The organism is Streptomyces sp. CB02009, assembly GCF_001905825.1.
Classification (GTDB): domain Bacteria; phylum Actinomycetota; class Actinomycetes; order Streptomycetales; family Streptomycetaceae; genus Streptomyces.
Map to the genome: position 1 here is coordinate 1 of NZ_LIVV01000011.1, position 223,332 is coordinate 223,332.

Consider the following 223,332-nt stretch of genomic DNA (forward strand, 5'->3'; position numbering starts at 1 on the left):
CTCCACCGCCCGCGCCGACCGCATCTCCGAGGCCTGCTGCGCGGCCTCCGCACCGAGCGCGCACGCCTGGTCCAGTTCGCCCAGGGCGAGCCGTGACGTGGCCAGGACCACCCGGCAGAAGAGGCGGCTGCGGGCGAAGCCGGGGGCCCGGAGCTGGAGGGCGCGTTCCGCGTGCTGGGCGGCCGGCCGGTACTGCTGGAGGTCGCGGTGGCAGTGCCCGAGCTCGTCGGCGAGCTGGGCCTCGTCGAACATCCGGGCCCAGTACGGCACCTCGTCACCCGGCCGTGCCGCCTCCAGGGCCCGCTCGGCCCGTACGAGCGAGGCGCTGCACGCCCGTGCCTCGCCGAGCACCGCGTGCCCCCGCGCCTCGACCGCGTGGAGCATCGCCTGGACGACCGGCGGCGCGGCCGGCCCGACGCCCTGCTGGGCGACCCGGGCGAGCTGGACGGCCTCCCGGCCGTGGCCGAGGTAGACGGCCTGGCAGCTCATGGTGAGGAGCACGTACGAGCCGTACGCCCGGTCCCCGGCGGCCTGGGCGAGCCGCAGTGCCTGGACGAAGTAGCGCTGGGCGAGGCCGTGCGCGGCGATGTCGTACGAGGTCCAGCCGGCGAGCCGGGTGAGGTCGGCGGCCGCGGCGAAGAGCCGCCGGCCGACGGACTCGCCGTACGTGCCGCGCAGCATCGGCTCGGCCTCGTGTTCCAGGTAGCGGACGAGGGCCTGCCGGGCGTGCCCGCCGCCGTAGGCGTGGTCGAGCGTGCGGAAGAGCTCGCCGACCGAGCGCAGCGCCGCGATGTCCCCGCTGGAGACCCGCTGGCCGGGCCCCCGGTCGGTGCCGCGCTGCCGGGGCACCGAGAAGCGGCCCTGGGGCGGCACCCTGGGGTCGTGCGCGAGCCGGGGGTCGAGGCCCTGACGCGGGTCGAGGCCCGGGCGCGGGTCGTGCGGCGGGCGGCCCTCGGCCGTGACCGCGGCGGCGACGGCCGAGGTGCCGGACGACACCCGGGGGCCCTGCGGGGCGTCGCCCCGCGCCACCCGGTCGTCCGCGCGGCCGATCAGCCAGTCGCGGCTGGGTACGACCAGGCCCGCCGGGGTGAAGGCGATCTTGCGGAGCTCGGCGTGGCTGCCGGAGTCCTTCCGCCAGAGCCCGCTGACGATGTCGACCGCCTCCTCGGGGGTCGCGGCGAACTCCAGGCCCGCGTAGACCGGGGCGCAGGCGTCGAGGCCGAGGTCCTGGGCGGACAGCCGGCGGCCGAGGCGACGGGTGAAGACCTCGGCGATCAGCGCGGGAGTGGTGCCGCGCGGCTGCTGGCCGCGGAGCCAGCGGGTCACCGAGGTCTTGTCGTACCGCAGGTCGAGACCGTGTTCCAGACCGAGCTGGTCCACCCGTCTCGCCAGGCCCGCATGGGAGAACCCCGCTTCGGCGATGAGCGCGGCGAGCTGGCGGTTCGGGATGCGCTGCGGTGGTCGTTCCGTCATCAGCTGTGCGGTCTCCTGCCTTCCGGGTCCCGCCGGCAGCCCCGTCGGACCCTCATGGAACGGCGTGAATTTAGCGGTACTCACGGCCTGTACCGCCGCCTTCGCCCCACATTCATCCGATCGTGTGAGGATTGACGGCATCGCTGACGTAGGCGCTCTCGGCCATCCGCCGGAGGAGCTCCCGCCCGGCGGGCCAGGACGCGGTCCCCGTCCACCTGCCGGAGGGCCGTTCCCGGCACCGCCGTACAGTGGCATGGGCGCGAATGACGCATGGTGCCGCACCGGCCCGGGATGATCCCCGGATTCCGGTCCCCGGCACCCAGGAGGAGGCATGGCCGTGAGTGAGCTGCGATTCGTCCGCCTTGGGTTCGGCGCGGAAGCCGTCGACTACCAGGTGGCCTGGGACAAGCAGCGCGAGGTGCACGCCGCGCGGTTCGCCGACGAGACCGACGACACCTGTCTGCTCCTCGAGCACCCGCCGGTCTACACGGCCGGCCGGCGTACGGCGGAGAACGAGCGCCCGCTCGACGGGACGCCCGTGGTGGACGTCGACCGCGGCGGCAAGATCACCTGGCACGGCCCCGGTCAGCTCGTCGGCTACCCGATCATGAAGCTGCCCCGCCCGGTGGACGTCGTCGCACATGTGCGCCGGCTGGAGGAGGCGCTGATCCTCACCGCCGCCGAGTTCGGCGTGGAGACCAGCCGGGTCGAGGGACGCAGCGGCGTCTGGGTGCTCGGCGACCCGGTCGAGCAGCGCCCGGCGCTCGGCGGGCTCTCGCTCGACTTCGACCCGCGGCTGAACGACGAGGAGTTCGACCCGCGTCTGAACGGCCCCGAGTACGCCCCGTCCAACGCGGGCCAGCGCCGCGAGGACCGCAAGCTCGCCGCGATCGGCATCCGGGTCGCCAAGGGCGTCACGATGCACGGCTTCGCCCTCAACGTGAACCCGGACAACGCGTGGTTCGACCGGATCATCCCGTGCGGCATCCGCGACGCGGGGGTCACCTCGCTCGCCAACGAGCTGGGCCGCGACGTCACGATCGAGGAGGTGCTGCCGGTGGTGGAGAAGCACCTGCGGGCGGTCCTGGAGCAGGCGGACCTGAAGCCGCGCGAGATCGAGCGTCCGGTGGAGACGGCCGCGGTCTGAGGTGTGCCCGCAGGAATGCAGGGCGCTGGCCAGAGGTTGGCCAGACGTAGTAAGGCATGGGAAGCAACGGCGTACCCTGGTGTGCGCCGAAGAATCGAAGCTACAGGAGCCGATGTGTCCGCAGTCGCACCCGACGGACGCAAGATGCTGCGCCTGGAGGTCCGGAACGCCCAGACCCCCATCGAGCGCAAGCCCGAGTGGATCAAGACGCGGGCGAAGATGGGGCCCGAGTACACGAAGATGCAGAGCCTCGTGAAGAGCGAGGGGCTGCACACGGTCTGCCAGGAGGCGGGCTGCCCCAACATCTTCGAGTGCTGGGAGGACCGCGAGGCGACCTTCCTCATCGGCGGTGACCAGTGCACCCGGCGCTGCGACTTCTGCCAGATCGACACGGGCAAGCCCGAGGCGCTGGACCGGGACGAGCCGCGCCGTGTGGGCGAGTCCGTCGTCACGATGGATCTGAACTACGCCACCATCACCGGCGTCGCGCGCGACGACCTGGAGGACGGCGGCGCCTGGCTGTACGCGGAGACCGTGCGCCAGATCCACCAGCAGACCGCGGAGCGCGCCGACGGCCGCACCAAGGTCGAGCTGCTCGCGCCCGACTTCAACGCGGTGCCGGAGCTCCTGGCGGAGGTCTTCGCCTCCCGCCCGGAGGTCTTCGCGCACAACGTGGAGACCGTGCCGCGGATCTTCAAGCGGATCCGTCCGGGATTCCGTTACGAGCGTTCGCTCGACGTCATCACGCAGGCCCGTGACTACGGTCTGGTCACGAAGTCGAACCTGATCCTCGGCATGGGCGAGACCCGTGAGGAGATCAGCGAGGCGCTCCAGCAGCTGCACGACGCGGGCTGCGAGCTGATCACGATCACGCAGTACCTGCGCCCCTCCGTCCGGCACCACCCGGTGGAGCGCTGGGTGAAGCCGCAGGAGTTCGTGGAGCTCAAGGAGGAGGCCGACGAGATCGGCTTCTCCGGTGTCATGTCGGGCCCGCTGGTCCGGTCCTCGTACCGCGCGGGTCGCCTCTTCCAGCAGGCGATGGAGAAGCGCAGCCGAGCCGGAGCGTAGGTTGCGGGTCCGCCCGAGGTACGAGGGCGGGCACGCGGCCGGAGCGGTGGCGAGGCGGAGCTCGACCGGCAGCACGGAGAAGCGCGGCGCGGTGGACAACGCCACGCAGGCTGTGTGAATCGGAGCACAAGCGGTTACCGGTCAGTAATGGCCGGATCGGACGCGGCCCGTACGGCCCCGCAGCTCAGCGGGGATGTACGGGCCGCGTCCGCGTTTCCCGTGCCCTCCACATGGCCGCATCAACGTTTCATCAGTGTTTGACCACCGGGTCACGCCCTGGTAACACCAGTCTGTGAGCCTGGTTTCACTCACCGCCACGACTCGCTCACATCCCCGCTCGTACCCCCCGCCTCGTCTCATCCGCAATCGAGGGAGGACCCCGACATGCCGGCCGCATCGACGCACGTCCGCGTCACCGCGATCCCGTCCGTCACCGACGCCCTGAAGGCCGTGGAGGCGCTGCTCCTCGGCGCCGGGCAGCGCACCGCCCGGCGCAACGCCTGGAACTCCGTCCTGGAGGACCGGCGCAACGCCAAGGACCGGGTCGAGGCCCAGCACGTGATGGAGGTCGCGTCGGGCCGGACGTCCCGGGCCACGTAAACTTCAGGACATGGCGAGGAAGGCAAACACGGGCAGCGCTGACGCTGCGAACCAGGGGCGGCTCAAGCAGATCGCCCTCACGTACAAGATGACCCGAAAGGCTGACCCCAAGGTCGGTCTTGTCGTCGCAGGCGTGGGCATCGTCGTACTCGGTGTCCTCCTCGCGATCGGGTTCCTGATCGGTCACCCGGTCTACCTGGGCATCCTGGGCTTCGTCCTGGCGCTCCTGGCGGCGGCCATCGTGTTCGGGCGGCGCGCCGAGCGCGCGGCGTTCGGGCAGATGGAGGGCCAGCCGGGCGCTGCCGCGGCGGTGCTCCAGAACGTCGGGCGCGGCTGGACGACGACCCCCGCGGTCGCGATGAACCGCAGCCAGGACGTCGTGCACCGGGCGGTCGGCCGGGCGGGCATCGTGCTGGTGGCGGAGGGCAACCCGAACCGGGTGAAGCCCCTGCTGGCGGCCGAGAAGAAGCGCATGAGCCGCGTCGTGGTGGACGTGCCGGTGACCGACATCATCGTCGGCGACGGCGAGGGCCAGGTGCCGCTCAAGAAGGTCCGTACGACCATGCTCAAGCTTCCTCGGGTGCTCACCGGCCCGCAGGTGACGGCGGCCAACGACCGGCTGCGGGCGATGGGCGACCTGATGAGCAACATGCCGCTGCCGAAGGGTCCGATGCCGAAGGGCATGCGGATGCCGCGGGGCGGAAAGATGCGCTGACGCGCCCGACCGGAGGCGACGGCCTTCAGAACTGCTGCATGAGGAAGGCCCCGGACCGTCACACGGTCCGGGGCCTTCCTCATGGGATCTGCGCCGACGAGGCTCCTCGGCCGCCGGCGGCGCAGGTGTCAGAGGCGGACCTGTACGGCGCCGGAGAGGCGGTCGTGGAGGCCGCGGCCGTCGCGGTCCCAGATGAGGGCGGGGATCGCCAGGCAGACGAGCAGGGAGCGGAGCGCCACCCGCGGGAGGCCGAGGCGGCCGCCGTTCACGGAGACGACCCCGAGGCCGAAGAGGCGCTTGCCGGGGGTGGAGCCGATGGTGCCGACCGTCAGCACGCTCAGGACGAGCAGGATGACGAGGGCCCAGTTGCCGGTGGCCTGGTTGTAGCCGTCGGTGATCAGGCCGTATGCGATCAGCGTGCAGAGGGCCCAGTCGACGGCGAGGGCGCCGAGACGGCGCCCGGGGCGGGCGACCGAACCAGGCCCCTCCTCGGGCAGCCCCAGCTGCTGACCGCGGTAGCCGAAGTCGACGCCTGCGTCCTCGGCCGCCGCGCGGGGGCCGGAGAGCCAAGATCCGAGTGCTTGCCTGTTGTCCACCCGACCACGGTACTGCGCCCGTTTTTGATCAGTTCGGGCCGGGTAGGCGAAGGGTCCCGACCGGCGCGGCGGCACCCACCTCGGTTAACTTCGACGAAACAATTGGGTCATGCTTGAGAAATCCCGTCTGCCTATGGTCGGGTCCAGCGTGTGCCACCGCACTGGCCGCACGAACCAGCTGCAAACCCCGCCCCTCCCCGGGCCGGGAGTAGGAGGAGTGGGATGTCCGAGACGCACGGGTTCCAGAACGCCGACGAGGTCAAGAAGTACATCAAGGACAACGACGTCAAGATGGTCGACGTCCGTTTCTGCGACCTTCCGGGCGTGATGCAGCACTTCACGATCCCGGCGACGGCGTTCGACCCGTCGGAGGAGCTCGCCTTCGACGGTTCGTCGATCCGCGGCTTCCAGGCGATCCACGAGTCCGACATGGCGCTCCGCGCCGACCTGTCGACGGCCCGTGTGGACCCCTTCCGCCGCGACAAGACGCTGAACATCAACTTCTTCATCCACGACCCGATCACGGGCGAGCAGTACAGCCGTGACCCGCGGAACATCGCGAAGAAGGCCGAGGCGTACCTCGCGTCCACCGGCATCGCCGACACCGCGTACTTCGGCCCCGAGGCCGAGTTCTACGTGTTCGACTCGGTGCGCTTCGAGACCTCCGCGAACCAGGGCTTCTACCACATCGACTCCGAGGCCGGCGCCTGGAACACCGGTGCGGAGGAGAACAACCGCGGCTACAAGGTCCGCTACAAGGGCGGCTACTTCCCGGCCCCGCCGGTCGACCACTTCGCCGACCTGCGCTCGGAGATCTCCCTGGAGCTGGAGAACGTCGGCCTCCAGGTCGAGCGCCAGCACCACGAGGTCGGCACCGCCGGCCAGGCCGAGATCAACTACAAGTTCAACACGCTGCTCGCCGCGGCCGACGACCTGATGCTCTTCAAGTACATCGTGAAGAACGTCGCCTGGCGCAACGGCAAGACCGCGACCTTCATGCCGAAGCCGATCTTCGGCGACAACGGCTCGGGCATGCACGTCCACCAGTCGCTGTGGGCGAACGGCGACCCGCTGTTCTACGACGAGACGGGCTACGCGGGCCTCTCGGACACCGCCCGCTACTACATCGGCGGCATCCTCAAGCACGCCCCGTCGCTGCTGGCCTTCACCAACCCGACGGTGAACTCGTACCACCGCCTGGTCCCGGGCTTCGAGGCCCCGGTCAACATGGTGTACTCGCAGCGCAACCGCTCCGCCGCCATGCGCATCCCGATCACGGGCTCGAACCCGAAGGCCAAGCGCGTCGAGTTCCGCGCGCCGGACCCGTCCTCGAACCCGTACCTCGCCTTCTCGGCGCTGCTGCTCGCGGGCCTCGACGGCATCAAGAACAAGATCGAGCCGGCGGAGCCGATCGACAAGGACCTCTACGAGCTCGCTCCCGAGGAGCACGCGAACGTCCAGCAGGTCCCGACCAACCTGGAGGCCGTGCTCAACGCCCTCGAGGCGGACAACGAGTACCTGCAGGCCGGCGGCGTCTTCACGTCCGACCTGATCGAGACGTGGATCGACTACAAGCGCACCCACGAGATCGCCCCGATCCAGCTGCGCCCGCACCCGCACGAGTTCGAGCTCTATTTCGACCTCTAAGCCGTACCGCGCGCGAGGTTCCGCCGAGGCCCGTCGCCCCTTTCGAGGGGGCGGCGGGCCTCGCCGTTTTCCGGCCAAGATCACAGGAGTGCGAACAGGTGACGAACTCTCGTCCGTACCTACGAGTAGGGGGTTCACGCTCCGCGACCGGTCGATAGCGTGAGGTCGTCGCCGCCGCCACACCCGGAGCACTGGGCTCCGCTGGGACTAGCGGGCGCGATGAGGACTGCCGACGTGACTCAGGCGGCTTTCGCCCCTGCAGAGACGCTCCGACTCCAGCCGTACACCGATCACTGCCGCGTCATCGCCGACGAGGGCGCGCACGTGGTCATCGGCGTCTCTCCGGGAAACAGTTATTTCACCGCCCAGCGGCTGCGCGAGCTGACGCGCTGGGGCTTGGACCACTTCGATCAGGTCGATCTCGTCTACACCGACCTGTTCGTCTCCGACATGTACGAGGCGCTGGGATACGGGGCCGACGAGGCGCGGCGCAAGGCCGTCAAGAACCTGCGGGGGGTGCGGGCGAAGGTCGGGGCCGCCGCGACCGAGGCCGATCCCACGGGGGTACGGGTACGGGCCCGCGGGATGTCGGAGTTCCAGGCCCTCCCCGCCTACCAGGAGCTGCACCGGCAGGTGCTGGCGGCCGTCGACGGGGATCCGGTCGTACGGGCGACCTGCGACGCGCTCACCGGGATCTTCCTGGCCGGGAAGCTGACGCCGGGGCAGGAGGCGAGCGGGCTCCAGAAGGAGGTGTGCCGGGCGTACATCAGCGCCGAGGTGCCGCTGTTCCTGGACACCCCGGCGATCCTCGGGGTGCCGTCCTCGCTCAACTGCTACCACCAGGCCCTGCCCCTGGCCGATCTGCTCTACGCCCGGGGCACCGGGCTGCGTGCCTCCCGCAACCAGGGGCACGGCATCCTCACGCCTGTCGAAGGAGACGCGCGATGACCGCGGTCATGACGCACGACCTGCCCGCGTTCCCCTTCGACTGGGACGGGACCCGGCTGCCCGCCGAGGTCGAGGCGCTCCGCGCCGAACCCGTCCGGCGGGTGCGGACGATCGCCGGGGCCGAGGCCTGGCTGGTCTCCTCGTACGAGCTGTGCCGGCAGGTCCTGGAGGACCCGCGGTTCAGCCTCAAGGACACCTCTGCGCCGGGGGTGCCGCGGCAGTACGCGCTGACGATCCCGCCGCACGTGGTGAACAACATGGGCAACATCACCGGCGCCGGGCTGCGCAAGGCCGTCATGAAGGCGATCAACCCGAAGGCGCCGGGGCTCGAGGAGTGGCTGCGGGCGCGGGCCGGGGCCCTGGTGGACGCGCTGGTCGCCGAGGGGGCGCCCGGGGAGCTGCGGGGCGCCTACGCCGATCCGTACTCGGCGGGGCTGCACTGCCGGATGCTGGGCATCCCGGAGGGGGACGGGCCGCGGCTGCTGCGCAGTCTGGACGTGGCCTTCATGAACGCCCCGCACGAGATCGAGGCGGCCCGGCTCCACTGGGACCGGGACATCGCGTACATGACCGAGCGCCTGGACGATCCGGCGACGGGCGGGCTGATGGCGGAGCTCGCGGCGCTGCGCGAGGATCCCGAGTACGCGCACCTGACGGACGAGATGCTGGCGACGGTGGGCGTGACGCTGTTCGGGGCCGGGGTGATCTCCACCGCCGGGTTCCTGACGATGGCGCTCGTGTCCGTGCTGACCCGGCCGGACGTGCGGGAGGCGCTGACCGCGGGCGGCGCGGGCCGGGTCGCCGGGGCGATGGACGAACTGCTGCGGGTGAACCTGTCGATCGGCGACGGGCTGCCGCGGCTGGCCCTGGAGGACGTACGGCTCGGCGAGGTCGAGGTGCGGGCCGGTGAACTGGTCCTGGTGCTGGTGGAGGCCGCGAACCACGACCCGGGGCACTTCCCCGACCCGCTGGTCTTCCGGCCGGACCGGGAGAACGCCGCCGACCACCTCTCCTTCGGCGGTGGACGGCACTACTGCCCGGCGACGGCGCTGGGCAAGCGGCACGCCGAGATCGCCCTGGAGACGCTGCTCGACCGGCTGCCGGAGCTGCGGCTCGCGGTGCCGGTCGAACAGCTGGTGTGGCGCACCAACTTCATGAAGCGGCTCCCCGAACGGCTGCCGGTGGCCTGGTAGCGGGCGGGGTCCGACGACGGCGCTGCCCGGCCGGGGCCGGGCAGCGCCCCTCCGCCGTCAGCGGCCGTAGCGGATCATGGCGCGCACCATGCGGCAGGTGGTGTCCGAGGGCGGGTGGATGCCGAGGTGGTCGGCCGTGGTGCGTATCGTCGCGTTCGTGGCCTTCGACGGGACGTAGACGCCGGCGTCGAGGAGGGCGATCGCGAGGCGCATGGCCTTCAGTCGGCGGTTGTGCGTCACGTACCACTCGCGGGGGCGGCCCGCGGGGAGCGGCTTCTTCCGGAGCGGCTTCCAGGGTTCGAGGGACGGTGTCCGGATCACGGCGAGAGCCATGGGCTACCTCCTGGCGAACGGCGGGGTGCGGGCCCTCCCCGGGACCCTCACCTTCACCCCTTATTTTAGTGCCCCCCACTGACAATCGCCCCTGGCCAGAGGGGGTTTGGGGGGTGGTGGAGAGTGCCCTGGGGGGTACCGTGGGAGACATGGAGATCTGGATCAATCCCGCCTGTTCCAAGTGCCGCAGCGCCCTCACCCTTCTCAACGCGGAGGGCGCCGACTACACCGTGCGCCGCTACCTGGAGGACGTGCCCTCCCCGGACGAGATCCGGCAGGTGCTCGACCGGCTCGGGCTCGAACCGTGGGACATCACGCGGACGCGGGAGGCCGTGGCCAAGGAGCTCGGGCTGAAGGAGTGGGCCCGCGACGAAGGGAGCCGGGAGCGGTGGATCGAGGCGCTCTCCGCGCACCCCGAGCTCATCCAGCGGCCGATCATCACGGCGGAGGACGGCACGGCCGTCGTCGGCCGGTCCGAGGAGGCCGTCCGGGACGCGCTCTCCCGTTAGGGCGAGCGTTCTCCCGCCAGGCCGGGCGGGCGTTGCCCCCCGGTCGCCAGGAAGTCCGTGAGAGCGGTCAGGGCCTTCGGCGGCAGGGTCGCCGGGAGGGTGTGGTGGGTGGCTCCCGGGACGAGTTCCGTCCGCAGGCCCAGCGCCGTCGCCGTCCTCGCCGCCTCGCGGGCGTCGTGCGTCCGGCTGCCCTCCGCCAGGAGGACCAGGGCCGGCGGGCGGAGGGCCGCGAGTGCGGTGGCGGTCGGGCGGGGGCCCGTGACCGGGCGGAGGCGCGGGAGTTCCGCCGCCAGGGTGTCCAGGCGGCGTACCCGGGGGTCGTGGTCCGCGCCGCCCGTCTCCCACGCCAGGAACGCCGCCGTCCGCGCGGCCGTCGGACGCAGCAGCGTGGGCAGCGCCCGCAGCAGGTAGCCGGGGCGGAATCCGGCGAAGCAGCCGGTCGGGTCGAGCAGCACGAGACGGTCGGTCCGGTCCGGGGCCGCCAGGGCGTACCGGAGCGCGATCCACCCGCCGTAGGAGTGGCCGCAGAAGGCCGCCGAGGCCAGTCCGAGGCCGTCGAGCACGGCGTCCAGCCAGGCCGTCAGATCGGCGGCCGTGCGGATCGGGCGGCCGTCCGTCCCGCTGCGGCCCGGGCCGCCGACCAGGTCCACCGCGTGCACCCGGTGCGTGGTGCCGAGCGCGGCGGCCGTGGTGCGCCAGGAGCCGGCGGTCGACCCGCCGCCCGGCAGGAGGAGGACCGGCGGGCCGTCCTCGGCGCCGTGGTGCAGGAGGTGCGTGGTGCCGTAGGGGGTGGGGAGTTCCGAGGTCGTCGTGGGGTGCGGCCAGGTCGCGAGCAGGTCGTCGTACGCGGAGCCGAAGGCGGAGGCCGAGGCGGAGGCCGAGGCGTGGACCAGGTCCGTGGTGGAGTCGTGGGCGGAGTCGTTGTCGGAGGTTCGGGGCGTGGGCATCTCCTACTCCTCTCGTTCGGCGATACTCTCGCTCAGCGAGATAATAGGAGGACGCGGTGGCCGAGTCACCCGAGATGCTCATCTTTCATCTGCTGCGCGAGGTCACCGTCGAATACGGCCTCCGGCAGGGCGAGTTCGCCGCCCGCAACGGCATGCACCCCACCGACGTACGGGCCCTGATCTGCCTCCTCGACGCCGAGCGCGCGGGCACCGACGCCACCGCCGGATGGCTGGGCGAGCGGCTCGGACTCAACTCGGCCGGCACGACCGCCGTCGTCGACCGGCTCGAACGCCTCGGCCACGTCGCCCGCGTCCGTGACGCCCGCGACCGTCGGCGCGTGCTCCTCACCGTGGAGGACCGGGCCAAGGAACTGGGGCGTGCCCACTTCGGGCCCCTCGTCGCAGGGGCCGTCGCGCTGCTCGGCGGGTTCGAGGAGGGCGAGAGGGAGGCCGTACGGCGGTTCCTGACCGGCGTACGGGACCTCCTGAGCGACGGTGAGAAGGCGTGACCGCCGCGGACCACGACGGGCTCGGGGTCGATCTGCATCTGGAGCTGAGCGCCGCCGGCGGGCGGCGGGCCGTGCTCATCGCCGCCCTGCGCGAGGCCGTACGCGGCGGGCGGCTCGCCCCGGGGACCCGGCTGCCGCCCTACCGGTCGCTCGCCGCCGACCTCGGCATCGCCCGGAACACCGTCGCCGACGCGTACGCCGAGCTCGTCGCCGAGGGCTGGCTCACCTCCCGCCAGGGCTCCGGCACCCGCGTCGCCGACCGGGTCGCCGCCCCCGCCCCCCGGCCCGTGCGGACGACCGCGCCGCCCCCGCTCCCGTACGACCTCGTCCAGGGCAAGCCCGACCCCGGCGCCTTCCCCCGCGCCGCGTGGCTGGCGGCGGCCCGGCGGGCCCTGGCGGCCGCGCCGCACGAGGCCTTCGGGATCGGCGACCCGCACGGCCGGATCGAACTGCGCCTGGCGCTCGCCGAGTACCTCGCGCGCGTGCGGGGCGTCCGCACCGCCCCGGACCGGATCGTGGTCTGCTCCGGCGCCGCGCACGCGCTCCGGCTCCTCGCGCGCGTGCTGGGTCCGGCGGCCCCCTGGGCGGTCGAGGCGTACGGGCTGCCCTTCCACCGCGGGCTCCTCGCCGAGGCCGGGGTCACCACCCTGCCGGTGGCCGTCGACGGGGACGGGGCGCGGGTCGCCGAGATCCCGGAGCACGCGCGCGCGGTGCTGCTGACCCCCGCCCACCAGTTCCCCACCGGCGGCCCGCTGCACCCGGAGCGCCGGGCCGGGGTCCTGGAGTGGGCGCGGGCCTCCGGCGGTCTGGTGATCGAGGACGACTACGACGGGGAGTTCCGCTACGACCGGCGGCCGGTGGGCGCCGTCCAGGGCCTCGACCCCGAGCGGACCGCCCTCATCGGCTCCGTCAGCAAGAGCCTCTCCCCCGCCCTGCGGATCGGCTGGATGTGCCTGCCGTCCGCACTGGTGGAACCGGTGGTCGCGGCGAAGGGCCGGCGCGAGCCGTACGCCTCCGCGACGGACCAGCTCACCCTCGCGGACCTCCTCGCCACGGGCGCGTACGACCGGCACGTCCGGCGGATGCGCCAGCGGCACCGCGCGCGGCGCGACCGGCTGACGGCGGTGCTCGCCGAACGGGTCCCGGCGGTACGGGTGACGGGCATCGCCGCCGGGCTGCACGCCGTCCTGGAACTGCCCGCGGGCACGGAGCGGGCGGCCCTCGCCGCGACGGCCCGGCGCGGGGTCGCGGTGGAGGGGCTTGCCCCCTACCGCCATCCCGGCGCCCGGGACGCCACCGGCCCCGACGACCCGGACGGCCCGGACGACCCGGCTGCTCGGGACGGTTCGGCTCCTCGGGACGGTTCGGCTCCTCGGGACGGTTCGGCTCCTCCGGTCGCCCCGGGCCCTCCGGACGGTCTGGTCGTCGGCTACGCGACGCCGCCGGAGCGGTTGTACCCGGGTGCGCTGGACGCCCTGTGCGCGGGGTTGTCCGAGGCGCTCGGGTCCTGACGGGCCCCCCTCGCCGCCTTCGCCGCCTAAGCCGCCTAAGCCGCCGCCACCTTCGACTCCGCCGTCGTCAGGATCTCCGTGAGGCGGAGGCCGAAGCGGACGTCGCAGGCGTCGGGTTCACCCGTGCGGGCCGCGTCGACCAGGGCGTCCACCGCCGCGCCGAACGCCCCCACCGCCCCGTCCCAGCGGGGCATTTCGGCCCGGCCCCCGGTGCCGTACAGGGTGAGGGCCGCCTCCGCCGCCTCCGGCGGGGCGCTGAGGGTGAGGGTGGCGGTGCTGCTCGCTCCCGAGGTGTGGCGGAGCACCAGGTGGTGGGTGTCCGCCGGGCCGCGCGCCGCGGTGATCTCCGTGACGTCGCCGAGGACCGGGAGGAAGACCGACAGGACGTGCGGGCCCACGTCCCACAGGCCGCCCTTCTCGCGGCGCCAGGGCGAGGCCGCGTACGCGCTGGCCGACCCGGTCCCGTAGAGCGAGCCCAGCCAGTGCGCCTCGCCCAGGAACCAGCCGCCGGCCGCCGTCTGTTCGTCGATCCAGCGGGCCGTCGGCTCCGCGAAGCGGAGCGTGCAGAAGACCACCGAGGCCGCTCCCGCGGCCTCCACCGCCTCGGCGACCTCCCGCGCCCCGGCGACCGTCGTCGCCACCGGCTTGTCGAGGAGGACGTGGCAGCCGGCCCGCGCGGCCCGGACGGCCAGCGGGGCCTGGACGTCCGGCGGGAGCGCGAGCGCGACGGCGTCGCTGGCCTCGAACAGCGCGTCCACGTCGTCGTACGCGCGCGTGCCCGAGGCGGTGGCGAGCGCCTCGGCCGCCTCGGGGCGTCTGCCCCACACCCCGCTGAACTCGACTCCCGGATGCCCCGCCAGCGCGGGTGCGTGGGTGTGACCGGCCCAGGGGCCGGTGCCGAGGAGTCCGATCCGGGGCTTCGCGCCCAGCTGCTTCGCCATGCCCCCAGTCTGCCGGGTGCCTCCGACAGCGGTCCCCGCGGACCCGCCCGCCCCGGGCCCTCCGTGTAATCCGCTCGCGTCCCTCCCCCCGCCCGGTGTTAGCGTTTCCGGGCCGGCCGCGGGACTCCGGTGCGACTTCCGGAACCTGCCTCTGAAGCAACGTCTTCGCTGTTCGTGCCCTCATTCCCCGGCCGGCATCCACGCGGTACGAGAAGGAGAGAGCCGTGTCCGAACTCGTCGCCGCCGAGGACGTGCTCCTCTTCGTCAACGCCGCCGTGACCGCCACCGGCCAGCGCGAGTTCCGTTCCTCCGCCGCCGAGCAGCGGTTCTCGCTCCGCTTCGTCCACGAGTACGTACGGGTCAACTACCGGCCCGTGTACGCCGCGGCCCTCGCGCTCGACATCAACCACCACAACGCCGCCCTCGTCGTCGAGCAGTTGCTGCGCACCGCCGACGAGGCGGGCGGGCCCGAGGAGAAGCGGGCCGAGGGGCGGCTGATCGCGGCCCGGCTCGCGCTGCTGCCGCCGCAGCGGGTCTACCGGCTGTTCCGTACGCTGCGCGCCGCCGGGGTCAACAACCGGCGTACGCGCGCGATCGTGCGCGGGTGGCTCGCGGCCCGCCCCGATCCCGCCCTGGACGCGGTGAAGTACCGGAGCGGCCTGAAGGCCTCCCTCCGGCACGTCCACGGGCGGCTGCCCGACCCCGAGACCGGGGACTTCCTCTTCGCGCCGGGGCGCCGGGTGCGGTACGAGAACCCGACGCTCGACGCGTTCCGCCGCGCCCGGTACGAGCAGGGCGCGCTGTACGAGCTGCCGTTCACCGTCGCCGAGGGCTTCGCCGCGGCGCACGGCGTGCCGCGCGCGGTGTTCCTGGAGCGGATCGCGCCCCGGATGACCCGGCTCGAACAGCTGAGGACCGAGCGGGCCGCCGATCTGTCGGTGATGCCGCTGACCCGGCTCGCCCTGTACGTCCTCTCGCTGCCGTTCGGCGAGCGCGTGGAACGGCGGGCCGAGCTGACGGGGGCGCTGCGGGCCGCGGGCCGGCGGGCGGCGGGGCCGTACGCCGGGAGCTGGGGGCGGGTCACGGCGGTCCTCGACGACAGCTTCTCCTCCTCGGGTTCGGCGGTGAAGCGGCGGCGCCCGCTGGCCGTCGCGCTCGGCTCCCACCATCTGCTGGAGGCCCTCGCGGCGCCGGGGGCGTACACCCCGCTCTGGACCTCGGGCGGCGACGACCCGCTGCTCGTCCGGCCGTACGGGGCGACCCCGCTGGGCCTGCGGGTCCTGGACGGTCTGGAGACCGGCCCGGACCGGCTCGTGATCGTCACGGACGGCTGGGACAACGCCCCGCCGGGGCTCGCGGGCGAGGTGCTGCGGGTGTGGCGGTCGCGGCTGGATCCGGAGCGCCGGACGAGCGTGGTGCACCTGAACCCCGTATACGACGCGCAGGGCTTCGACGTGCGCCGGCTCGCCCCGAGCGTGCCGGCGGCCGGCATCCGGGACGCGGAGGACCTGGCGGCGCTGGTGGAGATCGCTCAGTTCGCCGAGGGGCGGACCGGGTTCGCGGAGCTGCGGGCCTATCTGGACCGGCGGGTGGAGCTGTTCCTGAAGGCGGCGGAGGAAGGGGGCCGGGGATGACCCGGATCGATCTGACCGGGCTCGACGTCCGGCCCGCGCAGGTGTGGGGCGGGGTACGGCTGGTGCCGCTGGTGCGGTCCGAGCCGGTTCCCGGGCTGCGGCTGCACCGGGAGGTGTACGGCGGGTTCGGCTCGGTGGACCTGCCGGACCGCTCCACGTACACCTCGTACGTCCCGCACGCGTTCGTCGCCGACTGGACGGGGGCGGGGTCCGGGGCGGGCCCGGCGCCGGGGGCGGGCCGGGAGTCCGCCGCGTACGGGACCCGACTCGGCGGCGGAGGCGGCGGGCGCGGCGACGGCGGCCGTGACGAGGCGCCGGACTGCGTGCCCGTGCGCCGTGTCCACCGGATGGCGAAGCGGCGGCGCGACAAGGACGGGCGCGCCGAGGCGCGGCTGCGCTTCCTGCCGCTGCACCTCGCGCTGGAGGGGTATCTCGCGCTGCACTTCGGCGGTCCTTCGATCGTCTGGGACGAGTGGTCCCGCGAGGCGCTCCGGCACGGCCTCTCGCCGCGTGCCGAGGCGGCGTACGCGGGGTGGGCCGTGCCCGGGCTGACGGAGGCGCTGCGGATCTTCGAGGTCCACCCGGGCCAGTGCGGGCTGCTGCTGTACGTGGCCGACTCGCTGGCCGCGGCCTTCGTGGTGCCGCACCCGGACGACTACCGGCTGCTGCACCCGACGCTCGTGGAGGACCTGTACGGGGAGCTGGTCCACCAGTACGCGTACTACGGCGGTCCGGTGCCCGAGTTCACGGCGCGGATCCGGGACGGGGCCGGCGGCATCCGTACCCTCGCGGACCTGCGGGCGGCGGCCCGGCAGCAGGAGCGGGCCTGGGCCGCGGCGCACGACGGGCTCATGGCGCGGGACCTGCTGGAGACCCCGTACGCCTTCGAGCGGGTCCACCGGGCCGGGCCGTTCGACCTGCACCGGTTCCTGCCGCCGTTCGAGCGGGGCGGGCGGGAGCAGCACATCGGGGAGCTGATCACCGACCGCAAGGGGCGCACGGCCTATCTGAAGACGTTCCGGCTCTCGGAGAACCAGATCCGCAAGGGGTACCTGCTGCGGCGGCTCGCCGACTGCGACTGGCACCTGGGGCGGGCGGCGGAGGCCCTGGGGACCTCGTACACGGAGGTCGTACGGCGTGTCCGGAGCGCGGGTCTCGGTGCCTTCCTGGACGAGCACTCCGTCGCACGGCGGCTCCGCGAAGATCGGGAAAGCTGAGTAACACGGGGTTCACATTCGGGCAACCGACGGGAAATCCCGTGTTGCGAAGCTGCGACCGGACACAGACACCGCAGCTTCTCGCAGCGCCGCGAGCCGCCGCGACACCCGCAGCAGCACGCCCAAAGGATGAGGCCAGTGACCTTCAAGGCTGAGTACATCTGGATCGACGGCACCGAGCCGACCGCGAAGCTCCGCTCGAAGACGAAGATCATCGTGGGCGGGGGTGCCACGCTCGGCGAGCTGCCGATCTGGGGCTTCGACGGTTCCAGCACGAACCAGGCCAAGGGCCACGCCTCGGACCGCGTCCTCAAGCCGGTCTTCGTCTGCCCGGACCCGATCCGCGGCGGCGACGACGTCCTGGTGCTGTGCGAGGTCCTCAACACGGACATGACGCCGCACGAGTCCAACACGCGTGCCGCGCTGGCCGAGGTCGCCGCGAAGTACGCCGCTCAGGAGCCGATCTTCGGCATCGAGCAGGAGTACACGTTCTTCGAGGGCACCCGCCCGCTCGGCTTCCCGGTCAACGGCTTCCCGGCCGCCCAGGGCGGCTACTACTGCGGTGTCGGCGCGGACGAGATCTTCGGCCGCCCGATCGTCGAGGCGCACCTGGAGAACTGCCTCAAGGCCGGTCTCGGCATCTCCGGCATCAACGCCGAGGTCATGCCGGGCCAGTGGGAGTTCCAGGTCGGCCCGCTGGCGCCGCTGGAGGTCTCGGACCAGCTGTGGATCGCCCGCTGGCTGCTGTACCGCACGGCCGAGGACTTCAACGTCTCCGCGACGCTGGACCCGAAGCCGGTGAAGGGCGACTGGAACGGCGCGGGCGCGCACACCAACTTCTCGACGAAGGCGATGCGCGAGGGCTACGACGCGATCATCACCGCCGCCGAGTCCCTCGGTGAGGGCTCGAAGCCGCTGGACCACGTCAAGAACTACGGCGCCGGCATCGACGACCGCCTGACGGGCCTGCACGAGACCGCCCCGTGGGACCAGTACTCCTACGGCGTCTCGGACCGCGGCGCCTCGGTCCGCATCCCGTGGCAGGTCGAGCAGGACCAGAAGGGCTACATCGAGGACCGTCGCCCGAACGCGAACGTGGACCCGTACACGGTGACCCGCCTCCTGGTGGACACCTGCTGCGAGGCGCTCGCGAAGGCCGGCCAGGTCTGATCCGCACCCCTGTACGCCGAGAGGCGCCCACCCTTTCCGGTGGGCGCCTCTCGGCGTTCCCGGCGGGCTCCTCCCGGCGCGCGGCGGGGCTCCTCCCGGGCTCGTGGACCGGGGCGGGTCTCCCGGCATGTGGGAAGCACGACACGGGTTTTGGCCGACGAAGGGGTCGTCGGGGGCATTCCCTTCTGGTTCAATAGGGATATGGCCATCACACAGAACGACACCGCGACGGGTCGTCACGACCTCGAGCCGTTCTGGCCTTCCCGGCAGCACCACGACTTCGACCGGGTGTGTTGCCGCGCGAGGAACGCGTCGGCCCTCTAAAGCCCTGATCGGTTCGGTCCGGTCCACGGCCTTCGGCCGACGCGCACGACGTATGACGTACGACTCCTGTCCGTCCGTTCCTCCGCGCGAAAGAGCTGACTCCCCATGGCCCAGACCGCTCACAGCACCCCCACCGCCGTTCGTCCCGGCCGTCATCGACTGCGCGCCGTCGATCCCAACGAGGTCGTCGACTTCGCGCAGGTCGCCGACTTCCTGCCGCCGGGCGCCACCCTGCTGCCCGCTCCGCCGCACACCCTGCCGACGCTGCCGGGCCGGCCGCCGATGGTCGGCTACCTCGTGCTCGTCCCGGCCGATCAGCAGCCCCGGCTGCCCGTCGCCGCGCCCGTGGCCGCGCCCGTCGCCGCCGCGCTGGAGGACCAGGGGCCCGTGGCCATCGACGGCGTCCAGCGGATCGCCGTCGTGGACGGGCAGGCGCTCGACCTGACATATCTCGAGTTCGAGTTGCTCGCCCATCTGGTGGCGCACCCCCACCGGGTCCACACCCGCGACCAGCTGGTCACCACCGTGTGGGGGTACGGCCACGTCGGCGACGGGCGCACGGTCGACGTGCACGTGGCCCGGCTGCGGCGGAAGCTGGGCGCCGAGCACCGCCACACGATCCAGACCGTGCGGCGGGTCGGCTACAAGTACACGCCCTGACCGGCCGGTTCGACCGGCGCGGTCAACTCGCCCGCGTCGTGCCCCTCGCCCTGGACACCAGTCCCAGGGCGAGGTCCACGGTCAGGAAGAGCAGCAGGCTGAGGCCGAGCAGCGGGACGAACCAGCCCACGGCGGCCGTCACCGCGAGGAGCGGGAGCAGCATCGTCACCGGGACCTTCCGCCAGGCGCCGCGGGCCGCCGGGCGGCCCGGGCGGCGCAGCCACCACATGCGGTAGCCCCAGAGGATCAGCAGGATCAGGGCGAGGGCCAGGACCGCGAGGGCCAGCTGGTTGAACAGGCCGAGGAACACGCCCATGTGCGCGTCGATGCCGATCCGGGTGAGCTTCGCGAGGAGCGGGTAGTCGGCGAAGCTCAGCCGGTCGAGGACCTCGCCGTCCGCCGGGTCCACCGCCACCGAGTCCAGCTGGAGCGGGAACTGCGCGTCGGTCTCCTTGACCACGTACCCCTTGCCCTCGCCCGGCAGGACCACCGAGACCTTCGGGCTGTCGATGCCGGCCGCGCGGGCCGCCTCCAGGGCCCTGTCGAGGCCGATGTCCGGACCCTGGGCGGTGGTGCCGCCGGTGTGGCCGCCGCCGTGGCCCTCGTGTTCCGAGGAGCCGCCGGCCGCGCCGCCGACGGTCGCCGTGAGCGTGGGCGTGGCGCCGCCGAGGCCGTCCTGGACGACGCCGATGTTCTCGCCCGCGTACTTCGACCAGGTCAGGCCCGTCGCCGACAGCAGGACGAGTCCGGTCACCGCCCACAGGCCGACCGAGCCGTGCCAGGACAGCGTGCGGCGGCGCGAGGCCGGGCCGCCCTCCGGCACGAACAGGGCGCGGCGGTTCCTGCGCCGCCGGCCGAGCCACAGCAGGAGACCGCCGAGGGCGATGACCCAGAGCCAGCTCGCCGCCAGCTCGCTGTAGTTGCGGCCGAACTCCCCGAGGTGCAGATCGCGGTGCAGACCGTCGATCCAGGTGCGCAGCGGGAGGGCGCCGGAGCTTCCGTAGCTGGGCAGCTGCCCGCGCACCTCTCCGGTGTACGGGTCCACGAAGACGGCCAGCGAGGCGTCCTCCGCGACGTCCGGGTCGGCCATCAGGACGCGGGTGGTCGCGCCGGGTTCGGCGCCGGGCCAGACGGCGGTGACGGTGCCGTCCGGGTTGGCCTCGCGGGCGATGTCCACCTGCCGGGAGAGCGGCAGGGTCGTCTCGCCGACGGGGACTTCGAGCTCGTGCGCGTAGAAGAACTTCTCGGCCGGGTAGGAGAGCGCGTAGAGCAGACCGCTCGCGGCGGCCACGAGGAGGAACGGGGCGATGAGCACGCCCGCGTAGAAGTGGAGGCGGAGGACGAGGGGGCGGAGGGCGCTCCAGGTTCCGGCCTTCCGCGGGGTGGGGGTGGAGGGGGCTTCCGTGCCGGCCGTCCCGGCCGTTGTCTCTGCCGTCTCGGCCGGGGCGTGCTGGGCCGACGAGGTGGACGGGGTGCGTTCCGACGGTGGCGCCTCGGGCGTTTCCGGGCGTGCGGGATCGTCGATGGTCATCGCGGTGACTGTCCTTGGAGTCGATGCAGACAGGGGGAAGGGACCCCCGGGTCAGACGTCTGCTCCGAGGGTCGTGGCGCGGGGTGCGGACAGCCGGGGCGGGCCGCGCCGGGACAGGGTGTGGGCGAGGACGACGGTGTGCGGGCGGTGGGCGCCGCACCGGGCCCGACGGACGGGGCGACGCGGCGCGTCGGGGACCTGTGCGCGGGCGAGGAGCAGCCTCAGGGGGGTGAAGGCGTACGCGAGGGCGGCGCGGGCGAGCGTGAAGAACGCCGCCTCGCCGTGCGCGAGCCAGAGGCCGCAGAGGAGCGCGGCGAGCAGGTGGGCGGCGAGCATGCCGGTGCTCATGTCCATGAACATCGCGGCGGTGGCGCTCAGGTCGTGCGGGCCGGCCATGCCCGCCGTGCCGTCGGCACCCGCCGTCCCGTGCATCGCGTGCATGTTGTGCATCGCGTGCAGGCCGTCCATGCCGTGCATGGCCGTCGTCGCCTGCGGGGCTGTCGCCGGATGGCCCGTGTCCCCCGCCCGGGAACCGGCCAGCGAGAAGAGCAGGTGCAGGGCGCCCTGGAGGACTGACAGCGCGCCCGCGATCGTCGGGGCGCCTCGGCGCCGGCCGGCGGCGGCCCACGCGGCGGCGGCCGTGACGGTGAAGGCGCCGAGCAGCGTCAGCGCGGGAAGCTGGTGCGCAGACATGGACGAATGCCCCACGGCGGCCAACGTCACGCACACCACCGCGAAAAGGGCGGCTCTCACTGCGCGCAGGGGCGACCGGGCATTCGTCATCGCCCGTCATGGTGCCACCCCGTCCGAGGGCGCACGAGACCCCCCTCCCGAACCGATGACGTTCCTCCCGAGGCCGTGACCTTCCTCCCTCGGCGGAATCCTCCGGCAGCGAAAAGCCCTGGTCCCCCGCCGTGCCGCACGGGACGCTCCGATCATGAAACTGTTGATGCTCGGAGGTACGGAATTCGTCGGCCGCGCGGTGGTCGAGGCGGCGCTCGCCCGCGGTTGGGAGGTGACCGTCTTCCATCGCGGCCGGCACGCGGCACCGGCGGGGGTCACCTCGCTCATCGGCGACCGCACGACCGGTCCGGACGGTCTCGCCGCGCTCGCCACCGGCTCGTGGGACGCCGTCGTGGACACCTGGTCGGCCGCGCCGTCCGCGGTGCGGGACGTGGCACGGCTGCTCGCCGACCGGGTCGGGCGGTACGCGTACGTGTCGAGCCGTTCGGTGTACGCGTGGCCGGCGGCGGCCGGGCTCGACGAGGACGGCCCGCTGGTGGAGGGTTCGGCCGACGACGGTGACGTGCCGTACGCCGAGGCCAAGCGGGGCGGCGAGCTCGCCGCCACCGCCGCGTTCGGCGCGGACCGGACGCTGCTGGTCCGCGCGGGGCTCATCCTCGGCCCGTACGAGAACGTGGGCCGGCTCCCCTGGTGGCTGGGCCGGATCGCCCGCGGCGGCCCGATCCTCGCCCCCGGGCCGGCCGGGCTCTCGGTCCAGTACGTCGACGTCCGGGACCTCGCCGAGTGGACGCTCGACGCGGTGGCCGCGGGGCTCTCGGGGCCGTACAACCTCGTGTCGCCGCCCGGGCACGTGACGATGGGCGATCTGCTCGACGCCTGCGTACGGGTCACGGGATCCGACGCCGAACTCCGCTGGACCGCGCCGGAGGCGCTGGTCAAGGCGGGGGTGGCGCCGTGGTCGGAGCTGCCCGTGTGGCTGCCGCCGGGCGAGATGTACGACGCGATGCACGCGGCCGACGTCTCCCGCGCGCTCGCGGCGGGGCTGCGCTGCCGGTCGGCGGCGGAGACGGTCGCGGAGACCTGGGCGTGGCTGGAGTCGGTCGGCGGCACGGCGCCGCAGCGTCCTGACCGGCCGCAGGTCGGGCTCTCCCCCGAGCGCGAGGCGGAGGTGCTGGCGGCGCTCGCGGAGGGGTGAGGCGGGGCGGAGGGGCCGAGGGGCCGAGGGGCCGGGGAGACGGGGACAGCGGCGGGGGTCGGGGCGCGGCTGGGGCCCGGTCGCCCCGAAACATCTGGAACTGCTCGTATCGGGGCGATCCACTACGGTCGACACGAACGCGTACGTACCGGAGGAGTCGACGTCATGCCCGCCATCCCCGCCACCTCCGTCGCCAACCTCCGCGACCTGGGCGGCCTGCCGCTCGCCGGCGGGCACGCCGTCCGTCCGGGCCTCGTCCTGCGTTCCGCCCACCTCGACCGGCTCGACCCGGCCGAGCCGGTCGTGGCCGCGCTGGGCATCCGTACGGTCGTCGACCTCCGTACGGAGGTCGAGCGCGCCGACCGGCCCGACCGGCTCCCCTCCGGTGCCCGGGGCCTCGTCGCGGACGTGCTCGCCGATCATCTGGCCACCAGCGGGCTGCCGCCGGCCGCCCGCCTCAAGGCGCTGCTCACCGACCCCGCGCTCGCCGAGGAGCACCTCGGCGGGGGCCAGGTCCGGTCGGCCTTCGCCCGGACGTACCGGACCTTCGTCTCCGGCGACTCCGCCCGCGCGGCCTACGGCACGCTCCTCGCCGAGCTGGGCGCCCCCGACGCCGGTCCGCTGCTCTTCCACTGCTCGGCGGGGAAGGACCGGACGGGGTGGGCGGCGACGGTCGTCCTGTCGCTGCTCGGCGCGGACGAGGAGACCGTGCGGGAGGAGTACCTGTCGGTCAACACGGCCGTACGGCAGGCGTTCGCGCCGATGATCGAGGGGTTCACGGCCCAGGGCGGCAACCCCGATCTCGCGCTCGACCTGATCGGGGTCCTGCCGCAGTACCTGGACGCGGCGCTCGACGAGGTGGCGGTCCGGCACGGCTCGATGGAGCGGTACGTACGGGAGGGGCTCGGGGTCCCGGACGAGGTGACGGACCGGATCCGCGCGCGGCTGACGGTCCGGAAGGGGTAGCGGCCGCCGGGGTGACCATCGGAAGAATCGCTCGTTCTGCTGAACGTGAGCACCAAGGATCTCGTTCCCTCGCCCGTGGGCCCCGTCGACGTCGAGCAGGCCGAGGCCGCGCTCGTCGAGCGCTATCCGCGTCTCGTCCGCATCGCCTACCTCGTGCTGCCGCCGTCGCTCGGCCGCAACCGCCGGGTGCTGACCGCGCACGCGCTCGTCCAGCGTTCGCTGCCCCGCCGCCGGGTCGCGGGTCCGTCCGTGCCGGAGCCGCGGCTCGCGGAGGACGCGGTCGATCCCGGGTACGCGTACGTACGGAGCGAGGTGCTGCGGCAGGCGCTGGTCGCGGGGCTGCCGCTGCGGCGCCTGGCGCTGCCGAGCCGGGCGCAGTTCCCGCCGCTGCTGCCGCACGTGTGGGGGCTGCGGCTGTTCCCCCGGGTGGGGGGCGCGGACGAACTCGCCCTGGACCAGCGGCTGTCCCGGCTGTCCGGGCCGGGCCGGGCGGCGTACGTCCTGCGGGGCCTGGAGCGCCAGGGCGACGCGGAGGTCCTGCGGGTGCTCGCGGCGGCGGGCGTGGCGGACCCGGCGGCGGCACTGGCGGAGGCGGACGCGCTGGACGACGCCCCTGAGCTTCCGGGCGAGGGGCCGGGCGGGGCGCTTGCGCAGGCCGGGGTGCTTCCGCCCGGCGGGGTGCTTCCGCCCGGCGGGGGCGGGGCGGGCCCCGAGGGCGGGGCCGCCGCCGAGCCGGGGGGACCCGGCCGGAGCGGTGCCGGGGGCGCGGGCGGCGACCGGCCGGGGCCCGACGCGGCCGGTCGCCCGGACCTCCCGGGCCACGGTGGACCCGGCCCGCGTCGCAGCGGTGCCGCCCTGCTCGAGTCCGACGAGTTCGACCCCTGCGCCCTGCAGGCGCGGCCCACCGACCTGCTGCGGCGGCGGCAGCACGCGCGGGCCGGGATCGTCGCCGTCGCCGCGCTGCTCGTGTGCGGGGCGCTGCTCGGGCTGCCCGGGGACGGTTGGGGCAGAAACGGTGCTGCCGCTCCTTCGTACGCCCGCAATCCCGCCGCCGAGGCCGCGCTCGATCCCGGGGCCCTCAAGCGGGTCGACCCGGCCGTCTGGCCCGCGTCCACCCGGCAGGACTTCTCCGTGTGGCCGGCGCGCGGTGCGCTCACCGGGGACCGCGCGCTGCTGCGGCGGGCACTCGCCGTGTGGGCGCGGCCCGGCGCGTCCGTGCGCTCGTCCGCCACGCCCGGGACGCCGGTCGGGCCGCCCATGGGGCCGCCCCAGCTGCTGTTCGCCGGGGAGGTCGACGGGGCCAGGGTGGTGATCCTCCACGACGGACTGCGGGCCGTGCGGTACGCGGAGCCCGTCGGGGGCACGGCCGGTGCCGCGCTCGACTTCGCGCGGACCGACGGCGCCGACGCCGTCGGCTCGGCCGCGCTCGTGCTGTCCCGCGCGGCCGGCAACGTCCGCTATCTGACGGCTCCCTGGGTGCGGGAGACCTCGGTGCGGGATCTCCTGGCGCCCGGCGAGGACGCGAGGCAGCTGGGCCGCGACGCCGTCGGGGTGACCGAGCCGATGACGAGTCCCGCGCTCGCGAAGGGCTGCACGCGCTGGAACACCCTTCAGGTGCGGGACGGTTCGGGGTTCCGGATGCTCGCGGACCTCGGGGAGCTCGCGCCCGCCCGGCTGCTCTGGGGGCCGCCCGCCGCACCCGCCGACGCCACGGGCCCCGAGGCGCGCGAGGCCTGGGCGCGGACCGCGTGCCAGCTGTCGGCGGTGCGGGCGCACGGCGTGCGGTCGGTGAACGCCTGGCGGTTCGCCCGGCAGCCGCTGCCCGAGGGCGCCGGGAGCGGCACCTGGTTGTGCACCCGCGCGGAGACCTGGCGCGGCACGGGCAGCCGGGTCCTCGCCCAGTTCCTGGTTCCTTCGCCGTCCGTGCCCGCCGCGCTCGCGGCGCGTTCCGAGGGGTCGCCCGCCTGCGGTGTGCGCGATCCCCGGGTGCTGGCCGGGGTGCTCTGGCAGGCGCCCGGCGGCGGCTGGTACGTGCTGGCCGCCGGGAGTCCGGACTTCACGGCCCTGGAGACCTCCGGCGGGGTGAAGGGCCGGTCCGACGGTCCCCTGTTGGCCGTGAAGGCCGCGGCGGGTGCCCGCGCCGACCTCGCCGGCACCCTGCCGGAAGGCACGCGGGTGCGTGCGCTGAGGTGAGGTCGGAGCCGGTCCCGGGAGCTGGGGAGCGCCCCTCCCCGCAGGTCAAAAAGACCGTGCACACCTCTGTTGCCACCGCGCTACCCCTCAGTACATTGACGCCATGTCTAATACGCAGCCTGCACCGGTGGCGTCGGAGCACGTCGAGCTCAAGGCCCGGAAGGTCTCCTTCGACTGGGAGGAGACTCCGCTCCACTGGGTACCCGGCGATCCCTTCACCACGCACACGATCAACGTGCTGCACCTGCTGCTCCCGGCCGGCGAGCGCTGGTTCGTGCACGTCTACCAGCAGGCGCTGCCGTACATCACCGACGACCGGCTGCGCGCGGACGTCATCGGCTTCATCGGCCAGGAGGCCATCCACTCCCAGGCCCACGACGACGTCCTGCCCCACCTCAGGGAGCAGGGCCTCGACCCGACCCCGTACACCGCGCAGGTCGACTGGTTCTTCGAGAAGCTCCTCGGGGACCGGACCCTGCCGCCGGGCCGGCCGCGCCGCTGGTGGCTGATGGAGCGGGTCGCGATGATCGCCGCGATCGAGCACTACACCGCCTTCCTCGGCAACTGGGTGCTGAACGCCGACGAGCTCGACCGGGTCGGCGCCGACCCCACCATGCTCGACCTGCTGCGCTGGCACGGGGCGGAGGAGGTCGAGCACCGCTCGGTCGCCTTCGAGCTGTTCATGCACCTCGACGGCGGCTACCGGCGCCGCGCCCGCACCTGGGCGCTCGCGTTCTCCGCGCTCGTCTTCCTCTGGCAGCGGGGCGTCCGCTTCTTCATGGAGAACGACCCCACCCTCCTCGACGGCAAGGCCTCCCTCGGCCAGTTCGTCCGCAAGGGCCGGCAGGGCGTGCTGCCCTCCACCCCGGACATGCTGCGCTCGATCCCCCGCTACCTGAGCCGCGCCTACCACCCCTCCCAGGAGGGGGACACCGCACAGGCGATGGCCTACCTGGCCTCCTCGCCCGGCGCCAACGGAGGCCACTGATGCCCCGGTTCACCACCGTCGCCCTCGTCGCCGGGGCCGCACTGCTCGTCCGCCGCGCCGTCCGCAGCCGGATGACGAGCGCCCCGCTGTGGCCCATGCCCGCCCTCGACGAACCCGTCTCCGGGTACGGCCGGGGCAGCACCGTCCCCCGCAAGGCCCGCGTCACCGCACGCACCACCCGGGCCGACGGGGTCGTCGAACTGCGCCTGGAGGGACGCGGGTTGCCCGCCTGGCAGCCCGGCGCGCACATCGACCTCGTCCTGCCCTCCGGGCTCGTCCGGCAGTACTCGCTCTGCGGCGACCCGGCCGACCCCGCCGCGTACACCGTGGCGACCCGGCTGATCGAGACCGGGCAGGGCGGCCGGGGCGGCTCGCGCGAGGTCCACGAACAGCTCCACGAGGGCGTGGAGATCGAGATCCGGGGACCGCGCAACCGCTTCCCGCTCGTCGACTCCCCCGCGTACGTCTTCGTCGCCGGCGGCATCGGCATCACGCCGGTCCTGCCGATGCTGCGCGCCGCCGAGGCGGCCGGGGCGGACTGGCGGCTCGTGTACTGCGGCCGCAGCCGCGCCACCATGCCGTACCTGGCGGAGATCGAGTCCCTCGGCCGCGCCGGGGACCGGGTGACCGTCGTCGCCGAGGACGAGACCGGCTACCCCGACCTGGGCTTCCTCGCCGGGGTACCGGCCGGGACCCCCGTCTACTGCTGCGGCCCCGACGGGCTCATGGACGCCGTGGCGGCGGCGATGCCGGAGGGCGCGGCGCCGCGCGTCGAGCGCTTCTCGGCCGCCGCGACGACCGGCGGCACGGCCTTCGAGGTCGAGCTGCGCCGCTCGGGGCGCACGGTGCGGGTGGCCGCGGACCAGTCGGTCCTCGCGGCGGTGCGCGAAGAGGTCCCGGGCCTCATGTACTCCTGCCGGCAGGGCTTCTGCGGGACGTGCCGGCAGCGGGTCCTGGAGGGCGCGGTCGACCACCGGGACGAGCTGCTCACCGATGCCGAGCGGGACGACTCGATGCTGATCTGCGTCTCGCGCTGCGCGGGAGAGCGGCTCGTCCTCGACCTCTGAGGGCCGGCGGGCGGGACACCACTACGGCAGGACCAGCCAGTCGAGGGCCAGCGCGGCGAGGAGGCCTCCCACCAGGAGCCAGGTGCCGAGCCGCGTACGGCCGTTGCGGGAGAGCTCGATCACGACCCCGCAGAGGATCATCGCGAGTCCGTACACCCCCACGACCAGGACGGAGGTGCGGCTCGCGAGGCGGATCACCAGGACGACGGCCATCGCGACGAGCAGCACGGAGGCGACGGCGACGCGGATGCGACGGGCCTGCTTGGGCGTGAGGCCGTCGGCGTCTGCGTCCTCGTCCTCGTCCTCGTCTTCGTCCGACTCGTCGAGGTCGTCGTCTTCTTCGGCCTCGTCGTCCTCGTCACGGTCGTCCGCCGCTTCCCGGGCGGCCTCGGCCGCGGCCGTCCCGCGGCCCTCGGCGGGGGCCTCCTCGCGTACGGCGTCGGGCTCTTCGGCCTCGGGGGCCTCCGGGGCCTCGGTGGCCTTGACGGCCGGGGTTTCCTGGTCGGAAGCGCTCATGGGGCAGGAGCGTATCGGACGACGTTAGGCTGTTCGTATGACGACCGGGGTACGCCGCAGGATGGGCGTCGAGGAGCGCAAGCAGCAGCTGATCGGGGTGGCCCTCGAACTCTTCAGCCACCGCTCTCCCGACGAGGTCTCCATCGACGAGATCGCCGCGGCCGCGGGGATCTCGCGGCCGCTGGTCTACCACTACTTCCCCGGCAAGCAGAGCCTCTACGAGGCCGCCCTCCGGCGCGCGGCCGACGAGTTGGCGGCCAGGTTCGTGGAACCGCCGCAGGGTCCGCTGGGGGCGCGGCTGCTGCGGGTGATGGGCCGCTTCTTCGACTTCGTCGACGACCACGGGCCCGGGTTCGCGGCGCTGATGCGGGGCGGTCCCGCGGTGGGCTCCTCCACGACGAACGCGATGATCGACGAGGTGCGGCAGGCCGCGTACGTGCAGATCCTCGCCCATCTCCAGGTCGAGAAGCCCTCGGCGAGGCTCGAGTTGGTCGTGCGTTCCTGGGTGTCGCTCGCCGAGTCGACGGCCCTGATCTGGCTGGACGGCCGCCGGGTCCCGCGCGCCGAGCTGGAGTTGCAGCTCGTGCACGACTTCGGGGCGCTCGCCGCGGTGAGTGCCGCGTACGACGCGGACATGGCGGAGATCCTGGTCGGCATCCTGGCCGACGAGCCGGCCGACGGCCCCTTCGGGGAGCTGGTGGCCCGGCTCGTCGCGCTGGTGCCGGCCGTGTCGCCCGAGGCTCCCGCCGTACCGTCCGTCCCCTCCGTACCCGATCAGCGCTTGCGGTAGGACGATTCGAGGTCGCGGATCTCGACGGACAGCCGGACGCCCTCCGGCGTCCCGAGGAATCGCGGCAGCAGGTCGAGGACGGCCTTGGAGAGGCGCGCCTTGACCTCGTCCGTGCGGCCGAAGAGCAGCGCGATCTCGACGTGGACCAGGGCGTCCCCGGTCGAGCCGTCCCCGACGACCGCTTCGTCGACCTCGCGGAACCGGGTCTTGCAGGCGTCGAGCGCCGTGTCGACCGTCGTGACGACGAGCGGGTGCAGGGCGAGGGCGAAGCCGCGCCGGTCGAGGGGCGCGGAGTGGTCGACGGTGATCTGCGGCATGGGGCACTCCCGGCCAGGAGGGATACGGCTTTCGGATGTCTGGCCACAGCCTTACGGTGATCGTCATGACGGCACAAGTGACCTTCCGGCAGGCGGACGCCGGTGACGCGGACCTGCTGGTGGACCTGTACGACGGCGCGGCCCGGTGGATGCTGCGGAGCGGGATCGACCAGTGGAAGCCCGGTGGGAAGAGCGCCGAGCACTTCCGCGAGCGGGTCGGCGCCGGCGAGGTGTGGCTGGCGTCGCACGGCGGCCTGGCCGTCGGCGCGTACGAGTTGTGGTGGGCGGACGAGCAGGCCTGGGGCCCGCAGCCGCCGGTCGCCGGGTACGTCCACCGGCTGATGACGGACCGGCGTTCCGCGCCCGCCGGGACCGGACGGGAGCTGCTCGCGCACGCGGAGGGCCGTGTCGCGGCCGGTGGGCGGTCGGTCGCCCGGCTGGACTGCTTGTCGAACAACCCGCGGCTCCGTACGTACTACGAGGCCGCGGGGTACCGTGCCGTCGGCGAGGAGCCGGGAAAGCTCGCCGCCGACGGCACGCGCTACGGGGTGACCCTGATGGAGCGGTCGCTCACCCCGGGTCCTGCGGGTGGGGCCGTCACCTCGCCGTGAAGACCGCCACCGTCCGCGCCGGGACCGTGAAGGTGCCCGAACCCGGCGCGTAGGACGACGTCTTCACGACCGTGTCGGAGCCGTTCGCCTGCACCGGGTGCAGGGCGTACGGCGTCCCGGCCAGGCCGGGGATCCGCTGCGTCTGCTGCCGCGGGCTCGCGTTGAGGACCACCACCAGGTCGCCCAGGCGCATCGTGATGACGCCCGGGGTCTCCTCGGGGCCGGAGAGCGGGAAGGACAGGGTGTCCTGCACGCGGTTCGCGGTCGCGAGGGAGAAGGCCGGCTCGGTGGTGCGGATCTTCTGGAGGTCGCGGTAGGCGGCGGAGGCGCCGTCGATCTGCGCGCACCCGACGTTCAGGGCCGGGTTCACCAGGAGCGGCTTTCCGTAGCCCCACTTGGCCTTGTTGTCGGGGGCCGGCGGGAGGCCGCGGCCGAAGCCGTTGCCGTCGCCGCAGTCCCAGTGGATCGCGTTGAACCAGTCGCCGCTGTCGTACGAGTTGCGGTCGAGGGACTTGGAGCGCAGCAGGTCCGAGCCCGCCTGGGAGAGCGCCGGGCCCTGCGAGAGGGTCGCGGTGGCCATGGCGAGGACCTGCATGCGGGCCCGGTCCGCGGCCGGTGTGCCGGCCGGGAGCTTGAAGGCGAGGGCGTCGTACAGGGTCTCGTTGTCGTGGGCGTCGGCGTAGGCGAGGGCCTCGCCGGGGGCGGCCGCGTATCCGGCGGGGGCGCCGTTGTAGTCGACCTGGCTGCCCTTGACCGTGCGGCCTGAGGTGTCGGTGAAGGAGTAGTCGGCGAGGTTGCCGGTCAGGCCGACCTTGATGAGGTCCTGGTAGTGGAGGAGCCGGGCCTTCTGCTGCTCCGGGGTGCCGTTGGCGGTGGACGTGTTGGGGTCGGTGAAGAGGCCGGAGGCGAAGCCCTGGACGCCGGGGTCCTCGTCGAAGGGGCCGCCGCCGCGGACGGCGTCGCGGGCCCGGTCGGAGAAGGTCGCGACGCCGGTGCCGGCCATGTTCTTCTGGGTGGCCTGGACGAAGCGGGCGTCGTCGGCGATCTCGCCGAAGTTCCAGCCCTCGCCGTAGAGGATGATCGCCTTGCCGTCGACGCCGTCCTCGGCGACGGTCAGCTCGTCGAGGGCCTTGCGCACGGCGAGGATGTTCGCCTTGGGGTGGTGGCCCATGAGGTCGAAGCGGAAGCCGTCGACCTTGTAGTCCTTGGCCCAGGTGACGAGGGAGTCGACGACGAGCTTGCCCATCATCGCGTTCTCGGGGGCGGTGTTGGCGCAGCAGGTGGAGGTGGCGACGGTGCCGTCGGCCTGGAGGCGCTGGTAGTAGCCGGGGACGATCCGGTCGAGGACGGACTTGTCGGACTGTCCGGAGGCCACGGTGTGGTTGTACACGACGTCCATGACGGTGCGCAGGCCGCTGCCGTTGAGGGCCTGGACCATCTGCCGGAACTCGACGGTGCGGCGGGTCCCTTCGGGGTCGGTGCTGTAGGAGCCCTCGGGGACGGTGTAGTGCAGCGGGTCGTAGCCCCAGTTGTAGGCGTCCTTGGCCGCGGCGGCGGCGACGCAGGCCTGCTGCTCCTCGGAGTCGGGGGCGTAGACCTTGAGGTCGCAGGCGGGTTCGGTCCGGTCGGACTTCTTCTCGGGGATGGTGCCGATGTCGAAGGCCGGGAGGAGGTGGACGTAGGAGGTGCCGGAGGCGGCGAGCTCGCGCAGGTGCCGGGAGCCCTTGCTCGCCTTGTCGGTGAAGGCGAGGTAGGTGCCGCGGTGGTCGGCCTTGGCCGTGGGGTCCGCGACGGAGAAGTCGCGGATGTGGAGTTCCTGGATCTGGGCGTCGCGCAGCGGCACGGCGGCCGGCTTCCTGAGTCCCCGCCAGCCGGCCGGGGCGAGCTTCGGGTCGGTGAGGTCGACGGCGAGGCTGCGGGCCGAGTCGGTGGTGAGGGCGGTGGAGTAGGGGTCGGTGACCTTGTTGGTGACGATCTTCTGGACCGTGGGCGCCCAGACCTTCACCACGTAGCGGTACGGCTTGCCGGTCCAGGACGCGGGTCCGGTGACGGACCAGACGCCGGAGGTGTCGTCGCGCCGCATGGGCAGGGTCCGGCCGTCGAGTTCGAGGGCGACGGACTGCGCGGTGGGGGCCCAGACGGAGAGGCCGACCCGGCCGCCGCGGAAGACGGGGCCGAGGGCGGCGCCGGTGGCCTTCTTCGCGTAGAGGTCGTCGAGGACTCCGGCGGTCTGCACGCCGGTGGCGGCGAGCAGGGCGCCGTTGGCGGCGCGCTGGGTGGCGATCAGCTGTCCGCGCAGGGAGGCGCGGACGCGGTCGGTGTCGCGCGGGTCGACGGTGAAGGCCGGGTACTCCGCGAGGTGGGGGTACTTCGCCTTCTGGGCGTCGGTGAGGGCGGTCCGGTCGAGCCGGAGCCACTGGCCCTCGGTGTTCAGGGCGCCGTCGGTGACGGTGATCCCGCCGTCCTTCGCGTACACGAGCTGCTGGCTGGTGGCCTCGGTGGCCTTGACCTTCCAGACGACGGTGTTCCGGTCGATCCACTGGGCCTCGGCCTTGCCGAGGTCGAGGTTCGGGGCGCCGCCGACGGTGGGGAGGAGGTACTTGGGCTGTCCGGCGAGGGCCCAGACCTCGTGGCCGAGGCTCGCCAGGTCGAGGGACTGGTCGGTGGGGAGGTCCTTCTCGTCGCCCTTGTGGAGGATGTACGAGAGGGAGGTGGCGCCCTCGGTGAGCGGGACCTCGTAGACGGCGCCGTAGGCGTCGACGCGGGTCGGCATGAGGGGCTTGGACCAGTCGGTGGGCTGGGCGGCGCCGGTCCAGGTGTGGAGGCCCCAGCCCTCGTAGTTCCCGTCGGGCCGCTGGTAGTGGATGACGGCCTTGGTCTTGTCCTGCGGGGCCGGGGACGGGTTCGTGTCGGACTGGCCGTCGGCGCCCTGCGTGATCCAGACCTCGCCGGTGCGGCCGAGGTCGACGGTGCGCTGCGGGCCGTCGGCGGTGCCGTTCTTCTCGACGGTGTACGCGACGGTGGACGCGCCTTCGGGGACCTTCACCCAGGCGAAGGCGCCGTGGGCGTCGCGGCCGGTGAACGCGGCCTCCTGGCCGGCGGCCTTCAGGGTCCAGCCGTCGTAGTTCCCGTCTTCGCGCTGGTAGTGGACGACGGCGTGGGCGCGTTCGACGGCGACCGGCTTCTGGGGCGCGGGGGCCTGTCCGGCGGTGCTCCCGGCGGTGGCGCTCGCGATGCGGCCGGTGCTGTCGACGACGACGGCCTTGTAGCGCAGGGCGGTGCCGGCGGGGGCCGTGACGTGCTGGGTGACCTTGTAGGGGGCGTGGTCGGCGGTGCCGAGGGTCTGCCAGCGGCCGTTGCCGGTCTGGGCGGCGAAGACGACGCGGTTGAGGCCGCCGCCGCTGACGTCGGCGGTGAGCTCGACGGTGCCGGTGGCTCCGGCGGCGGGGGCCCTGAGGCTGACGGAGGGCTTCACGGCGGGGGCCGGGAGGGGCTTGTCGGCCTTGAGGACGAGGGAGGAGAGCGCGGGGACGGTGACGGTGACCTTGCCGCTCGCGGCGGCCACCGCGCCCTGGCCTCCGTACAGGGCGCGGAAGTCCGCCGAACCGACGGGGACGGTGACCGTCTTCGCGGTGGTGGCGCTGTTGGTGGCGACGAGGTATTCGGTGCGGGTCTTCGGGTCCGTACGGGAGAAGGCGTACACGGAGCCCTCGGCGTACCGTTCCTGCTGGACGCCGTCGCGGAGGGCCGGGTGCTCGCGGGTCAGTTTCGACAGGGCGGCGACGGACCGGTACACCGGGTGGGTGGGGTCGTACGCGTCGGTGGCGTGGGTGCGGTCGGTGCCGAGCTGGTCGTCGTCGAGGTAGTCGGCGGTCTTCGAGGCGAAGAGGGTCTGGCGGGCGTCCTTGTCGCCGCCGGGGCCGGTGAAGCCCTGCTCGTCGCCGTAGTAGACGACCGGGTTGCCGCGGGACAGGAACATCAGCTCGTTGGCCAGCGTGGCCCGGCGGACGAGTTCGGTGTCGGAGGCGTTCGGGTTGTCCTGCTTGAGGAAGGTGCCGATGCGGCCCATGTCGTGGTTGCCGAGGAAGGTCACCTGCTCGTAGGCGTTGGCCTTGTCGGTGGTGTACCGGTAGTCCTCGGCGAAGACCTTGGCGAGCCGGTCGGCTCCGGCGCCCTGGGAGGCGAAGGCGCGGGAGGCGTCCTGGAAGGGGAAGTCGAGGGTGGCGTCGAGCCGGCCTCGGGTGACGTACGGGGAGGTGACGGCGGTGTCGGCGGAGTAGACCTCGCCGAACATGAAGAAGTCCTCGCGGCCCTGCTTCTTCGCGTAGGCGTCGAGGGCGGTGGCCCACTGGGTCCAGAAGTCGAGGTCGACGTGCTTGACGGTGTCGATGCGGAAGCCGTCGATCTTGAAGTCGCGGACCCACTTCTCGTAGATCCGCTTCATGCCGTCGACGACCTCGGGACGCTCGGTCCACAGGTCGTCGAGGCCGACGAAGTCTCCGTACTCGGCGGACTCGCCGACCCAGGTGGAGTCGCCCCGGTTGTGGTACATCGAGGGGTCGTTGAGCCAGGCCGGGACCTTGGTGTCCGCCTTCTCCGCGGAGGCCACGGGGGTGTACGGGAAGGAGTCCCGGTCGACCTTCCCGACGGCCTCGCGGTCGTCGAAGGGGCGGCCGTCCCTGTCGAGGTACGGGTAGGCGCCCTTGGGGCGGTAGCCGTACTTCTGCTCGGCGTAGTCGACGGTGTCCGCGGTGTGGTTGGTGATGACGTCGAAGAAGACCTTCATGCCCTTGCGGTGGGCGGCCGCGATCAGCTTCTCCAGGTCCTCGTTGGTCCCGAAGTGCGGGTCGACCTGGGTGAAGTCGGTGATCCAGTAGCCGTGGTAGCCGGCGGAGGCGTCCTTGCCCTCGCCCTGCACGGGCCGGTTCTTGAAGATCGGCGCCATCCAGATGGCGGTGGTGCCGAGGCCCTTGATGTAGTCGAGCCGCTCCGTGAGGCCCTTGAGGTCGCCGCCCTGGTAGAAGCCCTTGTCGGTGGGGTCGAAGCCGGTCTGCGTCCGGCTGCCGGTGAGGCCGCCCCGGTCGTTGGAGGTGTCGCCGTTGGCGAAGCGGTCGGGAAGGACGAAGTAGAACTGCTCGCGGGTGAGGTCCTGGCGCGCGGGCTCGGCCGCGAGCGCCCGGTCGGAGGGCGGGGCCGGGGGCCTGGGCGCGGCGGCCGCGGGGACGGCGGGCACGAGGGCCGCGCACAGGGCGGCGGCCAGTGCGACCGCCGTTCGCTTGCGTGTCACGGGGGTGCTCCCTGGAGGAGGGACGAGTGTACGGATACGGGTGCGGGTGCGGGTGCGGGTACGGGTGGGAGGGCCGCCCCGGGTGGGGCGGCCCTGGAGGGGTGGGGAGGTCAGCTGCGGAAGGTGTCGTTCACGGCGATCTGGCCGGAGGCGGGGACGGTCGCGGTGCGGTTGGCGCCGGACTCCCAGGTGACGTTCCCGGCGGCGTCCTTGCGGAGGTACTTGTACTCGAAGGCCGTTCCGGCGGGCAGCGCGACCGTGCGCTTCCAGACGGGGTATGTCGCCGGGTCGAGCTTCAGGGCGGCGGCCGGGGACCAGTTGCCGAGTTCGGCGCGGTTGCCGGTGACGTAGATGTCCTGGCCGGGCACGGTGGTGGCGGTGGCGTTGAAGGACGCGCCCGAGGTGGCGGGCGGGGTCGTCGGCGGCGTGGTCGTGCCGGAGCCGCAGTTCGTCGCGTTCACGTGCAGGGCCAGGGCGGTGTTGGCGCCGAGGGTGGCGGTGAACTGGCCGGACCCGTTCACCGTCACGGGGGTGTTCGACTGGACGTCGCAGTAGGTGCCGGCGGGCAGCGAGGTCTGGAAGGTGCGGGTGAGCGTCGAGGTCTCGTGGTTGATGGCCACGTACGCCTTGGTGCCGCGGCCGAACGCGATCGCGTTGCCGCCGTTGTCCCACCAGCCGGTGACGGCCTGGCCGCGCGCGGTGTTGCGGAAGGCGACCATGGAGGAGATCTCGCGCCAGGCGTGCTGGCACTTCCAGCCGTCGGTGTAACAGGCGTTGACCTGGCCGTTGTTGGGCGGGCCCGCGTCCTTGTCGGTCCACTCGTAGCCGGAGTGGACGTCCGGGGAGCCGTAGGGCCAGGCGAGCATGAAGACGGAGGCGAGGGTGTAGTTCGCGCCGTCCTTGTAGGAGAGGGTGTCGCCGCCGCGCTCGGTGTCGTGGTTGTCGACGAAGACGCCGGACTGGCCGGATGCCATGTAGCCCCAGGCCTCGCCGAAGTTCTTGAGGTAGGCGAGCTTCTCGTTCTGCAGGACGCGCTTGAGGTCGCGGGCGTAGCGGAACTCCTGGACGTCTCCGCTGCCGAGGTACTCGCTCGGGGAGACGGCCTCGCCGGCGCCGTGGATGGCCTCCAGCTTCCAGTACACGCCGGGGTTGGTGAGCCGCGACTTGACGTTGGCGAGGTCGGCGGCCGGCATGTGCTTGGCGGCGTCGACGCGGAAGCCGTCGACGCCGAGGGAGAGCAGGTCGTTGAGGTAGCCGGCTATCTTCCCGCGGACGTAGTCCTCGCCGGTGTCGAGGTCGGGGAGCTGGACCAGTTCGCAGTTCTGGACGTTGCCCCGGTCCTGGTAGTTGGAGATCGTCGCGCGGCAGTCGTCCATGTCGGAACCGGAGTACAGGCCCGGGTAGTCGTACTTGGAGAACGGGGTCCCGCCCGTTCCCGTACCGGAGCCGTTCGCCATGTGGTTGATGACGGAGTCGGCGACGACCTTGACGCCGGCCGCGTGGCAGGTGTCGATCATGTTCTTGAAGGCGGTGCGGTCGCCGAGACGTCCGGCGATCTTGTAGCTGACGGGCTGGTACGAGGTCCACCACTGGCCGCCCTGGAGGTGTTCCTGGGGCGGGGAGACCTGGACGTATCCGTATCCGGCGGGGCCGAGGCGGTCGGTGCACTCCCGGGCGATCGAGGCGAAGTTCCACTCGAACATCACCGCGGTGACGTCCTTCTCGCCGGGCGGGGCGGCCTGGGCCGGGGCGTTTCCCGTGACGGCCACAGCGGCGGCTCCCGCCACGAGGGCGAGTGCAGCGGCCACGGTTCTGCTGGCCATGATTCCTCCTGCTGACTTCACTGTCGCAAGAAGTTGCCGAAAGGTTCAGCAACTGTTTTCAGCCGTGACCGTACGAGTGCCCCGACGCCCGGTCAACCCTCCGGACACCGCAACGCAAGTTGTTACGCAATGACTTGCGGCAGCGCGGCGCGCACGGGCGGCTGCGCCGTGGAGCCGCGGACCACCAGCTCCGGCTGGAACACGAACTCCGTGCGCTGCACCGGATTCCCCTCGATCTCCTCCAGGAGCGCGCCGACGGCCGCCGTCGCCATGGCCTGGACGGGCTGGCGGACGGTGGACAGCGGGGGGCTGGTGAAGGCGATCAGCGGCGAGTCGTCGAAGCCGACGACGGAGACGTCCCCCGGCACGTCGAGGCCCCGGGCGCGGACGGCGCGGATCACGCCGAGCGCCATCAGGTCGGAGCCGCAGACGATGCCGGTGCAGCCCTCCCGCAGCAGGATGTCGGCGGCCGCGTGCCCGCCCTCGACGCCGAACAGCGTGGGTCTGATGAACCGCTCCGCGTCGGCGCGTTCGACGCCGAGGAGCTCGTACAGCTCGGCGGTGAAGCCCTCGGCCTTGCGGCGCGAGGGCACGTAGCGGGTCGGGCCGATGGCCAGGCCGATGCGCTCGTGCCCCAGCTCGACCAGGTGCCGCACGGCCATCCGCGCCGCGGCCCGGTCGTCCGGGGAGACGAAGTTGGCGTCGATGTGCTCGTTGTAGCCGTTGATGAGGACGTACGGCACACCGCGGGCGGACAGCCGGGCGTAGCGGGCCGGGTCGGCGGAGGCGTCCGCGTGCAGCCCGGAGAGGAAGACGATGCCGGCCACCCCGCGCTCCACGAGCTGCTCGACGAGCTCGTCCTCGGTGGCGCCGCCGGGCATCTGGGTGCAGAGCACCGGGGTGTAGCCGTGCCCGGCCAGGACCTGCTCGACGACCTGCGCGAACGCCGGGAAGATCGGGTTGGTCAGCTCGGGCACGACGAGCCCGACGAGCCCCGCGCTGCGGCGTTTCAGCCGTACGGGGCGCTCGTAGCCGAGCACGTCGAGCGCCGCGAGGACCTTGTGCCGGGTCGCGCCGGCCACCCCCGCCTTGCCGTTGAGGACACGGCTGACGGTGGCCTCGCTGACCCCCGACTGGGCCGCGATGTCCGCGAGCCGCGGGGCGCCGTTCCCGGCGCCCCGCGGCAGGGGGATCGTCACACCGCCCACCAGGCGGTCGCGTCGGCGGGCAGGACCGCGGTGTCCTCGCCGTCGACGGTGACGGTCTCGATCTCCTCGTTGGAGAGAAGGAACCGGCCGGGCAGCGGGACGGAGATGGCCCGGCCGGTGGTGTTGGCGATGCAGGCGAAGCCGTCGCGGCGGAAGGAGAGCACACCCTCGGGTGCCTCCAGCCACTCGACGGCCTCGCCCGCACCGAGTCCGGGCTGCGCCCGCCGGACGGCGAGGGCGCTGCGGTACAGCTCCAGGGTGGAGCCGGGGTCGCCGGTCTGCGCCTCGACGCTCAGGCCGCCCCAGCCGGCGGGCTGCGGCAGCCAGGAGCCGCCGGCGCCGAAGCCGTACGAGCTGCCCTCGGCGGTCCACGGGATCGGGACACGGCAGCCGTCGCGGAAGCCGTCCTGGCCGGAGGCCCGCCAGAACGACGGGTCCTGGCGGACCTCGTCCGGCAGGTCGGTGACGTCGGGCAGGCCGAGCTCCTCGCCCTGGTAGACGTACGCGGAGCCGGGCAGCGCCAGCATCAGCAGGGTCGCGGCGCGGGCCCGGCGCAGACCGAGGGCGCGGTCGCCGGCCTCGCGGAGCTGGGTGCCGAGACCCGCCGGGTTGGCGAAGCGGGTGGCGTGCCGGGTGACGTCGTGGTTGGAGAGCACCCAGGTGGTGGGCGCGCCGACCGGGCGCATCGCCTGGAGCGAGTCGTCGATGACGCGGCGGAGCTCGGCGGCGTCCCAGTGGGTGCCCAGGTACTGGAAGTTGAAGGCCTGGTGCATCTCGTCGGGGCGCACGTAGTTCGCGGTGCGGTCGACGGTCGGGGTCCAGGCCTCGGCGACGAGGACGCGCTCCCCGTCGTACTCGGAGAGCACCTTCCGCCAGGAGCGGTAGATCTCGTGGACGCCGTCCTGGTCGAAGAAGGGCATGACGTCGTTGCCGAGCAGCTTCAGCTGGTCGTGGGCGCCGAGGTCGGGCAGGCCCTCGGCCTTGACGAGGCCGTGGGCGACGTCGACGCGGAAGCCGTCGACGCCCATGTCGAGCCAGAAGCGGAGGATCGAGCGGAACTCGTCGCGGACGGCGGGGTGTTCCCAGTTGAAGTCGGGCTGCTCCGGGGCGAAGAGGTGGAGGTACCAGTCGCCGGGGGTGCCGTCCGGGTTCTCCGTGCGGGTCCAGGCGGGGCCGCCGAAGATGGACTCCCAGTCGTTGGGCGGCAGTTCGCCGTTCTCGCCCTTGCCGGGGCGGAAGTGGTAGCGCTCGCGCAGGACCGAGCCGGGGCCCTCGCGCAGCGCGCGCTGGAACCACTCGTGCTGGTCGGAGGAGTGGTTGGGGACCAGGTCGACGATGATGCGCAGGCCCAGGGCGTGGGCGTCGCGGATCACGGCGTCGGCGTCGAGGAGCGAGCCGAACATGGGGTCGATGGCCCGGTAGTCGGCGACGTCGTAGCCGGCGTCGGCCTGCGGCGAGGCGTAGAAGGGGGAGAGCCAGACGGCGTCGACGCCGAGTTCCTTGAGGTACGGCAGCCGGCTGCGGATGCCCTCCAGGTCGCCCATGCCGTCGCCGTTGCCGTCGGCGAAGCTGCGCGGGTAGACCTGGTAGATCACCGCGTCTCTCCACCAGCCCGTGTGCGTGCCGGTGGTCGGGGCGTCGGCCGGGGTGGCGAGATGCTGGGTCATGTCTTCCCTGGGAGGTAAGGAGGTGCGTGCAGAGGTGCGTGCAGGGGCCGGGCGCAGGGCCGTCAGCCCTTGACGGCACCGGCGGACATGCCGGTGACGAGGTGGCGCTGGGCGAAGAGGAACACCAGGGCCGCGGGGATGGCGATGAGCACGGAGGCCGCGGCCATCGGACCCCACTGGGCGCCGTACTGGTTGACGAACTTCTGGAGTCCGCCGGCGAGGGTGAGGTTCTCGTCGCCGACCATGAAGGCGGAGGCGTAGGCGACCTCGCCCCAGGCGGTGATGAACGAGTAGAACGCGGTGACCGCGATGCCCGGCTTGGCCAGCGGCAGGATCAGCCGCCAGAAGGTGCCGAAGGGCGTGAGGCCGTCGACGTAGCCGGACTCGTCGATCTCGCGCGGGATGGTGTCGAAGAAGCCCTTCATCATCCACGCGCAGAACGGGACGGCGATGGTCAGGTACGTGATGACCAGGCCGGCCGGCTGGTTGAGCAGGCCCATCGACGCCATGATGTTGTAGATCGGCACGATCAGGACGGCGACCGGGAACATCTGGGTGATGAGCAGCGTCCACATCAGGCCGCGCTTGCCGGGGAAGCGGAAGCGGCTGACGGCGTAGCCCGTGGTGGCGGAGATGAAGACGCCGATGACGGTGGTGAGGGCGGCGACGAGCAGCGAGTTGCCGAACCAGGTGAGGAACGGGGTGTCGTTCAGCAGGTTCGTGTAGTTCTCGAGCGTCGTCTCCTTGAAGAAGTCCGTGGTGATCGCGTACTTGGCCGGCTTGAGCGAGGTCAGCAGGACCCACAGCACGGGGAAGACGGCGATCACGGACGCCACGATCAGGGTGACGTGCAGGGCGACCGAGGCGAGCGGTGAACGGCGGCCGCGGATCGGCGCGTTGACGACGGCCTGGGGGGTGGGGGTCGTGGTCGTCACCAGACTTCTCCCTGCTTGCGGAGGACTCGCCGGTAGACCGCGGCGAAGAGCATCAGGAGGACCAGGATGAGCACGCCCCAGGTGGAGGACTGGGCGAAGTCGCGCGGACTGACCTCGAAGGAGAACTTGTACGCCTGGGTGACGAGGATCTGGGTGGCCTCGCCGGGTCCGCCCCGGGTGAGCAGGAAGATCACCGGGAACATGTTGAAGGTCCAGATGGTGGAGAGCAGGACCACCGTCGTCGACACCGAGCTCAGGCCGGGCATGGTGATGTGCCGGAAGCGCTGCCAGGCGTTGGCGCCGTCCATCTCGGCGGCCTCGTACAGCTCGCCGGGGATGGACTGGAGCCCGCCGAGGAGGGCGACCATCATGAACGGCACGCCGAGCCAGACGTTGACGAGGATGACGGAGAACTTGGCCCAGGTGGGGTCGTTCAGCCACGGCACGGCGTCGATGCCGCCGCCCGCGAGGATCTTGTTGAGGAGGCCGTTGTCCTGGTTGTAGAGGAAGCGCCAGGCGAAGACGGAGACGAAGCCGGGCACGGCCCAGGGCAGGATCAGCAGCAGCCGGTAGAAGGAGCGGCCGGCGATCTTGCGGTTGAGGACGTTGGCGAGGGTGAGGCCGAGCGCGAAGGTGACGGAGACGCAGGCGACCGTCCACAGCAGCGTCCAGCCCAGGGTGGAGAGGAACTGGCCGCCGGTGAGCGCGTCGGCGTAGTTGTCCAGGCCGACGAACTCGTAGGTGGCCGGGATCTCGTTGACGCCGATCGACCGTGCGACGTTCCGCTCGTTGGCGTCGGTCAGCGACAGGTAGATGCCGCGGACCAGCGGATAGCCGATGATCACCGCGATCACGATCGTCACCGGGGCGATCATCGCCCAGGCGTACCAGTGGGTGGCGAGGGAGCGCTTCCTGACGCTCCTGCGCTTGCCAGTTCCGCGGCTCCGGCCGCGGGCGACGCTGTCGCCCGCGGCCTTCACCACCGACTGGCTGGGGGTGTCCACAGCCATCAGCCGGCCTGCCTTCCTGTTACTTCCAGTCCTTCAGGAGCTTGCGGTAGGCGTCGCCCGTCGCCTTCGCTCCCGCGTCCGGGGTGGTCTGGCCGGTGAGGACCTTGGTGTACTCGGTGACGAGGGGCGCGAAGAGGCTGCCGGTCTCCGGGATCCAGGGGCGCTCGACGGCCTTGTCGACGACCGGCTTGAAGAAGCCGATCATCTCGTTGGTCGCGACGTCGGGCTTGATGAAGACGGACTCGCGGGTCGGGAGCAGGCTGAGCTCCTTGGCGACCGTCGCCTGGGTCTCGGCCGAGGTCATGTACTCGGCGAAGGCGTAGGACGCGTCGAGGTTCTTGGAGCCCGCGTAGACGGCGAGGTTGTGACCGCCCTGCGGGGCGCCCTGGCCGGCCGAGCCGGCGGGGACCGGGGCGATGCCCAGGTTCGCCTTGTCGGTGAACTCCTTGCCGGCGTAGGTGTCGGCGACGGCCCACGGGCCGTTGATCATCATGGCGACCTTGCCTTCCTTGAAGGCGGTCTGCATGTTGTTCCAGCCGTCGGTGGCGTCGGTCTTGGCGGCACCGGAGTCCACCAGGTCCTTGACGACCTTGAAGCCCTTCACACCGGCGGCGTTGTCGACGGTGATCTGCTTCTTCTCGGCGTCGACGAGGTCGCCGCCCTCGCCGTAGAGGAAGGAGAGGAACCAGTAGGCGTCGTCGCCGCGCAGGTAGAGGCCGGGGTTGCCGGTCTTCTTCTTGATCTTGGCGGAGACGGTCTTGAGCTCGTCGATGGTCTTGGGGACCTCGACACCGGCCTCCTTGAAGATCTTCTTGTTGTAGAAGATGCCCATGGAGTCGATGACCTGCGGGACGGCGTAGGTCTTGCCGTTGTACTTGGTGGAGGCGGCGGCCTGCTCCAGGAAGTCGTCCGCGTCCTTGAGGGCCGGAGTGCCGTCGAGCGGGGCCAGGTAGCCGAGGTCGGCGAACTCGGGGGTCCAGGCGACCTCGGAGCGGATGACGTCGGGGGCGCCGGAGCCGGACTGCGCGGCGTTCTTGAACTTGTTCTGCGCCTCGCCGAACGGCACGTTCACGTACTTGACGGTGACCTTCGGGTGCTTCTTCTTGAAGTCCTCGGCGACCTTCTTGAAGACCTTGTCCTCGGAGCCGACCGTGGAGGTGTCCCACCAGGTGACGGTGCCGGAGAGCTCGCCCGAGCCCTTCGCGCCGCTGTCGCCCGAACCGCTGTCACTCCCGCACGCCGCCAGGGTCACGCCCAGGGCCGCGACCAGCGCGGTGGCCGCTATGCCACGCCGCATGTGAACTCCTTCAACTGATCCCGGGGGGACGAGGGGCTGGAACCTTCCTCATGCGACCGCTCCCTCGCGGCGCTCCGGGTTGCCAGGAACGTAACAGGGATGAAAACGAGCCGAAAGAGCTTGCGGGAACTTTCTGCAAGGACCGGGGATCGTTACATCCGCGTGTCCCGAAGGTTGCCGTTGAATCGCTTGACAGCAGCTGACACGCGCCCCTCAGGCGCTGAACGGCCCCGTGCGCACGCCCCCGACGCACCACGCACGCCCTGCAAGTCCTGCAAGACCTTGCGGAGTGGCTTGCATCACGCGTACCTCATCCGTGCGGTGGGCAATACGCCCCGTGACCGGTACAGTCCATCCTCATGACCGCGCGGCTCTCCGACATCGCAGCCCAGGCGGGGGTCAGTGAGGCCACAGTCAGCCGCGTGCTCAACGGCAAGCCCGGTGTGGCCGGGGCCACCCGCGAATCCGTCCTTGCCGCGCTCGACGTGCTCGGCTACGAGCGGCCCGTACGACTGCGCCAGCGCAGCGCGGGCCTCGTCGGCCTCATCACCCCCGAGCTGGACAACCCGATCTTCCCCGCGCTCGCGCAGGTCATCGGGCAGGCCCTGACCCGGCAGGGATACACCCCGGTGCTCGCCACCCAGACCCCCGGCGGGTCCACCGAGGACGAGCTCACCGACATGCTGGTCGAGCGGGGCGTCGCCGGCATCATCTTCGTCTCCGGACTGCACGCCGACACCACCGCCGACATGACGCGCTACGACCAGCTGCGCGGCAAGGGTGTCCCGTACGTCCTCCTCAACGGCTTCTCCCCCAAGGTGCAGGCGCCGTTCGTCTCCCCCGACGACCGGGCCGCGATGCGGCTCGCGGTGACGCACCTGGCCGCGCTCGGCCACACCAGGATCGGGCTCGCCGTCGGACCGAAGCGGTTCGTGCCGGTGCTGCGCAAGATAGAGGGCTTCCAGCAGGGCATGGCCGAGCGGCTCGGCCTCGGCCCCGACGAGTCCGAGGCGCTGATCCAGCACTCCCTCTACACCCTGGAGGGCGGCCAGGCCGCGGCCGGCGCGCTGATCTCCCGCGGCTGCACGGCGGTGGTGTGCGCCAGCGACATGATGGCGCTCGGCGCGATCCGGGCCGCACGGCAGCAGGGGCTCGACGTCCCCAGGGACGTCTCCGTCGTCGGCTTCGACGACTCTCCCCTCATAGCGTTCACCGATCCGCCGCTGACCACCATCCGGCAGCCCGTGCAGGCGATGGGGCAGGCCGCGGTCCGCGCGCTGCTCGAAGAGGTCGGGGGCACTCCCGCCCCGCACTCCGAGTTCGTCTTCATGCCCGAGCTGGTCGTCCGCGGGTCGACGGCCTCGGCCCCGCCCGCCGTACGCGCCTGACCACGTACGCGTCGTCCGTACGCGTCCGACGCCCGCGCGCGCCGAACCCGCTCCCGCTCCCCCGCCCGACCCGCCCCCGACCTGTCCCTGTACCTGTTTCCGACCCTTACGGCACCCTCCGTACGACCTCGTTCCTGAGGTGGACCGGGTGCGCCCCGAACCCGTCGGAGGGATGATCGGTCGGGGGGAAGGGATCTGGCAGACTCTCTCCCTATGGGTGAAACGACCGTGAAGAGTTTGGACAACCGGACGACCCCGTCGTCACCCACCGTGGCCGACGGCAGGTTCGCGCGCCTCCGTGCGCGCGCGCCGCGGCGTCCCACGATCTGGTTCGAGATCGCGCTGATCGCGGTGAGCTACTGGACGTACTCGCTCATCCGCAACGCGGTGCCGGAGCAGAAGGCCCAGGCGCTCAAGAACGCCGACTGGATCTGGCAGGCGGAGGAGTCCCTCGGCCTGGCCTTCGAGCACGCCGTCAACCATGCCGTGAACTCGGTGACATGGCTGATCGTGTCGATGAACTACTACTACGCGACGCTGCACTTCGTCGTGACCATCGGTGTGCTCGTGTGGCTGTACCGATGGCACCCGGGCCGTTACGCGGCGTTCCGGACCGTCCTGTTCGCCACCACCGGTGTGGCCCTGGTCGGTTACTACCTGTACCCGCTCGCGCCGCCCCGGCTCATGAACGGCCAGGACTTCGTCGACACGGTGCTCGTCCACCACACCTGGGGCTCGATGGCCTCGGGCAACCTCAAGCACGTGTCGAACCAGTACGCGGCGATGCCGTCGATGCACATCGGCTGGTCCCTCTGGTGCGGCCTGACGATCTTCCTCCTGGCCAAGGCGCCCTGGGCGAAGATCCTCGGCCTGCTCTACCCGATGGCGACCCTCGTCGTCATCGTCGCCACCGCCAACCACTTCTGGCTGGACGCGGTCGGCGGCATGATCTGCCTCGGCTTCGGCTTCGCCGTCTCCTACTTCTGGTACGGCTCCCGCCCGCACCGCCTGCCCAAGCTGGTCGAGCCGATGCCGGGCGTGGTGACGCGCGGCGGCCCGCCTCCGAAGGGGGAGGCGGACCGCGAGGACGCCCGGGCCGGTGCCGCCCCGTCCACCGGGACGGGCACCGGGACGGGCACCGGGACGGACCCGGCCGAGAAGACCGGCACGGAGCCGGAGCGCTCGGTCAGCTCCGGTAGGTGATCCGGCCGCCGGCGACGGCGAGGCGGATCGGGGCGTTCTCCGTCTCGTCCGCCGGGGCCTCCACCGGGTCCACCGCGAAGGCGGTGAGATCGGCCCGGTGGCCCGGGGCGATCCGGCCCGCGATCCGCTCCTCCCCCGCCGCGACCGCCGCGTGGGTGGTCATCCCCTCCAGGGCCATCAGGCCCGTGAGCCCGTGCCGGGCCGAGGCCGCGCCGCGCGGGGCCCGCGCGGTGGCGAGGACCTGCCGGGCGTCGTAGTGGGCGATGGGCCAGTCCGAGCCGAGTGCGAGGTACGCCCCCGCGTCCCGGAGGTCGCGGCAGCGCCAGGCGCGGGCCGCCCGCTCCTCGCCGAGCCGCCTGGACCACTCGTCGGTGTGGTCGGCGCGGGTGTACGCGGTGTGCGGGGGCTGCATCGAGGCGACGACGCCGAGCGCGGCGAACCGCCCCAGCTGGTCGTCGGGGACCGTCTCGATGTGCTCGACGCGGTGGCGGGGACCGCCGGGGCCCAGCGCTTCCACGGTGTCGAGGACGTGCCGTACGGCGGCGTCGCCGATGGCGTGGGTGGCGGTGCCGACGCCCGCGCGGTGCAGATGGCGCACGGCGGCGGAGTACGCGGCCGGATCGGGCCAGAAGGCGTCGGTGCCCCGGCCGTGGCAGTCGGCGTGCTCCAGCCAGGCGGTACCGCCCTCGACGGTGCCGTCCATGAAGAACTTCACGCCGCCGACCGCCCACATCCGCCCGGCCCGCCCCTGGAGCCGTACGAACCCGTCCAGCTCCTCCTCGCCGACGCCCGGCATGCACCAGGGCGCGAGACGGAGGCGCAGCGGCAGCTCGCCGTCCTCCTCCAGGGCGGTCAGGAGGCCGGGTACGTCGGGTCCGCCGAGGTCCATGACATGGGCGGAGGTGAGTCCGGTGGCGGCCATGGCGGTGAGCAGGCCGACGAGCCGGTCGCGGCGCTCGGCGTACGGCTGGGCCGGCAGGACCGGGGTCAGCAGGTCCATGGCGGCGTGCTCGACCAGGTGCCCGGTGGGGCGGCCCTCGGTGTCGCAGACGATCTCGGAGAGCTGGGCGAAGGCGCGGGGCCCGTCGATGCCGGCGGCCTTGAGGGCGGCCTCGCTGGCCAGGACCGAGTGCCCGTCGTAGAGGCGGAGGTACGCGGGGGCGCCGCCGAGGACGTCCTCGATCAGGTCGCGGTGGACGGGGCGGCCGCCGAAGACGTTGTGGTCGAGGCCGAAGCCGATGATCCAGCCGTCGCGGCGCTCGGCGCCGCGGAGGGCGGCCCGCAGTCCTTCGAGGTCGGTGACGCCGGACAGGTCGGTGCCGGTGAACATCTCCAGGCCCCAGACGGGGTGGCTGTGGGCGTCGGTGAGACCGGGGGTGAGGGTGGCGCCGGCCAGGTCGACGACCTCGGTGCCGGGGCCGCGCCAGGCACGGGCGTCGGCGGCGTCGCCGAGGGCGGTGATCAGTCCGTCGCGGACGGCGACCGTGGTGTGGCCGCTCGGCTCGGGGGTACGGACGCGGGCGTCGACGAGGAGGAGGTCGGGGGCTGCGGACACGAGGGGTCGGCTCCTTCGGCGTGCGGGTGGGGGTGCGGGTCGAGGTGCGGGTGGGGGTGCGGCCGGGAGTACGCGGCGCCGGGAGGGTCGGTCTGCGCGGCGCCCGGCGGCTCGGTGGGCGGTTCCTCGGCGAAACGGGCGTAGACCTCGGGGCGCGTGCGGCGCAGCCGGTACGCGAGGAGGAGCCCGAGGACGAGGACGGCGGGGACGACGGCGACGAGGACGGTGTTGACCGTCGGGGAGGCGCCGGTGAAGAGCTCGACCTTGGAGGCGACCAGCCAGATCGCCACGGCGAGCAGGACGGCCGCGGCGCCGGGGGCGACGAGGGTGCGCAGGGCGCCCTCCTGGTGCGGGACGCGCCGGAAGTAGCGGACGACGGCGAGGGCGGCGAGCAGCATCAGCGCCATGAGCCCGAGCATCCCGGGGGTGTTCACCCAGAGCAGCAGCTGGGTGTACGGGTCGGCGCCGGCGGCCGCGAAGCCGAGGACGACCACCGCGCCGAGCACGGTCTGGGCGAGGCCCGCGACGTACGGGGAGCGGTGGCGGGGGTGGATCCGGCCGAGGGCGGCGGGGAGGACGCCCTCCTCGGAGAGGGCGAGGGCGTAGCGGTTGATCGCGTTGTGGAAGGCGAGCAGCGAGGCGAGGATGCTGGTCACGATGAACACGTGCATCAGGTCGGCGGCCCAGGGGCCGACGTAGGTGGTGATGGCGGCGAAGAAGAGTCCGCCGGTGTCTCCCGCGGCGGCCTCGACGACCTTGTCGTCGCCGAAGGCCTGGATCACGGTCCAGACGACGAAGGCGTAGAAGAGGCCGAGGAACCCGACCGCGATGTAGGTGGCGCGGGGGATGGTGCGGGCCGGGTCGCGGGCCTCGCGGCGGTAGATGACGGTGGACTCGAAGCCGGTGAAGGCCGAGAAGGCGAAGGCCAGGACGGCCGCCGTGCCGGGGACGAGGACGTTGCCCGGGGCGAAGGAGGCGAGGGAGAGCCCGTTCGCCCCGCCCTCGATGAGTACGCCGCCGGCGAGGAGGACGAGTATGCCGGTCTCGGCGACGAGCAGGACGCCGAGGACCTTGGCGCCGAAGTCGATGGAGCGGTAGCCGCCGTACCAGATGACCAGCAGGCCGGCGAGGGCGATCGGGAGCCAGGGCAGGTCGGTGCCCCCGAGGGCGCCCGCGGTGTCGGAGGTGGCGGAGCCGAGGAGTCCGTAGACGCCGATCTCCATGCCGTTGTAGCCGACCATGGCGACCAGGGCGGCGGCGATGCCGAGCGGCTTGCCGAGTCCCTGGGCGATGTACGCGTAGAAGGCGCCGCCGCTGCGGACGTGGCGGCTCATGGTGGTGAAGCCGACGGCGAAGACCGCCAGCGTGATGCCGGCGAGGAGGTAGCCGGCCGGTGCTCCGATGCCGCCGAGGACGAGGGCGATGGGGGCGACGCCGGCCATCACGGTGAGCGGAGCGGCGGCGGAGACGACGAAGAAGGAGATGTCGGCGGTGCCGAGGGTGCCGGTGCGCAGGCCGGGTGGCTTGTCGGAGGTGCTGGAGGACATGCGGGAGAAGCCCTTCTCGTAAACCTAAAGGCTTTCGGTTGGCGCAATGTAGCCTCGTGTCCAACGATTCGGGAAGACCTGAACAGCGGGAGAACGTCCATGGGCCGGCCGCACAAGCCCCTGCTCGACCGGGTGCGCATCACCACCACGGCACTCGAACTCGTCGACGAGCAGGGCGACTTCAGCGTCCCCCAGATCGCCAGACGACTCGGTGTGCAGACGGCCTCGGTGTACCACCATGTGGACGGCAGGGACGGCATCGTGGAGCTGCTGCGGGAGCGGATCTGCGCCGCCATCGACGGCGGCACCCTCGACGGACGGCCCTGGGACGCGGCCGTCGCCGCCTGGGCGCGCTCCTACCGGGCCGCCTTCGCCGCCCACCCGAAGGCGATCCCCCTGCTCACCACCTCGCCGGTGCGCGCCCCGCGGGTCCTGGAGCAGTACGAGAAGGCGGTCGCCCTCCTCCTCGACGCGGGCTTCGCCCTCCCGGACGTGATGCCGGTGATCATCGCCCTGGAGAACCTGGTCCTGGGCTCGGCCCTCGACATGGCGGCCCCGGAGGCGATGTGGGAGCTCGCCGACGACACGGCGACCCCGCGGCTCGCACGGGCGCTCGCCGCCTTCCCCGAGGGCGGCCGCACCGACACCGCCTTCGAACTGGCCCTGGCCGGCTACCTGACGCACATCCGGGGCATGCCGGACGGGGCGTAGCCACGGGGCCGACCCTCGTGCGGCGCCGGCTCACGTGCGGGGTCGACTCACGCGCGGCGCCGGCCTGCCCGCACCGCCGGGCCCCCGCGGCGGCTACGCCCGCGCGACCGCCCCGGCGGGCCTACGCCCCGTAGAACAGCTCCTCGACGACGGCGCGGGCCCGGCGGGTGATCCGCCGGTAGTCGTCGACCATCTCTCCGACATGGCCGGCCTCGTACCCCAGGTACCGCCCCACCGCGGCGAGTTCGCGCGGGTCCGAGGGGAAGGTGTCGCCGGGCCGGCCGCGGACCAGCATCACCGCGTTGCGCACGCGGGTGGCGAGCACCCACGCCTCGTCCAGCGTCTGCGCCTCCTCGGTGGGGATGAGGCCGGCCGCGTGGGCCGCCCGGAGCGCGTCGCGGGTACGGGTCGTCCGCAGCCCCGGCTCCGCCCAGCCGTGCTGCATCTGGAGCAGCTGGACCGTCCACTCGACGTCGCTCAGGCCGCCGCGCCCCAGCTTGGCGTGGAGGGTCGGGTCGGCGCCGCGCGGCAGCCGCTCGGACTCCATCCGGGCCTTGAGGCGGCGGATCTCGCGGACGGCGTCCTCGCCGAGACCCTCGGCCGGATAGCGCAGCGGATCGGCGAGTTCGATGAACCGCTCCCCCAACTCGCGGTCGCCCGCGATGGGTTCGGCACGCAGCAGCGCCTGGCTCTCCCAGACGAGGGACCAGCGGTGGTAGTAGGCCGCGTACGACTTCAGGGTGCGGACCAGGGGGCCGCTCTTGCCCTCCGGCCTGAGGTCCGCGTCGATCAGCAACGGCGGGTCTGCGGTGGGGAGTTGGAGCAGCCGTCGCATCTCGGCGACCACCTTGCCCGCGGCCTTGGCCGCGTCCTGCTCGTCCACGCCCTCGCGCGGCTCGTGCACGAACAGGACATCGGCGTCGGAGCCGTACCCCAGCTCGTGGCCGCCGAAGCGGCCCATGCCGATGACGGCGAACCGGGTGGGCAGCTCGTCGCCCCACTCGGCGCGGACGGCGGCGCGCAGGGCGCCCGCGATCGTCGCCGCGTTGAGGTCGGTGACCGCCTCCCCCACCCGGTCGACCAGCGCGCCCGGGTCGGGCTCGCGGGGGCTGTCCTCGGTGCCGTACGAGCCGATGAGATCGGCCGCAGCGGTCCGGAACAGCTCCCGGCGGCGCACCCCGCGGGCCGCCGCGACGGCCTGCTCGGCGTCCGACGCGCGGCCCACCGCCGCCAGGACCTCCTGCTCCAGGTGCTCCCGGCCGCGCGGCTTCAGCCCCTCCGGGTCGCCGAGCAGCGCGACCGCCTCGGGGGCGCGCAGCAGCAGGTCGGGGGCGAGGCGTCCGGCGGAGAGGACGCGGGCGAGGTTCTCTGCGGCGGCGCCCTCGTCCCGGAGCAGCCGCAGGTACCAGGGGGTCTTGCCGAGGGCGTCGGAGACCTTGCGGAAGCCGAGCAGGCCGGCGTCCGGGTCGGCCGAGTCCGCGAACCAGCCGAGCAGCACCGGGAGCAGCGTCCGCTGGATCGCGGCCTTGCGGCTGACCCCGGACGCCAGGGCCTCCAGGTGGCGCAGGGCGGCGGCGGGGTCCGCGTACCCCAGCGCTTCGAGCCGCTGCCCGGCGGCCTTCGTGCTGAGCCGGATCTCGCCGGGGGCGAGCTGGGCGACGGCGTCGAGCAGCGGCCGGTAGAAGAGCTTCTCGTGCAGGCGGCGGACGACGGCCGCGTGCCGCTTCCACTCCTTGTTCAGCTCGGCGACCGGGTCGGTGCGCAGCCCGAGCGAGCGGCCGAGGCGGCGCAGGTCCGCGTCGTCCTCGGGGACGAGGTGGGTGCGGCGCAGCCGGTACAGCTGGATGCGGTGCTCCATCGCCCGCAGGAAGCGGTAGGCCTCGTCGAGCTGGGCGGCGTCGGCCCGGCCGACGTACCCGCCGGCCGCGAGGGCGGCGAGCGCGTCGAGGGTGGAGCCGCTGTGCAGTCCGGCGTCGCTGCGGCCGTGCACGAGCTGGAGCAGCTGCACGGCGAACTCGACGTCGCGCAGGCCGCCGGGGCCCAGCTTGAGCTCCCGGTCGATCTGTGCGGCGGGGATGTTGTCGACGACCCGGCGGCGCATCTTCTGCACGTCGGGCACGAAGTTCTCGCGCTCGGCGGCCTGCCAGACGAGCGGGGAGACGGCGTCGATGTACTGGGCGCCCAGCTCCGGGTCGCCGGCCACCGCGCGCGCCTTGAGCAGCGCCTGGAACTCCCAGGTCTTCGCCCAGCGCTGGTAGTACGCGAGGTGGGAGGAGAGCGTACGGACGAGCGGGCCGTTGCGGCCCTCGGGGCGCAGATTGGCGTCGACCGGCCAGATCGTGCCCTCGACGGTGGTCTCCGAGCAGATCCGCATCAGGTGCGAGGCGAGCCGGGTCGCGGCCTGCATGGCCTTGGCCTCGCCGCCCTCCGGGTCGCCGGCCTCCTGGGCAGGCTCCCCCACGAAGATCACGTCCACGTCGGACACGTAGTTCAGCTCGTGACCGCCGCACTTGCCCATCGCGATCACGGCGAGCCGGCACAGGGCGGCGTCGGCGGGCGCGGCCGCGCGGGCGATGGCGAGCGCGGCGCGCAGGGTCGCCGTCGCCAGGTCGGCGAGCTCGGCGGCGGTCTCCGCGACGTCGATGGTGCCGCACACGTCACGGGCCGCGATGGCCAGCAGGCACCTGCGGTAGGCGACCCGCAGCGAGACCTCGTCGGTGGCCTCGGCGAGACCCCGCTCGAACTCGGCGACCCCCGGGTGCAGGTCGGCCGCCTCGTACGTGACGAGGGACTCCCAGTCGCGCGGGTGCCGGGCCAGGTGGTCGGCGAGCGCCTCGGAGGCGCCGAGCACCCCGAGGAGCCGGTCCCGGAACGGCTTGGCCGCGAGCAGGGTGGTCGTGAAGGTCTGCCGCTCCGTCTCGGGCTGCGCCTCGACGAGGCGGACGAGACCGCGCAGGGCCAGGTCGGGGTCGGCGGTCGCGCCGAGGGCGTCGAGGAGGACGTCGTCGCCGCGCAGCGTGGACAGCTCGGGCACGTCCAGGAGCCGTTCCGCCCCCGACGGGTCGGTGAATCCGTGCCGCAGCAGACGTGAGAACGTGCTGCTCCTGCGTCCCGGCACCGTCATTCCGCCGCTCCCTCCGAGCAGGTCCGCCCCGGGGCCGACCCCAGGGCTCACCCCCGGGTCGGAACCCGGGCGGATCGAGCCTATCCGGAGCGGGGGACGGGGGCGTTCAGGCCTGCGGTTCGCAGCGGATCACACGTGATGTCCCGCACATCGATGGCTTTTCGAGTCCGATGAACCGTATTCCTTGAAAGTCCGTCTTGCTGGGGGCGGACCACTCCCGCCCGTCCGAACCCGCCGAAGCGACCCTGACGCGGACCCGACGCATGCGCGGGACCACCCCGCCTGCCCGAGCCCGATCAGGCGACCCCTGAACCCGCCCCGTACCCCAGCGCGGGACCGCCCCGCCTGCCCGACCCTGTTGAAAGCGCGCCGCCGACCATGCCCGTACGCCTCCGCCGCCGTCTCACCCTGTCCCGCCGCAGGACCGTCTCCACCGCGGTCACGGCCGTCCTGGTGGGCGGCACCTTCGCCGGACTCCTGTCGGTGACCGGCGCGCCGAGAACGGCCGCGGCGCAGACGGCGACGCAGGACGGAGCGGCGCCCGCGTCCCCGGCCGCCCCGCCCCGGGCCTCGGCCCCCTCGCCGGTCCCCATGCCCACCGGCCCGGACGCCCAGGACCCGGCCTCGGACCCCGGGGCGTCCGGACGGCCCCCGGCGTCCACCGCGCCCGGCGGGAAGTCCGCCCCCTCGGTCATGCAGATCGTGGCGCACCCGGACGACGACCTGTTCTTCATGAACCCGGACATATCCCAGACCATCCGCTCCGGCACGCCGCTGGCCGCGGTGTACCTGACGGCCGGTGAGTCCGACGGCGTCAACGCCCGCCCCCGCGACGCGAAGGCCGCCACGGCCGACAAGGCCGCCTACGCCGAGGCCCGGCAGAACGGCATCCGGGCCGCGTACTCCGAGATGGCGACCGGCAGCCGGACCAGCCCCTGGGACCGGGTGGCGATCCCCACCGCCGGCGGCGGCCTGGCCGAACTGGACACGCTGCGCGCCGACCCGAAGGTCCGGCTGGTGTGGCTTCAGATACGCGAGGCGGGGTCGACCAACCAGTACCGCCCGCACAGCCTCAACGGCCTCTGGCACGGACTCATCGGCACGCTGGAGTCGCAGCGCTCCTCCGGCACCCCGGTCACCGCCGACTTCCGGTACACCAAGGACGAGGTCGTGGCGACGATCGCCGGCCTCCTCGACCGCTTCCGGCCCACCTTCGTCCGCATGCAGGACCCGAGCCCCGGCACCGACCCGAAGACCGGGAAGATCCGCGACCACCAGGACCACCTGTACGGCGCGCGGTTCGCCCAGGCCGCGCTCGCCCGGTACGCCGAGCTCCCCGGGCACCCGCGCGTCGGCGTGCAGAACTACCTCGGCTACCCCACCAGCGTCCTGCCGCACACGCTCGACCCCGAGACGGCGGGCGACAAGCTGAAGACCCTGAAGACCTACGCCTGGATGGACGGCGTCAACGACTGCGGGACGCCCGCCGGCTGCGGCGACCTGAAGGTGGCGGCGCGGCCCGCCGGGCGCGGCTGGACCGCGACCGTGCGCTACGCCCGGGGCACCTCCACCTCCTGGGTGCAGCGGGACCGGGACGGCGGACTGCACGCCTTCTCCGTCCTCGACGGACAGCTCGCGGCCTGGCGGAAGCCGGCCGGCGGCGGCGCCTGGAGCGGCCCGACGCTGCTGCCCGGCGGCGGCATGGACACCGGTGTGACGTCGGTGTCGCTGCCCGACGGCCGCATCGCGGTCTACGGCACCCGGACGTTGCTCACGGGCGGCCCGGCCGGCTACCGCCGCGAGGTCGTGAGCACCGAGCAGTCGGCGCCGGGCGGCGCCTTCGGTCCGTGGCGCTCGCTCGGCAGCCCGGAGCGGAACGACGCGACCGGCACCTCCGACATCAGCGCGCCCGCCGTGACGGTGGGCGCCGACGGCCGCGCGACCGTGGTCCTCCGTGACAGCCTGCGCCGTCTGACCGCCCGTGAGCAGGGCGCGGACGGCGGCTGGGGGCCCTGGCGGGTGCTCGGCGGTGTCGACGTGGTCGGCGACCCGGTCGCGGCGACGGACGGGCAGGGCCGCGGGTACGTCTTCGCGAGCACCGTGACGACCGTTCTGGTGTGGGCGCAGCAGGTGCCCGGCGGCCCGCTCACGGGCCCGTCGCTGACCGCGCTGCCGCCGACGACCCTGGCGCTGAGCGCGACTCCGGCGCCGAACGGCGACGGCGTACGGCTCTGGTTCCGCAAGCCGGCCTCCGGCGATCTCCGCAGCGCCGACTTCTCGGGCGTCGGCCCGGTCTCCCCGGTCACGGAGCTGCCCGGCGGCGTGGCGGGCTTCGGCCCGGTGAGCGGCGGCGACGGACTCCTCGCGGTCCGCTCCAGGACCGGCTTCCTGGCGACGGCGCCGCACGGCAGGACGGGGGCCTCGGCGCCCGCGTGGAAGCTGGAGAGGTTCCTGTTCGCGGGGGCGCCGGACGCGGGCAGGGACGGAGTCGCGGCGATCGGCCTGGACGGCCGACTGCACTGGACGCCGGCGGGACCGCAGGCACCGGCCGGGCGGACTGTGGCTGCGGCGGAATGAGCGGCGGAGGGCGGTGGGTCCCCGAGGCGTAGGGGGCCGGCGGGCGGTGGGTCCCGGCCGGACGACCAAGAAATACGGCGGGCCGGGCGTTTCGAGGTGCGCGACGGGGCGTCCCGGGGGGACGGTGGTACGGCCCTGACGGCACCCGGCCGCGCCTCGCACGGCCACGGCGCCGCGAAGGGCGACACCTTCGGACAGACCCGCCGGCGTTTCTGAGGAGAGCCCCCGTGAACTGGACATTGGAAGTCGTCCCGGTCCCCGTCACCGACATGGACCGGGCGAAGGAGTTCTACGCCGGGAAGTGCGGCTTCACCGTCGACCTGGACGACGCGGTGGCGCCGGGCGTGCGCGTCGTCCAGCTGACGCCGCCGGGCTCGCGCTGTTCGCTCGCGCTGCTCAGCGGGATGCCGCCGCTGCCGGGCACCAGGACGATGGCCCCGGGCTCGCTCCAGGGACTGCAGTTCTGCGTGACGGACATCGAGGCGGCCCGGGCGGAGTTCGTCGGGCGCGGGGTGGAGGTCTCGGCGATCCAGCACATCGGCGAGCAGGGCTGGGAGCCCGGCAAGGGCGGCACGTGGAACTCCTTCATGACCTTCGAGGACCCGGACGGAAACGGCTGGATGGTCCAGGAGGCTCCGTCGGAGCTCTCGGAACGCTGACGGCGGCCACGTCCTCCGGCGTCGAGTGCCCCGCCGCGCCCGGCCGGGAGGCGAGGTGGCCGGCCACCTCGGCGGGCCGCCACGCCCGCCTCGTGGAGCCTGGCGGCGAGGTGCCGCAGACAGGCGGCGGAGGGCGGGCTGAGCCCGTCGGCCGGCGGCATCGGCCAGGGCGCGGTCAGGGTCGGCACGGGGAGGCCGTCGAGGTGCCCCGGGCAGACGAGGGTCTCGTACCGTCCCCCTAGAACCCCCGGTAGAAGTGCCGGAGCCGCTCGTCCTCCGCCACGCACGGCATCCCGGCGGCCTCCATCACCCGGTGGGAGGCCGGATTGTCCAGGTCGGCGTCGCCCTTCGCGCCGGAGGCACCGGCGCGGCGGGCGATCTCGAGGAGCGCCCGCAGCGCCTCGGAGGCGTACCCGTGGCCGCGCGCGACGGGCACGAGCCCGTACCCGACGGTGACGACCCCGATCTCGTCGGGCGGCCCGTGGAACCCGATGCCCCCGACGGTGACGCCGCTCTCCGCGAGCCGTATCGCGTACGGCCGGAACACTCCCGGGTCGCCCCGCTCGGCGACCCCCCGCAGGAAGCCGGTGGCCGAGCGGACGTCCCCGTCGCCGGGATACCCCTCGCCCCACAGGTCCCCGGTCGCGGACTCCCGGGCGACGATGCGCCCGGCGTCGGCGACGGTCAGCGGCTGGAGCAGGAGCCGCGCGGTGGCGACGGATTCGATCTTCACCGGGGCAGTCTGGACGGACCCGCAGCCCCGGGCAACGGATTAATCACCCGTGGACGGGCGCCCGTTGCCACACCGTGCCGCGAGCGGGGCGAGCCTCAGCCCAGGACGGCGTCCAAGATCTCCTCCACCCAGTACCTCAGGCGGTGCCGACGGCTGCAGAACCGCTTCGGGCGCCGCCACCGGCTGCGCTCGTCGAGCGGCCGACGGCACTGCCTGCAGTGCTTCACACGTGTCCGATCCCCCATGCCCCGACTCTAGCGGCCACCTCTGACCTGGGAGACTCCTCGTTTCCCCGGACGGCGGCCCGGGGACGGCCCAGGCCGCGTGAGACGGCGCAGGGCCGACGGTTCGCCACCGTCGGCCCTGTGTGTCCGTTCCGGGCTGTGCCCGTTCCGCCCCTCGGCTACAGCACCGGCAGGTTCTTGCGGAGTTCGAAGGCGGTGACCTCGGAGCGGTACTCCTCCCACTCCTGCTTCTTGTTGCGGAGGAAGAAGTCGAAGACGTGCTCGCCCAGCGTCTCCGCCACCAGTTCGCTCTTCTCCATGAGGGCGATCGCCTCTCCCAGGTTCTGCGGGAGCGGTTCGATGCCCATCGCACGGCGTTCCGCGTCCGAGAGGGCCCAGACGTCGTCGTCGGCGCCGGCCGGGAGTTCGTAGCCCTCCTCGATGCCCTTGAGGCCTGCGGCGAGGAGGACGGCGTAGGTCAGGTACGGGTTGGCGCCCGAGTCGATGGAGCGGACCTCGACACGGGAGGAGCCCGTCTTGCCCGGCTTGTACATGGGGACGCGGATCAGGGCCGAGCGGTTGTTGTGGCCCCAGCAGATGTACGAGGGGGCCTCGCCGCCCGAGCCGGCCGTGCGGGACGAGCCGCCCCAGATGCGCTTGTACGAGTTGACCCACTGGTTGGTGACGGCCGAGATCTCGCCCGCGTGCTTCAGCAGGCCCGCGATGAACGAGCGGCCGACCTTGGACAGCTGGTACTCGGCACCCGACTCGTAGAAGGCGTTCCGGTCGCCCTCGAAGAGGGACAGGTGGGTGTGCATGCCCGAGCCCGGGTAGTCCGAGAACGGCTTCGGCATGAACGTGGCCTGCACGCCCTGCTCCAGTGCCACCTGCTTCATCACGAGGCGGAAGGTCATGATGTTGTCCGCGGTGGAGAGGGCGTCCGCGTAGCGGAGGTCGATCTCCTGCTGGCCCGGGGCGCCCTCGTGGTGGCTGAACTCCACCGAGATGCCCATCGATTCGAGCATCGTGATCGCCTGGCGGCGGAAGTCCATGCCCACGTTCTGCGGAGTGTGGTCGAAGTACCCCGAGTTGTCCGCCGGGGTGGGGCGGGTGCCGTCGAGCGGCTTGTCCTTGAGGAGGAAGAACTCGATCTCGGGGTGGGTGTAGAAGGTGAAGCCCAGGTCCGAGGTCTTGGCGAGCGCCCGCTTCAGGACGTACCGCGGGTCGGCGAAGGACGGCGACCCGTCCGGCATCAGGATGTCGCAGAACATCCGCGCCGTGCCCGGCGCCTCGGCCCGCCACGGCAGGATCTGGAACGTCCCCGGATCCGGCTTGGCGATCATGTCCGACTCGTATACGCGGGCGAAGCCCTCGATCGCGGAGCCGTCGAAGCCGATGCCCTCGTCGAAGGCCTGCTCGAGCTCGGCGGGCGCCACGGCCACCGACTTGAGGAAGCCCAGCACGTCGGTGAACCACAGACGTACGAAGCGGATGTCGCGCTCCTCGAGCGTACGGAGCACGAATTCCTGCTGCTTGTCCATTTCCACACCCATCCTCGCTGGTCAGGCCGCCTGCTCCCACCGCCTCAGAGCACATCGGGGGGCACCTGAGCATCCCACCACATGGTTTCGCGCACGTTGCACACCCATAGTGCCTGCTCGGGTGTGACTCAGGTAACGGGGGAAGGGCTGCGTCCGGGTGTCCGTTCGCCCCTCGTCCGCCCTCCCGCCGGTACCGAGTGGTACCCCGTTCGGCCCACAGAACCCCCGCGCCCACTACGATCTGCGCCCATGGGGGCCACACGGCTCGTACGCCCGTCCCAGCACGCGCGTCCCATGGCACTGGTGAGCGCCGTGGCGACGCTCCTTGCCGCGCTCTTCTTCTGCCTGGGCGCCGGGCCGGGGCCCGAGGCCCATCACGCGGGCACCGGACCGGGGGCAGCGAGCGGGTCGGCGGGCACCAGCGCCGCCGCCGGCACGGCCACGACCGCCGCCCGCACGGCCGCTCCCGCCGCCCGCGCGGCCGCCGGCTCCGTCGCCGAGTACATCTGCCCGTACGACCGCGGCGGCTGCTCCCTCTTCCCCTCGCTCTCCCCCGCGGTGCTCAGCGCGCCCCCGCTCGATCCGCCGCTGCACGCGGCCGACGGGCTCCCGCGCGTCGAGCCGCCGTCCGGTGACGGCGCCGCGCGCCGTTCCGGCGTCCGGCCGCGCGCGCCGGATCTGCACGTCCTTCAAGTTCTCCGGACATAGCGGCGCCGGGCGTCCCGCCCCGCTGTGTCCACCCCCGAACTCCACCCCCATCCCTGAAGAAGGACGACATCACCATGGCCGCCAAGAGCTCCGCCAACGCCGACCGCCGCGCCCGAATAGAGGAGATGCGCCGCGCCGAGCAGGCCCGTGAGCGCCGCAACCGCCTCGTCACGATCGGCGTCTCGGGCGTCGTCGTCCTCGGCCTCGTCGGCTTCGGCACCTTCGTGCTGATGAAGAAGTCCGACGAGCAGGACAAGAAGGACGCGGCCGCGAAGGCCCCCATCGCCGCCGAGCAGTCCTGGGACGCCAAGAAGCTCGGCCGCAACCACGTCGAGACGGCCGTGAAGTACGAGATGAAGCCGCCGGTCGGCGGTGACCACCACCCGGTCTGGATGAACTGCGACGGCGTCGTCTACAAGAAGGCCATCGCCGAGGTGAACGCCGTGCACTCCCTGGAGCACGGCGCCGTCTGGGTGACGTACAACAAGAAGGCCGCCGCCGACGACGTGAAGAAGCTCGAGGACAAGGTCGGCAAGACCAAGTACACGCTGATGAGCCCGGTGGACGACCAGGCCGGCGCCATCATGCTGTCCGCCTGGGGCAAGCAGGTCACCGTGGACAACGCGAGCGACCCGCGCATCGACGCCTTCTTCACCAAGTACGTCCAGGGTCCGCAGACCCCCGAGCCGGGCGCCGCCTGCACCGGCGGGATCGGCCAGTGAGCCGGCTCGGCGAAGTCGACGGCGACGACCTGCTGACGCCCTCGGCCCGCCGGCCGAACAGGACGCAGTGGGCGGCGATCACGGCCGTCGCGCTCGCCCTGCTGTTCGCCGGGGGCGCCGTCACCGTCGCCTCCGCCGAGCGCGAGGAGGCGCCGCGTACGCCGTCCTCGCTCTCCGCGGACGCCGGCTTCGCCCGGGACATGGCCGTCCACCACCAGCAGGCCGTCGAGATGTCGTTCATCGTCCGGGACCGCACCCGGGACGAGGAGGTGCGCCGACTCGCGTACGACATCGCCAACACCCAGGCCAACCAGCGGGGCATGATGCTCGGCTGGCTCGACCTGTGGGGCCTGCCCAAGATCGAGTCCGGCGTCGAGCCGATGACCTGGATGGGCATGGGCGGCTCCGGCGACACCGGTCCGCTCGACGGGGCGCTCATGCCCGGCATGGCGACCAACGCCCAGTTGGACCAGCTGCGCCGGGCGAGCGGCCGGGAGGCCGAGGTCCTGTACCTGAAGCTCATGACCGAGCACCACAGGGGCGGGGTCCACATGGCCGAGGGCTGTGTCCAGAAGTGCTCGGTGGAGATCGAGCGCGGTCTCGCGCAGGGCATGGTCGACGCCCAGAAGTCCGAGATCCTGCTGATGGCGGACATGCTCAGGAAGCGCGGCGCCTGACGCCCCGGGTCGGTGACCCGACGGCCCCCGTGACCCACCGCGGTCGCGGGGGCCGTGGCGTACGCGGACACCTCGCGGGAGCCGTGCCGTGCGCGGACAGGTCCTCGCGGCGGTCGGACCGTGCGCCGACAAGTCGCGGCGGACGGACCGTGCGCCGACAATGGATGGGGCTCGGGGACGTACGTGTGACCACGTCCGACGAAAGGTACGCATCCCATGACCACGGCGAAGGACATCATGCACCCCGGGGCCCAGTGGATCCCGGCCCACGAGACGCTCGACCGCGCCGCCCAGCTGATGCGCAACCTGAACGTCGGCGCGCTGCCCGTCGCCGACGAGAACGAGCGGCTCTGCGGCATCATCACGGACCGCGACATCGTGGTCGGCTGCGTGGCCATGGGCCACGACCCCTCGAAGATCACCTGCGGCGAGATGTCCCAGGGCACCCCGCGCTGGGTCGAGTCGGGCGCGGACGTGGGCGCGGTCCTGGAGGAGATGCAGGGCCACCAGATCCGGCGGCTGCCCGTCATCGAGGAGAAGCGCCTCGTCGGCATGATCAGCGAGGCCGATCTGGCCCAGCATCTGTCGGACGAGCAGCTCAAGGGGTTCTGCGAGAGCGTCTACGCGCCTTCCTGAGGCCCCGGCACCTCTTCCCGGCCGGATCGCAGGACAGACTGCGGGCCGGAGCGCGGAACAGACCGCGGGTCGGATCGCAAGATCACGGCGGCGACCGCTGCCGGGCGGTCCTTCATGACCAGATGGCCCGACGGCACGGCAGCCTCGTAGCGGGCGCCGAGCCGTCGGGCCAGCGCGCGCTGGCGCCGTTCCCAACGGGCCGAGCCGTCGGGGGCGGCGAGGACGGTGACGGGGAGGCCGGGCGGCAGCGGGTGCGTGGCGCGCAGGGCGAGGAGTTCGGCCGCGACGGCTCCGTAGTGGGCGTTCTCCCAGAGGGTGCCGCGCAGGACGCGTGAGGTGCGGTACACCCGGTGGACGAGGGCGGTGGGGGCCGGGTCGTGGCGTACGGCCGCACGGCGCACCGCGGGGCCCAGGGCGGCCGGGGCGCCCGCGGCGCACAGGACGGTGCCGAGGACCCGGGCGACGGCCCCGGCGTACGTGCCCACCCGGGGGTGTTCCTCCACCGACGAGTCCACGAGCACGAGCGCGCCGGTCCGGTCCGGGTGGAGTCGGGCGAAGGCCTCGGCGTGGAATCCGGCGATGGAGTGCCCGACGGCGGTGGCGGGGCCGGGGAGCCCCAGCGCGTCGAGGAGCGCGGCGATCCGGTGGGCCTCGCCGGCGGCGGTGGGCGGGCCGGCGGCGGGCTGGGAGAGGCCGTGCCCGGGGCGGTCGAAGCGGACGACCGTGCGGTGCGGGGCGAGGAGCGGGACGACCGGGTCCCAGTCGAACCAGCTCATCCCGAGGCCCGCGCTCAGGACGCAGACGGGTCCCGAGCCCTCGACGACGACGTGGTGGGCGACGCCGTCGATCCGTACGAAGGCCGGTTCTCCGGCCGGTTGTCCGGTCATCGCTCCTCCTCCGGGGCGGGGCGGGACGTGGCGAGGGAGTAGGCCAGGACCGCGAGCCACACCGCCACCAGGAGCACCTGGAGCCGCTGGCCGGCGCCGAGCGCCCAGGTGCCCTTCCCCGCCTCGAAGGCGGCGACGGCGGCGAGGGTCCAGACGGTGGCGGCGAGCTCCAGGGCGACGACGACCGGGCCGGTACGGGCGAGGGGCCGCCCCCGGCCGTAACGGCGGGCGGCCACGGTGAGCGCGACGAGGGCGAGGAGGGCGCCGGTCATGGCGAGACCGGAACTGACGGCATGGGCCGTATGGGTGGCGGGCACGAGCCCGGCGGCCTCGCGCGCGGCGCACGCGGGGTCGGTGGTGGCGGCGCAGCTGAGCGGGAGACGCGAGTCGGCGACGGTGGCGGCGCCGAAGAGGGCGAGCGCGCCCCACCCGAGGACCGACCAGGGCTCGCGGACGCGCCGCCGCAGCGGGCCGGCGTCCAGAGTGCCCGGCCCAGCGGCTTCCGAGGCGGGCCGACGGACGGCCCACGACTCCCCGGCGGGCCCGGCCTCCGAGGCCCATCGGTGACCGGACCCCCTCGTCTCCCGGTGTCCGATCCCCCTCGTTCCCCGGCGCCAGGTCCCCGCCCATCCCAGCACCGCACCCGCCAGGACGAGCGCCCCCGACACCAGGTCGGTCGCCCGGAAGAAGGTGCCGAACGGCTGGTCCGAAGCCGCCAGTTCGGAGACGTACGTCCGGACCGGGTCGAGCCCGGTCCGCAGGACGGCTTCGAGGACCCACGCGGTGTACGCGAGCGCGCCGAGGGCCAGCAGGGCGGCCGAGGCTCGTGTCACGTTTCCGGGCATAGTGGGTCTGACGCTACGGCGTGCCGGAGGGTTGCCGCTGCCCGGGGTGGATCCGGCCCGGTTCTGCCGGGTGGTCAGCGGCCGCCGCGGGCGTCACGCGCGGCCCGTTTCCCAGGACATCGCGTCGGTCTGACGATTACACTGGCCGGGTGCCTCAACTACGCCTCGCCCTGAATCAGATCGACTCGACCGTCGGAGACATCGCCGGGAACGCCGAGGCGATCGTGCACTGGACCCGGCACGCCGCCGGACAGGGCGCGCATCTCGTCGCGTTCCCCGAGATGGCGCTGACCGGATACCCCGTCGAGGACCTCGCGCTGCGCTCCTCGTTCGTCGAGGCCTCGCGGACGGCCCTGCGCGGTCTCGCCCGCCGGCTCGCGGACGAGGGCTTCGGGGAGCTGCCGGTCGTGGTCGGCTATCTGGACCGCTCCGAGCGGGCGGAGCCGAAGCTCGGCCGGCCCGCCGGCTCGCCGGAGAACGCCGCCGCGGTGCTGCACCGGGGCGAGGTGGTGCTCCGCTTCGCCAAGCACCACCTGCCGAACTACGGGGTCTTCGACGAGTACCGCTACTTCGTCCCGGGCGACACCCTGCCGGTCGTCCGGGTGCACGGGATCGACGTGGCCCTGGCGATCTGCGAGGACCTGTGGCAGGAGGGGGGCCGGGTCCCGGCGGCGCGTCACGCGGGGGCGGGGCTGCTGCTGTCGGTCAACGCCTCGCCGTACGAGCGGGACAAGGACGACACGCGCCTCGAACTGGTCCGCAGGCGGGCCCGGGAGGCCGGTTGCGTGACCGCGTACCTGGCGAGCACCGGAGGCCAGGACGAGCTGGTCTTCGACGGCGACTCGATCGTGGTGGACGCGGACGGCGAAGTGATCGCGCGGGCCCCGCAGTTCGTCGAGGGCAGCGTGATCCTGGACCTGGAGCTGCCGGCGGCCAGCGACGAGGCGCCGGAGGGCCTGGTGAACGACGGGCTGACGATCGACCGCGTGGTGCTGTCGCGGGAGCCGCTGCCGGCGTACGAGCCGGAGCTGACGGGCGGCTACGCGCACCGGCTGGACGACGAGGAGGAGATCTACTCGGCGCTGGTCATCGGGGTCCGGGCGTATCTCGCGAAGAACGGTTTCCGCTCGGTGGTCGTCGGCCTCTCCGGGGGCATCGACTCGGCGCTCGTCGCCGCCATCGCCTGTGACGCGCTCGGCTCGGACCACGTGTACGGGGTGTCGATGCCCTCGAAGTACTCCTCCGACCACTCGCGCGGCGACGCAGCCGAGCTGGCCCGGCGCACCGGGCTCCACTTCCGCACGGTGTCGATCGAGCCGATGTTCGACGCGTACATGGGCGCGCTGGGCCTCACCGGCCTGGCCGAGGAGAACCTCCAGTCGCGGCTGCGGGGCACGATGCTGATGGCGCTCTCCAACCAGGAGGGCCATCTCGTCCTCGCGCCGGGCAACAAGTCCGAGCTGGCGGTGGGCTACTCGACGCTGTACGGCGACTCCGTCGGCGCTTTCGGGCCCATCAAGGACGTCTACAAGTCGACCGTGTTCCGGCTGGCGCGCTGGCGCAACCGGGCGGCGGAGGAGCGCGGCCAGACCCCGCCGATCCCGGAGAGCTCGATCAGCAAGCCGCCGAGCGCGGAGCTGCGCCCCGGGCAGGTCGACACGGACTCGCTGCCCGACTACGACACCCTGGACGCGATCCTCGCCCTGTACGTGGACCAGGACCGGGGCCGGGACGAGATCGTGGCCGCCGGCTTCGACGAGGAGCTGGTCACGAGGACGCTGCGGCTGGTGGACACGGCGGAGTACAAGCGGCGCCAGTACCCGCCGGGCACCAAGATCTCGGCGAAGGGCTTCGGCAAGGACCGGCGCCTGCCGATCACGAACCGCTGGCGGGAGACGACGAGCTGACCTGCTTCCCGGCAGCGGGGGAGGCTTCGGCGAGGGGGCTCTGCGCGACGACGCGCGAGGCCCCCTCCGCCGTACCCCGGTCGCGGTCGAGGAGGCCCGCCACCGCCGCGATCGCCAGGCCCACCACCGTGAGGCCCGCGCCGACCAGGGCCGGCGAGGTCCAGCCCCAGCCGGCGGCGACGGCGGCGCCGCCCGCCCAGGCGCCGCCGGCGTTGGCGAGGTTGAAGGCGGAGTGGTTGGAGGCGGAGGCGAGCGTCGGGGCGTCCTTGGCCTTGTTCATGACCAGCATCTGGAGCGGGGTGGTGGTCATGAAGCCGACGGCCCCGAGCACCACGACCGTGACCAGGGCCAGCCAGGGCACGTGGACCGTGAAGCGGAAGGCGACCAGGGCGAGGACGAGGGCGGCGAGCGAGCCGTAGAGCGTCGGGCGGAGGGCCCGGTCGGTCAGCGGGCCCGCGGCGAGCGCCCCGCCGGTCATGCCGAGGCCGAAGAGGGCGAGGACGAGGGTGACGGTGGAGTCGCCGAAGCCCATCACCTCGGTGGTCATCGAGGCGAGGTAGGAGTAGACGGCGAAGACGCCGGCGAAGCCGAAGACGGCGGTGAGCAGGCCGAGCAGCACCTGCGGGCGGCCGAGCGCGCGCACCTCGCGGCCCAGGCTCTGCCGCTCGTCCACGGGGACGTGCGGGACGAGGCGGGCGAGCGCGGCCATGGCGATCAGGCCGACGGCGGCGACCACGAGGAAGGTGGCCCGCCAGCCGAGGTGCTGTCCGAGCAGGGTCGCGGCGGGTACGCCGAGGATGTTGGCGACGGTCAGGCCGAGGAACATCGTGGCCACCGCCCGCGCCTGGCGGCCCTCGCGCACGAGCCGGGCGGCGACGACCGCGCCGAGGCCGAAGAAGGCGCCGTGCGGGAGTCCGGCGAGCACCCGGCCTGCGATCAGCCAGCCGAAGCCGGGGGCGAGCGCGGAGGCCAGGTTGCCGACGGTGAAGAGGGCCATGAGCAGGAGCAGCATCCGCTTGCGCGGGATGCGGGAGCCGAGGGCGGTGAGCAGCGGGGCGCCGACGACGACGCCGATCGCGTACGCCGAGACGAGGTACCCGGCGGTGGGGACGGAGGTGCCGAGGTCGTCGGCGACCTGCGGGAGCAGGCCCATCATCACGAATTCGGTGGTGCCGATGCCGAAGGCGGAGACGGCGAGCGCGAGCAGCGCCAGGGGCATGGGGAGGGCCTTTCCTGAAGATAGTTCTTCTACGGAACAAAGGCTCTCAGATGTTTTCTTCCCGGCGGCTTCCGGGGAGTGAAGGGGAGATTTCGACCCGTGTGCTACGTGACACCGAGGTCACGTGGCCAGGCGACCCGGGCCGCGGGTCACCGGACACCGCCGCGCGGACCGCGGATCTCCGGACGCCGCGCGGGCCGCGCCCCGTCAGAACGCCACGCGGGCCGCGACCGGCAGGTGGTCGCTCCGGGTCTCCGGGAGGGCCCAGGACGACATCGGCTCGACGCCCTTGACCAGGATCTGGTCGATGCGGGCCATCGGGAACGAGGCGGGCCAGCTGAAGCCGAAGCCGTCGCCCGCCGCGCCCTGGGTGGAGCGGAGCTGCGAGGTGATGCCGTTGAGCGCGCGGTCGTTCATGGTGCCGTTGAGGTCGCCGAGGAGGACGATCCGCTCGTGGCGGTCGCGGGAGATGGCCTCGCCGAGGGCGTTCGCGCTGTCGTCGCGCTGGTTGGCGGTGAAGCCGGCGTTCAGCTTGACCCGGACGGACGGCAGGTGGGCGACGTACACGGCGATCTCGCCCTGGGGGGTCACGACGTCGGCGCGCATCGCGCGGGTCCAGCCCATCCGGATGTCCACGGGCTGCGGGTCGCGCAGGGGCAGCTTGCTCCAGAGCCCGACCGTGCCCTGGACGGAGTGGTACGGGTAGGCCTTCGCCAGGCCCTTCTCGTACGCCGGGACCATGTCGCCCTTCAGTTCCTCCAGGGCGAGGACGTCGGCGCCGGAGGCGGCGAGCTGCTCGGCGGTGCCCGCGGGGTCCGGGTTGTCGGCGTTCACGTTGTGGGTCGCGACGGTCAGGTCGCCGCCGGCCACGGACTTGTCGGCGACGAGCCCGCCGAAGAGGTTCAGCCACACCACGGCCGGCAGCAGCAGGGCGATCAGCGCGGTGGCGGACCGGCGCAGCAGGGCGAGGACGAGGAGGAGGGGGACGAAGAGGCCGATCCAGGGCAGGAAGGTCTCGGTGAGGCTGCCGAGGTTGCCGATCCGGTTGGGGATGTCGGCGTGGAGAACCATCAGCAGGGTGAGGGCGACCGCGAAGAGCGCGAGCAGGATGCCGCGGCGCCAGATCCCGGGGTCGCGGCGGAGTCCGCCGAGGGCGGTCCGGAAGCGGGAGGAGTTCGTCGGCTCGTTCCCCGTGCCGCCCTGCTCGGTCTCCGTCATGTCCACCCGCGCCATCGCCCGTCCTCACTGCCTTGCTGCCGTGCTGTCTTGCTGCCGTGCTCCGTGACCCGACGTCGACACTAGGGGATGACGGGGTCGTCGTACGTCCGGTGGGACGACGGGTACGGCGTGGCGGGTTCCTGCAGGTGGCGCCCGCGGGCGGGCTGTGACAGAACGCGCACATTTGGCCGGGTCCGGTCTTGTGGCACGGGCGGTGGTCAGTCCCGGGGCCGCAGGCCCTCCATCACGGTGTCGACGACCCGCTCGGCGAGGCCGGGTTCCAGGGAGGCGCCGGGGCGGATGACGGTGCGCAGCAGCAGCGGGCCCGTGAGGAGGTCGTTGACGAACTCGATGTCGAGGTCGTCGCGGATCTCGCCCTGTTCCATCCCGCGCCGGACGGTGTCCAGGCTGAGGCGGCGGCGCGGTTCGATGACGGTGTGGTGGTAGGCCTCCCACAGCCGGGGGTAGAGCTGCATCTGCGCGAACGCGTTGTGGAGCAGGCTGGAGGTCCGCTTGGCGACGCCGCGTTCGCGCATCGATTCCAGGAGGATCACGAGGTCGCCCCGGACCGAGGTGCCGGAGAGCACCGGGTCCGGGGGTTCCATCGAGCGGAGCAGGTCGACGAAGAGCTCTTCCTTGCCGGTCCAGCGGCGGTAGATGGTGGCCTTGCCGACGCCGGCGGTGCGGGCGATCCGCTCGATGGACAGTTCGGCGAGCGGGACGCCCTCGTCGAGGAGCCCGCCGACCGCGTCGAACACGGCCCGCTCGACGCCCTCGCTCCGGGGCCTCCCGCGCCGGGCCCCGGCGGGTGCCCCCGCCGAACCACCGGTCGAACCAGCGGTCGGACCAGCGGTCGGACCGCCGGCCGCACCAGCGGTCGGGCCACCGGCCGCATCACCGGTCGAACCGCCGGTCGCGGCCCCGTCGCCCTGGGTCTCCGGGATTCCGGGGGTCCCGCCGTCCTGCCGCGACACGTGCGCTCCACCTCTCGTTCGGGCCCTCGGACGCCACCGGCGCCTTCAGGCATCACCGGCGCCCTCGGACTCCACCAGTGCCGTCGGGCACCACCGGCACCGTTGGGTACCACCGGTGCCTTCCGACACCACCGGCGCCTTCGGGCACCACCGGTGCCGTCGGCACCTCGTGTCCTACCGTCGGGCCGATTCTCCCGCCTCGGACGACGGGCCCGGCACCGAGCCCCGCCGGGTGTGGCCCGCCGGGCCGGTTCCGGTTGCCGCCGCACCCGGTTCCGCCTCGCCAGGACCCGTTCCGCCCGGTCCCGCCCCGCCGGGTCCCGCGGCACCCGGTCCGGGGGCGCCCGCGGTGCCCGCCGGCGTGCGGCCGGGGAGGAACATCGCGACCACCGCCGCGCCGATCAGGCCGATCACCGCAGAGGCCAGCGCGGTGACGTGCATGGCGTCGAGGAAGGCGTCGTACGCCGGGGCCACCAGGTCTCGGCCCGCCGGGCCGAGCTTCTCGGCCACCGCGAGCGTCGCCTCGACGGACTCGCCCGCCGTGGCCCGCAGGGCCTCGGGGACGCCGCCGAGGTGACCCTCGATCTCTCCGCGGTACGTGGAGGAGAGCAGCGAGCCGAGCACGGCGACCCCGAGCGCACCGCCGACCTGGCGGAAGGTGTTGTTGATCGCCGAGCCGGAGCCGGCCTTCTCACGCGGCAGCGCCTGCATGATCGCGACCGTGACGGGCGGCATGATGTGCGCCATCCCCGCGCCCTGCACGAAGAAGACGATCTCCATGACCCAGACCGGGGTCGAGGCGTCGAAGAAGGCGAAGGCCGCGAGGCCGAGGGCGACGAGCAGCATGCCGGCGGTGCAGACGGCCTTGGCGCCGAAGCGCTCGACGACGAGCCGCGCGCGGGGCGCGAAGACCATCTGCGCGACGGCCAGCGGCAGGATGAGCAGCCCGGACTGCAGGGCGCTGTAGCCGCGGACGCTCTGCAGGTAGAAGGCGGAGAAGAAGGTCACGCCCATGAGCGCGAAGAAGACGAGCGCGATCGCGGCGACGGCCGCCGAGAACGCGGGCCTCTTGAAGTACGTCATGTCGATCGCCGGGTGGTCGCTGCGCCGCTCGTGGAGGACGAAGAGGACCAGGACGGCGAGGCCGCCGAGGACCGGGGCGAGGACGGTGGCGTCGGTGAAGTCGGCCAGTTCGCCGCCGCGGATGATCCCGTAGACGAGGAGGACGAGTCCGACGACGGAGAGCAGCACGCCGGGGATGTCGATCCGGCCGGGCCTGGGGTCGCGGGAGTCGGGAACCAGCCACATCATCAGGGCGAGGGCGATCAGCACGACCGGCACGTTGATGAGGAAGATCGATCCCCACCAGAAGTGTTCGAGCAGGATGCCGCCGGTGATCGGGCCGATCGCGATGGCGAGGCCGACGCTGCCGGCCCAGATGCCGATGGCCTTGGGCTGCTCCTCGCGCTCGAAGACGTTCATCAGGACGGCGAGCGTCGCGGGCATGACGAAGGCGGCGCCGAGGCCCATGACGGCCCGGAAGGCGATGAGCTCGCCCGGGGAGCCGGAGAGCGCGGCGAGCGCGGACCCGATGCCGAAGACGGTGATGCCGAAGAGGAGCACCTTCTTGCGGCCGAGGCGGTCGCCGAGCAGGCCGGAGGTGAAGAGGAGCCCGGCGAAGACGAGCGTGTAGGAGTTGATCGCCCACTCCAGCTCGCTCTGGGTGGCCCCGATGCCGGTGGGCGCGGGGGCGGCGATCGTCTTCACGGCGACGTTCAGGATCGAGTTGTCGAGGACGACGATCAGCAGGCTGAGCATGAGGACGCCGAGGACGGCCCAGCGGCGCCGGTGGACGGCCTCGGGGACCCGGGGCGCGGAGGCTCCGGGGGGCGCGGCGGAGGCGGAGGAGGCGGAGGACGGCTGTGACATGCCCACCACCCTAGGGGCATTTCGATACGAGACCGTCTCGTATCGAAATTCCTGACCGAGCCTTTACGTTGCGGGCGTGTGAACGCCCGCGACGGCACGCGGTCCGCCCGCGGCGGCGCGTCGGTCCGCCCGCGCCGACGCGCCGGTGTGAACAGCGCCACTCCGGCCCACTTCCCCGCCCGCCCGGCGAAGTGCCACCATGGATGTGGTCCGGGGACGCCGTCAGGGCGCCTCGAGATGACACAAGGAGCCGTGCACCATGACGCTTCAGGCTGCCCAGAAACCGCCCGCCGACAGCAGCAAGGCGCTGTACGGCGGCAAGGGCACGCGCCGCATCACCGTCCACGACATCGCCGCCGCCAAGACCCGCGGCGAGAAGTGGCCCATGCTCACCGCCTACGACGCGATGACCGCGTCCGTCTTCGACGAGGCCGGCATCCCGGTGATCCTCGTCGGGGACTCCATGGGCAACTGTCACCTCGGCTACGACACCACCGTGCCCGTCACGATGGACGAGATGACGCTGCTCTCCGCCGCGGTCGTCCGGGGCACGAAGCGCGCCCTCGTCGTCGGCGACCTCCCCTTCGGTTCGTACCAGGAAGGGCCGGTCCAGGCCCTGCGCAACGCCACCCGGCTGGTCAAGGACGCGGGCGTCGGTGCGATCAAGCTGGAGGGCGGCGAGCGCTCGCTGCCCCAGACCGAGCTGCTCGTCCAGGCCGGCATCCCCGTCATGTCCCACCTGGGCCTCACCCCGCAGTCCGTGAACACCATGGGCTACCGGGTGCAGGGCCGCTCCGACGAGGGCGCGCACAAGCTGCTCCGCGACGCGAAGGCGGCGCAGGACGCGGGCGCGTTCGCGGTCGTCCTGGAGCTCGTACCGGCCGAGCTGGCCGCCGAGGTCACCCGCTCGCTCCACATCCCGACCATCGGGATCGGCGCGGGCGCCGGCACCGACGCCCAGGTCCTCGTCTGGACCGACATGGCCGGTCTGACGGGCGGCAAGGTGCCGCGCTTCACCAAGCAGTACGCCAACCTCCGCGAGACGCTCGGCGACGCCGCGCGCGCCTTCGCCGAGGACGTCAGCGGCGGGGCGTTCCCCGCCGAGGAGCACACCTTCCACTAGTCGCGACCGGCCCACACAGCCACTGCGGCACCACCCGACAGCCCGCCGACATCCCCCATCGGCGGGCTGTCGGTCGTCTGTCGGAGGATTGTCGGTGGCCCCTGGTCTAGTAGGGGCCATGACGCGATCACACACCAACGCCGTCGAGGTCCGGGGCCTCGTGAAGCACTTCGGCGACACCAAGGCCCTCGACGGGGTCGACCTGGACGTACGGGAGGGCACCGTCCTCGGCGTGCTCGGCCCGAACGGCGCAGGGAAGACCACCCTCGTCCGCTGCCTCTCCACCCTCCTCGTCCCGGACGCCGGGACCGCCACCGTCGCCGGCTACGACGTGGTGAAGCACCCCCGCCAGCTGCGCCGCACCATCGGGCTCACCGGTCAGTACGCCTCGGTCGACGAGAAGCTGTCCGGCTGGGAGAACCTGTACATGATCGGGCGGCTGCTCGACCTCTCCCGCGCCGACGCCCGCCGCCGGGCCGACGAGATGCTGGAGCGCTTCTCCCTCACCGACGCCGCCAAGCGTCCCGCCATGAACTACTCGGGCGGCATGCGGCGCCGGCTCGACCTGGCCGCCTCGATGATCGGGCAGCCCGCCGTCCTCTACCTGGACGAGCCGACCACCGGTCTCGACCCCCGCACCCGCAACGAGGTGTGGGACGAGGTCCAGCGGATGGTCTCGGAGGGCGTCACCGTCCTCCTCACCACCCAGTACATGGAGGAGGCGGAGCAGCTCGCGAACGAGCTGACCGTCATCGACAAGGGCAAGGTCATCGCCCGGGGCGGCGTCGACGAGCTCAAGGCCAAGGTCGGCGGCCGGACGCTGAAGATCCGCCCGGTGGACCCGGTCCAGCTGCCCGCGATGGCCGCCGCGCTCCGCGAGACCGGCCTCGACGGGGTCGCCGGGTCGACCGTGGTGCCCGACGAGGGCGCGCTGTACGTGCCGATCCTCACCGACCAGCAGCTGACCGCCGTCGTGGCCCTGCTCGGCGCCCGCGGCTTCGGCATCGCGCACATCGGCACCCATCTGCCCAGCCTGGACGAGGTGTTCCTGGCGATCACCGGCCAGAAGACCAGCGTTTCCGACGAGATCAACGAGGAGGTCGCCGCATGAGCACGACCACGGTCACCAAGTCCCCCGTCGGATCCCCGAGTCCGGCGGCCGAGCGGCGCGAGCCCGTCGCCGAGGGCCGGATCGGCCTCCGGGCCAACCTCCGCCACATCGGCGCGCTGGCCCGCCGCAACGCCCTCCAGATCAAGCAGGACCCGGAGTCGATGTTCGACGCCGTCCTGATGCCGATCATCTTCATCCTGCTGTTCGTGTACGTCTTCGGCGGCGCGATCTCCGGCAAGGGCAACAACGACGTCTACGTCAACTACGTGACGCCCGGCCTGATGGCGATGATGGGCATGAACATCGCGATGGCCGTCGGTGTCGGCATCAACGACGACTTCAAGAAGGGGGTCATGGACCGATTCCGGACGATGCCGATCGCCCGGTCCTCCGTCCTGATCGCGAAGATCGTCGTCGAGGTCGGCCGGATGCTGATCGCCACCGCGATCCTGCTCGGCATGGGCTTCCTGCTCGGCCTGGAGATCCACACCTCGGTGCTGCACCTGTTCGCCGCCATCGGCCTCTCGATGGTCTTCGGGGCGTCCCTCATGTGGATCTTCATCCTGCTCGGCCTCACCCTGAAGACCGCCCAGGCCGTCCAGGGCATGGCGATGCTGGTCCTGATGCCGCTGCAGTTCGGCTCGTCGATCTTCGCCCCGACGAGCTCCATGCCGGGCTGGCTGGAGACCTTCACCGACTACAACCCGCTGTCGAACCTCGCCGACGCGGCCCGGAACCTGATCAACGGCGGTGCGGTCGCCCACTCCGTGTGGATGGTGCTCGGCTGGGCGCTCCTGATCACGGTCGTCACGGCGCCGCTGGCGGTGACCAAGTTCCGCAAGAAGACCTGAGTCCACCACGGGGGTTCAGGACTCGGCGCGCTCACTGATCGCGTCGGCGGCGCGACCGAGCAGGGCGGCGGCCTCTTCCAAGGAGAGGCCGTCGCCTTCCGCGTGCGCCGCGGCGAACTCCGCGTCCCCCAGCGCGGCCCGGCACAGTTCCTCGGCCCGCGCCAGGTTCTCGAGCTCCATCGGCGGGGCCAGGTGCCCCGGCGGGACCATGGTGTCCCTGGCACCGAGCAGCACCGCCCCCATCCGCGCGCCCGGACCGCCGAGCCCGGCCAGCGCCCAGGCCGCGACGACCAGATGGACCCCGGGCATCTGCGGGGCGACCATCATCGACAGCGCGCCGAGGGACCTCTCGTAGGCCTCCGTGGCGAAGGCGAGCGCGGAGCCGTACCGTCCGTCGAGGTCGTCGAGCCAGCCCAGGCTGCCGAGCGTGAAGCCCTCGAAGATGGAGAGCGTCTCGGAGCCGAACTCCCCCCGCAGCGCGTGCAGGTGCTCGCGGGCCTCGTCGGTGCGGCCGCTGCGGCCGAGCGCCAGGGCGAGGAAGATACGCGCCCCGAGCAGGGGTTCATGACCCCAGAGGTGGCCGCCGTCCACGATCTCGCGCAGGATCGCCTCGCCCTCGTCGAGCCGCCCGGTCTCGACGAGCGTTCCGGCGTACCGGGCCCGCAGGAGCGCCATCTGCGACTGGGCGCCGATCCGTTCCGCGTAGCCAATGGCCGCCTCGAAGTCCGCGGCCGCGTCCTCGAACGAGAGCCGCCGCTCGTGGGCCTCCGCGCGGGAGGAGAGCGCCTCGGCCGCGCCCCAGGAGTCCCCGAGCCGGACGAAGATCTCCAGGCTCTCGTCGGCGTCGGCGATCGCCTCGACGGCCTGGTCCCCCCGGTTGGCGAACATGTTGGCCCGCATCTGGAGGGCGTTGGCGAGCTCCCAGTCGTAGCCGTAGCGGCGGCAGGTCCCGATGGTCGTGTCGAGGAGCTCGCGGAGCCGGCCTGCCTCGCCGATGAGGAGGACCGCGAAGACGGCGAGGGAGCCGGGCAGCCGGGCGTTCTGGGGCAGGCCGGGCTCGTAGACGGCGGTCATCTCGCGGAGCCGCTCCATGCCCGCGGGGCTGGTCCAGCGCCCGGTCTCGTGATCCATGTTGCTCAGCTCGACGAGCCGCACCCCGCGCCGGGCCTCCCAGCGCTGCTCCTCGGCGAGCGGCGGCGGCACAGCCGTGCACGGCTCGTCCAGGGGGACGACCGGGGCGGCGGGCGGCGTGAACGGGTCGGGTCCGAGGGCGGCCGTCGCCCGCGCCCAGTGCAGGGCGTCGGAGCGCAGGTCGCGCATCTGCCAGTACCAGAGCAGGGAGTGGACGAGGACCAGCGCCTCGTCCTCCTCGTGGGCGTCGACGGCCCGGTGCAGGGCGGTCCGCAGGTTCCCGTACTCGGCGCCGAAACGGGCGACGGCGGCGACCTGGCCCGATCCGCGCAGCTCGGGATCGGTACGGCGGGCCAGCTCGCGGTAGTACGTCAGATGGCGCCGCTCGACCGCCGCCCGCTCACCGGCCTCGTCGAGGCGCTCCCCCGCGTACTCCGCCACGGTCTCCAGGAGGCGGAAGCGCATCCCCTCGTCCCCCGGGCCGGCCACCACGAGCGACTTGTCGACGAGCGCCCCCAGCAGATCCAGTACGTCGAGCCCCTCGCCGGTCCCGTCGTCCGTGCAGACCGCCTCGGCCGCCGCCAGGTCGCAGCCTCCCGTGAAGACGGCGAGCCGCCGCAGCACCGCCCGCTCCACCTCGTCGAGCAGGTCCCACGACCAGTCGACCACGGCCCGCAGCGTCTGCTGGCGCGGCAGCACGGTCCTGGCCCCCGAGGTCAGCAGCCGGAACCGGTCGTCGAGCCGGTCCGCGATCTGGCGCGGCGTCAGCATCCGCAGCCGGGCCGCGGCCAGCTCGATCGCCAGCGGCAGACCGTCGAGGCGGCGGCAGATCTCCTCCGCCGCCTCGGGGTCCTCGCCCACGGTGAACCCCGGCCGCGCCGCCGCGCCCCGCTCGTCCAGCAGGCGCAGCGCCATGCCCGTCGGCAGCGGGCCCAGGGGCCGTACCAGCTCCCCGGGCACGCCCAGCGGCTCACGGCTCGTCGCGAGGACCCGGAGTCCCGGGCAGCGGGCGAGCAGGGTCTCGGCCAGTCGGGCGGCGGCGGCCACGACGTGCTCGCAGTTGTCGAGGAGCACCAGCATCCGGCGCCCGGCGCAGTGCTCGACGAGCCGGGAGAGCGGGTCGTTGCCGGCCCGGAGCTCCTCCGCTCCCGCGCCCCGCAGGACGGTCTCGCGGGCGCCGACGGCGGCGAGGACCGCCTCGGGGACGGCCTCGGGGTCGGTGACGGGCGCGAGTTCGGCGACCCAGACGCCGTCCGGCCATGCCTCGGCCGCGCGCTCGGCGGCCTCCTGCGAGAGCCGGGTCTTCCCGGCGCCGCCGGGGCCGAGCAGGGTGACCAGCCGGGCGTCCTTCAGGTCGCTGCGGAGGGCGGCGATCTCCTCGTCACGGCCGACGAAGCTGGTGAGCCGGGCGCGCAGGTTGCCTGGAGCGGGGGCGGCGGGGGCGGTAGCGGTGGCGGCGGGCGCCCGGTCCGGCGCGGGCTTCGGCCCGCGCTTCGGTTCCGGGCCCTGCCCCTGCCCCTGCCCCCGGGCGAGCAGCTCCGCGTGGAGGGCGCGCAGGGCCGGTGACGGGTCCGTGCCGAGGCGGTTGGCGAGGGCGCGCCGGACCGACTCGTACGCGGCGAGGGCCTCGGCCGCGCGTCCGGTGTCCCGCAGGGCACGGATCCGCAGCGCCTGGAGGGGCTCGTCCAGGGGCTGGGCGGCGCAGAGGGCGGTCAGTTCGGGGAGGACCGCGGGCGCCCGGCCGAGTCCGAGGGCCGCGTCGAGCGCGGCCCGGCGGACGTCGAGGCGGCGGGCCTCCCAGCGGGGGGCCTCCGTGTCCCGGTCGGGCAGGTCGGCGAGGGCGGGCCCGCGCCAGAGCCCGAGGGCCTCGTCGAGGAGGGCGGCGGCCCGGGCGGGGTCCCCGGCGCCGAGCGCGGCCACGCCCTCGGCGGCGAGCCGCTCGAAGCGGCGGGCGTCCACGTCCTCGGGCCGGGCGTCGAGGCGGTAGCCGCCCTCCGCGGAGACGATCCGGTCCCGGCCGAGGGCCTTGCGGAGCCGTCCGACGAGGGCCTGGAGCGCGGCGACGGCGTCGGCGGGCGGCTCGTCGCCGTGCCACACCTCGTCGACGAGGTCCGGTACGGGCACGGTCCGGCCGGCCCGCAGCGCGAGGACGGTGAGCAGCGCGCGGACCCGGGGGCCGCCGACGGCCACGTCGGTGCCGTCGGAAGCGCGGGCGAGGGTGGGGCCGAGGACGCAGTAGTGCACGGGCCCATTCTCCGTGAGAGGGTGCCCGACTCCGGAACTCGCCCCGTCACCCGATACGTTTCCCGCACATCAGACACCGCACGACACGCCCTCCGTCCCCTGGGAGCTTCCGCGATGACCACGGCCACCACCCGGCGCCACGAGCGGCGGATCAGCCCCGTCTTCCTGGCGATCCTCGCCGTCATGGCCGTCACGGGCTGGGCGGTGTGGACGGACTTCGCCGCCCTGCCCGGTCTGGCGATCTTCCTCTTCGTGACCTCGGCGTGGGTGGTGTCGCTCTGCCTCCACGAGTACGCGCACGCCCGCACGGCCCTGCACGGCGGTGACATCACGGTCGGCGCGAAGGGCTATCTGACCCTGAACCCGCTGGCGTACACCCACGCCGTCCTCAGCATCATCCTGCCCGTGCTGTTCGTGATCATGGGCGGGATCGGTCTGCCGGGCGGCGCGGTCTTCATCGAGCAGGGCCGGATCAAGGGCCGCTGGAAGCACAGCCTGATCTCGGCGGCGGGTCCGCTCGCGAACGTGCTGTTCGCGCTGGTCTGCACGGCCCCGTTCTGGCTGGGCGCGCTCGACGGCGTCCCGCTCCCGTTCCAGTTCGCGCTGGCCTTCCTGGCGTTCCTCCAGGTGACCGCGGCGCTCCTGAACCTGCTGCCGGTGCCGGGCCTCGACGGGTACGGGATCGTCGAGCCCTGGCTGTCGTACAAGGTGAAGCGGCAGATCGAGCCGTACGCGCCGTACGGCTTCTTCATCGTGATCGCGCTGCTGTTCGTGCCGGCCGTCAACGACGGCTTCTTCGACGCGATCGACGCGCTGATGCGGTCGCTCGGGGTGCCGGAGCTGTCCCGCTACTGCGGCTCGCAGCTGTTCCGGTTCTGGCAGGAGGCACCGGAGTTCTGCCAGGTCTGACGGCGGGACCGGGGTCCCTGGGGGCGGACCGCCGCCGGGGGCTCGGGCCTCGGCGCGCGCGGAGGCCCTCCGGGCCTCTAGGCCTCGGCGCTCGCGGCCCTCTCGACCTTCGCGCGGCGGATGTAGTACCAGGCCATGTTGGAGGACAGGCCGGCGATCAGGATCCAGACGACGCCGAGGAAGCTGCCCTCGACGAAGGAGACGACGGCCGCGGCCACGGCCAGGGCGCAGACCACGAGGGCGAAGAGGGCGAGGCGGGGCATGGGGGTCGGCTCCTGTCCGGGTACGGCTGCTGTGCCCGTCCAGTGTCCCCCATGCCCCGCGTGCGGCCCGGACCGGCTCGGCCGTCCCGCCGGGAAGCGGCTCAGATGTCGGTGACGCGCAGCCCGGCGTGGGCCTTGTAGCGGCGGTTGACCGAGATCAGGTTGGCGACGAGCGACTCGACCTGGTGGGCGTTGCGCAGCCGGCCGGCGAAGACGCCGCGCATGCCGGGGATGCGGCCGGCGAGGGCCTGGACCAGCTCGACGTCGGCGCGCTCCTCTCCGAGCACCATCACGTCCGTGTCGATCTCCTCCAGGGAGGTGTCCTGGAGGAGGACGGCGGACAGGTGGTGGAAGGCGGCGGCGACGCGGGAGTCCGGGAGGAGCGCGGCGGCCTGCTCGGCGGCGGAGCCCTCCTCGGGCTTGAGCGCGTAGGCGCCCTTCTTGTCGAAGCCGAGCGGGTTGACGCAGTCCACGACGAGCTTGCCCGCGAGCTCCTCGCGCAGGGACTCCAGCGTCTTGGCGTGCCCGTCCCACGGCACGGCGACGATCACGATGTCGCTGCGGCGGGCGCAGTCGGCGTTGTCGGCGCCCTCGACGCCGTGGCCGATCTCCTCGGCGGCCTGCTGGGCGCGGTCGGCGGCCCGGGAGCCGATGATCACCTTCTGTCCGGCCTTGGCGAGCCGGTAGGCGAGGCCGCGGCCCTGGTCGCCGGTGCCGCCGAGGACGCCGACGACGAGGCCGGAGACGTCGGGCAGGTCCCACGGGTCCTTGGGGGCGGCCTTGGCGGCGGGGGTGCTGGGAGTCGAGGAAGTCATGGACCCGACACTACCGAGCGGTCGGCCCCGCCGGGGCGGCTCCCGTACGGGTGGAACGACCGCAACAGGCCGCGCGAAGGCCTCCGCCTGGTGCAGGATGCGGGGCCATGGATGCCGTACGGGTCGCGTTGCTGCGGGAAGTGCTCGCCGGGACGGAGTGGCCGCGGGCGGCCCGCCGGTTCGCGGGTGCGCTCAGGTCCTCGGTCGTCCCGCACCGGGGCGGGCTGCTGCTGGTCGGCACGGAGGAGTACGAGCCGTGGCACCTGGCGGCGCACCTGGTCGACGAGTCGGCCTGGTCAGGGATCCCCGAGCTGGCGCCGACACTGGTGCGGCACCGGGTGCGGCCGGGGGATCCGGCGCATCTGGCGGTGGGGCTCGGGCGGCTGGAGGCGGCGGGGCGCGGGGCGACGCTGCTGATGGTGGCGCCGGAGCGGCCGGACGCGGGGCTGCTGCAGCGGGTGCACGACGCCCGCCGGGCGGGGGCGACGGTGCTGTCGCTCGACGGGGGCGACGCGGAGGTGCGCGGGCTGGCGCACGAGACGCTCACGGTGGCGGCGGGGGCGGAGGTCGACCTGGACACGGTGCAGCATCTGGTGAGCGCGGCGGCCGGCGAGAACAGCCTGCCGTCCCCGCGGGGGAGCCGGCGCTTCCGCGACCGTCTCTCGGACCTCGCGGACCGGCTGACGGCGCCGCCGCCTGCGCGCTGGTAGGCGCCGGGGCGGGGACGCGCCGGCAGGCGCCGGGGCAAGGGGCGTCGTGACGGGCAAATGAAGTTGCCTTCGGCACCCTATGGCCGGAGCATGACCCTTCGTGTCCTCTGTGCGTTCTGTGTTCTCCACGTTCTCCAAGTTGTCCAGGCTCTCCGCCCTGCTCCCCGATACCGCGCCCTGGCGCGAGTCACGCGACTTCCGCCTCCTCTGGGTGCAGGGGCTCGTGACCTTCTTCAGCAGTGCGATGGCGATGATCGCCCTGCCGCTGCAGATCAAGGAGCTGACGGGTTCGCCGCTCGCGGTCGGCGCGATGGGCGCGGTGGAGCTGGTGCCGCTGATCGTGTTCGGCCTCTACGGCGGGGCGCTCGCCGACGCGGTCGACCGGCGGCGGGTGATCCTGTGGACCGAGGCGGGCCTCGGGCTGCTCGCGGGACTCCTGCTGGTCAACGCGCTGCTGCCGGAGCCGATGCTCTGGCCGCTGTACGTGGTCGCGGCCGGCGTCTCGGCGCTCGCGGGTCTCCAGCGTCCCGCGCTCGACTCGCTGTTCGCCCGGATCGTGCCGCACCGGCACCAGACCGCGGCCGCCGCGCTGAACTCGCTGCGCTGGCAGATCGGCGCGATCGCGGGCCCGTCGATCGCGGGTCTGGTCGTGGCGTACGCCGGTCACGCGCCCGCGTACGGGGTGACGATCGCCGGTTTCGCGGTCTCGGTCCTGATGTGCCGCCGCCTCTCCCCCGCCCCGCCGGCCCACGACGCGGAGAAGCCCTCGCTGCGGGGCATCGCGGAGGGCGCGCGGTACGCCTGGTCGCGGCCGGTGCTGCTCGGCACGTACGCGGTCGACCTCGCGGCGATGTTCTTCGCCTTCCCGAACACGATCTTCCCGTTCCTCGCGGACGAGCTGGACGCGGACTGGTCGCTGGGCCTGATGTACGCGGCCGGCTCGGTCGGCTCGCTGGTCCTCGGACTGACCAGCGGCTGGACCGCCAAGGTGCGGCGGCACGGACTGCTCGTGGCGGGGGGTGCGGCGGGCTGGGGCCTGGCCATCGCGGCGGCCGGCTGGTTCGGGAACATCTGGCTGGTCCTGCTCTGCCTGGCCTTCGCCGGGGCCGGGGACATGCTGAGCGGGCTCGGGCGCTCGACCATCTGGAACCAGACGATCCCGGAGGAGCTGCGCGGCCGGCTGGCGGGCATCGAGGTGCTCTCGTACAGCGTCGGCCCTCAGCTGGGCCAGGTCAGGGCGGGCGCGATGGCGGGCTGGACCGGCACCCGTTCGGCCGTCTGGACGGGCGGAGTGGCCTGCGTCGCCTCGGTGGGCCTGCTCTGCCTGGCGCTGCCGAAGCTCCTCACGTACGACTCCGAGACCGACGAGGACTCCCTGCGCCGCAAGGCCCAGCAGGAGGCCGCCCAGCGCGAGGCGGAGCGGCCGGAGGCGGCCGGGACCGTCTGAGCGGTCCCGGCGTCCCCGCGGGGGTCTGCGCCCGGCGTCAGTCCTTCCCGCCCTCGGGCGTCCCGTCCTTCCCGGCGCCGTCGTGCCAGCGCGGGTCGGTCTCCCACTCCAGGTTCCGCTCACGGGCGGTCTCCATGGCGTGGGAGGCCTCCTCACGCGTGGCGTACGGGCCGAAGCGGTTCTTCGCCGGGCAATCGGGGCCCTCCTCGACCTTCTTGTGCTCCAGGCAGTAGTACCACTCGCCCGGTTTGCCCGCGGTGCGCTTCTTGAACAGGGCCATCGTCGTCGGCTCCTTCCCTTGGGACCATGCTGCCCCAAGACCCGGTCGTTAGACTCGCTGGCATGTCTGGCCAGTCGCTTCTCGTCCCGGGGGAGCTCTCCCCCCATCGTTCCGTTCCGGGCTCCATCCGCCGCCCCGAGTACGTCGGGAAGCCCGCCCCGACCCCGTACACCGGGCCGGAGGTGCAGGACTCCGACACCATCGAGCGGATGCGGATCGCCGGCCGCATCGCCGCGCAGGCGATGGAGGAGGCCGCCAAGCACATCGCCCCGGGTGTCACCACCGACGAGCTCGACCGGGTCGCGCACGAGTACATGTGCGACCACGGCGCCTACCCGTCCACCCTGGGCTACCGCGGGTTCCCGAAGTCGCTGTGCGCCTCGGTCAACGAGGTCATCTGCCACGGCATCCCGGACTCCACCGTCCTGCGGGACGGCGACATCGTGAACCTCGACGTCACGGCGTACATCAACGGCGTCCACGGCGACAACAACGCCACCTACCTCTGCGGCGACGTCGACGAGGAGTCGCGGCTGCTCGTGGAGCGGACCCGGGAGTCCCTGAACCGGGCCATCAAGGCGGTGAGGCCGGGCCGTCAGATCAACATCATCGGCCGGGTCATCGAGTCGTACGCCAAGCGCTTCGGCTACGGCGTCGTCCGTGACTTCACCGGGCACGGCATCAACTCGTCCTTCCACTCCGGCCTGATCGTCCCGCACTACGACTCGCCCCACCACACCACCGAGATCAAGACCGGCATGACCTTCACCATCGAGCCGATGCTGACGCTCGGCACCCACGACTACGACATGTGGGACGACGGCTGGACGGTCGTGACCAAGGACCGCAAGCGGACCGCGCAGTTCGAGCACACGCTCGTCGTGACGGAGACCGGGGCGGAGATCCTCACCCTGCCCTGAACCGGCACGGACCCCCTCGAATCGGCGCGGACCCCCACGGGTTCGCGCCGATTCGCATGTGGTCCCCCTCCGGACGTTGCCCCCGGCCCGCGATTGGGTACCGTTTTTACCGACAGGACGTCGGGAACCAGTTGACTTAGGTAAGCCTAAGTTGGGAGGATCGGCACTGGTTCCCGTCCCATCGGTCCCGGAGGCACGCCTTGGACACGCCCTTCTCCACGCTCATCCGTACGGCTTCGCACGAGCAGCACACGGAAGCGGAGACGTCGTCCTTCATGGGCGACCTCCTGGGCGGCCGCCTCGGCGTCGACGCCTACGCGCGCTACACCGAGCAGCTCTGGTTCGTGTACCAGGCCCTGGAAGAGGGCGCGGAGGCCCTGCGCGACGACCCGGTCGCCGGGCCGTTCATACAGACCGAGCTCTTCCGCACCGCCGCCCTGGAGCAGGACCTCGCCCACCTGCGGGGCCCCGACTGGCGCGCCGGGGTCTCCCCGCTGCCCGCCACCGTCGCCTACGCCGAGCGGGTCGCCGAGTGCGCCCGTGACTGGCCCGCCGGATACGTGGCCCACCACTACACCCGCTACCTGGGCGACCTGTCGGGCGGCCAGATCATCCGCGACAAGGCGGAGCGCACCTGGGGCTTCGCGCGCAAGGGCGACGGCGTCCGGTTCTACGTCTTCGACGAGATCACGAACCCGGCCGCGTTCAAGCGCGCCTACCGCGAGCTGCTCGACGGTGTGAACGCGGACGACCTGGAGAAGCAGCGGATCGTCGACGAGTGCAAGCGCGCGTTCGCCTTCAACAGCGCGGTCTTCCACCAGCTGGGCGGGGAGTTCTCCCTCAGCGCGTGACCCCCGGGGCCCACCGGCCCCCCGGGGACCGCCCGCGCCGTCAGCGCGCGAGCGGTCCCTCCAGGCGGACCCGTCCGCCGAGTTCCACGATTCCGTCAGGGCCGGGGGCAGTGAGCAGCTGCGAACCCCGGCCCTGCGTGATGTTCAGGGCCCGTCCCAGCTCTGCCGTGAGCAGCAGCGCCGCCGCGCCGGTCGCCTCGTCCTCGTCGATGCCGTCGCCGCGCCCCGGGAAGGCCCGCGCCCTGATCCGGCCCGCGGCCTCCTCCTCCCAGGCCCAGGCATAGATCCACTCGCCCGGCTCGGGCACGTCGAGCGCCTCCACCTCGGCGGCGGAACCGTACTGGCGCAGGGTCCGCGGCGGCGCCCACTCGGCGCGCGCCTCGATCCAGGTGAACTCCCCGTCGCCGCGTACCCACACCTCGCCCGCGGGCGGACAGATGACCTCCAGGTCGAGCAGCCAGGCCGCGCCGACCAGCGGGTGTCCGGCGAACGGCAGCCGCACGCCGGGCGTGTAGATGTCGACGATCCCGCGCTCCGGGTCGTCCACGAACACCGTCTCGCTGAATCCGAGTTCCTTGGCGAGCGCCTGCCGGGAGGCCTCGTCGGGGTGGGCCCTGGCGTCCCGTACGACTCCGAGGGCGTTGCCGTACCGGCCGTCGGCCGCGCAGAAGACCCGGAGGACGTCGATGTCTGAGGCGATGCTGGGCACGGTCGTGGTCATGGCGGAAATTGAACCATTCGCCGCACGGCGGCAAGGCCGCACCCGGAGATGTCGGGTGCGGCCCTGCGGGGTGCCCGCGGGGCGGGACGGCCGGTCAGGAGCCCGTCGCGCGACGGCGCACGGCGACGACGACGCCCGCGCCGGCCGCCACGGTCAGGGCGGAGGTGGTGAGGAGGAGGGAGGTGGAGACCCCGGCGCCGGTGGTGGCGAGGGCGCCGGAGCCGCCGCCCGTGGTGGACGAACCGCCGACGGTGCCGGAGCCGCCGGCCGTACCGGCCCCACCGGCCGTGCCGCCGCCCACGGTGCCGCCACCGCCGACGGTGCCGCCGCCCGTGGTGGACGAGCCGCTGCCGCCGGACGTGCCCGAGCCGCCGCTGTCGGACCCGCCGGCGGTTCCGGTGCCGCCGGTGGTCGGGGGCAGCGTGGCGCCGCTGTCGGACGTCAGGCTCAGGGTCAGTGCGTCCAGCTCGGTGCCGGCCGGGTAGCCGCCCTGGCCGCCGGGGGCGGTGAAGGTGGCCGAGCCGGCCTCCGTCAGCTTCGCCGGGACGTTCGCGAGGGTGACGACGTCCCCCTTCGCGGACCAGTCGGACGCCGAGAGGTCGAGCGTGGCGAACGCCACGTCGTTCTGGGTGCCCTGGGCACTGGTGACGTCGGCGGAGAGGGTGCCGGTCGTGCCGGACGCCTTGACCTTCAGGTCGCCGACGGTCCAGTCGATGCCGTGGGCGTTGCAGACGAAGGCGACCTTGCCGGAGAAGGCGGCGTCGACCTTACGGGCGTCGGCGTCGAGTTCGGCCTTCACGAAGCCGAAGTCGTAGGCGGAGCCGTTCTTCTTCGCACCCTCGGAGGCGGTGACCGTACCGCCGCAGATCTGCCCGACGTACCGCTGCCAGCTCTCCTTGACGCCCCAGGTCAGCTTGCCGTTGACGACACCACCGGGGGCGGGGGTGGGCGCGGGGGTGGTCGGGTCCGTCGTGGGATCCGTCGTCGGGTCGGTGGTCGGGTCAGTCGTCGGGTCCGTGGTCGGATCGGTCGTCGGATCGGTCGTCGGGTCCGTCGTCGGGTCCGTCGTCGGGTCCGTCGTCGGATCGGTGGTCGGGTCGGTCGTCGGATCGGTCGTCGGACCCGTGGTCGGGTCCGTCGTGGGATCCGTCGTCGGGTCCGTCGTGGGGTCGGTTGTCGGGTCGGTGGTCGGGTCCGTCGTCGGGTCGGTGGTCGGATCGGTCGTCGGGTCCGTCGTGGGATCGGTCGTCGGATCCGTCGTCGGCGTCGGAGTCGGGTCCGTCGTCGGATCGGTCGTCGGCGTCGGAGTCGGATCCACCGTCGGGTCCACGGTCGGCGACGGGGTCGGCGGGGTGGTCGGCGGCGGGGTCGTCGGGCGGCTGCCCGCCTTCACCGTGAGCGTGGCCGCGTCGAGCGCGTCGCCCTCCTTGTAGAAGCCCGCGAACGCCGCCGCGCCGTCCTTCGTCAGCTTCGCCGGTATGTCCTTGAACACCATCGCGCCGCCCGCGCCCTGGCCGGGACGGATGCCGGTCATGTCGAGCGCGGCGAAGGCGATGTCCTCGCGGGTGCTGAAGGAGCCGTCCTTCTCCTTGGTGACGACGTCGGCGGTGATCTCGCCGGTCGGCGTCACCACGCCCTTCGTCGAGAGCTTGACGTCCGAGATCAGGATGTCGAGGGCGCCCTCGTGGGCCTCGAAGTGGACGCTGCCCTTGAAGTCGGTGGCGGTGCCGTGGGTGCCCATGTCGTAGGTACCGGTGCCGTCGACGAAGGTGAAGACGCCGTTGTTCGCGGCCTGGGTGGCACCGCCGGCGACGGTGGTCTTCCCGTGGGCGAAGGGCATGGCGAGGTAGGAGCGGAAGGACTGCTTGATGCCCCAGTCCAGGGTGCCGTCGACGAGCGTCATCGGGGGCGCGCCCTCGGCCGCCGCGGGCAGCGCGAGGACGACGGCGCCCGTGCCCAGGGCGGCGGCCGTGGCGACGGCGGCGGCCAGGGTGACGGAACGGCGCAAGGGGATGGCCATGACGGGGTTCTCCTAGGGACGCGGGGGCGCAAGGGGGGTGCGCGGGAAGGGAGGTGCGGGGGCTCAGACCGTGGGGGTGCGGCCGGTACGGCGACGGCGTACGGCACCGAGGACGGCCAGTGCGGCGACGAGCAGCACACCCGCGGCGATCGCGAGGTAGGTGCCCGTGGACGAGGAGGGGGACTCGGCGGACGCGGCGGCGGGGGCGGCGGCCGCGGAGGCGGTGGCGGCGGGGGCGGCCGGCGCCGACGGGGTGGCGGTCTGCGCGGCCTCGCTGCCGAGGTCCGGGAGGGCGGGCAGCGCGGCCTCGGCGTCGACGGTGACGGCGAGGGACACCGGGTCCATCGCGGTCCCGGCCTTGTACATCCCGCCGAAGGCCTTGGCGCCGCCCTCGGTGAGGGTGGCGGGGGCCTCGGTGACGGCGGCGAGGCCGTTCTTCGGCGTGAAGTCCCGGGCGGCGAAGGTGACGAGGGGGACGGCCCTGTCGGTCTTCCCGGCGCTCGTGACGTCGGCGCTGAGGGTGCCGGTGCCGCCGGTGACCTTGACGGCGACCTTGCCGAGGGTGAGGTCGAGGTGGGCGCCGGTGAAGCGGACGCTGCCCGCGAAGGCGGCGTCGAGGGTGCCCTTCTTCGGGTCGTACGTGCCCTTGCCGTTGGTGAAGCGGAAGAGCGCGCCGCCGTCCTGGGCTCCGTCGGCGAGCGTCCACCTGCCCTGGGAGATGGCGCCGGTGACGTATTCGCGGAAGGTGCGGCGGACGCCCCAGTCGACCGCGGCGGCCCGGAGGGAGCCGGTGCGTGACGGCGCCTTGGAGGAACTCGCCTTGGGCGACGGGCTCGTGGAGGGCCGTGTGGTCGGGTCGGACGGCGCGGTGGTGGTCGGCGGGTTCGTCGGGGCCTGCTGCCGCGGTGTCCTGACGTCGACGCTGAGGCTGACGGGGTCGAGCGCGGTGCCGGCCGGGTAGTAGCCGGCGAAGGCGGAGGCGCCCTGCGGGGTGAGGGTGGCGGGCACGCCGGCGAGGGAGACCGGGCTGCCTCCGCCGCGCATGTCGATGCCGCCGAGGCCGAGGGTGGCGAGCGGCACCTGCGACGAGGTGGTCACGCGGCCGCTGCCCTTGGCCTTGCTCGCCATGTCGGCGTAGAGGGTGCCGCTGCCGCCCTGGATCCGGATCCGGGGGCGGCTGATGGTGAGGTCGAGCTCGTTCGTGCCGTCCGCCTTGCGGTGGCCGGTGAAGTGGACGCCGCCGGAGAAGGCGGCTTCGAAGGCGCCGGTCGCGGGGTCGTAGGTGCCCTGCGCGGAGTGGAAGCGGAACTGGCTGCCGCCGATGGTGGCGGCTCCGCCGGTGAGGCCCCAACTGCCTTGGGCGATGGGCCCGGTGACGTAGCTCTGGAAGGAGGACTTGATGCCCCAGTCGAGTCGTCCGCCGTTCACCGTGCGGCTCTCCGCGTGGGCCGCGCCGGCCGGGACGAGGGCGGCGAGCAGGGCCGCGAACAGGGTCACGGCGAGCGCGCGGGCGGGTCTGGACAGCATCATGGAACCCCTCCGAGGGCTGGCAAGTGAGGTAAGGCTAACCTAAACTACGTCGAGCCTCGGCTGGAATCCCCGGCGACGAACTCGTCCGACCAGAACCACGGCAGTACGAAGCGGAACGAACGACAGGACGGTGTCCGGTGCGCAGAACTCGCCTGGCGGGAGCGCTGACAGCAGTGCTAGCCCTGGCCCTCATGGCGACCGGCTGCGGTGGCGCAGCCGGCGACGGGACCGGAAACGGAAGCGGAAGAAAGTCGTCCGCAACCGATACGTCCACCACGGCCCGCGACCGGGTCGAGCCGCTCGCCGACCCGGTCGCACCCCGGCTCCCCGCCACCGTCCCCTCGGCCGACGGACGCACGGTCACCGTCACCTCCACCGACCGGATCGTGCCGCTCAGCGGCTCCCTCAGCGAGATCGTCTTCACCCTCGGCCTCGGCCCGAAGGTCGTCGCCCGGGACATCACCGCCACCTTCGAACAGGCCGCGAAGCTCCCGGTGGTGACCCGCGCCCACGACGTCTCCGCCGAGAGCGTGCTCTCGCTGCGGCCCACCGTCGTCCTCGCCGAGGGCACCACGGGACCGGCCGAGGCCATCGCGCAGATCCGGGACGCGGGCATCCCGCTCGTCGTCGTGAAGCCCGCGAAGGCACTCTCCGACGTCGGCACGCGGATCGACGCGGTCGCCGCCGCCCTGGGCGTACCGGACTCCGGCACGGCGCTCAGGAAGCGCACCCAGGAGCGGATCGACGCGGTACGGAAGGGCATTCCCGCCCGCGCGGAGAAGCCCCGGGTGGCCTTCCTCTACGTCCGCGGCACGGCCGCCGTCTATCTGCTCGGCGGCGCCGAGTCCGGCGCGAGCTCGCTCCTGGAGGCCGCGGGGGCGATCGACGCGGGCAAGGAGTCCGGTCTCACCAAGGACTTCACCCCGATCACCAGCGAAGCCCTGGCGAAGGCCGCCCCCGACGCGATCCTCGTCATGAGCAAGGGACTCACCTCCGTCGGCGGGATCGACGGCCTGGTGAAGGTCCCCGGCGTCGCCGAGACCCCGGCCGGCGCCGACCGCCGGGTCGTCACCGTCGACGACGGCGTCCTCCTCAACTACGGCCCGCGCACCGACCAGGTCCTGACCTCCCTGGTCGGCCAGTTGTACGGGGAGAAGAAGTGACGGCGCTCCAGGAGACCCCGCCGGCCCTCGGCAAGGACCTGCCGCCGCAGGCGCCTCCCGCCGCCCGGCCGCGCACCGCCGCCCTCCTCACCGGCGGCCTCCTCGCCGTCCTGCTCCTCCTCGCCCTGCTCTCCGCCGGGATCGGGGCGTACGAGATCCCGCTCGGCGACGTCCTCGCCTCCGTGCAGCACCGGATCGGGCTCGGCGGACACGGCCTCGACCGCACGGCCGAGAGCGTCCTGTGGAACATCCGGCTCCCCCGGGTCGTCCTCGCCGTCCTCGTCGGCGCCTCGCTCGGCTGCGCGGGCGCCCTCATGCAGGGCGTGTTCGGCAACCCGCTCGCCGAGCCCGGCGTCATCGGCATCTCGGCGGGCGCGGCCGTCGGCGCGGTCGGCGCCATCGCCCTCGGCCTCACCTTCCTCGGCAACTGGACGGTGACGGTCTGCGCGTTCGTCGCCGGCCTCGCCACCGTGCTCCTCGTGTACGCGATGTCCCGCTCCGGCGGCCGTACGGAGGTGGTGACGCTGATCCTCACCGGGATCGCGGTGAACGCCTTCGCGGGCGCGCTCATCGGCCTGTTCATCTTCTTCGCCGACAACGCCCAGGTCACCCAGATCACCTTCTGGCAGCTCGGCTCGCTCGCCCAGGCCACCTGGCCGAAGGTCCTCGCCGTGCTGCCGTGCGCGCTCGCCGGCCTCGTCGTCGCCCCCTTCTACGCCCGCAGGCTCGACCTGCTCGCCCTCGGCGAGCGGCCCGCCCGCCATCTCGGCGTGGACGTGGAGCGGCTGCGGATCGCCCTCGTGCTCGTGGTGGCGCTGCTGACGGCGGCCGCCGTCGCGGTGGCCGGGATCATCACCTTCGTCGGGCTGCTCGTCCCGCATCTGCTGCGGATGGCGAACGGCCCGGGCCACCGCTTCCTGGTGCCGGGCAGCGCACTCGGCGGCGCGGTCGTCCTCACGGCCGGCGACCTCGCGGCCCGTACCCTCGCGGCCCCGGCCGAGCTTCCCCTGGGCGTCCTCACCGCCCTCCTCGGCAGCCCGTTCTTCTTCTGGCTGCTGCGCAGGACCCGTCGCAGGCAAGGTGGTTGGGCATGACATCGGTACGTCTCCGGGGGCTGCTCCCCGCACTCGCGCAGCGGCGCACCCGCGTCCTGCCCGCCGCCGCCGCTCCGGGCGGGACGGTCGCCGAGGCCGTCGGCGTACGGGTCGAACGCGCCGGCCGGGCCGTGCTGGACGACGTCGGCATCGAGGTGCGGGCCGGAGAGGTCCTCGCCCTGGTGGGGCCCAACGGGGCCGGCAAGTCGACCCTGCTCGCCGCGCTCGCCGCCGATCTCGTACCGAGCGCCGGAGAGGTACGGATCGAGGGCCGGCCGGCGGCCGCCTGGACGCCCGGCGAACTCGCCCTGCGGCGGGCGGTGCTGCCGCAGGACGCCGCGCTCTCCTTCCCCTTCGCCGTCGGCGACGTGGTGCGGATGGGCCGGGCCCCGTGGGCCGGGACCGAGCGCGAGGACGAGGACGAGGCGGCGGTCGCCGGGGCGATGGCGGCCACCGAGGTCGAGGCCTTCGCCGGGCGCCCCTTCTCGGCGCTGTCGGGCGGCGAGCGGGCCCGGGTCGCGCTGGCCCGGGTGCTGGCCCAGCGGACCGGCCTCCTGCTGCTCGACGAACCGACGGCCGCGCTCGACCTGCGCCACCAGGAACTGGTCCTGCGGGTCTGCCGGGAGCGGGCGGCGGCCGGGGACGCCGTGGTGGTCGTGCTGCACGACCTCGGGCTCGCGGCGGCCCACGCGGACCGGGTCGCGGTGCTGCACGACGGACGGATCGCGGCGGAGGGGCCGCCGTCGGAGGTCTTCGGCGAGGAGTTGCTGAGCCGGGTCTACCGGCAGCCCGTGGAGGTCTTCCCGCACCCGCGGACCGGGGTCCCGCTCGTCGTGCCGAAGCGCGCCCACGCCACCACGCGACGAACAGCGAATCGGACAATTCGACACTCTTGACCGGCCCTTGACCACTCCATGAGAACCCCATGAAGCCCCTGTGATCCCGCCGTGTCCGGTCCGCCGGACCTGAGAGCTGAATCACTGGACGACCGGGTATGGCTGAGGTAAGCCTCGGTTAAGTTAGGTCCGCCTCAGTCCCCGTCCCCGTGTTTCTGGAGTCTCCATGCGAGCCGTTCGCCTCTCCGTCGTCACCGCCGCCGCGACCGCGGCGGCCCTGGCCGCCGTCACGGGCTGCACCGAGAAGAGCGACGCGAAGGCGGACGACGGCACGATCACCGTGGTCGCCAAGGACGACTCCTGCGAGGTCTCCAAGAAGGACTTCCCGGCGGGCCACGTGCAGCTGTCCGTCGAGAACCGCGGCTCCAAGGTCACCGAGGTCTACGTCCTCTACCCCGACGACCGCATCGTCACGGAGCGCGAGAACATCGGCCCCGGCACCAAGGCCAGTCTGACCGCCGAGATCAAGGCCGGCGACTACGAGATCGCCTGCAAGCCCGGCATGGTCGGCGACGGCATCCGGCAGCAGGTCAAGGCCACCGGCGGCGCCGCCGCCGTCAAGCGCTCCCCCGAGATGGACGCCGCAGTCGCCGCCTACCGCCAGTACGTCCAGGCACAGGCCGACGCGACCCTGCCCAAGGTCAAGGTCTTCACCGACGCCGTCCGCGCCGGGGACGTCGAGGCCGCGAAGAAGGCCTACGCCGAGTCCCGCATCGGCTGGGAGCGCACCGAGCCGGTCGCCGAGTCCTTCGGCGACATCGACCCCAAGGTCGACGTCCGCGAGGACGGCCTGGAGGACGGCCAGGACCCGGCCAAGGACTGGACCGGCTGGCACCGCCTGGAGAAGGCCCTCTGGCAGGACAAGAAGATCGGTGAGCGCGAGAAGCAGCTCGCCGACCTCCTCGACAAGGACCTCGCGGACTGGGTGAAGCGGGTCGGCAAGGCCGAGATCACCCCCACCTCGATGGCCAACGGCGCCAAGGAGCTCCTCGACGAGGTCGCCACCGGCAAGGTCACCGGCGAGGAGGAGCGCTACTCCCACACCGACCTCGTCGACTTCAAGGCCAACGTCGAGGGCGCGCAGAAGTCCTTCGACCTGCTCAAGCCGGTCGCCACCAAGAACGACCCGAAGCTCGTCGCCGACCTGGAGAAGCGGTTCGCCGCCCTGAACACGCTCCTCGACAAGTACCGCACCGACAAGAACAGCTACGTCTTCACCTCCTACGAGAAGGTCGGCAAGCCCGAGCGCAAGGAGCTGTCGGACGGCGTCAACGCGCTCGCCGAGCCGCTCTCCAAGCTCTCCGCCGCCGTCGTCAAGTAACCGGCAGAGAGAGCGGGGAGGCGCGGACGTGTCCGAGGAGACCCAGGAAGACCGGGAGACGCAGGCGGCCCGGGCCGCCGCGCCCTCCCGCCGCACCGTCATCGCCGCGGGCGGTGCCGGGCTCGCGCTCGGTGCCGCCGCGGCGGGCGGCGCCGCCGCCCTGCTGGCCCGGGACGGGGACACCCCGGTACCGGTCGCCGACAGCGGCGCGGCCGTGCCGTTCCACGGCCCGCACCAGGCCGGCATCGCCACCGCCGTCCAGGACCGGCTGCACTTCGCGGCCTTCGACGTGACGACGACCGACCGCGCCGAACTGGTCCAGCTCCTCAAGGACTGGACGCGGGCGGCCGAGCGCATGACCGCGGGCGCCGAGGTCGGCGAGGGCGCGTACGGCGGCCTCCCGGAGGCGCCGCCGGACGACACCGGAGAGGCCCTCGGCCTCAAGCCCTCGCGCCTCACCCTCACGATCGGCTTCGGCCCCACGCTCTTCGACGGGCGCTTCGGGCTGAAGGACAAGCAGCCCGGGGCCTTGGTGGACCTTCCCAAGTTCCCGGGCGACAACCTGGATCCGGCGCGCAGCGGCGGCGACCTCTGCGTCCAGGCGTGCGCCGACGACCCGCAGGTCGCCGTGCACGCCATCCGGAACCTGGCACGGATCGGCTTCGGCAAGGTCGCGGTGCGCTGGTCACAACTGGGCTTCGGCAAGACGTCCTCGACGACCCCGGACGCCCAGACCCCCCGCAACCTCTTCGGCTTCAAGGACGGCACCCGCAACATCGCCGGCACCGAGACCGAACGGCTCGCGCGGCACGTCTGGGTCTCCGGCAAGGACGCGGAGGGTCCCGCCGCCTGGATGGACGGCGGCTCGTACCTCGTCGCCCGCCGCATCCGGATGAACGTCGAGACCTGGGACCGCACCCCGCTCGCCGAGCAGGAGGACATCTTCGGCCGCGACAAGCGCGAGGGCGCGCCCGTCGGCAAGGCCAAGGAGCACGACGAGCCGTTCCTGAAGGCGATGAAGCCGGACTCCCACGTCCGGCTCGCCCACCCGGACACCAACGCCGGGGCGACCATCCTGCGCCGCGGCTACTCCTTCACCGACGGCACGGACGGCCTCGGCCGCCTGGAGGCCGGGCTGTTCTTCCTCGCGTACCAGAAGGACGTGCGGACCGGCTTCATCCCGGTGCAGACCTCCCTGTCCCGGGCCGACGCCCTCAACGAGTACATCCAGCACGTGGGTTCGGCGCTGTTCGCGATCCCGCCGGGCGTCCGGGACAAGGGCGACTGGTGGGGCCGGGCGCTGTTCTCGTGACACTCCACGCAACCCCGGGAGGGAACCGGCGTGTTCGGTAACTATCTGATCGGCCTGCGCGAGGGCCTCGAAGCAAGCCTGGTCGTCTGCATCCTCATCGCCTATCTGGTCAAGACCGGCCGGCGGGACGCGCTGAAGCCGATCTGGATCGGCATCGGCGTGGCCGTCGCGGTGGCCCTGGCCTTCGGCGCCGGCCTCGAATTCGGCTCCCAGGAGCTGACCTTCGAGGCGCAGGAGCTGCTCGGCGGCTCGCTCTCGATCGTCGCCGTCGTCCTGGTGACCTGGATGGTCTTCTGGATGCGGCGCACCGCGCGGCACCTCAAGGCCGAGCTGCACGGCAAGCTGGACGCGGCGCTGCAGATGGGCACGGGCGCGCTGGTCGCCACCGCGTTCCTCGCGGTGGGCCGCGAGGGCCTGGAGACGGCGCTGTTCGTGTGGGCGTCGGTCCGGGCCTCCTCGGACGGCACGTTCGCCCCGCTGGCCGGTGTCCTGCTCGGCCTCCTCACGGCGGTGCTCCTCGGCTGGCTGTTCTACCGCGGGGCGCTGAGGATCAACCTGGCCAGGTTCTTCACCTGGACCGGCGGGATGCTGGTCGTGGTGGCGGCGGGCGTCCTCGCGTACGGCGTGCACGACCTCCAGGAGGCCCGCTTCCTCGACGGCCTCGCGAACAAGGCCTTCGACATCTCGGCGACCATCCCGCCGGACAGCTGGTACGGCACGCTCCTCAAGGGCGTGTTCAACTTCCAGCCGAACCCGACGGTCCTTCAGGTCACGGTGTGGACGCTGTATCTGGTCCCGACGCTCGCGCTGTTCCTGGCCCCGATAGGGTCGGGTCCGTCCACGCGGGTGAAGAAGCAGAAGGCGACCGATGAGCAGGCTGACGCTGAGGCGAGCGCCGGGACGACCGCTTGAGCGGCTGTCGGCAGGACGGTCCACGCGATCCGCGGGAGCCACGCGCCCCGCGCGACCGGTACGCCTCCTCGCGGCGGCGGCGGCCGCGACCGCCCTCGCGCTGACGGCGAGCGGCTGCGTCACCGTGCACGGTGAGCTCGCGCTGATCCCGCCGGCCACCCAGGCCGAGGCCGCGCAGGCCCTCGCCGACTTCACCGCCGCCTACAACAGGGCCGACAAGGCCCACGACCCGGCCCTGGACGCGAGCCGGGTCACCGGTCCGCTGGGCGAGATCAACCAGGCGGGTCTGCGCGCGCGTGCGGTGACGTCGCCCGGCGGCAACGCGAACCACCGCCCCCTCGAACTGTCGGACGCGCGCTTCGTGCTGCCCAGGAAGGCGGGCTGGCCGCGCTGGTTCCTCGCGGACACCGACCCGAACCTGGACACCGACGAGGGCGCCGGCGACCAGCGCTGGCTCGTCGTCTTCGTGCGCAACGGGCCCCAGCAGCTGTGGGAGGCCGCCCATCTGGTGATCATGGGCCCGTCGCAGGTGCCCGAGTTCGCCGAGGAGGACGGGTACGCGGTGCCGGTCGCCGCGGACACCGACACGCTCGCGGTCGCGCCCGAGGACCTCGGCACGGAGTACGTCGCGTATCTGAAGGACGGGCAGCCGGGTCCGTACGCGGCGGGGCCGCACACCACGGCGCTGCGGGAGCAGCGGGAGAAGGGCGCCAAGCGCCCGGGGCTCGCGACGCAGTACCTGGACCGGGTCGCGGACCAGGGCGACTTCGCCCCGCTCGGGCTGCGGACGACGGACGGCGGCGCGTTCGTCTTCTTCGCGACGCGGTTCTTCGAGCGGCAGACGGCGGCGCCGGGCTACCGGCCCAAGGTCGACCCCGACATCAAGGCGCTGCTGACCGGCGAGGTCAAGAACACGGTCACCAAGGAGTGGGTGTCCAACCAGGCGGTCCTGGTGAAGCCGGCGGGCACCGACCGTGACGGGGTCACGATCAAGGCCCGGCTCCAGGGCGTGGTGGGCGCGCAGGGCTCGTAGGCCCGGGGTCAGCGGGTCAGCGGGTCAGCGGCCAGGCGATCTCGTGGGCCGAGTGCTCGCCGTCGCTCTCCGCCTCGCGCGCGGCGACGTGGCGGGCGCAGGCGTCCTGGAGGGTCTCCAGGAGGTTCAGCGGGTCGGGCAGCGGGTGCTCGGGGCCGCGGAGCCAGGCGACGACCGGGTGGGCGCTCTCGTCCCCGGGGAGCCGGGCGGGCGGTACGAGGACGTAGCTGCCGCGGCAGTGCCAGCGGAGCCCCGGGTGCTCGGCCATGGTCTCGGGGTGGCAGTCGAGCTCACACGGCCACCACTCGTCCTCGTCCTCGGGGGTGCCGCGGGTGGCGGTGAAGAAGAGCATCCGCCCGCTGACCGAGTCGACGTCGACGGACTCGGCGACCGGCCCGACCTCGACGCCCTCGGCGAGGAGGCGCTCCAGGGCGGCGCGGCCGGCGGCGAGCGGTACGTCGAGGACGTCGTGGACCATGCCGGTGGCGGTGATGAAGTTCGCCTCGGGCTCGTTGCGGGCCCAGCGCTCGATCTGGGCGCGGTCGGTGGTCGACTGCGTCTGCCAGGCGAAGGAGACCGGGTGCCGGGCGGGGGTGGGACAGCCGATCCGCTCACAGGAACAGCTGTAGCCGACGGGGTACGCGGCGGGGGCGAGGGGCAGCCCGGCGGCGGCGACGGCCAGGAGCAGCGTCTCGCGGTCGTTCTCGTCGTCGGCCGCGGTGCGTTTCGGGCGCCTGCGCAGCCACTGTGCGAGTTTGCTCTCCGTGCCGCGGTAGCGGCCGATCCCGTCGCCCATCTATCCCCTCACACCTCATGCTCGCCCGTTCGGCTCTGCCCATGGTCCCACCATCCTGCGCCCTGGGTGACCGGAGTGCGGAACCGGGGTCGGGAACCGGTGTGCGACGGGTGTGTCAGACCCTCGGCGCGAGGCCGCGCAGGGCGAGGTCGACGAGGCTGTCGGCGTACGCGTGGGTGAGCGGCAGCGTGCGGTGGAGCCAGCGGTGGTGGAGCGGCCCGACGAGGAGTTCGAGGGCGATCCGGGGGTCGACGCCGGGGTCCACGTCGCCGGCCGCCTGGGCCGCCTCGATGCGGCGGACGTAGTACTGGAGCTGCGGTTCGAGGAGCGCCTCGGTGAAGCGGGCGCCGAGCTCGGGGTCGACGATGCCCTCGGCCGCGAGGGCGCGGGTGGGGGCGTCGAAGGCGGGGTCGTTCATCTCGTCGACGGTGGCGCGCAGGACGTACCTGAGATCGGCGGCGAGGTCGCCGGTGTCGGGGATCTCACTGTCGGCGTCGCCGCCCAGGGCCTCGTTCGCGCGGGAGGCGAGGTCCAGGAAGGCGTCGAGGAGGACGGCGGCCTTGGACGGCCACCAGCGGTAGATGGTCTGTTTTCCGACACCGGCGCGGGCGGCGATGCCCTCGATGGTGGTCTTCGCGTAGCCGGCCTCGGAGACGAGGGCGAGGGCGGCGTCGAAGATGGCGCGGCGGGAGCGCTCGCTGCGGCGGGAGGCGTCGGGGGCCTTGGTGTCGGGCATGGGCCCAATCTAGCAGCCCACGAGACGTCACGTCTCGCGAGACGTGGCCGGAACCGAACCACCCGAACGGTCCACAGCGCGGCGGGCCCGGAAGGCGGACCATGGGGTCACCGATCCGGCGGATCATCACCCCGCCGGTCCTCTGAACTCCCGTCCGTGAGGAGCCCTCATTGCGCACCACTCCGCGCACGTCCTCGCCCCGCCGTTATCTGATGTGCCCACCCACGCACTTCACGGTGACGTACTCCATCAACCCCTGGATGGACCCCACGAAACCGGTCGACCTGCCGCTCGCCCTCGCCCAGTGGGAGGACCTGCGCGACCGCTACCGCGCGCTCGGCCACACGGTCGAGACCCTCGCCCCCGACCCGGCGCTGCCGGACATGGTCTTCGCGGCGAACGGCGCCACCGTCGTCGACGGCCGGGTCCTCGGAGCGAAGTTCGCCCACGCGGAGCGCGCGGGCGAGGCCGGGGCGCATCTGTCCTGGTTCCGAGGAAACGGTTGGGCAGCCGACGACGTGCAGGTTCCGGAGCACGTCAACGAGGGCGAGGGGGACTTCGCCGTCACCGCCTCCTGGATCCTCGCCGGGCGCGGCTTCCGCTCCAGCCCGCTCTCGCACGACGAGGCGCAGGAGTTCTTCGGCCGCCCGGTGATCGGCCTCGAACTGGTCGACCCGCGGTACTACCACCTGGACACGGCGCTGTCCGTCCTGGACGACGCGGGCGACGAGGTCATGTACTACCCGGACGCCTTCTCCCCCGGCAGCCGCGCGGTGCTCGCCCGGCTCTTCCCCGACGCCCTGATCGCGACGGAGGAGGACGCGGCGGCCCTCGGCCTGAACGCGGTCAGCGACGGCCGGAACGTGCTCCTCCCCCAGGCGGCGGTGGGCCTCTTCGAACCGCTGCGGCGGCGGGGCTTCGAGCCGATCGGCATGGACCTGGGAGAACTCCTCAAGGGCGGCGGCAGCGTGAAGTGCTGCACCCAGGAGCTGCGGCCCTAGGCCGGCGGGCCAGGTCCGGACTCCTGCCCGCCCGACCCGCCGTCGGGTCAGGCGGGCAGGGCCGGACGAAGGCGGACGGGGCGGGGGTCCGGGAAGGGGGTCCGCGAAGAGGATCCGGGAAGCGGTCCGGGAAGGGCCCTCAGCCCTCGTCCTCCGGCGGCCAGGCGTCGCCCCACTCCGCGTCGCGGGCCTGCTTGTACAGCGGGCCGTGCCGCTTGGTGACCGTGTCGCGGGCCAGCCCGTCCGGGCCGCACAGGTCGAGGAGCACCATCCCCTTGCGGATCTGCGGCCTGCGGGTGATGCGGGAGACCGCGGGCTCCGGCGGGAACCGGGTCGCCGCCACGTAGCTGTACTTCTCGTCCTCGTACGGCAGCGAACCGCCCTTCACCTTCCGGTGCAGCGAGGAACGGCTCACCCGGGCCGAGAAGTGGCACCAGTCCGTGCCCGGCTCGATCGGGCAGGCCCCGCTGTGCGGGCAGGGCGCGGCGACCGTGAACCCGGCCTCGATCAGCAGCGTGCGGGCCGCGATGATCCGCTCGTAGCCGTCGGGGGTGCCGGGCTCGACGATCACGACCGTCTGCGCGGCCCGCGCCGCCTCGGTCACGAGCGCGGCCCGGTCGGCCGCGGTCAGCTCCTTGAGCACGTACGAGACGGTGACGAGGTCCGTGTCGGCGAGCTTCAGCGCGTCGCCGATCCTGGCCGTGCGCCACTCGGCGTCCAGGGTCCCGGCGGCGAGTTCGCGGCCGAGGGCGAGGGCCGGCTCGGCCCAGTCCAGGACGGTGGTGCGGGGCGGCCGCTCCTCCCAGGCCTCGGCGACGGCCCAGCCGGCCGCGCCCGTACCGCCGCCGACGTCGGTGTGGGTACGCGGCTCCCAGTCGGGCGCCGCCTCGCGCAGGGCGCCGAGGGCGCCCCGTACCGCCTCGAAGGTCGCCGGCATCCGGTACGCGGCGTACGCGGCGACGTCGGAGCGGTCGCGCAGCACGGGGGCGTCCGTCGGGGTGGTCCCCCGGTAGTTGGCGATCAGCCGGTCGACGGCCCGGGCGGCCTGCTTGGGCGGCAGCCCGTCGAGGAGCCCGGCGAGGGCGGCGCGCAGGGAGTCGGCGGAGGGAGCGGAGGCGTTCACCGAGACATTCTAGGCGGCGGGACCGGTGGCTCCGGCGGACGTCCTGGCCGTCTGCCACGGCCTGCACAGGCCGAGGAAGCAGGTCAGTGCCAGGACGGCGCAGGTCAGCTGCACGACCGCCATCGGGACGGCGGTGTGCTCGCCGGCGATGCCGACGAGCGGCGAGGCGACGGCGCCGACGAGGAACGACGTCGTGCCGAGCAGCGCGGACGCGGAGCCGGCGGCGTGCGGGGTGCGCATCAGGGCCTGGGCGTTGGTGTTCGGCATCGCGAGGCCCATCGCGGACATCAGGACGAACAGTCCGGCCGCGACCGGGACGAGTCCGACCTCGCCGAAGACGCCGCTGGTCATGAGGAACAGCGCGAGGGAGGACACGAGGATGGTCCCGAGGCCCCAGCCGAGCGCCTTGTCGAGGCTGACGCGGCCGACGAGCAGCTTGCCGTTGATCTGGCCGACGGCGACGAGGCCGATCGAGTTGAGGCCGAAGAGCAGGCTGAACGTCTGCGGCGAGGCCCCGTAGATCTCCTGGACGACGAACGGCGAGGCGGAGATGTACGCGAAGAGGGCGGCGAAGGCGAGGCCGCCGGTCAGCATGTACCCGGCGAAGACGCGGTCGGCGAGCAGGCCCTTCATGGTGCGCAGGGCCTGGCCGACGCCACCCTCGTGGCGGCGCTCGGGCGGCAGCGTCTCGGCGAGGAAGCGCCAGACGACGAGGGTGAGGAGGACGCCGATGACGGTGAGGACGTAGAAGACGCCCCGCCAGTCGGTGATCCGCAGGATCTGGCCGCCGATGAGGGGCGCGATGATCGGGGCGACGCCGGAGATCAGCATCAGGGTGGAGAAGAACCGGGCCATCTCCACGCCGTCGTACAGGTCGCGGACGACCGCGCGGGCGATGACGATGCCGGCGGCGCCGGCGAGGCCCTGGAGCAGCCGGAAGCCGATGAGCATCTCGGCGGTGGGGGCGAGGGCGCAGACGGCGGTGGCGAGGACGTACACGATCATGCCGATGAGCAGCGGGCGCCGGCGGCCCCACTTGTCGCTCATGGGGCCGACGACGAGCTGGCCGAGGGCCATGCCGGCGAGGCACGCGGTGAGGGTGAGCTGGACGGTGGCGGCGGGGGCGTTCAGCGCGCCGGTGACCTCGGGCAGGGCCGGGAGGTACATGTCCATGGAGAGCGGGGGCAGTGCGGTGAGCCCGCCGAGGACGAGGGTGACGAGCAGCCCGGTCCGGCGGGCCGCCGTGGTGCCGATCGACTCCGGGGCTCTTTCGGTTATGTGCCCTTGTGTTGTTTTCTGGCCGCTCTCCGGCATCGACCGCTCCATTTCGTTGAATCCTTGCCTATGCTCTCAGCTCGACCGGCATGGTCGAGACCTCTGCGGGACCGGTGGGACAGATGGGGACGGGTGGGCACATGGGTAAGACGGTGCGCTGGGGAATCCTGGCGACGGGCGGCATAGCGGAGCGGTTCACCACGGACCTGCTGACGCTCGACGGCGCGGAGGTCGTCGCGGTGGCGTCCCGCACGGAGGCGTCCGCGAAGACCTTCGCGGACCGGTTCGGCATCCCGCGCGCGTACGGCGGGTGGGACGGACTCTTCACCGACGCGGATGTCGACGTGGTGTACGTGGCGACTCCGCACCACGCGCACCGGGAGGCGGCCGGCCGCGCCCTGGAGGCGGGCAAGGCGGTGCTCTGCGAGAAGGCTCTCACGCTCAACGCCCGCGAGACAGAGGAACTCGTCACCTTGTCCCGGGACCGCGGCCTCTTCCTCATGGAGGCCATGTGGATGTACTGCAACCCGCTGATCCGGCGCCTCGTCGAGCTGGTCCGCGACGGGGCGATCGGCGAGATCAGGACCGTACAGGCGGACTTCGGGCTCGCGGGCCCGTTCCCGGCGGACCACCGGCTGCGGGACCCCGCCGTGGGCGGCGGGGCGCTGCTCGACCTGGGCGTGTACCCGGTGTCGTTCGCCCAGCTGCTGCTCGGCGAGCCGGACACCGTCCACGCGCACGCGCTGCTCTCGCCGGAGGGGGTCGACCTGAACACCGGCATGCTGCTCGGCTGGTCGGACTCCGGCGCGTCGGCGCTGCTGTCCTGCTCGCTCGACGCGGACACCCCGCTGACGGCCTCGGTGACGGGCTCGCTGGGCCGGATCGACCTCCCGCGCGGCTTCTTCTTCCCGGAGCGCTTCACCCTGCACCGCGCCGGCCACGAGCCGGAGGAGATCACGTCGTCGGACGATCCCCACTCCCTCCGGCACGAGGCCGCCGAGGTCATGCGCTGCCTGCGGGCGGGCGCGACGGAGTCCCCGCTCGTCCCCCTCGACGGCTCGCTCGCGGTGATGCGGACGCTCGACGCGGTACGGAACCGCATCGGCGTCCGCTACCCGCAGGAGGACGCGGCGGTCACGCGGGCTTGAGCCCCGGGTCGCCCGCCTCCGTCACGAAGGAGGCGGCCGTGGCGACGGGAGCGCCCTGGGTCGTCACGTACGGCACCGTGCGGAAGTCGGCCCGGGCGGTCTCCTCGCCGAGCGCGACCGTCACGTAGCCGCGCCGCCCGTTGAAGAACCTCAGGTGCGGGTTGGCCTGCATGAGCTTGTCGTAGTTCGACGGGCGGTCGGCGCCGTCCTTGCCGCTGGTGACGGAGGTGGCGACGATCTCGGTGCCCACGGTCCGGGAGCCCGGGTCGCGGAAGTCGGCCTTGATGTCGAGGCCGTAGCCGACGTGGACGTCACCGGTGAGCACCATCAGGTTCTCGACGCCGGCGGCCCCGGCACCGGCGAGGAGCCGCTGCCGGGAGGCCGGGTAGCCGTCCCAGGAGTCCATGGAGAGCTTGAAGTCGGCGGTGGCGCGGTCACGGCGCTCGGCGAACACGACCTGCTGCGGCAGGACGTTCCAGCGGGCGCGGGAGCCGCGCCAGCCGTCGAGCAGCCACCGCTCCTGCGTGGCCCCGGTCATCGTCCGGGCCGGGTTCTCGGACTCCGGGCCCGGGACCTGCCAGCCGTCGCCGTACGCCTGGTCGGAGCGGTACTGGCGGGTGTCGAGGATGTCGAACTGGGCGAGCCGCCCGAAGCGCAGCCGGCGGTAGAGCCGCATGTCGGGCCCCTGGGGCCGCTGGGGCGTGCGGAGCGGCTGGTGCTCCCAGTAGGCGCGGTAGGCGGCGGCGCGGCGGAGCAGGAACTCCTCCGGCGGGACGCCGTTCTCGGGGGTGCCGCCCGCGTAGTTGTTCTCGGTCTCGTGGTCGTCCCAGGTGACGACGAAGGGGTGGGCGGCGTGCGCGGCGCGCAGGTCGGGGTCCGACTTGTAGAGGCCGTACCGGAGCCGGTAGTCGTCCAGGGTGAGCGTCTCGCGGTCGAAGACGGCCGGGAGGGTCCGGTCGGTGTAGGCGCGGGCGCCGCCGGTGGCGTTCACGGCGTACTCGTAGAGGTAGTCGCCGAGGTGGAAGACGACGTCGACGTCCTCCTGCGCGAGGTGGCGGTAGGCCGTGAAGTACCCGTCGTGGTACGCCTGGCAGGAGACGGCGGCGAGCTTCAGGCCGGAGGTACGGGCCCACGGGGCGGGTGCGGTGCGGGTACGGCCGACGGGGCTGCTCCAGTTCCCGACCCGGAAGCGGTAGAAGAACTCCCGGTCGGGGTCGAGGTGCTCGACCTCGACGTGCACCGTGTGCGAGAACTCCGGGTGCGCGGTGGCCCGGCCGCGGCGGACGGTCCGGGTGAAGCGCTCGTCGCGGGCCAGCTCCCAGTGGACGGAGACCCGCTCGGCGGGCAGTCCGCCGCCGGGCTCGAAGGGGCGGGGCGCGAGCCGGGTCCACAGCAGGACGGAGCCGGGCAGCGGGTCGCCGGACGCCACGCCGAGGGTGAACGGGTCCTCGGAGACGCGCCGCCCGTCGAGCTCGGCCGCGGCCGCGGTGCCCGCGGCGGGAAGCTGCGTGGCGAAGGCGAGCACGGCGGCGGCCCCGGTGGCGGTGAGGAACCGGCGGCGGCCCACCTGGCGCGCGGCGGCGCGGAGTTCCTCGGAATGCTCGTGAACGTCGTGTACGCGGTTCATGTGCCCCTCCCCAGACGGATGCGGTCCGTCGGTCATTCGAGGGGGGCGGGACGACCTCGCGTTGTCGGGTACAGAACATCCACGTGTCGGGACGATGAGTTCATGGGGCACGCGTCTCGCGTACGCTGCGCGCCCATGAGCATCGCAGTGGTGACGGGAGCGGGATCGGGCATCGGCCGGAGTGTGGCCCTCGCCCTGGCGGCGGCCGGCTGGTCGGTGGCCCTGGCGGGACGGCGGCCTGACGCCCTGGAGGAGACGGCGGCGGCCCTGCCCGACGGGGACTTCCTGACCGTCCCCACGGACGTGACCTCGGCGGAGGAGGTGGCGGCCCTCTTCACGGCCGTACGCGACCGCTACGGCCGCGTCGACCTGCTCTTCAACAACGCCGGTACGTTCGCGGGCGGCGGCGTCCCCGTCGAGGACCTGGACCCGGACACCTGGCGCGCGGTCGTCGACGTCAACCTGACGGGCGCCTTCCTCTGTGCCCAGGCGGCCTTCCGGACCATGAAGGAACAGTCACCGCAGGGCGGCCGGATCATCAACAACGGCTCGATCTCGGCCCACGTACCGCGCCCGAACTCCATCGCGTACACGGCGACGAAGCACGCGATGACGGGCCTGACGAAGTCCCTGTCGCTCGACGGCCGCCCGTACCGGATCGCCTGCGGCCAGCTCGACATCGGCAACGCGGCGACGGAGATGACGGCCCGCATGCAGACCGGCATCCTCCAGGCCAACGGCGAACTGGCGGCGGAACCGGTGATGGACGCGGCGGACGTGGCGGCGACGGTGGTGCACATGGCGGCCCTGCCGCTGGAGGCGAACGTCCAGTTCGCGACGGTGATGGCGACGACGATGCCGTACATCGGCCGGGGGTAGCCCCGCCCGACGCACGGCGTGCGGACGACGGAAGGTGCGGAGGCGGTGTCAGGCCTGCCCGGTCTCGAACCGGGAGACCTTGCCGCCCTCCACGCCGAAGTGCCAGCGGGTCTTCATCTCGCCCCAGGTGTCGTTGCGGAAACGCGCGACGATGTCGCGCCCGCCGCTCTTCTCGGACTCGATCTCCATGTGCCCGCGCGAGGAGAAGATCTCCCGCTCGGTCCACTCCGCGAGGTCCCGCTCGGACCCGTCGTCGGACATGGTCGCACCGGGAGTCAGAGCCTCCCGGAAAGCCGTCTGGTCATTGGCGTTGAGGGCCGCGACGAACGCACGCACGGCCGGATCGGTGAGCCGCTCCACGGGAATGGTCATGCCCTAGCCGTACACCGCCCGATCCGGCCTCCCCGGCGAACACGCCGTGCGCCTGCCGCGTGTCAGCGGACGGGCTGGGCCACCTGGGCGAGCAGCGCGCCGCTCTCCTCGGCCGCCAGGACCCGCTCCAGGACGAGGTCGCCGGTCATGCCGGGGAAGAACCGCCCGGCCGGCCAGCTCCGCTCGTACGGGGGCGGATCGAGGACGACGAGGCGCACGCCGTCCACGACGGGGATGTCGGCGGGGCAGCCCTCGTTCCAGATCCATTCGCCGTCCGCGCCGAGCAGGTTGAACGACCCCGTCGTGGACGTCTGTCCGGGCCTGTCCCGGCACATGGCGACGGCCTCGGCCGAGGGCGCCCGGCCCGGGAGGTGTCCGCCGCCGACGAGGGCGTCGGCGAGGAGCGTGTGGAGCTGGAAGTTGTCGCCGATGCCGGAGGCGCGCAGCGCGAACCCGGCGCCGGTGGCGCGGTCGATCGCGACGACGGGCTCGTCGTCGAGGACGGCGAGGGCGTACGCCAGGCACTTGAACGGATCGCCCGACAGCTCCGAGACCCGCGCCACGGAGGCCCGCAGCTCAACCTTTCCGGGGGTGCCCCGCCGCACGGCGGGCGAGTTGAGCATGGCCACACAGGCCATCTCGAACTGCGGGAGCGACTGCCAGGCCATGACCGGCTCGAAGCCGATCCGCTCGAAGTCCGCCTCCTCAAGGCCTTCGCCCTCGTGGCCGGGCAGCTCGCCGCGCCCGGCCGCCGCCCACGCCTCGCAGAACACCGCAGCCGCCGCGAAGGCCTCACGCGCCTGCGCGAAGACCGCGGGAGCGCAGGCGGTCGCGTCCGCACCCCGTTCGACACAGGCCCCGATCACCACGGCCACGATCCCGCGCGGCCCGGGCGGGACCTCGGCCAGGAGGGCCGCGAGACGCGGCCCGGCAGCGTGGAGCTCCGCGTCCTTGGCCTTGTCCACCGTCGTGGTCAACTGCCCGAAGGCCTTCTCCGCGGCGTCGGCGTCCTGGGAGCGGACCGCCGTCTCGAAAGCTGCCACGGCGGCCGGGAACCGCCCTCGTCCGAATATCATCCGCGCACCCTAGCGGAGGGGTCCGACAGGCCGGTTCGGGCCGGGGCGGCGGGATGTGCGGGATGCCAGGAAGCCGGAGCCATTCGATCCCGATCCCGCTCTCCGGCGCGCGGAACCTGCCCCTCTCTGACGACTTCTCACCGCCACACAGCCTATGAGCTGCGTGTTCCCTGGCACGGGGCGGGGCGTTACGGCACTCTCCGGCCTAACCGCCACACGCGAGCCACTCAACCGACTCAACCCACTCAACCCACTCAACCCAGGAGGAGCGATGTCGAACGCCGGCAAGGTCGTCAAGCTGTACGCGAAGGGGGCCCCGGTCGGAGTCGAGGACGGAGCCGTGGTCGGCTACCTCGCCGACCCGACCCGCGCCGGGGAGTGGCTGATCACCCGGGACGACGAGGGCTTCCGGCTCACCGCCAAGGGCACGGAGGAGACCATCGCGTCGGAAGGCACCGAGCGGGCGCCCGTCGTCGCCCGCCCCGACGACTCCCCCGCGTCCGTCTGGCGCCTCCAGCGCGTCGAGGGGGACGAGGGGGCCGAGGGGGACGGTGACGGCGGCACCGTCGCGCTCACCACCCTCACCTCACTCGCCGACCTCCGGGACGGCACGTACGTGATCGACCAGAACGGTCTGGCCCTCGGCCGCGACCTGTTCGAGGACCGCTCCCTGCTCCCGAAGCGCATCTTCGTCCGTACGGACGACCGGGACCCGCAGTGGCGCATCGAGGTCCTCGCCTGAGACGGCCGCCCGGCGCGCACCCCATCCGGAACCCGGGTGGGGCAGGCCTTCGTCCTCCCCGTCAGCCCGTGAAACCCGGCACCACCAGACCCGACTCGTACGCGATGACCACCGCGTGCGTCCGGTTCTGCGCGCCGAGCTTGGTCAGGACGTTCCCGACGTGCGTCTTGACCGTCTCCAGGCTCACGGTGAGGGACTCCGCGATCTCCGGGTTGGACAGGCCCGTGGCCATCAGCCGCAGTACTTCCTCCTCACGCCCCGTCAGCGCCGCCCTCGGCAGCGCCTCCGCGGAGTCCAGCGGACGGGCGGCGACCATCCGGCGCAGGGTCGCCGGGAAGAGGATCGCCTCGCCCGCCGCCACCACCCGTACCGCCTCCGCGATCTGCCGGACCGGAAGCCGCTTGAGCACGAAGCCGCTGGCACCCGCGCTGAGCGCGGCGGTGACGTAGTCGTCGTTCTCGAAAGTGGTGATCACGACGACCTTCGGCGGCGCCGGGGCAGGGCCCCCGCCCCTCGACCCCGCCGGCTCCCTCGGCGCCGCGAGGAGGCGGCGGGTCGCCTCGATCCCGTTGCACCGGGGCATCCGCACGTCCATCAGGACCACGTCCGGCCGCAGCCGCAACGCCCGCTCGACCACCTCGACGCCGTCGGCGGCCTCCCCGACCACCTCGATCCCCGGCTGTGCGGCGAGCAGCATGCGCAGACCGGTACGGGTCACCTCGTCGTCGTCCGCGATCAGCAGCGTCGTGGCGGTCCCGGTGCCGTCGGGGCCGGTCATGCCGACCACCGTGCGGGCAGCCTGACCGCCAGCCGCCAGCGCCTCGGCCCGTCCGGGCCGGCGTCGATCTCGCCGTGCAGGAGTCGTACGCGCTCGGCGAGACCGGGCAGCCCGTGCCCGGACGTCGGGAAGGCCCGCGTGCGGCCCGTACGCGGCACGGCCCCCGTCTCGTTGACCACATCAAGCTCCAGCGCCTCCGGCCCGGCCGCTACCCGTACGGTGATCGGACCGCCGGAGCCGTGCCGGACGGCGTTGGTCAGCCCCTCCTGGACGATCCGGTACGCGGCCCGGGAGAGCGTCCCCCGCACCCGCGTCGGATCCCCCGACCGCTCCCACTCCACCACCGCCCCCGTGTGCCGCACCCGTTCGAGGAGCTCGGGCAGGTCGGCCAACGTGCGGATCGGCGCGGCCGCGGCGGCCTCGGCGGTACCGGAAGCCTCGACGGCGCCGGTACCGGCCGTCTCGGCCTCGCGCTCCCGCAGGACGCCCAGGACGTAGTCCAGGTCTTCCAGCGCGGCCCGGGCGGACTCCTCGATGCTGCGCAGGGCGGCCCGCGCCGCCGCCGGGTCGGTGGACACCAGCTCGCCCGCCACCGCGGCCTGGATCGTGGTCGTCGTCAGGGTGTGACCGATGGAGTCGTGCAACTCGTGGGCCAGCCGGTTGCGTTCGGCCAGCTGCCGCTCCCGCTCGGCCGCGAGGGCGAGCCGCTCGGCCGTCGACGGCCCGAGGAGCCGGGGAGCCGACCACCGCAGGGCGCGCGTCACGAGAACGCAGACGACGGCGGCGAGCAGCAGACAGCCGAGCGCCAGGGCCCAGCTCTGCCAGCCGCCCGTCACCCGTGCGGACCGGCCGAACAGACTGAGGGCCAGCTCGGCGCGGAGCCAGCCCCCCGGAAGGGCCAGGGCCAGGAAGAGCAGCAGCCCGCTCGCGAGCGCACCCGTCCAGCCGACGGTCACGTGCAGCAGCAGCCAGAGGGGGGTCCGCCAGCGCTGTCCGGCCTCGGGTGAGGTCCCGGGCGGACGGGCGGCCGAGGGCGCGGGCAGGACCACGCGCAGGAGTCGGCGGGCCGCCAGGATCAGCACCCGTCGCGTGGTGCGGGCCAGGCCGACCAGGACGATCAGGGCGGCCCAGACGACCAGCACCATGACGAACAGGACGCCCTCGGGGGCGGATCGCCACACGAGCGCCGGAAGCAGCGCGAAGGACAGCAGGGGGAGGCTCGCGAGGGCGGCCGCGTAGGCGAACAGCGCGCCCGTGTACGTGGAACGGCGCAGCAGCGGCCGGAGTGCCTTGATCATCATCGGCCAGTATGGACGGGCGACCCACGGCGGACCTCCCCCGATCGGGGGAGGTCTTTCTCCCGCGTTCCCGCGATGCGCTCAGCGCCCCCGGAAAACATGATCGTGTCCTGCCCGATCGACGGAAGGACAACGGATGAACACGCGAGCGATGAAGACCAGGACGTCGAGGTTCCGCCTCTCCCGAGCGCACAAGGGCCTCCGACGCGGGGGCGCGGCGGCCGCGGCGGCGGTGGTCGTCGCGGTGATGACGGCGGGCGCGCTCGCGCCGCCCGCGGCGGTCGCGGCGACGCGGCCGGACGCGGTGCAGCAGGGTCTGAACGCCCTGGTGCGCGGGGGCCAGCCGGCGGCACTGGCGAGCGTCGAGGACGGCAGGGGGCACGCCCGTACGTACACCGCGGGGGTCGGCGACCTGGCCACGGGCGCGAAGGTGCCCAGGGACGGCCAGGTGAGGATCGGCAGCAACACGAAGACGTTCACGGCGGTGGTCGTGCTGCAACTGGTCGGCGAGGGGAAGATCGGCCTTGAGGAGTGGGTCGACACGTACCTGCCGGGGGTGGTCAGGGGGAAGGGGCTCGACGGAGGGAAGATCACCGTCCGTCAGCTGCTGCAGCACACGAGCGGGATTCCGGATTACGGGGCGGACATCAGCGACGAGGAGATGCTGCACCGGTACTTCGAGCCCCGTGATCTCGTGGATGTGGCGCTCACGCACGAAGCCGAGTTCGAACCGGGGAAGAAGTGGAGTTACAGCAACACGAACTACGTACTGGCGGGGCTGATCGTCCAGAAGGTGACGGGGCGCCCGTTGGCCGAGGAGATCGACCGGCGGGTCGTGAGGCGGATCGGGCTGCGGCACACGTATTTCCCGGGGCAGGGAGACAGGAGCATCAGGGAGGCGCACCCGAAGGGCTATCACCGGATGAAGGCGGGTGAGCCGCTGCGCGACGTCACGCAGCTCGACCCGTCGGCGGGCTGGGCGGCGGGCCAGATGATCTCGACGAACTCGGACCTGAACCGCTTCTTCGGCGAACTGCTCGGCGGCGATCGCCTGCTGCGCAAGGCGCAGCGCGAGCAGATGCGGACGACGGTCCCGATCGAAGGGACGGAGTTCCACTACGGGTTGGGACTCATGAAGAGGCCGCTGTCGTGCGGAGGCTTCTACTGGGGCCACGGCGGCGACATCACGGGCTACGAGACCAGGGGCGGAGTCACGGAAGCCGGGCGGGCCGCGAACGTGACGGTGACGAGCATCCCGACGGAGACGGAGGCCGTGAAGGGTGTGGCGGAGGTCGTGGACACGGCTTTGTGCGGGTGAGAGCGGGTGAGAGGGGTGGGCGCCGGAGGGCGGGGGTGAGGTGTCTGGGGCGACGGTCCAGCTCTACCTCGGGTGCGGCCGCCCTCTTTCCGAGTGTGGCGTCCTCCACCACCGCGTCAAGGGCGCTCCTTCGTCGCGTCGGCTTCGCCGATTCCGCTGCGCTCCACCCTTGACCCGGCGGCGGAGGCCGCCTTTTCACACTCGGAGGGCGGCCGAGGGCCGGGGCCGACGCCAAGGCCCGGGTAGTGGGCGCCGCTTGGGGGCGTCTGATCGACGGTGGGTGGGGGCTTGGTTCGCGGCCGGGCGGGGTGGGCTCCGGTCGGCTGGTTCGGGGTGCGCGGTTGTTGAATGGGGCGGCCCGGCAGCGCTTAGCGGCTGTCCTTCGTCGGTTGGCTGGGATTCAGGCCCCGCTGGTCACTGCCGGTGGGTGGTGGGGTGGGGTCGGTGTGAGTTTCTTGCACTTTCAGCGCCCGATAAGGGCGATTCGCCCCTGATGGGGCATCTTTCGGGGCGTGTTACTCGGAGTAGCCCGCAGTTTCCTCCACCCACACCCCACCGGGGGTGACCAGCGGGGCCTGAAGCCCCACCACGGACCACCACAACCCGCTAAGCCGTGCCCAACTGCCCCATTCAACTGCCGCGCACCCACCCACCGACCGGCACACGCCCGCCGACGCCGGCCACTGCCCGAGGCCCGGCGTGGACCCGGCCCCCCGGACCGCCCTCCGAGAGTGTTTTCGCTCCTGGAGGTGGTGGGTCAAGGGTGGAGCGCAGCGGAATCGGCGAAGCCGACGCGACGAAGGAGCGCCCTTGACGCACCACCGGAAGGAGCGACTCTCGGAAAGAGGGCGGTCCCACCCGTCACTCACACACCCGGCCCACCCCAAGAAACCCAAGACCCGCACCCCACCCGTACCTAGTCCAAGCAGAACTCGTTCCCCTCCGGGTCCGCCATCACGATCCACCCCGCGCTCATCGGCGGCTCCGGCTCGAAGCGGCGCAGCCGCTTTCCTCCCCGCGCGACCAGCCGTTCGCAGGCCGCCTCCAGCGCCGCCATCCTCTCCTCCCCCTCCAGCCCCGGCGCCGCCCGCACGTCGAGGTGCACCCGGTTCTTCGCCGTCTTCCCCTCCGGCACCTGCTGGAAGAACACCCGCGGCCCCTGCCCCTCCGGGTCCTCCAGGGCCGATCGCGTGTTGCGCTCCTCCTCCGGCACCCCCAGCTTCGCCAGGAACTCGTCCCACACGGCCAACGGGTCCGCCCCTTCCGGCAGTTCCACTCCCGGCGGGCCCGGATGGACGTACCCCAGCGCCTCGCGCCAGAAGGTCGACAGCGTCCTCGGGTCGTGTGCGTCGAACGTGACCTGGAATCGGCGGCTCATCGTGCTGCTCCCTTCCTCGCGGTGTGATGGATCCACCCTGGCACCCGAGGCGGACAGGATCGGTCCGCCACCTCTGGCAGGCTGGGCCACATGGACGAGCGAGGGACCACCGAGCGGGTACTCACCCTCCTCGGGCTGCTGCAGCAACGCCGGTCCTGGTCCGGCCCCGAGCTTGCCGACCGGCTCGGCGTCACCCCGCGCACGGTGCGGCGCGACGTCGAGCGGCTGCGCACGCTCGGCTATCCGGTCCACGCCGGCCTGGGCGTGGGCGGCGGCTACCGGCTGGGCCGGGGGCAGGATCTGCCGCCCCTCCTCCTCGACGACGAGGAGGCCATCGCGACCGCGGTCTCCCTGCTCGCCGGCGCGGCCGCCGGTTCCGGTGACGCCACGATCCGGGCACTGACAAAGCTGGACCAGGTGCTCCCGGCTGCGGCACGAGGTGCGCACCCTGTCGGGCTCGGTGGAGTTCTTCGGCTCGGGCCGCGCACCGGTCGACCCCGACGTCCTCATGACCCTGGCCGGGGCCTGCCGCGAGGAGGTCGAGGCGGGGTTCGACTACCCCTCCGGGGGCTCGGTCGGGCCGCGCCGGGTCGAACCCCATCGCCTGGTCGCCTCCGACCGCCGCTGGTACCTCCTCGCGTACGACCTCGACCGCGACGGCTGGCGCACCTTCCGCCTGGACAGGATGACGGCGGTCGCGGCCCGGACGTGGCGCTTCCGCCCGCGCCCCGCGCCCGACGCTGCGGAGTACGTGCAGGAGGGTGTCACGAGCCGGGTCTACGCCCACCGGGCACGCTTCCTCGTCCACGCTCCGGCGGCCACGGTCCGCGCGCAGGTCCCGGCCTCGGCGGCGGTCGTCCACGAGCGGGGCGAGGACCGTTGCGAGGTCCTGAGCGGCGCGGCGAGCCTCGACCGCGTCCTCATGCACGTACTCCTCCTCGGGCACGAGTTCGAGCTGCTCGATCCCCCGGAGCTCAGGGACCGCTGCCAGGCTCTGGCGGAGAAGCTCCTGTCCGCTGCCTCCACCCGGTGGCCGCGCCGTCCTGCCTAGACTGGCGGCCATGGCATGCCGCATCAGTGAACTGGTCATCGACTGCGCCGATCCCGAGCGACTCGCCGCGTTCTGGAGCGAGGTCCTCGGGTACGTGGAGCTCGGCCGTGACGACGACGGGAGCATCGAGATCGGGCCGCCCGGCGTCGGCTTCGGCGGGCCGCAGCCGACCCTCATCCTCAGTCCCAGCAGCGATCCGCGCTCCGGGAAGCTCCCGCTCCACATCGACGTCAACCCCACCGACCGCGACCAGGAGGCGGAGTTGGAGCGGCTGCTCGCGCTCGGCGCCAGGCGGGCGGACGTGGGTCAGACCGGGGCCGAGAACTGGCACGTCCTGGTCGACCCGGAGGGCAACGAGTTCTGCCTCCTGTACCGCCGCCTCCAGCCGCTCTGAGCCACCACCACGGAACCGGGCCGGGCGGAGGGCGGGCGGGGCTCACCGGCCACAGTCCGGTCGGGTCCGGTCGGGTCCGGTCGGCTGGGCGCCGCCGCCGCACCGCCGCGTCCGAATTCCGCCAGCGGCCGCCTCGCCGCCACGCGACGCTGGCCGTATGAGCACTCAGACCACCACCACGACCGCATACGACGCCCGCCCCATCGGGCCCTCCGCCCTCGCCGAGCTGCGGGTCACCGACGACGCGGGCCGCGTCTGCGTTCCGTACTCCGCCGACGAGGGCGGCGACCCGCTCCGCTGCTGTCTGCGTCTCTCCGTCCCCGGCGAGCGGATCGCGCTCGTCTCGTACGCGCCGCTGCGGCGCTGGGCGGCCGAGACGGGGGCAGAGCCGGGCGCGTACGACGAGCAGGGCCCCGTCTTCGTCCACGCCGAGGAGTGCGGCGGGCCCGCGCCGTCGGAGGCGTACCCCTTCGCCCGGGCGGAGGCGCTCAGGACCGTGCGTCGCTACGACGCGGCGGGCCGCATCGTCGGGGGCCGGCTGCTTGAGATTCCGGCGGCGACGTCCGAGGGCTTCGACCGGGCGTTCGCCGAGGCGTTCGCCGACCCGGCCGTGGCGCTGGTCCACGTCCGGGCGGTCGAGTACGGCTGCTTCCACTTCGAGGTCCGTCGCCCCTGAGCGGCGGGCGCCCCGCCGGCCCGTTCAGCGGGACGGCGTCTGGAGCCAGGGCCTGCGCCCGGGGCCGGTCGGGTGGGTGCCCGTGACGCCCATGACGACCGAGTAGAGGCTGGTCTCGGCGGCGATGAAGAGGCGGTTGCGCTTGGCTCCGCCCCAGGTGATGTTGGCGACGGCCTCGGGCACGTTCAGCCGGCCGATCAGGGTGCCGTCGGGGTCGTAGCAGTGCACGCCGTCGCCCATGGCGGCCGCCCAGAGCCGGCCGCCGTCGTCGAAGCGGAGGTTGTCGAAGCGGGCGGCCGCACGGGCTCCGGCCTCGGCGAAGACGTCGCCGTCCGAAAGGGTTCCGTCCTCGCGCACGTCGAAGACCCGGATGAGGCCCGCCCGGGTGTCGGAGACGAAGAGCTGCCGTTCGTCGGCCGAGAAGACGAGGCCGTTGGGGGCGGCGAAGCAGTCGGCGACCAGGCGTACTTCGCCGGTGGCGGGGTCGACGCGGTAGACGTTGTTGGCGCCGATCTCGCTCTCCGCGCGGTAGCCCTCGTAGTCGCTGGTGATGCCGAAGTCCGGGTCGGAGAACCAGATGGAGCCGTCGGACTTCACCGTCGCGTCGTTCGGGCTGTTGAGGCGCTTGCCCTGCCAGCGGTCGGCGAGGACGGTGATCGTGCCGTCGTGTTCGGTGCGGGTGACCCGGCGGTTGCCCTGCTCACAGGTGATCAGACGGCCCTGGCGGTCGAGGGTGTTGCCGTTGGTGTGCCCCGCGGTGCGACGGAAGACGGCGACGTCGCCGGTCTCCTCGTCCCAGCGCAGCATTCGGTCGTTGGGGATGTCGCTCCAGACCAACTGCCTCCATGCGGGCAGGTAGATCGGGCCCTCGGCCCAGCGGCAGCCGGTGTGGAGGACCTCCAGGCCGTCGTCGCCGTTCATGCAGCGGCCGGTACGGAACCGGTCGTCGAACATCTCGTACAGTGCGGGGCGCTCGCTGGTCATGCGGGTTCCTTCCCATCCACACGGATGCCGTTCCGAATGTCGTACGGCGCGAAGAGAAGACTGCCGAATGAGATACGGTCTCGACAAGATCGGACCGAATGGAGAGTTGTGGATCACATCGATCGCGTCCTGCTGGCCCAGCTCCAGCAGGACGCCGGCCAGTCCTACGCCGCGCTGGGCCAGGCCGTGGGCCTCTCGGCCGGGGCGGCCCATGAGCGCGTACGGAAGCTGAGGGAGCGCGGCGCGATCCGCCGCACCACCGTCGAGGTGGACCCGGCGGCGGTGGGCGGAGCCGTCCTGGCGTACGTGATGGTCGACTCGGTCGCGTGGATGGGCGATTCGGCCGAGGACTTCGCCGCGCTCCCCGAGATCCTGGAGGCGCACGTCATCGCGGGCAGCGCGTCGGTGCTCGTGAAGGTCAGGACGGCGACCACGGAGCGGCTGCAGGACGTGCTGCGCCGGATCTACGCGATCGAAGGCGTCAGCGGAACGCAGGCCACGGTCGTCCTGGAGACCTTCTTCGAGCGGCCGGTCTCCCCGGAGCTCGGCGCCGGGTGAACGGGAAGGGCCCCCGCCCGGCGCACTGCCGGACGGGGGCCTCCCACGTGGGCCGACAGACGAGTCGGGCTGTACGCCGGGTTCTGTCCCCCGGGACCTCGCGGTCGTCGGGGCGACGGCCATCCATCTAGGACCGGCGTTGCCACCGGCCTCCTGCGGTCTACCCGCGGACTCGGGCGAGCAGCCCTCGAACATCCGCGCAGGGACACCGAGGTGTCCCCTCTTGACCTTGCTCCGAGTGGGGTTTACCTAGCCGCCTGAGTCACCTCAGGCGCTGGTGGTCTCTTACACCACCGTTTCACCCTTACCGGGGACCGAAGTCCCCGGCGGTCTGTTTTCTGTGGCACTGTCCCGCGGGTCACCCCGGGTGGCCGTTAGCCACCACCCTGCTCTGTGGAGCCCGGACGTTCCTCGGGAAGATCCGAGGATCTCCACGCGGCCGCCCGCCCGGCTCGTCTGCCGTGCCGACCATGCTACCCGGCGATCAGGAGGCCGAAGGACTCAGAGGAAGTCGGCGGTCTCCAGGTCGAAGCCGAAGGGGGCGGGGAGCAGGAGGGGCTTGCCGAAGGGTGCGAGGTCCCGCCGGAGGTACTCGCCGCCCTCCGGGTCGCTGAAGAGCGTCACAGTCGAAGTGTCCCGGTCGACGAGCAGGTAGAGCGGGATGCCGCCGCGGGCGTAGCAGCGGCGCTTGATGTCACGGTCGACGTTCGGGCGGCGCGAGGTGACTTCGAGAACGAGGGCAACGCCCTCGCACGGCATCCACGGGTCCGCGCCCCGGAACAGACGCCGGGCCTCCGGCGCGAAAGTCCCGTCGGGGATGACGTGATCCCTCGGAGCCCCAGGGGCCTCCTTCAGGGTGAGGCCCTTGTTCCCGGAGAAGTCCATCCCGGTCACCGACGTGCGGATCACCTGCGTGACAATCCGGCTGATGTAGTCCTCGTGGTCCCCGTCCGGCGGCGGCGTCACGACGATCTCCCCTTCGATCAGCTCCGCCCGGAAGCCCTCCGGCGTCTCCAGCGCCAGGAAGCCCTCCAGCAGGCCGTCGGCCTGCGTGAGTGGTGCGTGCGGCATGGCAGTCATGTCGTGATCGTCGGACATCGAGGCACCCGCCGTCCCTGTGATCGAGGTCGTTCCCCCGATCGTGGCACATGATCGGGGACGGTCCCTGGAGTGACGCTTGACCTTGCCGTAGCGTCAGGGTTTCTACTGGGGCCATGCGTATCGGCGAGATCGCCGCGCTGGTCGGGGTCACCCCCCGTGCCGTGCGGCACTACCACCAGTCGGGTCTGCTGCCCGAGCCCGCGCGGCGGGCCAACGGGTACCGGGAGTACGGCGTCCGGGACGCCGTCCTGCTCGCCCGTGTCCGGCGGCTCACCGAGCTGGGGCTCGGGCTCGACGAGGTACGGGTCGTGCTCGCCGACGACGAGGGGCGCGGGCTCGTCGAGGTGCTGGAGGAGCTGGCGGAGGACCTGGTGCGCCAGGAGGCGGAGATCCGGGCGCGGCGGGAGCGGCTGGCCGGCCTCCTCGACGAGGCCAGGGCCGGGCGGCTGCCCGCCGACGGGCCGCTGTCGCCGGAGCTCACCTCGCTGCTGGCCGGTCTGGGTGAGCTGCCCGATTCCCCGATGGCGGCGAAGGACCGGCAGATCCTGGCCCTGATGGACGTCGTCGTGCCCGAGGGGGAGCGGGCCCGGCTGATGGGTCTGATGGAGGGGGCGGCCGAGCACGCGCGTGAGGTGTACCCGCTGCTCGACGCGCTCTCCGGAGCGGCGGCGGACGACCCGCGGGTCGCCGAGGCCGCGCGGGTGCTCGCCGGCTGCCTGCCGGACGAGCTGGGGGCGGACATGCCGTCCGGGGCGCCGGGCGAGGCCGGTGCCTTCGACGCCTCCCTCGCGGACGCCCTCTTCGCGGACCTCGCTCCGGCGCAGTCCGCGGCCGTCCACCTGGCGATGCGCCTGGTACGGGAACGACGGGAGCGGGGCCGATGAGGGGAGCACAGGTGAAGGGTGAAGGGAGCGGGACGAGGAGGGGTGGTGTGCGTCTTCTGCGGTGCGTCGCCTACGCCGTGCTCCCCGCCGAGCTCGTCCTCGCCGTCCTGCTCGTCGGCGGGGTCCGGATGCCCGCCGCCGTGTGGGCCGGCGCCGAGCTCCTCGTCGGCGCGCTCGTGCTCGCCGAGGGCGTCTCGTACCTGCGACTGCGTCGTGAGGGGCTGTCCCGGCGGGAGGCCGTGGCCGAGCTCGTGCCGGAGGGCGTGCTGCGGATCGTCGGGCACGAGCTGCGGATCATGGCGAGTCTGGGGCGGTGGGTGGCACGGCGTCCGCACGGGGTGGAGGGTGCCGACGGCGTGTTCCCGCACGCGCGGGACCAGGCGGCGCTCATGTACGGCTTCGCGTTCGTGTGCGTGGTCGAGAGCGTGGGCATGGCGTACCTGCTCGCCGACTGGCCGGTCGTGCACGCGGTCGTCCTGGTCCTGGACGTGTACACCGTGCTGTTCGTCCTCGGCCTGCACGCCGCCGCGGTGACGCGGCCGCACACCCTCGCGGGGGACGTCCTGCGGCTGCGTCAGGCCGCGCACGTCGACGTGTCCGTGCCGCTCGACCGGATCGCGTCCGTCCGGCACGAGCTGGTGTTCTCGCACGAAAAGGCCGAGGGGGAGCTGAACCTGGCCGTCGGCTCCCAGACCTCCCTCACCGTCGAGCTGACCGAGCCGGTCGACGCGCCGCGGTTCTTCGGCGCGCCCCGCCCGGTGCGGCTGATCCGCTTCCACGCCGACGACGCGCGTGCCCTGTACCGGGAGCTCGGCGGGGCCGTCACGCGGGCGCGAACAGCACCTTCGCCGTCCCCGGGTCCGCCTCCGCGAGTCTGACCCGCAGCCACTCCCCCAGCGGCAGCCGGGACTCGCCGCCCGCGATGCGGGCGACGACCGCCGGGTCGTCCAGGTGGACGGTGCCGACGGCGGGTTCGCGTTCCTTCACGTCGATCACGTACGCGTCGAAGATCTCGCCGACGCGTTCCCGCAGCAGCGCCGCCTCGACGATGTCGACGCTCTCGCGCTCGACGGTGTTGGCGCGGCGCGAGCCGTCGGCCATCTCGTCGGGGAGGGCGGGCAGGGCGGCCCGTACCCACTCGGGCGGTTCGTCGCCCGCGACCGCCGCGACGCACAGCTCGCCCGCGTACCGGTCGACGAGGCGGCGCAGGGGCGCGGTGCAGTGGGTGTACTCGTCGGCGACGGCGGCGTGCACGGCGGGGGTGGGGATGTGGCCGTCGGTGAAGACGGTGTACCCGGCGCCCCTGAGCAGGGTGGTGCACTCCTGGAGGAAGGCCGCCTGGCGCGGGTCGGCGGGGTCGGCGGCCCGGACGACGTCGGCGTAGGAGACGTGGTGCGGCCAGTCGACGCCGAGGGCGTGCGCGGAGCGGCGCAGCCGGGCGACGGCGCCGTCGGGGGCGGTGGGGAGGGTGCGCAGGATGCCGGTGCCGGCGGCGGTCATGAGGTCGGCGGCGGCCATGCCGGTGAGCAGGGAGATCTGGGCGTTCCAGCCGTCGGCGGGGAGCGGGGCGCGGTAGGCGAGGGAGTACGTGTGGTCCCGCTCGACGATCTCCTGCTCGGGGACGTTGAGGGAGATCCCGCCACGTTCGGCTTCGAGGGCCTCGCGGAGGCGTCCGATGTCGCGGAGGAGGGCCACGGGTTCCTCGGCGGTGCCGGTGTCGATCTGCTTCTGCACGGTGGCGTAGTCGAGTTTGGCGCGGCTGCGGACGAGGGCGCGGCGGACGTCGGTGGCGACGCGGCGGCCTTCGGCGTCGAGGTCGATGCGCCAGAGGAGGGCGGGGCGGGGTTCGCCGGGGAGGAGGCTGGCGGCTCCCTCGGAGAGGACGGTGGGGTGGAGGGGGACCTTGCCGTCGGGGAAGTAGAGGGTGAGGACGCGCCGGTGGGCCTCGGCGTCAAGGGCGGAGCCGGGGGCGACGAAGGCGGCGACGTCGGCGATGGCGTAGTGGACGCGGTAGCCGCCGTCGGCCCTGCGGGCCAGGTGCATGGCCTGGTCGAGGTCGGTGGAGGTCGGCGGGTCGATGGTGAGGAAGGGCAGGTCGGTGGCGTCGTACGCGGGGAGCCGGGGGGCTTTCGCGGCGGCTTCGGCCTCGGCGAGGACGGCGGGCGGGAAGTCCTCGGGGATCGCGAGCTCGGTACGGAGTGCGCGCAGGGCGGCCCGCAGCGGAGCCTCGGCTGCGCCGGTCACGTGAATGTGGCGGCGGGGCATGGACCGAGCGTATGGGGCGGGGAGGGGTGCGGCACCTCGTACGCTGGGCTCCTGGGGCCGCACCCCCATCCCCGTACGGACGAAGGAGAACCACCGTGCTCGTGCTGTTGCCGCCCTCCGAGGGCAAGGCCTCCTCGGGGCGCGGGGCGCCGCTCAAGCCGGAGTCGCTGTCCCTGCCGGGGCTCGCGGAGGCGCGGGCGGCGGTCCTGGACGAGCTGGTCGAGCTGTGCGCGGCCGACGAGGAGAAGGCGCGCGAGGTGCTGGGCCTGAGCGAGGGCCTGCGCGGCGAGGTCGCGAAGAACGTGGAGCTGCGGACGGCGGGCGCGCGGCCGGCCGGGGAGATCTACACGGGTGTGCTGTACGACGCGCTGGGTCTGGCGACCCTGGACGCGGCGGCGAAGCGGCGGGCGGGGCGGTCCCTGCTGGTCTTCTCCGGGCTGTGGGGCGCGGTGCGGGTGACCGACCGGATCCCGTCGTACCGCTGCTCGATGGGGGTCAAGCTGCCGGGGCTCGGCGCGCTGGGCGGGCACTGGCGGGGCGCGATGGCCTCGGTGCTGCCCAAGGCGGCGGGGGACGGGCTCGTGCTCGATCTGCGCTCGTCGGCGTACGCGTCGGCGTGGAAGCCGAAGGGCGAGGTGGCGGCGCGGACGGCGACGGTGCGGGTGCTGCACGCGCCGACCCGGAAGGTGGTGAGCCACTTCAACAAGGCGACGAAGGGCCGGATCGTCCGGAGCCTGCTGGAGGCGGGGGCGACGCCGCGGTCGCCCGAGGAGCTCGTGGTGGCGCTGCGGGACCTGGGGTACGTGGTGGAGGAGAGCGGGAAGCCGGGGGCGCTCGACGTTCTGGTGGACGAGATCCACTAGGCGCCACCCTTCCCGAGCCCGTTGCACTCTGCGCAACGCTCGTTGCGTACTACGCTCGTCGTGGGCAGGATGAAGTCCATGACGAGCGTGTTCGACCTTGCCCCGGAAGCCTCTCCCGTCCCGGTCGTCCCGGTGGTCGTGATCGAGGACGTCGCCGACGCGGTGCCCCTGGCCCGCGCTCTGGTGGCCGGCGGGCTGCCGCTCGTCGAGGTCACCCTGCGCACCCCGGCCGCGCTCGACGCCGTCCGCGCCATCGCGGCCCAGGTGCCGGGCGCGGTCGTCGGCGCGGGGACGGTCGTCTCGGCGGCCGGGGTCGCGGACGCGGCCGGCGCCGGGGCACGGTTCCTGGTCAGCCCCGGGTGGACGGAGCGGCTGCTCGGCGCGATGCGCGACTCGGGCCTGCCCTTCCTCCCCGGTGTGTCGACGACCTCGGAGGTCGTGGCCCTGCTCGAACAGGGCGTGACGGACATGAAGTTCTTCCCCGCGGAGGCGGCGGGCGGCGTCCCCTACCTGAAGTCCCTCGCGGGCCCGCTCCCCCGGGCCCGGTTCTGCCCGACGGGCGGCGTGTCGCTCGCCTCCGCCCCCGCCTACCTCTCCCTCCCGAACGTCGGCTGCGTCGGCGGTACGTGGATGCTGCCGCCCGACGCCCTCGCGGCCCGCGACTGGGCGCGGGTGGAGGCGCTTGCGCGCGAGGCGGCGGCCCTGCGGGGGCCCGTCAGCGCGCGGTCCCGGTGAACTCCACGCCCAGGTGGTCGGTCACCGGGCGGTAGCCGAGACGCTGGTAGAGGGCGTTGCTGGTGGGGTTGGCCAGGTCCGTGAAGAGCACGACCCGGGTGGCGCCGGTCGCGGCCGCGACCCGGCCGACGGCATCGGTGGCCCCTGCCGCGTATCCGTGTCCCCGGTCGGCGGGCGGGGTGTAGACGAGGTGGACGCGGGCCTGGCCCTCGATCGTGCGGGAGACGGCGGCCATCGAGACCGCGCGGCCGTCGGGCGTCTCCCAGAGGACGAGGCGGCCCTCGGAGATCCGCTCGGTGACGAAGCCGGTGTAGTCCTCGGCGGGCTCGTCGCCGATGGCCGTCGCGAACTCCCTCGTCCAGGCCGCGACGAGCGGGACGTCGGCGCCGGTGGCCGTCCGGTGCCGGCCGGCCGGGGCCGGGTCCGGCGGGGTCGGCTCGCCGAGCCGGAAGAGCCTCATCCGGACGGTGGGCGTCCAGGGGCGGCCCGAGGCCTTCGCGTACGCCTCCACCGCGGCCGTCTCGCCACGGACCCCGGTCGGCTCCTCCCCCGCGGGGAGGGCGAGTGCGAGGGCGGCCTCCACCGTCGTCGCGCCGAGGTCGAGGGCCCCGGAGGAGGAGAGCGCGAGGACCCCCGTGACCCGGCCGTCGGGCTCGGCCCACCAGCCGAGCCGGGCCGCCCTGTCCATGAGGGTCAGCACCGCGGTGTTGCGCGCGGGCTCGGCGGCGAGGTGCGTCCCGGCCGCGGTACGGAAGGCGGCGGTGTCTTCGGTGAAGTGCCAGCTCATGACGGGATGGTGGTACGGGGCGCGGTCCCGGCGCCACCGCTTTGCGGCGGCGGCCCTGTGCGGCGGCGGCCCTGTGCGGCGGTGACGCCGACGGTCTGCGGCGGCGCCCCGTCGTGGCGCGCCGCCGCCCCCGCCTCCTACCGGAGGTGGGAGGTGTCGTTGAGGAGCCGTACGGACGCGTTGCCGTCGGCGTAGTAGGCGACCGCCGAGATCGAGGCGGCCGACAGTTCCATCCGGAACAGCGACTCCGGCGGGGCGCCGAGCGCGAGCCGGATCAGGGTCTTGATGGGCGTGACGTGGGTGACGAGGAGGACGGTCCGGCCCGCGTGGGCGGCGGTGAGCCGGTCCCGGGTCGCGGCGACGCGGCGGGCGACGGTCGCGAAGCTCTCGCCTCCGCCGGTGGGCGCGGCCTTCGGAGAGGCGAGCCAGGCGTCGAGGTCCTCGGGGTGCCGCTCCCGGACCTCGCCGAACGTCAGCCCCTCCCAGGCGCCGAAGTCGGTCTCGCGCAGCCCCTGCTCGACGCGGACGTCGAGCCCGAGGCGGGCGGCGACGGCGGCCGCGGTCTGGCGGCAGCGGGTGAGCGGCGAGCTGACGATCTCCTGGATGGTCCCGCGGGCGGCGAGCGCCTCCGCGACGGCCTCGGCCTGCCGGAGTCCGGCCGCCGAGAGCTCGGGATCGGTCCCCCCGCTGCCGGAGAACCGCTTCTCGGGGGTGAGCGCGGTCTCGCCGTGCCGGAGGAGCACGAAGGTGGCGGGCGCGCTCATGTCGGGCCCGCCGGACCAGCCCTGCCCGGGAGCGGCGGGGGCCGACTGCGCGGGGGCGGCGGAGGCGGACTGCGCGGCCGGGGCGGGCGCGGGGGCCGCGGCGCCCGCCTCCGCCTCGAAGTCTCCCGAGGCCGGGGCCGTGAGGGCCTCCTCGGCGGCGAACAGGCCGTCGTCCTGGGCCGCGGGGCGCGCGACGCCGCCGGGCCAGGCGCCCGGGCCCGTGCCCGTACGGCCGGGGCCGGGGTCGGCGGACGGGCTGGCGCCCGTCGTCGAGCCCGCACCCGTCGCCAGCGCGGCGCGCGCCCGCGCCGCGCCCGCCGTCGCGTCGCCGGGCGGGCCGGACGGTGCCGGGGGGAGGGTCGCGGCGTTGCGGGCGGCGGCGGTGTCCAGGGCGGCCGTCGAGTCGGACGGCTCCCACTGGCGGCCCTGCTTGCCCGCGTCCATCGCCTCGTTCGCGAGCCGGTCCGCGTGCTTGTTCCGCTCGCGCGGGATCCACTCGTACCGGACCCGGCCCGCCGGGAAGACCCGGCCCGCCTCGGCCGCGAGGGGCTTCATGTCCGGGTGCTTGATCTTCCAGCGGCCGGACATCTGCTCGACGACCAGCTTGGAGTCCATCCGGACGTGCACGGTGGCGTCGGGGAACAGCGACCGCGCCGCCTTCAGGCCCGCCACCAGGCCCTTGTACTCGGCGACGTTGTTCGTCGCCACGCCGATGTACTCGGCCGCCTCCGCGAGCGTCTCGCCCGTCACCGGATCCAGGACCACGGCGCCGTACCCGGCGGGCCCCGGGTTGCCCCGGGAACCGCCGTCCGCCTCGACGATCACCTCACGCGAAGACGACGACGTCATTACAGGCCGGACTCCGACGTGCGGACGAGGATCCGGCGGCAGTTCTCGCAGCGCAGGACGGCGTCCTTGGCCGCGGCACGGACCTCGTTGACCTCGGTGATGTTGAGCTCGATGTGGCAGCCCTCGCACTTGCGCTGGTACAGCCGGGCCGCGCCGACGCCGCCCTGCTGGACGCGCAGCTTCTCGTACAGCTTCAGGAGGTCCGCCGGGACGGTGCCCGAGACGAGCTCGCGCTCCTTCTCCACGGACGCCTCCTCGGTGGCGAGCTCGCCCTCGGCGGCGTCGCGGCGGGCGGTCGCGTCGTCCGTCTTGGCCTGGACGGCGGAGACCCGCTCGTTCAGCTCGGCGAGGCGCTCCTGCACGGACTCGCGGCGCTCCATGACCTCGAGGACGATCTCCTCCAGGTCGCCCTGGCGCTTGGCGAGGGAGACGATCTCGCGCTGGAGGTTCTCCAGGTCCTTCGGGGAGGACACGGCGCCGGAGTCGAGGCGCTGCTGGTCGCGCGTGGCCCGCTGGCGGACCTGGTCGACGTCCTGCTCGGCCTTGGTCTGCTCGCGGCCGCAGTCGCTCTCCTCGGTCTGCGCGGCGACGAGCAGGTCGCGCAGCTGGGTGAGGTCCTTGGTCAGGGACTCGATCTCGGCGTGCTCGGGCAGCGACCGGCGCTTGTGCGCGAGCTGCTGGAGGCGGACGTCGAGGGCCTGGACGTCGAGGAGGCGGATCTGGTCGGCGGGCGCGGCGTTCAGTTGGGGGCTCCAGGGGAGGTGTGGTGGGAGGACCAGGGGTCGGTGACCGTCTTCGAGACGTGGACGCGGAGGTCCCAGCCGTGGCGGTCGGAAATCTCGTCGAGCTGGGCGGCCGCCTGCTCGCACCAGGGCCATTCGGTGGCCCAGTGGGCGGCGTCGACCAGGCCCAGAGGCGACTGCTGGGTCGCCTCGGAGACGGGGTGGTGGCGCAGGTCCGCGGTGAGGAAGGCGTCCACGCCGGAGGCACGTACGGCGTCGAAGAGGCTGTCTCCGGAGCCGCCGCTGACGGCGACGCGGCGCACGGTCATGCCGGGGTCGCCCGCGACCCGGATGCCCTGCGCGGTGGCGGGCAGCCGCTTCGCCGCGCGGGCGGCGAACTCGGCGAGGGTCTCGGGGTGGTAGAGCTCGCAGATCCGGCCGAGGTTGTTCTCGGCCACGAGGGGGCCGGTGACCCGGAGGTCGAGGGCGCCGGCGAGGGCGTCGGAGACGCCGGGGTCGGCGGTGTCGGCGTTGGTGTGCGCGACGTGGAGGGCGATGTCGTGCTTGATGAGGCGGTGCACCACGCGGCCCTTGAAGTGGCCGGCCGCGACGGTCGTCGTCCCGCGCAGGTAGAGCGGGTGGTGGGTGACGATCAGGTCGGCGCCGAGGGCGATCGCCTCGTCGGCGATCTCCTCGACCGGGTCGACGGCGAAGAGCACGCGGGTGACTTCGGCGTCGGGGTCGCCGCAGACGGTGCCGACGGCGTCCCACGACTCGGCCCGCTCTGGTGGCCAGAGGGCGTCGAGGGCGGCGATGACTTCAGACAGGCGGGGCACGAGGAAAGGCTACCTGGCCCGCCTTCGCGGCCGGTACCGCCGCCGTCACGGGGCCGGCGGCGGGCGGCCCGGGGGGGCCGATGGGCGAGCGGCCCGGGGGCGGCCCGGGGACGAGACTCCCCCGGCGACGGGCTGCCCCGGCGGCGGGCCACCCCGGCCGCGTACTGCCCCGGCGCCGTCGGCCGACGGCGGGGGCCGACGCCGGGGGCCGGCTCGTCCTCCGCCGCTCGTCGGGGGAGGCTCGCCCCCGCCGCTCGGCAGGTGGCCGCGCTACTTGACGAGGTAGCCGCGCAGGTCGTCGAGGACCATGTTCGCCGCCGTCACGCCGAGACCCAGGTACCAGGTCTCGTCCGGGACGTCCTCCGCCTGGCCGGCCTTGACCGCCTTGAGGTCCTTCCAGAGCGGGTTGGCCTGGGCGGTGTCCTTCTTGGTGGCCTTGGCCTCGCCGTACACGCCGGTGAAGATCCAGTCGCCGTCGGCCTCGTCGATCTTCTCCGGGCTGATCTCGGCCGCGAGCTCGTCGATCCGCTGGTTCTCGGGCCGCGGCAGGCCGGTGTCCTGGAGGATGGTGCCGATGAAGGACGCCTTCGCGTACAGGCGGATCTTGCCGGGGAGGTAGCGGACCATCGAGACGGTCGGCTTGTCGGGGCCGATGTCCTTGCCGAGCTGCTCGGCCTTGGTCTCGTACGCGGCGAGCTTCGCCTCGGCCTCGGCGGTCCGGTCGAGCGCCGCGGCGTTGAGGAGGTAGTTCTCCTTCCAGGTGAAGCCCGGGCGGATGGAGAACACGGTCGGCGCGATCTTCGACAGCTCGTCGTACTTGTCCGCGGCGCGCAGCTGGCTGCCGAGGATCAGGTCGGGCTGGAGGTTGGCGATGGCCTCGAGGTTGAGGTTGTTGATGGTGCCGACGGACTTCGGGGTGCCGGCGTCCTTCTGGAGGTAGGCCGGGATGCCGTCGTCGCCTTCGGCGGGGGCGTAGCCGACGGGCTTGACGCCGAGGGAGACGACGTTGTCGAACTCGCCGACGTCGAGGACGACGACGCGCTTCGGGGCGGCCGGCAGCTCGGTCTTCCCGAGGGCGTGGGTGAGGGTGCGGGGGAACTGGCCGGCCTTGGCGTCCGTGCCCATGGCCGCGGTCTTCGCGGCGGCGTCGCCGAAGTCCTTGCCGCCGGTGGCGACGTCCTTCTTCTTGCCGGTGTCCTCCTTGGCGGAGGCGTCGGATCCTCCGTCGCCTCCCCCGCAGGCCGCGAGCGAGAGCGCGGCGGCGAGGGCGACGACGGCGGCGGTGCCGCGACGGCGGAGGGACATGAGAAGGCTCCTGTACGTGTCCTGGCGGGGAGACGGGCGCGACCGGCCGGAGGTGCGGGAGGGGCTCCGTCCGGGGTGATCGGCCGGAGCCGCGGGTTCCGACCGGAGCGGGCCGGCCGGAGTCACAGCCTCCGTTTAGGTTCGCCTTACCTTACTCATCACGGGCAACTCCAGCACACGCGCCCCCCACCCCTCAGCAGAACCGCCGCACAGCCACCCTTATGTGTGAAGTGACCCTGCTCGTGTTGTTCGGCTGGAAGTGCGAAAACTAGCTTCGTGGCCGGAGGTGACGAGTCGATGACAGCGTGTGCCATCGAGACCGCGGCCGAGGACGACGGCCGCGACGGGGAGCACCCCGGCCGCGGCGCCCGGGCGACGGAGTTCACTGCGGGTCTCACGATCACGGCGAACGGCGCGTACGCGGCCAGGCTCGCGGGCGGCGGGGACGCCCTGTACGCGGAGAGGTGGACCCTCGACGGCCCGGAGCCGTACGCCGTCCCGCTCCCCCTCGACCAGCCGGAGGAGCCCGGCACCCAGCTGCTGCCGCTGGCCGACGGCCGGGTCCTGGTGGCCCGCCGCGTGGACGGGCGGCGGAACACGTTCTCGCTGCTCTACCCCACGGGCCCGGCCACCGGGGAGCTCCCGCTGGGCGCGGTGGAGGCCCCGGGCTCCGAGCGGCTGGTGCTGCTGCCGCCCTCGCCGGACGGCATCGGCGCGTACGCGATGTGCGTCGGTCCCGAGACGACCACGCTGTGGCTGGTCGCGGGCGGGGCCTTCGGTCCTGAGCGGGTCGCGGAGGTCAGGGGCCGGTGCACGGGCGGGGTGTGGCTGGACCGCACGGGCCGGATGCTCGCGCTCGACCGGCGGCTCGACGGCGGTCCGGTGAAGGCGGTCGCCGTCGACCTGGAGCGGGGCGGGGAGGTGACGCCGCTGCTGCAGATCACCGAGGACAGCGACGACCGGCTGCTTCTGGCGGACCCGGACAGCGGGCTGCTGCTGCTCCGTTCGGACGCGCCGGGGCACGACCGGCTCGGCTGGGGTGTGCTCGGCAGTCTGCTGCCGGTGCGCTTCCCGGAGTGCCTGCGGCTCGACGACGCGGCGGTGACGCCGTTCGCCGTCCAGCCGGGGCAGGTGCTGATGCCCGAGACCTGCGCGGTCGCGCTGCGGATCGACGCGGCGGGCGGCAGCTGGGTGGGGACGTGGCAGCCGATGTCCCGGCGGATGGGCCAGTTGGCCGCACCCGTGGGGTGGCTGGCCGGTACGGGGCTGTGGACGGCCGGGGGCGTGCTCCGGCTGCCGTACGTGACGGCCGGGGCGCCCTGCGGTCTCGCGGACGTGGAGGCGCCGCCGGAGCCGGAGCCGGCGCCCGACGCGGTCGTCGCGGGGCCCGCGGCGGGGGGTGGCGCGGCTGCCGAGGGGCCCCGGGTGTGCCGTCCCGTGCCGTTGCAGCAGGCTCCTCTCACGGACGGGAAACCGGCTGGCTAGACTCTCGGGCTGCACAGCACGACCGATGTCTACGGGGTGAGTTCGACCATGTCGGAAACCAGCACGGACGGGCAGGAGCCGAACGGCTCCGGCAAGCACCGCGGGGACGCCGCGCCGACGGAGGACTCCGCGTCCTCCCCGCACGGCCGCCACCGCCGCGAGCCCGTCTCGCAGTAACGAGCGGTACCAGGCAGGACGAAGGGCCCCGGGTCACCCCGGGGCCCTTCGTGCTCCCCACCGTCCCCCGGCCGGGCCGCACCCCGGCCGGGGGTCGTCCCCGGTCCTCAGCCCTTCTTCAGGCCGAGGACCTCGGAGGCCGCGAAGGTCTCGCCCGCGGGGCGGGACGCGTAGTGCGGGCTCAGGAGGCCGTCCAGTTCCTCGTACGTGAACGCCTCCTTGGCCGTGTCGAACTTGGCCGCCACCCGCGGCCGGTCCACGATCGCGACCATTCCGCCGTGCACGACGAGCAGTTGGCCGTTGACCCCGGCCGCCGCCGGGGAGGCGAGGTAGCCGACGAGCGGCGCCACGTGCTCGGGGGACAGCGGGTCGAGGTCTCCCTCGGCCGTCGGCTCGGCGAAGCCGGCGAAGACGTCCTCGGTCATCCGGGTGCGTGCCCGGGGGCAGATGGCGTTCGCCGTCACCCCGTACCGGGCGAGCGCGAGGGCCGTGGACGTCGTCAGGCCCACGATGCCGCCCTTGGCGGCCGCGTAGTTCGGCTGGCCGGCCGAGCCGGCGAGGAAGGCCTCGGAGGAGGTGTTGACGATCCGGCCGTAGACGCCGGTCTCCCCCGCCTTGGCCCGGGTCCTCCAGTGCACCGCCGCGAAGTGCGTGGTGTTGAAGTGGCCTTTGAGGTGGACCCGGATGACCGAGTCCCACTCCTCCTCGCTCATCGAGAAGACCATCCGGTCGCGCAGGATGCCCGCATTGTTGACGAGGACGTCCAGTTTGCCGAACTCGGCCACGGCCAGGTCGATCAGGGTCCGCGCGGTCTCGAAGTCGGCGATGTCGCCGAGGTGCGCGACGGCCCTGCCGCCCGTCGCGCGGATCTCCTCCGCGACCTCCTCGGCGGGCGCGGCGGAGGCGGCGCCCGAGCCGTCGCGGCCGGGCTGCCCGTAGTCGTTGACGACGACGGCCGCGCCGAGCCGGGCCAGTTCCAGGGCCTCGGCGCGGCCGAGGCCGCGCCCGGCGCCGGTGACGATCGCGCTCAGGCCCTCAAGGGGGAGTGACATCTCGCGGGAGTCCTCTCAGATCTCGATGCAGGTACGGAGGGCCGCGCCGGTCCGCATCTGCTCCAGGGCCTCGTTGATGCCCGCGAGCGGTACGCGGTGGGTGATGAGCGACTCCAGGTCGATGCGGCCGGCCCGCCAGAGCGCGATGGCCCGCTCGTAGGAGCGCAGGACGTCGCCGCCGCCGTACATGGAGGGCAGGATCCGCTTCTCGTCGAAGAACAGCTCGAACATGTTGAGCTGGAGGTTGTCGTCCATCGCGCCCGCGCCGACGACGCAGAGGGTGCCGCCGCGCCGGGTGTTCTCGTACGCGGTGCGGGCGGTGGCGGACTTGCCGACGACCTCGAAGACGTAGTCGAAGCCCTCGCCTGCGGTGATCCGCTGCTTGGCGTCGGCGAGCGCGTCCGGGGCGACGGCCTCGGTGGCGCCGAAGCGCAGCGCGGCCTCGCGGCGCGACGCGACGGGGTCGACGGCGACGATCTGGGCGGCGCCCTGGAGCTTGGCGCCCTGGATCGCGGAGATGCCGACGCCTCCGCAGCCGATGACGGCGACCGACGAACCGGCTTCCACCTTGGCCGTGTTGATGGCGGCGCCGAGTCCGGTGGTGACGCCGCAGCCGATGAGGGCGGCGATGTCGAAGGGCACGTCGTCGGGGATCGGGACGGCGCATCCCGCGTCGACGACGACCTCCTCGGTGAAGGTGCCGGTGCCGGCGAAGCCGAAGACGTCACCGCCGGGGCGCTTGAAGTTGGGCGTGCCGGCGTTCATGAACCCGGCCAGGCAGAGCTGGGTCTGGCCGCGCTTGCAGGCGGGACAGCTGCCGCAGGCGGGCAGCCAGCAGAGCAGTACCCGCTGGCCCGGGGTGAGTCCGGTGACGCCGTCGCCGACGTCGAGGATCTCTCCCGCGCCCTCGTGGCCGGGGATGAAGGGGGCGGGCTGCGGGAGGACGCCGCTCATCGCGGAGACGTCGGAGTGGCAGAGGCCGGTGGCGCGGACCCGGATCTTCACCTTGCCCGGGCCGAAGCCCACCGCCTCGACGTCGTCGACGACTTCGAGCTTGTCCTGGCCGATCTCGTGCAGTACGGCTGCGCGCATGGTGCGGCTCCAATCAGGCGATCGGGCGATCAGGAGTGTTCGACGAGGGTGTCGGCGAGGACGGAGGCGTCGTCGCGCTCCACGGCCGTCACCGCCACCTGGACGCGGCCGTCCCCGGCCCACATCCGGATGCGCAGGGTCTCGCCCGGGAAGACGATCCCGGCGAAGCGCGTGCGGTAGGAGCGGACCCGGGCGACGTCCCCGCCGAGCACCGTGTCCACCACCGCCTTGAGGGTCATGCCGTACGAGCAGAGCCCGTGCAGGATCGGCCGGTCGAAGCCGGCGAGCTTGGCGAACTCGGGGTCGGCGTGGAGCGGGTTCCAGTCGCCGGAGAGCCGGTAGAGCAGGGCCTGTTCCTCGCGGATCGGCCGTTCGACGGTGGCGTCGGGCGCGCGTTCGGGGAGCGCGAGGCGCTCGGAGGGGCCGCGGTCGCCGCCCCAGCCGCCTTCGCCGCGGACGAAGATCTGGGCGTCGCTGGTCCAGAGCGGGCCGTCGGCGTCGGAGGCCTCGGAGCGCAGGACGAGGACGGCGGCCTTGCCCTTGTCGTACACGGCGGCGACGCGGGAGGTGGAGACGGCGCGGCCGGAGACGGGGACGGGGCGGTGGAGGGTGACCGTCTGGCCGCCGTGCAGGACGGCGGCGAGGTCGATGTCGATGCCGGGGGCGGAGAGCCCGCCGACGACGCCCATGCCGGCGCCCGCGACGGTCGCGAAGCTGGGCAGGACGTGGAGCCGGGATTCGAGGGTGTAGCGGAGCTCGTCGGGGTCGGTCGCCGGGATTCCGGCGCCCAGTCCCAGGTGGTAGAGCTGGACGTCCTTGTGGTCCCAGGAGATCTCGGCGCTGCGGGGTTCGGCGGCGACGGCCTTTGCGGGGTCGATGGGCATCGGGCTGCTGCTCCTCGTGGCGGTGAAGACCTCGGCGCGGCCGTCCGCACCGTCGGCCGCACCGAGGCCGTGCGGGAACCGTCCCGTACGCGGCCGTTCTAGAACGCGTTCTAGGTCGGTGGTCCCCATGTATAGCCCAGGCGGCAGGAGTTGGGAACCCTCCCGGCAGCCGTCACCTGACGGTACGTCAGAGACGGGGCCCGGTACATTTGTCACGGCCAGGTCCGTACATCAGCGCCTGCCGGGCGGCGGCCCCCGGTTCGTACCGTCGACGCATGACGAAGGACCTGACGCACGCACCGGCGGTCGCCTTCCGGGCCGCGACGAAGACGTACGGCGCCGCCCGCGCCCTCGACGGGATCGACCTCACCGTCCGGCGCGGCGAGACGGTGGCCCTGCTCGGCCGCAACGGCGCCGGGAAGTCGAGCACCGTGAGCCTGCTCCTCGGCCTCGACGAGCCCGACAGCGGCCACGTCGAACTCTTCGGCGGGGCCCCGGCCCTCGCCGTCGCGGCCGGCCGGGTCGGCGCCATGCTCCAGGAGGGCCAGGCCACCCCCCGGGTGACCGTCCGCGAGGTCGTGTCCTTCGTGGCCCGGACCTACCCGGCGCCGATGCCGGTCGCCGAGGCCCTCGCCCTCGCCGGACTCACCGGGTTCGCCGAGCGCCGGGTGGCCCGGCTCTCCGGAGGCCAGGCGCAGCGGGTCCGCTTCGCGATCGCGCTCGTCGGCAACCCCGAGCTGGTCGTCCTGGACGAACCGACCTCGGCCCTCGACGTCGAGGCCCGCCAGGAGTTCTGGGAGGCCATGCACGGCTACGCACGGCGGGGGAACACCGTCCTGTTCTCCACCCATTACCTGGAGGAGGCCGACGCGTACGCCGACCGGATCGTCGTCCTCGACGCCGGCCGGATCGTCGCCGACGGAACCGGCGAGGAGCTCAAGCGGGCCGCCGGCGGCAGCCTGGTCTCCTTCGACCTGGCGGGCAGCCCGACGGAGTGGCTGACGGCGCTGCCCGGAGTCACCTCCGTCGAGGTCCGGAAGGACCGCGCCCGGCTGCGCACCGAGGACTCGGACGCCACCGTCCGCGCCCTCGCCGCGCGGGACGCGATCCGCTCCCTGGAGGTCACCCGGGCCTCCCTGCACGACGCCTTCCTCACCCTGTCCCACCGGACCGGCGAACGACTGGAGCCCGCCCGATGATCACCGCCTACGTCCGCCTCGAAGTCCGCCGCGCCCTGCGCGAGGCCGGATTCGTCATCTCCACCGTCGGTGTCCCCGTGATGATGTACCTGCTCTTCACCAACCTCGGCGACGGGGACGACGGCCCGTACAAGAAGGCCGCGATGGTCGGGATGGCGGCGTACGGGGCCCTCGGGGCCGCGCTGTCCGTCGGCAACGGGGTCGCCGAGGACAAGACCACGGGCTGGCTGCGCCAGCTGCGCATCACCCCCATGACGCCCCTCCAGGTGGTGACCGGCCGCGCCCTGACCGGGGCGGTGGTCGTCCTCCCCGCGATCGCCGCGGTCCTCCTGGCGGGCGCGCTCGCCAACGGCGTGCGCATGGCCGCCTGGCAGTGGGGAGCGGTCGCCCTGACGCTCTGGCTGGGCTCGCTCCCCTTCACCCTGCTCGGCCTCGGCAACGGCTACCGGCTCACCGCGCAGACGACCGGGGTCGTGAACGTCGCCTGCAACCTGGGGCTCGCGGTGGTGGGCGGACTGTGGTTCCCCGTCGCGCTCTTCCCCGACTGGCTCCGCACGGTCTCCGAGCTCACGCCGACGAACCGGTTCGCCGAGCTGGGCGTGGCGGTGACGGAGGGGACGGCGCCGGGGGCGGCGGCCCCGGCCGTCCTGCTCGGGTGGGCGGCGCTCTTCGGCACGTACGCGGCGGTCTCGTACCGTCGTTCGGCGAGGACGGTGTGAGGGGGACGGCGATGGGGACCATCCGGCGGGGCGCCAGGGCGCTGCGCGACCAGCAGCAGTGGGAGCGGGGCCCGAACGGGCTCAGCCTCCTCCCCTGGCTGCTGATGGGCCTGGGCGCGCTCTCCCATCTGCTCGGCGGCCAGGCCCCCAACCCGTGGATCGGCGGCTTCGGGCTGCTCGCCTTCAACACCCTCTACATCGCGATCGTCTTCCGCGCCTGCCACCCGCCCAGCCGGGAGACGCCGCTGACCTGGGGGCTCCTCACCGCGCTCGGGGTGCTGACCTTCGCGCTCGCCGTCGGGTACGGGAGGGAGTGGCTGCTCCTGTTCCCGCTCCTGGGCCTCGCGGTCGGGGCGGTGGTGCGGCACGGGCCGCTGCTGCGGTGGGTGAGCCCCCCGCTCGTCGTGGCGGTGGGGGTGGTGACGTTCTGGCGGGACGGCTGGGACTCCATCGGCGTCGTGTACGGCACGTTCATGTCCGTGATGGTGACGGCGGCGATCCTCGCGCTCGACGAATCGGTCCGGCAGCTGCGGGCGACCCGGGAGGAACTGGCCACGGCCGCCGTCGAGAAGGAGCGGCTGCGGTTCTCCCGCGACCTGCACGACCTGCTCGGCCACACGCTCTCGGTGATCGTGGTGAAGTCGGAGGTCGTACGCCGGCTCGCGCCGCGCGACCTCGACGCGGCCCTCGCCCAGGTGGCGGACATCGAGGCGGTCGGCCGACAGGCGCTCACCGAGATCAGAGAGGCCGTCACCGGCTACCGCGAGGGCAGCCTCGCCACCGAACTGGACCGGGCGCGCGACGCGCTGTCCTCGGCCGGCATCGAGCCGGTCGTACGCCGCTCGGGCCCGCTCCTGGAGCCGCAGACGGAGGCCCTGCTCAGCTGGGTGGTGCGGGAGTCCACGACGAACGCGGTGCGGCACAGCGGCGCCACCCGCTGCGTGTTCGCCCTGGAGGGCACCGCCGACCGGGTCCGCCTCACCGTCACCGACGACGGCCGGGGCCCGGCCGGCCGCGCGCCGGGGGCCGACGGCATCGCGGGCAGCGGTCTGCGGGGCCTGCGCGAGCGGGTGGCGGCGGCAGGCGGCACTCTTGACTCGGGACCGGCTCCGCGGGGCGGGTTCCGGGTCACCGCGGAGCTCCCCGTGGAGACCCCCGGCCCGCACGAGTGCGAGGGGGTGCCGACGACATGATCCGTCTGCTGCTGGCGGAGGACCAGGGGATGATGCGCGGGGCGCTGGCCCTGCTGCTCGGGATGGAGCACGACATGGAGGTCGTCGCACAGGTCGGGCGGGGTGACGAGATCGTGGACGCGGCGCTGCTCGCGCGGCCCGACGTCGCGCTGCTCGACATCGAGCTGCCGGGCCGTTCGGGTCTGGACGCGGCGGCGGACCTGCGCACGGAGGCCCCGGACTGCCGGGTCCTGATCCTCACGACCTTCGGCCGGCCCGGGTATCTGCGCCGTGCGATGGAGGCGGGTGCGGCGGGCTTCCTGGTGAAGGACGGGCCGGTGGAGGAGCTGGCCGAGTCGATCCGTCAGGTCCTGCGGGGTGAGACGGTGATCGACCCGGCCCTCGCGGCCGCGGCGCTCGGCGCGGGGCCCAATCCGCTGACGGGCCGCGAACGGGACGCCCTGGCGGCGGCGGTGGACGGCGCCACGATCGCGGACATCGCGGCGGCCCTCCACCTCTCGGAGTCGACGGTCCGCAACTACCTGTCGTCGGCCATCGGCAAGACGGGCACGCGCAACCGCATGGAGGCGGTCAGGGCGGCCCGCCGCCAGGGGTGGCTGTAGCTCCCGGCGGCTACAGGCCGGCGAGCGCCGCCGCGCGCTGGGCCTCGAAGTTCTTCACGTACGCGTCGAAGACCGGGGTGTCCTCGTACTTGAGCAGCGTCTCGTCGTTGTACTTGAGCGCCGTCGTCGTGTAGGTGTGGCTGCCGGTGAAGACGATCTTCTTGTCCGGGCCGCCGTTGTACGTGCCCTCGACCAGCAGGTACTTGGTGTGGGAGTCGGAGCCGCCGCGCTTGTCGTTGTCGAGCTGGTGCAGGGTGATGCGGCCCTTGCCCGTCACGGGCCTGGTCAGCCAGTTGGCGACCTGCCCCATGGGCGTGTCGTCGGCCGTCCAGTTGTCGAGCGACCGGTAGACGATCTCGATGTCGCACCCGGCCTGGGCGAGTTCCCACAGCTTCCTGGCCACCTCGGTGCGGGTGATGTGGCCCTGGGCGATGCGGATCTTCGTACGGCCGTCCGGGGTGCCGAAGCCCGCGGAGTTGCCCGTGCAGGAGTCCGGGGTGGCGACCGGCGCCACCGTCGCGAGGATGTTGACGACCGTGTCGGTGCTCGACCGCGGGAAGAAGTAGACCTTCGCCTTGCCCGCCTGGGTGTCGTGCGCGTAGTCCGCGACCTGCGGCGCCTGCCCGGCGGCGGCCGCCGCGAGGTCGTCGGCGTACCGGGTGTACGCGGCGAACAGCTCCGTGTTGCCGACGACGGTCAGCGCGTCGTTCCACCAGTCGTCGGTGTCCTGGCTCGTGAGGTTCCCGGAGCCCTGCACGACCACGTCGTCGACGAACACGTCTCCCTTGCCCTTGGTGCGGGAGAAGAGGAAGAACTTGTTGTGGTTGACGTTGTCGTACGTGCCGTTCGGGTCCGCCGCCGTGGTGCCCGGGTCCAGCGCCAGGCAGGCCTCCTCCGGCTTGCAGGTCCGCACCCAGGAGCCGGGGCTGCCCGCCGGGTCCGCCAGCCGGGTCTTCAGCGTCTCCAGGCCGGTGGACCTGCTGTCCGCGTCGACGACGACCTGGACGGTGACGCCCCGCTTGTGGGCGTCGCCCAGCTTGTTGGCCAGGTACACGGAGTGGAAGAGGTACAGGGAGATCCGGATCGTCGACCCCGACTCCGCGCCGTCGACGAGCCCCGCCAGGTGGGAGAGGATGCGTCCCCGCGCGGAGGCGTCGGTGCTGTTCGGGTCGTTGAACACGGGGCCGGTGGTGACGGCCAGGACCGGTTCCGCCGAGGCCGACGGTGCGACGAGGAGGGACGCGCCGACGGCCAGCGCGGTCACGGAGGTTCTGATTCTGTTCTTGATCGATATCACCCGCGCATTGTCACCCGCGGGCGGTCGCCGTCCTCGCCTGCCGGGGGAGCCAGAGGAGCATCAGCGCCGCCGCCCCGACCAGCACGCCCGTCGCCACCCGGAAGGCCATCGCGTACCCGGGGACGAGGGACGCCGGGTCCGGTGCGCCCGGGGTGGCGGCGGGGGTGGCCGCGGCGGCGATCGTCGAGAGCACCGCGAGGCCCAGCGCGCCGCCCATCGTGCGGGAGGTGTTGACCAGGCCCGAGACGAGGCCCGCGTCGGACGGGGCGGCGCCGGAGGTGGCGAGGGCGGCCAGCGGGGTGGTGGCCAGGCCTATCCCGGCCATCATGAGGATGCCCGGGCCGAGGATCGTCCCGAGGAACGTGCCGTCGGCCGTGAGGGTCGACTGCCAGGCGAAGCCCGCCGCCCCGACGAGGGCCCCGGCCACGGCCAGGTTCCGCGCGCCGACGATCGGCATCAGGTACGGGGCAAGCTTGGAGCCCAGGACCACGCTGAGGGAGCTGGGGACCAGGGCGAGACCCGCCTGGAGCGGGGTGTACGCGAGGACGCTCTGCGCGTAGGTGGTCATGAAGAACCACATGCCGAAGGAGGCCGAACCGCACAGCAGGATCGACGCGTTGGCCGCCGACACCGCGCGGTTGCGGAAGATCCCCAGCCGCATCAGCGGTTCCGCCGTGCGGGCCTCCACGACGACGAACGCCCCGAGGAGCACCAGCCCGCCGAGGAGGGTGAGCAGGGTCGCCGGGGCCGTCCAGCCCGCCTCCTCGGTCTGGACGATGCCGTACGCCAGGGTGGCGAGCCCCGCGGTGACGAGGACCGCGCCGGGCAGGTCGAGGCGGCGGCCGGCGCCGGTGCGGGACTCGCGGAGCCAGAGCAGCGCGCCCGCGAGGACGACGACGCCGACGGGGACGTTGATGAGCAGGACCCAGCGCCAGGACAGCAGGTCGACGAGGACGCCGCCGACGAAGCCGCCCGCCGCGCCGCCGGCCGCGCCGACCGCGGTCCAGGTGCCGATGGCCCGGGTGCGGGCGGCTCCGGCGGGGACGGCCGCGGTGATCAGGGTCAGCGTGGCGGGCGAGAGGACGGCCGCGCCGAGGCCCTGCGCGGCGCGGGCGGCGACGAGTTGCCAGCCCTCCTGGGCGAGGCCGCCCGCGACCGAGGCGGCGGTGAAGAGCCCGAGCCCGAGGAGGAACATCGCCTTCCGCCCGTAGAGGTCGGAGGCGCGTCCGCCGAGCAGCATGAAGCCGGCGAAGGCGATGGCGTAGGCGTTGAGGACCCATTGCAGACCGAGCGCCGAGAGTCCGAGGTCGGTCCGCATCGACGGCAGCGCCACGTTCACGACGGAGACGTCGAGGACGACGAGGAACTGGCCCGCGCAGGCGGTCAGGACGACCGCCCAGGCGCGGGGGGCGGGTGGGGAGGGGGTGGCGGAGGTCGTCGGTGCGGAGTCGGTCTGCGGCATGGATGTCATGGTCGCAGACCGCATCCGCCCCGTACATGGGGAGATGGTCCTACGACCTGCGCAGCAGGGTCACCACCGCCGCCCCGCCCAGGCCGATGTTGTGCGCGAGCCCGACCCGGGCCCCCGTCACCTGCCGCGGCCCCGCCTCGCCCCGCAGCTGCCAGACGAGTTCGGCGGCCTGCGCCAGGCCGGTCGCGCCCAGCGGGTGGCCCTTGGAGATGAGGCCGCCCGAGGGGTTCACGACCCAGCGGCCGCCGTACGTCGTCGCGCCGGACTCGACGAGTTTGCCGGAGGCGCCCTCCTCGCACATGCCGAGCGCCTCGTACGTGAGGAGTTCGTTGATGGAGAAGCAGTCGTGCAGCTCGACCACGTCGACGTCCTCGATGCCGAGCCCGGCGCGGTCGAACGCCTGCCGGGCGGCGGCCCGGGACATCGGCCGGCCGACGGCGTCGATGCAGGAGCCCGAGGCGAAGGACTCCTCGGTGTCGGTGGTCATCGCCTGTCCGGCGATCTCCACCGCCCGGTCCCGCAGCCCGTGCTCGTCGGCGAAGCGCTCGGAGACGACGACGGCCGCGGCGGCGCCGTCCGAGGTGGGCGAGCACTGGAGCTTGGTGAGCGGCCGGTGGACGGTCTTGGCGGCGAGGATCTCCTCGACCGTGTAGACGTCCTGGAACTGGGCGTTGGGGTTGTTCGCCGAGTGCCGGTGGTTCTTGGCGCCGACGGCCGCGAGCTGCGCCTCGGTCGTCCCGTACCGCTCCATGTGCTCGCGGGCGGCGTTGCCGAAGATCTGCGCGGTGGGCGGGCTCGCCTCGAAGCCGTGGCCGGCGGCCATGATCCCGTAGTGCCGGGCGACAGGCGAGGTCGTGAAGTCCCCGGCGCCCGATCCGCCGCCGAGGGCGCCCCGGCTCATCTTCTCGAAGCCGACGGCGAGGACGCAGTCGGCGATGCCGCCCTCGACGAACTGGCGGGCGGTCATGAGGGCGGTGGAGCCGGTGGCGCAGTTGTTGTTGAGGTTGTAGACGGGGATGCCGGAGAGCCCGAGTGCGTACACGGCGCGCTGTCCGGCGGTGGAGGCCTGGAAGCAGTAGCCGACGGCGGCCTGCTCCACGCGCGCGTAGGGGACTCCCGCGTCGGCGAGTGCGGCGGTTCCGGCCTCCTTGACCATGTCCCAGTACTGCCAGTCCCGGGTCTCGGGCTTCTCGAACCGGGTCATCCCGACGCCGACGACGTACGCCTTGCCCATCTTCGGTTCCCCCTCAGTCTCTCGGCAGGCCGAGCAGCCGCTCGGCGACGACATTGAGCTGTACCTGTGTGGTGCCGCCCGCGATGGTGAGGCAGCGGGACATGAGCAGGCCGTGGACGGCCCGTTCGCCGGGTCCCTCGCGCACGGCGCCTTCCGGGCCGAGGAGTTCGAGGGTGAGTTCGGCGAGCTTCTGCTGGTGGAGGGTCTGGACGAGCTTGCGGACGCTGGCGCCCGCGCCGGGTTCGAGTCCGGACACCTGGAGCAGGGTGGTGCGCAGGCCGATGCAGGCGAGCGCGTGCGCCTCGGCGAGCAGGGCCCCGATCCGTACCCGTACGGAGCTGTCGACCCGGTCCGCCCTCGCGATGACGGCTTCGAGGCCGGTGTCGAAGGCGACCTGGTCGGCCATGTGGACGCGCTCGTTGCCGAGGGTGTTGCGGGCGACCCGCCAGCCGTCGTCGACCTCGCCGACGACGGCGTCGGCGGGGAGGATCGCGTCGTCGAACCAGACCTCGTTGAAGAGGGACTCCCCGGTGATCTCCTTGAGCGGCCGTACGTCGATCCCGGGGGTGTTCCGCATGTCGACGAGGAAGTAGGTGAGGCCCTTGTGCTTGGGGGCGGCCGGGTCGGTACGGGCGAGCAGGATGCCGTGGTGGGCCCACTGGGCGGCGCTCGTCCACACCTTCTGGCCGTTGATCCGCCAGCGGCCGTCCTCGGTGCGCTCGGCTCGGGTGCGGAGGGAGGCCAGGTCGGAGCCGGCGCCGGGCTCGGAGAAGAGCTGGCACCAGAGGCGCTCGCCGCGCAGGGTCGGGCCGAGGTGCTCGTCCTGCTGGGCGGGGGTGCCGTGGGCGAGGAGGGACGGCACGACCCAGGTGGCGATGCCGAGCCCGGCGACGGTGATCCCGGCCTCGTCCAGGGCGCGCTGGACGGCGAGCTGCTGGAGGGGGCCGGCGCCGAGGCCGTACGGCTCCGGGAGGTGCGGGGCGGCGTAGCCGGTGGGGGCGAGGGCGCGGCGGGCGGCGGCCGGGTCGAGCCCGACGGCGGGGGCGACGGCCTCGCGGGCGGCCTCGCGGTACGGGTCGGCCTCGGGCGGCAGGTCGAGCCGGAGGCCGCGGCGGACGCCGGTGGCGGCGTGCCGGAGGGCGTCGAGCCGGTGCCGGTCGCCGGTGCCGAGGAGCTGGCGGGCGACGAGGGCGCGGCGGAGCAGCAGATGGGCGTCGTGCTCCCAGGTGAACCCGGTGCCGCCGAGGATCTGGATGCAGTCCTTGGCGCAGCCGAACGCGGTGTCGAGCGCGGTGGCGGCGGCGAGCGCGGCGGTGAGGGGGCGGGCGTCGTCGTCGCCGGCCCTGGCGGCGTCCCAGGTGAGGGCGCGGGCCTGTTCGAGCCGGACGAGCATGTCGGCGCAGAGGTGTTTGACGCCCTGGAACTGTCCGATGGGGCGGCCGAACTGCTCGCGGGTGCGGGCGTGTTCGGCGGCGGTCTCGACGGCGCGGGCGGCGGTGCCGCAGGCGTCGGCGGCGAAGAGGACGGCGGCGAGGTCGTGGACGAGGGCGGTGTCGAGGGCGAGCTCGCGGGCGGCGGGTACGTGGTGGTTCCGGGCGGTGATCGCGGCGGTGGGGCGGGTGGGGTCGGCGCTCTCGTGGGGCCGGACGGTGAGGCCGTCGGTGTCGACGGCGAGCCAGACGGAGCCGTCGGCGGTGGCGGCGCGCAGGATGACGAGATCGGCCTGGGCGCCGCCGAGGACGGGGGGCGCGGCGCCGTCGAGGAGGTGGCCGCCGGCGGTGCGGACGGCGGTGAGGGTGCCGGGTCCGGTGCTGTCGGGGCCGTCACCGGTCCCGGCGGGCCCCAGTTCCGCACCGGTCCCGGGGAGGGCCACGGCGCCGATCCGCTCCCCGCTCGCGAGGGCGGCGGCGAGCTCCGTCTCCCCGGCCCTGCGGAGCAGTTCGGCGGCGAGGACGGAGGGCAGGTAGGGCCCCGGCAGGAGCGCCCTCGCGGCCTCCTCCACGACCACGACGAGGTCGCCGAGATCGCCGCCCCCTCCCCCGCACTCCTCGGGCAGGTGCACTCCGAGGAGTCCCTGCCTGGCGGCGGCGTCCCAGTAGACCGGCCGTCCGGTGGCGGTGTCGGGGACGTCCAGGTGCTTGCGGACCTCCTCGGGCGGTACGGCGCGTTGGAGCCAGCCCCGGACGGATCGGGCGAGCTCCCGCTGTTCGTGCGTGATGGCGATGCCCATGCGCGGCAGACTAGAACACGTTCCATTCTGACGGAAGGTCAGATACGGGAATGGACGGAGGATCCGGGCCGGGAGTCCTGCACCATGAACTCATGAACATCAGCGACGTCCCGGACGGCGACCCGATCCGACTGCTCATCGGCCACGAGGTCAGCGCCGTGTCCTTCGTGCGCGACTACGTCGAGCTGCACTTCGACGGCCCGGTGCTCCGGTGCCTGGCCGACCCCGTCGGGGTGTACGACGGCAGCGAGTGGCGCTTCCCCGAACCCGGCTCGCTCGACCTCATGCGCAACTACATCGGCGAGACCGTCGACGACTCCGAGCTGGATCCCGACCGGATCATCGCCCTTCGCTTCGGGCGGCACCGCTTCGTCGTCCCGCTGGACGACGGTTCGAGCAGGGGCCCCGAGTCGGCCCACATGATCGGCACGGACGAGACCGGCCGTACGTCGATCCTCGGCGGCTTCTGGGTCTGGTAGCAGGCGGGGCGGAACTACCTTTCCGTGTCGACCAGTTGCGCGTCGACGACCGCGAGGCCTGCCTCCCCCCTCTCGAACAGAGCGAGCAGAGCCGGCAGCCCGATGGGACCGGACACCGGGCCCCCGGCGTGGTCCAGGAGGAGGACCGGCGGCCACTCCCCGTCCCGCGCGGCCGGGACGAAGCCGGTGCTCAGCCCACGCCGCAGCAGGACGACCCGGTCGGCGTCGAGCGGATCCGCCGCCAGCGCGTCCAGCTCCGCGCGCACCTCCTCCGGATGCGACCGCAGGTCGTGTGCGAGCACCTCGCGGCGGGCGAGCAGCGTCACGGTGAGCCGGCCGGCGGTCCGCTCGTAGCGCGCGGACAGGTCGTCCCGGAGCAGATAGAAGACCCCTTCCTCACCCTCGTGCCCCCGGTTCAGGAGGAGAAGCGCCAGGCGCTCACCGGGGTCGGCGGCGGCCTGGTCGAGGTCCAGGATCACCTCCTGCCCCTCCGGGTCGAGCGAGGGGACCGCCCCGATCCACATCCGGGGAGAGTCGCACGCGCCGTCCGCGCCCCGCGTGTCGCCCTGGTCGGCCAGGTCTTCGTCCGTCGTCATGACCGGGATCCAAGCACAGGCCACCGACACCGGAAGGGCGTTGTCAGTGGTGCCTGCCACTCTGTCGGTACAGCGGAACGACCGCGCACGGAGAGAGCGAGCACGCCATGGGCACCTGGGACATCGGCCCCTTCGACAACGACACCGCCGCCGACTTCTCGTACCGGGTGGACGAGGCCCCGGCGGAGAAGAAGGCCGAGGTGCTGCGCACGGCCTTCCGCGAGGTGATCGACACCGGCGACGCGTACCTGGACGCGGACCTGGCGGACGAGGCGATCGCCTCGGCGGCCCTCCTCGCCGCCCAGTGCCCCGGCGGCGACCCCGTCACCACCTCGTACGCCCCGAAGGAACCCCTGCCGACCCTCCCGGCCGACCTGCGCCCGCAGGCCGTGGCGGCCCTGGACCGGATCCTCACCGAGCCGTCCGAACTGCTCGAACTCTGGGAGGAGTCGGACGGCGAGGAATGGAAGGCGGGCGTGCGGAAGCTGGTGGCGGTCCTGGCCGCAGCGGACGGCGACCGCCCCGTCAGCTGACCCCGCGGGAGGCGGATCCCCGCCACGCGAGGACCGCGCTCGTGACGGTCGCGGTGACGGCAGTGACCGCGAGGACGAGGAGCCCCGGGTTGACCCACCACGGGACGACCTCGATGCCGTGACACACCAGGCTCACGGGCAGCGCGCTGCTGGAGTCCGGGGAGTCCATGATCCCCACGCCGAACCAGCACGCGTCCTCCGGCTGGAGGAACGGCATGTACGAGAGGCCGTACAGGTGCACCGCACCCCCCGCGAGGTAGGCGAGCCCCGCGACCCAGGCGGCCTTCCTGGCGGGCGTGCGGCGGCGCCGGGGCGGCGGGAGCGGGGGCAGCTCGTCGCCCCGGCGGGCCCGGACCAGCCCGACGTACGTGATCCCCGCCCAGGCCGGCAGGCCGATGGCGAGGATCATCGTCCCTATGAGGGTCGCCATGATCAGCGACCGCCGATACGTCCCTCGGCGGCGGCCGTCACGAAGGCCGTGAATGCGGCGGGGGTGGCGAGGAAGGCGGGGCCTTCGGGGTTCTTGGAGTCACGGACAGCGATGTGGGCAGCCAGGTCGGCGACCTCGATGCACTCACCGCCGTTGTCCCCGCTGTACGAGGACTTACGCCAGCTCGCTCCCGCCAGGCTCCGGTTGGTCTCCATAGTGTTCCTCCATGACGCGGGTGATCAGCGTGGTCGAGTCCTCCACCGACAGAGCGGCCGCTCGCAGGTGATCGTAACGGAGCGACCCCTCCCTGAACGCGGCCGAATCCACGGTCATGTGCCCCTGGACGAAGTCCTCGGTGTAGACGAGGTCGGGGTCGCTCTCGAAGCGGAGGAGAGTGAACGAGCCGTGCGAGCCCGCGTGCGCACCGACCTCGAAGGGAAGGATCTGGATCTTCACCCACTCGCGATCCTGCATCCCCAACAGGTGGTCGAGTTGCTCCCGCATCACCGTCCGCCCGCCGACCTCCTGGTGCAGCGCCGCCTCGCTCAGGACGACCCAGAACAGCGGCGGGTTCTCGCGGTCCATGATCCGCTGGCGCTCGATGCGGGCGGCGACCATCCCGTCGAGATCGCTTTCGACCCTCGCCCCCATCAGGGCCCGGGCGTAGCCCTTCGTCTGGAGCAATCCGTGCACCACCTGCACCTGGAACGAGCAGAGGTACGTCGCCCGCGCCTCCATGTCCGCGTACGGCCTGAACCACGACGGCAGTTGACTCTTCAACACCAGCCCCACCAGCCGGGTGAAGAGCCCGCCCGTCATCAGCGCCGCGTCGAGCCGCTCCGAGAACTCCCTGGTCGGGACCTTTCTCGCCGTCTCGACCTGGCCGACCAGGGAGCCCGTGCAGAAGAGGACGTCCCCGAGCTGCGACTGACTGAGCCCCGCCTCCTCTCTCAGGCGGCGGAGTTCGTATCCGTAGTAGTCCAGTGGCGAAGCACTCGGATCCAGGCTGCGGATGTTGACCACGGCGAGGTCACCCCCAAGCTCACGCGGTGAGGCGTTGTGTTCAGGCCGTAGCCGAGCGTAACGAACGCCACCCACTCTGGTGGCATGAATCAGGCAACAGACCTCTACCCTGCGGCACTTGCGACGAGCTACCGCATGCGGTTCACCGTCGGTGACCACTCCGCGGGTCACATGCGCCGCATCCTCCGCATGTTCCTCACGCGGTGGGAGCTCGACCGGCTGGCCGACTCCGCGGGCCTCGCGCTGACCGAGCTCGTCGCCAACGTCGTCCGGCACGTGCCCGGCCGGCGTTGCGCGGTGCTGATCCTGCGGGAGCCGTACGGCCTCCGGGTCGAGGTCGCCGACGGCGTGCCCGGGGCCCTGTACGCGAAGGCGGCCGGTCCGCTGGACGCGGGCGGGCGGGGGCTGGTCCTGGTGGAGGCCGTGACGGACCGGTGGGGGGTCGACGAGCGGGCCGACGGGAAGACGGTGTGGTTCGAGTGCGACGCGTAGGGCACGATGGGCGCCGTCAGCCGCGTACCCGCCAGTAGGAGTCACCATGTCCGAGCCCGCGCCCGAGATCCTCGCCGCCTTCGAGGCCGCCAAGGGCTTCATGCCCGTCGGTGAGGGGCTCGCCCTGTACGCGGCGGCCACGGAGGCCGCGAAGCTCGGGCTGCCGCTCCTGGAGGTCGGCACGTACTGCGGGCGCTCCACGATCCTGCTGGCCGACGTGGCGCGGCAGGCGGGGACCGTCGCGGTGACCGTGGACCACCACCGGGGCAGCGAGGAGCAGCAGCCGGGGTGGGAGTACCACGACGAGACGGTGGTCGACCCCGAGGTGGGGCTCATGGACACCCTGCCGACGTTCCGGCGGACGCTGCGCAAGGCGGGGCTCGAAGAGCACGTGATCGCCGTGGTGGGGCGGTCGCCGCAGGTCGCGAAGGTGTGGGGCGGACAGCTCGGGTTCGTGTTCATCGACGGCGGGCACACGGACGAGCACGCCGGCAACGACTACGAGGGCTGGGCCCCGAAGGTCGCCCCCGGGGGCCTGCTGGTCATCCACGACGTCTTCCCGGACCCGGAGGACGGCGGCCAGGCGCCGTACCGGATCTACCTCCGCGCGCTGGAGTCGGGGGACTTCGAGGAGGTCTCGGTCACGGACTCGCTGCGGGTGCTGCGCCGCCGGGGCTGAGTCGCGGGGCTGAACCTCCGGGGCCGAGCCGGGGGCCGGAACGCCGACGGCCGCCCCCTCGGAAGGGGACGGTCGCCGGGTGACGCGTGGCGGGGTCCGGAGACCTGGGTCAGAACCCCGAGGTCACGTACAGGCAGTTGGTGTAGCTGTAGCCCGGTTCGATCTTCGCCTTGCTCGACTTGGTGTCACCGGCCGTGGACGTGCCGGTGGAGACCCGCTTCTGGAGGAAGTGGTAGTCGCCGGCCGGCAGCAGCAGGGTCGCCTTCGGGTACTTCGAGGACGGCCCGGTGCAGGCCTTGATCTTCTTGGAGCCCGCGAAGATCGGGCTCGGGTACTTGGTGCAGGTGCCGCACGCGTTCAGCGTGACCTTGCCGGTCAGCGGGCCGGTGTAGAGCAGCTCGACCTCGCCGGGGCCGTCGTTGCTCACCACCATCACCATCCGGGTCCCGCCGGGCGCGTCGGCCGGGGGCAGCTTCCCACCCGCCGCGGGCTCCTCCTCCGCGATCTCGGCGGCGATGGCGATGGAGCGGGCGTGCGCGGCCTGCGGGCTGCTCGGGTAGTCCTTCGCGTACGCCGTCATCGTGTCGAGGGCGGCCTTGAAGTCCTTGTTCTTGAACTGGTAGGTCCCGCAGGCGAAGTCGCCCTTCTGGACCGCCGCGTCGGCCTGGTCCGCGGCGCCCTCGACCGACGGGTCCGTCATGCCGTCCAGGGAGGCGCTGATGGTGTGCAGCTCCTTGGTGCTGGCGCAGGGGGTGCCGCCCCCGGCGAGGGCGTCCGTCCGGGTCCTGATCGACGCCTCGAAGGCCGGCGCGACCTTGGGCGCGTACGACGACTTCGGGAAGGTCTTGAGGAGTTCGTTGAAGCTCTCCCTGGGATCCGGTTCGTAGGTCGCGTTGCCGATGCCGGCCGCCCCGCACTCGTAGAGGGAGTGGGCGAGCGGCTCGTCGGTCTTGGCCGGCCGGGTGCCCAGGAGGTCCTTGTCGACGGTGGCCGGGAGCCCCCGCAGATAGGTCAGGCGCGGGATCGCGTCGCAGTACACCTTGTCGGCGTACGGCTTGGAGATCGTCGCGAAGTAGGTGTCGAGGCGCGCGGGGACGAGCTTCCCGGCACGTGAGCCCGCGTGCTCCTCGGCGAGCTTCTCGTACTCGCCGAGCGCCTTGCGGAAGGTCGGCTCGGCCGTGGCGAAGCCGAGGCCGTCGGCCGACTTCACGAGCTCGTCGGCGGCGGCGAGGCGGTCGAGCAGGGCCTGCTCCTTCGCCTCGTCGCGGGCCGCCCCGTACGCGAGCGAGCCGCCCGCGGGCACGGCGAGCAGCACGAGGGCCAGCGGCAGCGCGAGGCGGCGGAAGGACGCGCCGATCGGGAGGGTCGCGCGCAGGCCGCGGCGGGCGCCGTCCGCCGCGACGGCCAGGAGGAAGACGCCGTAGCCGACGAGGAGCCCGGCGGGCACGCCGTCGACGTCGGCGGGCAGGGCCAGGAAGAGCAGGGCCGCGGTGGCGATCCAGCAGAGCGCGGCGCCGACCCAGTTGCGCAGGAGGACGTAGCCGAGGCCCAGGCAGGAGAGGTTGAGCAGGCCGATCAGGGCGGCCTGGGCGCCGTTCGCCTCGCCGCGCGGCTGGGCCGGCGGCTGCCCGCCGTCGCCGGGCGGCGGACCGTAGCCGGGCGGGCCGTAGCCGGGCGGCGGTCCGAAACCCGGCGGGGCGCCGGGGGGCGGCGGAGGCGCGCCGGTGCCGGCCCAGCCGGGCGCGGTCGGGGGCCCGGCGGCAGGAACCGGGCCGGGAGCGGCGCCGGCGGCCCCGGGGCCCGGCGCGGCCGCCGCGCTCGGCGGCGGGTCGGTCGGCGGCGGGTCGGTCGGCGGTCCGAAGCCCGCGGAGGGCCGCGCCTCCCAGGGCGCGGGCGCCACGGGCCCGGCCGGAGGGCCCGGGTCGTGCGCGGGCCGGTCGGCGGGCCGGTCCGCGGCGGCGGACCGCAGTATCCGGGTCGACGGGTCGAGCGGCTCCGCCTGACCGGGCCGGCCCGACGGGCCCGCTTGATCCGGCCGGTCCGATCGGCCCGGCTCGCCCGGGCGGCTCGATCCGCCCAGGGCGCCGTCCCGCACAGGCCGGTCGGACGGCTCGGGACGTGCGTCGTTCGGTTCTTCCCCCACCACGGTTCCCCCTCGTGGGTCCATGCGCGGTGACACCCCACCGTCGCCTCTTGCACCTACCCTTCACGGTCTGCTCACACGCGTCCACCGATCCGCGAAGCGGTGACCAAGCTGCGACGTACCCGCTGCGCGTTTCCGTCCCGCGCAGGGCCTAGAGTCGCCGGGTGCCGTACGACCACCGGAAGACCACCCGCCGCACCCGCAGCCGTACCCGCGGCCTCGCGCTCGCCCTCGCCGCCACCGGCTGCTGCGCCGCACTCGCCGGCTGCGGGGCCTCGCAGGCCTCGCCGTCGGACGGGAAGTCCACCGAGAGCCCGGAGGCCGCACCGTCCGCCGCCACCCCCGCGCCCTCCGGGCCGTCGGGGACCGCGAGCGGCCCGGGGACCGCGCCCTCGCTCGCCGGAAGGACCGTCGTCCTCGACCCCGGCCACAACTCCGGCAACTTTCGCCATTCACGCGAAATCAACCAGAAGGTGAACATCGGGACGACCCGCAAGGAGTGCGACACCACCGGCACCTCCACGAACGCGGGATACACCGAGGCCTCCTTCACCCTCGACGTCACCCACCGGCTGCGCGACCTCCTCACGGCACGCGGCGCCGAGGTGGTCCTCACCCACGACGCCGACCGCCCCTGGGGCCCCTGCATCGACGAGCGGGCGAAGATCGGCAACGCGGCCCGCGCCGACGCCGTCGTCTCCGTCCACGCGGACGGCTCCGCCGTCGGCAACCGCGGCTTCCACGTGATCCTGCCCGCACGGGTGCGGGAGGGCTCCGCCGACACCACGAAGATCGTCGGACCCTCGCGCGCGCTCGGCGAGCGGATCGCCGACCGGTTCGCCCGCGCCACCGGAACAGCCCCCTCCAACTACCTCGGTTCCGGTACGGGGTTGGACGTCCGCGACGATCTCGGCGGACTCAATCTCTCAACCGTGCCCAAGGTCTTCGTCGAATGCGGCAATATGCGTGATCCGAAGGACGCGGAACTGCTCACGTCGGCGGCGTGGCGGCAGAAAGCCGCCCAGGGGATCGCGGACGGCATCGCCACCTACCTCGAGGGGTAGAACCCGCGGGCGATAGATTCGCTCCGTACGATGGGGCAGCTCCGTGCCATCCCCCGTGCCATGACCTGAGCGCCACCCCGACGCGACGACCCGACGAAGGACTTCTTACGTGAATATCCGCTCCCTCACCCGAGGCGATGGCGTGCTGATCGGTGCAGCGGTGGTGCTGTTCATCGCCTCGTTCCTGGACTACTTCTCCTACAAGGGCCTCACGATCGACGCCCCGAACGCCTGGGACTCCCTGGGCAACGCCATCGGTGTGTACATGGTGGGCGTCATCGGGGCGGCCCTGGTCGTGCTGAACCGCGCACTGCCGCAGCCCCGCAAGATCGCCGGGATCGACCTCGGCCAGTTCGGCGTCGCCGCGACCGTCGTCACCGCGTGGTCCCTCCTCTGGACCGTCCTGGACCTCGGTGAGGTCGAGGCCGGCGCGGGCCTGATCCTCGGCCTGATCGCCTCCCTGGTCCTGGCCGGCGCCGCCGTGGCCGCTCCGCTGGTCCCCGCCCTCAAGGCCCCGCTGATGAGCGCGCCGAGCCCGCAGACCCCGCAGCCGTACGGCATGCAGCCGGGCCAGCCCGGCCCGCAGGGCGTCCCCGGCGGCTACGGCTACCCGGGCGCGCAGCACCCGCCGTACGGCGGTCAGCAGGACCCGTCGCAGGGTGCGGGCCAGCCGTTCGGCGGACAGGCCGCCGCCCCGCAGCCGCAGGCCCCGCAGCAGCCCGAGCCGCAGGCCCAGGCCCCGCAGGCGCCGTCGGCCGGGGGCTTCGAGCCGTTCTGGTTCGCCGTCCCGGTCGCCCGCCCGCTGTACGCGGAGGACGGCTCGCAGGCTCCGATCGCCGAACTGGCCCCGGGTACCTGGTACCTGGCGGTCGAGCAGCGCGGCTCCACGCTGGTGGCCCAGACGCAGGACGGCCGTCGCGGCGTCCTGCAGGACACCACGGGCATCCAGCGCGGCTGACCCGGCGCAGCGGTACGACCGACGGCCCCCCGTCCGGAAGCACATCCCTTCCGGGCGGGGGGCCGTTGGCGTACAGTCCCCGCATCCACCCGAACTGACGGATCGTCAGAAAGGATGCGGGGCATGCGACTCGGACTCGCCCTCGGCTACTGGGGCCGCGGCCCCTCCCCCGACCGCCTCGACCTCGCCCGCGAGGCCGAACGGCTCGGCTACGACTCGGTGTGGACCGCGGAGGCCTGGGGCTCCGACGCCTTCACCGCGCTCACCTGGATCGCCGCCCACACCAGCCGGATCAGACTCGGCACCGCCGTCGCGCAGATGGCCGCCCGCGCGCCCACGACCACCGCGATGCACGCGCTCACCCTCGACCACCTCTCCGGCGGACGCGTCATGCTCGGCCTCGGCCTGTCCGGANACTGGGGCCGCGGCCCCTCCCCCGACCGCCTCGACCTCGCCCGCGAGGCCGAACGGCTCGGCTACGACTCGGTGTGGACCGCGGAGGCCTGGGGCTCCGACGCCTTCACCGCGCTCACCTGGATCGCCGCCCACACCAGCCGGATCAGACTCGGCACCGCCGTCGCGCAGATGGCCGCCCGCGCGCCCACGACCACCGCGATGCACGCGCTCACCCTCGACCACCTCTCCGGCGGACGCGTCATGCTCGGCCTCGGCCTGTCCGGACCGCAGGTCGTCGAGGGCTGGTACGGGCGCCCCTTCCCCCGCTCCCCGCTGACCGCGACCCGCGAGTACGTCGACGTGGTCCGCCAGGTACTGCGCCGCGAGGGCCCCGTCCGGCTCGACGGGCGCCACCACTCCCACCCGTACACCGGCTCCGACGGCACCGGCCTCGGCAAGGCCCTCAAGCCGATCACCCACCCGCTCCGGGCCGACCTCCCGATCCTGCTCGGCGCCGAGGGACCGAAGAACATCGCGCAGACGCTCACGATCGCCGACGGCTGGCTGCCGCTGTACTGGTCCCCCGAGCGCTGGTCCGAGGTGTACGCGCTGCCCGAGCGCCTCCCGGAGGGCTTCCTCGTCGCCCCCATGGTCCGCGCCCAGGTCTGCGACGACGTGACGGCCGGACTGCTGCCGGTCAAGGCGATGCTCGGCTTCTACATCGGCGGCATGGGGCACGCGGCCCGCAACTTCCACGCCGACCTGATGGGGCGGATGGGGTACGAGAAGGAGGCGCGGCGCGTCCAGGAGCTGTTCGCCGCCGGACGGCGCGAGGAGGCGGTCCTCGCGGTCCCGGACGCCTTCGCGGACGAGATCTCCCTGGTCGGCCCCCGGCAGCGCATCGCCGAACGGCTCGACGCATGGCGGCGGGGTCCGGTGACGGACCTCCTCGTCACGTCACCGGACCCCGCCACCCTCCGCCTGCTCGCGGAGCTCAACACCTAGCGCAGGTCAGCCGCCGCTGAGCTGGGAGGCGCTGGGGACCTTCTCGACGACCTCGGCGCCCGCGCTCTTCCCCGCGTCCTTGACGCTGTTGATGACGTTCTCGAAGGCGCCGACGTCGGCGTCGCCGACCTCGCCCTTGCGGAGCTTCGTCCCGAGCTCCTTGAGCGACTCGATCCCCGCCGTGAGCGGCGCGACCGCCTTCGACAGCAGCGGATCGCCCTTGGCGTTGTTCGTCGCCGCCTTGAGCCGGTTGTACGTGAACGCGCCCGCGAGGCCCGCCTTCACCAGGGCCAGGGTCCGGCCGTCCGCGCCCTTCTTGAACTTGCCCGTGCGGTACGGCTTCACGATCCACTGGTACGTGGCCCCCGCGGCCAGCCCCGCGTTCGCCACGAACCGGGTCTTGGCGAGCTTCTGCTGCTCGAACGTGCCCGAAGCCGTCGGGGTCGCGGAGCCGCTCGCGCTCGCGTCGTCGTCGCTGCCGCAGGCGGCGGTCGTGAGCAGCAGGGCGCAGGACAGGATCAGGGCCACGACACCGCGCGACACGGACCGGGGTACGGATCTGGGCACGACAGGACCTCCCTGGGGGTTGTGGCGCCAGCCTCGCCCGGGGCCCCTGGTGCCGCCACACGAGCGACTCCAAATGGGGCCCGACCCTCGCCCGCACATCCCCTCTTCAGAGAATCCTTGCAGGTCAGAGCCCTGGGACGTCCCTCGGCGTCCCTGGGACACCGTCGTCTCTGGCCCCGCCGCCCGGGCGGCCCGGAGAGTGGAACGGTCGGTCCGGGACGGTTCCGGACCCAGGGGGGTCTGACTCATGGTGACGCGCCGCAGCTGCGACGCAGGCGGAAGATGCCAGTGGTTCTACGCGAGGCCCGACACCCGGCTGAGACCGGGCATCGGGATCTACCGCGGCTTCCGCTCGACGGCCGGAACGCCGCAGGAGCGGCTGGTGGTACCGACGGGCAGGGTGTCCCTGTTCATCGGGTTCGGAAGCGAGATACGGCTCGGCCGCGCGGCCGAGCGGCGGGAAGGGACGGCCCGTCGGGAGGGCGGTGGCAGCTCCCGTGCCTCCACCGCCCTCCCGTCCGCCTCCGGTCCGTCCTCCCGCCTCCCGACCGGTGCCGGTGCAGTCGCCGGCGCCCTCCCGTCCGAAGGCGACGGCGCGGGGTGGGACACCGTGGGCCGCCCCGCCCTGCACACCTCGGTCGTGTCCGGGCTGCACACCCGCGCCCGGGTCCTCGGGCACCAGGGCGACCTGCACGGGGTCGAGCTCACCCTCGCCCCCTGGGCGGCGTACCGCCTCTTCGGCAGCCCCCTCGGTGAGCTCGCGGACGTCCTCACCGACCCGGCCGACGTGCTCGGCCGCCGCGCGCGGGACCTCACCGCCGCCCTGGAGGCCGCGCCGGGCTGGGCCGGGCGCTTCGCCGCGCTCGACGAGACCCTGCTGCGGTGGGCCGCCGACGTCGCTCCGTCCCGCGAGCCGTCCCCGGCCGTCCTCCGCGCGTGGGAGCTGCTGAACCGCAGCTCGGGGACCGTGCCCGTGCGGGAACTCGCCGCCCGCTGCGGCTGGAGCCCGCGCCACCTGGAGAACCGCTTCCGCGAGCAGATCGGGCTCACCCCGAAGCGGCTGGCCCGGATCCTGCGGCTGAACCGCGCGATCCGGCAGCTCACGGCCGGCGGGCGGCCGGCCGACATCGCCGCCGGGTGCGGCTTCTACGACCAGTCCCACCTCAGCCGGGAGTTCACGGACCTGACGGGGATGCCCCCGGGCCGGTTCCTGGCCACCCGGAAGGAGGCCAGCGCCTGGCTGGCGGGCTGACGGGCCGGCTGCCGGACGGGCGGGCCGCCGCGGCGCTGTTCGCTTTCGTCCAATACCCGGGCGCGTCGGGGATGTCAGTCTTCCGTACGGGAATCCCGACGACACGGGGGTGCGTCGGGCTCCGTCCGCACCACCTGCGGAAGGCCCGGCGAGCACGACGCGGAACGGGCACCGCCGCGGGGTTCCGCCGTCCGTACGGGACGGCGGAGCCCGCCGGTCGCGCGTCCCCCGGTCAGTCCTCTTCCTGGCTGGGGATGAAGCGGCCGGTGCAGCTGCGCGCCTTGTCCTTGGGCAGCGCCGCGCAGACCCACACGGAACCGTCGTCCGGGGCCGCGATCAGGGGCGAGTAGACGTCCCTGTCGAAGTGGACGACATCGGCCTGCGCCGCGCCGTCGGAGTTGTTCACGACGACCGTCGCGCCGATCTCGGCGAAGGAGATCCGGCCCCACGCCGCCTGGCAGGCCCGGCTGTAGCGGAGTTCGATGACCAGGTCCTTGGGTATGGACCCGGTGCGTACCGTGACCGCGTCGGCGCCGCAGTTCATCTTCTTGGGGTCCCTGCCCTCGCAGGCGGCCCCCTTGCAACCCGTCTGCGGGCCCGCGACCTTGACGGAGGGCGACGGCTGGGGCGCCGCCGACGTGCTGCCGAGCCCGAGCGTGAACCAGGCCACGAGAGCGCCCCCCACCAGGACCGGTCCGAGCACGGCGGCCCACCGCAGGAAGCGGGAACGACGCCCGCGCGACGGGGAGTCGGCCGTCTCCTGCGCACCGCCCTCGTCCGGCTCGGCGCCCGCGTCCGACGCCTGCTCGGCGCCCTCGGCGCCCTCGGCGCCCGCTCCCGGGCCGCCCCCCGCCTCCCGCTCCGCCTGCGCCCGGTCCCAGAGGCCGAGCAGCTGCGCGGACGGTGTCCCGCACAGACCCGCGAGGCTCTCCACCGCGTGCCGGGGCGGGAACTGCTTCCCGTTCACCCACCGTTCCCACGACGACTTCGCGTAGTGGGTCTTCTGGCTGAGCTGGGCGAAGCTCAGCCCCGACGCCTTCTTCAGGGCGAGCAGTTCGCTCGCCAACTCCTCGGCCGAAGCCTTGGATCTACCGCCGACAGTCCCCGCACCGTCCACTTGGTCCTGCTCTCCCGCATCCCTTACTCATGCCCATGCCAGCCATGAACGGATGGAGTCTAAAGCTCCGGGGAGAACACGATTTGCCATTGCTTGACCAGCGTGTCGGGCAGGGGATCAGCAGCAGTCCGGGTCGAGTCCGGCCGGGAGTCGTTCGCCGCCGAAGACGGCCACGGTCGCCTCCTCGCCGCCGAGGGCGGCCACCGCGAGCAGCAGGGAACCGGCCGTCCAGGCCGTCTGCTCCTCGGGCCACACGGCCTTGTCGCTCTCGGTCGCGCCCTCGAAGACGTACCCCGTCCAGTACATGCCGTTCTCGGCGCGCAGGTGCTGGATGTCCTGGAGGACGGTGAGGGCCCGGTCGGACTCCCCCATCGCCCAGAGCGCGAGGGCGAGTTCGCAGCTCTCGCCGCCGGTCACCCACGGGTTGGGGATCACGCAGCGCACACCGAGACCGGGCACGACGAACGCGTCCCAGTCGCCCTCGATCCGCTCCTTCGCCTGGGAACCGGTGACCGCGCCGCCGAGGACCGGGTAGTACCAGTCCATCGAGTAGCGCGACTTGTCGAGGAAGCGCTCGGGGTGGCGGCGGATCGCGTGACCGAGCGCCCCGGTCGCCAACTCCCAGTCGGGCTGGGGCTCTTCACGGGTCTCGGCGATCGCGAGGGCGCAGCGGAGCGCCTGGTGGATCGACGAACTCCCGGTGAGGAGGGCGTCGTTCACCGGTGTCCCGTCGGCCTCGCGCTTCCAGCCGATCTGACCGCCGGGCTGCTGGAGCCTGAGGACGAACTCGACGGCCGCGTAGACGGAGGGCCACATCCGGTCGAGGAAGGCGTCGTCACCGGTCGAGAGGTAGTGGTGCCAGACGCCGACCGCTATGTAGGCGACGAAGTTGGACTCCCGGCTGCGGTCGGTGACCTGGTCGGGCTCGCCGTCGTGGTAGGCCGCGAACCAGGAGCCGTCGCTGTTCTGGTGCCGGGCGAGCCACTCGTAGGCGCGGGCGGCGGCGGCGTGCTCGCCGGCCGCGTCCAGGGCCATGGCGGCCTCGGTGTGGTCCCACGGGTCCAGGTGGTGGCCCCGGAACCAGGGCAGGGCGCCGTCCTCGCGCTGGACGGCGAGTATCCCGGCGACGGTCTCGGCGGCCTGCTCGGCGGTGAGCACCCCGGGCAGGACCAGGTGTTCCGCGATCCGCTCGGGTGAGGTCACTTGGACGCGGCCTTGGGAAGGTGGGGCTTGGTCGCGTACGCCACGAAGCTCTTGCCGACCACCGGGTTGAGCAGCTGCTCGGCGACCCGGGTCAGGGCGGGCTTCTTCATGATGTCCCAGACCAGGAGCTTGTGGTAGGCGCGGACCGGCAGCGCCTTGTCGTTGTCGACGCCGAAGGCGCACTTCAGCCACCAGTACGGCGAGTGCAGGGCGTGCGCGTGGTGGGTGCCGTACGGCTTGAGTCCGGCCTGCCGGATCCTGTCGAGGAGTTCGTCGGCCTTGTAGATGCGGATGTGGCCGCCCTCGACCTCGTGGTACGCGTCGGAGAGCGTCCAGCAGATCTTCTCGGGGCCGTACCGCGGGACGGTGATGGCGATCCGCCCGCCGGGCTTGAGGACGCGGACCATCTCGGCGAGCACGCCCTTGTCGTCGGGGATGTGCTCCATGACCTCGGAGATGATGACGACGTCGAAGGACTCGTCGGGGAACGGCAGGTTGAGCGCGTCGCCCTCCATCGCGGTGGCCGTCGCGCCCGCGGGGGCCTCGCCGGCCTCCTTCATGGCCGCGAACCACTTGGCGACCTCGCGGATCTCCTCGCCGTTCTGGTCGAGGGCCACGACCTGCGCACCGCGCCGGTAGCACTCGAAGGCGTGCCGGCCGGCACCGCAGCCCAGATCGAGCACGCGGTCGCCGGGGGCGAGCGGGAAGCGAGTGAAGTCGACGGTCAGCACGAGCTGCCTGCTTTCGCGGTAGGAGTGGGTTCCGGGCAGTCGTTCGGTGAAGCGATCGCGGTCCCGGGTGCGCGACGGGGGCGGGATGTCACCGGCGGGCCCCGGCTCCCTGCCGGGCGACCGCCTCGCGGTACAGCTCGGCGGTGCCCTGCGCGGCCTTCGCCCAGGTGAAGCGCTCGAGGACCCTGGCGCGGCCCGCACCGCCGAGCCGGGCCCGGAGCACCGGGTCGCCGAGCACCCGCCCGAGCGCCGCGGCCAGCGCCGACGCGTCGCCGGGCGGCACCGCGAGACACGTCTCCCCGTCCGCCCCGGCCACCTCGGGAATGGCGCCGCCGGTCGTCGCGACGAGCGCCGTCCCGGTCGCCATGGCCTCCGCCGCCGGCAGCGAGAACCCCTCGTACAGCGACGGCACGCAGGAGACCTGCGCGGACCGCACCAGGTCGACGAGCTCCGCGTCGCTGATGCCCTTGACGAACTCCACGGCCCCGGCCAGCCCGTACCGCTCGATGGCGGCGGCGACCGGGCCGTCCTCGGCGCGCTTGCCGACGACGACGAGGTGCGCGTCCGGGTTCTCGGTGCGGAGCTTGGCGAGCGCCTCGATCAGGTGGATGAGGCCCTTCAGCGGGACGTCGGCGCTGGAGGTGGTGACGATCCGGCCGGGGACCTCGGCGACGGCCTGGTCGGGCGACCACAGGTCGGTGTCGGCGCCGATGTGGACGACCCGGATGCGGTCGTCGCGTACGCCGAGGTGCTCGACGATCTCCTGCCGGGACGTGCCGGAGACGGTGAGCACGGACGGCAGCCGGCGCGCGACGCGCTTCTGCATGCGGGTGAAGGCGTACCAGCGGCGGACGGAGGCGCGGCGCTTCCAGTCGGCGGCGGCGTCGAGTTCGAGCTGCCGGTCGACGGTGATGGGGTGGTGGATCGTGGTGACGAGCGGGGCGCCGATCGCGCGCGGGCCGCCGAGGAGTCCGTACCCGAGGGTCTGGTTGTCGTGGACGACGTCGAAGTCCCCGCGGCGGGCGGCGAGCATGCGCCGGGCCCGCAGGGAGAAGGTGAGCGGCTCGGGGAAGCCGCCGGTCCACATGGTGGCGACCTCGAGGCCGTCGATCCAGTCCCGGTACTCGTCGCGCTTCGGGGTGCGGAACGGGTCCGGCGAGCGGTACAGGTCGAGGCTGGCGAGCTCGGTGAGCGTGAGTCCCGCCAGGTCCTCACCCTCGTCGAGGACGGGGTACGGCTGCGAGCCGATGACCTCGACGCTGTGGCCGAGGCGGGCGAGCTCCCGGGAGAGGTGCCGGACGTAGACGCCCTGGCCGCCGCAGAAGGGGTTCCCCTTGTACGTGAGGAGAGCGATCCGCAACGGTCTGTCACCGGCCGCGGTGACGCCCTGTCGGGGGCTTGCCTCTATGGCCTCAGCGGTCATGCGCGACCCCCTTCGAGCGTGGTTTCGCCGGAGCGTAACCGCTCGCGCTAATCTAGAACAAGTTACAGACTTGATCGTTCTTGATCTTCTGGCCTGATCTTCTTGATCCCTCAAGGAGGAAAGAATCTACCGGCAGGTAGCTCTGTGGTGAGAGCCGGAACAGGTGATTCGCGCCACGGCGCCCACACCGCCATACTGTCGCTCCCCACCGCACGGAACGGGACCTCATGACCGCAGACATCAGAGCGGACCACAGACCCGCGGCACCACCGCTCACGGAGCGCCAGGAGGCACGGCGCCGCCGCATCCTGAACGCCAGCGCCCAACTCGCGGCGCGGGGCGGCTTCGACGCCGTGCAGATGCGGGAGGTCGCGGAGGCGGCCGGGGTGGCCCTGGGGACGCTGTACCGCTACTTCCCCTCCAAGATCCACCTGCTGGTCGCGACGATGCAGGACCAGCTCCAGCACATGCACACGACCCTGCGGAAGCGGCCGCCCGCGGGCGCCGATCCGGCGGAACGCGTGGCGGAGACGCTGATGCGCGCCTTCCGCGCGCTCCAGCGCGAGCCGCAGCTCGCCGACGCGATGGTGCGGGCGCTGACCTTCGCGGACCGCGGGGTGAGCCCCGAGGTCGACACCGTCTCCCGGCTGACGACGGCGATCATCCTGGACGCGATGGGCACGGAGCACCCGACTCCGGAGCAGCTCTCGGCGGTCCGGGTCATCGAGCACACCTGGCACTCGGCGCTGATCACCTGGCTGTCGGGGCGCGCCTCGATCGCGCAGGTGAAGATCGACATCGAGACGGTCTGCCGGCTGATCGACCTGACGGCACCGGAGGCGGCGGCACACCGCTGACGGGCGGGCCGGCCCTTGGGGACACCCGCGCACCCCCGCGCACCCGCACCCCCGGCGGCCGAGGCGCCGGGGGGTGCGGGTGGCGCCGTCGGATCAGGACGAAGGCGTGGCCTTGTTGGCCGCCGTGAGGGCCGCCGCGCACTCCGGGCTGCTGTCGACGGCCACGAACATGACCAGCTTCAGCGGGCCGGCGGAGTGGTTGCTGGCCTGGAGCTGCCAGCCGCTCTTCTTCAGGGACTTGATCACCGAGCCGCCCTGCTCGGTCTTCCGCTCCTCGTTCCAGCCGCCCTTGGCCAGGGTCGCGACGGTGTCCGCGTAGGACTTCGCCGGGTCCTTCGCCTTCTCGGCGTCGGCCGTCCAGCTGACCATGCAGTCCTTGGCCTCGGCCGGGATCTGCTCGCCCGAGGCGTCCTGCGTGAAGCCGGCCGCGGTCGCCGCGTCGGTGAGCTCCTTGGTGACCACGGCGCCGGTGAGCCGCTCGCCGTCCGAACTGCCGGAACCGCCCGTCGCGGACGCACCGGCCGAGGACGAACCGGCCGATGACGAACCGCCCTTGTCCGCACCGCCCTCGCTTCCGCAACCGGCGACGAGCAGCACCACACCGGCGGCCGCGGCCACCCACGAAACCTTGCGCACAACACTCCCAAAGACGCACGTACGACGGCCTCTTGCCCCCGTTTACAAGGGCACAGTTTTGCACGTGGGAACGGGCGGTGTACGCAACCACGCCTTGCGTCAGCCCCGTTCGGCGTCCTCGCCGAAGAGGGACTTCTGCTCCTGCTCGGTGAACCGGTTCATGCAGGCGTTCTCCGTCGCCTGCAGGGAGACCATCTCCATGGTCATCGCCCCCCGCATGCCGGTGTGCCGGGCGTACAGCGTCCAGCCCCGCTTCCTGAGCGTGTGCTGGAGCATGGTGCTGCCGCTGTCGTCGAGCTTCTCCACCTGGCGCTCGCCCTGCACCCAGTCCTCGGCGACGAGGGCGGTGACCGCCTTCTCGAGGGCGCCGCGCGAACCGTCGACGGACGGGCCGACGTACTGCCAGGAGGCGGTGCAGGCGAGGGCGCGCTCCTGGAGCCGCTCCTGGTCCGTGGACGGGGTGGGGCGCGGCGTGGAACCCGTGGGGGCCGGGCCGCCGACCCCCGGCAGGTCGGACTTCGGCAGCCCCGCCTGCTTCACGGCGGCGACGATCTCGTCATGCGCCGTCTCACGACCGAAGGCCGGGGCGGCGGCCTCTCCCCCGGCGCCGGTCCCGCATCCGGCCCCGAGGACCACCGCCGCCGTCGCACCCGCGACCGCAGCCCACCCTCGGCCCCGACCCCTGCCCCTACCCCGCATGACTGCCCCGCTCCCCGCGCGTACGTACGTGTGCCGAGGGAGTCTCACACACGCGGTACGCGCAGGTCACGGCGGTTCCGGCGGTCCGGCCGCCCGAGGGCCCGGCGGTCCGGCTACTCCTCCGGAGGGAAGACCGGCTCCCCGCCGTCCGCGAGGGTGATCATGATGGCCTCCACCGGGCACCCCTCGGCCGCCGCGAGCAGCTTCTCGCCCGCGTCCGACTCCGGTTCGCGTGCGTGGGACTGACGGGCGGTGTCGAGCCGGAAGCCGTCCGGGGCGTGGTTCACACACATGCCGGAGCCGATGCAGACGCTCCGGTCGACCTCGACGTGCCAGCGGTCCCCCATCACGCGCCGCCCTCGTAACCGGCCGGCAGGTGGATCATCTTGTGCTCCAGGTACTCGCCGAAGCCCTCGGGCCCGAACTCCCTCCCCAGGCCGGAGTTCTTGTAGCCGCCGAAGGGACCGAGCATGTCGAGGCTGAAGGTGTTGACGTTGAAGGTGCCGGTGCGCACCCCGCGGGCGAAGTCGATGCCGTGCTCCACGTCCCCGGTCCAGACGCTGCCGCTGAGCCCGAAGTCGGAGTCGTTCGCGAGGCGCAGGGCCTCGGCCTCGTCCCCGTACGGCAGGAGGCAGATGACCGGGCCGAAGATCTCCTCGCGGGCGATCCGCATGGAGTTGTCGACGCCGCCGAAGAGCGTCGGCTCGACGTACCAGCCGCGGTCGAGCCCGGCCGGGCGGCCGCCGCCGGAGAGGACCTTGGCGCCCTCCTCCTGGCCGATGCGGATGTAGTCGAGGGAGCGCTGCTGCTGCCGCCGGGCGACCAGCGGCCCGACCTGGGTGGCCGGGTCGAGCGGGTCGCCGACGACGAGCGCGCCGGCCGCCGCGGCGAAGGCCTCGGCGGTCTCCTCGTACCGGGAGCGGGGGACGAGGATCCGGGTCTGGGCGACGCACGCCTGGCCGTTGTTCATCCAGGCGGCCGGAACGATCCCGGCGACGGCGGTGGCGAGGTCGGCGTCGGGCAGGATCACGGCGGCCGACTTCCCGCCGAGTTCGAGGGTGACGCGGGTGAGGTTGCGGGCGGCGACCTCCATGACCCGCCTGCCCGCGGCGACCGAACCCGTGAAGGAGACCTTGTCGACGCCGGGATGGCCGACGAGGTACTCGCTGACCTCGCGGTCGGCGGGCAGGATGCTGAGCACGCCCTCGGGCAGCCCGGCCTCGGTGGCGATGTCGGCGAGGATGTACGAGTCGAGCGGCGACTCGGGCGAGGGCTTGAGGACCACCGTGCAGCCGGCGAGCAGCGCGGGCCCGAGCTTGGCCGCGGCGGTGAACTGCGGGACGTTCCACGGGATCACGGCCGCGACCACGCCCACCGGCTCGCGCCGGACGAGCAGCGGGCCGAGGACGCCGCCGCGCCGCTCCTCGTACGTGAAGTCGCGGGCGACGGTGATCGCCGCGTCCCAGACCATCATCGCGCCGAGGGCCTGGGCGAGGACGGACCAGGAGTACGGGGAGCCGTTCTGCGCGCTGATGGAGCGGGCGATCTCCTCGTGGCGTACGGCGATCGCGTCCTTGATGCGGCTGACGACGGCGATCCGCTCCTCCACCGTCATCCGGGGCCAGGGCCCTTCGTCGAAGGCCCGGCGGGCGGCGGCCACGGCCCGGTCGACATCGGCGGTGGAGGCGTGCGGGACGCGCCCGATGACCTCCTCGGTGTGCGGGGAGACGACCTCGATGACGTCCTCGCCGAGCGGGTCGGTCAACTCCCCGCCGATGAACAGCTTCGCGTGCTCCACAAGCTCGGTCATGACCGCCGCCTTCATGAGGAGATGTTGTCGTCCCTGACGATGCATCAGAACTGATACCAGTTCTAGTTCCAGGGAGCAATGGCCCGGACAGAATGGGCCCCCACCAGCCGTTTCTCCCTGCTCGGCATGAGGTGGGTACGGCCCCGCAACGGGAACGCGGGGGCGGCGTGGCCGGCGTGATTCTGCTGGAGCGGGCCACGGGGGCGCACCGGCGCGCGGAGGCGGGTGACCGGCCGGGCCGGATCGTGCTGACGACCTGACGATCGGGAAGGGAAGAAGGCGCGTGGTTCCGGACAACCCTGGGGGGCTCTCGCCGGTCGGAAGGGTGACAACGAAACAGACGCAGGGGGAACCCGATCATGTTCGAACGACACAGGCCCTGGCTGAGGACGGCGCTCGCGGTCACCGCCGTCGCGGTGGCCACCGCCACCGGCGCGGCCTCCGCCGTCGCCGCTCCGGAGGCGGACCCGGTGGCACCACCCTCCTTCCAGCTGTACGGCGTCGAGAAGCAGACCCACTGGCTGTGGAACTGGTTCTACCGGGGCCAGCTCCTCTCCTCGGACGGGCCCGACTTCGTCGACCACTCGGACCTCGCCGACCTCATCCCCGTCCTCAACCCCGACGTAGACGGGTACGGCTACGGCAAGTGGACCCTCTACAAGAACGGCCGGCTGGACTTCGACGGCCGGATCGACGGCGAGTACCGCTGGCCGGAGAACGTCGGCCGGGGCTGGGACATCTACCGCACGGTCCTCTCGCCCGGCAGCATCGGCGGAGCCGGGGAGGCCGACCTGCTCGGCGTCGACAAGGCCGGTGTGCTGTGGAGCTACCTGGGCTACCCGGACGGCCGCCTCACCACCCGCATGCGGGTCGGCGGCGGCTGGGGCCAGTACACCGAGCTGGCCGGCCAGAGCGATCTGACCGGCGACGGCAGGGCCGACATCACCGCCCGCGACAAGGCCGGCGTCCTCTGGCTCTACAAGGGCACGGGCGACTACAAGGCGCCGTTCGCGGGCCGGACGAAGATCGGCGGCGGGTGGAACGCCTACGACCGGCTGCTGGCCGTCGGCGACGACGACGTCGACGGCAAGGCGGACCTGCTGGCCCGGAAGACGACGGGCGAGCTGGTCCGGTACCCGGGCACGGGCAACGCGGCGCGGCCGTTCAAGGCGCCGGTGCGGATCCCGGGAGGGAGCCGCATGAAGAACTTCATCCTCTTCTAGGAGTACGCGACTTCACGCGAGGCGGCCCCGTTCCCGGCATCCCTGGTCCGGGGCCTCACCCTGCCGGCGCCTCCCCGGGGCCGCCCGCACCCACCGGCCGGAGACGACCGATCACGACGGCCCGATCACAGGTCGGCCGCACCCCGGAGGCAATGCGGTACAAGCCACTCTGACGGTTCGTCAGTTCTCGTTATAGTGGGCCGTGGTCGAGCACGCTCCGTACCGTCGCGGCGGGCTTCAGCACCGCGCCGTGGAGAACTTCCGCACCACCGTGGAGAGATGAGGATCCATGCAGGAACCCATGCCCCAGGTGACCGAGCACGGCGGAGGCGTCTGGGCGCTCCGGGTGCCCATCCCCGACAATCCGCTCGGCCACACGCTCGTCCACGTCCTCGACACCGACCGCGGCCCGGTCCTCGTCGACACCGGCTGGGACGACCCGGACTCCTGGACCGAGCTCACCGGCGGGCTCGCCGCGCTGGGCATCGACGTGTCGGACGTCCACGGCGTCGTCATCACCCACCACCACCCCGACCACCACGGACTGTCCGGCAAGGTCCGCGAGGCGTCCGGGGCCTGGATCGCCATGCACGCCGCCGACACCGACGTCGTACGCCGCACCCGGGAGGCCGAGCCGGGCACCTGGCTCGACTACCTCGCCCGCAAGCTCGCCGCCGTCGGCGCCCCCGAGGACCACCTCGTCCCGCTGCGGGCCGCCCGCGCCGCCGGCCGGCTGCGCACCCTGCCCGGTCTGCGCTCCGCCCTCCCCGACCGGGAGATCGTCCCCGGCGAGCTCCTCGACCTCCCCGGACGGCGACTGCGCGCGATCTGGACCCCCGGCCACACCCCCGGCCACGTCTGCCTGCACCTGGAGGAGGAGCACCCCGCCCGGCTGCCCGGCCGCGGCCGGCTCTTCTCCGGCGACCACCTGCTGCCCGGGATCACCCCGCACGTCGGCCTGTACGAGGATCCCGACGACTCCACCGTCACCGATCCCCTCGGCGACTACCTCGACTCCCTCGAACGCATCGGCCGCCTCGGCGTCGCCGAGGTCCTCCCCGCCCACCAGCACGCCTTCGCCGACGCCGCCGGACGGGTCCGGGAGCTCATCGCCCACCACGAGGAGCGGCTCACCGGGCTCCTCGGCCTGCTCGCCACCCCGCTCACCCCCTGGCAGCTCGCCGTGCGGATGGAGTGGAACCGCCCCTGGGACCAGATCCCCTACGGCTCCCGCAACATCGCCGTCAGCGAGGCCGAGGCGCACCTGCGCCGACTGGTGAAACTCGGCCTCGCGGAGGCGGTGCAGGGGACGGAGCCCGTGGAGTACGTGGCGGTGTGAGGCGCCGGGCTCCGACCGGACGGAGCACCGGTGTGAGGCGCCTCGCACCCGCCGGGCCGCGGGCCTACGGGCCGGTAGAGTGGGCGGGTCGTCATCATGCCCGTACGGGGGGAAGCCGGTGGAATTCCGGCACTGACCCGCAACCGTGAACGGCCCCCTCCGGGGAGCCGTGAGTCGGAATGCCCCGTCCGGGACGTGACCGCCGGCACCGTCGAGGAATACGGAGCCGGAGCCTGGTGCCCCTGAGGCGTGCCGGTGCCCGGCCGCAGGAGAGGGCCCCATGAACACCGTCCGCCGCGGCGCCACCGCGCTCGCAGCCGCCACCGTCCTGCTCGGCACCGGAGCGGCAGGGGCGGCGGGAGCGGCCACCACCGCACCCTCCCCCACGCCCTCCGCCGTCACGATCCCCGACGGCCTGTACGGCACGGGCGACCCGACGTACGACGGTGTCTGGCGTCAGTCGTACGCCTTCCTCGCCCAGCGCGCCACCGGCTTCCAGCCCGCCGACAAGGCCGTGGACTGGCTGCTCGGCCAGCAGTGCGCGGACGGCTCGTTCAGCGCGTTCCGCGCGGACGCCGGGACGCCCTGCGACGCGAAGACCCTGCGCGACACCAACGCCACCGCGATCGCCGTGCAGGGGCTCCGCGCGGTCCGGAAGCAGTCGGCGTCCCCCGAGACGATCGACAAGGCCGTCAAGGCGGGCTCCGACTGGCTGCGCACCGTCCAGAACAAGGACGGCGGCTGGGGCTACAGCCCCGGCGGCGCCAGTGACGCCAACTCCACCTCGGTCGTCGTCGGCGCGCTCGCCGCGACGGGCGTGCGGCCCGGCTCGTTCACCTCCGCCGAGGGCCGTACGCCCTACGACGCGCTCCTCTCCTTCGCGCTGCCCTGCTCGGACAAGGAGGGCCCGGGGGCCTTCGCGTACCAGCCCGACAAGGCCGGCAAGCTCGTCGCGAACGCCGACGCCACCGCCGCGGCCACCCTCGCGGGCCTCGGCAAGAGCGTCGTCGCCACCAAGGCCTCGCCCGATCAGCCGCCGGTCTGCAACGACCTGTCGAAGCCGGCGATCGAGCGGGCCTCGCTCAACGGCGCCTCCTACCTGGCGAAGGCCCTCGCGAAGACCGGCCACCTGACCCTGCCCCCGATGCCGGGCGCCACCGACACCACCGAGCAGCCCGACGTCGGCAACACCGCCGACGCCGTCGTCGCGCTCGCCGCCTCCGGCGCCTCGAAGGAGGCGAAGCCCGCCCTGGAGTGGCTGGAGAAGAACTCCGCCGCCTGGGCGAAGGGGAGCCCGGCCGCGTACGCGCAGCTGATCCTGGCCGCGCGGGCGACGGAGACGGACCCGCGCGAGTTCGGCACGGCGGACCTGGTGGAGCAGCTCAACGCCACCGGCCCGGCCCCGAAGACGCCGGACACCTCCGCCTCCTCCACGAGTGACGACGAGGGCGGCTTCGACATCTGGTGGATCATCGGGATCGGCACGGTCGTCGGCGTCGGCATCGGCTTCCTCGTGAGCGGCCGCAAGAAGTGACCGGCGCGCGAGGGCACGGCGCCGGCGTGGACGGCGCTCACGGGGACGGCGTTCCCGGCGCCCGCGTGGACGTCGCCCGCGTGGACGGCTCGCGAGGGCACGGCGCGCGGCGGCGCGGCCCCCGTGCCGCCGGAGCCGCGGCCGGGGCGCTCCTCACGCTCGCCTCGGTCTTCGCCGCGGCCGCCCCGGCGCAGGCCGCCGGCTACCGCTACTGGTCGTTCTGGGAGAGCGACGGCGGGAAGCCCTGGGCGTACGCCACGCAGGGCCCGGCCACCGCACGCCCCGCCGACGGCGACGCGATCGGCTTCCGCTTCGCGATCAGCAGCGGCACGAACGACGCCTCCCGGCCGTCCGCCGCCCCCGACTTCACGGGGATCTGCGGAGGCGTGGAGAAGAAGGACGGCACGAAGCGGGTCGCGGTCGTCGTCGACTTCGGCGGCCCGGCGGACGCGCCGCCCGGCGAGACCCCGCCGGAGAAGCCGGTGAAGACCGGCTGTGCGCAGGTCCGCGAGGACGCGACGGGCGCGGAGGCGCTCGCCGTGGTGGCGAAGCCGCTGCGGTACGACGGCGCGGCCATGCTGTGCGGGATCGCCGGCTACCCGGCGCGGGGCTGCGGCGAGCCCGTCGCGGACACCGGCGGGACCGGCGGGACCGGAGAGACAGGGGAGACCGGGAAGACGCAGCCGTCGGCCGCGCCGAGCGCGTCGGCGACCGCCGGCGAGGAGGACGGAGGCCCGTCCTTCGGCGTGCTCGCGGGCGGGGCGGCCGTGCTGGCCCTGGGCGGGGCGGCGATCTGGAAGGCCCGCCGGCGCGGATGAGTCCGGTATGAAGGTGCCTGACGTCCTCCGCGCCCCGGAGGCGAACCGGTCCAACGCGCTGCACGCCGGAGCGTGGTGGGTGTGGGCGCTCGGCCTGGCCGTCGCCGCCTCCCGCACGACGAACCCCCTCCTCCTCGGTCTCCTCGTCGGGGTCGCGGGCTATGTCGTGGCGGCCCGGCGGACGGACGCGCCCTGGGCGCGCTCGTACGGCGCGTTCGTGAAGCTCGGCCTGTTCGTCGTCTTCCTGCGGGTCGTCTTCTCCCTGCTGCTCGGCTCCCCGATCCCGGGGTCGCACCCGCTGTTCACACTGCCCGAGGTGCCGCTGCCCGAGTGGGCGCAGGGCGTGCGGATCGGCGGGCGGGTGACGGCCGAGCAACTGGTGTTCGCGCTGTACGACGGCGCGAAGCTGGCGACCCTGCTGATCTGCGTGGGCGCGGCGAACTCGCTCGCCAACCCGGCGCGGCTGCTCAAGTCGCTGCCGGGCGCGCTGTACGAGGCCGGGGTCGCCGTCGTCGTGGCGATGACCTTCGCGCCGAACATGGTCGCGGACGTGGTGCGGCTGCGGACCGCCCGGCGCCTGCGCGGCCGCCCCACGGGCGGAGTGCGGGCCGTGCTCCAGATCGGGCTGCCGGTCGTGGAGGGGGCGCTGGAGCGGTCGATCGCGGTCGCGGCGTCGATGGACGCGCGCGGGTACGGCCGGACGGCCCAGGTCCCGGCCTCGGTCCGGCGCACCACGAACCTCCTGACCCTGGGCGGACTGCTCGGCGTCTGCGCCGGTTCGTACGGGCTCCTCGCGGCGGAGGGCGCGGGATACGGTCTGCCGCTGCTCGGCGCCGGGCTGCTCGCGGCGATGGCGGGGCTGCGGCTCGGCGGACGCCGGACGGTCCGCACCCGGTACCGGCCGGACCGCTGGGGGGTGCGGTCCTGGCTGGTCGCGGGGTCCGGGGTGGCGGTGGCCGTCCTGATGATCTGGGCGAACACCTACGCGCCCGAGGCGCTGCACCCCGGGGTCGTACCGCTGGAGGCGCCGGAGCTGCCGCTCTGGCCCGCGGTGTCGGTCCTGGTGGGCCTGGTGCCGGCGTTCGTGGCCCCCGTACCCGCAACAGCTCCCGCTGCGAAGGAGAAGGCGTGATCCGCTTCGAGAACGTCTCGGTGACCTACGAGGCGGGTGCCGAGCCGACCCTGCGGAACGTGGACCTGACCGTCCCCGAGGGCGAGCTCGTCCTGCTCGTCGGCCCTTCGGGCGTCGGCAAGTCGACCCTCCTCGGCGCGGTCTCAGGCCTCGTCCCCCACTTCACCGGCGGCACCCTGACCGGCCGGGTCACGGTCGACGGCCGCGACACCCGCACGCATCCGCCGCGCGAGCTGGCGGACCTGGTGGGCACGGTCGGCCAGGACCCGTCCGCGCACTTCGTCACCGACACGGTCGAGGACGAGCTGGCGTACGGCATGGAGTCCCTGGGCCTCGCGCCGGGCGTCATGCGGCGCCGGGTCGAGGAGACCCTGGACCTGCTCGGCCTCGCGGAACTCCGCGACCGCCCGATCGCCACGCTCTCCGGGGGCCAGCGGCAGCGGGTCGCGATCGGCTCGGTCCTGACCCCGCACCCCAAGGTCCTCGTCCTGGACGAGCCGACGTCGGCGCTCGACCCGTCGGCGGCGGAGGACGTCCTGGCGGTGCTGCAGCGGCTGGTGCACGACCTGGGCACGACCGTGCTGCTCGCGGAGCACCGTCTGGAGCGGGTGGTGCAGTACGCGGACCAGGTGCTGATGCTGCCGGAGGGCGTGATGGGCGCCCCCGCCGAGATCATGGCCGTGTCGCCGGTGCACCCGCCGGTGGTGGGGCTGGGGCGGCTGGCGGGCTGGGACCCGCTGCCGCTCACGGTCCGCGACGCACGACGGCGGGCCGGCGGGCTGAAGTCCCGGCTGGAGGGCCGGGTCCCCGCCGGGCCCCTGCCCCGCGTTCCGGCTCCGTCGGCGGTCGAGGCGCCGGAGTCCGGGGGCGGGGCCCCCGGCCAGGAGAAGGGGAAGGGGAGGGGGCTGAGCGGCGGAAGCGGCAGAGGCGGGAGCGGCCTCTTCAAGCGGCGCCGCACCGAGCCCGCACCCGCCTCCACCACCGGCACCGCCACCGCCACCGGCACTCCCCTCGTCCGTACCGAAGGCCTCGCCGTCCGCCGCGGCCGCGTCGAGGCGCTCCGCCGTATCGACCTCCAGGTCGAGGCCGGCGAGACCCTCGCCCTCATGGGCCGCAACGGCGCGGGCAAGTCCACCCTCCTCTCCACCCTCGTCGGCATGATCGCCCCGACCTCCGGCACGGTCCGCGTCGCGGGCCGGGCCCCGCACAGCACAAGCCCCCGCGAGCTGATCCGCCAGGTCGGCCTGGTTCCGCAGGAGCCCCGGGACCTGCTGTACGCGGACACCGTCGCCGCCGAGTGCGCGGCGGCCGACGGGGACGCGGGCGCCGCGCCCGGGACCTGCCGGGCGCTGGTGTCCGAGCTGCTGCCGGGCGTCGCGGACGACACCCACCCCCGGGACCTGTCGGAGGGGCAGCGGCTGGCGCTCGCGCTCGCCGTGGTCCTGACCGGCCGCCCGCCCCTGCTGCTCCTGGACGAGCCGACCCGCGGCCTCGACTACGCGGCGAAGGCCCGGCTGGTCGCCCTCCTGCGCGCCCTCGCCGCCGACGGGCACGCGATCGTGCTCGCGACGCACGACGTGGAACTGGCCGCCGAGCTGGCGCACCGGGTGGTGATCATCGCCGACGGCGAGGTGGTGGCGGACGGGCCGACGGCCGAGGTGGTCGTCTCCTCCCCGGCGTTCTCGCCGCAGGTGGCGAAGATCCTGGCCCCGCAGCCGTGGCTCACGGTCGAACAGGTGGAGGCGGCGCTGTGAGCACCCGCCCGGTACGCGCGGTCCGGCTGGGACCACGTTCCGTCACCGCCCTCGCCCTCGTCTCCCTCATCGGGCTCTTCGCCTTCTGCTGGCCCCTCTTCGCGGACGCAGGTTCCGCCGTGACCTCGCACGCCGGGGACGCGCCGTGGCTGTTCGCGGCGCTGCTGCCGCTCCTGGTCGCGGTGGTCGTGGCGACGATCGCGGACTGCGGGATGGACGCGAAGGCGGTGGCGATGCTGGGCGTGCTGGCCGCCGTCGGGGCGGCCCTGCGGCCGCTGGGCGCGGGGACGGCCGGTCTGGAGCCGATGTTCTTCCTGATGGTGCTGAGCGGTCGGGTCCTCGGTCCGGGCTTCGGTTTCGTCCTCGGCGCGGTGACGATGTTCGCGTCGGCCCTGCTCACGGGCGGGGTGGGGCCCTGGATGCCGTTCCAGATGCTGTCGATGGGCTGGTTCACGATGGGCGCCGGGCTGCTGCCGGGCGCGGCGCGGCTGCGGGGCCGGGGTGAGCTGCTGATGCTCTCGGCGTACGGGTTCGTGGCGGCGTTCGCGTACGGCACGATCATGAATCTGCAGGGCTGGGTGCTGCTCCAGGGCCTGAGCAGCGGGATCTCGTTCCAGCCGGGCGCCCCGCTCGACGAGAACCTGGTCCGGTTCCTCGCCTACGTCACCGCCACCTCCCTCGGCTGGGACCTGGGACGGGCCGTTCTCACGGTCGTCCTCACCCTCACCGTCGGCCGCACGCTCCTGAAGGCGCTGCGGCGGGCGACGCGACGGGCGAACTTCGAGGCCCAGGTCACATTCGAGGGCCCCGGGAGGCCCTCCCCGGGTGAGCCGCCCCACAGGACCTACGGCACGTACGAGCCGGAATAGTAGCCGGACGGTACCCGCCCAAAACGCCCACAGCAGGGCATGACCTGCGGAAACATCCCACACCCTCCCCCCGGGACCTTCCTCCGGGGTCCGAACCTTCCTCGTACAGGGGGTCGTTGCGTCGGCGTTCCAGCCCTGCTTGTCTGGTGGACGTCGCCAGGCAGCCGGTGCTCACCGCAGCGCCTCGGACGGCCGGTTCCCCCCAGTTCCCGGGTTCCCCGGGCTCTGGTTCCGGCTTGCCGAAATCGCCTGACGCAGCCCTTGTTCCCGAAGTTAGGCAGAGATCTTGATCCGCTCGATCACCACTCGTGTCGCCGCCCGCAAGAGGACCCTCGCCGGCACCGCGGCCGTTCTGCTCGCCGCCTCCGGTGCGGTCATCGGCACGACCGGCTCGGCTTCCGCCGCCAGCCCCCAGGACGTGGCCCGCAAGATCGTGCCCGCCTCGCAGTACGCGTCGTTCAGCAAGATCGTCGAGCACGAGTCGCACTGGAACCACACCGCGACCAACTCCTCCAGCGGCGCCTACGGCCTCGTCCAGGCCCTCCCGGCCTCGAAGATGTCCTCGGCCGGTTCCGACTGGAAGACGAACCCCGCCACCCAGATCAAGTGGGGCCTGAACTACATGAACGAGCGCTACGGCTCCCCGAACGCCGCTTGGGCGTTCTGGCAGGCCAACGGCTGGTACTAAGAGTCACCGCCGCACACGCGCACACCCGCAAGGCCCCGCCTCCCGTCAGGGAGGGCGGGGCCTGCGGCGTTTCCGCATGACCTGCGGCGTTTCCGCGGGGCCGACGAAGTTTCCCTGGCCCTGGCCCCGGCCCTGGCCCCGACCCTGGTCCCGGCCCCGCCGATCCCTACAGCCGCTGGATGATCGTCCCGGTCGCCACGGCCCCGCCCGCGCACATCGTGATCAGCGCGAACTCCTTGTCGGTGCGCTCCAGCTCGTGCAGGGCGGTGGTGATCAGCCGGGCTCCGGTCGCCCCGACGGGGTGGCCCAGGGCGATGGCACCACCGTTGACATTGACCTTTTCCAGGTCCTGGTCGAAGACCTGCGCCCAGCTCAGCACCACCGACGCGAAGGCCTCGTTGATCTCGACGAGGTCGATGTCCCGGAGCGACATCCCGGCCTTGCCGAGGACGGCTCGCGTGGCGTCGATCGGTCCGTCGAGGTGGAAGTGCGGGTCGGCGCCGACCAGGGCCTGGGCGACGATCCGGGCCCGGGGCTTCAGCTTGAGGGCGCGGGCCATCCGCTTGGAGGCCCACAGGATCGCGGCGGCGCCGTCGGAGATCTGCGAGGAGTTCCCGGCGGTGTGGACGGCGGTCGGCATGACGGGCTTGAGGCGGGCGAGGCCCTCCATGGTGGTGTCGCGCAGGCCTTCGTCGCGGTCGACGAGCCGCCACATGCCCTGCCCGGCGGCCTGCTCCTCCTCGGTGGTGGGGACCTGGACGGCGAAGGTCTCGCGCTTGAAGCGCTCCTCGGACCAGGCGTTCGCGGCGCGCTCCTGGGAGAGCAGGCCGAGGGAGTCGACGCGTTCGCGGGTGAGGCCGCGGTGGCGGGCGATGCGCTCGGCGGCCTCGAACTGGTTGGGCAGGTCGACGTTCCACTCGTCGGGGAAGGGCTTGCCGGGTCCGTGCTTGGATCCGGAACCGAGGGGAACGCGGGACATGGCCTCGACACCGCAGCTGATCCCGATGTCGATGACGCCGGCCGCGACCATGTTGGCGACCATGTGGCTCGCCTGCTGGGAGGAGCCGCACTGACAGTCGACGGTGGTGGCGGCCGTCTCGTAGGGCAGACCCATGGTGAGCCAGGCCGTGCGGGCCGGGTTCATGGACTGCTCGCCGGCGTGGGTGACCGTACCGCCGACGATCTGCTCGACGCAGTCGGCGTGGATGCCGGTGCGTCCGAGGAGTTCGCGGTAGGTCTCGCCCAGGAGGTAGGCGGGATGGAGGTTGGCGAGCGCGCCTCCGCGCTTGCCGATGGGGGTGCGTACGGCTTCGACGATGACGGGTTCCGCGGCCATGAGCTCGTCCTCTCCTCGACCGGACGGGGCGTCCCGGCAGCCCGTCGGTCGGCGTCACGGGGGAACTAGTACACGTTCTAGTTCTGAGTGCAGTCTTATGACTGCTACCGCGGGTACGCAAGGGTCCGGGAGGCAACACTTCCCGTTCCGACCCTTGCTACTTGTAGAACTCGTTACTAACTTTCCCGGCAACTCCTGACGGCCCATCAGATCCCCTCATCAGAATCCCTCAGATGCGGAGTGTGCTGCCGATGACCTGTCCCCACCTTCCCGAGGGGTTCGACGCCACCGACCCCGATCTGCTCCGCGACCGCGTCCCCTTCCCGGAGTTCGCCCGGCTGCGGCAGACCGCACCCGTCTGGTGGTGCCCCCAGCCGCCCGGCGTCACGGGCTTCGCGGACGGCGGGTACTGGGCCGTCACGCGCCACGCGGACGTCAAGTACGTCTCCACCCACCCCGAGCTGTTCTCCTCCAACGAGAACACCGCCGTCATCCGCTTCAACGAGCACATCACCCGGGACCAGATCGAGGTCCAGAAGCTGATCATGCTCAACATGGACCCGCCCGAGCACACCCGGGTCCGCCAGATCGTCCAGCGCGGCTTCACCCCCCGGGCCATCCGGAACCTGGAGACGGCCCTGCGCGACCGCGCCCACGCCATCGTCGACGAGGCCAAGCGCGCCGCCGACGCAGACGGCACCTTCGACTTCGTCACCCGGGTCGCCGTCGAACTCCCCCTCCAGGCCATCGCCGAACTCATCGGCGTCCCCCAGGAGGACCGTTCCCGGATCTTCGACTGGTCGAACAAGATGGTCGCGTACGACGACCCCGAGTACGCCATCACCGAGGAGATCGGCGCCGAGGCCGCCATGGAACTCATCGGCTACTCGATGAACATGGCCGCCGCCCGCAAGGAGTGCCCCGCCGCCGACATCGTCAGCCAGCTCGTCGCCGCCGAGGGCGAGGGCAACCTCTCCTCCGACGAGTTCGGCTTCTTCGTCCTCCTGCTCGCCGTCGCCGGCAACGAGACCACCCGCAACGCCATCAGCCACGGCATGCACGCCTTCCTCACCCACCCCGACGAGTGGGAACGCTTCAAGCGGGAACGGCCGGCCACCGCCGCCGAGGAGATCGTCCGCTGGGCGACCCCCGTCGTCTCCTTCCAGCGGACCGCCACCCAGGACACCGAGATCGGCGGGCAGAAGATCGCCAAGGGCGACCGCGTCGGCCTCTTCTACTCCTCCGCCAACAACGACCCCGAGGTCTTCACCGACCCCGAACGCTTCGACATCACCCGCGATCCCAACCCGCACCTCGGCTTCGGCGGCGGCGGACCCCACTTCTGCCTGGGCAAGTCCCTCGCCATCAAGGAGATCGAGCTGATCTTCAACGCGGTCGCGGACGCCCTCCCCGACCTGACCCTCGCCGGCGAACCGCGCCGGCTGCGGGCGGCCTGGCTGAACGGTGTGAAGGAACTCCGGGTCCGCGCCGGGTCCTGAGCCCGCACAGCGGGGCGGGACCGGGCAGGGCGGGACCGGGCGGGGCGGGGCGGGGCGGAACCGGAGGGCCACCCGGCACGTCCCACCCCGCATGCGGGGGACACACAGGATTCTGGCCACCATCGTCGCGCTGCTCGCGCTCCAGCTCGGTTCGCTTCTCTCACCGGCGTACGCCTGCGGCTGCGGCGCCATGATCCCGACCAAGGACCAGCGCATCGGCGTCGACCGCGAGGAGTCCGCCGTCCACTGGGACGGACGGACCGAGACCGTCGTCATGCGCTTCAACGTCCACGGCGACGCCCGGCACGCCGCCTGGATCATGCCCGTGCCCAGCCGCGCCGGCGTCACCCTCGGCGACCCCGAACTCTTCGACGCGCTCGACCGGCTGACCGAGCCCGAGCAGCGCGAGCGCTCGTACTTCTGGCCGCGCGAGGGCGACTGGCCGTTCGACCACGACTACGGGGACAGCGCCGGCGCTCCCGCGCCCGGAGCGGGCGGCGTCGGCGTCGTCGGCCGCGAACGGCTCGGCCCCTTCGACGTCGCCCGGCTGACCGCCACCGACCCGGACGCCCTCGGCGACTGGCTGCGGACCCACGACTTCGAGCTCCCCGAACGGCTGACCGGCGCCCTCCAGCCGTACGTGGAAAGGCGATGGGAGTACGTCGCCGTCCGCCTCGCCCCCGAGCAGAAGGACGCCGTCCTCCAGGGCGAGCTGACCCCGCTGCGCATCACCTTCGCCTCTCCCGAACTCGTTTACCCCATGCGCCTCTCACGGCTCGCGAAGACCTCGCAGAGCCTCGGCCTCTCCATCCTCGCCGCGCACCGGATGGAGCCCCGCTCCCCCATCGGCGGCGACGCACCCGAGGTGACCTTCGCCGGCCGGATCGAGCCCGAGGGCCCCGTCGCCGCCCTCGCCGGCGAGGGGCCGGTCCGACTCACGGTCCTGGAGCAGGACTTCCCCCACCCGGAGCGGATCGACGACGACCACCACCTGCGGGCCGTCGCCGACACCCCGTACCGCCGCGTCGAGTACACCGACCGGCTCCTCACCGTGGGCGGCGGAATCCCCGTATGGCTGCTGACCGTGGGCGGCGGCCTGCTCCTCGCCGCCCTCGCGACGCTCCTGGCCGTACGGACGGCGAGGCGCCGCCCGGCGGCCGGCCCCGGTGTACGTTCGGCCGTATGACGAACCCTCAGTGGAACGCAGTCGACGCCTACTTCACCGAGACGATCGCCCCCGCCGACGAGGCGCTGACCGCCGCGCTCGACGCCTCCGCGGCGGCCGGGCTGCCCGAGATCGCCGTGGCCCCCAACCAGGGCAAGCTCCTCCACCTGCTCGCCCTGACGCAGGGCGCCCGGAACATCCTGGAGATCGGCACCCTCGGCGGCTACAGCACGATCTGGCTGGCCCGCGCCCTGCCCGCCGACGGCCGGCTCATCACCCTCGAGTACGACCCGGCCCACGCGGACGTCGCCCGCGCCAACCTCGCCCACGCCGGCCTGGACAAGGTCGTCGAGGTCCGCACCGGCGCGGCCCTGGACAGCCTGCCGCGACTGGAGGCGGAGGGCGCGGGCCCGTTCGACCTGGTCTTCATCGACGCCGACAAGGTCAACAACCCGCGCTATGTGGAGTGGGCCCTGAAGCTCTCCCGCCCCGGCACGCTGATCGTCGTCGACAACGTGGTGCGGGGCGGCAGGATCACCACCCCCGACCCGGACGACCCGGCGATCACCGGCACCCGCGAACTCTTCGCACTCGTCGCGGCGGAACCCCGCCTGGACGCGACGGCGATCCAGACCGTCGGCACCAAGGGCTACGACGGCCTGCTGCTCGCCCGCGTGGTGCGCTAGCGCCGGGACCCGGCGGGCGTCCCCTCCCCCGCCTCACGAGGGGAAGGGGGCGTCCCGGGGTACGTCAGACCAGGTCCGCCAGCAGTTCCGCGAAGAGTGCCGGCCGGCTGAAGTAGCCGACGTGCGAGGTGTCCAGGGTGTGCACGTCGAAGGGGTGGCGCGGCGTCAGCCCGTCGGCCTTGCGGATCATGTGGTCCTGCACCGCCGGGGTGATGCTCGCGTCCCCGGAGAGCCGGACGTAGGTGTGCGGGACCCGGCCCCAGCGCTCCGCCGTGACCAGCGCCCCCGGCTCCAGCACCCCGTGGTTCTCGTCGGGGTCCAGCGTGTCGAGCAGCGCTCCGAACGCGCGGTCGGTGGAGTCGGCCATGACGGCGGCCTTCAGCTGGGCGAACACGCCGGGATCGGCGTGGGCCGCCCGCCAGTTCAGCCGGACCACCCGCGGATCGGCGGACTCGCCCGTCAGCGGCACGGCGATCCGCGCCACCGCCGCGTCCAGCAGGTTCTCGTCGGCCACGTCCCACGCCCCGGTGAGCATCGCCGGGTCGGCGAGGCAGAACGCGGAGAGGTAGACCACCCGGTCCACCAGGTCCGGCACCGCGTCGGCGACGGCGCCGATCGTCAGACCGCCGAGACTGTGGCCGACCAGCACGACCGGCCCCAGCGGGGCCAGCCGCCGCAGGACGCCGGTCACGTGCCGGACGTTGTCCCGCAACGTGACGCCGCTCATCGGGGACGGGGCGGCGGCCAGCGCAGCCAGGTCCTGGGGCTGCCGGTAATAGGCGGCGGGGCCTTCGGCCCGGGCGCCGTGCCCGGGGAGATCGACGGCGTACGAACGGTGTCCGAGCAGCGCCAGCTCGTTCTGCAGCGGGCCCCAGGCCCGTGCGTTGCTGGAGCCGCCGTGGACGCATACGAAAGTGGGGCGCGAGGGTGCGCGCATGGTGGGGTTCCTCGTCATCAGGAGGCGAACGGCGGACACGGGTCCGGGTGCCGGGCGCGGGCCGGCACCGCGGTCAGCACCCCGAACGGGTGCGGATCGCCTGCCGGTTGTGGATGACGGAACACATACGGGCGACCCTAACAGAACGGAGCGTCTCGCGACCGGGGGTCATATCCTGCCGTTCATGAGCATCGTGAAGATCAATGAATGGGTCAAGCCACTCACATAGAGCTTGGTCGGCGCGTGTCGCTACGGCTAGCAGCCTAGAAGCCGTCAGCCCCTGCCGTCGGCCCATGCCCCCACTACGCACGCCGTACATGGTCGGGCGGGACAAGCCACTCCCGCCCGCCGCGCTCGGGCCACAGGAACGCCATGGGGCGCTTCCGGCGCTCGCTGGGCAAGTCGGCGGGATCCTCATAGTCCCGGATCACGTCACGCAGGATGCCAACTCTTCCCGTGCCGTCCTCGACGCGCCGGCCGATGTCGTCCGGGCCGATCACTTGGGGCACTTCATGTGCTGGTAGACGGCCTTGTCGGGCTGGGAGGGCTCGCGCAGCGTGCCCCGGCGACAGCGTTCGAGCGAGGCAATCGGATTGTTGCAAGCGGGACAGACCTCGCCCGAAGGGGCGTAGGTCGTGTACTCCCACTGTCGTGCGTCCGTTTCACGCTCCTGAGCCTTGCCGGGCATGTCGTCGTCCCCTCGGTCCGTCTGCGTGCTTGTCGAGGACGCTAGGAAGGCACCCGCCGGAAGCTCCATGAAATTGCACGAGTTTGCATGCCAAATCACGTGTCTCATTAGCATGTTGACGCTCTGAGCGCAGGTCGGGATGGCTTATGCAAGCCCACGCAATTACCTGGACCAGGGAGTCAGCCATGGCCGTAGAGTTCGTAGGCATCGACCCGAACACCGACCGCGATCACTGCCCGACGGTGTGGGCGGACGCGGAAACTCAGGAGATCTTGTTGCAAGGCTGGAAGCCGGACAGCGAGACTCAGGCCCGGTGCGAGGCGACCAGCCCCGCGAACGGGCCGGTTCCCGACAGTGAGGCGATCGTCAGGCTTCCGGCCCGCATGATTCCGATGATCCGGGAGGCGTGCGATGCCATCGAGCGTGCCCAGCTTCGCTGAGCTGTTGGGCCGGTGCGAGCGGTCCGCCGTGCACCTGGAGATGCGTGACTCGTACGCGTCCACCGACAGGTTCGAAGCGTGGAAGCGGGGCGAGCGCATCGACTGGGACGACCGCGCGTCCTGGTGGCACCCATACGACCAGTTGATTGCGGACACCGTGGCACGAGGGGTGTCGATCCGTCGCGCCCGGATCGTCTCCGAACCCGTGACGGAGTACATCCGGTGGGAGCACTACGTCACCCACGCCAACGTCACGGCCGGCGAGGACGTCCGATGGCTGCCGCGCCGCCGAGCCACGGACATCGCCCTCCCCGGCAATGACTTCTGGCTCTTCGACGGCGAACTCCTGCGCGTGCACCACTTCTCCGGCGACGGGGCGGTGGTCGAAGACGAGATCACGGACGACCCGGCGACGGTGAAACTCTGCGCATCGGCCTTCGAAGCCGTATGGGACCGGGCCGTCCCGCACCACCTGTACGCGATCTGAGGACAGCCAGCTCCATGCCCCCACACCCCTCATCGAGCGTTCAGCAAGCCCGTGAAGCACTCGCGGGCCGACTGCACGAGCTACGCAGGGACGCCGGAATCAGCGGGCGGGAGCTGGCCCTCCGGCTTCGGTGGTCGGACTCGAAGGTGTCGCGCATCGGCAACGCCAAGACACCCCCGTCCGACGCGGACATCCGAGCATGGTGCCGGGCGTGCGGAGCCGACGACCAGGCGCCGGACCTCATCGCGGCGAACAGACAGTCCGCAGACGCCCACATCCAATGGAAACGCCTCCAGCGAGGCGGCCTACGGCACGTGCAGGAATCCACGGAGAGCCTGTACCGGCGCACGCGCCTCTTCCGTGTCTACGTCTCCGACGTGATCCCCGGCTTCCTCCAGACACCCGGCTACGCGACCGCGCTCCTGTCGTCCATCGCGGACTTCCGGGGAACACCGGACGACGTGACGGAGGCAGTCAAGGTCCGCATGAGACGGAATGCGGTGCTGAACAACGCGGCGCACCGATTCTCGTTCGTCCTGGAGGAATCGGTCCTGCGCTACCGGCTGTGCACCGTCGAGACGATGGCGGCGCAGCTCGGTCACCTCCTGGCGGTCATGGACCTCCAGAACGTGGCCGTGGGCATCGTCCCGTTCTCGTCGCAGCGAACCGTCTGGCCCATGCCGACCTTCACCATCTTCGACGACACGAGGGTGCACGCGGACACCCTGGACGCCGCGTCCACGCTGAAGCAGCCGAGCCAAGTCGAGCTGTACGCACGAGCCTTCGACCGACTGTCGCAAGGGGCGGCACGGGGAGCCGCCGCACGCACGCTCGTGACGTCCGCCTTATCGTCGCTCGGCTGACCACCCAATGAGTACGGAAACGCCAAAAGACCCCCATGCCCCTCCCCGGCTAGGAGAGAGACACAGGGGCCATATGACGGTGTCAGCCGTTCAGTACACCAGTGAGGCGGGCGGCTGCCTTGCCTCCGAAGAGCGCGATGCCGCAGTAGAAGTCGATACGCGTGCGGTAGACGGGCTTGTCGTGCGACTCGCCCAGGTCGGTGACCTGAACACCACCGTTGGTGAGTCCGGAGACACCGGCGTCCGCCTCGGTCGCGCCGAAACGAACTGCGTAGATGTCACCCGTCTCGGCACCGCCGGTCCCGGTCGTCAGCGGCAGCACGTCCGTGCCGTCGAGACGCTGGCCGGCGTCCAGCAGCGGGATGCCGTTCCACATGACCGTGGGCTTTCCGGCGATGTCCGTGCTCAGCAGTTCACTGCCACCGAGCCGCCGGAAACCGGATGCGATCTTGGCACGCAGCGCGGCGTTCATGTAGAGCGCGCCGTTCTTGCCGTCGATGCCATGCACCTGGTTCGTCAGGGTGTCGAGCAGATCGAAGAAGTCGTGCCCGTGGGCAACGGCCCCCTTGCCCTTGGCATCAATGACCTGGCGCCCGACCAGCCGCTTGCGAAGACCATCGAACCCCTTCGGGTTAACCTCGACGTCGCCGTTGAAGAACTGGTCGGCGAAGTGGATCGAAGCGGCCTTGACCTTCATATGGGTCTGAATCGCACGCTGATCGTTGAGGTTTCCCCGCGTCTGGACGATGAACTTGTCCACGTCGGCGTCACCTCCCAGGATGGCCAGAGTCTCGACGCGCTGGTTCAGCGTGCCGGTGCTCTCCGGATACGCCTCGTTGATCGCAGGGAAGGCCACGCCAGGAAGGCTGGACTCCTCGTTGTACTTGAACGCGCTTCCCTCCACGTGAACAAGGGGAAGCCGGTCAAGAATCGGCGACTCCTGAACGAACGTCTCGATTACGCCGCGCTGAAGTTGGTCAAGGGTGAGCTTGGCCGATTCGGCAAGAGTGAGAGTCAAAGAAATTCCTTCCATAGTCAGTTGATTGATCAGCGCATGGCTCTCCACAGAAACGCTCAAATGAGCCATGCGAGTTTTTTGCCTCCCTGCCGATCTTTTGGCGGGAGGGAGGGGAGTACCCCCCTGGTCAGAACGGCGGGCGCTCGGTGGCCTCACGGTGGGACCTACGCTCCGCAGCGAACCCGCCGGGCTGATTCCGCGCGGTCTCGCGGCTGTGGCACGTCGAGCACAGCGGACGCAGACGAGAGAACGCGTCCGGATCGGACACGCCACGTGCGACCAGCGGGCGACGCGACTCCGGGAAGTGGTCAGCCACCGTCGCCAGCTTCGTGCACAACACGCACCACGGATGGGCGTAGAGGTAGCGGCGCCGGATGTTCGGCCACCGTCGCCCGTACGCGCTCGTCCCTGATGTCTCCCGTAGTGCGGTCGCCTCACGCTCGTGTGCGGCACAGCGTCCGCCACGAGCGGTCAGTTCGGGGCACCCGGGTACCGAGCAAGGGGGGCGGGGTCGTCGGGGCACAAGGGATCACCTCCAAAGCGCGCATGGGGGGACATGTGGGAGCACACTGATTACATGGCGTCCAGTGACCGATGGTTTAGCGAAGGTGCACAGATATTCCGCAGGATGGACACGGCGGGACTTTTCGGCACAACGCAACTTCCGGAGGGTGGAGAGTACTATCCATGCCCGAGCTGCAAGACGGCATATTCGCGAGATGAGATTTCAGAACTAAGCCGTGAAGACGTCCCACCTAAAAGTCAGGGCGGAACGCCCATACTTCTGACCTGTGCCAGTTGCAACCACGCTGCTGGAAAGCACTTTGACGCCCATGCCGCTAGAAGATCAGTCATCCACAACCTCGCCATGGGTAGAGATCCCAGAAGGAAAGTTAGGACAGAATTCAATGCGGGTGGCGCTGTCATTCGGGGCTACGTTTCCCATGACCCTCAAGGGATGGTCATGAGAGGCGTGCCCGAGCAGAATTCTAACGAGCAAGTCAAAGCACACATTCGAGAATTGGATAAGATGTGGGATAGCGGAGCCGATCCGGTCTTCACCGTCAAGGCCACAGAGAGATTCATTGAATGGCGCGCAGCCGTTTCATGGGTTCGCGCCGCATATCTTGCGTCATTCACAGCGCTTGGCTGGTCCTATGCATTCAGACCCGAGCTAGATCCCGTGCGGCATCAGCTAATGAACCCGGACAGCGAAACACTCCGTCGACTTGCCTTGATCGACTTGAACGCATCAACGGACCGCAGAGGGATGCTACTCGTAAAGACCCCGGAAGAACTGCGAAGCATGCTGGTTGTCATTGGCCACTATTCGATACTACTTCCAGGCGTCACAGATCCACTTTCGTGTCTGGAGTTGTCAGAAGCAATCTCGCAGTGGAGTCGCCCAGGTAGCCTGGCGAATGCGACACTCAAAGGCGATCCCGTCCCATGGCCTACTCAGCCTAAGTACGCAATGGATGAATGGCTTCTGGGTCGACTTAACCGTGCGGGAGGGAGTCAGGAACCGGACTCCTGAGCCCCGAACTCCGTTGCCGTCTTGAGCTGGTGGCACAAGCGGCACAGCGGTTGAACGTTCCCGTCCGTGTCCTCGCCACCGAGGGCGAGCGGGCTCACGTGGTCCACGTCCGCGAGGACGAGCGACCCGCACCGGGCACACCGAGCACCACCACGTGCACCGACCAGAGCACGGAGCCGAGCGGCCCCCGAGTGAACCCGGACCAGCACCGCACGACGGACCCGCCGAGCATGTACCGAAGAACGTCGTTCTTAGACCTTGTGGTGACCCTCGCGGCGTCCGCAGTGAGTGGCGGGCTCGGTGCAGTCAATACACCGCATGGTCACCCCTTGGTCGTCGTCCTGGTGCTCGTCATTGCGTGCCCACCCCCAGACTTGAACCGGGGAACTCTACGGCCGATATCTCCGAGCCGGGGCCGGTACCGCGCACCTCTGCTCTGTTGGGTCAGGTGGGCTTAGTCGTCCTCGCTGGCGGGACAAGTCCGGACACGGTGGGGGACCGCACGCGCTTACAACCCCTTTCGGCGCCCCCGGTCAAGGGGCGGTTACTCATGGGTGGTGCGGTCCCCGCGCTCTGCCTCACGACCCCTGCGGCCACCCCCGTAACGGCGGGGTGCGTGGTGCAGGGGCAGAGCTGCGAGAGAGCGGGCACTCGGTCCGCCGGATTCCCCCTCGGGGTGGGTGCGCGGTAGTCCCGCTCTCTCTTGCCCCAGTAGTAGGGACCGAAGGTGTCCCGCGCCCTCGCCGCATCGTGCGGTGGACGGTCGGGGCTCGCTCGGTGCCTCCCTGGTGCCCTAGTAGTAAGGACCGAGGGTGTCCCGAGGGTGCCGAGCGGTGTCGGTGGTGACGACAGAGACCCCGGTTTCTCTTTCTCTGTATTTTTTCTATGCGTTCTAAAAAGTTTCGAAAGTCGTCACTCTCAACACCTCCTCGCCCCGCTGTGGCCCCCCACCCGAGCAAATCGGCGCCGCCAAGAGACGCATCCAGCGCGCCAAGCCCCTAGTCGAAAGCGGGCTTCATGGCCCCTCACTGTGTTGTGGGGACCAGCAGATTCCCGCGCCGCCTGTCCTGCCGCGAGCCGTGCCTCTCGGTCCCTCACTGTGGTGGTGTGGGGACCACCGGATTCCCGAGGGCCGAGGCATGACGGGATGACGTTTCGACGGACGGTCTGGTTTTCTCCTTATTTTTTTCTTGTGCATACGAAAAACAGTCTGAACCGTCATACCGTCATGGCTCCGCCCGCTGGTCGGCCCCGCTGCGGGCACAGCAAAGCCCCGGCGGTCCGTGAGGGACTACCGGGGCTTGGCTCGGGCGGCCCGCCACCCGCTTTCCTAGCGGCGGACCCTGTAGACCTCTCAGGCGGCTCAGGCGCCCGCAGAATCAGGCGCCGCAGCCCATCGCACGATCACCCGGTCCCTCGTGTTCGCGTTCCGGCCCCTGCCGACGGACTTGGTGATCCTCACGGAGTCGATGAAGAGCGCCAGGAACTCCCGCTTCTTCTCCAGGTCCCACACCGCCCATGTCGATCCCTCACCGATAGGATCTCCGTCCACGCTTGTCCACTCGTTGGGGATCTGGATGGTTCGGCTACCAGTCGCCTCCAGTTGCGCCAGCCGTTCCGCCGTCCGCTCCTCGTGGGCAGCCAACCGTGCCATGGACTCCCTGAACATCTGCGCACCGGTCTCGTCGCCGTAGACGCCGGCCAGCCGGTCCACATGGAGGATGCGGCGGGACTCCCGCACGTGCTCCAACTCGGCTCGCACCGCCGCGCGTTCCGCGTCTCGCTGGGACGTGTCCTGTTGGCGGGCGAAGCGCCGTGACGCCTCGGCCAGCCATTCGAGGTCTTCCGGGTCGTCGGGGTCCATGGCCATGAGACGGGCCCACACCCGCCCCGCCGTCTCACTGTCCGCCGCGTCCTGGCCGATGACGAGACCACCGTGGCCCGGGACCACTCCCCCGGCCCGGTTGCACTTGTAGTAGAGCTTCCCGGCCCGCCGGTCGGTCACCATCACCGATCCGCATACGTCGCAGAACAGCAGTCCATGTCCGGCCAGCAGAGTCGGTACGCGTCGGCCCGCTCGTACGACCACCTGTGTCCGGCCGTCCAGCACGTCCTGGAGCTTCCACCACTCATCCGTGGGAATCAGCGCTTCGTGCGACTGGACGGGCTGCCCTTCATCGTCACGCAGGATGACGCGCTTCCCCGTCTTGCCCGGGATGGGGTTGCCATCGGCGTCCTTGGTCGCCTGTACCCGTCCCTGCCACTCGATCGCGTACCCGGCAAGGCGCGGGTCCCGCAGGATGCGCAGGACCGTGGATGACACCCACGCGGGGCGCTCCACAGCTTCCGAGACTCCCCGCGCACGGCGCGAGGCGAGACGCTTGGCCCCCGACTCCCCCAGGGACTCCGCCTTCGTGGGAACGCCGTCTTCATTGAGTCGCTTGGCGATCTGCGAGGCGGACACTCCCTCTGCTGCCCACTTGGCCATGTCACGGACGTGCGGGGCTTCCACCAGGTCCGGGACGAGTCGGACGACGGACAGCTTGCCGCTGGTCGCCCTCTCCGTCGTGAAGCCGTACGGGGCGACGCCGGAGACATGACTACCGGCTCGCCGGAGCGTGTCCTTGGTGGCGGAGACGTACGCCGACTTCATGTCGGACTCCTGCTGCGCCAGACCCGCGATGATGGCGAGGATGCCGACGCCGACCGGGGTGGACGTGTCGAGGTACGGCTCTTCGACGCTGACCAGCCGCACGCCGTGCGTCTCCAGCTCCTCGATGATCCGCATCGCCTCCAGCGCGCCACGGCGCGTAAGGCGGGAGAGCGAGAAGACGACTACCGCGTCCACGTGCCCGCCGCGTACGGCCGTCATCATCTCTTCGAAGCCGGGACGGTGGATGCTCGGGTCCCACCCCGACTTGCCCACGTCCTCGAAGTGGCCCGCGTCGCTCCACCCCTTCGACGCGATCAGCGAGGCGCACCGTTCGCGCTGCGCCACGGGCGATGCCTGCGAGTCGTCCTCACGCCGCTTTGACTGGCGGATGTACGAGACTGCACGTACGTGATCAAGGCTCGGCGCAGCGCCCGGCCTGTGCTTCCTGAGAGGTGTCATGTGCCTAGTGTGGTAAAGATCAACGTCCTGACCGTGCCGGCCGAGCAGCGTGAGGTCCTGGAGCAGCGCTTCGCCTCCCGGGCGGGGGCCGTGGAGGGGTCCGACGGGTTCGAGTGGTTCGAGCTGCTGCGCCCCGTCGAGGGCACCGACCAGTACCTGGTGTACACGCGCTGGCGCAGCGAGGAGGACTTCCAGGCCTGGATGAACGGCTCCATGAAGGCCGCGCACGGAGGCGGCGGCGCGGGCGGCGACAAGGGTGCGGGCGAGGGCGGCGAGCGGCCCAGGCCCGCGGCGTCCGGTTCGACCCTCTGGTCCTTCGAGGTCGTCCAGCAGGCGTCGCCGAAGAGCTGACCGGCGCTCCCCCGTCGGCGCCGGGCCGACGGCCCCTTCCCGCCGGACCGGCACCGGCCCGGCCCTGGGTCGACGCCGGGAGAAATCGAGCTGCGTCCCAGGTCGTGCGCGCCGCACAATGACGCTCATGACCTGGACCTTCTCCCCCGAGCACGTCGGCACCCCGGACGCCGCCGCGCTGCGCCGCGACTACCTGGACGACGTCGCGAGCCGCTACTGGAAGCGCCCCGCGACGCGGGAGGAGCTCGACGAGGGCCTCACCGGCGACGGCGCCGAGCTGCTGACCCCGCCGACGGGGCAGTTCCTGGTCGCACGGTACGAGGGCAAGCCCGCCGGCTGCGGCGGAGTGCTGCTCCTCGACGAGGACCGCGCCGAACTGACCCGCGTCTTCCTGCGCCACGCCTTTCGCGGCCTGGGCGGGGCGGGCGCGCTCCTGGCCCGCCTGGAGGACGAGGCGCGCGGGCTCGGCGCCCGCCGGATGGTCCTGAACACGCGCCTCGACCTGGTCGAGGCACGCGCCCTGTACACCCGGCACGGGTACGACGAGATCCCGGCGTACTGCACGGGCCCGTACATGGACATCTGGTACGGCAAGGACCTCTGACCGCCCGTCCCGCTTCGGGGCCGACGCGGACCGCCGGGCGGCGGCTCGGGGCCAGTCAGTCCGGATCGGCGGCTCCGGGGCCGCACCGTCCGCACCGCAGGATCGGCGCGTCGGCCGGGCGGCTACCCGTCCTGGTCGCGAGGCGGATCCGGGTCGCGCGGGCGCTCCGCGTCCGGGCCGCCCAGCTCGGCCGTCAGTTCCTCGACGAGTCTCACCAGGTCGGTGGGGCGCTCCGGCCCCCACCAGGCGCCGAGCAGCTCGGCGAGCGACTCCTCGCGGGCCGCGTCGAGCCGCGTCGCGGCCAGCACGCCCTCCTCGGTGAGGATCAGCTGGACCCCCTCACGGCTGACCAGCCGCCGTTCCTCCACCTGCCGGGAGGCCTCCGTGATCACCCGCAGCGGCACGGGCACGTGCTCGGCGAGCCGGACGGGTTCGACGGTGCCGTGGCGGCGGATGCGGAGCAGCAGCCAGCTCGCGGCGGGCAGCAGGTCGAGCCCGGCGCGCGTGGTGATCTTCTCGTAGATCTCCCTTCGGCCTTCGCGGGAGTTGAGCACGGACAGGGCGCGGGCACCCTCCTCGTACGAGGAGCGCTCCGCGGGACCGGCGGCGGGCGGCCGGCCGGTGTCGGGCGCGGCGACCGAGCCCCGCAGCTTGTCCTCCTTGAGGAACAGGGCGACGAGGAAGGCGGCCAGGACCACCGGTGCCGCGTACAGGAAGACGTCGGCGATGGACATGGCGTACGCGTGCAGGACCTCGGGGCGCAGGTCGGCCGGGAGCGCGGTGACGGTGCGCGGGTCGGCGGCGAGCTGCTCGGGGCCGATGCCGGGCGGGACGTCCTGTCCGGAGGCGGTGGCGGCGGCGAACACGTCGTCGAGCGAGTGGGTGAGCCGGGTGGTGAAGATCGTGCCGAAGACGGCGACGCCGAAGGAGGCCCCGATGGAGCGGAAGAAGGTGGCTCCGGAGGTGGCGACGCCGAGGTCCGCGTATGGGACGGCGTTCTGCACGACCAGCACGAGGACCTGCATGACCAGGCCGAGGCCGACGCCGAAGACGAAGAAGTAGACGCTCATCTCCGCGGTGGAGCTGTTCTCCGTCAGCCGGTGGAGCAGGAGCAGTCCGAGGCAGGTGACGGCGGTGCCGGCGATCGGGAAGACCTTCCAGCGGCCCGTACGGGAGACGATCTGGCCGGTGACCGTCGAGGTGATCAGGATGGCGGCGACCATCGGCAGCATGTGCACGCCGGACCTGGTCGGAGTGACGCCCTGCACGACCTGGAGGAAGGTCGGCAGATAGGTCATCGCGCCGAACATCGCGAGGCCGATCACGAAGCTGATGACCGAGACCAGGCTGAACGTCCGGATCCTGAACAGCTTGAGCGGCAGCACGGGTTCGGCCGCCCGCCGCTCGACCTGCACGAACAGGACGAGGAGTACGGCCGCGAGGACGGCGAGGCCGATGATGTGCGCCGAGCCCCACGCCCAGGTGGTGCCGCCGAGCGAGGCCACGAGGACCAGACAGATGGCGACGGAGGCGATGAGAAGGGTGCCGAGGTAGTCGATGGTGTGCCGGGTGGAGCGCACCGGCACGTGCAGGACGGCGGCGATCACGAAGAGGGCGACGATGCCGATCGGCAGGTTGATGTAGAAGACCCAGCGCCAGGAGAGCTGCTGGGTGACGACTCCGCCGAGCAGCGGACCGAGGACGCTGGTGGTGGCGAAGACGGCGCCGAAGAGTCCCTGGTACCGGCCGCGCTCCCGCGGCGGCACGAGGTCGCCGACGATCGCCATCGACAGCACGATGAGACCGCCGCCGCCGAGGCCCTGGACCGCCCGGAAGGCGATGAGCTGCGGCATGTTCTGGGCGATGCCGCAGAGCGCGGAGCCGATGAGGAAGAGGACGATCGCCCCTTGGAAGAGCCTCTTGCGTCCGTACTGGTCGCCGAGCTTGCCCCAGAGCGGGGTGCCCGCCGTGGACGCGAGTATGTAGGCGGTCACCACCCAGGAGAGGTGCTCCATGCCGCCGAGCTCGCTGACGATGGTCGGCAGCGCGGTGGCGACGATGGTCTGGTCGAGGGCGGCCAGCAGCATGCCCAGGAGCAGCGCGCCGATCGCGACGAGGATCGTGCGGCGGCTCTGCCCCTCCCCGGGCGCGGGGGCGCCACCGAGCTCGGAGGGGCTTACTTCCTGGGCCATGGGCGTCTCCTCGGGGCGTCTCGTCGGGCGTCCCGCCGGACGACCCCTGGGACGGCTTCTCCATCCTGATCCGAATGTCCGGATATGGCCTGCGGAGTTCGTCCGCCCGTTCGCCCCTCGGAAGGGTGTGGGCTGCATAATCGCCAGCAGTTGTCTCGGGGAGGGGACCCATCATGACCGGACACGTCTGTCCTGAATGCGGTGTACAGAGACCTGGCTGCGCCTGCGCCCGGGCCGAACTGGCGGCGGCCGAGGACTTCGATCCGCTCCGGATCAGGCCGTACGTGACGCTGGACGCGCTGGAGGGCGATCCGGGGGGCGAGCCGGGGGGCGAGTCCGGGGCTGGTTCGGGAGCCGTGGCGGGGGCTGTGGCGGGGGCGCCGGGGGGTGCGGGGTCGGGGGGCCTCGGCTTCCACGGCACCGACGCGCGCGGCCGTGGCGCGTACGGGGACGACGCGCGGGGCGCCGGTGCGTACGGGACGGACTCGCACGATCCCGGTGCGTACGGCTCCGGACAGGTCGGCGGGTACGGCTCCGGGCAGGCCGGCGGGTCCTCCGCGGCCGCGGAGGACCCGCCGACGGCCCCGCTGGCGGCGATCCGGCCGGACGGGGGCATCGGCGGCGGGAACGAGCGCGAATACGGGCAAGGGCACGGGCAAGGGCACGGGCACGGGGACGTGCGCGAACACGGGCACGGACAGGAGTACGAACACAGGCACGGGCGCGGGCACGAACTCGGGCCGTGGCCCTCCGGCGGCCCCGCGGCCCGTCCGGCCGAGCCGTACCCCGGCGCCGGCAGCGACCCCTCCGAGACCATGCCGCTCCTGCTGCGCGGCGGCGGCGACATCCCCCCGCCGCCCGGCCACGGGCAGGGTCAGGGGCGGGGACGCGGGCGCCGGCGCGGCGCGCTGGTCGCCGCCGTGGCCGCCGTCGCCGTCGCGGGCACCGCCGCCCTGGCCGCCGCCGTCCTCGGGGGCGGCGAGGAGACCGAGGACCGGGCGGGCGTACCGGACGTGACCACGAGCGCGTCGCTGAACCTGGGGGTGTCGGAGGCGCCGTCCCCCTCCTCCTCGTCGCGGAGCCCGGAGCCGACGCCCTCGTCCCCGACGCCGCGCGAGACGTCCGCGTCGGCGTCCCCGTCGGCGACCTCGTCCTCGCCCGCCCCCACGGCCGCGTCGCCGAGCGCCTCCGCGACCACGAGCGGCGCGGCGGCTCCCCCGTCGGCCTCCGCCTCGTCGGCGCCGCCCGTCGCGCCGACGGCGACTCCGCCGAGCGCGACGACGCCCCCCGCCGAGTCGCCCGGGGAGGGGGAGGAAGGCCAGGAGGAGACGCTGGGCTACGGCTCCAGCGGGCACGAGGTACGGGAGCTCCAGCGGCGCCTCGCCGACGTCGGGCTCTACCACGGCCGCGTCAACGGCAGGTACGACGACGACGTGTGGGAGGCGGTGGCGATCTACCAGTCGTACATGTACATCCAGGGCGACCCCGAGGGCGTGTACGGACCGAACACCCGCGAGGTCCTGGAGCGGAACACCCCCCACATCTGACGTCCCCGTCCGGCTCCCGGGCCCGGGTTCCGCGCGGGGCGGAGGCACCGGCAGGCGAACCGGTTGGCCAAGACGCCCTCCGGTTTTGTATCGTGGGAAAACAAAGTGGCCCCGCCCGCATACCCTGACCGGTGGGCGGGACCGCTTCGTTCTCCGCACCACCCCCTCTGGAGACCTGATGCCTGCCACCACCCCGGCAACGCTCACCGCCCGCGCCCTCCTGCTCGACATGGACGGCACCCTCGTCAACTCGGACGCCGTCGTCGAGCGCTGCTGGCGACGCTGGGCGGAGCGGCAGGGCCTCGACGGGGACGACGTGCTCAAGGTGGTCCACGGCCGCCAGGGGTACGCGACGATGGCCGTCCTCCTCCCGGACCGCCCGATGGCCGAGAACCACGCCGACAACCGCGTGATGCTCGCCGAGGAGACCGCCGACCTCGACGGGGTCGTGCCCGTCCCCGGCGCCCCCGCCTTCATGGCCGCGCTCGGGCGGCTGCCGCACGCCCTGGTGACCTCGGCGGACGAGGCCCTCGCACAGGCCAGGATGGGCGCCGCCGCGCTCCCGATGCCGGAGACCCGGGTCACCGCCGAGCACGTCGGCGCCAGCAAGCCGGACCCCGAGGGCTTCCTGAAGGGCGCGGCCGAGCTGGGCTTCGCCCCGGCGGACTGCATCGTCTTCGAGGACTCGGAGGCCGGCATCCAGGCGGGCCGCGCGGCCGGCATGCGGGTCGTGGGCGTCGGCCCGCGCGCGGCGGCCTTCGCGCCGGACGTGCACGTCGCCGACCTCACCCGCCTGCGGGTCGAGCCCGCGGCCGACGGTTCGATCACGCTGACCGTGCTCCCGTAGGACGCCGAGCGCGCCCGGCGCCACGCCTCTCCGGCGGGGCGCGGGGAGCCCCAGGCCTCCGGGCTCCAGACCCTCGGGCTCCAGGCCTCCGGGCTCCAGACCTCCGGGCCCAGCACCACGAGCACGGCGAGCACGGCGAGCACGGCGAGCACGGCAAGCACGGCGAGCACGGCAAGCACCGCGCGCACCACAAGCACCACAAGCACCACAAGCACCACCACCAGCGGCAGTAGCACCCCCCCACTCCAGCAACAGCACCTCCCCACCAGGGGATTCGCGACGGGACGAGACCCCGGGCCGAAAGGGCCCGGGGTCTCGTCGTATCCCCGCACGCGCGGCCGCCGAAGGGCACTCCCGCGCCACCTCCCCGGCAGCCAGCGGAATCTGGCGCTCCATCAGGACACGTCGCACCCCTTGATGTGACGTGCCCATGTCGCCACCCTGTTACCTGGCGCACCCCCCATCGAAACCTCGCGCCGCCACGATGACCGGGCCGCCGCCCGGCACCCACGGGGACGGCACCCGCCAAGGTCCGCCCACATCACGGGAGTTCCCATGCCCATCGGCAACATCTACGCGCGTCGACTCGCCGTACTCGCCACCTCCGCGGCCCTCACCGTCACCGGCCTCCTCGCCACGGCCCCGGCCGCCCAGGCCGCCATGCCCACCCCGGTCAGCGCCGCCACGGCCCGCACCTACCTGGCCTCCCTCACCGTGAAGGCGGAAGGTTCCTCCTCCGGCTACAGCCGGGACCTCTTCCCGCACTGGATCACCCAGTCCGGCGCCTGCAACACCCGCGAGACCGTCCTCAAGCGCGACGGCGTGAACGTCGTCACGGACTCCAGCTGTGCCGCGACGAGCGGCAGCTGGTACTCGGAGTACGACGGCGCCACCTGGACCGTCGCGTCCGACCTCGACATCGACCACATGGTCCCGCTCGCCGAGGCCTGGCGCTCGGGCGCCAACGCCTGGACCACCTCGCAGCGCCAGTCCTTCGCGAACGACCTGACCCGGCCGCAACTGATAGCCGTGACGGACAACGTGAACCAGTCGAAGGGCGACCAGGACCCGGCGGAGTGGCTGCCCTCGCGGACCGCGTACCGCTGCACGTACGCCCGCGCGTGGGTGCACGTGAAGTACTACTGGAACCTCAGCGTCGACTCCGCCGAGAAGAGCGCCCTCCAGTCCGTGCTCAACGGCTGCTGAGGACACCGCCGCTGACACAGCGTCAACAAGGGCCACCGGGAAGTGAACCTGACCACACACGTCCCGGTGGCCTGATGTTGAACTTGCAAGCACTAGTGAGGGGTGCCTAACCTAACGGCCTCATCGGTTTCCGTCCCCACTCCCCGTCCACCCCACGGACGGGGCCAGGCCGAAGGAGTCCCCCCATGAACACCCCGAACACCGCGAACACCGCGAACACCGCGAACACCGCGAACACCGCGAGCCCCCCGGACAACCAGCAGCACGCGAAGAGCCCCGGCGGGGTGAGCGGCCTCACGGGCCGGCTCGACCAGTCGCAGCCGTACGCGCTGGGCCTCTTCCGCATCGTCGTCGGCCTGCTCTTCGCCTGCCACGGCGCCGCCTCGCTCTTCGGCGTCCTCGGCGGCGCGATGGGCGGCGGGACGGTCCCGGCCGGCACCTGGCCCAGCTGGTACGCCGCCGTCATCCAGCTCGGCGCGGGCGGCCTGGTGCTGTTCGGCCTGGGCACCAGGACCGCCGCGTTCCTCGCCTCGGGCTCGATGGCGTACGCGTACTTCAAGGTCCACCAGCCGGAGTCCCTCTTCCCCCTGCAGAACGGCGGCGAGACCGCTGCCCTCTTCTGCTGGGCCTTCGTGCTGCTCGTCTTCACAGGCCCGGGCGCGCTGGCCCTCGACGGCCTCTTCCGCGGCCGCGTCGGCGCGGGCGCCACGGCGCGCAGGACGAGCGAGGAGCGCGAGGAGCAGGCCACCCCGGTCACGGTCTGAGCGAGTGACATACAGGAAAGGGCCGGACCGCGCAGCACGCGTTCCGGCCCTTTCCCTTGTCCCCGTCAACCGGAACCGGCCCCTCCCCCGGGCACATTCCCGCAAAGTCGCACACGTTCGCGCGGGCCCGGCGGAGCCCGGCACCCACCCGGTGGACGGCCCCCCGCCCCCGCGTAGGCTCTGCCCCTGTGAATCTGCTCGACAGCCTTGGCTCGCTGCGGTCGCTCACCGCCGGTCCATGGATCTACCCGGTGGTGGCGACGTCGATCCTGCTCGACGTCTTCCTGCCCGTGCTGCCGAGCGGCTTCCTGGTGATCACCGCGGCCACGGCGGCGGCGTCGGCCACCGCGGCCACCCCCGACGTACCGTCCCTCCTCCCCCTGCTGCTCTGCGCGGCCACGGCCTCGGTCCTCGGCGACTTCCTGGCGTACCGGCTGGCGCTGCGCGGGGGTGCGAGGCTCGACCGGACGATCGCCCGGTCCCGACGCCTGTCCATGGCGCAGGAACGTCTCGGCACCGCACTGGCCAGGGGCGGCGGGCTGCTCGTCGTCCTCGCCCGCTTCGCACCGGCGGGCCGCTCGGTGGTCTCGCTGGGCGCGGGCGCGGCGAAGCGGCGCGTGGAGGAGTTCCTGCCGTGGTCGGCCCTCGCGGGCGTGACCTGGGCCTCGTACAGCGTGGGGCTCGGCTGGCTGGGCGGGCAGTGGCTGGGCGCGACGTGGTTCAGCGCGGGAGTGTCGACCCTCGCGCTGTTCCTCGCGGGCGGGCTCGCCGCCTATCTCATACGGCGTCCGGCTGAGGCTCCCGCGCCTGCCTCCTGACGACGGACGGCTCGGGGGCCGCCGAGGCCTCCGGATGCGTGTGGTGCGCGGCATGCGCGGGGTGCGCACCGCGTACCACCAGCCCGTCGAGGAGTCTCGCGGTCGCGTCGGCGATCTCGTCCACGGCCCGCTCGAAGACCTCGCGGTTGTGGGCGGCGGGGGCGCGGAACCCGGAGACCTTGCGGACGTACTGCAGGGCGGCGGCGCGGATGTCGTCCTCGGTCGCCTCCTCGGGCAGCGCGGGCGGTCGGAGCGTCTTGATGCTGCGGCACATGCCTCCAGTGTGGCGCGCGCCACTGACAACCGCCGAAGACGGCAGGCCCCGGACGCGAGCGAGCGGTCCTCGCCCCCGGACAGCCCCGGCCCCGGACGGCCCCGGCCCCGGTGCCACCACCGGTCACCCGGTGCCACCACCGGTCACTCCGGCGACCCGGCATCCCGGCGGCCTGCGGCGCTCCGGCACGACGTACAGCGATCCGGCGACCCAGAGAAAGCCACTGCCTCCTCAGGACAGCCCGCGCCGGCTCCGCGCGTTGATCTCGGCGGCCCGGGCGCGCAGCTCACGCATCGGCGTGGCCGGCTGTACGTCGGCGGGCTCGGCCTCCCACTCGGCGCCACCGTGGACGGGCCGGATGAGGCAGCGCCAGGAAGCGCTCCCGGAGACACCCCCGGGGCCACTCCCGGACGGGGTTCCGGGCGAGGTCCCGGACGGGCTCCCCGGCGAGGTCCCGGGCGAGGTCCCAGACCGGCTCCCCGGCGAGGTCCCGGACGGGCACCCGGACGAGGTTCCGAGGACGTTCCCGACGTAGAAGCCGACCCGCCCGGTGGCGGCGTCACGGACGAGGTCACCGACCTCCGGCAGTGGCTGCACGCATCCCCTCCGTCCCGATTCCTGAAGCCTGGGGAGAACCAGAGAAGCCCTCCACCCCCTCCCTGTCAACGTATCTCTAGAGATGTCCCCCGATGGATGGATCGACCGGGCGGGGCGGCGCACACGTGTGCACCCTGGCCTCGGGGTGCGCCGTAGGGTGTCGGCAGATGAAGGGAGTGGTCCACCCGTGACTGACCAGGACAGCGCTCGTCGGCCCAAGTACCAGCGCATCGCCGATGAGTTGAGAACCGCGATCCAGTCGGGCGCGTTCGCGCCGGGTGACCGGCTCCCCGGTGAGAACGACCTCATGACGACCTACGCCGTGGCCCGGATGACGGCCCGTCAGGCCCTCTCCGTACTGCGCACCGAGGGACTCGCCGAGGCCCGCAAGGGCGCGGGGGTCTTCGTCCGGGTCTTCCGTCCGCTGCGCCGCCGGGGCATCCCGCGGCTGTCGGGCGAGCAGTGGGGCAGCGGGCGTTCGGTCTGGTCGGCGGACGTGGAGAACCGGGACCTGGTCGTCGACCAGATCGAGGTGGCCGAGACCGAGGCGGGGACGCGGGTCGCGGGGGCGCTGAACCTGACGCCGGGCGCGCCCGTGTGCGTACGCAGCCGCCGTTTCGTCCTCGACGCCAAGCCGGTGCTGCTGTCGGTCTCGTACCTGTCGGCGGAGCTGGTGCGCGGGACGCCGATCACCGAGCCGGACACGGGACCGGGCGGCACCTATGCCCGGCTGGCGGAACTGGGCCACCGGCCCGTGCGGTTCCGCGAGGAGATCCGCTGCCGGATGCCGACGGCGGACGAGTCGGACCGGCTGGCCCTGGAGCTGGGGACGCCGGTGGTCCTCATCGGGCGTACGGCGTTCACAGGCCCGGGCGTGGCCGTGGAGCTCAACGAGATGACGCTGGACTCGTCGTCGTACGTCCTGGAGTACGACTTCGACGCGTGACGTCGAACCGGAGGCCGGGATCGGCGTGGGCGATGTCGCCCGGGTACGTCTCCGATGCCAGCGCGACGGCCTCCGCGGGCGGCAGCGCCGGCCCCACATGGGTCAGGACGAGCCGCCCGGCACCTGCCTCGGCCGCGGTTCTGCCGGCCTGGGCGGCGGAATGGTGTCCGGGGGTCTCCCCGTCCGCCTCGCACACGAGAAGGTCGCAGTCGCGGGCGAGTTCGACGAGGGAGGGGCAGGGCTCGCAGTCCCCGGAGTAGACGAGCGAGCGCCCGTCCTCGTCCTCCACGCGCAGAGCGAAGGCGGGCAGGCCGTGCTCGACGGCGCGGGAGGTCAGGGTGAGCCCGCCGACCCGCACGACATGCGAGTCGTACAACTCCTCTACCTTGAACGCCCTTTCGACGGGACTGCGTTCCGGGCCGTTGGTGAGGAACCCGGCGAGCCGGTCGGCGGTCCCGGCGGGCCCGAAGAGGGGCACGGGCAGGACCGGCTCCAGCCCCGCGTGGAGCAGGGCGTAGAAGAAGGTGAGCAGGTCGGCGGAGTGATCGGCGTGCAGATGGGAGATCCACACCGCGTCGACGTCCCCGAGCGTCACGTGCCGCTGGAGTTCGGCGAGGGTGCCGGTGCCGGCGTCGACCCAGACGCGGGCGCCGCCGCCCTCGACGAGATAGCCGGAGCAGGCGTTGCCGGGGCGAGGGAAGGGGGTGGCGGAGCCGAGCACGGTGACCCGCAGGGGCGCGTCGAACATGAGCCAAGATTAAATTACCGGGGCGCCAACTCGTGTGAAGTTGTGCGGAGAAGGTGAAGAGCGTGCGTATTCTGTGTGCTCGCCGGGTCCCATCGGCGGGCTCCCGGCAGAAACTGAGGGACATTCATGCTTCGCGCACGCACGTTCGCGGCCGTCACCGCGGCCGCCGCTTCCGGCATCCTGCTGCTGCCCACGCAGGCACAGGCCGCCGGCTCGGTCCACCTGTACAAGATCTACTACGACAGCCCGGGCACGGACCGCCGCTCGAACTCGAGCCTCAACGCCGAGTACGTGCAGATACGCAACACGACCGGCGCGGCGGTCAACCTGCGCGGCTGGACGCTGACGGACGCGTCGAACCACAAGTACACGTTCGGCAACTTCACCCTGGGCAAGGGCAAGATCGTGACGGTCCGCACGGGCCGCGGCACGAACTCGGCGGCGAACGTCTACCAGAACCGCGGCGCGTACGTCTGGAACAACGACCGCGACACCGCGACGCTGAAGAAGTCGAACGGCACGCGGATCGACACGTGCTCGTACAACTCGACGCGGGTCGACTACAAGTGGTGCTGACCCCCACCAAGGCCTGAACACCGGCCGAAACGCGCGGCCCCGGGGAAACCCCCGGGGCCGCCCGCGCACCTACTCCCCTCCCACCTACTTCCCGCCCGCCGCGGTGTCCGACTCGCGGACGTCCGACTCACGGGCAGCCGGCTCGCGGGCGTCCGACTCACGGGCAGCCGACTCGCGGAGGTCCGGCTCCCTGGCGTCCGACTCCCGGGCGGCCGGGATCCCATGCTGCTGAACGTCGGAGTTGACCTGACCGCCGAGGGTCATGACGTTCAGGGTCGCGGAGTTCTCGTTGGCGATGGCCTTCTCGACCCGGGCGACGAGCGTCGAGAACGCCTCCCGCCTGGGAAGGTTGTGGTATGGCCCGACCTTGGTCTCGAAGTAGACCCGCTCGTGCCCGAGGAGCTGCTCGGTGGAGCGGTAGTTCTTCCACTGCTCGCGGTACCGGTAGACGCTCTCCAGCGACACGGCGGCGACGACCACGACACTCAGCACGGTGGCGGTGACCCGTGCGAAGGCCAGATCCAGATTCACGAACACGGGCACGAACGCGCCACCGACGACGGAGACCGTCCGCATCCGCAGATGCATCGCCTTCATCCGGGTCGCCTTGGCGTCGTACCAGTCCTGGTACTGCGAGAGCCTCGTCTCGATGTACCGCTGCGGCGTCATCTCGCCGCGCTGCGCCCCGGGTTCGGGCGCGTCCCCCACCTCTGCCATGCGGCGAGTACACCGGCGCCACCAGGCGCCCGTCAACTCTTCACCCATTCCCCCACAGCCCACCGCAAGGTAGTTTCAACCACCGTCGGGAACCGACCGACTCACCTTCACCCACGACGACTTCAGGGGAAACCGTGACGCCGCAGACCCACCGCACCCACCTGACGCCCGCCACCAGGGCGGCCCTCGCCCTCGCCGCCCTCGCGGCCGCGGCGGCAGCCGTCCTGGCGGCCCACCCGACCACGGACACCACGGCCAGCGACCGCGAGACGGGCACGGTGAAGGTGGAGGCGAGCGCGGGCGACAAGAAGGTGGAAGTAATCAAGGCCTGACGGCCCGCCCGGGCCCCGAAGAGAGCCGCGAAGGCAGTGGCCCCTCACCCTCCGCCCGGCGAGGGCACCCACCCTTCCCCCGTCTCCCCTCAGGCGTCCGCGAACCAGGAACGCCCCCGAGCCCAGTGCGTCACCCAGCCCGTGAAGCCGGGGACGCCGGGCATCACGGCGTCGGGCGATTCGGGACCGAAGGGCATGGCGCCCTCCCCGGCGATCTGCCAGACGTGACCGCGCTGCGGGCCGGTGACGATCAAGTGCCAGTACATGCCGCAGCCGTCGGTGCCCAGCAGCAGCGAGCCGTGGTCGAACACGGGGTCCGTCCGGGCCTCGAACTCCTCCACCGACAGCTCCTCCTCGTCACCCTCCGCCTCCCACAGCCACGCCGCAGTGAGCGGAAAGGGCTCGGCGAGCAGGCGTGCGGGACGGCCGGACCCCCAGTCGGGGGGTGTCTGAGCGAGAGGCAGCAGACCGTAGTAGGGCGGCCCGGCGCGCAGTCCGTCGCAGACCTCGGCCACGAAGGTGCGGTACGGCTCAGGGAGCACGATGCCGTGCTCCGCCTCGAAGGACCGCACCGCCTCCCACCCGGCCGGCGGCACCGCCTCGGGGCGAGAGGCGAAGACCTCGCGGAGGGCGGCAAGCTCGGCCGGGTCGCAGGTTTCCGTGTTCATGCCGGCCATCATCCAGGACGCGGGACTACGACGACCGGCGCGTTGGGCCGCCGGAAGCACCCTCGTCCCGCCTGAACTCATGCGTACACCCTCCGGAGGTCACGTCCCGCGTGAAGCAGGCGACGAAGGACGTCGGAGAGCCGTAGAAGGCCAGCTGCATGTCGTCGCAGTCCGCACCGTCGAAGGTGACCTCGCCGTACGTCCCGGACGGGGACCAGGCCCCCCGCTGCCGCTCGGCGAACCCGGTACACCCCCACCCGACGACGTCGCTCTCGTCCAAGCCCGTGGCGGTGAACGTGCCGTCGTCCTCGAACTCGACGGTCGCGCCGCTCCACTCGGACCACACCCCGGTCAGCTGATCGACACGACCGACGGAAACCGGGTAGTACCCGGAACAACCGGCCACCAGAAACACCACAACACTCCCCAACACAGCACGCCGGCACGCCCGCAGATACTGCCCGGGAGCCATGAACCCCTGCCTCTCGCGCCTCCCACGCACGCCCGGGAGCGACGACTCGACGAACCAACGAAGACCATCTTGAACGCGTTCAATTAGGAATGTCAACGAGATGGCCAGCACGCCAAAGCCCCCAGCCGCTCACGGCTGGGGCTTTGGCGTGCTGGACGCGGACGGTTTCGAACCGCCGACATCCTCATCGACCGCGAGCAGCCGTACCTTCCGGCAGGTCGCTGACGCGCCGGCCCGTCACCAAGTAACCCGCGAAACTGACATCCGGCCTGGCCTTCGCCCACCCGTCCGCCTTCATAATCGGAACGAGTACGGTCGTGCCCGGAACGGGGTAGTTCACCTTGCCAGTGGCGCCCGGGGGCACTCCGTAGCGACAGTGCACCTCGACGATCGACACCACTTCCACCGAGGTAGGCGCGTGTCCTTCGTCCTGGCCGTGATGCTCTTCGCGGAAGTCGATCTCATCCGCACGTTCGCTTCCGACGACGTCGGCGTAGTCCTCCGGATCGACCTCCAGCAGGGCCCACGAGACAACATCGCCCGGAGCAAAGCTCTCTCCGCAGCACTGCATCTGCCAGTCATCGACCCAGATCGTCAGCGTCATGACGCCATTGTCCACCGAGCGACCCACGCCGAAGAGGGCCTCGGGCAGGACTATCGGCGGTGGCAGTGTTGTCAGGGAGAGATGTCAGGCCACCCGGGGGCATGACGCCCTTCGGCGGCCAACTCTTCGCCCTCCAGCGCCGCGATGGCGCGCCGACGCCACCTGACGGTCAGCACCGTGGCGACCACAAACGCGAGTAGGGCCACGACGACGCTGCCCCACACCACGGCGCCAATCGAGTACCCGAGTGTCTCCAGAGTGCTTCACGCTCCCGCTTCGCCATCCTCGCCGCTGACCACGACCTCCAACGAACGCCGCCTCGCCTGCTCCAGGCGGCCAGCGCATAAAGCCAGTCGGACAGGACCAAGTGCCCTGTCACTCGCGAGTTGGATGATCACTGGCTCTTCGTCCACATGAAGACCGTACAGACGAGCCTCAGCCGCTCGTTCTCTCACATCTCAGCGCGGGCGGATCCCCGCATCCGCCCGCACGACGCCCATCACGGGTGCACCACGCTCCTGACCCGCGCCGCGTCCCGGCTCGGGTCGTGATGGACGCCCTGGGGCACTCACAGGTGGACCGGCTGCTCCTCCGGCGCCGCCCTGAGTGAGACTGCCGTCAGCCTCTACCGTCAAAGGCCCCCGCAGCGATGAGCTGTGGGGGCCTTTGTGCTGGTGGGCGCGGACGGTTTCGAACCGCCGACATCTGCTTTGTAAGCCTGGCGCCGATCACGCAGGGGTCTTGGCTGGTCAACGAGCGTACGGCGGCCCTGCGCGCCCCACGCTTGCCTACACCGCCTCGGACCCCAATTGACCGTGGCTGTCTGCTCGATCTGGCACGGATCTGGCACGGGCCCCTGCGCCGACGCCCCATGGCTGGCTACCTCCTATTCCCAAAGCAGGTCCTGAAGCGAATCGACCCATTGGTCGGGTAGCACCACTGCGACCAATACGAACGCCCAGAATGGAACCACGAGGGCCATACCGGCCAGAATGGCCGGAACCACGCGCCAGCCTTGAAGCCGGTCGAAGGGGTGACCACCAAGCGCCAGCTGCTTCCTCACACTGCCATTGAGTAGTGCACCCGTCACGGTAGGCTCTTCGCCGACCGGGCCGTCGAATAGAAGGTAGTAGGTTACGATCTGCCCCTTCGAGAGATGCGCTGGAGCCAGAGATACATTGCCTCCACCGTCGATCTCCATAGGCGGGGGTACCGCCGTACCGGCACGAACAACAGGCCTCCCGAGAAGGCCTATGACAGGACGGTCGAACTCGAAGGTAAGAGGTACCTCGTTTGGAAACATTCTGCTTTCAATGTCCCGCCTGCCCTGGTTTCCCAAACTGAGTTCGATCACGTGTGGTGTGTCGAGACTGGCACCACGATGCTGGATAACGAATTCGTGGTCCTCGAACCGCGGCATTGGAATACCGCGGGCGTCGTGCGCCAACCTAATCTTCGGATTCACCGCCTTCATGGTCGCCCACATGGCTCCTGCGCCCGCCGCTAGGGTCGCGAAGAAAGCCAGTGCTGTCCATACCGTTGCGTTGGAGTACCAAGCCCCCGCCAGCATCACCATGACCACATTCAACCGGGACAGAACCGTGGCGTCCAACAACCCCTGCACACCGTGCAGATGAACCATCACGCCCCTGCACCACTCGATCCAATGACCATCGAGGATCCGCTGGGGTCTACCTCGCGATCGTCGTCACCACGGAGCAGCGCTGGCCCCCGCCACAACGAAGCCGCCCCCTCCGACCACGAACAGAGGGAGCGACCTCGTCGCGTCCCTCGCAGCTCCATACGTGCCCGACTGCCCAACTCACCCGATCTGGCCATGATGCAGCGGCGAACCCACCCTGTTCTCTTCCGCAGCGAACCAACTGGCTATGTCGTCCAGGGTGGTCCTGACGGGTCTGCCAGCGAGGTACTGCTTGTAGCACGCTTCCTGCCGCCGCGCCGGCCGACCACCGGGAAGCCTGTCAACCGGAAGCCAGACCGTCTCTTCGGCCCGTAGGGGCGCTCTGATCGGAGCGGTAAAGCCGGAGATCCTCTCTACGAGCATCGGCAACTGATGCGTTGCCCGATTTCTCGCGAAGCGAGTCCCCAGCATGACCTGACGGCCATACTCCTGGCAGTCCTTGTACACGATGTCTCGTGCTTCCAACTGCTCGTCAAGCACGCAGCCCCAGTAGATCACCTCAACAGCAGGAATGATCAAGTGCTCCTCAGGGTGGCCCGCGTCAAGCTGGTTGTAGTAGCGCACGCGCGCCGAGTGGAAGCCGTGCAGTGCCACGCGAAGCATCTCTGGCTGTGTCGTCACGAAAGACACGTTAGAACACGTATCCAACGCATTCAGGAGAACCCGAGCAAGCACCCAACTACCGGCCGACAGGCACCTCGTAGACGATCTCGCACAGAGCGGCAGGGACGACAATGTCAGCCGTCTCTACCGGCCGACCCTGGTCGCTGTAGTACGTGCGCCGGATGTGCGTGACGAGACCGGCCTTCTGGATCCCCAGGAGTGAAGCTTCCTCAGCTGTTGCCTGGCGTGGTTCAGGCTGCTCAACGGCGTGGCTGACGTTGACGCCGATTGCTGCCATCCGGTTCACGACGCCAGCGCCAGCGTGCGGCCCGCCCTCAGGCAGAACGACAAGAGTCCCGCTGGTGAGGTCGTACGGCTCCCAACTCGTCGACAACTGCACAGGCCGCCCGTCGGCGAGAAACTCGTACACGGTCCGGACGCACAGCTCGCCCTCACCGATCCCAAGCCGCGTGGCGATCTCCGCCGGCGCGGGCAGCTTCGCATCGGTCCGGCTCTCCCAGCCACCATTCCGCCCCACGGCCTTCATGTCCGCCCGGAACGGCGACCCGTCCGGCTGCTCGCGCGCCGCAGACCGAACCATCCGCACCCGCTGCCGAGGCTCGGCCACGTAGGTCCCGGACCCTGCCCGCCCCTCCAACACGCCCTGGGAGATCAGCAACTCCTGGGCTCGACGGACGACGTCCTCGCCCACCCCGTATCCCTGGCCGATCTGGGCCCGAGAGGGCAGCCGGTCTCCAGGAGTCCACTCGTGCTCCGCGATCCGCCGCCGCAGTTCGTCGGCGATGCGGAGATAGGGCGGCTGCTCAGGCATATGGAAAATCTAGTCCACTAGCTCTAATCTAGTTAACTAGCTTCACTCAAAGTGATCGCCGGTGACGGAGGCTGCCCTGTGCCTGCTCCAGAAGTAAGCGCGGAGGCCCTCGCCGCCCGGTTGTCAGCGGTCGGACTCACCACACGCGTGGAAGAGCACCCGCGGCACACATCGATCGAAGCGGAGGTACCGGAATCCCTCCCCGCCGAGACATGGCGGGGGGTCCTGGAAGTCGTGGCTGCGGCGGACCGATTCGGTCTCCTGGCCACCAGCTTGGGCGGCCGCACCCTCTGGGCCGCCGTGAACAAAGCGGTCCCCGCGACGGGCGATGTCCGGGGACCTGGCCATCAGCGATAGGAGCTGATCAGCATGTTTGACCGTATCCGGCGCGCCATCACGCGCACCAGAGAGCGGTACGCCCAAAGGGCCCGGCGCTGCGAGCCCTTAACGCCGACCCGCCCGACGCTCGCCCTCCCCAAACCCTCCCCCGACCTGGCGCTGTCCCTCCGGCAGCTCGGAGACCGCACGACATTCCTCCCGGGCGAAGAGACAGCCCTCGTCCGCCCGTACGTCCTGGCCAGCGAGCAGCGCACCCGGCAGAGCGCGGAGCCGGTCCCGCAACACATCCTGACCCACACGTGCTTCGCGCCGGCGGAGGCCCACGGATGACCCGCGTCCCGCCGACGGCGGCCACGCCCTACCGGTCCAGCGCCTGCCAGATCGGCACCCACCACGAGTGCGCGCACTCCTCCCCGACGACGGCACCGATCAACATCCCGGTCGTCTACGAGGCCTGCGCCTGCTCCTGCCACTCCGCTACAACGTCACCGGAGGCGGCCTCATGAACAGCTTTCCCTCGGGCGGCGCCCTTGCCTCTCCGGTCGAGATCACCACGGCCACGGTGCAGCGCGGCGACGTGATCCAGATCGGCGGCCAACCATGCCGAGTGGCCGACCTCCGCCAACTGCCCGGCGGCGCCAAGCGCCTCCTCTTCGAATCGGGCGAACTCCTGACCATGCACACCCGTACGCGACTGATCGCCGTACGAGTGCTCCGAAGGTGGTGAGCGCCCGCATGCTGTCCCTACGCCACACCATCGCCGCGGACCTCCGGACCCAGATCACCACCGGCCACCTGAAGGCCGGCGCCCGCCTCCCCTCGGAACCGAAGCTCGCCGCCCAGTACAAGGTCAGCACCCCAACACTGCGCAGCGCCCTCGCACTCCTCCAGGCCGAGGGCCTGATCGAGAAGATCCACGGCAAGGGCAACTTCGTCCGCCACCCCCTCCGCAGACTCACGTACACCGAAGGCCACCTCGCCCCGGACGCAGACCTCCACGTCACGATCCGCACCACCAACCTCCGAGCCCGCGGAGACCTCATCCCCCTACTCAAGGTCCCCTCATGCACCCCGCTGACTGAGTTCCTCTGCCTCACCCACCAAGGAGAGAGGCCGCACAGCCTGGCCCGCATCTACGTCCCGCGCGACCTGGAGCCAGCCGAACTGCCGTGGCCTCGCCACGGACGGGCGGAGACCCGAGAAGTGGTCACCGCCCGACTCCCCACTCCAGAAGAGGCCTCCGCCCTCCGGCTCAGCACGACGCTGGCCGTGCTCGCGATCACGCGAGTGTCTGCCGACGTCACAGGCCGCGTGATCGAGTTGGCTCGCCTGATCCTCCCGGGTGACCGCGCCGAAGCGCTCTTCACCACTCACCACACGATCGAAGAAAGGAGAACGGAAGGATGAAAGCCCACAGCGAGCTCCGCCTCCTCCCGTGGTCTGGCCCCGATGGAAAGCCCTGTTATCTGAGCACTGACAACGACGGCAGCCGTCTGTCCCGCCTGGCCGACACCACGGAAGCGATCCAACTCGACCTGGCGGCCGACCTCATTCGTCACGCGTCGGAGGCTCTCGGTGACCAGGGCACGGAGGCGGGAGAGCTCCGTCGTCTGTCGGCAGACCTGGTCAACGCGCTACAGGACGTACTCCGCGTAGCAGCAAGCCGTGGTCATCGCCTGCCACCATCTACCCCCTCCGCAATCAGTGGAGGCACCGACCCTCAACTGCCCGCGGCGGCCTTCGGCTAACGGACATGACACAGTCAAGGTGAGAAGGGCCCCGGGTTATCCCGGGGCCCTTCTGCATCACAGCGCTTCGCCTTGCCAGCTGCGGAGGCTCGGTCGATACCCTGCGATGCACTAGGGCAGGAAGCTAGTCCTACTCCCGAGCGGTATGGCTTTGGAGCCGCTCCGCTCCAGCCACTAGCAGACCGCGACGACGGCGGCGCAACCTTCCTGACACGGTGCGTCGGTCGGGACTCGACTGGCAGGGTGGGCACTTACCCTGAGCCGCCCACCGAAACGTCGGTACCTGAGGGCAGCCCGTCGCCAACGTGCACAGCCGCTCTCCCACAGCTCCTCACCCCAAGAGAGAAGAACCGAGCGCGCCTCCTCATCAACTCGCCAGTCGTTCCACGTCGTCACCGTTGCGGGGCCTATCGGGCCAGGCGGCTCCCGCCTAGGGTGTCATCAGCACGACAGCAGGGGGGTAAATGATCGACATAGACGTGGCTGCTTCCATGGGACCGTTGCGAGGCGACTTGGCCAAGAAGCAACGGATGGAGATGCTCCAGGACAGCTACTTGCGTGCTGTGGCCGCAGCTGCGGGATGCACCATGGCCAAGCCGGAGCCTGACGATGGGATCGACTGGGTTCTGACTCACGCGTCAGAAGAGCACACCGCAGACTGCCAAGTTGACCTGAAGATACAACTGAAGAGCACTTGGATGAGCAAGCCGAATCCACAGAACGGATTCGTGTCTGTCAACTTGTCCAACAGCAGACTTGCCATGCTCGCCAAGAGTCCGGTCATCGTCCACCGCATCCTGGTCGCCATGATAGTTCCAGAAGATGTTGCGGATTGGGTTGAGGCAAGCCACGATATCTTCAAGCTACGCCATTGCGCGTACTGGAGAAGCGTGACGGGCATGCAGTCATCAGGAATAGACAACACGGCCGTAAGAGTCTCCACTAGTCAGATATTCGACGATGCGGCCCTTTGTGACATCATGAAGAGAATAGGGAATGGGGGCGCCCCGTGAATACGCCACCCGACTTTCAGGAGATCGCCGAACACCTCACCGATGCGCAGCTTGCCCTAGCTCTCCAGCAAAGCGGTTGGGAAAAGTTCGGCGGTCGGGATTCCCTCTATAGCCGCTGGCGCCCGGGCGCTTCGGAGTCTGGCGCAACGCGGGGGCTCTTGCTGCCCCAAGATCGAAGCGCGGAAGACTACTTCGAGCTCCTGAGCCAGGCCGTAGCATCTGCCTGGAATCTCGGAGATCTTCGAATCAGGTCGATCCTCGAACGCGCGGCCTCACTTCATTCCCTCGGAGACGAGATGAAGTTCCACAAGGAAACACGAACCCGAAAGGGGACGATTTCGTGGACGGCTGGGGTTGACCTGCATTCAGGCGCGCATAAGTCGATGATGGTGGCAGCCAAGACGCGCAAATCCCGTTCCGCATACTACGGTAATTCCAACTCGTACCTGGCCAAGTCCTTCCTCGATTCGGTACTCATGGGACAAACCGAGGTGGGCAGTTATGTCGTGACGGCCTATGTCCCTCCAGCCGAGGTATTCACCGAGCGCAAAGTGAATGAAGGGGCCACGATCCCTTTGGTAGGCCGCCATAGCGGAAGAGAGATCACCAAAGGGCTGGTCGATGTCATGGAGGCTGCACGCGAGTCCGTCGACCACTTCCAGGCCTCCGGTTCCACCAGTGGATTTATCGACTACGTGAGCCGGGGGTTCTGCTACGAACTAACGCAGGCCCTGCGCAGCTTGATTCGGGATTCTGACGGTGCGGAAATTGAAGTCGAGTTCAACTCTTCCGATGACCTCTTCGAGACATCCCCACCACCGCGTCAAAGCCTAGAATTTACGGCATCGGATTACAGTGCGCTAGAGACAGCAGGAAATCTCCTTGCGGCCACAGCGCAAGCGGAATTCGTGACGGTTCTTGGTACCGTGACCCTCCTAGAGCGACCGAAGCCAGGGAACCCGGGAATCGTCCGGTTGGATGTAGTAGGGGGGACTGCTGCACGAAAGATGCGGGTCCGCCTAAAGGTCGAGGATTACGATATGGCGGTAGATGCCCATCGGAATAACCTCGCCTTGAGGATTTCAGGACGCCAGGAACTCGAAGGCCACTTCTATTGGCTGTACGACCCTGAAATTATTGAGCTTGTGAGAATAGTTCCTGAAGAATCGACGGATAGTATCGATTCAAGTGCACAAGATCCTCTCTTCTAAGGGCACCTGACGCCCGGTTGTCGCTGCTGTCACGCGGTATCGGCCCGCCAGGCTCGGCCGCGACTTGCCCCAGCTTCCATCCCGTCTGCCGTCGACCCACACGCCGTGGAGCGGGCACGGGTCCTGGCGTCCAGGTGGAGCGCGCCACTGCACGAACGACCTGGACGCCAGGACCCGTGTCTGCTCGGCTCTGCCTGGGTCGATGGCAGACGGGATGGAAGCCCCCACCACCACACCCCACCGGCCGGCACCCGCGCACAGGCCCCCTCCATCCCGGAGCCTGAGCGCCCCCGCCGGAGGCATCGTCTTGAGCCGCACTCGCGTATCGCCTCGGCCACGTTGTGGGTTCGTCGCCCATCAACCCGAGCTGTCAGGCGTGCGGACGGCGGCCGGGCTGGAGCGGGGCGCAGACAGGAGCGCAGGCCCGGGCGACGGGCCGCGCGCGCCGCGCCATGCGCGGTGGGTGCCTTGATGAAGTAGAGAAAGTCTTACCGCGCTTCCGGGCTTCGCTCGGCCTTGAACTCGCTCAGCAGGTCGAAGAACAGGTCGATGCCTGCCCTGCCGCTTGCTTCCGCAGCCTTCGTGATCTCGACCGCCCATCCCAAGGGACTGGCGAACGCGTGGCCAAGTCGCGGCCACAGCCACTCGGCGAACGGACCCTGGTGCTCGAAGTCCGTCATGGCCTGGGGGCCGTAGATCTCGGATGCGACTCGGTAGCCGTACAGCATTGCCTGGAGTTCCAGGAGGGAACCGCCGCGTACGAACATTCCGGGTCGCAAGCGGACCTGATCCAGGAAGTCATAGACGTCACGCCATTCGCTGACGGGCTTCAGGGTGGTCATGCAGACGTGTCCATGAGGCGGCGGCCGTCATGGCTTCGGACGTGGGGGCCGTTTCCGTCCAGGGCGTCCAGGAGGCGGATCGCGTAGACCTCGGCCATGCGCTCCTCGACCTCGGCCGGTGTCAGCCAGTCGACCGCGGTGGACTCGTCCGAGGTTCGTTCGGTGCCGCCTGAGGGCTTGCAGCGGAAGACCAGGGCGACGATGCCGCGGATGGTGTTCTTATAGACGCCCGTCAGCTCGTCCACCTCGACGTGAATGCCGGTCTCCTCCAGGACCTCGCGGGCTACGCCCGCTTCCGGGGCCTCGGTGAGTTCGAGGACTCCGCCCGGGAGTTCCCACGTGCCGTTGTCCGCTCGGCGGATGGCCAGGAGGCGGCCGTCTTCGCGCACTACCGCTCCGGCCACGGACACCGAGTGGAGTGGCGTTGACTTTGTTCCCGCGCTCCCGTTACTCATGTACAGGAGCATAGGAGAGTGGGTAGGACCGTGGGAACTCCAGCAGGAGCCGGCAGGGCCGTACCTCGGTACGTGCAGATCGCCGACGAGATCGTTCAGCAGATCCGGTCCGGCGTACTCAAGGCCGGTGACATGGTGCCCAGCGAGTCCGAGCTCGTCGAGCGGTACGGGGTCGCCGGCGGGACCATCCGTAAGGCCATGGTCGAGGTGCGGGCCAGCGGGCTCGTCGAGACTCGGCACGGCAAGGGTTCGATCGTGAAGGATCGGCCTCCTGTACGGCTTCGGTCTTCGGATCGGTTCCGCGCTTCTCATCGGCGAGGCGGTAAGGCTGCCTATCTCGCCGAGTCCGCGCAGTCCGGCGCCACGGCCAAGGTGAGCGTGCTCTACATCGGGCCCATGGAAGCGCCTGCGGACATCGCCGAACGGCTTGGTGTCGACGTGGGGACGCAGGTGCTCGCGCGGCGGCGGCTGTACTTCCGGAACGGGACGCCCGTCGAGACCGCCTCGTCGTACCTGCCGTGGGACGTGGTGAAGGACATCCCCGAGCTGTTCGCCGAGAACCCCGGCCCCGGTGGCATCTACGCCCGGCTCGAAGACCACAGCCACACCTTTGCCGAGTTCGTGGAGACCCTCCAGGCTCGGCCGGCCGCGAAGGCGGAGGCGTCCGAGTTGGCGCTGAGTCCTGGCGCCCCCGTGATTCAGCTGGTGCGGGACGCGGTGACCACGAAGGGTCGCGTCGTGGAGGTCTGTGACACCCTCATGGCCGCTGACCAGTTCGTCTTCCAGTACCGGATCCCCGCGACCGACTGACGCTCACTCAACTCCCCTCAACCCGCTGCGGTTTCTTTCCGTGGCGGGTTGACTCATGTACAGGAGTGGGGCACTCTTCTTCATGCCACTCCTATACAGGAGTGAAGGAGCCCAACCTCTATAGAGGAGTGATCCACTGTGCGTCAGATCCCCGTCGACACCTCCGCCGCGATGGTGATGGTGGCCCAGCCCCCGGCCCCGAAGATTGCCAACCGCCAGACCGGCGAGATCGCCACCGACCGGGACACCGGTGCCCCGCTCATGACCGTCGACGTCATGTTCGTCATGGACGGCAACGCCGAGATCCTCAACCTGACCGTGCCCAAGACCGGCATCTCCGAGGAGCTGTCCATGGGCATCCCGGTCGCCCTGACCGGCGTCGTCGCCCGGCCGTGGGAGAACGAGTTCAACGGCCAGAAGCGCCACGGCATCAGCTTCCGCGCCGTCGCCGTCACCTCACTCGCCGCCGCGAAGGTCGGCTGACCCATGACCGCCTTAACGGTCACCCTCGCCTTGGTCGCCACAATCGCTCTGCTGCTGCGGTGGCAGCGTCCGGCCTGGTACTGGATGAGCTTCGGCGTCGTCTTCGCCGTGGTGCGGATCCTCGCCCGGTACGCGTCGGTCATGGACGCGTGCGGGCTGACCGTCCCGCCCTCGCGCTGGCGCCTGGCGCTGGCCCGGATGACCGGCCGGCCCATCCCCGACTCGCGGGCTCCCCGGATCCTGCGGCTGCGGCCGACACGTACCGGGCTCGTACTGCGGCTGAAGCTGCGTCCTGGTCAGGACGCGTTCGACTTCTCCGCCGCCTCGGACCGGCTCCGGCACTCGTTCGTCATGCAGAACGTCACCGCCCGGGAGATCCGCTCCGGTGTCGTCGAACTGCGGATGACCGGCTACGACGTCCTCAAGCGGGTCCAGATGCCCGCGGCCGCCCGTGCTGGGGTCATGCGGGTTCCGGTCGCCATGCGGGAGGACGGAGAGGTCTACTACCGCGACTACCGCCAGACCCCGCACGCGCTGAACGTCGGTGCCACCCAGTCCGGGAAGTCCGTCTATCAGCGCAACCTCGTCGCCGCGCTCGCCACGCTGGATATCGCCCTCGTCGGGATCGATTGCAAGCAGGGAGTCGAACTCGCGCCGCTCGCCCGACGGTTCACCGCCTTGGCCGACAATCCTGATGCAGCTGCCGATCTCCTCGACACCCTCGTCGAGCACATGGAGGACGTCTACCAACTGATCCGACGCGAGCAGAGATTGAGTGCAGACCTCCCGGATGCGGAGATCACCGCCGACATCTGGGACCTGCCCGATCACCTGCGACCGACGCCAATCGTCCTCCTGGTCGATGAGGTCGCCGAACTCGCCCTCTTCGCCACGAAGGAGGAAGAGAGGCGGCGGGACCGGATCATCACCTCCCTCGTCCGGCTCGCCCAGCTCGGCCGCGCCGCCGGCATCTACCTGGAGGTCTGCGGGCAGCGCTTCGGCTCCGAACTCGGCAAGGGCATCACCATGCTCCGCGCCCAGCTCACCGGCCGCACCGCCCACCGCGTCAACGACGAGACCTCCGCCAACATGGCCTTCGGAGACATCGCCCCGGACGCCGTCCTCGCCACGGTCCAGATCCGCACCGACCGGCCCGGCACCGCTGTCGCCGGCGACTCCTCCGGTGGGTGGGTCCGCATCCGTACTCCCCACCTCACGCTCCGGCGGGCCGTGAACATCGCGAACTCCCACGCTCACCGCACGCCCGAGATCCCCGCGCTGGACGCCTTCCGGCCCGTCCTGCCGCCCCTGGGCAAAGCCGCGGCGCCCTCAACCGTCACGGCTCCCGCGATCGCCTGACTCCCCCCGCTCCACGGCGGCGTGACTGCTTCACGCCAGGTCCCTACCCCTCCCATGCCCGAAACCGGAAGGAGGACCTTCTGATGCGCCCCATCCGCCGACCGGACGCGGTCCTCGTACAAGCCGTGATCGCTGGCGCCCTGTCCTTCGCTCACCTCCACGACCTGGCTGCGGCTGCCGGACAGTCCGGTTGGAAGGCCTGGGCCTACCCGATCTCCGTCGATCTCCTGCTCGTCGCCGCCTGGCATCGGCTGAGGACCTCGCGGGCCGCCGGTGAGCCTGTCCGCTCGGCCTGGACGTGGTTCATGGTCGCCCTGGCCGCGTCGCTCGGTGCGAACGTCGCCACCGCCGGTCTCCTCGACCTCGGCCACGTCCCCGGCTGGCTGCGCATCCTCGTCGCGGGCTGGCCTGCTCTCGCGTTCCTCGGTGGGACCCTTCTTGTCCACTCTCCTGGACATCCGGCGGTCGCCGTGCCGACGGAACCCGGCACGGCCGCCGAGCAACCCTCGGCCTTGGAAGCGGTCATCGAGCGGGATGACGTCAACGAGTCGGAGCCCGAGAGCGCCGCCCCGGCACTCCCCTCCCTGGAACCGGAGCCCGAACCCGCCCCCGTGGCCGTACCGCCGGCGCTCGTCGCTCACGCCCGGAAAGTCGCCGACGACTACCGCGCCCGCACCGGCTACCCGATCGATGCCGACACCCTGCGCGCTCGCCTCGGCGTCCCGCCCCTGATGGCCGCTGCCATCGCCGCCCAGCTCGTCTGAAGGGAGACCCTCATGGCCCCTCGCGATCACTTCCACTCCGTGATGCGGATCGGCCCGGTGCAGATCGGTACCCGCCGCGATCGCCACGGCCGCACCAAGTACGCCGCGGTGTGCACGTCCGACGGCTGCGGCTGGTCCGCCGAGTACTCCAGCTCCTCGGCCGCCCAGCTCGCCGCCCGCACCCATCGCTGCAAGCCCCGCTGACCTCGAAGGAGACCCGCCTCATGGACGTCCCGCTCTGGCTCGCGCTGATCGTCGTCGGCGGCCTCGGCATCAAGCTCATCCGCCCGCCCTGGTGGCTCGTCGCCGTGATCCTCCTCGGCGGCTACCTTCTCGCCGACAGCGTCCTCGCCCCGCTCATCGACACCACGATCAGCAAGTAGGGAGAACCGTCATGTTCCAGCCGCGCATCCCGGTCAACCCGCTTCCGACCGGCATCGTCACCCCGCTCGTCCACCCGACCGTCACCACCGACATCGCGCCTCACACCGCCGATGCGGTGGCCTGCCACCACCACAACGCCCCGGCCTCTGCTCCGGTCCCGGCGCCGTCCTCCGGCGTGCGCCTCACCCCGGCCGGCCTGGCTGTCGTCGTGGCTGGCGGCGCCGGAGCCGTCCTGGTCGTCGGCACGGTCCTGGTCTCCATGCTGCTCGCCGTCGCCGTCAGCGCCGCCTCGGTCGCCGTGTGCGCCGTCGTCCTGCGCTCGCTCCTCAACGGCCAGCACCGACAGCGCTAGTCGTCGAACTCGAAGCCCGACGCCTCCGCACGGGCAATGATGTCGCGCACTGCCTCAGGGCTCGTGATGACGGATTCAAGAGCCGTCTTGAGTCGTGCGAGATCGCTCGAACTCCCGACCGCGCAGAACGTGCCGGCCTCGCTGTCGAATTCGAGGTCCTCGGCAATGTCCGGCCAGGCGAACTGCACGAGACCTTCCCAGAAGTACCCGTTCGGCTCGTGCCCGGCGGCGGCTACAGCGGCGTCGGCAGCCAAGTCACCGGTATTCAAGGTCAGCGAGTGCTCGCCGTCGAAGTCATACAGGTTGATCGTCACGGCGTGATCGTCTCACCGCCCTCTGACAGGGCCGCCCAATCTCTCGGGGCGCCCGTCCGGCCCCCACCCACACCGGTCCGGTGGGCCATTCCAATCACCGCACTAGTCGGCCTCCGGGCGGCTCAACCGCCAAGTCTCCGCCGCCCGGAAGCCCCGCTCCTGCCCAGCTCGCAGAACCAGAAGGAAGCACTCCATGATGACCGCCCCAGCCGCCCCGTCGGCGGGATTCGACACTGCCACCCTGAGCGACATGCTCCGGGTCGCTGGGTCCCCCGGCTTCGATCGCTGGAAGGAACAGATCCACCGCACCGGCGGCTGCTCCCACCCCATCCATCTCCAGGGCTGGATCCTCACCCGGGACAAGGCCACCGGCGAGACCCTCCACCGGTACTCCACCGACACCGAACCGGGCGCCCGGCTCCGGATCGCCTGCGGCAACCGCCGGGCCTCCCGTTGCCCCGCCTGCGCCTGGACCTACGCGGGCGACACGTACCACCTCATCCGCGCCGGCCTCGCCGGAGACAGCGCCCGGGACATCCCCGCCGCCGTCCGCGAGCACCCCCGCGTCTTCCTCACCCTCACCGCCCCCTCCTTCGGCCCGGTCCACAACCGCCCCGGCACCCGGCCCTGTCGCTGCGGCGCCCGTCACGCTGAGGACGACACCGCCCTCGGCACACCGCTCGACCCCGACTCATACGACTACGCCGCCGCCGTCCTCTTCAACAACCACGCCGGGCAGCTCTGGCAGCGATTCACGAACCGCCTCCGCCGGGAGATCGCCGCCACGGCCGGCCTCTCGCAGAGGGAGCTGAAGGCTGTCGCCCGGATCTCGTACGGGAAGGTTGCCGAGTTCCAGAAGCGCGGCGCCGTCCACTTCCACGCCGTCGTCCGCATCGACGGCCCGGACGGTCCCGACTCGCCCCCGCCGTCATGGGCGACCACCGAGCGCCTCACCGATGCCATCCGCACCGCCGCCACCCACGCGTACACGACCGTCACCGTCCCAGCCGTTGGCCATCAGCCGTTACGTCGCCTCCGCTGGGGCACCCAGCTCGACATCCGGCCCGTGAAGGCGTTCGGCGACGGCTCCGACATCACCGAACAGGCCGTCGCCTCGTACATCGCCAAGTACGCCACCAAGGCCGCCGAGACCACTGGCAGCCTCGACCGGCGCATCGGCAACCGTGAGGCTCTCGTCCTCCTCGGCGTCCCCGACCACACCCGCCGCCTTGTCGAAGCCTGCTTCGACCTCGACCCGCTGTATCCGGACCGCCGCCTCCTCGCCTGGGCCCACATGCTCGGCTTCCGGGGCCACTTCTCCACCAAGTCCCGCCAGTACTCCACCACCCTGAGCGAACTCCGCCAGACCCGCGCCGACTACCGCGCCGCCCAGGAACGCACCGCCCGCGGCCTCGACGACGTCGAGCCGGACACCGTCCTCGTCCTCACCTCCTGGACGTACGCCGGACACGGCCACTCCCCCGGTGAGGCCGCCCTCGCCGCCTCGATCGCCCGGGACATCCAGCTCAACCGTGAGACCGCCCGCGAAGCCCTACGCGACCAACTCGCCCTGGAAGGAGCACCTGCATGACCGACCGACTGCTGACCGTGGGCCAGGCCGCCGAACTCCTCGGCACCACCGAGAGGTTCCCGCGTCGCCTCATCGCCGAGCGCCGGATCGTCTTCATCAAGGTGGGACGGCATGTCCGCATCCCTGAGCGGGCCTTGGAGGAATTCGTCGCTGCCCACACCGTCCAGCCGATCGCCACTCCTCGCCGATTCGCGGCGGTGGCCTGATGGCGAACACCAAGGGAAAGCGGCGACGCTTCGGTGCCGTGCGCAAGCTGCCGTCAGGGCGGTTCCAGGCTCGCTATCAGGGGCCCGACGGGATCACGCGATCGGCTCCCGAGACGTTCGCCTCGCAGACCGATGCCGATCGGTGGCTCGTCCGCAAGGAAGCGGAGATCATCGACGGCAAGTGGAAGAACCCGGACGACAAGGTTCTCTTCGGGGTGTACGCCGACGCATGGTTCAAGGAGCGCGACTACGCCGCGACCACCCGCGAGCGCAACGGCAGCGCACTGCGGCTCCACATCCTGCCGACCTTCGCGAACGTGGTCCTGAGTGAGATCACCACACCGCAGATCCGTCGCTGGCGTGCCGGCCTCCTGGAGTCCGGTGTCGGTGAGCCGACGGTCGCCAAGGCTTACCAGATCCTCCGCGCCATCATGAACACCGCGGTCGACGACGAGCTGATCCAGCGCAATCCCTGCCGCATCAAGGGCGCCGGAGCGGCCAAGACAGCTGAGCGGCCGTTCCTCGACGTCGCCGAGGTCTTCCAGCTCGCCGACGCCGTGCCGGCGCGCTTCCGGGTGTTCATCCTGCTGGCTGCCTTCACCGGGCTCCGCTTCGGAGAGCTCGCCGCGCTTCAGCGCCATGACGTCGACCTCGACCGGCGGACCGTCGCCGTACGGCGTTCTCTGGCCGAGACCCGTACCGACGGCATCCTGGTCAAGACGCCCAAGAGCGCGGCCGGTGTGCGTACCGTCGCCTTCCCGGCCTCGCTGGCGGAGAGCCTGGCCACTCATCTCGCCGTCTACGCCGAGCCGGGTCGGACCGGGCTGGTCTTCACCGGAGCCCGCGGCGGGCAGCTGCGCCGGAACAACTTCCGCCGGCTGTGGCTGCGGGCCCTGAAGGACACCGGCCTCCGCGACGTCCATTTCCACGATCTGCGCCACACCGGGAACACCCTCGCCGCGACCGGCGGCGCCACGACACGTGAGCTGATGCAGCGGATGGGGCACTCGTCGGTGCGGGCCGCGCTGATCTATCAGCACCTGGTGAACGGGCGTGACCACGCCATCGCCGCCCATGTTGATGAGCAGATCAAGAAAGTCCGGCCGGGCGAGTCCGGCGACGCATCTGGCACGTAACTGGCACGGCGCCGCTCCGCCGCCTCCCCACCCAAAGAACGACAAAGGCCCAGGCTCCCGGTTCAATACCGGTGACCTGGGCCTTTGTCTATCTACCTGCTGGTGGGCGCGGACGGTTTCGAACCGCCGACATCTGCTTTGTAAGAGCAGCGCTCTACCCCTGAGCTACGCACCCGTGGAGGAGGCATCAGCCTACATGGCGCATGGGTGGGTGCCGCAAACCGATACCTCCCGGTGCGGGGGGTATCCCCACCCCCGGGACGGTGGGTCGCCGGATCGTGACGGCGGGTGGTGGGGTCGTACGGTCGGGGGACTGTCCGCGTTACTGGTTTCTTGTGGGGGTCTCGGCGTCATGGCTGCTGTCCGTCGTCCGTTCCGCGTCCTGCTCGCCTCCGGTGGAGTGCTGGTCGCCTCTCTCGCGCTCGTCGGGTGCGGCTCGGATGTCGAGGGGGCGCCTGTGGAGCGGAAGACGTTCGCCTTCGCCGGCGACGCGCTCACCGTCGACTCCGACAACTCCGAGCTCGTGATCACCCCCGCCGACATCGACGACGTACGCGTCGAGCGGCAGGTAGACGGCTGGGTGTTCATGGGGTCCGGGCCCGATCCCGAGTGGAAGCTCGTCGACGGGAAGCTGACCCTGCGGGTCAACTGCAACGGCGTCTCCTCCCACTGCGACGCCCTCCACCGGATCCAGGTCCCCCGCGATGTCGCCGTCACCGTCGACAACGACAACGGGCGCGTCACCGCCGACGGCTTCGCCACCCCGATGAAGGTGCGCTCCGACAACGGCGACGTCCGCGTCCGCGAGGCCGGCGGGCCGCTCGACATCGGCACCGAGAACGGTGACGTCACCGTCGATCCCGGAGCCACCGCCCCCGAGGTCGTCGCCCGGTCCGACAACGGCGACGTCCGCATCGCCCTCGGCACCGTCCCCCGCCGCGTCGACGTCGTCACCGACAACGGCGACGTCCACGTCTCCGTCCCCACCGCCGAGTACGAGGTGACCGGCGCCAGCGACAACGGCGACGTCCGCATCGACGTCCCCCGCCGCGACAAGAGCGGGCACTCCGTGAACGTCCGCAGCGACAACGGTGACGTCTCCGTCCTCACGGCGAACTGACCGGCCCGTATGTTCGTCCTTACCGGGTGGGAGAATGAACCGGACCGGGCACGGCGGACACAGCACGGGAGAGGTACGTGGCGGCGAGCGACGCGAGGGGGGCGAGCGGCGTCCGGCGTCGTGACGCGCCAAGCCGGGGGCAGACCCCATCCGAAGGCGGCCCGCGGCCGGGGACGACCGGGCTCCGGCTCGCCCTCGCCCTTCCGCTGCTCGTCGGCGCCCTGCTGCCGCACGCCTTCGCCGGCGGCGGCACCCGCCGCTGGTTCGGCGGACGCGGCGAGAGCCAGCGCGCCGAGGCCCAGGCCGCCAAGGACGCCGCCGCTGCCGCCTTCTACGAGCTCGACACCGCCCAGCGCGGGCTCCGCATCTCCATCGAGACCATCACCGCCGTCGACAGCTCCCCCGAGACGCGCCGCGCCGTCGAGGGCTTCGAGGCCCTCGGACGCCGTATCGACGAGGTCAGCCACACCTACATCAGCGCCGTCGACGCCCACGACCTCGACCGGGACGAGCTCGACGCCGCGACCGCCGTCCGGGCCCGCTCCGAACTGACCCGCGCCAAGGACGAGCTGGACCGCGTGAAGGGCGAGCTCGACCGGTTCGAGGCGGGGCTCACCCCGCTCCTCGGGCAGGCCGAGACCCAGCTCGCCCGCCTCGCCCCCGCCGTCGAGCGGGCCCGGCAGGCCCTGCGCGGCGCGAGCGGCGCCCTCGACTCCGTACGCGAGAGCGGGCTGCGCGCCGACGACCTCGCCGCCCGGCTCGCCGCCCTCGGGCCCGAGCTCACCCGGCTCAACGAGGGCGCCGGGCGCCACGGCGTCCCCGAGACCCTGCAGCGCGCCGACAGGGTGCTGCGCGACGCCGAAGCCGTACGGGCCGAGGCCGAGCGGCTCCCCGCGCGGGCCGCCGAGATCGACCGGCGCCTCGTCTCCCTCCGCACCCGCACCGAGGCCCTCACCACGCGCACCGGTGGCGTCGAACCGATCCTCTCCGAGCTCCGGCGGCGCTTCACCGCACCCTGCTGGCAGGACCTCCAGCACGTGCCCGAGCAGGCCGCCACCACGCTCCGGCAGGCCGAGGAACGGCTCGCCGAAGCCGGCAGGGCGCGCGCCGAGCAGCGCTGGCCGGACGCCACCTCGCTGCTCTCCACCGTCCGCGCGCTGCTCGACTCCACCGACGAGGCCGTCTCCGCCGCCGGCGACCGGCTGCGCCGCCTCGAAGCCGTCGCCAAGGACCCCAAGGCGGAGATCGACCGCGCCCGGTTCGCGGTACGGGACGCCCAGCGCCTCGCGATGGCCGGACGCAGCACCCCCGACCCGCGCCACGCGCGGCCCCTCGACGAGGCCGTCGCCCGCATCGACCGCGCGGTCGACACCCTGGAGGGCCGCCACCCGGACTACTGGCACTTCCTGACCGAACTCGAGGCCGTACGGGCCACGGCCGCGCACGTCGTCGGCCAGATCAGGGAGGACCGCGGCGGCGCCACCGGACAGCAGTGAGGAGGGGAGCGACGCGTCGCGGTCGGGTCCCCTGCCCCCGGCCGGGCGCAGGCTCTAGCCTGTTCCCATGCCTCGTTACGAATTCCGCTGCCGGACCTGCGGCGACACCTTTGAGCTCAGCCGGCCCATGGCCGAGTCCTCCGACCCGGCCTCCTGCCCCGCCGGGCACGACGACACCGTCAAGCTGCTCTCGGCCGTGGCCGTCGGCGGCTCCGCCTCCGCCGCCCCCGCGCCGAGCGGTGGCGGGGGTGGCGGAGGCTGCTGCGGTGGCGGTTGCTGCGGCTGATCCCGGTCGGCCCGTAATTGCGGCCCGTAGATCCGGTCGGTTCCTGTCAGTCCCGGTCGGTCAGACCGCTGCCGCCGCCCTGAAGCGGCGCAGGATCTCCTCCCCCGCCGCGACCCCGCGTTCCGCCAGGACGTCGAGGTGGGGGGCCGTCCAGTCGCTCTCGGCCAGTTCGCCGTGGCCCGGGCGCCACGCCCGGTCCGCGGCGAGCAGCAGGTCCGCGTCCAGGAGCGAGTCGCCGGCCGCGAGGGTGAGCGAGGCGCCGGTGCGGCGGGCGACCTCGCGGACGGCCGCGCTCTTGGTGAGCGGCTTCGGTACGGCGTACACCTTGCGGCCCTGGAGCGAGACCGTCCAGCCGCGCTCCCCCGCCCAGGCGCCGAAGCGCTCCAGCCAGTCCTCGGGCAGCCGTTCCCGCTCGACGACGAGGTACGCGAAAAGGTCCTCGGCCACGCGGTGCTTGCGTACCCAGGACAGGTCCGTGGTCGCGGTGAGGTAGGCGCGGATCTCGGAGAGCGGCGCGCACTCCTCCGCGAGCCTGCGGATCACCGAGGCGTGCCAGTCGGCGTCGGTGACGCCGTCGACGAGGATGTGCCCGCCGTTGGCGCAGATCGCGTACTTCGGTGCGCCGCCGGGGAGTTGGATGCGCTGGTACTGCTTGCGCGTCCGCGTGGTGGTGGGGACGAAGACGGCCTCGCCGGTCAGTCGCTCCAGCAGTCCCGCCGCGTGCTCGGTCATGTACGAGAGCGGCCTGGACTCGTGGACCTCGACGCAGAGCAGCCGGGGCGCCTGGGCGTCGGGCATGCCGAGGGCCAGCGCCGCGGACGAGTAGATGAGGGTGCGGTCGAGGTCGCTCGCGACCAGGACGGGGGCGGGGGCGGAAGCGGGGGCGGAACCCTCGGCCGGGACCGAGGCCGGGACCGTGTTCGGGGCCTGGGCCGTGCTCGGGGCCTGGGGCGGAATCGGGGCCTTCGTCGTCGTCGTCACGCTCGTGGTCGTACCCGTCGTCTCGGTCGTCCTACCGGTCGTGCCCGTGGCCGTGTTCGTCCCGCTCTCCGTACTCACTGGGACACCACCGCCTTGCCGTCGGCGCCTGTCGCACCCCTCGTGTACTGAGGGTGTATCAGGCCGACGCAGCTGTACGGGAGTTCGTCGACCTCCTCGACCGGTACGCCGCGCTGCTCGGCGAGCAGCCGGACGTGCGCCAGGTCGGCGTCGGCGCCCCGCTTCGCGAGGATCTTCCAGGGGACGCGGCGGAGCAGGACACGGGTGGTCTCGCCGACGCCCGGCTTGACCAGGTTGACGTCGTGGATGCCGTACTCCTCGCTGATCCGCTCGACGGCGGCCCAGCCCTCCCAGGTCGGGGTGCGGTCCGCGGCCAGCAGTTCCTTCACGTCGGCGTCGACGGCCGCACCGACCTCCTCGAAGCGGGCGGCGACGGCGTCGAGGAAGGCGCGGGATACGTCCACGCCGGCCAGCTCGCGGTAGAACTTCCCGCCGTGGAAGTCGTTCGGTCCGACCAGGTCGGCGCGGAGCACCGTACGGGAGATCAGGCCGGAGACCGTGGAGTTGAGGCAGGCGGAGGGGATGAGGAAGTCCTCGCGCGTGCCGTAGGTACGGACGCAGGAGCCGGGGTCGGCGAGGACCGCGATCTCCGGGTCGAAGCCCGTGACGCCTTCGGCGGCCTCGAACTCCTTGATCGCGTCGGCGAGTTCACGGGTGATGGCGCCCTTGCCGGTCCAGCCGTCGACGAACACGACGTCGGCCGGGTCGTGGTGGGCGGCGAGCCAGCGCAGCGCGTTGGCGTCGATGCCCCGGCCGCGCACGATGGAGACCGCGTAGTGGGGCAGGTCCAGGCCGTGGCGGGCCTGCGCCCAGCGGCGCATGAGGACGCCGACGGGGGTGCCGGCGCGGGCCAGCGAGACGAGGACCGGGCTGTGACCCGGCCGCTCGCGCTCGGCCAGGACGGTCTCGGTGACGGTGCCGACGGCGCGGGCGATGCGGGCCGCCGAGGTCTCCAGGGCTGCGTGGAACAGCTCCTGGTATCGGTCGCTCGGCTGGTACTCGACCGGGAGCGACTCGGCGTAGTGGGCGCCGCCGCTCTGGATGGCTTCCTCGCGTTCCTCGGTGGGCGCCTCGAGCTCGACGTCCGAGAGGTCCTGGAGCAGCCAGCCGACCTCCTCGGGTGCGTACGAGGAGAAGGCGGGGCCGCGGAGGGGCTCGGGCAGCATGGAGCTCCTTTCGGGAGCTTCGACGGCTTCGGTGGTGGCTTCGATCGCTTCGGTGGCTTCGGTGAGCCTGGGGGCCCCGGTGGCCCTGGTGGCCCCGGTGACCTCGGTGCCCTCGGTGACCTCGGTGCCCTCGGCCGTGGGCGTGTACGAGGGGACGACCGCGAGCACGACGCGCGGGATGTGCGTGGCGAGCTGGGCGAGCAGGCCGTCCGGGGCGTGCAGGGCCGGGGTGTCAGCGGTGGAGTCGACGACCAGGACGACGGCGTCGAAGCCCGCTCCGGCCACGTTGTAGGCGTAGCGCTCGCCGGGGCCGTCGGCGGGGTCGTCGTGGGCGGGGAAGACGAGCCGGGTGCGGATCGCGTAGCCGGGGTCGTCGACGGCGAGGACGGGCGAGCGGGTGGTCGTGGAGTACCGGACGTCGTGCCCGGCCTCCTCCAGAGCGGTACCGAGGCGCAGGGGCGCGTACATCAGCTCCTCGAACCCGAGGACGAGCACACGCGGCCCCCCGGCCGACGGGCCCGGCTGCGCCTCGACACCGGAGGCCGACCGCGCCCCAGCCGTCGCGCCGCGCTCCGTCCCGGCTGCCCCACCCCCCAGTGCCTCCGTGATCCTGGCCGCCATCGCGGGCAGTGCCGTCTCCAGGCGGTGGCGCTGGTCCGGTGTGAAGCCGTGTCGGCCGCCGTCGGGCAGGCCCTCCGGCCAGTCCAGCGCCACGCGCGCGTGCTCCTGCCCGCCCCGGGCCGTGGTCGGGCCGGGTGCGGAGACCGCCCCGGGGGCGTACGCCCGTTCGTGTTCCGCCACCAGCGCCTGACCCTTCTCCAGGACCCCGTCCGGGAGGCGTACGGTGCCGGCGGCGCCGGATATCAGGTCGACGCGGGCGCCTATCTCCGCCGCGAAGGCGTCCAGGCGGCCGAGGTCGGCGGCCGAGCGCATGTCGACGAGGGCGACGACGACGTACCGGTCGCGCGGGTAGCGCTCGTGCAGGGCCCGCACGGTGTTGAGGACGGTGTTGCCGGTGGAGAACTCGTCGTCGACGAGGACCAGCGGGCCGTCGCCGGCGAGCAGCTTGGGGTCCTCGGGCAGCAGCAGGTGCGAGGTGGCGTGCGAGTGGGACTCCTCGAAGCCGCCCGCGCGGGCGACTCCGGCCACCGGCCGCCGGGTGGAGTGGAGGTACGGGGCGAGGCCGAGGCCGTCGGCGACGGCGTGGCCCAGGGCGGTGGCCGTCTCGGCGTACCCGAGGACGACCGAGCGGGCGGCCTCCTCGTCGCCCAGGAGCGCGCGGACGCGCCGGCCGAGGTCGAGGCCGGAGCCGTAGACCACGGACGGCCGCTGCGGCACGTGCTTGCCGAGCACGCTGGAGACCAGCAGATGCGCCCGCTTGGGGTTGCGGCGCAGTGCGAGGCCCAACAGGTCCGGTAGCGCCTCGTCGCCGATCAGTTCGACGCCCAGTCGCTCCGCGACCCACGTTCCGGTCCACACCACGTCGTCGACGTCCCTTCGTCAGCCGGCCAGTCCGGCGGTGAGCAGATCCACGAAGCCGACGTCCTCCTTGGCGACGCCGAAGAGCTCGGCGCGCAGGAGGGTGCGTTCGGCCCACGCGCGATGCGGCTTCACTTCGTTCATCTTGTTCGTGTAGGCGGAGCGGAGGACTCCGCCGCCGCCCTGTTCGGGCCGCAGGATGTCCTGGGCGTCGCTCCACTCCTCGTGGCTGACCACGGAGAGCGCGTGCACCGGCACCACATGGGTGGGGTGGATGCAGGTCTTGCCGAGCAGGCCGTTGGCGCGGTCGAGTTCGATCTCGCGCAGCAGGCCGTCGAGGTCGTGTTCGATGAGGGCGGTGCGCAGGTCCTCGGCGCGGCCTTCGAGGAAGGGGCTGCGGCGCAGCTGGGGCTTGAACATGCGCTCGCCGGGCCGGAAGTACTCCCAGACGGGTCCGGTGACGGTGAAGCCGGTGCCGTCGGAGCGGCCGAGGACGTTGACGACGTCGGCGATGACGTTCGCGACGATCTTGACGTCGTAGGCGGTCATGTCGGGCGAGCGGCGGAGCCCGTAGGCGGAGCAGAAGTCGGTGACGCCGAGGCGCAGGGCGAGGACCCGGTCGCGGTACTTGTCGGTGATCGAGGCGATGCCCGCCAGGGTCTCGGCCCGGGTCTCCAGGTGGAGGAGCTCGGGGGACTCCAGGACGGGCATGGCGAAAAGCCGCCGTCCGCTCGTCCGCTCGGCCAGGGCGAGCGCTTCGAGGAACGCTTGGCCGCGTGCCTCGGTGAACTTGGGCAGTACGAATCCGGACAGTAGGCGGACCGTTTCTCCAAGCCGGGCGACGAGCTCGGTGATCTGCCGGGGATCGCGGACCCGGATGAAGAGCAGGGGCAGATCCGCGGCGGGATCCGTGGCGGGGTCGGCGTCCGTCACGGTTCCTGCGGCATGATCGGCGAGGTCGGCGAGGTCGGCGAACTGGCGTACGAGGTTGTCCTCGCCCGCCTCGACATCGGCGTCACTGATGGAATCCTCCAGGCAGAGCACCATGGAGACCACTCCACGGGCCGCCTGCTTGCGCACGTCGTCGGCGAGCCGGGGCCGGGTGGCCGGGCTGTAGAGCGTGGCTCCCAGGGCCACGGCGAGCGTGCGCGCGGGCGAATCTGCCGTGAACGCGGCCGGTTCCCGAAGGAAGAGACCAGCCCGCGCCGCGGACGGGATGTGCCCGAAATGACGCATATAAGTCCCCCGTCTACCTCTCTGGAACCTGACGACATGTGGCCGGTAATAGTACGTAGGTGCGGGTGTCCGCAGTTCCCTTCGAGCATGAAATCCAGGTAACTCATCGGCGTCCGTCGCGCCGCCCCGCGACAGGTGACGCCCCCGCGTTGTCCGCGGGTCCGTCGGGAGGGCAGGATTACGGTCATGACGCACGCGATGCTGAAGGGCTCCAACGTCCCTCTCGACACCGCGGCCGTACGGGCCGTGCTCCGCTGGACCCCGGGCTCCGGGGTCCCCGACGTGGATGCCTCGGCCCTGCTCCTGGGGCCCTCCGGCCGGGTGCGGTCCGACGAGGACTTCGTCTTCTACAACCAGCCGCGCCACCCTTCGGGCCTGGTGCGACGGCTGCCGAAGAAGCGTGACTCCAAGGGTCTCACGGACACCGTGGAAGCCGACCTCGGAAGCCTCGACCCCTCCGTCGACCGGGTGGTGATCGCGGCCTCCTCCGACGGCGGCACCTTCCGCTCCGTCTCCGACCTGCGGATCCTGCTGTACGACGCGACGGCGGGACCCGACGCCGAGGCGCTGGCCCTGTTCTCCGTGACGGCGGAGACGGGCGAGGAGACGGCCGTCATCTGCGGCGAGCTGTACCGCCGCGGGGACGGCTGGAAGTTCCGCGCCGTGGGTCAGGGCTACCCGACGGGCCTGGTCGGCCTCGCCACCGATTTCGGCATCTCGGTCGACGAGGACGCACAGGAGGCGCAGGACGCGGCGCAGGAGGCCCTTGACGCCCGGAGCGCCCAGGACGGCCCCCAGGCGGCCCAGGGCGGCTTCCGCGAGGTCCCGGGCGGCCACGGCTCCCCCGGCGGGTCCCAGGAGGTCACGGCGGCCACCGTCGCCTCCCGCGCCGGTGACCCGGATCCCGACCTGACGGTCGCCCACACCCCCGTACCCGTGCCCCCGCAGCCCACCGTGCCGCCGCCCATGCCCGACCGGGCGCCCGCCTACGGCTACCCCCAGCAGCAGCCGGCGACCGCCGGCCCGGCCCCCGCGTACGGCTATCCGCAGCCGGTGACCGCCCCCGAGCAGAACCCGGCACCGGAGTTCCGCATGCCGCCGATGGGTCCCCAGTTCGTCCGGTCCTGAGGCCGGTCCCGAGGCCGGGCCTGGGGCGGGTCCCAGGAGCGGCCCCAGGGGCGTCCCCGGGGACGCGGGCAACGGCTACGCCTTGGTCTTGTAGCCGCGCCCCCACTGGAGACCCCAGCCGTACAGCCGGTCCAGTTCGGCCTGGAAGCCGTACACGAAGCGCACCTCGCGGCGGACCGTCAGCTCCCCCTTGGCGTTCTCCACGGAGAAGACCGCGCAGGAGCGGGCCTGCGGGGCGCGCTCGTCGAGCTCGATCTCGATCCGGGGGCCGTTGCTCGGATAGAGCGTGATCTTGGCGTGGGTACGGTCGAAGGCCGGCGTCTGGTCGTAGATGTACACGAAGAACAGCAGGCGCTTGATCTCGTCCTTGTGGTCCAGATTGACGAAGATCGTCTCCCCGGAGGAGCCGCCGAAGCGGTCGTCGCCGCTGAGCTTCACGTACGGCGCGCCGTTCAGGTCGCCGAAGAAGCCGCCGAGCGGCTGCACCACGCCCTTGCTGCCGTCGGCGAGCTCGTAGAGGCAGCCCAGGTCCAGGTCGACGTTGACCATGCCCTGGGTGTGCGCCTGCACGACCTCGGGCTTGAAGAGCTGGGACGGGTTGCGGAGCAGCCGGCCGCTCTGCCGGGAGCGTCCTTCGAGGTCGGAGGTCCGCATCCGCCAGGAGAGGTTCACCCGGAGGTTGCCGGTGGCGGCCCCCTGCTTGGTGAGCGAGACGGACGGGCGCCGCTTCGTCAGGTCGATCGTGTTCGACGCGGCGCTGCCCGAGTCGAACTGCGACGCCGTCCTGCCCGGAAAAAGGTTGTCCCAGAAGGCCATGCCGCCTTCACCCCCCACTGATCGCCGGCCCCACTGT

The 223,332-nt window shown here is 72.3% G+C and carries 213 protein-coding genes, 1 tRNA gene, 1 other RNA gene, 2 pseudogenes and 1 riboswitch; of the genes and pseudogenes, 120 read left to right on the forward strand and 97 right to left on the reverse strand.

Annotated features, from left to right (window positions below):
• Window positions 1-1,473: regulator (locus tag AMK27_RS34655; RefSeq protein WP_073917403.1), on the reverse strand; the 1,473-nt coding region annotated here is incomplete at its 3' end.
• A gap of 337 nt (window positions 1,474-1,810) precedes the next feature.
• Here AMK27_RS34655 and lipB point away from each other — a divergent pair.
• The 4 genes from lipB to AMK27_RS34675 all read left to right on the forward strand — a co-directional run bounded on the left by lipB (window position 1,811) and on the right by AMK27_RS34675 (window position 5,003).
• Window positions 1,811-2,620: a lipoyl(octanoyl) transferase LipB gene (lipB, locus tag AMK27_RS34660; RefSeq protein ID WP_073917889.1), complete on the forward strand. Its 810-nt coding sequence runs from the start codon at window positions 1,811-1,813 to the stop codon at window positions 2,618-2,620.
• 114 nt (window positions 2,621-2,734) lie between these two features.
• On the forward strand, window positions 2,735-3,688 hold the full coding sequence (lipA, locus tag AMK27_RS34665; RefSeq protein ID WP_073917404.1) for a lipoyl synthase: 954 nt from the start codon (window positions 2,735-2,737) through the stop codon (window positions 3,686-3,688).
• A gap of 384 nt (window positions 3,689-4,072) precedes the next feature.
• Window positions 4,073-4,288: an SCO2195 family GlnR-regulated protein gene (locus AMK27_RS34670; protein ID WP_073917406.1), complete on the forward strand. Its 216-nt coding sequence runs from the start codon at window positions 4,073-4,075 to the stop codon at window positions 4,286-4,288.
• A 10-nt stretch (window positions 4,289-4,298) separates the two neighbouring features.
• Entirely contained in the window at window positions 4,299-5,003 is a 705-nt protein-coding gene (locus AMK27_RS34675; RefSeq protein WP_073917407.1) for a DUF4191 domain-containing protein, read from the forward strand.
• A 128-nt stretch (window positions 5,004-5,131) separates the two neighbouring features.
• On the opposite strand, the gene AMK27_RS34680 is transcribed toward AMK27_RS34675, so the two are convergent.
• Window positions 5,132-5,599, reverse strand: coding sequence for an RDD family protein (locus AMK27_RS34680; protein WP_073917409.1), 468 nt, complete (start codon window positions 5,597-5,599; stop codon window positions 5,132-5,134).
• Between the two features lie 222 nt (window positions 5,600-5,821).
• On the opposite strand from AMK27_RS34680, the gene glnA reads away from it, so the two are divergent.
• The 3 genes from glnA (at window position 5,822) to AMK27_RS34695 (ending at window position 9,387) form a co-directional block, all read left to right on the forward strand.
• Window positions 5,822-7,246, forward strand: coding sequence for a type I glutamate--ammonia ligase (gene glnA, locus AMK27_RS34685; RefSeq protein ID WP_030314285.1), 1,425 nt, complete (start codon window positions 5,822-5,824; stop codon window positions 7,244-7,246).
• A gap of 234 nt (window positions 7,247-7,480) precedes the next feature.
• Window positions 7,481-8,194: a tRNA-dependent cyclodipeptide synthase gene (locus AMK27_RS34690; RefSeq protein WP_079188683.1), complete on the forward strand. Its 714-nt coding sequence runs from the start codon at window positions 7,481-7,483 to the stop codon at window positions 8,192-8,194.
• Entirely contained in the window at window positions 8,191-9,387 is a 1,197-nt protein-coding gene (locus AMK27_RS34695; RefSeq protein WP_073917412.1) for a cytochrome P450, read from the forward strand. Before AMK27_RS34690 ends, AMK27_RS34695 begins: the two co-directional genes overlap by 4 nt.
• Window positions 9,388-9,444: 57 nt before the next feature.
• Here AMK27_RS34695 and AMK27_RS34700 read toward each other — a convergent pair whose 3' ends face one another.
• The gene (locus tag AMK27_RS34700) at window positions 9,445-9,720 is read right to left on the reverse strand and encodes a hypothetical protein (RefSeq protein WP_073917414.1); all 276 of its coding nucleotides are present in this window, start codon (window positions 9,718-9,720) and stop codon (window positions 9,445-9,447) included.
• Window positions 9,721-9,869: 149 nt separating this feature from the next.
• Between AMK27_RS34700 and AMK27_RS34705 the strand changes: the two genes are divergently transcribed.
• Window positions 9,870-10,229, forward strand: coding sequence for an arsenate reductase family protein (locus AMK27_RS34705; RefSeq protein WP_073917415.1), 360 nt, complete (start codon window positions 9,870-9,872; stop codon window positions 10,227-10,229).
• Here AMK27_RS34705 and AMK27_RS34710 read toward each other — a convergent pair.
• Window positions 10,226-11,176, reverse strand: coding sequence for an alpha/beta fold hydrolase (locus tag AMK27_RS34710; RefSeq protein WP_198955989.1), 951 nt, complete (start codon window positions 11,174-11,176; stop codon window positions 10,226-10,228). The genes AMK27_RS34705 and AMK27_RS34710 overlap by 4 nt on opposite strands.
• Window positions 11,177-11,250: 74 nt before the next feature.
• Here AMK27_RS34710 and AMK27_RS34715 point away from each other — a divergent pair, with 74 nt between their 5' ends.
• The gene (locus tag AMK27_RS34715; protein ID WP_073917893.1) at window positions 11,251-11,685 is read left to right on the forward strand and encodes a MarR family transcriptional regulator; all 435 of its coding nucleotides are present in this window, start codon (window positions 11,251-11,253) and stop codon (window positions 11,683-11,685) included.
• Window positions 11,682-13,196: a MocR-like pyridoxine biosynthesis transcription factor PdxR gene (gene pdxR / locus AMK27_RS34720; protein WP_073917417.1), complete on the forward strand. Its 1,515-nt coding sequence runs from the start codon at window positions 11,682-11,684 to the stop codon at window positions 13,194-13,196. Before AMK27_RS34715 ends, pdxR begins: the two co-directional genes overlap by 4 nt.
• 35 nt (window positions 13,197-13,231) lie before the next feature.
• Here the strand turns inward: pdxR and AMK27_RS34725 are convergent, their stop codons facing one another.
• On the reverse strand, window positions 13,232-14,137 hold the full coding sequence (locus AMK27_RS34725; RefSeq protein ID WP_073917419.1) for a Gfo/Idh/MocA family protein: 906 nt from the start codon (window positions 14,135-14,137) through the stop codon (window positions 13,232-13,234).
• Window positions 14,138-14,361: 224 nt separating this feature from the next.
• On the opposite strand from AMK27_RS34725, the gene AMK27_RS34730 reads away from it, so the two are divergent.
• The 4 genes from AMK27_RS34730 to AMK27_RS34745 all read left to right on the forward strand — a co-directional run bounded on the left by AMK27_RS34730 (window position 14,362) and on the right by AMK27_RS34745 (window position 19,142).
• Window positions 14,362-15,771, forward strand: coding sequence for a hypothetical protein (locus AMK27_RS34730; protein WP_107425744.1), 1,410 nt, complete (start codon window positions 14,362-14,364; stop codon window positions 15,769-15,771).
• Window positions 15,768-16,988: an ARPP-2 domain-containing protein gene (locus tag AMK27_RS34735; RefSeq protein WP_073917422.1), complete on the forward strand. Its 1,221-nt coding sequence runs from the start codon at window positions 15,768-15,770 to the stop codon at window positions 16,986-16,988. Before AMK27_RS34730 ends, AMK27_RS34735 begins: the two co-directional genes overlap by 4 nt.
• Before the next feature lie 138 nt (window positions 16,989-17,126).
• Window positions 17,127-18,158, forward strand: a complete 1,032-nt coding sequence (glnII, locus tag AMK27_RS34740; protein ID WP_073917423.1) for a glutamine synthetase — start codon at window positions 17,127-17,129, stop codon at window positions 18,156-18,158.
• A gap of 429 nt (window positions 18,159-18,587) precedes the next feature.
• Entirely contained in the window at window positions 18,588-19,142 is a 555-nt protein-coding gene (locus AMK27_RS34745; protein WP_073917425.1) for a winged helix-turn-helix domain-containing protein, read from the forward strand.
• 22 nt (window positions 19,143-19,164) lie between these two features.
• On the opposite strand, the gene AMK27_RS34750 is transcribed toward AMK27_RS34745, so the two are convergent.
• Complete coding sequence (locus tag AMK27_RS34750) at window positions 19,165-20,673, reverse strand: PepSY-associated TM helix domain-containing protein (RefSeq protein WP_073917426.1); 1,509 nt, start codon at window positions 20,671-20,673, stop codon at window positions 19,165-19,167.
• Between the two features lie 51 nt (window positions 20,674-20,724).
• Window positions 20,725-21,366 (reverse strand): hypothetical protein, encoded by a 642-nt coding sequence (locus AMK27_RS34755; RefSeq protein ID WP_241847689.1) that lies wholly within the window; start codon window positions 21,364-21,366, stop codon window positions 20,725-20,727.
• Between the two features lie 244 nt (window positions 21,367-21,610).
• Between AMK27_RS34755 and AMK27_RS34760 the strand changes: the two genes are divergently transcribed.
• From AMK27_RS34760 to AMK27_RS34780, 5 genes are all read left to right on the forward strand, one after another.
• Window positions 21,611-22,612 carry an NAD-dependent epimerase/dehydratase family protein gene (locus AMK27_RS34760; RefSeq protein WP_073917430.1) on the forward strand — a complete coding sequence of 334 codons (1,002 nt, stop codon included), beginning with the start codon at window positions 21,611-21,613 and terminating at the stop codon, window positions 22,610-22,612.
• A gap of 165 nt (window positions 22,613-22,777) precedes the next feature.
• A complete protein-coding gene (locus tag AMK27_RS34765; RefSeq protein WP_073917432.1) occupies window positions 22,778-23,578 on the forward strand; it encodes a tyrosine-protein phosphatase in 801 nt (266 codons plus the stop codon).
• Window positions 23,579-23,614: 36 nt separating this feature from the next.
• The gene (locus tag AMK27_RS34770) at window positions 23,615-25,771 is read left to right on the forward strand and encodes a hypothetical protein (protein ID WP_445194891.1); all 2,157 of its coding nucleotides are present in this window, start codon (window positions 23,615-23,617) and stop codon (window positions 25,769-25,771) included.
• A 103-nt stretch (window positions 25,772-25,874) separates the two neighbouring features.
• The gene (locus AMK27_RS34775; RefSeq protein ID WP_073917436.1) at window positions 25,875-26,759 is read left to right on the forward strand and encodes a metal-dependent hydrolase; all 885 of its coding nucleotides are present in this window, start codon (window positions 25,875-25,877) and stop codon (window positions 26,757-26,759) included.
• On the forward strand, window positions 26,759-27,826 hold the full coding sequence (locus AMK27_RS34780; RefSeq protein WP_073917438.1) for a PDR/VanB family oxidoreductase: 1,068 nt from the start codon (window positions 26,759-26,761) through the stop codon (window positions 27,824-27,826). Before AMK27_RS34775 ends, AMK27_RS34780 begins: the two co-directional genes overlap by 1 nt.
• 21 nt (window positions 27,827-27,847) lie before the next feature.
• Here AMK27_RS34780 and AMK27_RS34785 read toward each other — a convergent pair whose 3' ends face one another.
• On the reverse strand, window positions 27,848-28,342 hold the full coding sequence (locus AMK27_RS34785) for a hypothetical protein (RefSeq protein WP_073917439.1): 495 nt from the start codon (window positions 28,340-28,342) through the stop codon (window positions 27,848-27,850).
• 37 nt (window positions 28,343-28,379) lie between these two features.
• On the opposite strand from AMK27_RS34785, the gene AMK27_RS34790 reads away from it, so the two are divergent.
• Complete coding sequence (locus AMK27_RS34790) at window positions 28,380-29,132, forward strand: TetR/AcrR family transcriptional regulator (RefSeq protein WP_073917441.1); 753 nt, start codon at window positions 28,380-28,382, stop codon at window positions 29,130-29,132.
• Here the strand turns inward: AMK27_RS34790 and AMK27_RS34795 are convergent.
• Window positions 29,117-29,449: a 5-carboxymethyl-2-hydroxymuconate Delta-isomerase gene (locus tag AMK27_RS34795; RefSeq protein ID WP_073917442.1), complete on the reverse strand. Its 333-nt coding sequence runs from the start codon at window positions 29,447-29,449 to the stop codon at window positions 29,117-29,119. The genes AMK27_RS34790 and AMK27_RS34795 overlap by 16 nt on opposite strands.
• A gap of 65 nt (window positions 29,450-29,514) precedes the next feature.
• On the opposite strand from AMK27_RS34795, the gene AMK27_RS34800 reads away from it, so the two are divergent.
• Window positions 29,515-30,060, forward strand: a complete 546-nt coding sequence (locus AMK27_RS34800) for a GNAT family N-acetyltransferase (protein ID WP_198955990.1) — start codon at window positions 29,515-29,517, stop codon at window positions 30,058-30,060.
• On the opposite strand, the gene pulA is transcribed toward AMK27_RS34800, so the two are convergent.
• The 7 genes from pulA to AMK27_RS34835 form a co-directional block, all read right to left on the reverse strand.
• Window positions 30,047-35,347: a pullulanase-type alpha-1,6-glucosidase gene (pulA, locus tag AMK27_RS34805; RefSeq protein ID WP_073917444.1), complete on the reverse strand. Its 5,301-nt coding sequence runs from the start codon at window positions 35,345-35,347 to the stop codon at window positions 30,047-30,049. The two genes, AMK27_RS34800 and pulA, sit on opposite strands and share 14 nt — an antisense overlap.
• A gap of 110 nt (window positions 35,348-35,457) precedes the next feature.
• The gene (locus AMK27_RS34810; RefSeq protein WP_073917445.1) at window positions 35,458-37,170 is read right to left on the reverse strand and encodes a carbohydrate-binding module family 20 domain-containing protein; all 1,713 of its coding nucleotides are present in this window, start codon (window positions 37,168-37,170) and stop codon (window positions 35,458-35,460) included.
• Window positions 37,171-37,292: 122 nt separating this feature from the next.
• The gene (locus AMK27_RS34815) at window positions 37,293-38,378 is read right to left on the reverse strand and encodes a LacI family DNA-binding transcriptional regulator (RefSeq protein WP_073917447.1); all 1,086 of its coding nucleotides are present in this window, start codon (window positions 38,376-38,378) and stop codon (window positions 37,293-37,295) included.
• Window positions 38,366-40,045: a glycoside hydrolase family 13 protein gene (locus AMK27_RS34820; protein WP_073917448.1), complete on the reverse strand. Its 1,680-nt coding sequence runs from the start codon at window positions 40,043-40,045 to the stop codon at window positions 38,366-38,368. The genes AMK27_RS34815 and AMK27_RS34820 overlap by 13 nt, the downstream gene beginning before the upstream one ends.
• Window positions 40,046-40,107: 62 nt before the next feature.
• Window positions 40,108-40,983: a sugar ABC transporter permease gene (locus AMK27_RS34825; RefSeq protein WP_073917896.1), complete on the reverse strand. Its 876-nt coding sequence runs from the start codon at window positions 40,981-40,983 to the stop codon at window positions 40,108-40,110.
• Complete coding sequence (locus AMK27_RS34830) at window positions 40,977-41,990, reverse strand: carbohydrate ABC transporter permease (protein WP_073917450.1); 1,014 nt, start codon at window positions 41,988-41,990, stop codon at window positions 40,977-40,979. The genes AMK27_RS34825 and AMK27_RS34830 overlap by 7 nt, the downstream gene beginning before the upstream one ends.
• 19 nt (window positions 41,991-42,009) lie before the next feature.
• Window positions 42,010-43,287 carry an extracellular solute-binding protein gene (locus AMK27_RS34835; RefSeq protein WP_073917451.1) on the reverse strand — a complete coding sequence of 426 codons (1,278 nt, stop codon included), beginning with the start codon at window positions 43,285-43,287 and terminating at the stop codon, window positions 42,010-42,012.
• Between the two features lie 359 nt (window positions 43,288-43,646).
• Here AMK27_RS34835 and AMK27_RS34840 point away from each other — a divergent pair, with 359 nt between their 5' ends.
• Both AMK27_RS34840 and AMK27_RS34845 read left to right on the forward strand, forming a co-directional pair.
• Window positions 43,647-44,675, forward strand: coding sequence for a LacI family DNA-binding transcriptional regulator (locus AMK27_RS34840; RefSeq protein WP_073917453.1), 1,029 nt, complete (start codon window positions 43,647-43,649; stop codon window positions 44,673-44,675).
• 213 nt (window positions 44,676-44,888) lie between these two features.
• Window positions 44,889-45,878 (forward strand): phosphatase PAP2 family protein, encoded by a 990-nt coding sequence (locus AMK27_RS34845; RefSeq protein WP_073917454.1) that lies wholly within the window; start codon window positions 44,889-44,891, stop codon window positions 45,876-45,878.
• Here AMK27_RS34845 and AMK27_RS34850 read toward each other — a convergent pair.
• On the reverse strand, window positions 45,862-47,433 hold the full coding sequence (locus AMK27_RS34850) for an amidohydrolase (protein WP_073917456.1): 1,572 nt from the start codon (window positions 47,431-47,433) through the stop codon (window positions 45,862-45,864). The two genes, AMK27_RS34845 and AMK27_RS34850, sit on opposite strands and share 17 nt — an antisense overlap.
• Window positions 47,340-48,980: an APC family permease gene (locus AMK27_RS34855; RefSeq protein WP_241847690.1), complete on the reverse strand. Its 1,641-nt coding sequence runs from the start codon at window positions 48,978-48,980 to the stop codon at window positions 47,340-47,342. The genes AMK27_RS34850 and AMK27_RS34855 overlap by 94 nt, the downstream gene beginning before the upstream one ends.
• 99 nt (window positions 48,981-49,079) lie before the next feature.
• On the opposite strand from AMK27_RS34855, the gene AMK27_RS34860 reads away from it, so the two are divergent.
• The gene (locus AMK27_RS34860; RefSeq protein ID WP_073917457.1) at window positions 49,080-49,691 is read left to right on the forward strand and encodes a TetR/AcrR family transcriptional regulator C-terminal domain-containing protein; all 612 of its coding nucleotides are present in this window, start codon (window positions 49,080-49,082) and stop codon (window positions 49,689-49,691) included.
• A 121-nt stretch (window positions 49,692-49,812) separates the two neighbouring features.
• On the opposite strand, the gene AMK27_RS34865 is transcribed toward AMK27_RS34860, so the two are convergent.
• Window positions 49,813-52,815 (reverse strand): bifunctional [glutamine synthetase] adenylyltransferase/[glutamine synthetase]-adenylyl-L-tyrosine phosphorylase, encoded by a 3,003-nt coding sequence (locus tag AMK27_RS34865; RefSeq protein ID WP_073917459.1) that lies wholly within the window; start codon window positions 52,813-52,815, stop codon window positions 49,813-49,815.
• Between the two features lie 378 nt (window positions 52,816-53,193).
• Between AMK27_RS34865 and AMK27_RS34870 the strand changes: the two genes are divergently transcribed.
• Both AMK27_RS34870 and AMK27_RS34875 read left to right on the forward strand, forming a co-directional pair.
• Window positions 53,194-55,392 (forward strand): PIG-L family deacetylase, encoded by a 2,199-nt coding sequence (locus tag AMK27_RS34870; protein ID WP_073917461.1) that lies wholly within the window; start codon window positions 53,194-53,196, stop codon window positions 55,390-55,392.
• A 227-nt stretch (window positions 55,393-55,619) separates the two neighbouring features.
• Window positions 55,620-56,051, forward strand: coding sequence for a VOC family protein (locus tag AMK27_RS34875; protein ID WP_073917463.1), 432 nt, complete (start codon window positions 55,620-55,622; stop codon window positions 56,049-56,051).
• 238 nt (window positions 56,052-56,289) lie between these two features.
• Here the strand turns inward: AMK27_RS34875 and AMK27_RS34880 are convergent, their stop codons facing one another.
• Window positions 56,290-56,784: a GNAT family N-acetyltransferase gene (locus AMK27_RS34880; protein ID WP_073917464.1), complete on the reverse strand. Its 495-nt coding sequence runs from the start codon at window positions 56,782-56,784 to the stop codon at window positions 56,290-56,292.
• A 403-nt stretch (window positions 56,785-57,187) separates the two neighbouring features.
• Window positions 57,188-58,549 carry a glutamine synthetase family protein gene (locus AMK27_RS34885; RefSeq protein ID WP_015033133.1) on the reverse strand — a complete coding sequence of 454 codons (1,362 nt, stop codon included), beginning with the start codon at window positions 58,547-58,549 and terminating at the stop codon, window positions 57,188-57,190.
• 249 nt (window positions 58,550-58,798) lie between these two features.
• On the opposite strand from AMK27_RS34885, the gene AMK27_RS43135 reads away from it, so the two are divergent.
• The 4 genes from AMK27_RS43135 to AMK27_RS34905 all read left to right on the forward strand — a co-directional run bounded on the left by AMK27_RS43135 (window position 58,799) and on the right by AMK27_RS34905 (window position 61,292).
• A complete protein-coding gene (locus tag AMK27_RS43135; RefSeq protein WP_073917466.1) occupies window positions 58,799-59,257 on the forward strand; it encodes a hypothetical protein in 459 nt (152 codons plus the stop codon).
• Between the two features lie 74 nt (window positions 59,258-59,331).
• Complete coding sequence (locus tag AMK27_RS34895) at window positions 59,332-59,979, forward strand: DUF3105 domain-containing protein (protein WP_073917468.1); 648 nt, start codon at window positions 59,332-59,334, stop codon at window positions 59,977-59,979.
• A 77-nt stretch (window positions 59,980-60,056) separates the two neighbouring features.
• Window positions 60,057-60,656, forward strand: a complete 600-nt coding sequence (locus AMK27_RS34900) for a DUF305 domain-containing protein (protein ID WP_073917898.1) — start codon at window positions 60,057-60,059, stop codon at window positions 60,654-60,656.
• Between the two features lie 216 nt (window positions 60,657-60,872).
• Window positions 60,873-61,292, forward strand: a complete 420-nt coding sequence (locus AMK27_RS34905) for a CBS domain-containing protein (RefSeq protein WP_073917469.1) — start codon at window positions 60,873-60,875, stop codon at window positions 61,290-61,292.
• Here the strand turns inward: AMK27_RS34905 and AMK27_RS34910 are convergent.
• Window positions 61,277-62,179 (reverse strand): alpha/beta fold hydrolase, encoded by a 903-nt coding sequence (locus AMK27_RS34910; RefSeq protein ID WP_073917471.1) that lies wholly within the window; start codon window positions 62,177-62,179, stop codon window positions 61,277-61,279. The genes AMK27_RS34905 and AMK27_RS34910 overlap by 16 nt on opposite strands.
• The gene (locus AMK27_RS34915; protein ID WP_073917473.1) at window positions 62,176-63,024 is read right to left on the reverse strand and encodes a DUF998 domain-containing protein; all 849 of its coding nucleotides are present in this window, start codon (window positions 63,022-63,024) and stop codon (window positions 62,176-62,178) included. The genes AMK27_RS34910 and AMK27_RS34915 overlap by 4 nt, the downstream gene beginning before the upstream one ends.
• A 149-nt stretch (window positions 63,025-63,173) precedes the next feature.
• On the opposite strand from AMK27_RS34915, the gene AMK27_RS34920 reads away from it, so the two are divergent.
• Complete coding sequence (locus tag AMK27_RS34920; protein ID WP_198955991.1) at window positions 63,174-64,931, forward strand: NAD+ synthase; 1,758 nt, start codon at window positions 63,174-63,176, stop codon at window positions 64,929-64,931.
• On the opposite strand, the gene AMK27_RS34925 is transcribed toward AMK27_RS34920, so the two are convergent.
• The 4 genes from AMK27_RS34925 to AMK27_RS34940 form a co-directional block, all read right to left on the reverse strand.
• Window positions 64,900-66,150: an MFS transporter gene (locus AMK27_RS34925; protein WP_073917475.1), complete on the reverse strand. Its 1,251-nt coding sequence runs from the start codon at window positions 66,148-66,150 to the stop codon at window positions 64,900-64,902. The two genes, AMK27_RS34920 and AMK27_RS34925, sit on opposite strands and share 32 nt — an antisense overlap.
• A 207-nt stretch (window positions 66,151-66,357) precedes the next feature.
• Window positions 66,358-67,383, reverse strand: a complete 1,026-nt coding sequence (locus AMK27_RS34930; protein WP_075806969.1) for an endonuclease/exonuclease/phosphatase family protein — start codon at window positions 67,381-67,383, stop codon at window positions 66,358-66,360.
• Between the two features lie 203 nt (window positions 67,384-67,586).
• Window positions 67,587-68,342: a TetR/AcrR family transcriptional regulator gene (locus AMK27_RS44240; protein ID WP_073917476.1), complete on the reverse strand. Its 756-nt coding sequence runs from the start codon at window positions 68,340-68,342 to the stop codon at window positions 67,587-67,589.
• Window positions 68,343-68,516: 174 nt separating this feature from the next.
• Window positions 68,517-70,271 (reverse strand): MFS transporter, encoded by a 1,755-nt coding sequence (locus tag AMK27_RS34940; RefSeq protein ID WP_073917477.1) that lies wholly within the window; start codon window positions 70,269-70,271, stop codon window positions 68,517-68,519.
• A gap of 259 nt (window positions 70,272-70,530) precedes the next feature.
• Here AMK27_RS34940 and panB point away from each other — a divergent pair, with 259 nt between their 5' ends.
• From panB to AMK27_RS34955, 3 genes are all read left to right on the forward strand, one after another.
• Window positions 70,531-71,394 (forward strand): 3-methyl-2-oxobutanoate hydroxymethyltransferase, encoded by an 864-nt coding sequence (panB, locus tag AMK27_RS34945; protein ID WP_073917479.1) that lies wholly within the window; start codon window positions 70,531-70,533, stop codon window positions 71,392-71,394.
• A 118-nt stretch (window positions 71,395-71,512) separates the two neighbouring features.
• Complete coding sequence (locus AMK27_RS34950) at window positions 71,513-72,505, forward strand: ATP-binding cassette domain-containing protein (RefSeq protein ID WP_073917480.1); 993 nt, start codon at window positions 71,513-71,515, stop codon at window positions 72,503-72,505.
• A complete protein-coding gene (locus tag AMK27_RS34955; RefSeq protein WP_073917482.1) occupies window positions 72,502-73,356 on the forward strand; it encodes an ABC transporter permease in 855 nt (284 codons plus the stop codon). The genes AMK27_RS34950 and AMK27_RS34955 overlap by 4 nt, the downstream gene beginning before the upstream one ends.
• Window positions 73,357-73,371: 15 nt before the next feature.
• Here the strand turns inward: AMK27_RS34955 and AMK27_RS34960 are convergent, their stop codons facing one another.
• On the reverse strand, window positions 73,372-76,731 hold the full coding sequence (locus AMK27_RS34960) for a BTAD domain-containing putative transcriptional regulator (protein ID WP_073917484.1): 3,360 nt from the start codon (window positions 76,729-76,731) through the stop codon (window positions 73,372-73,374).
• A gap of 114 nt (window positions 76,732-76,845) precedes the next feature.
• On the opposite strand from AMK27_RS34960, the gene AMK27_RS34965 reads away from it, so the two are divergent.
• The gene (locus AMK27_RS34965) at window positions 76,846-77,640 is read left to right on the forward strand and encodes a site-2 protease family protein (protein ID WP_073917485.1); all 795 of its coding nucleotides are present in this window, start codon (window positions 76,846-76,848) and stop codon (window positions 77,638-77,640) included.
• 77 nt (window positions 77,641-77,717) lie between these two features.
• Here the strand turns inward: AMK27_RS34965 and AMK27_RS34970 are convergent, their stop codons facing one another.
• Together AMK27_RS34970 and npdG are read right to left on the reverse strand one after the other, a co-directional pair.
• Window positions 77,718-77,903, reverse strand: coding sequence for a hypothetical protein (locus AMK27_RS34970; RefSeq protein ID WP_073917487.1), 186 nt, complete (start codon window positions 77,901-77,903; stop codon window positions 77,718-77,720).
• 101 nt (window positions 77,904-78,004) lie between these two features.
• Window positions 78,005-78,718 carry an NADPH-dependent F420 reductase gene (gene npdG / locus AMK27_RS34975; protein ID WP_073917489.1) on the reverse strand — a complete coding sequence of 238 codons (714 nt, stop codon included), beginning with the start codon at window positions 78,716-78,718 and terminating at the stop codon, window positions 78,005-78,007.
• Window positions 78,719-78,825: 107 nt separating this feature from the next.
• Here npdG and AMK27_RS34980 point away from each other — a divergent pair, with 107 nt between their 5' ends.
• Window positions 78,826-79,428 carry a hypothetical protein gene (locus tag AMK27_RS34980; protein WP_073917491.1) on the forward strand — a complete coding sequence of 201 codons (603 nt, stop codon included), beginning with the start codon at window positions 78,826-78,828 and terminating at the stop codon, window positions 79,426-79,428.
• A gap of 139 nt (window positions 79,429-79,567) precedes the next feature.
• Window positions 79,568-80,875: an MFS transporter gene (locus tag AMK27_RS34985; RefSeq protein ID WP_073917904.1), complete on the forward strand. Its 1,308-nt coding sequence runs from the start codon at window positions 79,568-79,570 to the stop codon at window positions 80,873-80,875.
• Window positions 80,876-80,912: 37 nt separating this feature from the next.
• Here AMK27_RS34985 and AMK27_RS34990 read toward each other — a convergent pair whose 3' ends face one another.
• Window positions 80,913-81,155, reverse strand: coding sequence for a hypothetical protein (locus tag AMK27_RS34990; protein ID WP_073917492.1), 243 nt, complete (start codon window positions 81,153-81,155; stop codon window positions 80,913-80,915).
• A 62-nt stretch (window positions 81,156-81,217) separates the two neighbouring features.
• On the opposite strand from AMK27_RS34990, the gene map reads away from it, so the two are divergent.
• Together map and AMK27_RS35000 are read left to right on the forward strand one after the other, a co-directional pair.
• Window positions 81,218-82,075, forward strand: a complete 858-nt coding sequence (gene map / locus AMK27_RS34995) for a type I methionyl aminopeptidase (protein WP_073917494.1) — start codon at window positions 81,218-81,220, stop codon at window positions 82,073-82,075.
• 200 nt (window positions 82,076-82,275) lie between these two features.
• Window positions 82,276-82,926 carry a biliverdin-producing heme oxygenase gene (locus tag AMK27_RS35000; RefSeq protein WP_073917495.1) on the forward strand — a complete coding sequence of 217 codons (651 nt, stop codon included), beginning with the start codon at window positions 82,276-82,278 and terminating at the stop codon, window positions 82,924-82,926.
• A gap of 40 nt (window positions 82,927-82,966) precedes the next feature.
• On the opposite strand, the gene AMK27_RS35005 is transcribed toward AMK27_RS35000, so the two are convergent.
• The 3 genes from AMK27_RS35005 to AMK27_RS35025 form a co-directional block, all read right to left on the reverse strand.
• The gene (locus tag AMK27_RS35005; RefSeq protein WP_073917497.1) at window positions 82,967-83,647 is read right to left on the reverse strand and encodes a PhzF family phenazine biosynthesis protein; all 681 of its coding nucleotides are present in this window, start codon (window positions 83,645-83,647) and stop codon (window positions 82,967-82,969) included.
• A 94-nt stretch (window positions 83,648-83,741) separates the two neighbouring features.
• On the reverse strand, window positions 83,742-85,667 hold the full coding sequence (locus AMK27_RS41385) for an HtaA domain-containing protein (protein ID WP_079188684.1): 1,926 nt from the start codon (window positions 85,665-85,667) through the stop codon (window positions 83,742-83,744).
• Between the two features lie 63 nt (window positions 85,668-85,730).
• Complete coding sequence (locus AMK27_RS35025; protein WP_073917498.1) at window positions 85,731-87,197, reverse strand: HtaA domain-containing protein; 1,467 nt, start codon at window positions 87,195-87,197, stop codon at window positions 85,731-85,733.
• Window positions 87,198-87,388: 191 nt separating this feature from the next.
• Between AMK27_RS35025 and AMK27_RS35030 the strand changes: the two genes are divergently transcribed.
• The 7 genes from AMK27_RS35030 to AMK27_RS35060 all read left to right on the forward strand — a co-directional run bounded on the left by AMK27_RS35030 (window position 87,389) and on the right by AMK27_RS35060 (window position 94,928).
• Window positions 87,389-88,360, forward strand: coding sequence for a heme/hemin ABC transporter substrate-binding protein (locus AMK27_RS35030; RefSeq protein ID WP_079188685.1), 972 nt, complete (start codon window positions 87,389-87,391; stop codon window positions 88,358-88,360).
• On the forward strand, window positions 88,357-89,454 hold the full coding sequence (locus tag AMK27_RS35035; protein WP_079188686.1) for an iron ABC transporter permease: 1,098 nt from the start codon (window positions 88,357-88,359) through the stop codon (window positions 89,452-89,454). Before AMK27_RS35030 ends, AMK27_RS35035 begins: the two co-directional genes overlap by 4 nt.
• The gene (locus tag AMK27_RS35040; RefSeq protein WP_073917501.1) at window positions 89,451-90,350 is read left to right on the forward strand and encodes a heme ABC transporter ATP-binding protein; all 900 of its coding nucleotides are present in this window, start codon (window positions 89,451-89,453) and stop codon (window positions 90,348-90,350) included. Before AMK27_RS35035 ends, AMK27_RS35040 begins: the two co-directional genes overlap by 4 nt.
• A 166-nt stretch (window positions 90,351-90,516) precedes the next feature.
• Window positions 90,517-91,671, forward strand: coding sequence for an iron uptake system protein EfeO (gene efeO, locus AMK27_RS35045; protein WP_073917503.1), 1,155 nt, complete (start codon window positions 90,517-90,519; stop codon window positions 91,669-91,671).
• A 28-nt stretch (window positions 91,672-91,699) separates the two neighbouring features.
• Window positions 91,700-92,983: an iron uptake transporter deferrochelatase/peroxidase subunit gene (gene efeB, locus AMK27_RS35050; protein WP_073917504.1), complete on the forward strand. Its 1,284-nt coding sequence runs from the start codon at window positions 91,700-91,702 to the stop codon at window positions 92,981-92,983.
• Window positions 92,984-93,013: 30 nt separating this feature from the next.
• Window positions 93,014-93,895 carry an iron uptake transporter permease EfeU gene (gene efeU / locus AMK27_RS35055; RefSeq protein WP_073917506.1) on the forward strand — a complete coding sequence of 294 codons (882 nt, stop codon included), beginning with the start codon at window positions 93,014-93,016 and terminating at the stop codon, window positions 93,893-93,895.
• On the forward strand, window positions 93,852-94,928 hold the full coding sequence (locus AMK27_RS35060) for a hypothetical protein (protein WP_198955992.1): 1,077 nt from the start codon (window positions 93,852-93,854) through the stop codon (window positions 94,926-94,928). Before efeU ends, AMK27_RS35060 begins: the two co-directional genes overlap by 44 nt.
• Window positions 94,929-94,944: 16 nt before the next feature.
• Here AMK27_RS35060 and AMK27_RS35065 read toward each other — a convergent pair whose 3' ends face one another.
• Both AMK27_RS35065 and AMK27_RS35070 read right to left on the reverse strand, forming a co-directional pair.
• Window positions 94,945-95,724: a bifunctional DNA primase/polymerase gene (locus AMK27_RS35065; RefSeq protein WP_073917507.1), complete on the reverse strand. Its 780-nt coding sequence runs from the start codon at window positions 95,722-95,724 to the stop codon at window positions 94,945-94,947.
• A 115-nt stretch (window positions 95,725-95,839) separates the two neighbouring features.
• Window positions 95,840-96,460, reverse strand: a complete 621-nt coding sequence (locus AMK27_RS35070) for a TetR/AcrR family transcriptional regulator (protein WP_073917509.1) — start codon at window positions 96,458-96,460, stop codon at window positions 95,840-95,842.
• A gap of 170 nt (window positions 96,461-96,630) precedes the next feature.
• Here AMK27_RS35070 and ddaH point away from each other — a divergent pair, with 170 nt between their 5' ends.
• Window positions 96,631-97,461: a dimethylargininase gene (gene ddaH / locus AMK27_RS35075; protein ID WP_338014362.1), complete on the forward strand. Its 831-nt coding sequence runs from the start codon at window positions 96,631-96,633 to the stop codon at window positions 97,459-97,461.
• Window positions 97,462-97,600: 139 nt separating this feature from the next.
• Here ddaH and AMK27_RS35080 read toward each other — a convergent pair whose 3' ends face one another.
• Both AMK27_RS35080 and AMK27_RS35085 read right to left on the reverse strand, forming a co-directional pair.
• Window positions 97,601-98,584, reverse strand: coding sequence for a small ribosomal subunit Rsm22 family protein (locus AMK27_RS35080; protein WP_073917510.1), 984 nt, complete (start codon window positions 98,582-98,584; stop codon window positions 97,601-97,603).
• Window positions 98,585-98,593: 9 nt separating this feature from the next.
• A complete protein-coding gene (locus tag AMK27_RS35085) occupies window positions 98,594-99,910 on the reverse strand; it encodes a Bcr/CflA family multidrug efflux MFS transporter (RefSeq protein ID WP_241847691.1) in 1,317 nt (438 codons plus the stop codon).
• 89 nt (window positions 99,911-99,999) lie between these two features.
• Here AMK27_RS35085 and AMK27_RS35090 point away from each other — a divergent pair, with 89 nt between their 5' ends.
• A complete protein-coding gene (locus AMK27_RS35090; RefSeq protein WP_073917512.1) occupies window positions 100,000-101,007 on the forward strand; it encodes a Gfo/Idh/MocA family protein in 1,008 nt (335 codons plus the stop codon).
• On the opposite strand, the gene AMK27_RS35095 is transcribed toward AMK27_RS35090, so the two are convergent.
• Window positions 100,994-102,634, reverse strand: a complete 1,641-nt coding sequence (locus AMK27_RS35095) for an alkaline phosphatase D family protein (RefSeq protein ID WP_073917514.1) — start codon at window positions 102,632-102,634, stop codon at window positions 100,994-100,996. The two genes, AMK27_RS35090 and AMK27_RS35095, sit on opposite strands and share 14 nt — an antisense overlap.
• 102 nt (window positions 102,635-102,736) lie before the next feature.
• On the opposite strand from AMK27_RS35095, the gene AMK27_RS35100 reads away from it, so the two are divergent.
• Window positions 102,737-103,513 carry an SDR family oxidoreductase gene (locus tag AMK27_RS35100; RefSeq protein WP_073917516.1) on the forward strand — a complete coding sequence of 259 codons (777 nt, stop codon included), beginning with the start codon at window positions 102,737-102,739 and terminating at the stop codon, window positions 103,511-103,513.
• Between the two features lie 48 nt (window positions 103,514-103,561).
• Here the strand turns inward: AMK27_RS35100 and AMK27_RS35105 are convergent, their stop codons facing one another.
• Both AMK27_RS35105 and AMK27_RS35110 read right to left on the reverse strand, forming a co-directional pair.
• Window positions 103,562-103,885: a hypothetical protein gene (locus AMK27_RS35105; RefSeq protein WP_073917518.1), complete on the reverse strand. Its 324-nt coding sequence runs from the start codon at window positions 103,883-103,885 to the stop codon at window positions 103,562-103,564.
• A 62-nt stretch (window positions 103,886-103,947) separates the two neighbouring features.
• A complete protein-coding gene (locus AMK27_RS35110; RefSeq protein WP_073917520.1) occupies window positions 103,948-104,961 on the reverse strand; it encodes a hypothetical protein in 1,014 nt (337 codons plus the stop codon).
• Between the two features lie 271 nt (window positions 104,962-105,232).
• Between AMK27_RS35110 and AMK27_RS35115 the strand changes: the two genes are divergently transcribed.
• Window positions 105,233-105,703 (forward strand): hypothetical protein, encoded by a 471-nt coding sequence (locus tag AMK27_RS35115; RefSeq protein WP_073917522.1) that lies wholly within the window; start codon window positions 105,233-105,235, stop codon window positions 105,701-105,703.
• Between the two features lie 61 nt (window positions 105,704-105,764).
• Here the strand turns inward: AMK27_RS35115 and AMK27_RS35120 are convergent, their stop codons facing one another.
• Window positions 105,765-106,481, reverse strand: coding sequence for a response regulator transcription factor (locus tag AMK27_RS35120; RefSeq protein ID WP_073917524.1), 717 nt, complete (start codon window positions 106,479-106,481; stop codon window positions 105,765-105,767).
• Window positions 106,478-107,779, reverse strand: a complete 1,302-nt coding sequence (locus tag AMK27_RS35125) for a sensor histidine kinase (RefSeq protein ID WP_073917914.1) — start codon at window positions 107,777-107,779, stop codon at window positions 106,478-106,480. The genes AMK27_RS35120 and AMK27_RS35125 overlap by 4 nt, the downstream gene beginning before the upstream one ends.
• 247 nt (window positions 107,780-108,026) lie before the next feature.
• Here AMK27_RS35125 and AMK27_RS35130 point away from each other — a divergent pair, with 247 nt between their 5' ends.
• Complete coding sequence (locus AMK27_RS35130) at window positions 108,027-109,097, forward strand: serine hydrolase domain-containing protein (RefSeq protein WP_073917916.1); 1,071 nt, start codon at window positions 108,027-108,029, stop codon at window positions 109,095-109,097.
• Between the two features lie 916 nt (window positions 109,098-110,013).
• Here the strand turns inward: AMK27_RS35130 and AMK27_RS35135 are convergent.
• Window positions 110,014-110,475: a VOC family protein gene (locus AMK27_RS35135; protein ID WP_073917526.1), complete on the reverse strand. Its 462-nt coding sequence runs from the start codon at window positions 110,473-110,475 to the stop codon at window positions 110,014-110,016.
• 90 nt (window positions 110,476-110,565) lie between these two features.
• Between AMK27_RS35135 and AMK27_RS35140 the strand changes: the two are divergent.
• From AMK27_RS35140 to AMK27_RS35150, 3 genes and pseudogenes are all read left to right on the forward strand, one after another.
• Window positions 110,566-111,526, forward strand: a pseudogene (locus AMK27_RS35140) (helix-turn-helix transcriptional regulator).
• Window positions 111,527-111,536: 10 nt separating this feature from the next.
• Window positions 111,537-111,920: a VOC family protein gene (locus AMK27_RS35145; protein WP_073917529.1), complete on the forward strand. Its 384-nt coding sequence runs from the start codon at window positions 111,537-111,539 to the stop codon at window positions 111,918-111,920.
• A 157-nt stretch (window positions 111,921-112,077) separates the two neighbouring features.
• Window positions 112,078-112,596, forward strand: a complete 519-nt coding sequence (locus AMK27_RS35150) for a DUF1203 domain-containing protein (protein ID WP_073917532.1) — start codon at window positions 112,078-112,080, stop codon at window positions 112,594-112,596.
• Between the two features lie 24 nt (window positions 112,597-112,620).
• Here AMK27_RS35150 and AMK27_RS35155 read toward each other — a convergent pair whose 3' ends face one another.
• A complete protein-coding gene (locus tag AMK27_RS35155; protein WP_073917533.1) occupies window positions 112,621-113,580 on the reverse strand; it encodes an SMP-30/gluconolactonase/LRE family protein in 960 nt (319 codons plus the stop codon).
• Window positions 113,581-113,688: 108 nt separating this feature from the next.
• Between AMK27_RS35155 and AMK27_RS35160 the strand changes: the two genes are divergently transcribed.
• Window positions 113,689-114,138, forward strand: a complete 450-nt coding sequence (locus tag AMK27_RS35160) for an Lrp/AsnC family transcriptional regulator (RefSeq protein WP_073917535.1) — start codon at window positions 113,689-113,691, stop codon at window positions 114,136-114,138.
• 56 nt (window positions 114,139-114,194) lie between these two features.
• Here the strand turns inward: AMK27_RS35160 and rnpB are convergent.
• Window positions 114,195-114,593: RNase P RNA component class A (rnpB, locus tag AMK27_RS35165), an RNA gene on the reverse strand.
• A 46-nt stretch (window positions 114,594-114,639) separates the two neighbouring features.
• Window positions 114,640-115,209: a Uma2 family endonuclease gene (locus AMK27_RS35170; RefSeq protein WP_073917918.1), complete on the reverse strand. Its 570-nt coding sequence runs from the start codon at window positions 115,207-115,209 to the stop codon at window positions 114,640-114,642.
• Between the two features lie 143 nt (window positions 115,210-115,352).
• Here AMK27_RS35170 and AMK27_RS35175 point away from each other — a divergent pair, with 143 nt between their 5' ends.
• Together AMK27_RS35175 and AMK27_RS35180 are read left to right on the forward strand one after the other, a co-directional pair.
• Complete coding sequence (locus AMK27_RS35175; RefSeq protein WP_073917536.1) at window positions 115,353-116,123, forward strand: MerR family transcriptional regulator; 771 nt, start codon at window positions 115,353-115,355, stop codon at window positions 116,121-116,123.
• Window positions 116,124-116,170: 47 nt separating this feature from the next.
• Window positions 116,171-117,001 (forward strand): hypothetical protein, encoded by an 831-nt coding sequence (locus AMK27_RS35180; RefSeq protein WP_241847692.1) that lies wholly within the window; start codon window positions 116,171-116,173, stop codon window positions 116,999-117,001.
• Here the strand turns inward: AMK27_RS35180 and AMK27_RS35185 are convergent.
• Entirely contained in the window at window positions 116,946-118,388 is a 1,443-nt protein-coding gene (locus AMK27_RS35185; RefSeq protein WP_073917539.1) for an RNB domain-containing ribonuclease, read from the reverse strand. The two genes, AMK27_RS35180 and AMK27_RS35185, sit on opposite strands and share 56 nt — an antisense overlap.
• 95 nt (window positions 118,389-118,483) lie before the next feature.
• On the opposite strand from AMK27_RS35185, the gene yaaA reads away from it, so the two are divergent.
• Window positions 118,484-119,251 carry a peroxide stress protein YaaA gene (gene yaaA / locus AMK27_RS35190; RefSeq protein WP_073917541.1) on the forward strand — a complete coding sequence of 256 codons (768 nt, stop codon included), beginning with the start codon at window positions 118,484-118,486 and terminating at the stop codon, window positions 119,249-119,251.
• 78 nt (window positions 119,252-119,329) lie between these two features.
• Window positions 119,330-119,986: a bifunctional 4-hydroxy-2-oxoglutarate aldolase/2-dehydro-3-deoxy-phosphogluconate aldolase gene (gene eda / locus AMK27_RS35195; RefSeq protein ID WP_073917542.1), complete on the forward strand. Its 657-nt coding sequence runs from the start codon at window positions 119,330-119,332 to the stop codon at window positions 119,984-119,986.
• Here the strand turns inward: eda and AMK27_RS35200 are convergent.
• The 5 genes from AMK27_RS35200 to AMK27_RS35220 all read right to left on the reverse strand — a co-directional run bounded on the left by AMK27_RS35200 (window position 119,967) and on the right by AMK27_RS35220 (window position 125,249).
• Entirely contained in the window at window positions 119,967-120,773 is an 807-nt protein-coding gene (locus AMK27_RS35200) for a GNAT family N-acetyltransferase (RefSeq protein WP_073917544.1), read from the reverse strand. The genes eda and AMK27_RS35200 overlap by 20 nt on opposite strands.
• Window positions 120,774-120,910: 137 nt before the next feature.
• Window positions 120,911-122,386, reverse strand: coding sequence for a bifunctional RNase H/acid phosphatase (locus AMK27_RS35205; RefSeq protein ID WP_073917545.1), 1,476 nt, complete (start codon window positions 122,384-122,386; stop codon window positions 120,911-120,913).
• Window positions 122,386-123,129, reverse strand: a complete 744-nt coding sequence (locus AMK27_RS35210) for a zinc ribbon domain-containing protein (protein WP_198956000.1) — start codon at window positions 123,127-123,129, stop codon at window positions 122,386-122,388. The genes AMK27_RS35205 and AMK27_RS35210 overlap by 1 nt, the downstream gene beginning before the upstream one ends.
• Window positions 123,126-123,944, reverse strand: coding sequence for a Nif3-like dinuclear metal center hexameric protein (locus AMK27_RS35215; RefSeq protein WP_073917547.1), 819 nt, complete (start codon window positions 123,942-123,944; stop codon window positions 123,126-123,128). Before AMK27_RS35215 ends, AMK27_RS35210 begins: the two co-directional genes overlap by 4 nt.
• Before the next feature lie 270 nt (window positions 123,945-124,214).
• Window positions 124,215-125,249 (reverse strand): ABC transporter substrate-binding protein, encoded by a 1,035-nt coding sequence (locus tag AMK27_RS35220; protein WP_073917549.1) that lies wholly within the window; start codon window positions 125,247-125,249, stop codon window positions 124,215-124,217.
• A 297-nt stretch (window positions 125,250-125,546) separates the two neighbouring features.
• Here AMK27_RS35220 and AMK27_RS35225 point away from each other — a divergent pair, with 297 nt between their 5' ends.
• Window positions 125,547-126,734: a hypothetical protein gene (locus tag AMK27_RS35225; protein ID WP_198955993.1), complete on the forward strand. Its 1,188-nt coding sequence runs from the start codon at window positions 125,547-125,549 to the stop codon at window positions 126,732-126,734.
• A 48-nt stretch (window positions 126,735-126,782) separates the two neighbouring features.
• A complete protein-coding gene (locus AMK27_RS44245) occupies window positions 126,783-126,911 on the forward strand; it encodes a hypothetical protein (protein ID WP_274535758.1) in 129 nt (42 codons plus the stop codon).
• A gap of 107 nt (window positions 126,912-127,018) precedes the next feature.
• On the opposite strand, the gene AMK27_RS35230 is transcribed toward AMK27_RS44245, so the two are convergent.
• The 3 genes from AMK27_RS35230 to AMK27_RS35240 are packed head-to-tail and all read right to left on the reverse strand — an operon-like array spanning window position 127,019 to window position 129,939.
• Window positions 127,019-127,963: a 3-oxoacyl-ACP reductase gene (locus AMK27_RS35230; RefSeq protein WP_073917553.1), complete on the reverse strand. Its 945-nt coding sequence runs from the start codon at window positions 127,961-127,963 to the stop codon at window positions 127,019-127,021.
• 15 nt (window positions 127,964-127,978) lie between these two features.
• Window positions 127,979-129,055: a Zn-dependent alcohol dehydrogenase gene (locus AMK27_RS35235; RefSeq protein ID WP_073917555.1), complete on the reverse strand. Its 1,077-nt coding sequence runs from the start codon at window positions 129,053-129,055 to the stop codon at window positions 127,979-127,981.
• 29 nt (window positions 129,056-129,084) lie between these two features.
• Window positions 129,085-129,939 carry a MaoC/PaaZ C-terminal domain-containing protein gene (locus AMK27_RS35240; protein ID WP_073917556.1) on the reverse strand — a complete coding sequence of 285 codons (855 nt, stop codon included), beginning with the start codon at window positions 129,937-129,939 and terminating at the stop codon, window positions 129,085-129,087.
• Window positions 129,940-130,214: 275 nt separating this feature from the next.
• Here AMK27_RS35240 and AMK27_RS35245 point away from each other — a divergent pair, with 275 nt between their 5' ends.
• From AMK27_RS35245 to AMK27_RS35260, 4 genes are read left to right on the forward strand one after another with little or no spacing between them, the layout of a single operon-like run.
• Complete coding sequence (locus tag AMK27_RS35245) at window positions 130,215-131,138, forward strand: ABC transporter ATP-binding protein (protein ID WP_073917558.1); 924 nt, start codon at window positions 130,215-130,217, stop codon at window positions 131,136-131,138.
• On the forward strand, window positions 131,135-131,857 hold the full coding sequence (locus AMK27_RS35250; protein ID WP_073917560.1) for an ABC transporter permease: 723 nt from the start codon (window positions 131,135-131,137) through the stop codon (window positions 131,855-131,857). Before AMK27_RS35245 ends, AMK27_RS35250 begins: the two co-directional genes overlap by 4 nt.
• An 11-nt stretch (window positions 131,858-131,868) precedes the next feature.
• Window positions 131,869-133,050, forward strand: coding sequence for a sensor histidine kinase (locus AMK27_RS35255; RefSeq protein WP_073917562.1), 1,182 nt, complete (start codon window positions 131,869-131,871; stop codon window positions 133,048-133,050).
• Window positions 133,047-133,652, forward strand: a complete 606-nt coding sequence (locus AMK27_RS35260; RefSeq protein ID WP_073917922.1) for a response regulator transcription factor — start codon at window positions 133,047-133,049, stop codon at window positions 133,650-133,652. Before AMK27_RS35255 ends, AMK27_RS35260 begins: the two co-directional genes overlap by 4 nt.
• Before the next feature lie 10 nt (window positions 133,653-133,662).
• On the opposite strand, the gene AMK27_RS35265 is transcribed toward AMK27_RS35260, so the two are convergent.
• The 4 genes from AMK27_RS35265 to AMK27_RS35280 are packed head-to-tail and all read right to left on the reverse strand — an operon-like array spanning window position 133,663 to window position 139,884.
• Window positions 133,663-134,949 carry a phospholipase D-like domain-containing protein gene (locus AMK27_RS35265; RefSeq protein ID WP_107425747.1) on the reverse strand — a complete coding sequence of 429 codons (1,287 nt, stop codon included), beginning with the start codon at window positions 134,947-134,949 and terminating at the stop codon, window positions 133,663-133,665.
• A gap of 10 nt (window positions 134,950-134,959) precedes the next feature.
• Window positions 134,960-136,420 carry an MFS transporter gene (locus AMK27_RS35270; RefSeq protein WP_073917563.1) on the reverse strand — a complete coding sequence of 487 codons (1,461 nt, stop codon included), beginning with the start codon at window positions 136,418-136,420 and terminating at the stop codon, window positions 134,960-134,962.
• Between the two features lie 40 nt (window positions 136,421-136,460).
• Entirely contained in the window at window positions 136,461-137,654 is a 1,194-nt protein-coding gene (locus AMK27_RS35275; protein WP_073917565.1) for a lipid-transfer protein, read from the reverse strand.
• A 13-nt stretch (window positions 137,655-137,667) separates the two neighbouring features.
• The gene (locus AMK27_RS35280; protein ID WP_073917566.1) at window positions 137,668-139,884 is read right to left on the reverse strand and encodes an acyl-CoA dehydrogenase; all 2,217 of its coding nucleotides are present in this window, start codon (window positions 139,882-139,884) and stop codon (window positions 137,668-137,670) included.
• Window positions 139,885-139,976: 92 nt separating this feature from the next.
• Here AMK27_RS35280 and AMK27_RS35285 point away from each other — a divergent pair, with 92 nt between their 5' ends.
• Window positions 139,977-140,363, forward strand: coding sequence for a hypothetical protein (locus AMK27_RS35285; RefSeq protein WP_073917926.1), 387 nt, complete (start codon window positions 139,977-139,979; stop codon window positions 140,361-140,363).
• A gap of 14 nt (window positions 140,364-140,377) precedes the next feature.
• Here the strand turns inward: AMK27_RS35285 and AMK27_RS35290 are convergent, their stop codons facing one another.
• On the reverse strand, window positions 140,378-140,959 hold the full coding sequence (locus tag AMK27_RS35290) for a hypothetical protein (RefSeq protein WP_079188690.1): 582 nt from the start codon (window positions 140,957-140,959) through the stop codon (window positions 140,378-140,380).
• Window positions 140,960-141,066: 107 nt separating this feature from the next.
• Between AMK27_RS35290 and AMK27_RS35295 the strand changes: the two genes are divergently transcribed.
• On the forward strand, window positions 141,067-141,492 hold the full coding sequence (locus tag AMK27_RS35295) for a DUF4259 domain-containing protein (RefSeq protein WP_073917568.1): 426 nt from the start codon (window positions 141,067-141,069) through the stop codon (window positions 141,490-141,492).
• Here AMK27_RS35295 and AMK27_RS35300 read toward each other — a convergent pair.
• Genes AMK27_RS35300 through AMK27_RS35310 form a run of 3 tightly spaced genes read right to left on the reverse strand, consistent with a single transcriptional unit; the run spans window position 141,485 to window position 142,945 of the window.
• A complete protein-coding gene (locus AMK27_RS35300; RefSeq protein ID WP_073917570.1) occupies window positions 141,485-141,922 on the reverse strand; it encodes a hypothetical protein in 438 nt (145 codons plus the stop codon). The genes AMK27_RS35295 and AMK27_RS35300 overlap by 8 nt on opposite strands.
• A 2-nt stretch (window positions 141,923-141,924) precedes the next feature.
• The gene (locus tag AMK27_RS35305) at window positions 141,925-142,137 is read right to left on the reverse strand and encodes a DUF397 domain-containing protein (RefSeq protein ID WP_073917571.1); all 213 of its coding nucleotides are present in this window, start codon (window positions 142,135-142,137) and stop codon (window positions 141,925-141,927) included.
• On the reverse strand, window positions 142,097-142,945 hold the full coding sequence (locus tag AMK27_RS35310; RefSeq protein WP_073917573.1) for a helix-turn-helix domain-containing protein: 849 nt from the start codon (window positions 142,943-142,945) through the stop codon (window positions 142,097-142,099). The genes AMK27_RS35305 and AMK27_RS35310 overlap by 41 nt, the downstream gene beginning before the upstream one ends.
• 84 nt (window positions 142,946-143,029) lie before the next feature.
• Between AMK27_RS35310 and AMK27_RS35315 the strand changes: the two genes are divergently transcribed.
• Entirely contained in the window at window positions 143,030-143,437 is a 408-nt protein-coding gene (locus AMK27_RS35315) for an ATP-binding protein (protein ID WP_073917574.1), read from the forward strand.
• 46 nt (window positions 143,438-143,483) lie between these two features.
• Complete coding sequence (locus AMK27_RS35320) at window positions 143,484-144,116, forward strand: class I SAM-dependent methyltransferase (RefSeq protein WP_073917576.1); 633 nt, start codon at window positions 143,484-143,486, stop codon at window positions 144,114-144,116.
• Window positions 144,117-144,225: 109 nt separating this feature from the next.
• Here the strand turns inward: AMK27_RS35320 and AMK27_RS35325 are convergent, their stop codons facing one another.
• The gene (locus AMK27_RS35325) at window positions 144,226-146,262 is read right to left on the reverse strand and encodes a hypothetical protein (protein ID WP_241847693.1); all 2,037 of its coding nucleotides are present in this window, start codon (window positions 146,260-146,262) and stop codon (window positions 144,226-144,228) included.
• Between the two features lie 161 nt (window positions 146,263-146,423).
• Between AMK27_RS35325 and AMK27_RS35330 the strand changes: the two genes are divergently transcribed.
• The 4 genes and pseudogenes from AMK27_RS35330 to AMK27_RS35340 form a co-directional block, all read left to right on the forward strand.
• On the forward strand, window positions 146,424-147,323 hold the full coding sequence (locus AMK27_RS35330) for an N-acetylmuramoyl-L-alanine amidase (protein WP_073917578.1): 900 nt from the start codon (window positions 146,424-146,426) through the stop codon (window positions 147,321-147,323).
• Window positions 147,324-147,432: 109 nt separating this feature from the next.
• Entirely contained in the window at window positions 147,433-148,281 is an 849-nt protein-coding gene (locus tag AMK27_RS35335) for a DUF5336 domain-containing protein (RefSeq protein WP_198955994.1), read from the forward strand.
• A gap of 123 nt (window positions 148,282-148,404) precedes the next feature.
• Window positions 148,405-148,695, forward strand: a 291-nt coding sequence (locus AMK27_RS43840) for an LLM class flavin-dependent oxidoreductase (RefSeq protein WP_241847694.1), incomplete at its 3' end; no start/stop codon positions are given.
• Between the two features lies 1 nt (window position 148,696).
• Window positions 148,697-149,682: pseudogene (locus AMK27_RS35340) on the forward strand (LLM class F420-dependent oxidoreductase); the annotation flags it as partial.
• A 6-nt stretch (window positions 149,683-149,688) separates the two neighbouring features.
• Here AMK27_RS35340 and AMK27_RS35345 read toward each other — a convergent pair.
• Window positions 149,689-150,249, reverse strand: a complete 561-nt coding sequence (locus AMK27_RS35345) for a hypothetical protein (RefSeq protein WP_073917583.1) — start codon at window positions 150,247-150,249, stop codon at window positions 149,689-149,691.
• Window positions 150,250-150,496: 247 nt separating this feature from the next.
• On the opposite strand from AMK27_RS35345, the gene AMK27_RS35350 reads away from it, so the two are divergent.
• Window positions 150,497-151,501 carry a helix-turn-helix domain-containing protein gene (locus AMK27_RS35350; RefSeq protein WP_073917585.1) on the forward strand — a complete coding sequence of 335 codons (1,005 nt, stop codon included), beginning with the start codon at window positions 150,497-150,499 and terminating at the stop codon, window positions 151,499-151,501.
• A 232-nt stretch (window positions 151,502-151,733) separates the two neighbouring features.
• Here the strand turns inward: AMK27_RS35350 and AMK27_RS35355 are convergent, their stop codons facing one another.
• The 4 genes from AMK27_RS35355 to AMK27_RS35370 form a co-directional block, all read right to left on the reverse strand.
• The gene (locus AMK27_RS35355; protein ID WP_073917587.1) at window positions 151,734-152,567 is read right to left on the reverse strand and encodes a DUF2690 domain-containing protein; all 834 of its coding nucleotides are present in this window, start codon (window positions 152,565-152,567) and stop codon (window positions 151,734-151,736) included.
• Between the two features lie 168 nt (window positions 152,568-152,735).
• Window positions 152,736-153,821 (reverse strand): prenyltransferase, encoded by a 1,086-nt coding sequence (locus tag AMK27_RS35360; RefSeq protein WP_073917589.1) that lies wholly within the window; start codon window positions 153,819-153,821, stop codon window positions 152,736-152,738.
• Window positions 153,818-154,552 carry a class I SAM-dependent methyltransferase gene (locus AMK27_RS35365; RefSeq protein ID WP_073917591.1) on the reverse strand — a complete coding sequence of 245 codons (735 nt, stop codon included), beginning with the start codon at window positions 154,550-154,552 and terminating at the stop codon, window positions 153,818-153,820. The genes AMK27_RS35360 and AMK27_RS35365 overlap by 4 nt, the downstream gene beginning before the upstream one ends.
• Before the next feature lie 88 nt (window positions 154,553-154,640).
• Complete coding sequence (locus AMK27_RS35370) at window positions 154,641-155,975, reverse strand: glycosyltransferase family 4 protein (RefSeq protein ID WP_073917593.1); 1,335 nt, start codon at window positions 155,973-155,975, stop codon at window positions 154,641-154,643.
• A 227-nt stretch (window positions 155,976-156,202) separates the two neighbouring features.
• Between AMK27_RS35370 and AMK27_RS35375 the strand changes: the two genes are divergently transcribed.
• Window positions 156,203-156,832, forward strand: coding sequence for a TetR family transcriptional regulator (locus AMK27_RS35375; RefSeq protein ID WP_073917595.1), 630 nt, complete (start codon window positions 156,203-156,205; stop codon window positions 156,830-156,832).
• A 93-nt stretch (window positions 156,833-156,925) separates the two neighbouring features.
• Here AMK27_RS35375 and AMK27_RS35380 read toward each other — a convergent pair whose 3' ends face one another.
• From AMK27_RS35380 to AMK27_RS35395, 4 genes are all read right to left on the reverse strand, one after another.
• Entirely contained in the window at window positions 156,926-157,450 is a 525-nt protein-coding gene (locus AMK27_RS35380; protein WP_241847695.1) for a hypothetical protein, read from the reverse strand.
• Between the two features lie 117 nt (window positions 157,451-157,567).
• Complete coding sequence (locus AMK27_RS35385) at window positions 157,568-158,104, reverse strand: hypothetical protein (protein ID WP_073917599.1); 537 nt, start codon at window positions 158,102-158,104, stop codon at window positions 157,568-157,570.
• 176 nt (window positions 158,105-158,280) lie between these two features.
• Window positions 158,281-158,514, reverse strand: coding sequence for a ferredoxin (locus AMK27_RS35390; protein ID WP_030321717.1), 234 nt, complete (start codon window positions 158,512-158,514; stop codon window positions 158,281-158,283).
• Window positions 158,514-159,977 (reverse strand): aldehyde dehydrogenase, encoded by a 1,464-nt coding sequence (locus AMK27_RS35395; RefSeq protein ID WP_073917932.1) that lies wholly within the window; start codon window positions 159,975-159,977, stop codon window positions 158,514-158,516. Before AMK27_RS35395 ends, AMK27_RS35390 begins: the two co-directional genes overlap by 1 nt.
• A gap of 359 nt (window positions 159,978-160,336) precedes the next feature.
• Here AMK27_RS35395 and AMK27_RS35400 point away from each other — a divergent pair, with 359 nt between their 5' ends.
• From AMK27_RS35400 to AMK27_RS35435, 8 genes are all read left to right on the forward strand, one after another.
• Window positions 160,337-161,200 carry an FG-GAP repeat domain-containing protein gene (locus AMK27_RS35400; RefSeq protein ID WP_073917601.1) on the forward strand — a complete coding sequence of 288 codons (864 nt, stop codon included), beginning with the start codon at window positions 160,337-160,339 and terminating at the stop codon, window positions 161,198-161,200.
• A gap of 301 nt (window positions 161,201-161,501) precedes the next feature.
• Window positions 161,502-162,539, forward strand: coding sequence for an MBL fold metallo-hydrolase (locus AMK27_RS35405; RefSeq protein ID WP_073917934.1), 1,038 nt, complete (start codon window positions 161,502-161,504; stop codon window positions 162,537-162,539).
• Between the two features lie 108 nt (window positions 162,540-162,647).
• A riboswitch (cobalamin riboswitch) is annotated at window positions 162,648-162,724 on the forward strand.
• Window positions 162,725-162,819: 95 nt separating this feature from the next.
• Window positions 162,820-164,073, forward strand: a complete 1,254-nt coding sequence (locus AMK27_RS35410; protein ID WP_073917604.1) for a prenyltransferase/squalene oxidase repeat-containing protein — start codon at window positions 162,820-162,822, stop codon at window positions 164,071-164,073.
• An 80-nt stretch (window positions 164,074-164,153) separates the two neighbouring features.
• Window positions 164,154-164,891: an SCO2322 family protein gene (locus tag AMK27_RS35415; RefSeq protein WP_073917936.1), complete on the forward strand. Its 738-nt coding sequence runs from the start codon at window positions 164,154-164,156 to the stop codon at window positions 164,889-164,891.
• Window positions 164,892-164,898: 7 nt separating this feature from the next.
• On the forward strand, window positions 164,899-166,023 hold the full coding sequence (locus tag AMK27_RS35420; protein ID WP_073917606.1) for an energy-coupling factor transporter transmembrane component T: 1,125 nt from the start codon (window positions 164,899-164,901) through the stop codon (window positions 166,021-166,023).
• Window positions 166,020-167,777 (forward strand): ABC transporter ATP-binding protein, encoded by a 1,758-nt coding sequence (locus AMK27_RS35425; RefSeq protein WP_073917608.1) that lies wholly within the window; start codon window positions 166,020-166,022, stop codon window positions 167,775-167,777. Before AMK27_RS35420 ends, AMK27_RS35425 begins: the two co-directional genes overlap by 4 nt.
• Window positions 167,774-168,646 (forward strand): ECF transporter S component, encoded by an 873-nt coding sequence (locus AMK27_RS35430; RefSeq protein WP_073917610.1) that lies wholly within the window; start codon window positions 167,774-167,776, stop codon window positions 168,644-168,646. The genes AMK27_RS35425 and AMK27_RS35430 overlap by 4 nt, the downstream gene beginning before the upstream one ends.
• 286 nt (window positions 168,647-168,932) lie before the next feature.
• Window positions 168,933-169,334, forward strand: coding sequence for a transglycosylase SLT domain-containing protein (locus AMK27_RS35435; RefSeq protein WP_073917612.1), 402 nt, complete (start codon window positions 168,933-168,935; stop codon window positions 169,332-169,334).
• Window positions 169,335-169,500: 166 nt separating this feature from the next.
• Here AMK27_RS35435 and AMK27_RS35440 read toward each other — a convergent pair whose 3' ends face one another.
• Window positions 169,501-170,670 (reverse strand): steroid 3-ketoacyl-CoA thiolase, encoded by a 1,170-nt coding sequence (locus AMK27_RS35440; protein WP_073917614.1) that lies wholly within the window; start codon window positions 170,668-170,670, stop codon window positions 169,501-169,503.
• A gap of 251 nt (window positions 170,671-170,921) precedes the next feature.
• On the opposite strand from AMK27_RS35440, the gene AMK27_RS35445 reads away from it, so the two are divergent.
• The 3 genes from AMK27_RS35445 (at window position 170,922) to AMK27_RS35455 (ending at window position 174,020) form a co-directional block, all read left to right on the forward strand.
• Window positions 170,922-172,169 carry a cytochrome P450 gene (locus AMK27_RS35445; RefSeq protein WP_073917616.1) on the forward strand — a complete coding sequence of 416 codons (1,248 nt, stop codon included), beginning with the start codon at window positions 170,922-170,924 and terminating at the stop codon, window positions 172,167-172,169.
• A 91-nt stretch (window positions 172,170-172,260) separates the two neighbouring features.
• Window positions 172,261-173,355: a DUF2330 domain-containing protein gene (locus tag AMK27_RS35450; RefSeq protein ID WP_073917618.1), complete on the forward strand. Its 1,095-nt coding sequence runs from the start codon at window positions 172,261-172,263 to the stop codon at window positions 173,353-173,355.
• Window positions 173,352-174,020: an O-methyltransferase gene (locus AMK27_RS35455; RefSeq protein ID WP_073917620.1), complete on the forward strand. Its 669-nt coding sequence runs from the start codon at window positions 173,352-173,354 to the stop codon at window positions 174,018-174,020. The genes AMK27_RS35450 and AMK27_RS35455 overlap by 4 nt, the downstream gene beginning before the upstream one ends.
• Window positions 174,021-174,084: 64 nt before the next feature.
• On the opposite strand, the gene AMK27_RS35460 is transcribed toward AMK27_RS35455, so the two are convergent.
• Complete coding sequence (locus AMK27_RS35460; protein ID WP_073917622.1) at window positions 174,085-174,957, reverse strand: alpha/beta hydrolase; 873 nt, start codon at window positions 174,955-174,957, stop codon at window positions 174,085-174,087.
• Between the two features lie 873 nt (window positions 174,958-175,830).
• Here AMK27_RS35460 and AMK27_RS35475 point away from each other — a divergent pair.
• From AMK27_RS35475 to AMK27_RS35485, 3 genes are read left to right on the forward strand one after another with little or no spacing between them, the layout of a single operon-like run.
• The gene (locus tag AMK27_RS35475) at window positions 175,831-176,085 is read left to right on the forward strand and encodes a hypothetical protein (RefSeq protein WP_073917626.1); all 255 of its coding nucleotides are present in this window, start codon (window positions 175,831-175,833) and stop codon (window positions 176,083-176,085) included.
• The gene (locus AMK27_RS35480) at window positions 176,057-176,572 is read left to right on the forward strand and encodes a DUF6879 family protein (protein WP_073917628.1); all 516 of its coding nucleotides are present in this window, start codon (window positions 176,057-176,059) and stop codon (window positions 176,570-176,572) included. Before AMK27_RS35475 ends, AMK27_RS35480 begins: the two co-directional genes overlap by 29 nt.
• Before the next feature lie 14 nt (window positions 176,573-176,586).
• A complete protein-coding gene (locus AMK27_RS35485; protein WP_073917630.1) occupies window positions 176,587-177,435 on the forward strand; it encodes a helix-turn-helix domain-containing protein in 849 nt (282 codons plus the stop codon).
• Window positions 177,436-177,517: 82 nt separating this feature from the next.
• Here the strand turns inward: AMK27_RS35485 and AMK27_RS35490 are convergent, their stop codons facing one another.
• The 3 genes from AMK27_RS35490 to AMK27_RS35505 form a co-directional block, all read right to left on the reverse strand.
• Window positions 177,518-178,522, reverse strand: a complete 1,005-nt coding sequence (locus AMK27_RS35490; protein WP_241847697.1) for a major capsid protein — start codon at window positions 178,520-178,522, stop codon at window positions 177,518-177,520.
• A gap of 1,449 nt (window positions 178,523-179,971) precedes the next feature.
• Entirely contained in the window at window positions 179,972-180,199 is a 228-nt protein-coding gene (locus tag AMK27_RS44250) for an HNH endonuclease (protein ID WP_079188694.1), read from the reverse strand.
• Between the two features lie 1,154 nt (window positions 180,200-181,353).
• Window positions 181,354-183,102 carry a recombinase family protein gene (locus AMK27_RS35505; protein WP_073917635.1) on the reverse strand — a complete coding sequence of 583 codons (1,749 nt, stop codon included), beginning with the start codon at window positions 183,100-183,102 and terminating at the stop codon, window positions 181,354-181,356.
• Here AMK27_RS35505 and AMK27_RS35510 point away from each other — a divergent pair, their 5' ends adjacent.
• Entirely contained in the window at window positions 183,103-183,453 is a 351-nt protein-coding gene (locus AMK27_RS35510; protein ID WP_073917637.1) for an antibiotic biosynthesis monooxygenase family protein, read from the forward strand.
• A gap of 118 nt (window positions 183,454-183,571) precedes the next feature.
• On the forward strand, window positions 183,572-184,057 hold the full coding sequence (locus AMK27_RS35515) for a GNAT family N-acetyltransferase (RefSeq protein ID WP_073917639.1): 486 nt from the start codon (window positions 183,572-183,574) through the stop codon (window positions 184,055-184,057).
• A gap of 122 nt (window positions 184,058-184,179) precedes the next feature.
• Here AMK27_RS35515 and AMK27_RS35520 read toward each other — a convergent pair whose 3' ends face one another.
• Window positions 184,180-186,249: an MDR family MFS transporter gene (locus tag AMK27_RS35520; protein WP_073917641.1), complete on the reverse strand. Its 2,070-nt coding sequence runs from the start codon at window positions 186,247-186,249 to the stop codon at window positions 184,180-184,182.
• A gap of 173 nt (window positions 186,250-186,422) precedes the next feature.
• Between AMK27_RS35520 and AMK27_RS35525 the strand changes: the two genes are divergently transcribed.
• The 5 genes from AMK27_RS35525 to AMK27_RS35545 all read left to right on the forward strand — a co-directional run bounded on the left by AMK27_RS35525 (window position 186,423) and on the right by AMK27_RS35545 (window position 191,431).
• On the forward strand, window positions 186,423-187,796 hold the full coding sequence (locus AMK27_RS35525; RefSeq protein ID WP_079188695.1) for a peptidoglycan-binding domain-containing protein: 1,374 nt from the start codon (window positions 186,423-186,425) through the stop codon (window positions 187,794-187,796).
• A gap of 178 nt (window positions 187,797-187,974) precedes the next feature.
• On the forward strand, window positions 187,975-188,643 hold the full coding sequence (locus tag AMK27_RS35530; protein WP_073917645.1) for an HAD-IA family hydrolase: 669 nt from the start codon (window positions 187,975-187,977) through the stop codon (window positions 188,641-188,643).
• A gap of 561 nt (window positions 188,644-189,204) precedes the next feature.
• A complete protein-coding gene (locus tag AMK27_RS35535; RefSeq protein ID WP_198956001.1) occupies window positions 189,205-189,849 on the forward strand; it encodes an HNH endonuclease family protein in 645 nt (214 codons plus the stop codon).
• A 185-nt stretch (window positions 189,850-190,034) separates the two neighbouring features.
• Complete coding sequence (locus AMK27_RS35540) at window positions 190,035-190,613, forward strand: DoxX family protein (RefSeq protein WP_079188696.1); 579 nt, start codon at window positions 190,035-190,037, stop codon at window positions 190,611-190,613.
• A 188-nt stretch (window positions 190,614-190,801) separates the two neighbouring features.
• Entirely contained in the window at window positions 190,802-191,431 is a 630-nt protein-coding gene (locus tag AMK27_RS35545) for a DedA family protein (protein ID WP_374115485.1), read from the forward strand.
• On the opposite strand, the gene AMK27_RS35550 is transcribed toward AMK27_RS35545, so the two are convergent.
• On the reverse strand, window positions 191,391-191,705 hold the full coding sequence (locus AMK27_RS35550; protein ID WP_231074904.1) for a DUF2277 domain-containing protein: 315 nt from the start codon (window positions 191,703-191,705) through the stop codon (window positions 191,391-191,393). The genes AMK27_RS35545 and AMK27_RS35550 overlap by 41 nt on opposite strands.
• Window positions 191,706-192,489: 784 nt before the next feature.
• On the opposite strand from AMK27_RS35550, the gene AMK27_RS35560 reads away from it, so the two are divergent.
• Window positions 192,490-193,248: a GntR family transcriptional regulator gene (locus tag AMK27_RS35560; protein WP_073917651.1), complete on the forward strand. Its 759-nt coding sequence runs from the start codon at window positions 192,490-192,492 to the stop codon at window positions 193,246-193,248.
• Here AMK27_RS35560 and AMK27_RS35565 read toward each other — a convergent pair.
• Window positions 193,190-193,996 carry an MBL fold metallo-hydrolase gene (locus tag AMK27_RS35565; protein WP_073917654.1) on the reverse strand — a complete coding sequence of 269 codons (807 nt, stop codon included), beginning with the start codon at window positions 193,994-193,996 and terminating at the stop codon, window positions 193,190-193,192. The two genes, AMK27_RS35560 and AMK27_RS35565, sit on opposite strands and share 59 nt — an antisense overlap.
• Before the next feature lie 126 nt (window positions 193,997-194,122).
• Here AMK27_RS35565 and AMK27_RS35570 point away from each other — a divergent pair, with 126 nt between their 5' ends.
• On the forward strand, window positions 194,123-194,572 hold the full coding sequence (locus AMK27_RS35570) for a lamin tail domain-containing protein (protein ID WP_073917656.1): 450 nt from the start codon (window positions 194,123-194,125) through the stop codon (window positions 194,570-194,572).
• Between the two features lie 84 nt (window positions 194,573-194,656).
• Here AMK27_RS35570 and AMK27_RS35575 read toward each other — a convergent pair whose 3' ends face one another.
• Window positions 194,657-195,289: a DUF4231 domain-containing protein gene (locus tag AMK27_RS35575; RefSeq protein ID WP_241847699.1), complete on the reverse strand. Its 633-nt coding sequence runs from the start codon at window positions 195,287-195,289 to the stop codon at window positions 194,657-194,659.
• A 134-nt stretch (window positions 195,290-195,423) separates the two neighbouring features.
• Here AMK27_RS35575 and AMK27_RS35580 point away from each other — a divergent pair, with 134 nt between their 5' ends.
• Window positions 195,424-195,621 carry a hypothetical protein gene (locus AMK27_RS35580; RefSeq protein ID WP_073917658.1) on the forward strand — a complete coding sequence of 66 codons (198 nt, stop codon included), beginning with the start codon at window positions 195,424-195,426 and terminating at the stop codon, window positions 195,619-195,621.
• 89 nt (window positions 195,622-195,710) lie between these two features.
• Here AMK27_RS35580 and AMK27_RS35585 read toward each other — a convergent pair whose 3' ends face one another.
• The 6 genes from AMK27_RS35585 to AMK27_RS35610 form a co-directional block, all read right to left on the reverse strand.
• Window positions 195,711-196,301, reverse strand: a complete 591-nt coding sequence (locus tag AMK27_RS35585; protein WP_073917659.1) for an SMI1/KNR4 family protein — start codon at window positions 196,299-196,301, stop codon at window positions 195,711-195,713.
• 13 nt (window positions 196,302-196,314) lie between these two features.
• Window positions 196,315-196,872 carry a hypothetical protein gene (locus AMK27_RS35590; RefSeq protein ID WP_073917661.1) on the reverse strand — a complete coding sequence of 186 codons (558 nt, stop codon included), beginning with the start codon at window positions 196,870-196,872 and terminating at the stop codon, window positions 196,315-196,317.
• Window positions 196,873-196,945: 73 nt separating this feature from the next.
• The gene (locus AMK27_RS35595) at window positions 196,946-197,365 is read right to left on the reverse strand and encodes a DUF6578 domain-containing protein (protein WP_073917663.1); all 420 of its coding nucleotides are present in this window, start codon (window positions 197,363-197,365) and stop codon (window positions 196,946-196,948) included.
• Window positions 197,366-198,251: 886 nt separating this feature from the next.
• Window positions 198,252-199,010, reverse strand: a complete 759-nt coding sequence (locus AMK27_RS35600; protein WP_073917664.1) for a hypothetical protein — start codon at window positions 199,008-199,010, stop codon at window positions 198,252-198,254.
• A 177-nt stretch (window positions 199,011-199,187) separates the two neighbouring features.
• Window positions 199,188-199,688 (reverse strand): hypothetical protein, encoded by a 501-nt coding sequence (locus tag AMK27_RS35605; RefSeq protein WP_143204896.1) that lies wholly within the window; start codon window positions 199,686-199,688, stop codon window positions 199,188-199,190.
• 58 nt (window positions 199,689-199,746) lie between these two features.
• Window positions 199,747-200,502 carry a GntR family transcriptional regulator gene (locus AMK27_RS35610; RefSeq protein ID WP_073917666.1) on the reverse strand — a complete coding sequence of 252 codons (756 nt, stop codon included), beginning with the start codon at window positions 200,500-200,502 and terminating at the stop codon, window positions 199,747-199,749.
• Between the two features lie 78 nt (window positions 200,503-200,580).
• On the opposite strand from AMK27_RS35610, the gene AMK27_RS43850 reads away from it, so the two are divergent.
• The 7 genes from AMK27_RS43850 to AMK27_RS42475 all read left to right on the forward strand — a co-directional run bounded on the left by AMK27_RS43850 (window position 200,581) and on the right by AMK27_RS42475 (window position 204,813).
• The gene (locus AMK27_RS43850) at window positions 200,581-200,859 is read left to right on the forward strand and encodes a hypothetical protein (protein WP_073917667.1); all 279 of its coding nucleotides are present in this window, start codon (window positions 200,581-200,583) and stop codon (window positions 200,857-200,859) included.
• A gap of 12 nt (window positions 200,860-200,871) precedes the next feature.
• Window positions 200,872-201,171 (forward strand): hypothetical protein, encoded by a 300-nt coding sequence (locus AMK27_RS35620; protein WP_073917668.1) that lies wholly within the window; start codon window positions 200,872-200,874, stop codon window positions 201,169-201,171.
• A complete protein-coding gene (locus AMK27_RS35625; RefSeq protein WP_073917669.1) occupies window positions 201,168-201,347 on the forward strand; it encodes a hypothetical protein in 180 nt (59 codons plus the stop codon). Before AMK27_RS35620 ends, AMK27_RS35625 begins: the two co-directional genes overlap by 4 nt.
• A complete protein-coding gene (locus tag AMK27_RS35630) occupies window positions 201,344-201,568 on the forward strand; it encodes a hypothetical protein (RefSeq protein ID WP_073917670.1) in 225 nt (74 codons plus the stop codon). The genes AMK27_RS35625 and AMK27_RS35630 overlap by 4 nt, the downstream gene beginning before the upstream one ends.
• Window positions 201,569-201,576: 8 nt before the next feature.
• Window positions 201,577-202,248, forward strand: coding sequence for a GntR family transcriptional regulator (locus AMK27_RS35635; RefSeq protein ID WP_073917671.1), 672 nt, complete (start codon window positions 201,577-201,579; stop codon window positions 202,246-202,248).
• Window positions 202,249-203,053: 805 nt separating this feature from the next.
• Window positions 203,054-203,602, forward strand: coding sequence for a DUF4365 domain-containing protein (locus tag AMK27_RS35645; protein ID WP_073917673.1), 549 nt, complete (start codon window positions 203,054-203,056; stop codon window positions 203,600-203,602).
• Window positions 203,599-204,813, forward strand: a complete 1,215-nt coding sequence (locus tag AMK27_RS42475; protein WP_143204897.1) for a hypothetical protein — start codon at window positions 203,599-203,601, stop codon at window positions 204,811-204,813. The genes AMK27_RS35645 and AMK27_RS42475 overlap by 4 nt, the downstream gene beginning before the upstream one ends.
• A gap of 488 nt (window positions 204,814-205,301) precedes the next feature.
• On the opposite strand, the gene AMK27_RS35650 is transcribed toward AMK27_RS42475, so the two are convergent.
• Together AMK27_RS35650 and AMK27_RS35655 are read right to left on the reverse strand one after the other, a co-directional pair.
• A complete protein-coding gene (locus AMK27_RS35650) occupies window positions 205,302-205,655 on the reverse strand; it encodes a hypothetical protein (protein ID WP_073917674.1) in 354 nt (117 codons plus the stop codon).
• Window positions 205,652-206,122, reverse strand: coding sequence for an NUDIX hydrolase (locus AMK27_RS35655; RefSeq protein WP_073917675.1), 471 nt, complete (start codon window positions 206,120-206,122; stop codon window positions 205,652-205,654). Before AMK27_RS35655 ends, AMK27_RS35650 begins: the two co-directional genes overlap by 4 nt.
• Window positions 206,123-206,182: 60 nt before the next feature.
• Here AMK27_RS35655 and AMK27_RS35660 point away from each other — a divergent pair, with 60 nt between their 5' ends.
• The 7 genes from AMK27_RS35660 to AMK27_RS35685 all read left to right on the forward strand — a co-directional run bounded on the left by AMK27_RS35660 (window position 206,183) and on the right by AMK27_RS35685 (window position 210,262).
• Window positions 206,183-206,920 (forward strand): GntR family transcriptional regulator, encoded by a 738-nt coding sequence (locus tag AMK27_RS35660; protein ID WP_073917676.1) that lies wholly within the window; start codon window positions 206,183-206,185, stop codon window positions 206,918-206,920.
• Window positions 206,921-207,058: 138 nt separating this feature from the next.
• The gene (locus tag AMK27_RS35665) at window positions 207,059-207,403 is read left to right on the forward strand and encodes an SCO3933 family regulatory protein (RefSeq protein ID WP_073917677.1); all 345 of its coding nucleotides are present in this window, start codon (window positions 207,059-207,061) and stop codon (window positions 207,401-207,403) included.
• Between the two features lie 3 nt (window positions 207,404-207,406).
• Window positions 207,407-208,762: an FtsK/SpoIIIE domain-containing protein gene (locus tag AMK27_RS35670; protein WP_073917678.1), complete on the forward strand. Its 1,356-nt coding sequence runs from the start codon at window positions 207,407-207,409 to the stop codon at window positions 208,760-208,762.
• An 83-nt stretch (window positions 208,763-208,845) separates the two neighbouring features.
• Entirely contained in the window at window positions 208,846-209,526 is a 681-nt protein-coding gene (locus tag AMK27_RS35675; protein ID WP_107425748.1) for a DUF2637 domain-containing protein, read from the forward strand.
• Between the two features lie 12 nt (window positions 209,527-209,538).
• Window positions 209,539-209,730 (forward strand): mobile element transfer protein, encoded by a 192-nt coding sequence (locus AMK27_RS35680; RefSeq protein ID WP_073917679.1) that lies wholly within the window; start codon window positions 209,539-209,541, stop codon window positions 209,728-209,730.
• A gap of 20 nt (window positions 209,731-209,750) precedes the next feature.
• Entirely contained in the window at window positions 209,751-209,909 is a 159-nt protein-coding gene (locus tag AMK27_RS42110) for a hypothetical protein (protein ID WP_107425749.1), read from the forward strand.
• A gap of 11 nt (window positions 209,910-209,920) precedes the next feature.
• Window positions 209,921-210,262, forward strand: coding sequence for a SpdD-like protein (locus tag AMK27_RS35685; protein ID WP_073917680.1), 342 nt, complete (start codon window positions 209,921-209,923; stop codon window positions 210,260-210,262).
• Here the strand turns inward: AMK27_RS35685 and AMK27_RS35690 are convergent.
• The gene (locus AMK27_RS35690; protein WP_073917681.1) at window positions 210,259-210,576 is read right to left on the reverse strand and encodes an Imm51 family immunity protein; all 318 of its coding nucleotides are present in this window, start codon (window positions 210,574-210,576) and stop codon (window positions 210,259-210,261) included. The two genes, AMK27_RS35685 and AMK27_RS35690, sit on opposite strands and share 4 nt — an antisense overlap.
• Before the next feature lie 193 nt (window positions 210,577-210,769).
• On the opposite strand from AMK27_RS35690, the gene repSA reads away from it, so the two are divergent.
• The 3 genes from repSA to AMK27_RS35705 are packed head-to-tail and all read left to right on the forward strand — an operon-like array spanning window position 210,770 to window position 213,509.
• Window positions 210,770-212,167, forward strand: coding sequence for a replication initiator protein RepSA (gene repSA / locus AMK27_RS35695; RefSeq protein ID WP_073917682.1), 1,398 nt, complete (start codon window positions 210,770-210,772; stop codon window positions 212,165-212,167).
• The gene (locus AMK27_RS35700) at window positions 212,164-212,373 is read left to right on the forward strand and encodes an excisionase family DNA-binding protein (RefSeq protein ID WP_073917683.1); all 210 of its coding nucleotides are present in this window, start codon (window positions 212,164-212,166) and stop codon (window positions 212,371-212,373) included. Before repSA ends, AMK27_RS35700 begins: the two co-directional genes overlap by 4 nt.
• Complete coding sequence (locus AMK27_RS35705; protein ID WP_073917684.1) at window positions 212,373-213,509, forward strand: tyrosine-type recombinase/integrase; 1,137 nt, start codon at window positions 212,373-212,375, stop codon at window positions 213,507-213,509. Before AMK27_RS35700 ends, AMK27_RS35705 begins: the two co-directional genes overlap by 1 nt.
• A gap of 100 nt (window positions 213,510-213,609) precedes the next feature.
• Here AMK27_RS35705 and AMK27_RS35710 read toward each other — a convergent pair.
• Window positions 213,610-213,684: transfer RNA gene (locus tag AMK27_RS35710), tRNA-Val, on the reverse strand.
• 177 nt (window positions 213,685-213,861) lie between these two features.
• Between AMK27_RS35710 and AMK27_RS35715 the strand changes: the two genes are divergently transcribed.
• The 3 genes from AMK27_RS35715 (at window position 213,862) to AMK27_RS35725 (ending at window position 216,411) form a co-directional block, all read left to right on the forward strand.
• Window positions 213,862-214,629, forward strand: coding sequence for a DUF4097 family beta strand repeat-containing protein (locus AMK27_RS35715; protein WP_073917685.1), 768 nt, complete (start codon window positions 213,862-213,864; stop codon window positions 214,627-214,629).
• A 77-nt stretch (window positions 214,630-214,706) separates the two neighbouring features.
• Window positions 214,707-216,125: a hypothetical protein gene (locus AMK27_RS35720; protein WP_073917686.1), complete on the forward strand. Its 1,419-nt coding sequence runs from the start codon at window positions 214,707-214,709 to the stop codon at window positions 216,123-216,125.
• Between the two features lie 67 nt (window positions 216,126-216,192).
• Window positions 216,193-216,411, forward strand: a complete 219-nt coding sequence (locus AMK27_RS35725) for an FmdB family zinc ribbon protein (RefSeq protein ID WP_030321806.1) — start codon at window positions 216,193-216,195, stop codon at window positions 216,409-216,411.
• Between the two features lie 60 nt (window positions 216,412-216,471).
• Here the strand turns inward: AMK27_RS35725 and AMK27_RS35730 are convergent, their stop codons facing one another.
• The 3 genes from AMK27_RS35730 to AMK27_RS35740 form a co-directional block, all read right to left on the reverse strand.
• Window positions 216,472-217,269 carry an HAD family hydrolase gene (locus AMK27_RS35730; RefSeq protein WP_073917946.1) on the reverse strand — a complete coding sequence of 266 codons (798 nt, stop codon included), beginning with the start codon at window positions 217,267-217,269 and terminating at the stop codon, window positions 216,472-216,474.
• Between the two features lie 197 nt (window positions 217,270-217,466).
• Window positions 217,467-220,118 carry a phosphoribosyltransferase gene (locus AMK27_RS35735; RefSeq protein ID WP_073917687.1) on the reverse strand — a complete coding sequence of 884 codons (2,652 nt, stop codon included), beginning with the start codon at window positions 220,116-220,118 and terminating at the stop codon, window positions 217,467-217,469.
• 18 nt (window positions 220,119-220,136) lie between these two features.
• On the reverse strand, window positions 220,137-221,351 hold the full coding sequence (locus AMK27_RS35740) for an HpcH/HpaI aldolase/citrate lyase family protein (protein WP_073917688.1): 1,215 nt from the start codon (window positions 221,349-221,351) through the stop codon (window positions 220,137-220,139).
• Between the two features lie 186 nt (window positions 221,352-221,537).
• Between AMK27_RS35740 and AMK27_RS35745 the strand changes: the two genes are divergently transcribed.
• Window positions 221,538-222,479 carry a TerD family protein gene (locus AMK27_RS35745; protein ID WP_073917689.1) on the forward strand — a complete coding sequence of 314 codons (942 nt, stop codon included), beginning with the start codon at window positions 221,538-221,540 and terminating at the stop codon, window positions 222,477-222,479.
• A gap of 75 nt (window positions 222,480-222,554) precedes the next feature.
• Here AMK27_RS35745 and AMK27_RS35750 read toward each other — a convergent pair whose 3' ends face one another.
• Window positions 222,555-223,295, reverse strand: a complete 741-nt coding sequence (locus tag AMK27_RS35750; protein WP_073917690.1) for a TerD family protein — start codon at window positions 223,293-223,295, stop codon at window positions 222,555-222,557.
• Window positions 223,296-223,332: the final 37 nt, after the last annotated feature.

Bases quoted from the DNA above. Each gene is read 5' to 3' on its own strand.
- AMK27_RS35655 (WP_073917675.1), bottom strand. From the start codon at position 206,122: ATGCTCCTGTACATGAGTAACGGGAGCGCGGGAACAAAGTCAACGCCA.
- efeO (WP_073917503.1), top strand. From the start codon at position 90,517: ATGCGAGCCGTTCGCCTCTCCGTCGTCACCGCCGCCGCGACCGCGGCG.
- AMK27_RS35370 (WP_073917593.1), bottom strand. From the start codon at position 155,975: ATGACCGCTGAGGCCATAGAGGCAAGCCCCCGACAGGGCGTCACCGCG.
- AMK27_RS35610 (WP_073917666.1), bottom strand. From the start codon at position 200,502: ATGCCTGAGCAGCCGCCCTATCTCCGCATCGCCGACGAACTGCGGCGG.
- AMK27_RS34810 (WP_073917445.1), bottom strand. From the start codon at position 37,170: ATGGCCAGCAGAACCGTGGCCGCTGCACTCGCCCTCGTGGCGGGAGCC.
- glnA (WP_030314285.1), top strand. From the start codon at position 5,822: ATGTCCGAGACGCACGGGTTCCAGAACGCCGACGAGGTCAAGAAGTAC.
- AMK27_RS35390 (WP_030321717.1), bottom strand. From the start codon at position 158,514: ATGGGGGACCGCTGGCACGTCGAGGTCGACCGGAGCGTCTGCATCGGC.
- AMK27_RS34725 (WP_073917419.1), bottom strand. From the start codon at position 14,137: ATGGCGAAGCAGCTGGGCGCGAAGCCCCGGATCGGACTCCTCGGCACC.
- AMK27_RS35520 (WP_073917641.1), bottom strand. From the start codon at position 186,249: ATGGCCCAGGAAGTAAGCCCCTCCGAGCTCGGTGGCGCCCCCGCGCCC.
- AMK27_RS34695 (WP_073917412.1), top strand. From the start codon at position 8,191: ATGACCGCGGTCATGACGCACGACCTGCCCGCGTTCCCCTTCGACTGG.
- AMK27_RS35205 (WP_073917545.1), bottom strand. From the start codon at position 122,386: ATGACGTCGTCGTCTTCGCGTGAGGTGATCGTCGAGGCGGACGGCGGT.
- AMK27_RS34930 (WP_075806969.1), bottom strand. From the start codon at position 67,383: ATGGCGCGGGTGGACATGACGGAGACCGAGCAGGGCGGCACGGGGAAC.
- AMK27_RS34940 (WP_073917477.1), bottom strand. From the start codon at position 70,271: ATGTCACAGCCGTCCTCCGCCTCCTCCGCCTCCGCCGCGCCCCCCGGA.
- AMK27_RS35485 (WP_073917630.1), top strand. From the start codon at position 176,587: ATGCCCCCACACCCCTCATCGAGCGTTCAGCAAGCCCGTGAAGCACTC.
- AMK27_RS34950 (WP_073917480.1), top strand. From the start codon at position 71,513: ATGACGCGATCACACACCAACGCCGTCGAGGTCCGGGGCCTCGTGAAG.
- AMK27_RS35295 (WP_073917568.1), top strand. From the start codon at position 141,067: ATGGGCACCTGGGACATCGGCCCCTTCGACAACGACACCGCCGCCGAC.
- AMK27_RS35420 (WP_073917606.1), top strand. From the start codon at position 164,899: ATGAAGGTGCCTGACGTCCTCCGCGCCCCGGAGGCGAACCGGTCCAAC.
- AMK27_RS35125 (WP_073917914.1), bottom strand. From the start codon at position 107,779: ATGATCAAGGCACTCCGGCCGCTGCTGCGCCGTTCCACGTACACGGGC.
- AMK27_RS34955 (WP_073917482.1), top strand. From the start codon at position 72,502: ATGAGCACGACCACGGTCACCAAGTCCCCCGTCGGATCCCCGAGTCCG.
- AMK27_RS34865 (WP_073917459.1), bottom strand. From the start codon at position 52,815: ATGACGGTGCCGGGACGCAGGAGCAGCACGTTCTCACGTCTGCTGCGG.
- AMK27_RS35650 (WP_073917674.1), bottom strand. From the start codon at position 205,655: ATGACCACCCTGAAGCCCGTCAGCGAATGGCGTGACGTCTATGACTTC.
- AMK27_RS35110 (WP_073917520.1), bottom strand. From the start codon at position 104,961: ATGATATTCGGACGAGGGCGGTTCCCGGCCGCCGTGGCAGCTTTCGAG.
- AMK27_RS35270 (WP_073917563.1), bottom strand. From the start codon at position 136,420: ATGACATCCATGCCGCAGACCGACTCCGCACCGACGACCTCCGCCACC.
- AMK27_RS35685 (WP_073917680.1), top strand. From the start codon at position 209,921: ATGTTCCAGCCGCGCATCCCGGTCAACCCGCTTCCGACCGGCATCGTC.
- AMK27_RS35120 (WP_073917524.1), bottom strand. From the start codon at position 106,481: ATGACCGGCCCCGACGGCACCGGGACCGCCACGACGCTGCTGATCGCG.
- AMK27_RS34980 (WP_073917491.1), top strand. From the start codon at position 78,826: ATGGATGCCGTACGGGTCGCGTTGCTGCGGGAAGTGCTCGCCGGGACG.
- AMK27_RS35475 (WP_073917626.1), top strand. From the start codon at position 175,831: ATGGCCGTAGAGTTCGTAGGCATCGACCCGAACACCGACCGCGATCAC.
- AMK27_RS35515 (WP_073917639.1), top strand. From the start codon at position 183,572: ATGACGCTCATGACCTGGACCTTCTCCCCCGAGCACGTCGGCACCCCG.
- AMK27_RS35230 (WP_073917553.1), bottom strand. From the start codon at position 127,963: ATGTCACTCCCCCTTGAGGGCCTGAGCGCGATCGTCACCGGCGCCGGG.
- AMK27_RS34675 (WP_073917407.1), top strand. From the start codon at position 4,299: ATGGCGAGGAAGGCAAACACGGGCAGCGCTGACGCTGCGAACCAGGGG.
- AMK27_RS41385 (WP_079188684.1), bottom strand. From the start codon at position 85,667: ATGGCCATCCCCTTGCGCCGTTCCGTCACCCTGGCCGCCGCCGTCGCC.
- AMK27_RS34710 (WP_198955989.1), bottom strand. From the start codon at position 11,176: ATGCCCACGCCCCGAACCTCCGACAACGACTCCGCCCACGACTCCACC.
- AMK27_RS35220 (WP_073917549.1), bottom strand. From the start codon at position 125,249: ATGTCCCTCCGCCGTCGCGGCACCGCCGCCGTCGTCGCCCTCGCCGCC.
- AMK27_RS34915 (WP_073917473.1), bottom strand. From the start codon at position 63,024: ATGCCCGGAAACGTGACACGAGCCTCGGCCGCCCTGCTGGCCCTCGGC.
- AMK27_RS35040 (WP_073917501.1), top strand. From the start codon at position 89,451: ATGACATCGGTACGTCTCCGGGGGCTGCTCCCCGCACTCGCGCAGCGG.
- AMK27_RS35595 (WP_073917663.1), bottom strand. From the start codon at position 197,365: ATGACGCTGACGATCTGGGTCGATGACTGGCAGATGCAGTGCTGCGGA.
- AMK27_RS34885 (WP_015033133.1), bottom strand. From the start codon at position 58,549: ATGGACAAGCAGCAGGAATTCGTGCTCCGTACGCTCGAGGAGCGCGAC.
- AMK27_RS35155 (WP_073917533.1), bottom strand. From the start codon at position 113,580: ATGACCAGCGAGCGCCCCGCACTGTACGAGATGTTCGACGACCGGTTC.
- AMK27_RS35235 (WP_073917555.1), bottom strand. From the start codon at position 129,055: ATGCGCGCAGCCGTACTGCACGAGATCGGCCAGGACAAGCTCGAAGTC.
- AMK27_RS34700 (WP_073917414.1), bottom strand. From the start codon at position 9,720: ATGGCTCTCGCCGTGATCCGGACACCGTCCCTCGAACCCTGGAAGCCG.
- AMK27_RS35505 (WP_073917635.1), bottom strand. From the start codon at position 183,102: ATGACACCTCTCAGGAAGCACAGGCCGGGCGCTGCGCCGAGCCTTGAT.
- AMK27_RS35480 (WP_073917628.1), top strand. From the start codon at position 176,057: ATGCCATCGAGCGTGCCCAGCTTCGCTGAGCTGTTGGGCCGGTGCGAG.
- AMK27_RS34845 (WP_073917454.1), top strand. From the start codon at position 44,889: ATGGGTGAAACGACCGTGAAGAGTTTGGACAACCGGACGACCCCGTCG.
- AMK27_RS35285 (WP_073917926.1), top strand. From the start codon at position 139,977: ATGAACATCAGCGACGTCCCGGACGGCGACCCGATCCGACTGCTCATC.
- AMK27_RS35675 (WP_107425748.1), top strand. From the start codon at position 208,846: ATGCGCCCCATCCGCCGACCGGACGCGGTCCTCGTACAAGCCGTGATC.
- AMK27_RS34965 (WP_073917485.1), top strand. From the start codon at position 76,846: ATGACCACGGCCACCACCCGGCGCCACGAGCGGCGGATCAGCCCCGTC.
- AMK27_RS44245 (WP_274535758.1), top strand. From the start codon at position 126,783: ATGTCGGAAACCAGCACGGACGGGCAGGAGCCGAACGGCTCCGGCAAG.
- AMK27_RS34780 (WP_073917438.1), top strand. From the start codon at position 26,759: ATGCCCCGGTTCACCACCGTCGCCCTCGTCGCCGGGGCCGCACTGCTC.
- AMK27_RS34790 (WP_073917441.1), top strand. From the start codon at position 28,380: ATGACGACCGGGGTACGCCGCAGGATGGGCGTCGAGGAGCGCAAGCAG.
- AMK27_RS35750 (WP_073917690.1), bottom strand. From the start codon at position 223,295: ATGGCCTTCTGGGACAACCTTTTTCCGGGCAGGACGGCGTCGCAGTTC.
- AMK27_RS34855 (WP_241847690.1), bottom strand. From the start codon at position 48,980: ATGTCCTCCAGCACCTCCGACAAGCCACCCGGCCTGCGCACCGGCACC.
- AMK27_RS35450 (WP_073917618.1), top strand. From the start codon at position 172,261: ATGCGGGGGACACACAGGATTCTGGCCACCATCGTCGCGCTGCTCGCG.
- AMK27_RS35170 (WP_073917918.1), bottom strand. From the start codon at position 115,209: ATGCCGCACGCACCACTCACGCAGGCCGACGGCCTGCTGGAGGGCTTC.
- AMK27_RS34755 (WP_241847689.1), bottom strand. From the start codon at position 21,366: ATGTCTGCGCACCAGCTTCCCGCGCTGACGCTGCTCGGCGCCTTCACC.
- AMK27_RS35490 (WP_241847697.1), bottom strand. From the start codon at position 178,522: ATGGCTCATTTGAGCGTTTCTGTGGAGAGCCATGCGCTGATCAATCAA.
- AMK27_RS35705 (WP_073917684.1), top strand. From the start codon at position 212,373: ATGGCGAACACCAAGGGAAAGCGGCGACGCTTCGGTGCCGTGCGCAAG.
- AMK27_RS35460 (WP_073917622.1), bottom strand. From the start codon at position 174,957: ATGCGCGCACCCTCGCGCCCCACTTTCGTATGCGTCCACGGCGGCTCC.
- AMK27_RS35625 (WP_073917669.1), top strand. From the start codon at position 201,168: ATGACCCGCGTCCCGCCGACGGCGGCCACGCCCTACCGGTCCAGCGCC.
- AMK27_RS35260 (WP_073917922.1), top strand. From the start codon at position 133,047: ATGATCCGTCTGCTGCTGGCGGAGGACCAGGGGATGATGCGCGGGGCG.
- AMK27_RS35670 (WP_073917678.1), top strand. From the start codon at position 207,407: ATGACCGCCTTAACGGTCACCCTCGCCTTGGTCGCCACAATCGCTCTG.
- AMK27_RS35550 (WP_231074904.1), bottom strand. From the start codon at position 191,705: ATGTGCCGCAGCATCAAGACGCTCCGACCGCCCGCGCTGCCCGAGGAG.
- AMK27_RS34670 (WP_073917406.1), top strand. From the start codon at position 4,073: ATGCCGGCCGCATCGACGCACGTCCGCGTCACCGCGATCCCGTCCGTC.
- AMK27_RS43135 (WP_073917466.1), top strand. From the start codon at position 58,799: ATGGGGGCCACACGGCTCGTACGCCCGTCCCAGCACGCGCGTCCCATG.
- AMK27_RS35445 (WP_073917616.1), top strand. From the start codon at position 170,922: ATGACCTGTCCCCACCTTCCCGAGGGGTTCGACGCCACCGACCCCGAT.
- AMK27_RS35030 (WP_079188685.1), top strand. From the start codon at position 87,389: ATGGCGACCGGCTGCGGTGGCGCAGCCGGCGACGGGACCGGAAACGGA.
- AMK27_RS35350 (WP_073917585.1), top strand. From the start codon at position 150,497: ATGGTGACGCGCCGCAGCTGCGACGCAGGCGGAAGATGCCAGTGGTTC.
- AMK27_RS35635 (WP_073917671.1), top strand. From the start codon at position 201,577: ATGCTGTCCCTACGCCACACCATCGCCGCGGACCTCCGGACCCAGATC.
- AMK27_RS35395 (WP_073917932.1), bottom strand. From the start codon at position 159,977: ATGACCGAGCTTGTGGAGCACGCGAAGCTGTTCATCGGCGGGGAGTTG.
- panB (WP_073917479.1), top strand. From the start codon at position 70,531: ATGACGCTTCAGGCTGCCCAGAAACCGCCCGCCGACAGCAGCAAGGCG.
- AMK27_RS34745 (WP_073917425.1), top strand. From the start codon at position 18,588: ATGGCCCAGACCGCTCACAGCACCCCCACCGCCGTTCGTCCCGGCCGT.
- AMK27_RS34970 (WP_073917487.1), bottom strand. From the start codon at position 77,903: ATGCCCCGCCTCGCCCTCTTCGCCCTCGTGGTCTGCGCCCTGGCCGTG.
- eda (WP_073917542.1), top strand. From the start codon at position 119,330: ATGACGAGCGTGTTCGACCTTGCCCCGGAAGCCTCTCCCGTCCCGGTC.
- AMK27_RS35300 (WP_073917570.1), bottom strand. From the start codon at position 141,922: ATGGCGACCCTCATAGGGACGATGATCCTCGCCATCGGCCTGCCGGCC.
- AMK27_RS35570 (WP_073917656.1), top strand. From the start codon at position 194,123: ATGCTTCGCGCACGCACGTTCGCGGCCGTCACCGCGGCCGCCGCTTCC.
- AMK27_RS34705 (WP_073917415.1), top strand. From the start codon at position 9,870: ATGGAGATCTGGATCAATCCCGCCTGTTCCAAGTGCCGCAGCGCCCTC.
- AMK27_RS35175 (WP_073917536.1), top strand. From the start codon at position 115,353: ATGCGTATCGGCGAGATCGCCGCGCTGGTCGGGGTCACCCCCCGTGCC.
- AMK27_RS34910 (WP_073917471.1), bottom strand. From the start codon at position 62,179: ATGACCGGACAACCGGCCGGAGAACCGGCCTTCGTACGGATCGACGGC.
- AMK27_RS34735 (WP_073917422.1), top strand. From the start codon at position 15,768: ATGACCCGGATCGATCTGACCGGGCTCGACGTCCGGCCCGCGCAGGTG.
- AMK27_RS35375 (WP_073917595.1), top strand. From the start codon at position 156,203: ATGACCGCAGACATCAGAGCGGACCACAGACCCGCGGCACCACCGCTC.
- AMK27_RS35105 (WP_073917518.1), bottom strand. From the start codon at position 103,885: ATGACCATTCCCGTGGAGCGGCTCACCGATCCGGCCGTGCGTGCGTTC.
- AMK27_RS34750 (WP_073917426.1), bottom strand. From the start codon at position 20,673: ATGACCATCGACGATCCCGCACGCCCGGAAACGCCCGAGGCGCCACCG.
- AMK27_RS35225 (WP_198955993.1), top strand. From the start codon at position 125,547: ATGACAGCGTGTGCCATCGAGACCGCGGCCGAGGACGACGGCCGCGAC.
- AMK27_RS35630 (WP_073917670.1), top strand. From the start codon at position 201,344: ATGAACAGCTTTCCCTCGGGCGGCGCCCTTGCCTCTCCGGTCGAGATC.
- AMK27_RS35540 (WP_079188696.1), top strand. From the start codon at position 190,035: ATGAACACCCCGAACACCGCGAACACCGCGAACACCGCGAACACCGCG.
- AMK27_RS34925 (WP_073917475.1), bottom strand. From the start codon at position 66,150: ATGCCCCTGGCGCTGCTCGCGCTCGCCGTCTCCGCCTTCGGCATCGGC.
- AMK27_RS34765 (WP_073917432.1), top strand. From the start codon at position 22,778: ATGCCCGCCATCCCCGCCACCTCCGTCGCCAACCTCCGCGACCTGGGC.
- AMK27_RS35240 (WP_073917556.1), bottom strand. From the start codon at position 129,939: ATGCCCATCGACCCCGCAAAGGCCGTCGCCGCCGAACCCCGCAGCGCC.
- AMK27_RS35620 (WP_073917668.1), top strand. From the start codon at position 200,872: ATGTTTGACCGTATCCGGCGCGCCATCACGCGCACCAGAGAGCGGTAC.
- AMK27_RS35130 (WP_073917916.1), top strand. From the start codon at position 108,027: ATGACGGCGGGCGCGCTCGCGCCGCCCGCGGCGGTCGCGGCGACGCGG.
- AMK27_RS34895 (WP_073917468.1), top strand. From the start codon at position 59,332: ATGGCCGCCAAGAGCTCCGCCAACGCCGACCGCCGCGCCCGAATAGAG.
- AMK27_RS35575 (WP_241847699.1), bottom strand. From the start codon at position 195,289: ATGGCAGAGGTGGGGGACGCGCCCGAACCCGGGGCGCAGCGCGGCGAG.
- AMK27_RS35145 (WP_073917529.1), top strand. From the start codon at position 111,537: ATGGCATGCCGCATCAGTGAACTGGTCATCGACTGCGCCGATCCCGAG.
- AMK27_RS34775 (WP_073917436.1), top strand. From the start codon at position 25,875: ATGTCTAATACGCAGCCTGCACCGGTGGCGTCGGAGCACGTCGAGCTC.
- AMK27_RS35585 (WP_073917659.1), bottom strand. From the start codon at position 196,301: ATGATGGCCGGCATGAACACGGAAACCTGCGACCCGGCCGAGCTTGCC.
- AMK27_RS35245 (WP_073917558.1), top strand. From the start codon at position 130,215: ATGACGAAGGACCTGACGCACGCACCGGCGGTCGCCTTCCGGGCCGCG.
- AMK27_RS34990 (WP_073917492.1), bottom strand. From the start codon at position 81,155: ATGGCCCTGTTCAAGAAGCGCACCGCGGGCAAACCGGGCGAGTGGTAC.
- AMK27_RS35455 (WP_073917620.1), top strand. From the start codon at position 173,352: ATGACGAACCCTCAGTGGAACGCAGTCGACGCCTACTTCACCGAGACG.
- AMK27_RS35065 (WP_073917507.1), bottom strand. From the start codon at position 95,724: ATGGGCGACGGGATCGGCCGCTACCGCGGCACGGAGAGCAAACTCGCA.
- AMK27_RS34830 (WP_073917450.1), bottom strand. From the start codon at position 41,990: ATGGCTGTGGACACCCCCAGCCAGTCGGTGGTGAAGGCCGCGGGCGAC.
- AMK27_RS35320 (WP_073917576.1), top strand. From the start codon at position 143,484: ATGTCCGAGCCCGCGCCCGAGATCCTCGCCGCCTTCGAGGCCGCCAAG.
- AMK27_RS35135 (WP_073917526.1), bottom strand. From the start codon at position 110,475: ATGAGCCGCCGATTCCAGGTCACGTTCGACGCACACGACCCGAGGACG.
- AMK27_RS35715 (WP_073917685.1), top strand. From the start codon at position 213,862: ATGGCTGCTGTCCGTCGTCCGTTCCGCGTCCTGCTCGCCTCCGGTGGA.
- AMK27_RS35100 (WP_073917516.1), top strand. From the start codon at position 102,737: ATGGGGCACGCGTCTCGCGTACGCTGCGCGCCCATGAGCATCGCAGTG.
- AMK27_RS35005 (WP_073917497.1), bottom strand. From the start codon at position 83,647: ATGACCACGACCGTGCCCAGCATCGCCTCAGACATCGACGTCCTCCGG.
- AMK27_RS35745 (WP_073917689.1), top strand. From the start codon at position 221,538: ATGACGCACGCGATGCTGAAGGGCTCCAACGTCCCTCTCGACACCGCG.
- AMK27_RS34835 (WP_073917451.1), bottom strand. From the start codon at position 43,287: ATGCGGCGTGGCATAGCGGCCACCGCGCTGGTCGCGGCCCTGGGCGTG.
- AMK27_RS35410 (WP_073917604.1), top strand. From the start codon at position 162,820: ATGAACACCGTCCGCCGCGGCGCCACCGCGCTCGCAGCCGCCACCGTC.
- AMK27_RS35315 (WP_073917574.1), top strand. From the start codon at position 143,030: ATGAATCAGGCAACAGACCTCTACCCTGCGGCACTTGCGACGAGCTAC.
- AMK27_RS42110 (WP_107425749.1), top strand. From the start codon at position 209,751: ATGGACGTCCCGCTCTGGCTCGCGCTGATCGTCGTCGGCGGCCTCGGC.
- map (WP_073917494.1), top strand. From the start codon at position 81,218: ATGTCTGGCCAGTCGCTTCTCGTCCCGGGGGAGCTCTCCCCCCATCGT.
- AMK27_RS35060 (WP_198955992.1), top strand. From the start codon at position 93,852: ATGAGCAGGCTGACGCTGAGGCGAGCGCCGGGACGACCGCTTGAGCGG.
- AMK27_RS35095 (WP_073917514.1), bottom strand. From the start codon at position 102,634: ATGAACCGCGTACACGACGTTCACGAGCATTCCGAGGAACTCCGCGCC.
- AMK27_RS34870 (WP_073917461.1), top strand. From the start codon at position 53,194: ATGCCCGTACGCCTCCGCCGCCGTCTCACCCTGTCCCGCCGCAGGACC.
- AMK27_RS35305 (WP_073917571.1), bottom strand. From the start codon at position 142,137: ATGGAGACCAACCGGAGCCTGGCGGGAGCGAGCTGGCGTAAGTCCTCG.
- AMK27_RS35250 (WP_073917560.1), top strand. From the start codon at position 131,135: ATGATCACCGCCTACGTCCGCCTCGAAGTCCGCCGCGCCCTGCGCGAG.
- AMK27_RS34795 (WP_073917442.1), bottom strand. From the start codon at position 29,449: ATGCCGCAGATCACCGTCGACCACTCCGCGCCCCTCGACCGGCGCGGC.
- AMK27_RS34800 (WP_198955990.1), top strand. From the start codon at position 29,515: ATGACGGCACAAGTGACCTTCCGGCAGGCGGACGCCGGTGACGCGGAC.
- AMK27_RS35525 (WP_079188695.1), top strand. From the start codon at position 186,423: ATGACCGGACACGTCTGTCCTGAATGCGGTGTACAGAGACCTGGCTGC.
- AMK27_RS35725 (WP_030321806.1), top strand. From the start codon at position 216,193: ATGCCTCGTTACGAATTCCGCTGCCGGACCTGCGGCGACACCTTTGAG.
- AMK27_RS35290 (WP_079188690.1), bottom strand. From the start codon at position 140,959: ATGACGACGGACGAAGACCTGGCCGACCAGGGCGACACGCGGGGCGCG.
- AMK27_RS35680 (WP_073917679.1), top strand. From the start codon at position 209,539: ATGGCCCCTCGCGATCACTTCCACTCCGTGATGCGGATCGGCCCGGTG.
- AMK27_RS35645 (WP_073917673.1), top strand. From the start codon at position 203,054: ATGATCGACATAGACGTGGCTGCTTCCATGGGACCGTTGCGAGGCGAC.
- AMK27_RS35150 (WP_073917532.1), top strand. From the start codon at position 112,078: ATGAGCACTCAGACCACCACCACGACCGCATACGACGCCCGCCCCATC.
- AMK27_RS34905 (WP_073917469.1), top strand. From the start codon at position 60,873: ATGACCACGGCGAAGGACATCATGCACCCCGGGGCCCAGTGGATCCCG.
- AMK27_RS34820 (WP_073917448.1), bottom strand. From the start codon at position 40,045: ATGACCCAGCATCTCGCCACCCCGGCCGACGCCCCGACCACCGGCACG.
- repSA (WP_073917682.1), top strand. From the start codon at position 210,770: ATGATGACCGCCCCAGCCGCCCCGTCGGCGGGATTCGACACTGCCACC.
- AMK27_RS34860 (WP_073917457.1), top strand. From the start codon at position 49,080: ATGGGCCGGCCGCACAAGCCCCTGCTCGACCGGGTGCGCATCACCACC.
- AMK27_RS35740 (WP_073917688.1), bottom strand. From the start codon at position 221,351: ATGCGTCATTTCGGGCACATCCCGTCCGCGGCGCGGGCTGGTCTCTTC.
- AMK27_RS35115 (WP_073917522.1), top strand. From the start codon at position 105,233: ATGTCGAACGCCGGCAAGGTCGTCAAGCTGTACGCGAAGGGGGCCCCG.
- AMK27_RS35405 (WP_073917934.1), top strand. From the start codon at position 161,502: ATGCCCCAGGTGACCGAGCACGGCGGAGGCGTCTGGGCGCTCCGGGTG.
- AMK27_RS35530 (WP_073917645.1), top strand. From the start codon at position 187,975: ATGCCTGCCACCACCCCGGCAACGCTCACCGCCCGCGCCCTCCTGCTC.
- AMK27_RS35090 (WP_073917512.1), top strand. From the start codon at position 100,000: ATGGGTAAGACGGTGCGCTGGGGAATCCTGGCGACGGGCGGCATAGCG.
- AMK27_RS35275 (WP_073917565.1), bottom strand. From the start codon at position 137,654: ATGGGCAAGGCGTACGTCGTCGGCGTCGGGATGACCCGGTTCGAGAAG.
- AMK27_RS35185 (WP_073917539.1), bottom strand. From the start codon at position 118,388: ATGCCCCGCCGCCACATTCACGTGACCGGCGCAGCCGAGGCTCCGCTG.
- AMK27_RS35440 (WP_073917614.1), bottom strand. From the start codon at position 170,670: ATGGCCGCGGAACCCGTCATCGTCGAAGCCGTACGCACCCCCATCGGC.
- AMK27_RS35255 (WP_073917562.1), top strand. From the start codon at position 131,869: ATGGGGACCATCCGGCGGGGCGCCAGGGCGCTGCGCGACCAGCAGCAG.
- AMK27_RS35025 (WP_073917498.1), bottom strand. From the start codon at position 87,197: ATGATGCTGTCCAGACCCGCCCGCGCGCTCGCCGTGACCCTGTTCGCG.
- AMK27_RS35085 (WP_241847691.1), bottom strand. From the start codon at position 99,910: ATGGAGCGGTCGATGCCGGAGAGCGGCCAGAAAACAACACAAGGGCAC.
- AMK27_RS35700 (WP_073917683.1), top strand. From the start codon at position 212,164: ATGACCGACCGACTGCTGACCGTGGGCCAGGCCGCCGAACTCCTCGGC.
- AMK27_RS35280 (WP_073917566.1), bottom strand. From the start codon at position 139,884: ATGGGCATCGCCATCACGCACGAACAGCGGGAGCTCGCCCGATCCGTC.
- AMK27_RS35565 (WP_073917654.1), bottom strand. From the start codon at position 193,996: ATGTTCGACGCGCCCCTGCGGGTCACCGTGCTCGGCTCCGCCACCCCC.
- AMK27_RS34760 (WP_073917430.1), top strand. From the start codon at position 21,611: ATGAAACTGTTGATGCTCGGAGGTACGGAATTCGTCGGCCGCGCGGTG.
- npdG (WP_073917489.1), bottom strand. From the start codon at position 78,718: ATGACTTCCTCGACTCCCAGCACCCCCGCCGCCAAGGCCGCCCCCAAG.
- AMK27_RS35400 (WP_073917601.1), top strand. From the start codon at position 160,337: ATGTTCGAACGACACAGGCCCTGGCTGAGGACGGCGCTCGCGGTCACC.
- AMK27_RS34840 (WP_073917453.1), top strand. From the start codon at position 43,647: ATGACCGCGCGGCTCTCCGACATCGCAGCCCAGGCGGGGGTCAGTGAG.
- AMK27_RS34785 (WP_073917439.1), bottom strand. From the start codon at position 28,342: ATGAGCGCTTCCGACCAGGAAACCCCGGCCGTCAAGGCCACCGAGGCC.
- AMK27_RS34715 (WP_073917893.1), top strand. From the start codon at position 11,251: ATGCTCATCTTTCATCTGCTGCGCGAGGTCACCGTCGAATACGGCCTC.
- AMK27_RS35070 (WP_073917509.1), bottom strand. From the start codon at position 96,460: ATGCCCGACACCAAGGCCCCCGACGCCTCCCGCCGCAGCGAGCGCTCC.
- AMK27_RS35200 (WP_073917544.1), bottom strand. From the start codon at position 120,773: ATGAGCTGGCACTTCACCGAAGACACCGCCGCCTTCCGTACCGCGGCC.